This is a genomic window from Paenibacillus sp. J22P143 (genome assembly GCF_059692035.1).
Genome location: NZ_JCAUAQ010000004.1, coordinates 1 through 230,686, shown reverse-complemented (window position 1 = coordinate 230,686; position 230,686 = coordinate 1). Strand labels below are relative to the sequence as shown.

Genomic DNA, 230,686 nt, shown 5'->3' with positions numbered 1-230,686 from the left:
TCACGCCAAGCGCTGATCGATAAAGCTGAGCTGATCCAACAATTTATACATAACAATGCTGTCCATGAGGGACGCTTTGTGAAATCCATACACTGCGTAAATGAAGTGTGGCAACCTGCGCTGAACGGTGTTGATGCAAGTTTGATGTGGCTTGCCTTACCTTTTGGGGTTTGTGAGCTAAGTAACCCTATTATGCTTCGAACCTTGCAAGCCATTGAAGCAGATCTCAAACATGGCGGGATCCAGCGTTACATCGAAGATCGATATTACGGGGGTGGCGAGTGGTTATTGTTGACCGCTTGGTATGGTTGGATTCAACATGAGCTTGGGAATACAGATGAAGCGCAGCGTTGTTTAGCATGGATAGCGAGCAAGGCTGATGAGCTTGGGCGCTTCCCAGAGCAAGTAGATGACAATCTGCGGGAACCTGCTGTCTATGCGGAATGGGTATCGAAACATGGTGAACCTGCATTACCACTCTTATGGTCACATGCTATGTTCTTGGTCTTATCTGACAACCTCAAATAAGCATATATCACTCCTGAGACGGGCAAATTGTTAACGGGGGTGATGATGATGCCAGCAGTCAAATGCGCAGTAGCCAATTGTGAATATTGGACACAAGGAAACAACTGTCATGCAGACACGATCATGATAGAAATTGATCAGCATGCTAATGCCAGCTACAATGAAGAATTTGCGTCAGAGGAATCTTTTGATACTACTCATCATGATACTGCAACCAAAGCAGCTAATACGTGTTGCCACACGTTTAAGCCTGCGACCAAAACTTAGGTATATGTAACGCGGAGGTAGCATGAATAAAGAGGAACATTCTTTAGACAATGCCACCAAGGAGCGATTCCAGAAGAGTCAGCTTCGTATCGAGAGCGGACTCCATGCCCAAGAAGAATATGCAGCCGAAATTGCTGTACCTCAGGCTAGAATAAACCGAGGCTATGAATCTACCTCGACCGTTTCTGATGAGGAAGTGGCTGAGCTAGTAGAAGCTGTAACACGCAATAAAGCAGTGGGGTACGTTGCGCTGTTCGTTGCGTTAGCCTCTTTGTTCGTTTGGCCAGTATTACTTGGGATTTCAGGTATTATTCTCGGTGTTATTGCTTTTGTGATGGGCAATAAGAGCATTGGCTCTTGGTCCGTTGCACTTGGTTTGATTGCCGTAGCCGCCTATTTTTTATTGGTTCCTTATTATGCATAGTTTTTATTCAAGCAAGCCGAGAAATCGGCTTGTTTTTATTTTTTCTGAAAAAAACGTGAAAAAGGGCTTTAGAAGGTCAATATTCATGTGTAATAGCGCAATAAGGGCTCATTTTAATGTGTTTACGCCCATTTGCTCGTACTATTTGGCTTCAAGTGTCATATTCGCACCTTTGAATGATTACAGTATTATTATATAATGAGTAGTGATATTTAAAAAAATTAAAATCGAAAATTAAGGGAGGTGTACCTATTCTCCTCGGTGCTGTTTTTGCACTTGTTAGGGGATAGGTAAGGTATTGGAAGATCCTTTGCCCGAAACGTTAATCAGTTTTCTGTTAATGTTTGGACTAGTGTTGTTAAACGGTTTTTTTGTCGCAGCTGAATTTGCAATGGTGAAAGTACGAGGAAGTCGGATTGAATCGCTTGTCGGTGAAGGTCGCCGAAATGCGAAATTTGCTCAAGGGATTATGAACAATCTCGATTCTTATTTGAGTGCTTGTCAATTGGGGATTACCCTCACGTCATTAGGACTTGGTTATGTGGGTGAACCGACATTCGCCAAAATTTTAGAGCCTTTATTCGCTCCGCTGGGATTGCCAGACTCAGTTTTTCACACAATTACTTTTATAATTGCCTTTTCTTTAATGACTACTCTTCATATTACGTTAGGAGAACAGTTTCCTAAGACGTATGCAATTCGTAAAGCAGAACAGATTACATTGCTTTCTGCAGGACCCATGGTATTATTTTATAAAATAATGTACCCGTTTATTTGGATGCTTAATGGTATGTCCAACTGGATGCTGCGCCGTGCAGGAATCGAGCCAACGACGGAGCATGAATCCGCTCATACCGAGGATGAAATTCGTGTCCTGATGAAGGAAAGTCACAAAAACGGACTAATAGATAATACAGAGCTCGCGCTTGTTGATAATATATTCGGATTTGCAGAGACGACGGCAAGAGAAATTATGATTCCACGTACAGAGATGGAATGTTTGTATGCTGGGTATTCTTATGCTGAGAACCTGGCCATCGCAATCAAAGAAATGCGAACACGTTACCCTGTGTGTGACCCCGACAAGGATAACATTATCGGTTTCGTTCACATTAAGGATTTACTGAAGCCAGATGCCAACCTGAAAGGCATTAAGAAAATCATTCGTCCGATAACGACGGTGCCGGATTCTATTCATATCAGTGATCTGCTGAAAATGATGCAAAAACGCAAGAGCCAGATGGCTTTGCTTATTGATGAATACGGCGGTACTTCAGGCTTAGTTACCCTAGAAGATATTATGGAAGAGATTGTCGGTGAAATCCAAGATGAGTTTGACGAGGAGCGCCCAACGATCGAGATGAAAGATGAGAATACGTTCTCGATTGATGGATTATTATTAATTGATGAAGTCAATGATTACTTTGGCCTTGAAATTGAGTCAGATGATTACGATACGATCGGTGGTTGGATTTACTCCCAAACGGAAATTCCGCCAAGCCGCAATCAGCAAGTAAGCTATAATGATGAATATATGTTCATCGTTGAAGAAACCGATCATTTACGTATATCACGTGTCACTGTGAGAAGATCACTGAATGACAATGAAATGCTGCAACAGAATATTTCTTGAAAGGCAAGAGGGGACAGTCAATAGACTGTCCATTTTTTCTATGCATATGATAAAAGTATAGTCGGCAGGGCACAAAACGTGTACAATAAGTACATTGAACATGATAAGTGAGGTCTGAACTATGAACAGCATCACGAATACAAATACGCATGGCATTGACCCTAGAGTATTGAAGGAGCTGCTTCAGCTTCAGACATTGAGCAAAATAAGTCTATTCGCAGATGATACGTCATCTACAAGTACTGACGAAACAAGTGATTTTAGTGAACTTTTGAATACATTGATGGGACAAGGTGCGGGTATAGGTACTGACACTTCTGCACTTAATCAATCGTTAAGCAACCTACCAAGCGCATTAGGCGCATTGAATAAATCATATACACCTTTGCAATCGATCTCACAGGTAAGTTCCGTTTCACAGTTCGAAGGACTCATTGGGCAAGCTAGTCAGAAATATGGGGTAGATGCCACATTGATTAAAGCGGTGATTCAACAAGAATCGTCTTTTAATCATCAGGCTGTCTCCTCAGCAGGTGCTAAAGGGTTGATGCAGCTCATGGATGGGACTGCTAGCGGTTATGGGGTAACGAACCCATTTGATCCTAAGCAGAACGTAGATGCAGGTACACAGTTCCTAGGCGGCTTGCTTAAGAAATATAACGGGAACGAAGGCGTTGCGCTTGCCGCATATAATGCCGGCCCCGGTCGTGTAGATCGCTTAGGTATTAAGACAGATCAGGATCTTGCGAATAAGCTTCATTTCTTGCCGAGAGAGACGCAAGCTTACGTTTCGAAAGTACTCGATCATCGTCAGCATTTTGCTCAATAAATCGTTTAACTATGGGCTGATTTCCGCATGTACGATGTGGAGATCGGCTTTTCGCATTGCAGCCACTTACTTGAGTTCTCGTCGGTAATGAGCTTTAATAGTGAAAAGGCATAGCAAGAAACAGGGAAGATGCAATGGTCATGAAGGGGAATCAATCGATCATGCTTTATATGGATTACGCGGCAACGTCGCCGCTCTATGAAGAAGTCATTAAAACAATCGCAGAGGTGATGAAATCCCATTATGGGAATCCATCCTCGATCCATCGATTAGGCGTAGAAGCAGAGAAGCTTTTGCAGAGCGCGAAGGGTGTCATTGCTTCTGCTATCGAAGTATCGCCGAATGAAATCATATGTACATCGGGTGGGACGGAGAGTAATAACTTAGCAATAAAAGGCGTAGCCTACAGCTATCAACAACGAGGGAAACATCTTATTACTTCACAAATAGAACATGCTTCTGTCAAAGAAGTATTCGCCGGGCTTGCGCAGGAGGGCTTTCGAGTCACCTATTTACCTGTCACTCATGCGGGCAGAGTCAAGCTAGAGGACCTTCAAGCCGCGATTTGTGAGGATACGATCCTTGTTAGCCTGATGTATGTGAATAACGAAGTGGGTACGATTCAACCCATTCAAGAAATAGGGCAATACCTCGCAGGTTATCCCAAAATAATGTTCCACGTAGACGCTGTTCAGGGACTAGCTAAGCTACCTTTTCAACCAAAGGCATGGGGAGTTGATCTCTGTAGCGCGTCAGCTCATAAATTTCGCGGGCCGAAGGGTGTAGGTTTCTTATATCGGCGAACAGGCGTACAGCTCAAACCATTGCTTGCAGGAGGCGGTCAAGAGTTTGGCATCCGCTCCGGTACAGAAAATGTCCCTTTAATCGTGGGCATGGCGAAAGCGTTGCGAATGACCATGGACAATCTAGTTGCGAAAATGGCACATAAATACGCGCTTAGATGCCAATTGTACGCCGGTATCGCGGCAATTCCGGAATTAAGTATTACGGGGTCTGATCAGGAGACTGAGATGGCTCCGCATATCGTTCACTTTGCTTTTGCCGGAATGAAAGCAGAGGTCGTTGTGCATGCCATGGAACAAAAGGGGATCTACATCTCAACGAGATCAGCCTGTACGTCTGGGGAATCGGAACCGAGTGAAGTCATGCTGGCGATGGACTGTAGTCGAGATCTGGCCGTTAGCGGCTTGAGGGTGAGCTTTTCTGATGAACATCAAGAGAAAGATATCGAGTTATTCCTACGCACATTACAAGAGGTGGTCAAGGAGCTTGCTCCCATGAGAAACCCATCCGTCATTCAAAGGGGGAAGCGAAGATGAAACCGGATTGTTTAATCTTACGATTTGGCGAAATGATGCTAAAAGGTAAGAATCGCAAGCGATTTGAGCGAAGTGTGATGATTCAAATTCGTAAAGTTTTAAGTTCTTTTCCTGACGTTAGGTATATTCCTGAGTTTGGACGCGTATATGTGGAGCTAGGGGGTGCCGCTTATGAACAGGCTTCTGCCGCCCTACAGCGTGTTTTTGGACTTGCATCCTTCAGTCCAGCTTATCATGCGCCGCTAGAGCTTGCATCGATCCAAGAGACGGCGCTGCGGATGATGCAGGCACTGCCGAAACAACCAGCGACCTTTAAGGTAACTGCTCGCAGGGTCAATAAAGCATTCCCGCATGACTCGCAGCAGATGAATTATTTGGTTGGCGGCTATGTGCTTCAGGCCATTCCTGGATTACAGGTGGATGTGCGAAAACCTGAGGTTGAGCTGCGTGTAGAAATCCGCGAGGATAAAGTGCTTTTGTATGTCGAAGTTATAGAAGGTGCTGGGGGATTCCCGTCAGGAACGAGTGGTAAAGCGCTGCTGATGCTGTCAGGAGGCATTGATAGTCCAGTCGCAGGTTGGTTAGCGATGCGAAAAGGTTTGACGATGGAGGCCATTCATTTCCATAGTTACCCCTATACGAGTGAGCGTGCGAAGGACAAAGTAATTGAACTTGCACATCAGCTGGCAGGCTACACCGACTCCTTAAAGCTACATATGGTGTCATTCACGGAGGTTCAAACCTCCATTCATCGTGCGTATCAAGACAATCTGCTGGTCACTCTCATTAGGAGGGCGATGTACCGAATTGCAGAACGGATCGCAGAACGTGAAGAACTGGGAGCCTTAGTTACGGGCGAGAGCTTGGGGCAAGTTGCCAGTCAAACCCTGCCAAGTCTACATGCTATAGGACGTGTGGTTACGCTGCCGCTTTTACAACCGTTGATGATGATGGACAAGCAAGAGATTATTGGTCTTGCTGAATCGATTGGCACATTTCCCATTTCGATTTTACCCTATGAGGACTGTTGTTCCTTATTTCTTCCGCCGTCCCCAAGTACGAATCCTAATTTGCGCCTGGTGGAGAAGCTGGAAGATAGCATGGCATTTCTAAACGAGCTAATTGACAAAGCGGTCTTAGAAACAGAAACCATAGAAATCGTGCATGGACAATTGAAAAAGGAATCTAACGCCCATTTATTCTAACTCCTCACTGTCGCTGTGATCGCACCCTTTCCAATCACTTGCTCTCCATGTTCGCCAGGAGGACTTGAAGCATGATTGATGCGCTCTTTTTATTTCTGCAAATTACGTTGATTAATATTGTGCTGAGCGGTGATAATGCGGTTGTCATCGCACTAGCAAGCAAAAATCTACCTCTTGAGCAGCGGAAGCTTGCTATCTGGTGGGGGGCTTTTGGCGCAATCGCCTTGCGCTTGATTCTGACACTAGTTGCAGTCAGTCTGCTAACGATTCCATTCATTCAAGCAGGAGGCTCTGTCTTGCTGCTATGGATCGCCATAAAGCTGCTTACTGATGAGGATGGTCATTCGAATGTCAAGGAAGCTTCAACGCTTGGCAAAGCGATATGGACCATCATCGTCGCTGATTTCGTGATGAGTTTGGATAATGTATTAGCCATTGCGGCTAAAGGAAATGGGAATAATACGGTCATTATTTTGGGTATTGGGCTGAGTATTCCAATTATTATTTGGGGAAGCACGATCGTGATGAATTTATTGCAGAAATATCCGATTTTGGTCTATATTGGCGCTGGAATACTAGGTTATACGGCGGGTGAAATGTTTGTTAAGGATGAGAAGATGATCGATTGGCTGCTGCATGATTATGAATTTTTACATGTTTGGATCCCCATTATGGCCACTGTAACCGTCATCGCCTCAGGTGGAATTGCCAAATGGGTGCGATTGGTTCAATTCAAGACACGGAATGAATGAGAAGCAAGCACGCTGACGCTAGGTCAGTGTGCTGTTTTTTTTTGCCAAGTTAAAGCCCAGAAGGACCAACCATAGATTAGCATGAATACGATTATGAGAGTAGTTGAGTATCGGTACATCATGGCATAGCTGCCACTCCAGTTGGCGAGTGCCCCTAATACCATAGCGCCGAGTCCAATGCCGAGGTCGTTGGCAGAGAAGAAGGTGCCGTTTGCCGCACCGCGTCGTTCAGGGGAAGAACGAGAAATCGTCCATGCCTGAAGAGCAGGTTGTATGGAGCCGAAGCCTACCCCATAGCATAGGGCTGCAATTGCCAGGCTAGTGTTGGAATGTGCATAGGAAAGCAACCATAGCCCTGCAATCGTGAAGATCGCGCCGGGAAGCAGTACCCATTCAGGGCCTTTACGATCAAAGAGAACCCCGGTGATGGGCCGAACAAGAAGAACCATACTGGCGTTACATAGGAAGAATAAGCCAACATTGGCAATACCGGCTTCGAGACCGAATAGCGTAATAAACGTCACGATTCCCCCGTAACAGATAGCCGTGCAAAGTAGGAGTGCAGAGGGAAGAAGAGCCGCTCGTTCCCATAAACGATCTGCAATTCGAAGTCGTCGAACGGGCTTTGCAGGATGAATTGGCTTAGGATATGTAATGAAAAGTGAGCTGAACAATGAGAGTATCGCCAAAATTGTGGATATCAAAAGGACGTACGAAAACCCATACGCTTGCATGACCCAAAGACCCGTGAGTGGACCTACTGCCATAGCGAAAGTGTTCGATAACCCGTAGTAGCCCATTCCCTCTCCGCGGCGTTCGGGGGGGATGATATCGGCGATCACAGTCCCTAGAGAAGTTGTCGACAACCCCCAGCCAATGCCATGAACAAAACGGGCGGCTAGAATCAGTGTGACAGCAGCAATATAGGAATAACCGGCAATCGTAAGCGCACAAATCGCTAATCCAACAAGTAGGACATGTTTTCTGCCTAGCAGGTCTAATGCTCTGCCAGCGAATGGTCGTGTAAGGAGGGAGGAAATAGTGAATATTCCAATGACTAAACCGACCTGCACGTTGTCTCCACCTAATTGTGAGAGATGTGTTGGAATTGTTGGAATGAGCATTTGAAAACTGAAAAAAAGCAATAAATTTGCCAATGCCGTTATTAAAAAGGGTTTAGTCCAAAGTGGTTTTCGTTTTTGTTTGTTACTAGTTAGAGTACGCTCCATGATACCTCCCCCATTTGAACAGCAGAACACCATTAGCCAAAGCAAAAGGGTTCTGCGCGTGCATTAGTATACCCTGACAAATGGAATTGAACGCAATGTTTAACCAAGATAAACTCCTAGCAATTTAACCTCATGTGAGATAAAATATTTGTTGAAGGGTGTCGATTTACATATCGATTTATACCCGTTCAACATATGTACATTTTAGGAGGGATTCGTATCGCTAGAAATAGCTACTCCATTGGTATTTTATTTATTGGCTTGGCTGTGTTATTGTTGCTAGGCAAATTAGGGATTTTCCAATTGCTTATTTCCTTCTTTTGGCCTCTAGTTTTACTCGTGCCTGGACTGCTTTTTCATTTCTTATATTTTAACCGCAGATTACCTGCTGGCGTGCTTGTTCCTGGTGGCATTTTAACCACTTATGCACTCATGTTTTTCTTTTGCAATATATTTGGTTGGGGGTCAATGAGTTATATTTGGCCGGGTTTCATTTTAGGGGTAGCGATTGGTTTATATGAGCTTCACCTGTTTGAACGAGGTAGTGACCGGAGTGTTTGGATCGCAGCTATCGTGTTGGGACTCATTTCTGCTGCACTTTTCGGCTTAACTTTACTATTCAAATTAGGGATTTATGTAATCGCTTTGATCCTTGTCGTTGCTGGACTTTCCATGATTTTCCGAAAACGTAGATTATGGTGATTTCGCCTCTTTCCAGTTAAAAGTTTTGTTTTAAGCGCCTTTTATCTTGCATAATGTCGAGAAACTGCGTATACTAAGGGTAAATGTCAAGCGTCGGCGCTTATGTCCGACGCTTGTTTTATGAACAGAGACGAAAATTATAGGGTAGAGAGGGTTTGACATTCATGCATGCAAGAGACAAGATTCGCAACATCGCGATTATCGCACACGTTGACCACGGTAAAACAACACTCGTAGATAAATTGCTTCAACAATCAGGAACATTCCGCGATAACGAGGCTGTTCAAGAAAGAGCAATGGATTCTAACGATCTAGAGAGAGAACGCGGTATTACTATTCTTGCGAAAAATACGGCGATTAACTATAAAGATTACTTGATCAACATTGTAGATACACCTGGACATGCTGACTTCGGCGGAGAAGTTGAGCGTATTATGAAAATGGTAGACGGCGTATTGTTGGTTGTTGATGCTTTCGAAGGTACAATGCCACAAACGAAATTCGTTCTACGTAAAGCGCTTGAGAGCAACCTTTCTCCAGTTGTTGTAGTTAACAAAATTGACCGTCCGAATGCTCGTCCACAAGAAGTTGTTGATGAAGTTCTTGATTTGTTCATTGAACTTGGTGCTACTGACGAGCAGCTTGATTTCCACGTTGTATATGCATCTGCATTGCAAGGTACTTCAAGTCTTGATCCAGAGAAACAAGATGATAATATGGAAGCCATTTATGAAACAGTCGTTCAACACATTCCAGCTCCTACAGAAGATGTTGAGCAACCACTGCAATTCCTTGTTACATTAATGGATTACAATGAGTACTTGGGTCGTATCGGTGTAGGCCGAGTGAACCGTGGTAAGATTCGTCAAGGTCAAACAGTTACTGTTATGACTCGCGAAGGCGGACAAAAGCAAGCTAGAATCGAGAAGCTTTTCGGTTTCAGTGGCTTAAAGCGTATTGAGATTGAAGAAGCGGCTGCAGGGGATATCATTGCCATTGCAGGTATCAAAGATATTAACATTGGTGAAACGGTAGCTGATCCAGCGAACCCAGAAGCATTGCCAGTATTGAAAATCGATGAGCCAACGCTTCAAATGACATTTATCGTAAACAACTCGCCATTCGCAGGTCGTGAAGGTAAATGGGTTACTTCCCGTAAAATCCGTGAGCGTCTATACAAAGAGCTTGAAACCGACGTTTCCTTGCGCGTTGAAGATACAGATAGCCCGGATGCATTCGTTGTATCAGGCCGCGGTGAGCTTCACTTAGGAATTCTGATCGAAAACATGCGTCGTGAAGGCTTCGAATTGCAAGTTTCCAAACCAGAAGTTATCATTCGTCAAATCGACGGACAAAAAATGGAGCCGATTGAGCATTTGATCATCGACGTTCCAGAAGATAGCATGGGTTCCGTTATGGAGAGCTTAGGTTCTCGTAAAGCCGAAATGGTCAACATGATTAACAACGGAAGCGGTAATGTTCGTCTAGAGTTCAAGATCCCAGCTCGTGGTTTGATCGGTTACAGAACGAACTTCTTGACGCTAACACGCGGTTACGGAATCATGAACCATGCGTTCGATAGCTATGGTCCTTACCAAGGAGCAGGCGTTGGCGGACGTCACGAAGGCGTACTCGTTTCCAGCGAATCCGGCGTATCCACACTTTACGGAATTCTATCTGTAGAAGATCGCGGTATCTTGTTCGTGCATCCACAAACAGAAGTTTACGAAGGTATGGTTGTTGGTGAGCATACACGTGATAATGATATCATCGTTAACATTTGTAAAGAAAAAGCGGTTAACAACATCCGTTCCGCAAACAAAGAAGAAACAGTTAAAATGAAAACACCTCGCTCGTACTCTTTGGAGCAAGCGCTTGAGTACTTGAACGATGATGAGTATTGTGAAATTACGCCTAAATCGGTTCGTATCCGTAAAAAGATTTTGAACAAGAGCGAGCGCGAGCGTGCTGAGAAGCACCGCAAAACTGCGGAAGCTAACGTTTAATTCACAAAGTATTCGAATAAAGGGGAATGCCGGCTTTCTAGCCGTCGCATTTCCCTTTATTTCTTTGTCGATATAAGGGATAATGGAGAATGACTTAATTCGTATGACTTAACTTATTAATGAAATGGAGTGTATATTTGTTGACTGCCTTGAATGAATGGTTTGCCAATCACCTGCTCATCACGTATCTATTAATCTTTGTTTTCATGTCCTATGTGTACAATAAAGTGTTTCGTACGCGCAAATTACCTATCCTCAAAACAGCGCTCATCTATGTGCTGCTAGCGATCGGGTCCGTGATGCTCCTCGTATTTCAAATTGTAGGCTTGCCTATTGTACTTTGCTTGGCGGTTGCTATCTCTCTGATGTTTATGGTAAGAATTCGCTATTTTATTGAGAAAAGAAGCGGTAAAAGACCGACTTAATAGTAAGGAGCCCATACCTTATGTCCCGATATTGGTTAACGCCAATTCTTGGTTATTCGCCGCTCGTGCTAGGTGCAGACCGCATGAACTGCGTTCCTGATGCCGATTTCGAAGCTTTCCGCAAGCTTGCAGGCGATCAACACCCTCGTTTGCTTTCGATGTTTAAATCGAGTCTGCTTCTGAGCGATGAGGAAGAAGTGTGTGGATCAGACCTCGTAGAATTAGATTTAACGCATGAAGGTGATATCGTGTTTAATGGTGAACCTTTTCATCTTTCACACTGCGCAGAGGCCTTTCTAGACCGTTTGCTGAGTAGGCGGGAAGCGAAGGCTATGGTTATAGCTATGGAAGAACAACGTGAAGCGAACAACAGGATGCACGAAGTTTGGGTGAAACAATGGATGCAATGGTTAGAAGCTGGCTATGATATTGTTCTACTAAGAGAGGATGGACGCTGAGATGAAGCTAGGAGATGCCTTTTTTAATTGGCTGCAAATGCACATTGTGTCCCAGGCTCGGCCAGAGGATGAAGCGGCTAAAGATACGATGGATTTTTTCGCACTTATTTTAGTCGAGGATCATGGGGTCAGAAACCTTGAGGTTCTACCTGTCGAGGATCCATTGAAAATATGGATTGGCTATGATCACGAAGGGGAATATCATAAGCATTGTTTCGATCGTGAGAGTGCTTCGAAGCTGCTGGATGATATTAACTCAAACCCCATTTACAACAATCAATAGCGGTTTAACGCTGTGAATTAAGGACATAAGTTTAACAAATCAACGTACACTTAAGTTATCTGGGCAAATTAGGAGTGCTCTTGTGTTTGAAAATAGATACATAATGGTGGAACGCTTGGCACTCGCTATGCTATACTGTAAGTGTAAGGAGCGTTTTCAACCACCTAGTAGGAGGCGCAAACGATATGGCTGAACACCTAACAGCTGCACCGATGCAATGGAAAGATAGCGCCCACATGATCATTAAAGCTGAATATGCGAAAGCTTGTGAGAGCCGAGATGCCCGTTTTTCACTCGGCCAAGTTTTTGATGCGATAAAAAAAGCCTAGATCTGCGTATGCAGTCAGGCTTTTTGTCATCTTCAGTGATTTATCGGGCTGGAACCTGCGGGCTATTCCCATTAGGACCTGCGTTATCGATATCAGGATCATTGCGAATATCACGAGGCAGTTGTGGCATTACTCGACCCACAATATCAGCCATTTGTTCTGCAAAGCCTGTGATGGGTCTGCCAGCTTGAATGTTATCCCGAATGTTGCGTAAGCGTTGATCTAAGTCCATATCTGCTGTCACAATCGCATTGACACCATAAGGATCTTTCTTGAGTGCCTCGGCGACTGAATATTTTACGGTTCCGACTCTGGCGCGATCAAGGTCCTTCTTAATGTTAATGCCGACGACAGCTGTATTGCCGAAGACGACGCAATGTGCGCTCTCTACTTGAGGGATACCCAATGCTAGGTTTTCCAAATGCGCTGCAACCGCCTTAGAATCTTTGATTTCAAGCTTTTGCGGAGCAATTTGTTGAACTTTTACTTGTTTTTGATTCGTATCTTGAGAGGGGGCACCACTTTTCGGCGCTTGACTGCAGCCTACAGCGAGGATCAGTATCAGTCCGCATACGTATATTAGTCTCACCAGAATCGTTCCCTTCTTTCCTTGAATCTCGCGTTTAGTTTGTCCTGTACAGCTAGGTTGTATGTATGAATATAACCAATGATCTAACGCCAAATCTGGGAGGGGACACACCAATGAAAAAAATTTACGTGTTAGATACCAATGTACTGCTTCAGGACCCTAATGCTTTATTCGCATTTGAAGATAATGAAGTGGTCATACCCGCCGTGGTGTTGGAAGAAATCGATTCTAAGAAGCGAAATGCGGATGAAATCGGTCGTAATGCCAGACATGTCTCAAGATTACTAGACGGATTAAGAGCCAAAGGCAATTTATCCGATGGCATTACCCTTGGGCATGGGGGCAGCATTAAAGTGGAGCTTAACCACCGCAGCTTTGCGAAGCTTCAAGAAACGTTTGCTGAATTAACCAATGACAATCGCATTCTTGCGGTTGCACTTAACTACCATCTGGAAGAACAAGAAAATGATGTGGCTAGACCCGTCGTTATCGTTAGTAAAGATACCTTGGTTCGAATCAAAGCGGATGTGCTTGGTATTCCGGCTCAGGATTACTTAACAGATCGGATTGTGGCTCAAACCGATATGTATACCGGCTATATCACGCTGTTCGTACACCCATCGATCATTGATGAGTTTTACTCATATCGCTTCTTGACCGTTACTTCACTAAATTTGAGCTACATGCTGCATCCTCACGAATTCGTGATTCTGCGCGATGAGCTCGGCTCTTCCAAATCAGCATTGCTCAAAGTCACACCGGATGCCAAAAAGCTTGAGCCGCTTTACATGAGTAACGATCCCATCTGGGGAATTGCCGCGCGAAATGCGCAGCAGCGAATGGCTCTTGAGCTTCTGCTCAATGACGATATCCCGCTCGTCACCCTAACTGGGAAAGCGGGGACAGGTAAAACGCTGCTTACATTAGCTGCGGGGCTCATGAAAATTGAGGATGATCGTAAATACAAGAAATTACTAATTGCTCGTCCGGTCGTCCCGATGGGCAAGGATATTGGTTACCTGCCTGGTGAAAAAGATGAAAAGCTGCGTCCGTGGATGCAGCCGATCTATGATAATTTGGAATATTTATTCGATACCAAAAAACCAGGTGATATTGAAAAAATACTTGCCGGTCTAGGTAGTATTCAAGTAGAGGCGTTAACGTATATTCGTGGACGGTCGATTCCTGGGCAATTTATTATCATCGATGAAGCACAGAATCTCTCGAAGCACGAAGTGAAAACCATCGTATCTCGCGTTGGTGAGGGCAGTAAAATCGTTCTCCTGGGTGATCCGGATCAAATCGATCATCCATACCTAGATGCATCGAGCAATGGGCTTACGTATGTGGTAGAGCGCTTTAAACAGGAAGGCATAAGCGGACATATCACATTAGAGCGCGGCGAACGCTCTCATCTGGCGCAACTGGCAGCAGATTTGCTATAAAATGAGAAAAGCCCACATCAGACGATGTGGGCTTTTGGCTGTCTTAGCGCAATATTTCGATGTTGCAGCGATAGGCTTTGGCGATGCCGTGCATCAATTCCTCGAGCTGCCGATCAACGACATACACATCGCGATTCTCGTCGTCCTTGTATTGGGCGATGAGATGCTCTTCGACTTGGAGAGTCGCTTGATCGACCTCGACAGCTGGACTATTCATCGTGAAACGGAAAGGGATGACGATTTTGTCGTACACATAGTTATGTTCGGCGCGGCTAGTAAATCCGTAATCACTGAACAAATCCGTCAATTCCGCCTCAGCGCCCAGCAAACGAAGATCCATCATCGTAGTCTCAATGTTAAAATGTGACATAACCTCAAGTGCTGCGCGTTGCTGCTCTTCATTACTAACAATTAGCATTTCTTTATCGCGATCGAATAACTCGACTTTGCCGGCAAGAGCTTTAACAATTTGGGCATAGAAGCCAGGTATTTTCCCGTCAGGCAGATCCATCATAAGACCAATCTTGAATTCCATTGTTGCTCGTCCTCGTTTCGGTTGGTGATGCCTAATTGTTTATAAAGAAATTTCAATTTTTACATTTGCGACACCTTTTTTTGTTTCCACGCCAAGCACGTCAAGATAACTCACGACCTTTTTAGGAGTAAAGCCTAACTGAAACTCTTTGGTGAAATCTTCAATCGTCGTATCAGGTAGCTTGAATCCGTTAAATTCCAGGTTATCAACGACAAATTTAACTTCGTTCATGCCTTCGTTTTTCAGCAAAACAAAATTGCCATAAATGGCGATTTGCAGCGAATCTTTTTTCCCAGTTGCCAGCATGGACCCATCTCGGAATTCAAAGTGGAGCGTTTGAAGCAGCTCGCTCTTAGAATGGAGATATGTATTGAAGTCCGTGTCTTTAAGGGTTATTATAGGCGGCTTTGAAGAAGTGTTCAAAAACTTCGACGAATTACTCATCAAGTATTGCGGCAGTTCACGGAAAGCCATGGACAAATTGTCCAAATAATCACGAGCCAGCGGAAGACCTTCATCTTTCCATTGATCGTTTAAGCTCTTGATTTGAGCTGTGATGGTTGCAGCTTGAGCGCTAGCGGCTAGCTGTTTGTCCAGTTCATCCTGCAGCGTAACGAGTCGCTCACGTTGTTGCAGGAATTTATTTTTGGTTACTTGCAGCTCAGCCCGAGAATTGGTTAGTTCAGTTTGCAGTGTTTTGAGCTTTTCGAACGAATCCGTAAAAGCCGCTAGTGAGCGATGGTCATTGGTGATGATCATCTGTAAGTATTCGAACATACGCAAGACATCGGTAAAGGAGTTTGCCGCAAAAAGAAGCATCCAAATCGAATCTCGATCTCCCGTATAATAGGCTCTTAATACTTTCCCAGCATGCTTTCGGGTCGTTTCAACATTGCCATTTTGTTTCACAATATCTTGTTCATTTTGTTTAATTTGCTCACCGATTTTGGCATCCTGTTCGTTTAAGCGAGCTACTTCTTTATCGATTTCAAAAATAGTAAGTCCTTTTTGAACCAGCTCTTTGGCTTCGTCTTGAGATTCCTTTGTTTCTTCGGCTAGAACACCGCCAGAAAGTAATGTGAGTTGCGTTAGCATAACAATGGACAACAGCAAAGCTGTGAGTTTTTTAGAATTCATTGATGGTATTCTCCCCCTATGAATAGATTATCATATTTCTATTAAATGAAGCACAAAAAAATACTTACCTTTGGGGAAAGGTAAGTATTTGACCTCCCATGCCTATTTTTTAGCCGCGGGAGTCAACAGCTTGAGAATATCATCAAAACTCTTTACCTTCGCAGGAACTTCCTTCGTTAATGGAGCGCCTTGATTAATCGCATCGTAAGTTTGTTTCATTACAATATGATTGTCGAGAGTTTTACCATCCATCGTCACTGTGAATGTGATATCCAAGGACTGGTCGCGAATGAAGTCTTTATCATCAATTGCAATCTTTATGCTGCCTGGTGCTTTGAGCGAAAGAGAAGCAAGCCCATTTTTCTTGAGTGCTTCAGCTTTGTCAGCTGTGATATAACCATTCGTTTGTAAAGTTCCGATGAACTCTGGTAGTTTGGTCTGGAACTGCGTATTGATTTCTTTCACATTTTTGGGAGTCAAATCAACCTGAATCGATTTAGCTGTTGTTCCATCGGCCAGTTTAACGGGGTCCTTGGCTTCCTTATACCATTTGGCATCGATACCTTCGAATATCAATTTACTAAGTGCCGTAGAAACTTGAGGGGAATTTTTCAAAGTGTCAGCGTTTAAAGGGCTGGTATTCGTTCCGCTCATTTTTTGTAAATCAATTGCGTAATACTCATCTGCCGTTTTATTTATGGCTGGCAAATTAAAATACAATTTGCTATCTTTAATGAGAATTGGTAAATCGATAGGGGATGTAGATCCCTTAGGGGTTATTCGAACATCTGATTGGAACTGAAGGGGCTCTACATTGCTAACACCCTTCCAAGTAATCGAGCTTTCTCTGATCAAAGATAACAACCCGTTCGTAAGCGGGTTAGCAGATTTCATTAAACCATCACTGATCGCGAGAGTCGTGCTTCCATCGAAGGTATACGACTTCATTTCTGATTGTTTGTTTAGGGATTGTTGAAATGCTTCTTTAACTTTCGTGTTGTCTGTACAGGCTGTCAACGAGACTAGGCTAATTGCCGTTATCGCTGTTAGGGTAATCCACTTCTTTGTCATGCTGGGCTGTCTCTCCTTCCATAATCCTTTATCATTATAAGGGTTTCCTATTCATTTGTCTGTAAGTAAAGAACTGGGGGGTTACATTCGTGTATCAACTAGAGCGCAATAGCGTAATTGCGGCATTAAAAGAACGCATTTATTCCGCGCAAAATCAAAGGATTTCCTTTCGAGATTATATGGAGATTTGTTTGTACCAGGATCCAGCTGGTTATTATCGCAAGGAACAAATAAAGATAGGCAAGCAAGGAGATTTCTATACCAGTTCGTCTATTGGAACCGTCATGGGTGAAATGGTAGCTACGTTCATTCATAAACAGCTTCAGTGTCAATCCAATTTGCCAACATGCATTGAATTGGTCGAATGGGGGGGAGGGAATGGACGGATGGCCCTCCAACTGCTTGATGAAATGAAAAGAGCAGCGCCGGACGTCTATGTTCGTTTAACGTATACACTCATTGAATCGAGCCCCTATCATCGCCAACTGCAAAAAGATGTGCTTGTCGCGCATGAGAAACATATTCGTTTCTTAGATGAAACAGCGTGGTTGAATGAGACGCCTCAGGAACATGTTTATGTACTGGCTAATGAATTGTTGGATGCATTCCCGATTCATCGCATTCGATATCAAGATCGAGTGTTCCAAGAATCTCATGTTATTTGGCAGGAACAAGAGCCTCATTTCCGAGAGATCTGGTTACCCTTGCAATCGGGGCGTATATTAGACTATCTAAACTCCTTGGAAGTTCAATGGCAGGATGGGCAATTGGCTGAAATGAATGTGGAGGCAGCAGATTGGTATGAACAACTTTCCCGGCGAATCCTTAGCGGATGTGTAATCGCGATCGATTACGGAGATGTAGCGAGTGAACTATTTGCCTCTCATCGGCAGCAAGGAACATTGATGTGTTACCGTAATCATGAGGCCCATGATAATCCTTTTATCGATCAAGGGGAACAGGATATAACGGCTCATGTCAATTTCAGCTTGTGCCAGGCGGCCGCGGAATCCAGTGGCTTCGAAGTATGTCAGCTGCAAACTCAGCGTCAGTTCTTAGTTGAGCAGGGCATTTTGGAAAAGCTGCAAAACCATTTCGATCCGAATCCCTTTAGTGAGGTTTCCAAAAGGAACCGCTCCATCCGGCAATTGCTTCTAAGTGACGGGATGAGTGAATTGTTTAAGGTGTTTGTTGCCATGAAAAAAGGTGAATCGGCTTAAATGCCGATTCACCTTTTTGTTTGTCGTCTGCGTTAGATGGACATTTTGAAAAATGACCAATACGTAAATCCGCTGAAGGAGATAATCATATATCCCCAGAACAACAATATGTAAGTACGTTCTGACAAGCGCATATAGCCTAGAATGACGAATACGGCAGTTTGAAAAAAGAAAATCAGAGACATAGGTATCATATCGCCAGCTAAGCTCATTAGTGCGATAACAAGTGTCCAAAAACCTAGAACCCGAAACATGCGATCCATTCTCGTTACATCCCCCTCTCGTACCACGTTGCACTTTAACTACAACACATTATACCGTTTGATCCAAGTGGTGTAAACCGTCAAACGGTGACGAAATTGAAAACATTTCATCATATAGACGTAGTATGTCTTTTTATACGAATCCCATGTATGAGCGTCAAAAAATTTGGCAATACCATTTAGTATCAAATAGATTCTATGAACTCTAGTACGGGCATAGAAATAGTAATAATGGTAACGAATCAATTGATACCTGTCTGACTAATTGATTCTTCTTTATGATGTATCCGCAGGTAGGAGAGATTTTGATCAGAAATCGAAGCTCCCGAAAGGAGAGACTTTGCTCTCCGACCAAAGATCCCTATAATTTGTTAGGAGGTTTGGCCTTATGTCGGCAATTAGACAAGATGCTTGGAGCGATGAAGACGACTTAATTTTAGCGGAGTTGACATTACGTCATATCCGAGAAGGAAGTACACAATTATCTGCGTTTGAAGAAGTTGGAGAGCGCATTGGGCGTACAGCGGCCGCATGTGGGTTTCGTTGGAACAGTTTTGTTCGAAAAAAATATGAGGCGGCGATTCAAATCGCCAAAGCACAGCGTCAGAAACGGACGCAGTTGAAGAAGCATGCTCCTGTATCGATATCCGGTTCTTCTTCAATTGGTCTACTTGATAGTCCAGAAGCATCAACAGGCAAGAATGAAGTATTTACAGAAGAGACGCTATCCATAGATGCTGTCATTCGTTTCTTAAGGCAATGGCGCAGTACCTATCAGGATATGAATCGTCATATTAAAACATTGGAAAAAGAGCTGCAGGACAAAGAGGATGAACTCGCTAGACTTGGCAGAGAGAATAATAAGCTGAATAAGCAAGTGAATGAAGTTGAAACCGATTATCGTGTTGTTAATGATGATTATAAAGCGCTCATTCAAATTATGGATCGTGCTAGGAAAATGGCTTTCCTTGTGGAAGAAGAGGAAGAAGAAAAGCCTCGATTCAAAATGGACGCAAATGGTAATTTGGAAAGAGTAGATTAAGTGTTATTCAGGAGACAAAGAAGAGTCACAGATCAAGGGAAACCTTGGTCTGTGGCTTTTTTGCTGTATAATAATGGGGACTTGAATAAAGGGTGGTTATTGCATGCATATCATGATGATTGGCGCAGGTTCACTTGGGTTACTCTTTGCTTCAAAGCTTGCTCCTTTTTGCACACATTTAACGGTAGTAACGAGGTCGGAAGGACAAGCTAGAGTATTGGCAGAGCACGGTATTAGGATAGTTGGGATGGAGTCGCAAGAGACTAATCTTGAGAATCCAATAGTTTTCTGCAGCTATCCAGAGGAGTCAAGTGGGGGTGTCGTTGCTCGACCGCACCAAGTCGACTATATCTTCTTGATGGTAAAGCAAACGGCCATTTCATCAGAGTTAATCGACTATATACGAAGTCAAATGTCGGATCATACGTACCTAGTTTGTTTTCAAAACGGGATAGGTCATGAAGTGAAATTAAGCCAAACCATTGATCGTGACAAGCTTTTATTTGCGGTAACGACGGAAGGGGCCAAACGAAACGGACCCAATTCAGTCTGTCATACCGGACATGGCATCACGTATATTGGCGTTCTAGAATCCAATGAGCAGATTGCCGAAAATGGTCCGCATATTTTATTCATGCAGATGTTGGAGTTAGCAGGATTTCATGCGGTTTTGTCGAAAAATATGGAAGTCAGAATCTGGAGTAAGTTAGCGATTAATGTTGTCATTAACCCGCTAACAGCGATCTTACGTGTGCCAAATGGTGAATTGCTTCGTTCGGATTGGACACGCTCAATCATGCAAGATCTCTATCAAGAAGTGCTCCGCTTGGCTGTGGCCAAAGGAATTAAGCTCCCAGTCGAGCTGTGGGATACCATTCTTGAAGTTTGTCTGGCAACGCGAACGAATCATTCCTCCATGTTGCAGGATATAGAGGCATTACGCCAAACGGAAGTTGATTATTTGAATGGCAGCTTGGTCAAAATGGCCAATGAAATGGGCCTAGAGCTTCCAACGCATCGTATGGTGTATAGAATGATTAAAGCAATAGAAAAATAAGAGGTGACGCTGCGTGCTGAATGGTTTAGTTAGTCTATTATCTACCTTATATGCAATTTTGGCCGTAGCGCCATTTATTACGTTTGTTTTCGTGTGGTTCCTTATTTTTCTCTTTCTAAAAGATAAGAAGATGACCACAAGGTTTACTATGGATGTGACAACATTATTTCTGCTAGGGTCTGTTTCTTTGATGTGGAACAAACTCTTTCATACGCAATTTGGTTTCTGGTTGATCGTACTGATCTTATTAATTGCATTTGGTATTATTGGCGGTTATCAAAACCATTTGAAAGGGCAAACTAATTTAATTAAAGTAGGCAGACTTGTTTGGCGACTTAGCTTTGTAGGCTTATCGGCTTTATATATACTGCTCCTTTTTGTGCATATCGGTAAAAATTACCTTTTTTCAACATAAAATGAAACGGATATACCTGATTTTGGGTGTTCTGGGCAATAATTTTGTGAATGTTTGTAATATTTATTTGAGATTTGTAGAAAATAACAAACAAAATCGTCTAGATTTTATTGACCGATGGTTGTATAATTAGGAACCGTGAGAGTAAATTTTTTTACCTGTTTATTAGTCGGCGGTAAATTATTTGTGGACAAACTCATCGAATATGTTATAATTCCTTGCGTAGACTCTAGTAATTTTTTTTACCAGAGATATGAGTCATGTAAAAAACATTAAAAAAGCGGTTTCATTAATTTTTGGGTTAATGGTGTAAGGTTTATGTGAATAAAACTAACAAAACACCTAGCCATAGATGTCTAGACATACATATTTTAAAGGAGGAGTTTTATGAAAACGACAAAATGGGTTTCTACAGCAGTAGCATTAACACTTATGGGTAGCGTAGCAGTTGGTTGTGGTAAGAAAGAGGAAACAACACCAACAACATCACCAACTGGTGGAGCAACAGGAACTGCAGCTCCAGCTTCCAACAAACCACAAGAAATTAAAATCAATTTCTCAGCAGAGCCGCCTGTTATGGATAGCTCCAAAGCAACAGCAAATGCTGCTTTTACTTTCATTAGCGCATTTAACGAAGGTCTATATCGTATTGATAAAGATGGTAAAGCGACTCCTGGACTTGCAAAAGATATGCCTAAAATTTCCAATGGTGGTCTGACGTACACGATCGACATTCGCGACAACGCAACATGGTCTGACGGCGTACCAGTAAAAGCACAAGATTTTGCTTATTCCTTCAAGCGTACATTAGACCCAGCGACAAAAGGGCAATATAGCTTTGTAGTAGCATGGATTAAAGGTGGAGAAGCTGTAACTAAAGCTAAAACTCCTGAAGATGTGAAAAAAGCGCAAGACGCGCTAGGCGTTAAAGTTCTTAGCGACAAGCAACTCGAGATTACACTTGAGAAACCAGTTGCATTCTTTGCACAAATGCTTGCTTTCGGAACATTCTTGCCGCAGCGTGAAGATTTCGTAACGAAAGCTGGCGAGAAATATGGCGCAGAAGCTGATAAGGTTATCGGTGCTGGTCCGTTCATTTTGAGCAAATGGGATCATGGACAAACGCTTGAGCTTGTTAAAAACGAAAAGTATTGGGATGCTGCTAATGTGAAACTTACAAAAGCAACTGTCAATATCGTTAAGGATCCAAATACAGGTCTTAACCTTTACGAAACAAATGCGTCTGATTTGGCAGAAATCAACCGTGATCAACTGACTTTGTACAAAGGTAAGCCGGACAACCTGCCTAAACCAGAGTTGACGAACTCTTACTTGATGTATCAAACGAAGAAAGTTCCTGCCTTGGGTAACAAAAAAATCCGTCAAGCGCTTGGAATGGCAATTGATCGTCAAGCTTATGTAGATACAGTTCTTGCTAATGGATCCGTAGCTTCCACTGGTCTAGTGCCAGGTGGTACAGCTGACGGTGCTGGCGGCGAATTCCGTAAAACGGCTGGCGAAACACAGCCGAAGTTCGATGCTGCTAAAGCTAAAACATTGCTTGCTGAAGGTTTGAAAGAACTTGGACTAACAGCTCTTCCTAAAATGAAAGTGAACGCAGATGATACAGAAACTGCGAAAAAATCACTTGAGTTCATTCTTGCACAATGGAAAGAAAACCTTGGTTACGTAGCTGAAGCGAACCCAGTTCCACACGCATTGCGTATCGAGCTTTCCTCCAAAAAAGATTTCGAAATCGTTCTTTCCCTATGGGGAGCAGATTACAACGATCCAATGACTTTCTTGGATATGTGGGTAACTGGCGGCGAGTTTGATGAAGGTGACTACAGCAACCCAGAATACGATAAGCTAATAAAATCCGCTCAAACAGAAACAGATGGTACGAAACGTGCGAAATCCTTGGTAGAAGCTGAAAAAATCCTTATGGACGATCAAGGTGTAGCTCCATTATACTTCCGTACACGTGCTTACTTGAAAAAACCATCCATCAACGGCTTGATTCTTCCGTCGTTTGGTCAAGAGTGGGAATTGAAATGGGTTACAGTTAAGTAATTCGTAAATGTAGTTTTATGCAGAAGGGGCCGTTCGCACCTCGTGGGAGCGGCCTCTTCTAACTTTCTTATCTTATATTTAAATAAAGGAGGAGCAATATGATTAAGTTCATTCTTCGCCGTTTCCTATATGCGCTTATTACATTATGGCTAATTGCAACTTTTACTTTCGTCTTGATGAAAAACTTGCCAGGTAATCCACTAGGAGAAGGCGCTGAGAAGATCCCGAAGGCTACGAGAGATATGTTGATGAAGCAATACGGTCTGGATAAGCCATTGTGGCAACAGTACTTGACATTCATGAACAACATAATCCATGGCGATCTAGGAGCTTCCTTTCAATTCCCTGCACACAAAGTTACTGATATTATCAAGCAAGCCTTCCCTTCATCCTTAGAACTTGGATTGATTGCCATTGTTATTGCAATTGTAGTTGGTTTAACTTTAGGGATTATTGCAGCCTTGAAACATAATAAAGCTGGAGATTATACAGCTATGTTCATCGCGATTCTTGGTGTTTCCATCCCTTCCTTCGTGTTAGGGCCAATGCTTTCTTATTATGTTGGTGTTAAATGGGGGATTCTTCCTGCTGGTTTATGGAAAGGTCCAGAATACAAGGTATTACCAGCTATTGCGTTGTCATTTGGAACAATTGCCATCTTGGCACGTTTAATGCGTACATCCATGCTTGATGTGTTGAATCAAGATTATATCAAAACAGCGAAATCTAAAGGTTTGTCAAATATGACAGTTGTCGTAAAGCATACAATTCGAAATGCGATTTTACCAGTTATCACGATCATTGGCCCAATATTTGTAAACGTCATCACAGGTACGTTAGTTGTTGAACAAATTTTCAGTGTACCAGGTTTGGGTAAACATTTTGTATCATCGGTGTATTCAAATGACTATACAATGATATCTGGATTAACGATTTTTTACTCAAGTATATTGATCGTAGTTATCTTCTTAACTGACATCGTGTATGGCTTAGTAGACCCTAGAATTCGTCTTGGGAAAGGCGGGAAATAATTCATGCAAACTCCTAATGAATCAACTGAGACTAACTACAAGTTTGCTCCCGTTTCAAATAAATCTCTAACTGGTGAAGTCATTGTTAGGCCTTCGCTCAATTATTGGCAGGACGCATGGAGACGACTTAAGAAAAATAGACTGGCTATGGCTGGCTTAATTATATTGGTTGCTTTAATCGTGCTTTCGATTATCGTACCATTTGTTTCAAGCTACGATTATCAGACACAGAACTTAAAACTTAAAAATGCTGTTCCAAGCGGATCACACTTTTTCGGAACGGATGACTTTGGTCGTGATTTGTGGACACGCGTATGGTGGGGCACTCGCATATCCTTATTTATTGGTATAACAGCAGCTCTAATTGATTTAGTCATTGGTGTTATTTATGGAGGAATTTCGGCTTATTACGGCGGTAAAGTTGATGAAGTTATGCAACGTTCCATTGAGATCGTATATGCGATTCCTTTCTTGTTGATTGCCATTCTATTGATTATGGTTATTGGCTCGGGGGTTTCATCCATTATTATTGCCTATAGTATTACGGGATGGGTGCCAATGGCTCGGCTTGTTCGCGGACAAATGTTAACGCTCAAAGAACAAGAGTTTGTACTGGCTTCACGCACATTGGGAGCATCTCCCATGAGAATAATTATGCGTAGCTTGATTCCTAATGCGCTTGGTATAATTATTGTGCAGATTACATTTGTTGTACCATCTGCGATCTTTACCGAAGCGTTCTTGAGTTTTATTGGTCTTGGTGTTAAGCCGCCGCTGGCCTCGCTGGGTAACTTGCTGTCAGACGGTGCTAACTATATTCGGTTGTTTCCGCATCGCCTCATATTCCCGACGATTATTTTCAGCTTGATTTTGTTGAGCTTCAATCTTCTCGGCGATGGGCTTCGTGATGCGCTAGATCCAAAAATGCGCAAGTAAGAAGGGGTGAATAATGATGAGCACCAATAACAATTTGCTTGAAGTTAAAGATCTACGAGTTTCATTCCGTACCTATGCGGGTGAAGTTCAAGCTGTTCGCGGCGTATCTTTTTCTTTGAAAAAAGGTGAAGTGTTGGCGATTGTAGGTGAATCCGGTTGCGGTAAATCCGTAACGGCTCAAACGCTCATGCGTTTAATCCCTACTCCGCCTAGCTATATAAAAAGCGGTTCTATCCTGTTTGACGGTAAAGTGGACATTACGAAGCTTTCTAATAGACAGATGGAGAAAATTCGTGGCTCCGAAATGGGTATGATTTTCCAAGATCCAATGACTTCCTTGAATCCTACGATGAAAGTCGGAGATCAAATCACGGAGGGTTTGATCAAACACGAAGGTTTGAGTAAGCAAGCTGCAACGGAAAAAGCAATTGAAATTCTCAAGCTTGTAGGTATCAACTCACCTGAAGGTCGAATTCATCAATATCCTCACGAGCTTTCTGGTGGTATGCGTCAACGTATTATGATCGCGATCGCACTAGCCTGTTCGCCTAAGCTTCTTATTGCCGATGAGCCGACTACGGCGCTAGACGTTACGATCCAAGCACAAATTATCGATTTAATGAAGACTATCTCTGCGAAAACGGACTCATCCATTATCTTGATTACGCATGATCTTGGTGTTGTTGCTGATATGGCCGATCGTGTAGTCGTTATGTATGCAGGTAAAATTATTGAACAAGGCACCGTAGATGAGATTTTCTATGAGCCGCAGCATCCATATACATGGGGTTTGCTTCGTTCAGTGCCACGGTTGGATACGAATGCGAATGAGGAGCTTGTACCGATTCCAGGTACGCCGCCTGATTTGTTCGCACCGCCGAAAGGGTGTGCCTTCGCAGCGAGATGTCCATATGCGATGAATCACTGTCTGGAAGAAGATCCAGCTCATTCTGTGTTGTCTGAAACACATTCAGCAGCGTGCTGGTTGCTTCACCCTGACGCACCGAAGGTTGAACGTCCTGTAGGAGTGGGAGGTAATCAACATGTCCAATAGCAACTTGAAAAAATCAGAGCAACCCATTTTGCAAATTCGCAATATGAAGAAGCATTTTAATCTTGGAAACGGCAAGATCTTGAAGGCCGTAGACAATTTCTCTATAGAAATTAAACGTGGTGAAACATTTGGTCTCGTTGGGGAATCCGGTTGTGGGAAATCCACAGCAGGTCGGACGATCATTAAGCTTTATGACGCGACAGAAGGCGAAGTTATTTTCGACGGTGAAGATGTTCATAAGCTGACTGGGAAAAAGCTGAAGGAATTTAACCGGAATATGCAAATGGTATTCCAAGATCCTTACGCATCCCTAAACCCGCGTATGACGGTAGGGAATATCATTGGCGAAGGTATTGATATTCACGGTCTTTATAAAGGTGCTAAACGTAAAGAACGTATCATGGAATTACTACGTGCTGTCGGTTTGAACGATGAGCATGCTAGCCGTTTCCCGCATGAATTCTCCGGTGGTCAACGTCAACGTATCGGGATTGCTCGTGCGCTTGCAATCGAACCGAAATTCATCATTGCCGATGAGCCAATCTCCGCATTGGACGTTTCTGTCCAAGCGCAAGTCGTTAACCTTTTCAAAAGATTACAAAAAGAAATGGGTTTAACCTACTTGTTTATCGCGCATGATTTGGCAATGGTAAAGCACATCTCCGATCGGATCGGGGTTATGTATTTGGGGAACCTTGTAGAGGTAACAACCTCCGATGCACTTTATGCGAAGCCGCTGCACCCGTATACACAATCGCTGCTTTCTGCGATTCCGATTCCGGATCCAGAAGTTGAACGTACGCGTGAACGTATCATTCTTCAAGGCGAAGTACCGAGTCCGCTCAACCCGCCAAGTGGTTGTCCGTTCCGTACACGTTGTCCGCAAGCGATGGCGAAGTGTGCAGATTCTATGCCGCCTAGCAAAGAAGTGGAACCGAATCACTTTGTTGCTTGTCATTTATATTAATAAGCTTAGCCGTCCCGTTAGGGGCGGCTTTTCATCGTTAGACTATATCCTACATAATTGTAATTAGAAAAAATACAGTTTTGACGATTTCAGGGCTTCCGTGTACAATCAAAGGATAGTTGTTTTATTTGTTATGAAGAGGAGACACTAGTCGCATATGCAAATGGAAACTTTTCATTGGAAGAAAAATCAGAAATTGGCGGAAGATTATATAGCGGGTATAGATCATGCGAAGGCGTTGTTTCCGTACCACTTTGGAAACGGCGAAGATTGGCAATCTCGGGTAGGGTGGTTGGACGAAGCGAGTAACGCCCCTCATGTTGATCGCGAGCGTCTTGTGGGTGTTCTACAAGCCTACAATAAGCGAATTGGGAATACAGGAGCAGCTTTAGAGCATGTGTCGGATTTGGGGAATAAACAAACACTTGCGGTCGTAGGTGGTCAACAAGCAGGGCTGTTCGGGGGTCAGTTGATGATCCTTTATAAAGCAATCACGATTATCCAATTGGCGCGTGAATGGAGTGCCAAATTACAACGTGCAGTCGTTCCGATTTTCTGGATTGCCGGCGAGGATCACGATTTCGATGAAGTCAATCACGTCCATGTTCTCTCTAATACGCAGCAGGTTGAGAAGTTGAAAGTGGAGCATCCGACAGGACTACGTACGTCAGTTAGCCGTCTTCCATTGTCCCCAGAAGCGTGGGAAGAAGCCTTGAACAAGCTGGACCACGTGTTGATGGATACCGAATTCAAAGCCTCCTTACTTGATAAAATCCGTTCAACTACGGAGAATGGCGCTACGCTTTCAGATGCTTTTGCACGTTGGATGGCGATGCTGTTCGGCGAGTATGGGCTTGTGCTTATCGATGCTGATGAGCCTGCTCTACGTGCATTAGAATCATCCATGTTCGAAGGGATCATTGATCAGAATGTTCCTTTTGCGGCAGCGCTGATGTCAAGTCAAGCCGAAGTTAGTCAAGCTGGCTATGGGATTCAAGCCGAGGCTCATGCAGAAGCTGCGAATCTATTTGTCTTTGCGGATGGTCAGCGCTTGCTGCTTCATCGTGAGGGAGAGCATTTCATAGATAAGAAAAACACGGTTCGCTTCACAAAGGCAGAGCTTGTTGATAAAGCGATAACGACACCAGACCAGCTGAGTAATAATGTGATGTCAAGGCCGCTCATGCAGGAATATTTGTTTCCAGTGCTAGCGACAGTGCTAGGCCCTGGAGAGATTGCGTATTGGGCGTTAACGAAGCATGCCTTTGAACATTTCCATATGCGAATGCCAATCGTGGTACCACGATTGGAGTTTACACTTATTGAAGGAACCATTAAGAAACAGATGGATAAATACGAACTCACGTTGACAGATGTATTGGTACGCTTTGATGAGAAAAAGCAAGCTTGGTTGGATGCGCAAGATACGTTACAGCTGAATGAACGATTTGAAGCCGTAAAAGAGTCCTTCCTTAGCAGCTATGCGCCACTTGTTGAGTCGCTTAGTTCGATTAATCCTGGTGTCAAAAAGCTTGGAGATATGAATCTAGCTAAAATAGTAGAACAAATCGATTATTTGCATCATAAGGCTAGTGAAGCGTCCCATACGCAATTCGATGCGGCGATCCGACAGTTGGACCGTGTAAGACTAACGATATTTCCGTTAGCTAAGCCGCAAGAAAGAGTGTATAATGGGTGTGCTTATCTGAATCGTTACGGGAATGCTTGGCTACATACGTTACTTGAGACGCCAATACCCGTAGATGGCTTGCACCGTATCTATTATTTATAGGAGGAACGAAGATGACAATAGCAACAAACAGTATTGTAACCGACATGGCGCTAGCGCCAGATGGCCATTTAAAAATTGATTGGGTTCAGGCGCATATGCCTGTTTTGAATCGCATTCGTGAGCAATTTGAGAAAGAACAGCCTTTCAAAGGGTTGAAAGTGACTATTTCCTTGCATTTGGAAGCCAAAACTGCTTACTTAGCGAAAGTAGTTAAAGCTGGTGGTGCAGAAGTTACGATCACGGGAAGCAACCCGCTTTCCACACAAGATGATGTATGTGCGGCACTTGTCGAAGATGGTATTACCGTATTCGCGAAGTACAACCCTAGTCCGGAAGAGTACAAAGAACTTCTTATCAAATCATTGGAATCCAAACCAGATCTTATCATTGATGACGGTGGCGATTTAGTGTCATTACTTCATTCGGAACGTAAAGATTTGGCTGTTAATGTACGCGGTGGCGCGGAAGAAACAACAACAGGTATTCTTCGCTTGAAAGCGATGGAAAAAGAAGGGAAGCTCGCTTTCCCAATGGTTGCTGTTAATGATGCGTACTGTAAATACTTGTTTGACAACCGTTATGGAACTGGTCAATCCGTTTGGGATGGCATTAACCGTACGACAAACTTGGTTGTTGCAGGGAAAACTGTTGTTGTCGTTGGTTATGGCTGGTGTGGTAAAGGTGTGGCTATGCGTGCTAAAGGCTTAGGCGCTAATGTAATTGTAACTGAAATCGATGCGATTAAAGGCGTGGAAGCGTATATGGATGGTTTCGCCGTTATGCCGATGATTGAAGCCGCGAAATTGGGCGATTTCTTCGTAACCGTAACTGGTAACCGTGATGTTATCCGTGGCGAACACTACAAAGTGATGAAAGACGGCGCGATTCTTTCAAACGCAGGACACTTTGATGTTGAAGTTAACAAACCGGAGTTAGAGGCGATGTCTTCCTCCAAGCGTACGGTTCGACGTAATATCGAAGAATACCAACTGAACGATGGTCGTAAAGTATATATCCTTGCTGAAGGCCGCTTGGTTAACCTTGCTGCTGGTGATGGTCATCCGGCTGAAATCATGGACATGACGTTCGCACTTCAAGCGATGTCATTGAAACATGTGAATGATTCCTATCAATCCTTAGGTAGTACTGTTGTAAATGTTCCTTATGTACTCGATGAGCAAGTTGCTCGCTTCAAGCTTGAATCACTAGGTACGAGCGTAGATGCGCTGTCAGACGAGCAAAAGGCTTACCTAGATAGCTGGGATGAGCATTAGGATATAAATGATGCCCTACGGTCCATATTGTGGACTGGGGGGCATTTTTTTGTTGGAGTAACAATCTAATTTAAGTTTATTGCTGTTTCGATGCAACTTTCATGAACTACATTCCGTTTGAATGGTGTATAACCTAAAAATGGAAAATGGGGGCATGAGAAAATGGGGGGTAAGACTAGAATACGTTTATCAATTATGGTTGTGTTGTGTCTTGCTATGTTGGGTATGCTTGCGGGATGCGGTTCCTCCACGGATAGTAAACAGGAATCGTCCGCATCTACTTCAAAAGGCGAGATGCTGAGCGTGCAGTCGTCGGATGCCAATGCAGATCAGTTCGCAACCGCCAAAGATATGAACTCGAGTAACGCCGCTCCAGCGGCAAAAGCGAAGGAATCAGATACGAAAGCTGTCGCATCCGACAGTAAGACTGCACCAAATGTTGTGATGCCTGCAAGTGGAAACGATCAAGAAGCTGGGTTTAACCGGAAGCTCATTTACCGAGCTAATCTCGTAATGCCAGTGGAAGATTATAGTAAAGCGCAGACCCAGCTGCGGGACTTAGTTGCACTAAGCGGTGCTTACATTTTGCAGTTCTCGGAGAATGCCAATACGGGCGAAAAGGGCGGAACCTACACCATAAAAGTGGCAGCGAATGGCTTTGTATCCATGCTTGACGGCTTAGAAAAGTTGAGCCCCTCTCTCCAAAGGAATGTACAAGGGCAGGATGTGACGGAAGAATACGTAGATCTCAGCTCTCGTTTAACTGCCAAACAGCTCGTTGAGACTAGACTGCTTAGCTTCATGGAGAAAGCATCGAAGACGGATGATCTCCTCGCATTTTCTAACGAGTTAGCTAAGGTGCAAGAGGCCATTGAGCAAATCAAAGGCAGGATGAGGTACTTGGATCAGAATGTTTCGTATTCTACGATCGAGCTGCGTATGTACCAACAAACGGGGAAAAAACCATTGCTTTCTGACCCTAATGAACTAACTTTAGCAGAGCGCGTTGAAAAGGCATGGGACTCTAGCCTAAATGTGTTGGTCGCAGTTATGCAGGGAGTCCTCGTATTTCTGGCTGCCGCGGTACCGGTTGTGGTGCTTTTAGTCGTCATTGCCGTCCCGATCTGGGTATACAGACGCAAGAGGAACTCGCAATTGAAGGAATTAAGATTACAGTTGAAAGAGCAAAATGCTTCTGAAAATGCACTTGAAGCGTCCGAAGAAGGAACAAAAGGCACAGAATAGACCTAAAAACGAAATAAATTTAATTAATCCTGCTAACTAAGCAGGATTTCTTTTATTTTTAGCGAATATTGATTCAAATGTGGTGGGAAGTGGTACAAAGTGGAGGGAAAGGGGACAAGATGCTATGTTTATGGGCGAATATCAACATAGCATTGACGAGAAAGGCCGAATGATTATCCCGGCTAAATTTCGTGAAGCCCTTGGCGAAGCTTTTGTCATCACCCGTGGTTTAGATCAATGTTTATTTGTATATCCCCAATCCGAATGGTTAATTCTCGAACAGAAGCTGAAAGCATTGCCATTAATGAAGTCAGATGCACGTGCTTTTACCCGTTTCTTCTTCTCTGGTGCAACAGAGTGTGAGCTTGATAAGCAAGGAAGAGCTAACATTCCAGGCAATCTAATTGATCATGCGAGGCTTACCAAAGATTGTGTTGTTATTGGTGTTTCTAATCGTGTGGAGATTTGGAGTAAGGAAGTTTGGGAAAGCTATGCCAATGAGTCTGAACAGTCATTCAATGAAATAGCAGAGAAGCTGGTCGATTTTAATTTTGATTTATAAAAATATTGCGTTTAAGAATATGCTTACGAAGTCAGTTTTGCCAAGGCAAAACTTTTAGGAGGACAACGAGTGTTTCATCATGTGACTGTACTTAAAGAAGAATCTGTAGAAGGTTTACATATAAAACCAGATGGCGTTTACGTGGATTGTACGATGGGAGGCGCTGGGCATAGTTCGCTAATCGCATCCAAACTAGGTCCGGAAGGGTTGCTCATAGCCTTAGATCAAGATGATGTTGCCTTGGCTAATGCGGAATCCGTTCTGGCTCCCTATCTAGATCGCGTTGCGATTATCAAAAGTAACTTCAGAGACATTGAGCTTGTACTACGCGGCGTACCTAAGGCAATGCGAGACGGTAAACCCCAGGTTGACGGCATATTGTTCGATCTTGGCGTATCTTCCCCACAGCTGGACGATGGAGATCGCGGATTTAGCTACAATCATGATGCAGAGCTCGACATGAGAATGGATCGAGATACGTCATTAACCGCCAAAACGATCGTAAATGAGTGGCCCGCTGACCAAATTGCACGAATTTTGTTTGAATATGGCGAAGAGAAATTTTCGAGACGTATTGCTGGTGTTATCGTAGAAGCGCGAGCGAAGAAAACGATTGAAACAACCGGAGAACTTGTGGAATTGATCAAAGAGGGGATTCCAGCTGCCGCTAGACGGACAGGCGGTCACCCCGCTAAACGCAGCTTCCAAGCGTTGCGGATCGCCGTAAATGACGAGCTAGGCGCATTTGAAGAAGCGCTTAAACAATCACTTCGTTGTTTAGCACCTCAAGGACGCATTGCCGTCATCACCTTCCACTCCTTGGAAGATCGCATTTGCAAACAATTTTTCGTGAAAAATGTGGAGAAATGCACGTGCCCGCCAGCTTTTCCAATGTGCGTTTGCACCAAAGCGGGAGACTTGAAACTCGTCACGCGTAAACCTATTATACCTAGTGAACATGAATTAGAAGTCAATCAAAGAGCGAGATCCGCTAAACTAAGAATTGCAGAAAAGCTTTGACCAAGGGAGGAATAAGCGATGTCTTCATATATTCAAGGTAATTTGGCACTTGATCCGAAACGTAAACCTAATCCACAGCAACGTGTAAAGATAAAAGAAACAACCAAGGTCGTTTATCGTAATTCTGCATTGCCTGCACAAGAAAAAATGCTATACTTATTCACGGTTGTTCTTTGTGTTATTGTTGCGGGGGTAATCATTTGGCGGTTTGCTGCCATCTATCAGATGAATGCGAATATTTTGAAAATGCAAGGCGAAATCCGTGAAATTCAGGCTCAGAACAGCGCTCTAAAGCAAGAAGTAGAGAAACTACAAAGTCCTGATCGTTTAAAAGAGGAAGCGGTGCGTCTCGGGTTTAATTTACAAGATGAGAAGCAAGGAAATGTCGTTGCACAAACAACGACGACTACGAAATCGAAATCAAGTACAACGACGGCTACGACAAGTGGGAAAAGTACGAAATCAGCTTCTAAACCGTAACAGGCAGGTACTCATATGACAAAAAAAATTAAGCTGCGTTCTTTACTAATCGGAGGGTTGTTCACCCTTCTTTTTGTTGTCCTCATGGTTAAAGTCTATTGGATTCAAGTCGTAGAAGCCTCTTGGTTGCTAGAGAAGGCCGAGAAAAGATGGGAAACCGACAAAGTATTAGTTCCTGTACGCGGCTCGATCTTGGATCGTAATGATAAAGTGCTTGCTGTAGAGGCAACGGCTTATACCATCGCGCTGAATCCGAAAGTGATCGATGCCTTGCACATTGCTGAGGATGTGACACAAGGGTTAACAGATATTTTGAAGGAATCCGAAGCGAAACGTGCAGAACTTGTGATTAAGATTCGCAAGTTAGCAACCAAGCAAAATCTAGATGGTACAGATTTCGCGGCGAACGTAGAAGTGAGAAACGAAGGTTGGAAGATTGAGAAGGAAAAAGCGGATCAAGTGCGCGAGCTCATCACCAGTCTGCAAACGAAGCGTAATAAGAGCACCAAAACAAATGTAGGTATCTCGATTTTGGAAGATAAAAAGCGTTATTACCCAGGTGAAACCTTGGCATCCCATATTCTAGGGTATACGAATAAGGAAGGCGATGCAGCCCTTGGGCTGGAGCTGAAATTAAACGATACACTGAAAGGTGTTTCCGGGATGCTTAGCTATGAGAAAGATGGCAAAGGGGTGGAACTTCCTGATACCAAGGTCGACTTTAAACCAGCTGAAGACGGAAACAATGTCAGACTCACCATCGACAAAAACATTCAGTTTTATTTAGAGAACGCTTTAGCTAAAGTGAATGACAAGTGGCACCCGAAAAGCTTGACCGCCATTGCGGTTGATCCGAAAACGATGGAAATTTTAGGTATGGCGAACACACCTGATTTTAATCCGAATACGTATTGGAATTATGATCCTCAAAAAGATTTTAGGAATGGCGCCATTGCCTCGCGTTACGAGCCAGGCTCTACCTTTAAGTTGGTTACCCTTGCAGGAGCCGTGGAAGAGGGATTATTTAATCCGAATGAAACTTATCAATCGGGTACGATTAAAGTTTCAGACCGCGTTCTACATGACCATAACGGTGTTGGTTGGGGGAAAATAACCTTCTTAGAAGGACTTAAACGGTCCAGTAACGTCGCCTTCGTGAAGCTAGGAATTGAAAAGCTAACACAGACTAAGCTTAGTGAATACATTGCGAAGTTTGGCTTTGAACAGAAAACAAACATTGATATGCCAGGCGAAGTATCGGGTCTTATTGATATGAATTATCCATCTGAGTACGCAACGGCGACCTATGGGCAAGGAAAAGTCGTAGTTACGGCAATCCAACAAACGGCTGCTTACGCAGCGATCGCCAATGGCGGTAAATTGATGTGGCCGCACATTGTGAAGGACATTGTCGATTCCAAAACGGGTAAAGTCGTTTCATCTTTTGAACCTCAAGTGGTTAGACAAGTTGTCAGCCCGCAAACGGCTGCGCAAGTGAGCAGCTATTTAGAGCAAGTTGTGTCCGACCAAGAAGTAGGGACAGGGAAGCTTGCCTTTATGGAGGATTACCGTGTTGCTGGGAAAACGGGAACAGCCAATATCGTACTTCCTGGGGAAAAAACATATTCATCCGATACGTGGGTAATTTCGTTTATTGGCTATGCGCCAGTAGAAGATCCGCGAATCCTAATTACGCTGATTGCAGATCAGCCAGATTTGGGCGGTGACTATCACCAGGGTGGAAAAGTCCTTGCGCCAGCATTCAAAGAAATCGTTAGCGAGTCTCTGCAATATATGGAAGTGCCATCGAGCAAAAAGCCGAAAACGGTAACGAAAGAAGCAAATAGGCTTACTGTGCCGAATTTTCTAGATGTTACTTCAAGTATGGCTAAAAGTACTGCAAAAGATATTGGTCTCTCTCTCGAAGTGTTCGGCAAAGGTGATAAGGTGGTTGATCAATTCCCGAAGAAAGGTACTCAAATTTTGTCGACGCAGCGTATCTATGTTGCCATGCAGCCCGTTGAGGAAATGCCGCTTCCAAATCTAGTTGGTAGATCACTTCGAGATGCCGTTGAGACGTGCTCCTTCTTCAAGGTCGATTGTAAAACCTCCGGGGAAGGATATGTATCAGAGCAGTCGGCTGCAGGTGAAGGACGGGGAGTAACCCTTCAACTTAAACCGCTAGGTGATAAGACGTCATCAGTGTCAGCCGGATCAACTCCTGCTGCGACATCATTTGGTTCGCCAATACCATCACCAACACCAAAGTCAATGCCGAAATCAACGCCTGCACCAAATGCCAAAACGGAGACGCAACGAACAGCTTCAAATAAACCGTGATCGTGAACAGCTTGTTCTAACCCCAGTTTGTCCCGAATAGTCATGTTAGGAATGAACATGTCCATAGTGGGAAGGGAGACTGAACGTTCATGCGGGCTTCTAACGTTACCGTTCGTCGCAGATTGTTTACTGCGTTAATTATTGGAACTGTCATCTTTACAGCACTTATCATCCGCTTAGCCTATGTCCAGCTGTGGATAGGACAAGAACTCGCGAAGAAGGCAGAGGATAGTTGGCGAAGAGAAATTGCTTTTGCGCCCAAGCGAGGTGAAATTCAAGATCGCAACGGGTTGACATTGACTTATAGTATGAGTACGCCTACGATTATTGCCATTCCTGTACAAATTAAAGATGCCCGTGCAACGGCTGCGAAGCTTGCAGAAGTGCTAGAAGGCAATGAAGACGATATTTACAAGCAAATTACCAAAAAAACATCGCAAAATAATATAAGACCCTCTGGCCGTAAAATTTCGATTGAAAAGGCGCAAGAAGTTAGAGCTTTGCAATTGCCAGGTATTGTCGTAGCGGAAGATAATAAACGCTATTATCCGTATGGTTCTCTAGCTGCCCATATTCTTGGCTTTGCGGGGATCGATAAAGGTCTCACTGGCATAGAGTCGAAGTATAATTCGCAATTAACAGGTCTTGCAGGCAGTATTTCCTATATGACAGATGCTGCAGGTCGAAAATTAATAGGAACAACAGATGTGTATACACCGCCAAAAGATGGGTTGAATGTGAAGTTGACCATTGATAGCCATTTGCAATCGGTGATGGAACGTGCATTAGATCAAGCGATGGTGCAATATCAAGCGCAGAATGTCATTGCCATCATGATGGATCCGAATACCGGAGAAATCTTGTCGATGGGTAGTCGGCCTACTTATGATCCTGGTAAATATATGGAGTCACCGGCCGAAACGTATAACCGGAATTTACCGATTTGGAAAACATATGAGCCCGGGTCTACCTTCAAGATCATCACTTTAGCCGCTGCATTAGAAGAGAAGAAAGTCGATTTAAAAAATGAGCAATTCTACGATCCAGGCTCTATTGAAGTCGGCGGCGCTAGGCTGCGCTGCTGGAAACGCGGTGGTCATGGCAGTGAAACAATGCTGCAGGTTGTTCAAAACTCATGTAACCCAGGCTTCGTCGTAATGGGAAACCGATTAGGCAAAGAGAAATTATTTGACTATATCTCCCGCTTTGGTTTTGGGAAGAAGACAGGTATTGATCTTGGCGGGGAAGAGAACGGGATTATGTTCAAACCATCGCAAGTAGGTCCTGTGGAGCTGGCAACGACTGCTTTCGGTCAAGGGGTGTCCGTTACACCTATCCAGCAAATTACAGCCGTTTCCGCTGCGATCAATGGCGGCAAGCTGTTCAAGCCTTATGTTGCCAAATCATTTACGAATCCAGATACAGGTGAAGTCGTTGATGTTGTCGAGCCAGAACTGGTTCGCAATGTGATCTCAGAGGATACGTCAAGACAAGTTCGTGAGGCGCTAGAGAGTGTAGTAGCAAAAGGTACAGGACGCAATGCTTTCATCGACGGATATCGTGTTGGCGGGAAAACAGGGACGGCTCAGAAGGTTATCAATGGTCGTTATTCACCGGATGAGCATATCGTTTCCTTCATTGGCTTCGCGCCAGCGGATAATCCCAAAATTGTTGTTTACGCCGCAGTGGATGACCCGAAAGGAATTCAATTCGGGGGTCTGATTGCAGCTCCGTTAGTGAGAGATATCATGGCTGATGCCCTACGCTACATGAAGGTAGAACCAGACAAAAATCAACTCGACAAAGAGTACCGGTACGGTGAAATTCCAGTTGTTGAAGTTCCGGACTTGGTTGGCGCGTCAGTTGATGATATATTAGAAGACCTGAACATGAATTTCAGACTTGCAAAGTCAGGGAATGGGAAGTATGTGATCTCACAAGCGCCTAAAGCAGGTTCGCGTGTGGATCAAGGCTCAACGATTCGTATTTTCTTATCGGATGTTGATCCGGAGAAGTAGCGGTAAGCTAAGAAAATAAAAAAAAGATTTACCAATAAGACATGTTTAGCTTTTCTACTTGCATAAAATTGTCCATAATAGATAGGGAATTCAAGGAAGAGAGGGTTGCTTATGAAACTGCAGGAGCTTGCTTCCGCACTGCTCATTACCCACATACATGGCGATGAAGACACGGAGATCACGGGAATTGAGGCAGACTCTCGTAAAATAAAACCTGGGGATTTGTTTCTTTGTATCCCTGGATTGACAGCTGATGGTCACGACTATGCCCCTAAAGCGATTGCGCTCGGGGCTTCTGCGCTTGTAACTGAGAGGGTGCTGGACGTTGCTGTCCCACAGCTCGTTGTGAAAGATGCCCGTTATGCCATGGCGGCGCTTTCCGCCCATTTCTTTGGATATCCAAGCAAAGAGATGAAGATCATCGGGATTACGGGGACGAATGGCAAAACAACCTCTACGTATCTGTTGGAAAAAATCATCGCGGATCAAGGCTGTGTAACGGGATTAATGGGCAATATCCATATCAAAATTCGGGATGAATACATAGAAAATAAAGCAACGAATACGCAGGAAGCGTTGGAGCTTCAACGTATTTTAAGAAAAATGGCAGATGCAGGAACCGATTACTGTATCATGGAAGTCTCTTCTCATGGTCTAGACATGGGAAGAGTGAAGGGCATTCAATTCCGTTCGGGTATTTTTACGAATTTGACGCAGGATCATCTGGATTATCACAAAACGATGGATGCGTACGCAGCAGCAAAAGGATTGTTATTTTCTCGCCTTGGAAACGGCTTTTCTGAGGATTCGACTGCTCGCCAATTTGCCATTCTTAACGCCGATGATGAGGCTTCTCAGACTTTTCAGCGATTAACTGCAGCACAAGTCATTACGTATGGTATTGAAAATGAATGTGATGTGCGGGCTTCTGACATCCGGATGACTTCAAAAGGCACGGAGTTTCAGCTGAATTCCTTTGCGGGTGAAGCTTTCTTTCGCACGCAATTGGTAGGTAAATTCAATGTATACAATGCGTTGGGGGCGATGACTGCTGCTTTAGCGGAAGGATTTTCCTTGGAGTCGATTCGTAACAGCCTTGAGCGTATCTCTGTCGTTGACGGCAGGATGGAAGTTGTGAACGAGGGGCAGGATTATTTGGTTTTGGTGGACTACGCACATACACCGGATGGTTTAGAGAATGCCCTCTCCACGGTAAGCGAGTTTGCCGAAGGAAAAATCATCACCGTATTTGGCTGTGGCGGTGATCGTGACAAAACGAAGCGTCCCATCATGGGGAAAGTTGCTGCGCATTACAGCGACTTTGTGTATGTAACCTCTGATAATCCGCGCACGGAAAATCCTGAAGCGATTCTGGCGGATATCGAGCCGGGGCTAAAAGAAGTCAATTATCCAGAAAATCAGTATATTTTGCTGGCCGATCGTAAAAAAGCGATACAAAAGGCTATTGATGGGGCAGGCCCTAAAGATGTAATATTGATAGCGGGAAAAGGCCACGAAACGTATCAGGATATCATGGGGGTTAAGCATGATTTCGACGATCGTTTGGTGGCTAAGGCTGCGATAAGGGGGAGAACACAGTGATTCAGCGTACATTAGGTCAAATAGCAACGATGCTCCGCAGTGAAGTGTCAAGTAGCCATGGCGATATTTGGATTAAAGGGGTTTCCACGGATACGCGATCGATTCAGGCTGGAAGTCTGTTTATCCCGCTTATCGGTGAAAATTTCAATGGTCACCACTATGTGGAAGAAGCTTATCAGAAAGGGGCCGCGGCGATTCTCTGGCAAGTGGATCACGGAGCGGTGCCAAACGGCATCCCTCACATCCTCGTTGAGGATGCGCTTTCGGCACTTCAGGGCTTGGCTAAGGCCTACCGCAAAGAACTTCCTGTGCGGATCATCGGCATTACGGGCAGTAACGGAAAGACGACGACCAAAGATTTGGTTGCAGCTGTACTCGGCAGCACTTATGAGGTTCATAAAACGAAGGGAAACCTGAATAATCATATCGGATTACCGCTTACGCTGCTGCTTCTTGAAGAAACGACGCAATTTGCTGTCGTGGAAATGGGCATGAGTGGACGCGGCGAAATTGAATTATTGTCCGAACTCGCAGAGCCTGAAGCCGCCATCATCACCATGATCGGTGAGTCGCATATGCTTCAGTTGGGATCAAGGGATGAGATCGCCCGGGCGAAAGCGGAGATTGTTGCCGGCATGCCAAGTAATAGCTTGATCATTTATAACGGGGATGAGCCGTTAATTGAACAAGCACTGGGCGAGCTGGACCTGCCACTCGGCTTACGTCGCATTCGTTTCGGTCAAAATCAAGCGAATGATCGTTACCCAACGGATATCCGTATGGATGTTGAAGGGGCTTACTTCACCATCAATTCACCGGGTTACCCGGAATTGTTCATTCCATTGCTCGGCACGCATAATGTTGTGAATGCGCTCGCGGCCATTGCCGTCGGCGAGGCCTTCGGCACCTCGCCTGAAGCGGTTGCAGCGGGGCTTCGCGCGCTGCAGATGACAAGCATGCGCATCGAGAAGCTCACGGCAGCCTCTGGGCTGACCGTGCTCAACGATGCGTATAACGCCAGCCCCGCCTCGATGCGGGCTGCTATTGCCTTGACCGAGCAGCTGAGCGGCTTCGGTCGGAAGTTCCTCGTGCTCGGCGACATGCTGGAGCTTGGCGAGCACGAAGAGCAGTTCCATCGCGGCATTGGCGCGATGCTGTCTCCGGAACGTGTAGACTACGTCTTCACGTTCGGTCGTCTCGGCCGCTTCATCGCAGATGAAGCGACAGCGAACTTCCCGCAGGCGCAGGTGCGCGCCTACGACGACAAGGCGCAGCTCGCGGAGGAGCTCGCCGCGCTCGCACGCGCCGAGGATCTCGTGCTCGTGAAGGGCTCGCGCGGCATGCGGCTTGAGCAGGTTGTACAAAGCTTATTAGCCTAGTAAGTGTAACGGGAAATAGGCATATGAAATAGAGTGACGGAAATGAGCAGGGGGAACCAACGTGGAAAACGCAGTGTTATTAACAATGGGTGTGGCATTTGTGCTTGCGCTAATCATGGGGCCGTTATGTATACCTATTTTACGACGTATGAAATTTGGGCAACAAATCCGCGAGGATGGCCCCCAGGGACATCTCAAAAAACAAGGAACACCAACGATGGGCGGCGTTATTATTTTACTCGCGCTTTCCTTGGCTACCCTTCGTTTTGCGGATAAAAATACAGATTTACTCATTCTTTTATTGGCCTCATTAGGTTATGGGCTTGTTGGCTTTCTTGATGACTATATTAAAATTATTTTTAAACGCTCTTTGGGGCTGACAGCGAAGCAAAAGCTATTTGGTCAATTATTAATTGCAGCCATAGTCTGTTATTTACTCGTTATGCAAGGACACAGCACCGATATTTATGTGCCGTTCGTTTCCTACCACATGAATGCCGGGTGGTTGTATTTCCCGCTCATGGCGATCCTGATGCTAGGCGCATCGAATGCGGTTAACTTTACAGATGGTTTGGACGGCTTGTTAGCAGGGACAAGTGCAATTGCATTCGGTGCCTACACGATCATTGCCATGAATAATACACAGCCGGAAGCGGCAATATTCTCAGCGGCTATGGTTGGCGCGGTACTCGGATTTCTCGTCTTTAATGCGCACCCGGCTAAGGTCTTTATGGGAGACACGGGCTCCCTAGGAATCGGCGGCGGACTTGTTGCCGTGGCAATCTTAACCAAAGCAGAGCTTCTACTTGCTATTATCGGCGGTGTTTTCTTAATCGAAATTTTATCCGTTGTTATTCAAGTCGTTTCCTTCAAAACTAGAAAGAAACGCGTGTTCAAAATGAGTCCGATTCACCATCACTTTGAATTGGTTGGATGGTCCGAATGGCGAGTTGTTATTACTTTCTGGGTTGTAGGTCTCGTGCTTGCCGTGCTCGGATTATATATGAATGAGGTGTTGTAGAACATGAAGCATCCGCGGGATTATCGTGGACTTGAAGTGATTGTACTTGGCTTGGCTCGCAGCGGTGTCGCTGCAGCTAAGCTTTTTCATCAAAAAGGAGCTATCGTCACGGTCAACGACAAAAAGGAACGAAGTGCGTGCCCTGAAGCCGACGAACTGGAGGCTCTGGGTATTTCTGTTGTTTGTGGGTTTCATCCCGAGTCTCTCGTCCATGAAGGGGTTGCGCTAGTTGTCAAAAATCCAGGCATTCCCTACACTGTAGAGCCTATTCGTAAAGCAGAAGAGCTGGGCATTGAGGTTGTAACAGAAGTTGAAGTTGCCTATCAATTTTGTGAAGCGCCAATCATCGGGATCACTGGCTCTAATGGGAAAACGACGACAACTACGTTAATCGGCCTAATGCTAGATGCGGCGGGCTTACAGCCTGTTGTCGCAGGTAACATTGGTCGTGCGCTAACGGAAGCGACACCTGAGGTCACAGCTGACAATTGGATGGTTGTGGAATTAAGCTCTTTTCAATTAAAAGGCACAACATCATTCCGTCCAACAATTGGACTCCTGTTAAATTTGTACGAAACGCATTTGGATTATCATGGCTCCATGGAGGACTATATCGCCTCAAAGGCCAAACTATTCGACAATCAAACCGAAACCGACACAGCGATCTTAAATTGGGATGATGAAGTATGCCAACGACTCATGCCAAGCTTGAAGGCAAAGCAGTTCCATTTTTCGATGAAAGAAAAGCTTGCATTTGGCGTCTATTTGGATTCGGAAACAGACTGTCTTGTTTATGCAAATGGGCATGATGCCATTCAATCGATCCTTCCAGCTTCAGAAATGGGGATTCCAGGAAGCTTTAACGTGGAGAACGCGCTAGCAGCTGCTGCAGCGGCGATTACGGCAGGTGTTGACCTATCGACGATTGCTGATGTATTGAAAAGCTTTCGGGGCGTAGAGCACCGTCTAGAGCTTGTGAGAGAATTGGATGGCGTAACTTTTTATAATAACTCAAAAGCAACGAATGCGGCCGCTTCTGTGAAGTCGATTGAAGCTTTCAATCAACCTATTGTATTGATTGCTGGTGGCTTGGATCGTGGTTCGGATTACATGGAACTGTTACCAACCTTCCGCGAACGCATCAAAGGAATTGTAACTTTAGGGCAAACAAGTGAGAAAATTAGACACATTGCCGAATTGGCAGGGATTAGCAAGGTCCAAACCGTCGATACTGCTAAGGATGCAGCGGACGCGGTTTTACAAGCCGTGCAGCTTGCCTGGCAAATGAGTGAGCAAGGGGACATCGTTCTTCTATCACCAGCTTGTGCAAGTTGGGATATGTTTCCATCCTATGAGGACAGGGGACGCATGTTTAAGGAGTCCGTGCATAACCTTTAAGTAGGGCTTATCCACTTTTATGGACGGCCCACAACTGACAAAGAGGTGTCTGTAATGGGTAAAGCACGCTCCGCTCCTGACATTTGGATTATTATTCCGACCTTGCTGCTTTTGACTATCGGCGTTATTATGGTCTACAGCGCTAGTAGTGTACTTGCATTTCGTGAATTTGGTGATTCTTTTTATTATTTAAAAAGACAACTTATTTTCGCTGTTCTGGGTATTGTTGCGATGTTCTTTACGATGAATGTGGATTATCTGGTATGGAAACGATTTGCGAAATTAGCGCTGTTTATTTGCTTTGGGATGCTGGTCATCGTATTGATTCCTGGTATCGGGGTGATCCGTGGCGGTGCCAGAAGCTGGCTGGGTATCGGGGCATTCGGGATTCAACCTTCTGAATTTATGAAAATAGGGATGATTCTCTTTCTTTCTAAAATGCTTTCCGAAAATCAATCCAAGATAACGCTCCTGACCAAAGGGTTGATGCCGCCGCTAGGCATTATGGGATTGGCGTTCGGCTTCATTATGCTTCAGCCTGACTTGGGAACGGGTGTTGTTCTCGTAGGGGCTTCCCTATTGATCATCTATACGGCAGGTGCGAGATTGCTTCATCTCTCATATCTAGGTATGATAGGGGTTGCTGGTTTTATAGGGCTTGTTATTGCCGCACCCTATCGCCTTAAACGGATTACAGCCTTTCTAGACCCGTGGCAGGATCCGCTTGGCGCAGGCTATCAATCTATTCAATCCTTATATGCAATTGGACCTGGTGGTCTTGTTGGCCTTGGATTAGGGATGAGTCGGCAGAAGTATAGTTACTTACCTGAGCCGCAAACCGATTTTATTTTTTCCATCATTGCAGAAGAACTTGGTTTTATTGGCGGCACGTTGGTCCTGCTGCTCTTCACCATCTTAGTATGGCGGGGAATGCGGGCAGCTATCACAGCACCAGATACATTTGCCAGTCTAATTGCTGTTGGTATTATCGGCATGATCGCCGTTCAAGTTATTATTAATATTGGCGTTGTTATTGGGATGTTTCCAGTAACCGGCATTACGCTTCCATTCATAAGTGCAGGGGGGTCTTCATTGACACTCATGCTGACATCTGTCGGCATCCTGCTTAATATATCCCGCTATTCGAGGTGACAGGGGAATGAAAACGATCGTTTTTACTGGAGGTGGCTCCGCAGGCCATGTTACCCCTAATCTAGCGCTTATGCATAAGCTGAAGCAACTAGGTTGGGAAATCAAGTACATAGGCTCGGCTACTGGTATTGAAAAAGATATTATTGATCGAGAAGGGGTTCCTTTTTACCCGATCTCATCAGGGAAATTACGACGCTATTTTGATCTCAAAAATATAAAAGACCCCTTCAAAGTCATGAAAGGTGTTTATGAATCGTATCGGTTACTTAAACGCTTGAAGCCCGCCATTGTCTTTTCGAAAGGCGGGTTCGTTTCCGTTCCAGTCGTACTTGGAAGTCGCATGAACAACATTCCTGTTATTATCCATGAATCCGATATGACACCAGGACTTGCGAATAAAATTTCCATCCCATTTGCAACGAAGGTCTGTGTAACATTTCCAGAATCACTTTCACATGTGAAAGGTGGAAAGTCCGTTCTTACAGGATTGCCCATCCGTGAACATATGGGCAGTGGGAAAGCAGCACGTGCCCTTCAGCTATGTGATTTTCATTCTCAGAAGCCAGTGATACTAGTCATGGGTGGAAGCTTAGGATCGCAAGTGCTAAATCAGGCAGTACGCACTAACCTGGGGCGTTTACTCCAGCAATTTCAAATTGTACACCTGTGCGGCAAAGGCAATGTGTCTACAGAACATCTTCAAACCCGTGGCTATAAGCAATTCGAGTACGTGAATGAGGAGCTCCCTGACGTATTAGCAATGACGGATCTTGTCATTTCTCGAGCTGGGGCAACCTCTATTTTCGAATTTCTAGGCTTGGAAAAGCCAATGCTGCTAATCCCGCTTTCCCTACAAGCAAGTCGAGGAGATCAGATTCTGAATGCAGCATCTTTCCAGAAGGCTGGTTATGCCGATGTGATTCAAGAAAAGGATCTAACCGCTGAAGCACTAGCTGAACATGTCGAAGCGCTGTATAAGAACCGTGAGGCTTATAAAGCAGCGATGCAATCGCGCAATGAGACCGACGCCGTTGCTGCCATCGTGAAACTGATTGAAGCGCATAGCAAATCGTTGTGATTTTGATAAAGCCTATGGGCGATTGTCACACTCTATCCGATTTTACATAAACTACACTATAACCGTGACAGACACCTAAGGCTTCATAAGTGATCAAGGAACGAAGACCGGCCAACTTCGCCTAGCTCCTTATGAATGAAATGTTGGAACTTCTTTGCTGTTAGTTCCATGCATTTCGCCCTACGTACTGTGAAGGAGGTTTTCCCATGCAGAAGTTAATAGCCGACTTACAGGCATCAAATATTGGCGAGATAAGAACGAATGAACGACTGGCTCCCTACACCACTTGGAAAATCGGCGGTCCGGCTGATTGCTTGATTATTCCACACTCCAAAGAGCAGGTTGCTGCTGCCATCAAGTTTCTCAATGAGCGTGGCGTACCTTGGACCGTTATTGGTCGAGGCTCCAACTTGCTAATCCGAGATAAAGGAATTCGAGGCGTCGTTATTAAGCTAGGTCATGCGTTAGATACACTTCGCTTTGAGGGCGCGATGGTCTTCGCTGGAGGTTCCTATTCGTTCATTAAATTGTCCGTACTCGCAGCCAAAGAAGGTTTGACCGGACTGGAGTTTGCTTCAGGGATCCCCGGTACTGTGGGAGGCGCCGTCTACATGAATGCAGGGGCTCATGGGTCCGATGTGTCACGCATACTCAAGCAGGCTGAAGTCATCCTGGATACAGGGGAATTGGTCGTCATGAAGGCAGAAGATTTAAAATATGCTTATCGACATTCTATTTTGCACACATTGCCTGGCATTGTAACAGAGGCTGTCTTTGAATTACAGCCTGGAGACCGCAACGAAATCGCAGGGGCCATGGCGGCTTACCGAGATCGGCGACTCCGCACGCAACCGCTCCAATTAGCTTGCGCAGGAAGCGTATTCCGCAACCCCGAAGGGGGATTCGCAGCGAAGCTCATCGAAGAAGCAGGCTTGAAAGGCAAATGTGTCGGTGGAGCAGAAATCTCTATGCTTCACGCCAATTTCATTGTTAACACGGGAGAAGCAACAGCCGAGGACGTTCTCACTCTTATCAACGAAGTACAGCAGATCGTAGAGCAAGCGTACGATATTAAGCTAGTACCTGAGGTTTTGGTAATAGGTGAGAGGTAAATCGGAGGTGGAATTTTGGAGAAGCTCGTTATCGAAGGTGGAAGACCTCTTACGGGAGCCATCCAGATACACGGCGCGAAAAACGCCGCATTACCCATATTAGCTGCCTGCTTACTTGCTAGCGGCACGCATACTTTACACAATGTTCCTAATCTGCTCGATATCGACACCATGCTGCGCATTTTGCGTTCGTTGGGTTGTCGAGCCGAGCAGCAAGGAGATACGGTATCCATCACAACATCCACAGTTCATTCCTCCCACATCCCCGAAGAATTGATGGGGCAGATGCGCTCTTCCATCTTTCTCATGGGTCCGCTACTCGCTAGATTCGGCAGTGTCACCGTGTATCAACCAGGTGGCTGTGCGATCGGCGAACGTAAAATCGATTTGCACCTCAAAGGCTTACAGGCACTTGGAGCCAACATTGAAGAATTCGCCAATAGAATCGTTTGTACCGCAAAAGCACTGCAAGGTAATGAAATCTTCCTGGACTTTCCAAGTGTAGGGGCGACCGAGAATATTATGATGGCCGCCGTGAAAGCGGAAGGCACCACTACGATTTATAATGCTGCACGCGAACCTGAGATACAAGATTTGCAAAATTTCTTGAACGCGATGGGCGCAGACATTATTGGAGCAGGGACGGATACCATCACCATTCGCGGTGTTACAACGCTCTCTCCTTGCACGTATCGGATTATTCCGGATCGCATTGTGGCAGGTACGTTTCTAGTGGCTGCTGCGGCAACCAAAGGGAATATTACTTTGGAAAGAGTAAACCCTGCTCATTTAACCTCGGTCATCCACGTGCTTAAGCGTGCAGGTGTTCAAATCATCGCAGACGGTGATATAATACATGTAAGCTGCCCGACAAGACCCAAGGCAGTTGAACGTATCGTGACTTCGCCTCATCCATCGTTCCCGACGGATTTACAATCACAAGTCATGGTGCTTTTATCTCTAGCAGATGGACTTAGTGTGATGAAAGAAACGATATTTGAAGGTAGATTTAAGCACGTGGATGAACTGTCCCGGATGGGTGCAGATATTCGCGTAGATATGAATGCGGCCTTTATTCGCGGTGTGCCGAGGTTGTATGGGGCTACGGTTGAAGCAACTGATTTGCGGGCTGGTGCTGCTCTTGTTATCGCCGGTCTAGCTGCGCATGGCACAACGATCGTTGAACAAATTCATCACATTGATAGAGGCTATGATAGGATAGAACATATGCTAGTCAGACTTGGGGCCTCTGTGCTTCGTCAAGCTCCGGTTCCCAGTGAGTAATATTTTGCGTGACAATCGCGTATCCCTTCCTGCGAGCAGGAGGGGATTCACGGTTTTCATTCCAACAGTCATAAATACTAATAGGTGGTGCCCCTCTTGTCCGAAGATAACAAAGTACCTACGCTGCCTGTACCTAAGCCGCGAACGCGTACGAATCGGAAGCTGCTCTCATTTTTGATCATTTTTTTCATAACGGTTCTTATTATTTTATTTTTCCAATCTTCGCTAAGTCGCATTAGTCGTATTGAGGTTAAGGGAAATGTATTATTAGCCTCGGAAATTATTGGACAAGCTAGTCAAGTTGCCGTAGGGGACCGCTTTTTTGCAGTGAGTTCAAAGACAATTGGACAGCGGATATCTAGGGTTCCAATGATCAAGAATGCCACCGTGAAGAAGACCTTTCCTGGTGTGATTCACATTCAGGTAGAAGAATTCCCTAAAGTTGCTTTTCAAATTGATCCTGACGGGAAAAAGCAAGCAGTGCTTGCAGATGGAGGCGTCATTCAACTGCCTGTTGGAAGCGGTATCCCGCTTGATATGCCAATTTTAACGGGGTGGAGCGATAAGGACCCTAACAAAGTAGCACTTTGTAAAGTGCTAGGCGAAATCCCGCAGAGTGCGTTATCCGATGTTTCTGAGATTAAGCCTGATCCTTCGGAATCATACCCTGACAAAATTAAGATTTATACTAGGTCACAATTCGAGATCCACACAACCATAGCCTATCTGCCGGATAAAATTGATAATTTACCAGGTTATATTGCTAATTTAGTAGAGGATCACATTACGAATGGGGTCATCACCATGCTCGAAGCCGAATATCATACGCCATTTGCAACAAGCGGAGAGCCCAAAGCAGATCCCAAGATTACGCCGAAACCAACACCAAAACCGTAACAACTGCCATGGTGCGGGGTTACTAACAAAAAAACGCAGCTAAGACTACTCAATCTCTGAAAAAAATGTTAAAATTAGTTTTATGGTTAAATAGGCTCTATCTGCTTACTGTATTTTTTCATATGTTTACTAGACGAGAATGTTTGCACTTCACAACAATAAGAAGAGAAATTGAAAGTGGTTTTTAAATGTTAAAAAAATGTTGAAAAAAGAGGGAATATGGCGGTTGTGTGGAATACGTATAAAAGTATTTATGAAGATTTTGCAATTTTACCTAAGTTACAGGAGGTGCCAGGGGCTTGAGCAACAATGATATCATTGTTAGTTTAGACATCGGTACATCCAAAGTTCGAGCTATTATTGGGGAAGTTGTTAACGGAACCATTAATATAATAGGAGTGGGATCTGCCGAGTCAGAGGGTATTCGTAAAGGCGCAATCGTTGATATTGATCAAACTGTGCATTCCATTCGCAGTGCCATAGATCATGCGGAACGAATGGTCGGTATACAAATTTCCGAGGTGTACGTTGGAATTTCAGGGAATCATATTTCTCTTCAACCGAGTCATGGTGTCGTTGCTGTTTCGAATGATGACCGTGAAATTGGAGAAGAGGATATTGATCGCGTCATTCAAGCGGCAAGAGTCATCGCCTTACCACCCGAACGTGAAATTGTTGGAGTTGTACCTAAGCAATATTTGGTTGATGGACAAGAAGGTATTAATGATCCACGCGGTATGATCGGTGTTCGTTTAGAAGTAGAAGCGACGATTATTACTGGATCGAAAACGAGCATACATAATTTAAACCGTGTTGTGGAAAAATCCGAACTGAAGGTTACGGGACTTATTTTAATGTCGCACGCTTCTGGAAACTTGGCTCTTTCCAAAGATGAGAAGGCTGTAGGAACCGTATTGGTTGATATTGGTGCCGGTGCAACGACAATTGCTGTGTTTGATGAGAGTAATTTAGTCGCTACGTCAACGATTCAAATCGGCGGAGAATTTATCAGCAATGATATCTCCATTGGTCTTCATACGCAATTAGATATTGCTGAGAAAATCAAGTTGAAATATGGTTGTGCATCCGTAGAAGATTCGGCGCCTGATCAAGTGTTTAAAGTAACGAGAATGGGCAGCAATGTTGAAAAAGAGTTCTCGCAAGTGGATCTCGCAAATATCATTGAACCGCGTGTGGAAGAGATTTTCCAGTTGATTCGTGCGGAAGTTCATCGTTTAGGCTATGCTAATCTAGCAGGTGGCTATGTCCTTACGGGCGGAACTGTCTGTATGCCTGGTATGTTGGCGATTGCACAAAACGAACTAGCCACGTCTGTTCGTATTGCAGTGCCTGATTTCATTGGGGTACGCGATCCATCCTACACAAGTGGTGTCGGCATTATTCAATCTGTCGCCAAATCTTTGAGGAATCGTAATACTGGTTTTTCAAAGAAACTGGCAACGAAGACTACCAAAAAATCCTCCGATAGTCAAAAGCCAGGTTGGGTTGAACGGGTCAAAAATTTCTTCAGTGAATTCATTTAGTGAACGTTAAGTTAGGGGGATATGGCTCATATGTTTGAATTTGATATGGATTTAGACCAATTGGCTCAAATTAAAGTCATTGGTGTTGGTGGCGGCGGTAGCAATGCAGTAAATCGCATGATTGAAAACGGTGTTAAAGGTGTTGAATTTATTACCGTGAATACGGATGCACAGGCGCTTCATTTGGCCAAATCCGTACATAAATTGCAAATTGGCGATAAATTGACCCGCGGTTTAGGTGCAGGTGCGAATCCTGAAGTCGGGAAGAAAGCAGCAGAAGAGTCAAGGGAGACGATTCTGAATACGCTTCGCGGCGCTGATATGGTTTTCGTAACGGCAGGTATGGGCGGCGGTACAGGTACTGGCGCAGCTCCTGTCATTGCGGAAATTGCCAAAGAGGTTGGCGCACTTACGGTTGGCGTTGTAACACGACCGTTTACTTTTGAAGGCCGTAAGCGTTCCTTACAAGCAGAGCAAGGGATTGCTGCATTGAAGGAGAAAGTTGATACGCTTATTATTATCCCGAACGATCGTCTACTTGAGATCGTTGACAAGAAGACACCAATGCTTGAAGCATTCCGCGAAGCGGATAATGTTCTTCGTCAAGGTGTTCAAGGGATTTCTGATTTGATCGCAGTACCAGGACTTATCAATTTGGACTTTGCCGATGTTAAAACGATTATGACAGAACGCGGTTCGGCTCTTATGGGGATCGGTGTAGCGACGGGTGAGAATCGTGCCGCTGAAGCAGCGAAAAAAGCGATCTCTAGTCCATTGCTGGAAACTTCGATCGAAGGTGCACGTGGTGTTTTGATGAACATCACAGGTGGTATGAACCTTAGCTTGTACGAAGTGAATGAGGCCGCTGATATTGTGGCATCTGCTTCGGATATCGAGGTTAATATGATTTTCGGTGCTGTTATTGATGAGAAGCTGAAGGATGAGATTCTAGTTACCGTTATTGCAACTGGTTTCGAGCATAAAGCAGCTCCAATCCATCAGTCTATCAAACGTCCGGTATCACCAGGACAGCCAGAGACGGCAACTCCTGACAACCGATTGAATAATCTCAAACCATTTGGCGCACAGCCATCGAATGATCAATTGGATATTCCGACTTTCTTGCGTAACCGCGGACGGAATACTGACAAATAATTACACAATATCTGTCTAGAGACCGAAGCCCTACTTGATGTAGAAGCTTCGGTTTTTTGTTGTTCTACCACATAAGAATTTATAAGTTTCCGGTACTCGGAAGAACAAATTCTTATTGGCGATAAAAACTACATATAAAACGCGGTCGCTCATCCTCGAAGGACTTCGATAGAAGTTTTTCTCATAAGCTTTTCTCATCCGGACGAGGCCGCGTCAACTGACAAAAAAAGTAGGTTCCTACTAGCAAGTTTAGACAGACTTTGAACTTGGAATCCAATATACTGATTTAGAACCTTAAAGTTTCGTCACGAATTTGCTAGATAGTGTCCGTCTTGGAGGTGAGGCATGGTATGGTCGTCTATGCGGATCTCATTTTCCTTCTGAACTTTCTAGTGGATGCGGCCTTACTCATCGTCACGGCGAAAACGCGGAAATTAGCGTTCAAATGGTGGAGAATCGCGCTTTCAGCAGCTATAGGAGCTACGTATGTCGTGATGATTTTCTTGCCAGTTCCAACAATGCTTTTTACATTTTCTGTGAAATGTATGTTATGTACATGCATGATTATGACCGCTTTTGGATACGGCTCGTTACAAAATTTATTAAGGAACATGGGGACGTTTCTGCTCATCAATTTCGCTGTTGCCGGAGGGCTGTTCGGCATCCATTATGTGCTTGCATCTTCTTCTGATGTGATGAAGGGAATTGTATTCACCCAATCTGGCGTTGCCGTCTTTCAATTTCAAATCGGTAGTATACTGTTTGTGGTCATTTTGTTGCTTCCTCTTGTTTGGTGGTTTCGAACCGTTTTTCAAAGTACAAAGCAACGCGAGGTTATGACAACTTATTTGGCAGAGGTCACGATTTATGTGGGGGATTTCATTGCCACCTGCAAAGGCTTGATCGATACGGGTAATCAACTTTATGACCCATTAACGCGTACCCCTGTTATGGTTATGGAGGTATCGGAATGGGGAGATGTCCTGCCTGCCCAGTGGCTGCAAAGGATAAGATCAGCAGATGTGGATCAAATCATTAGCGGCTTGGGCGTAGAAGAGTTTATTTGGCAGGATCGTTTGCGACTCGTACCTTACCGTGGTGTCAACCGGAATACGCAATTCATGCTGGCTATTAAGCCCGATAAGGTGGTGATCACTCATAATGATTCGCAATTGGAGGCAACGAAGGTACTTATCGGACTAGACGGAGGAAAGCTCTGCAGCGATGGTTCCTATCAAGCGATTATCCATCCTGCCTTGATTTCAACTGGATAGCGCTTTCACTGTAATTATTGCAAGTTTTCCAATGAAAAAAGCAGCTTATTCTTACGACGACAGTTTTGCCATGGCAAAACTCAAGGTACGCTTACGAAGAAAGTTTTGCCACAGCAAAACGCTTAGGAGGAAACTAACATGTTCTTGAAGTGGAAACTGCTTTTTCAACTAGCGTATTATCGCATTTTGATGCTACTGGGTCTTAAAGGTGAGGAAATCTATTACATAGGTGGTAGTGAAGCATTGCCACCACCGCTTACACGTGAAGAAGAAGAATACTTATTGGAAAAGTTACCATCCGGGGACGCGGCTATTCGAGCTATGCTGATTGAGCGGAATCTGAGGTTGGTTGTCTATATAGCGAGGAAATTCGAAAATACGGGGATTAACATTGAGGATCTGGTTTCGATCGGGGCCATCGGCCTCATCAAAGCAGTAAACACCTTCGATCCCGAGAAGAAGATTAAGCTGGCAACCTACGCTTCACGCTGTATTGAGAATGAAATTCTGATGTATTTGCGCAGAAATAGTAAAATCCGAACGGAAGTCTCGTTTGATGAACCGTTGAATATTGACTGGGACGGCAATGAACTTCTTTTATCCGATGTATTAGGAACAGAGAATGATACGATTTATCGTAACATCGAAGAGCAAGTCGATCGGAAGCTTTTACATAAAGCGCTTGATAAGCTTAGTGAACGTGAGCGTATTATTATGGAGCTTCGTTTCGGGCTGCAGGATGGGGAAGAAAAGACGCAAAAAGACGTTGCAGACCTGTTGGGCATATCGCAATCCTATATCTCCAGATTGGAAAAACGGATCATAAAGAGGCTTCGTAAAGAATTTAACAAGATGGTCTAAAATTTTTTTTGGCAGGAAATGTCGAAATTGTTCAGCAGTCACGGGTGAGAGCGAGTTGGTACTCTTTTGTCAAGTAGCTGAATAGGGGATAGGGCAGGAATAAATCGACCGCTCACGGGGATAATTAACAGTAATGTTTCTCCTTGGGAGGTAATCACGGTGACCCGAAATAAAGTTGAGATATGTGGAGTTGACACCGCCAAACTGCCTGTGCTGACCAATGCAGAGATGCGTGAGTTGTTCACTGACCTGCAAACTAAACAAGAACGAACTGCAAGAGAGAAATTGGTCAATGGCAACTTAAGGTTGGTACTGAGTGTGATTCAACGGTTCAACAATCGTGGAGAGTATGTGGACGATCTCTTCCAAGTTGGCTGTATTGGTTTGATGAAAGCCATTGATAACTTTGATTTAAGTCAAAATGTCAAATTCTCGACCTATGCTGTACCTATGATTATAGGTGAGATACGCCGCTACTTACGAGATAATAACCCGATTCGCGTTTCTCGTTCCTTGAGAGATATAGCTTACAAAGCATTACAAGTTAGAGACAGTCTGACGAATCAAAACTCACGCGAGCCATCTATTTATGAAATCTCTGAAGCCTTGAATGTACCCAAAGAAGATGTCGTGTTCGCGCTCGATGCTATTCAAGATCCGGTATCCTTATTTGAGCCCATTTATCATGATGGGGGCGATCCCATCTATGTCATGGATCAAATAAGCGATGAGCGCAATAAGGACATGTCATGGATTGAGGGTATCGCATTGCGAGAAGCCATGCAAAAGCTGAATGCCAGAGAGAAGATGATTCTTTCTATGCGCTTCTTTGATGGCAAGACCCAGATGGAAGTGGCAGATGAGATTGGTATCTCTCAAGCGCAGGTCTCAAGGCTAGAGAAATCAGCGATTTGTCAGATGCAGAAGCATGTGAAATCCTAAGTGTAATTTACAAAGACTGGATCGGCCTTGGTAGACAAGCCGTGAAGGTCTTTTTTCGCGGATTTGGACATTTTGCCCATTAGCCACATATACTAATAGAAAAATCAGTACAAATTCTAATGAGATATGTGGTGATAGGCCTCATGAAAATATCTGATTTCCAGACGAAAGATGTAATTAATATTGTGGACGGTAAGAAGCTTGGACAAATCAGTGATTTGGAGCTTGACCTGCGCCAAGGACGAATCGAGTCTATTGTTGTGCCGAATCAGAGCCGATTTTTTGGATTATTCGGAACAGGGACCGATGTCATTATTCCATGGAAGCATATCGTGAAGATAGGTGCTGATGTTGTGCTCGTAAAGCTAGAAGACGTTCGGCCGTACCGTCAAACGGATGACACCGAAGGGGTATATGAGTTTAATCGTCAATTTCGGAATTGACGTTAGGCACACGGGATGAGGCTGCTTAGTAACTAAGGCAGCTTATCAGCTATCGTGTGTCTTTTCATTTTGTGTGCTAAAGTAGAGGTACACAAGACAGGATGGAGGAGAATGGCTTTGGAACCATTTGTCGTACTATCGAACGTATCTAACGAGGATCAGCCGGTCCTTTTACACATAGCTCCATGGCTAGCTTCATTTCCTGAATTAACGGCGGGCTTTACCTCTCGCATAGGAGGAGTAAGCCAAGCGCCCTTCGCTTCTCTAAATTGCGGACTCCATGTAAACGATAACCGAGATGATGTTGTACGTAATCGTGAGCGCATTGCTGATGCCTTAGGACAGTCCTTTACGTCTTTTACTTATGCAGAACAAGTACATGGGAAAGACATCGCTATCGTCAGTCTAAACGAGCAGGGCATGGGGCGAGATCGCAGAGAAACTGCGCTTCAAGCGAAGGATGGTTTTATTACGAAGGAGAAAGGGATCGTTCTGTGCGCGCAATTTGCGGATTGTGTACCATTATATTTCTATGATCCCGTTCAGCAAGCGGTTGGTCTTGCCCACGCGGGTTGGAAAGGAACTGTGTTAAACATTTCCATGGCTACAATATCCTTAATGACACATACTTTTGGTAGTCAGCCCTCTGATATCCGTGCGGCTATCGGTCCCTCGATTGGAGCCTGCTGTTATGAGGTTGATGATACGGTAGCTTCACGCGTAAGACAAATTTTAGAGGAAACACAAACGTCACTAGAGGAACAAGAAGCTGTCATCATCGATAAGGGCAATGATAAGTATATGTTGAATTTGCAACAATTGAATCGAAAATTGATCGAGCAAGCAGGAATTTTGTCGTCCCATATCGAAGTAACTCAGTTATGTACGAGTTGCCGAACAGATCTGTTCTTTTCACATCGAAAAGAAGGGGGTTCCACAGGACGAATGATCGCTTGGATTGGTCTACGCCCGAAAGGAACTGGCAATGTGTGTTGAATTGAGGTGTAGGGTAGAATGAGCTTATTAGAACGTAAACAAGAAGTTGAAACTCGGATTGCAGCTGTATGTCGGCAGTCAGGCCGTCAAGAAAATGAAATTAAGATCATCGCAGTTACCAAATATGTATCTTTAGAAACGACTGAACAAGTATTGAACACGGGTCTACAGCATATTGGTGAAAATCGTTGGCAAGATGTGAAGCCAAAGTGGGAAGCACTTCATGATCGCGGAACATGGCATTTTCTAGGCCATTTGCAGACGAATAAGGTGAAGGATGTCATTGGTAAATTTGCATTCATTCACTCCCTAGATCGGATGTCCCTTGCCAAGGAATTGGACAAGCAGGCTGCTGCATTAGGGATAGAAGTCAATTGCTTCTTACAAGTGAATATTTCCGGTGAAGCCACGAAGTATGGCGTCGCACCCCAGGATTTCTTCCAGTTTGCTGAGGAAGTAAGCAAGCTTACACATATTCGTGTTTGCGGATTAATGACGATGGCTCCTTACGAGCTTGAATCGGAAGAAACAAGACCTGTTTTTCGAGGCTTACGAGAGCTGCGAGACCAATTGAATGAGCGAAAGCTATTCCCTTATGTCGTGAAAGAGTTATCGATGGGCATGTCAGGCGACTTTGATGTGGCGATTGAAGAAGGTGCAACCTGGGTGCGCTTAGGTACAGTTTTGGTAGGAAAAGAGGGCTAGGCGTTAGGTATATAATGCCGATAAGATTTTGTCAGGAGGGAACCAATATGGGTGTGTATAACCGATTTATGAATTTTCTGGGGCTCCAGGAAGAGGAAGAAGTTGTAGAGCGTGAACGGATTGTAGAAACAACGGAAGAACCTGAAACCAATCCTTATGAATTACGTAATAAAAACAAGGCGAATGTCGTTAGTATACATTCACAGAAAAATTCACGCGTTGTCCTTAGTGAACCTCGTACTTATGAGGAAACACAAGACATTGCGGATCATCTACGTGCTCGTAGGGCCGTTGTTGTTAATTTACAGCGAGTTCGTGGTGATCAAGCCATCCGAATCGTAGATTTCTTAAGTGGTACAGTTTATGCATTGAATGGGTCTATCTCTAAGCTTGGACCGAATATCTTTCTCTGTACGCCAGATTCAGTAGATATTCATGGTCACATCTCTGAGATGATGGGCGAGGAATAGACGTATATCCTAACACAGAGGTGAATGACTACGTGGAAAACGTGTACGATTTTCTATGGGTTTTACAGAAACTTTATTTTTACATGATATTTGGTTATTTGATCTTATCTTGGTTTCCAAATGCACGTGACAGTTTTGTCGGTGGACTGCTCGCTAAGCTGGTTGAACCGTATTTGAGTCCATTTCGCAAAATCATCCCGAGCATTGGTCCCATTGATTTATCCCCGGTTGTGGCGCTATTCGCATTGAATTTCGTGGTTATGGGAATCATTGCAGTTCTTAAGTTCATTGCGAGGTTATTTTAACATTGACGAAAGAAATCTATGGTCATTTTCACCCAGACGAGCACCATTTTGTAGATAAGGCCTGGGATTGGGTCGAGAGAGCTGCTGAGCATCATGCCGTGAAATTAACCGATTTCCTCGATCCCAGACAAGCCTTCATTCTGAACTCACTCGTCAACCGACACCCGGATGTGCATTGCCGTTTTGATGGCGGTTATGAGGCGGCAGAACGTAGACGAGCCCTGATTGCACCAGATTACCGGACTTTGGAAGGTGAAGACATGGCTATGGCCGTGTTGGCCGTCTCCTCAGGGGATGGTAAATTTCTAACATTAGAACATGGAGATTACATGGGCGCCATTCTTGGACTCGGCATGAAGCGAGACAAGGTTGGCGATATTCATGTTATTGATGGCGGCTGCCATTGCCTGGTGACCCAGGACGCAGCCGACTATTTGCATTTGAATTTATCTCAAGTACATAGAGTACATGTTCAAACGGAATTGCTTTCTCTAGACAAGCTAGAGCTAGCGCAAGTACAACTGGATGAGCTTCATTTATCAGTTGCCTCCATGCGTATGGACGGTATTGTAAGCGATGTATTCCGGCTTAGCCGAGCCAAAGTGTTGCAACCAATCCAGGCTGGCCGTTGCCGCGTGAACTGGAAGCTGGAAGAAGATCCAAGCAAGTCCTTGAAAGAAGGCGATATGATCTCCCTACAGGGATTTGGTAGATTTAAAGTGCTTGAAGTGGAAGGCGTATCGAAAAAAGGTCGAATTCGTGTGAAGATTGGCAAGTTTGCATGATCGTGGATAATTTATCCACGAACTTTGCAGGAATTGCTAATTTTCTGTCGAACTGAACTGTATAGACATGGGTGTAGGCTAGCTTGAAGAAAAGCTCAGCTTATACTTACGAAGTCAGTTTTGCTACGCAAAACGCTAAGGAGGGGCACTGATGCCATTAACACCGCTAGATATACATAATAAGGAGTTTTCACGTTCGTTTCGTGGTTATGACGAAGATCAAGTTAATGAATTCTTAGATCAAGTCATCAAGGATTATGAGGCGCTCATTCGTGAAAATAAGGATTTACAGAATCAAAATTTATCTTTGCAAGAGCGTTTGGATCACTTCACGCATATCGAGGAATCGCTGAGCAAGACGATTATCGTGGCTCAGGAAGCTGCGGATGAAGTCAGAAGCAATTCGAAGAAGGAAGCTCAGTTGATTTTGAAGGAAGCTGAGAAAAATGCGGATCGGATTATTAACGAGTCATTGACGCGCTCACGCAAAGTAGCTCTTGAAATTGAAGAACTGAAGAAGCAAGCTTCCATTTATCGCACCCGCTTTCGGACATTGCTTGAAGCTCAACTTGAATTATTGAACACAGAAGGCTGGCAAAGTATGCAGTTTGAAACTACAGAAGAGTAGGCATGTGGCCATAGGCAGTTATCTTATTGACTATGTCTGCCAGATTGGTTATACTCCTGTTAAATGTATCGCAATAAAGCTATGACTGGAACGAGTAGGGCGTTATGAGCAGTGTCAGCGAATTAGGGTTTTGGTGTGAGCCTAATCTCTGCAGCGTACCGAATATCCCCCAGGAGCGTCTCTTGAATCAAGTAGGGAGAAACGGGTCATGCCGTTACACATGATCGAGTGAAGAAGCTCTGTTCGATTCGCCTTTAGGCGTGTGTTCATGATGCTTTTTAACGAGGGTGGTACCGCGAGTTGAGTTTCTCGTCCCTTTTTTGGGGATGAGAGGCTTTTTTTGTTTTTTAGACAATGAAAAGATTGAACCAGGGATGGAGTGGTAATCATGGATTATGGCAAAACATTAAATCTACTACAAACAGAATTTCCGATGAGAGGTAATTTACCTCAAGCCGAACCGAAAATGCAAGAACACTGGGAAGCGGAAGACATTTATGCCAAAGTACAAGAGAGTCGCAAGGGAAGAACGAAGTTTATTTTACATGACGGGCCTCCTTATGCGAATGGAGATATTCATATCGGTCACGCACTTAACAAAGTGTTGAAAGATATTATCGTTCGATTCAAAACACTGCAAGGCTTCGACGCGCCTTACGTACCTGGTTGGGATACGCATGGCTTACCGATCGAGCAAGTGATTACGAACAGCGGGAAAGTCGATCGTAAGAAAATGACCGTACCTGAGTTTCGTGAATATTGCAAAGAGTACGCGCTGCAATCGGTTGAGAAGCAGAAGAGTCAATTCCAACGTCTAGGTATTCGCGGAGATTGGAAGAACCCGTATATCACGTTGCAACCAGACTATGAAGCGCAGCAAATCCGTGTATTCGGTTCGATGGTTCAGAAGGGCTTCGTATATAAAGGGTTAAAACCGGTATACTGGTCCCCATCCTCAGAAAGCGCGTTGGCTGAAGCAGAAATCGAGTACAAAGAGAAAACTTCAACATCCATTTATGTGGCGTTTCCAGTGAAAGATGGCAAAGGTAAGCTTCCTGAAGATGCTGCCATCGTCATTTGGACAACGACAGCTTGGACCTTACCTGCGAACCTGGGTATTTCCTTACACCCTGAATTCGAGTATGCGGTTGTGCAAGCGAATGGGAAGAAATATGTGTTAGCACAAGGTTTGTTAGCAACAGCAGCTAAAGAAATCGGCTGGAGCGAGTACGAAGTATTATCGACTGTAAAAGGCAGCGAGTTGGAGTTTGTTACTTGCCAACATCCTTTCTACGATCGGGAGTCCCTCGTGATGGTTGGCGAGCACGTGACGCTTGAAGCAGGTACGGGTTGTGTCCACACAGCGCCTGGTCATGGGGAAGATGACTTTGCAATTGGTCAGCGTTATAACATTGGCGTACTTTGTCCTGTAGACGATCAAGGCCATTTTACAGCTGAAGCGCCTGGTTACGAAGGCTTGTTCTATGAAAAAGGCGGCAAGCAGATCATCGAGAAGCTGCAAGAGTCCGGACTTTTACTAAAAGCTGCGGATATTCAGCATCAATACGCGCACGATTGGCGTACGAAGAAGCCTGTTATCTATCGTGCAACGGAGCAATGGTTCGCGTCGATCGATAAGTTCAGACAAGAGATGCTGGATGAAATCAAGCAAGTGAAATGGACGCCGGAGTGGGGCGAGGTTCGTCTTCATAACATGATCGCTGATCGTGGGGACTGGTGTATTTCTAGACAGCGGGCATGGGGGGTTCCAATCCCGATTTTCTATTGCCGCAGCTGTAATGAGCCGCTTGTCAACGAGCAAACGATAGAGCATGTTGCTCAGTTATTCGAGCAAGAAGGTTCGAATGCATGGTTCATCAAAGAGGAGAAAGAGCTTCTTCCTCACGGCACTAGCTGTACGAAATGTGGTCATGGCGAGTTCCGTAAAGAAACGGACATCATGGACGTATGGTTTGATTCCGGTTCCAGTCATGTAGCGGTTCTCGAGTCGCGTCCAGAGCTTCAATGGCCTGCTGATCTATACCTTGAAGGCTCCGATCAATACCGTGGATGGTTCAATTCATCCCTGATTACAGGTGTTGCAACAAGAGAGAAATCGCCGTATAAAGGCATTCTCAGTCATGGCTTTACACTGGATGGCGAAGGGCGCAAAATGTCCAAATCCATCGGTAACACGATTGATCCGAATGTGGTTTGCGGCAAACTAGGCGCTGATATTCTTCGTCTATGGGTTTCATCCGTGGATTATCAATCTGATCACCGGATTTCGGACAATATTTTGAACCAAACGACTGAGGTTTATCGTAAAATTCGTAACACCATGCGTTTCCTACTTGGGAATTTGAGTCAATTCAATCCTGAAACAGATCGCGTGGCAACTGCGAATTTGTCAGAGCTTGATCGTTATGCGTTGATTCGTTTGAATCGCATGATCGAGAAAGTTATCAAAGCATATGAAGCTTACGAATTCCATGTTGTGTATCAAACGATTCACCATTTCTGTGCCGTGGAGATGAGCTCTTTCTATTTGGACATCATTAAGGATCGTCTATATGCGAATGCAGCTGAGGACCCAGCACGAAAAGCTTCACAAACCGTGTTATATGCGGCATTAACAGCGATTACGAAACTGATCGCACCGATTCTTCCACATACTGCGGATGAAGTTTGGAAGTACATTCCTGGTGCCGAGCTAAGCTCCGTACAACTTGCGGAATTACCGGAAGTAGAAACGAGTGTATATAACGAAGAATTGGAAAATAAATGGAATTCCTTCTTGGAAGTGCGGGATGACGTTCTGAAGGCGTTAGAAGAAGCGCGTAAAGAGAAAGTCATTGGTAACTCTCTAGGAGCTGCTGTGAATTTGTATCCGAATGAAGCGATGTCTACGTTGTTAACACAATTCGAGCAATTAGATCAGTTGTTCATCGTGTCCGCTGTAAACCTTCACCCACTAGGCATGGTAACCGTACCAGAAGGTGCCCTTCAGTCCAAAGATGTTGCCATTGCAATCGCTGTTGCAGACGGTGAAAAATGTGAACGTTGTTGGATAGTGACACCAGAAGTTGGGCACAGTAAAGAGCATCCAACACTCTGTGTCAGATGTAATGATGTCGTGACTGCTCATTATCACGAGTAGAGGAACCAAACGAGCTTACGCAATTTGCGAAGCTCGTTTGTCCTATTTTTTAATCAGGCTATTCAATCATCATCCAAATCGACGGATCTTTCGGGTTCAAGGAATGGATCGCCTTCATCACTGTGCATATACGCATCGTAGGCTTTACTTCGTACAATCGTAACATGTTCACCATATAGGTCTGTGGCTACAAAGCTTTCGAAAGACTCTACATAGCCTTCCAGCTCATCAGCTTCGATGTACATGTCGTTGTAGCTTTCCACTTGGTTGCTTTCAGCGAAAGCGGGCGTATTCGAGGTTCCCCAGCTTTCTACGATTTGCCACGCATCCTCGCCATCGAATTCAGTTTCGTTGTTTTTCTCATCGAAGCTTGTACGACCGAAAGGCGGGTAAAGAACTTGCTCTTCAACGGGACGTCGGAAGGATTGATCTGGGTCTGGTACATGTTCTATGCTGTACAAGGTTGTAGGGATAGCTTGTAGGCGTTCATACGGAATGGGTTGATGGCTAAAGACGCAAACGCCGTATTCGCCGCTTTCCATACGGGCTAAAGCTTCGTTGACTTGCTGTAAATGCATCTCCGCATGTTCATTGAGCGAGATATCTTTCGCTCTTTCAAAAATTTCAGACCCGATATCACCAGGATGATTATCATACATGGACAGCTCGCCAATGGAATCAGAAAAAGAATTTGCGAGTCCAAATTGATCATTCGTGGCAAAATGCTTCTCCAGTGCAACCTTTTCCTCCAATAGTTGTACATATAATATTTGTAATTGCTCATCAGTTAAATGGCTCATAGGTCATACAGCTCCCTTCTAACAGCTCATCCATACCGTTTATGATGCCGATAGACCGCTTTTTTTAGTGAGGTAATTCCTTGCAAATTAGGAATGTACAAGTTTTCAACATAAGTGGATGCTTACGAAGTCAGTTTTCTGACGAAAACTTTAAGGAGGTACACATAATTGAAATATCTGAAATATTACTTGTATGCGCTTCTTGCATTCATTCTAGATCAAGTTACGAAATGGATTATTGTGAAAAGGGTTCCGCTCGGCGAGGAACGTCCTGTCATCGGTGATTTTTTCATGATTACTTCCCATCGTAATCGTGGTGCGGCTTTTGGTATTTTACAAAACCAGCGTTGGTTCTTTATTGTGATTACGACGATTGTGCTTTGTGCCATTATTTGGTACATGCAGCGCACAATTCGTGAAGGAAAAGTATTGTTGCCCTTCGCATTGAGTTTGCTTTTTGGAGGAGCTTTCGGTAATTTTGTTGACCGTGCCTTATTCGCGGAAGTCGTCGATTTCTTTCAATTCACATTTGACTTTAACTTTTTCGGCAAAGAAGTCGATTATATTTTCCCAATCTTCAATGTTGCTGATTCCTGCATTGTAGTCGGGGTTATCCTGATATTTATCGAGTCGCTGCTAGCTTCACGAAAAGAGAAAAAAGGAGCAACACATGAACAACAACCAGACCTCACCTGAATCCGTATCCCAAGAGCCGATTGAATGGACGGTTGAAGAACAATTTGCCAGCGAACGCATCGATAAGTTTATTACAGAAGCGTTGGATGAAGATATTTCTAGAACACTTGTCCAACAATGGGTCAAAGACGGTCACGTTAAGGTGAATGGGAAAGCGGTAAAACCAAATTATAAATTATCCGTACAAGATGTGATCGCCTTGCAAATTCCTGAACCTCAAGGAGTGGAGCTTGTTGCCGAGCATATTCCGCTAAATGTGGTGTATGAGGATAGCGATGTGATCGTGATAAACAAGCAGAGAGGACTCGTTGTTCATCCGGCACCTGGTCATTATTCGGGTACTTTAGTGAATGCCTTGATGTACCACTGTAAAGACTTATCCGGGATTAATGGTGAGCTTCGTCCTGGCATCGTGCATCGCATCGATAAGGACACTTCAGGCTTAATTATGTCTGCCAAAAACGATAAAGCACATGCGAGTCTTGCTGCGCAATTGAAAGATCACACCGTTAACCGTAAATACATCGCTTTAGTCCATGGATATATTCAGCATGATCAAGGAACCATTGATGCACCTATCGGGCGTGATTCTCATGATCGAAAGATGTATACGGTGACGGATAAAAATAGCAAGACCGCTGTGACGCATTTCGCTGTTATGGAGCGATTCGGGGACTTTACCTTAGTTGAGCTAAAGCTGGAAACTGGCCGCACACACCAAATCCGTGTGCATATGAAGTTCATTGGCCATCCACTCGTTGGAGATCCCATGTACGGCAAAAGCAAAGGCATGCTGATGGAAGGTCAAGCCCTGCACGCGGCGATTCTTGGTTTCAAACATCCGCGTACGGGGGAATGGATGCAGTTTGAAGCGCCGATTCCTCCGGATATGGAAAACCTGATACAAACGATACGGACAACATAGTTCTTGTTCATTGGAGAGGGGGAGAGCTGGATATGTTGGAACATTTGATTAATCCGCAAGTGAAAGACATTCAAATTTCCGGTATTCGCAAAATTTCGAATTTGGTCAGCACCATTCCTGGTGCGTTAACTTTAACGATTGGGCAGCCTGATTTCCCGACGCCGCGGCATATTATCGAGGCGGGTCAGAGGGCTTTGGATCAGAACAAAACCGTTTACACCCAAAACCCTGGACTCTTAGAGCTGCGTGAAGCTGTTTCTAACTTCGTGAAGGTCAAATATGGACAAGTTTATCACGCGGCGGATGAAATTATCGTCACAGCTGGCGCTAGCCAAGCTGTGGATATCACGCTGCGAACGATCTTGACGCCAGGTGCTGAAGTCATCATCCCGGCTCCGATTTATCCCGGATATGAGCCTTTAATCCGCCTAGCTGGGGGCGTTCCTGTCTATGTGGATACAAGAGAGAACGGCTTGAAATTAACGGCTGAGCTGTTGGAGCCTTATTTAACAGATAAAACGCGTTGCGTTATTCTATGTTATCCATCGAATCCAACGGGTCAAGTCCTAAGTGAGCAGGAAATTACAGATTTAGCAGAATTGTTGGCGGATCGCGATTTGTTTGTTTTGTCCGACGAGATCTATAGCGAGTTGGTATATGGGGTTCGTCACCATTCAATTGCAACAGTTGGCAAGCTGCGTGAAAAGACAATCGTGATTAATGGCTTGTCCAAATCGCATGCCATGACGGGCTGGCGGATTGGATTTACAATGGCTCCTGCGTATCTCACAGAGCACATGGTGAAGGTTCACCAGTATAACGTTACCTGCGCTAGCTCAGTAAGCCAATATGCTGCCTTAGAGGCGCTGACGGTTGGGATAGATGATGCGCTGCCAATGCGCGAAGCTTATGTAGCGCGGAGAGACTACGTCTACGATCGATTGCTTGCGATGGGGATAGAGCTTGAAAAACCAGATGGTGCTTTCTACTTGTTCCCATCTATCGCGAAATTTGGCCTATCCTCGCAAGAGTTTGCCATGAGGCTGCTGCAAGAAGAGCATGTCGCAGTTGTGCCAGGCGATGCCTTTACATCCTATGGGGAAGGCTATATAAGAATTTCTTACGCCTACGCACAGGATGTATTGGAGCAATCGCTGGATCGGCTTGAGCGATTTGTAGGTAAGTTGTAATGAACAAAGGTTTTTTTGTTTAGTTAAGCTAAAGCAAATGAAAACAGTCCTTCTATTAAAAGCGCACCTTCATCGTTAATCGATAGGTGCGCTTTTTGCTGTGAGATGTTATTCCGATATAGAGCTTATAGCGCGGCTTATTGCTGCGGTCATTATCGCGGTAACGATTGGACTGGTGCTCACTCGTTCCATTACGCGTCCGCTTCGAGCTGTCAATCGACAGATGCAGGAAATTGCCGAGGGCGATGGTGATTTAAGCCGCGAAATTGTAGTAAACTCCCATGATGAAGTAGCTGAGGTAGCGAATTCGTTTAACCAAATGATACGCAAGTTGCGCCAAATTCTTTCGCAGGCGATGGATACGGCTGTACAAGTTGCAGCATCTTCTGAACAGCTCAGCGCAAGCAGCGAGCAGACGACGAAGGCAACAGAGCAAATCGTTGAAGCGACACAGCTTATTTCGGTAAGTGCAGAAAAAGAACAACATGATATGGATGAGGCTATTGAGGCTATACATCAAATCACTGCAGGGATCGAGCGAGTAGCTGTAGGTAATGAGGAAGTGTCTAGATTTGCTCAATCTGCTGCTGTGGCGTCTAAACAAGGTGCGATTGCAGTGAGTTCTGTTCTTCATGAGATGAAAGAGATTAATGAAACTGTTCAGCACGCATCTTTGGATATTCAATCGCTTGGTGAACAGTCTAAGCAAATCAACGGTATCATTATCATGATTAAAGACTTGTCGAACCGCACGAACATGCTTGCGCTTAACGCTTCGATTGAAGCGGCGCGGGCCGGTGAACACGGCAGGGGCTTCGCTGTCGTAGCGCAGGAAGTGTGCAAGCTAGCGGAACAATCGGGGCAATCTGCTCTCCAGATTGCTGAATTAATTCAAGGAATTGTGCTGCGAACGAATCAAGCGGTTGTCTCAATGGATACGATATCGAATAAAGTTAGCATCGGTCTGGTGAAAACAACAAAGGTCTATGAAGTATTCCATACGATTGAAGATACGGTCTCTGCCGTCTTCTCGCAAGTGAAGCAAACGACGGTCACTAAAGAGGAGCTTGCTGTTTCCAGTAAACATGTGGTGACACTCGCGGAAACGGTATCCGCTGCAAGCAATCAAGTAGTTGCGTTCTGTCAGAATAACGCGGCTTCAACAGAAGAGCAGTTGGCGACGATGGAGGAGATTTCGTCATCCTCCGTCGCATTATCCGGACTTGCTGATGAGCTGCATGGCGTGCTGAGTCGTTTTAAATTAAATTAAACCTGTAATGAAAAGAACCTCCGATCCTACTACGAGAAGTAGTGGATTGGAGGTTCTTTCATTTAACTGGACTTATATCTCAGATAAGCCGTAATCGTATCGATGGCTACATCAATAGCACGCTCATCCGGATCAAGCTTGGCATTATGCAGGCCGTGTGGTGTATCCACGCCTAACCAGAACATGAAGCCAGGGATTTTCTCCAAAAAGTAACCAAAGTCTTCGCCAGTCATGGCTTCCGTACATTCGAACAACGTAACATTGTCACGTCCGCGAAGCCAGTCCATGAATTCGACCGTCAATGCCGGATCATTATACACTTGACGGTAATTGGAACCCCAGTCAATCGCGACTTGGCATTCGAAGGAAGCTTCGATACCCGCGGCTACGGCTTCAATGCGTCCTTTGATCTTGTCCATAGATGCCGCAGAAAGTGTGCGAATCGTCCCCTCTAAGCGAGCCTTCTCCGCGATGATATTCTGCTTCGTCCCAGCTTCCATTTTGCCAATTGTAATCACAGCGGAATCCAAGGGATTCACGTTTCGTGACACGATTGTCTGAAGCTGACCAACCATCTGCGTAGCCGCGATAATCATATCATTGGCTTGATGTGGATAGGCCGCATGGCCGCCTTTACCAAGCAAATCAATGAATAGCTCCGAAGTGTTGGCGAACAAGATTTCAGGTCTGACGGCAATGGTGCCGATAGGGTACTCTGGCGCGATATGGAGCGCAACCATTTGATCCGGCATCCAATCCTGCAATTCCTCAGCACCTAGCATCGGTAATGCGCCGCCAGGTCCTTCTTCAGCGGGTTGGAAGATCACGACAAGATCATCCTTCATGGGATTCAATACGAAATGAGTCACAACCCCCATCCCAATCGACATGTGAAAATCATGCCCGCATGCATGCATATAGCCTGGATGCTGAGAAGGGAAGGGGAGAGTGGTCTCCTCCGTGATCGGAAGCCCGTCCATATCTGCGCGATAGCCGAAGCGTTTGCTCGGATTTAAGCCTTTGATATAGACCAGAATGCCCGTACGCCATGTGCGAATCGTGAGACGATCCTGCGGTAGCTTGGCCAACTGGTCGAGCAGTAGTTGCTGCGTTTTAAACTCTTGGAACCCCGGTTCGGGGATTTGATGCAGCTGACGTCGCAGCTCTACAAAAGGGCTAAGCATAACGATTTCCTCCAGATCCAGACACCTTATAGGGTACGTAGGTCTGCTAGAATTTCGGTTTTGGATTTCGTTTTGTCGTCTACTTTTTTGATGACACGAGCAGGTGCGCCTGCTACAACTGTGTACTCTTCAACATCTTGCGTTACGATTGCGCCTGCTGCTACAACAGAGCCTTTACCAATGCGAACGCCTTCTAGGATAACTGCGTTAGCGCCAACAAGAACGTCATCTTCGATCACACATGGTTGTGCGGAAGGAGGCTCGATAACGCCAGCTACAACAGCACCAGCGCCAATGTGACACATTTTGCCTACTTGTGCACGTCCGCCAAGTACAGCGTTCATGTCAATCATCGTGCCATCGCCAACGGATGCTCCGATGTTGATCAGTGCGCCCATCATAATAATCGCGTTATCGCCAATATGTACTTTATCGCGAATAACAGCGCCTGGCTCGATACGAGCATTGATGTATTTCAAATCTAGCGTAGGAATTGCTGAGTTGCGACGATCGTTTTCTACAACGAAATCAGTAACTTTATCTGTGTTAGCTTCTAGAATCGGTTGAAGCACGCTCCACTCACCGAAAACGACACCGCTGTCGCCAGAGATGAAAGCTTGGCTGCCTTCGCCGAACTCAAGGCCTTGCAGGTTTCCTTTTACATATACTTTCACCGGAGTTTTCTTCGTGCTTTCTTTAATAAACTTAATAATTTCTAGGGTATTCATTTCGGTCATGGTGACATCTCCTTCAAATTTATGATTGACTCTCCTATATTAGCAGAAAGGGGGCGTTTGAGCCAATCTGTTTCACACAGCTTTTTGTGCAAATTGACTATGATAGAGCTCGGCATAGAATCCTTGCTGTTCAAGCAACTCCCCATGCGTGCCCTGTTCAATGACCGTTCCTTGATTCATGACAAGAATGAGATCAGCTTCTCGGATCGTTGATAACCGATGAGCAATCACGAAGCTGGTGCGATTTGCCATCAAATTATTCATAGCGCGTTGGATGGAAACTTCCGTCCGCGTATCGACGCTGCTCGTTGCTTCGTCAAGAATCAAGATCGCTGGATCTGCTAGGATCGCACGTGCAATAGTAAGTAATTGCTTTTGACCATGGGATAGATTGGACGCTTCTTCATTCAAAATCGTATCATACCCATCCGGCAGCGTACGTATGAAATGATCTGCGTAGGCCGCGCGCGCTGCTTCGACGATTTCATCCTCTGTGGCACCATGACGTCCGTAAGCAATATTGTCGCGGATTGTGCCATTGAAAAGCCAGGTATCCTGCAGCACCATACCGAACAGTCCACGAAGATGACTTCGCGACATATCGCGTGAATCCACTCCATCGATGGAAATTCGGCCGCTCTGTAATTCGTAGAAGCGCATGAGCAAATTGACAATGGTTGTTTTGCCTGCACCTGTAGGCCCGACGATCGCAACGGTTTGTCCTGGCAATACAACGATATTCATATTGTCGATAAGTGGTGTATCTGTTTTGTAAGCAAAAGAAACATCCTCAAACTGTACATGACCCTTAACCTGATCGACGGACTCTGTTGCGTTCTTTTCCAAAACCTCTTCAGGCTCATCCAATAATTCAAAAATTCGCTCTGCAGCTGCAATCGTAGACTGTATCACGTTGGCGATATTCGCCACTTGCGTGATCGGCATACCAAATTGTCCGGAATACTGGATGAAGGCGAGAATGTCACCTATTTTAATAACGTTATGAGTAACCATGATCCCGCCGATGACACTGACGAGCACATAGCCGATATTCCCGATAAACGACATTAATGGAAAGATGAGCCCAGAAATAAACTGAGCTTTCCAACCGGAATGATACAAACGATCATTAATCTCATTGAATTTCTCAACAGATTGTCGTTCCCGGCCAAATGCTTTCACAATGGAATGACCTGTATACATTTCTTCGACATGCCCACCCAGCTCACCCAAGGTCCGTTGCTGCCCTTTAAAATATTTCTGAGAGCGGGAAGCGATCATCTTCGTTCCTAGAATACTGAGTGGCAAGGTAACAATGGTAGCCAGTGTTAGTAATGGCGAGATGGTCAGCATCATGATGATGATTCCGACTAAAGTAACAACCGATGTAATAAGCTGCGTTAAGCTTTGCTGCATCGTTGAACTGATCGTATCCACATCATTCGTAGCTCGGCTCATGGTGTCGCCATGGCTTCTTGCATCAAAGAAAGAAAGTGGAACACGCGTAAGTTTCTCGCTGATATCTCGACGTAAATTGAAGACAATACGCTGTGTGACACCGACCATAATCCGTTGCTGGATGTACATTAAGACGGAGCTGAAAATATACAGCAAGGCCAATATTAGAATAATTTGAAAAATCGCATCAAAATCAATCTTGGCGCCTGCGATGCCCTTTAGCTTGCCCATAGAGCCTTCATAAAGCTTCGTTGTCGCATTTCCCATTAGCTTCGGACTCACGATGCTAAATAATGTGCTTAATATGGAGGCAAGCAGGACGAATGAGATCGATATGCGAAAAGGCTGCATATACCCCAGCAGACGCTTCAGTGTACCTTTGAAGTCTTTGGCCTTTTGGACAGGCATCCCCATTCCAGCCATCCCGCCACGGCCAAAATGACCTGGATTTACGCCAGCTGCGGGACGTTGCGGTTCTTTTGGTTTCTCACTCATGCACTTTCCTCCTCTGATAGCTGAGAAGCAACAATTTCTTGATAGACCTCACAGGTTTTCATAAGTTCACTATGCGTACCTATGCCTGCAATTCTTCCTTCATCTAAAACGATAATTTGGTTCGCATCCATAATGGTGCTGACACGCTGAGCGACAATGATCATGGTTGCACGAGCTGTTTCTGATTGTAGTGCAGCGCGAAGCTTCGCATCCGTTTTGAAATCAAGAGCGGAGAAGCTGTCGTCGAAAATATAAATGCTCGGTTTGCGAGCGAGTGCTCGACCAATCGCAAGTCGTTGCTTCTGACCACCCGATAGATTTGTTCCGCCTTGTGCGAGTGTGGCTTGGAAGTTATCTTTCATGCCACTGATGAAGTCAGTTGCTTGGGCAGTTGTTGCCGCAGAAGCAATTTCCTCATCTGTCGCTTCTTCGTTGCCGAATCTGAGGTTGTCCGCAACCGTACCCGAGAAGAGTATGGCTTTCTGTGGAACATAACCGATTTGATTTCGCACACTTTCCAATGAGAGAGAAGGAAGCGGCAGGCCATTCAATGTGATGGAGCCGGACTCGACATCATAGAAGCGCAGCAACAAATTGATGAGTGTCGTTTTGCCTGAACCCGTTCCTCCTATAATGGCTGTAACCTCTCCAGGCGCAGCACGGAAAGAAATATCTTGAATAGCTGGTTGTTCGGCACCAGGATAACTGAAGGTCACGTGATTAAATGCAACGACGGTTTGTTCGTCTTGGAGCTTGAGCGCGTTGTCCGCACTATGGATGTTGGATTTAATCGCAAGTACTTCATTAATACGTACGGCAGAAGCGGATGCTCGCGGGATCATCATGAAGATCATGGTCATCATGAACATACTGAACATAATTTGCATCGCATATTGAATGAATGCCATCAAATCTCCAATTTGCATCTGATTGTTATCAATCCGCACACCGCCATACCAAAGAATGACGACAATGCCAAGGTTAAAAACGAGCATCATGATGGGCATCATCGTAGCCATAATCGTATTGACTTTGATGGCAATTTGCGTGAAATCTTGATTCGCTCGCTCGAATTTCAACTTTTCATGGTTCGATCGATTAAAAGCACGAATGACGCGAATACCTGTTAAATGCTCTCGCAGAACAAGATTGATCCCATCGATTTTCATTTGCAACGTTTTGAATAAGGGAAGGCTTTTACGCATAATAACGGCAATAACAAGTACAAGGATGGGGATTACAGCGTATAGTACAATCGCGAGATTAGTATCTTTATAGGAGGCCATAATGACACCGCCTATGAGCATGGTAGGCACCCCGATGAACATTCGCATCATCACAACTAATTGTTGAACTTGAGCGATATCATTCGTCGTTCTTGTGATGAGTGAAGACGTCCCTAGCTTGTCAAACTCATGCAAGGAAAAGCTCTCGACATGGGCGAAGAGATGCCGGCGTAAATCCCGCCCGAAGCCGGTTGCAGTCTTAGCGAGCAAATAACTTGCCACCATGACACAAGCCATCCCCCCCATGGCGACCAAAAGCATATAAGCCCCGAATCGAAGGATGTAGCCCACATCTCCTTTCACAACACCGACATCGACAATGTCAGAGAGGAGTGTTGGCAGATAGAGCTGAGCGAGCGATTGCAAGAGCATTAATGTGATGATGACAACCACTGAAGCTCGGTAGGGCCTCAAAAACTTAAACAATTTGAACATAGTTTCCTCCTTCAGTTGTGGTCACATAGACAGCAAGTCTAATTAGGGAAATAAAGCCGTTTCATATGTAAATTATAACACATGGGTGTGGATTTGCTCAAAGGAGGGATGGTATCAATCGTTCAATGATATTGACGATCTGCTAGCAACTCTATTAGTATTGGTTTGTTCTAATGGGAATTAATGGTTGAATGAAGCAATATTCAAATATGTATAATCCTAACGCCAGTACATTAGGGAGGGTTCCATGAAGCTATTATGGGTGGAAGATGAGTGTCGAATCGTAGAAGAGGTATTACCATATTTGCAGCTCGAAGGCTGCATGATTACACATGTAACGAATGCCGAAGAGGCTAAGGTAATTTTTGCAAGGGAAACATTTGACTTATTGCTCATCGACTGGATGCTGCCAAGGATGTCTGGTTTAGATTTATGTAAAGACTTACAGCGTATACGGAAAGTTCCTGTCATCATGCTGACAGCGAAGTCGGATGAGGCGCATAAGGTAACTGCGCTTGATGTTGGAGCAGATGATTATATGAGTAAACCTTTCGGAATGAAGGAATTACTTGCGAGAATCAGGGCAGTTCTACGACGATCAGGATCTCAAAGTGTTACTGAAGAATCGGTTGTTCAAATAGGCTCGTTAACCATAGATAAACTGCACCATGAAGTAAGGAAGAACGGTCAGCTTATTTCACTTACACCTACGGAATTTGAATTAATACTTACCTTAGCACTTCAACCGAGACGTGTATTTAGCAGATTACAGCTCATAGAGCAAACTTTAGGAGAAGCTTTTTACGGATTTGATCGTACGATTGATTCACACATTCGTAATCTAAGACGTAAGTTGGAGGAGGATGCTGCTAACCCGAAATATATCATTACTGTGTATGGAATCGGTTATAAATTTGGAGGAGATGTCAGTTAAGCATGTTGGATTCATTGATCAAGTCCAGAGGGATGTATACTGCTTTCCTAACAGCAATTGCATGTTCTTTATGTATATTTAGCATGACTTATTGGAGTCAATTGAAAGTAGAAAAAGATGAACAACATCAAATGATGATTCAAACAGATACAATGATTTCCTCATTGTTTGAGCTCTATGGAAATTGGGAGGAAGTCATAGCTAAGCTTCAATCTTCCAAGATTATGCGTGATCGCGACTTGCAAATTTGGTCATTATCCAATCAACTCATATGGTCACAGAGCAATCCCATCATCGACACAAATGGCAACAACATTTCAAATGCTAGCAACAGGAAAGTGGTATTGGTGAGCGGCCAAAAAGTAGGTACCTTTGTGGTATCTGCAGAGAGCAAAATAAGAGATGTTTCTCGTATATGGAGAAGTTCAGGCCTTATAGGTGTTTTCATCTTTGTCATTTTGGCTAGTGTGCTAGTTGCCAAAGAAAAAGCTCACAAGCGATCATTGAGAAACGTGCTATCTCATTTATCCTTTCTTGAATTACAAAAAAAGGATAGAAGATTATTTACTTTATCAGAAATCGAACAAGCAGTAATCTCACAGATAAGTAAGTTAGGTCAGAAACTCTACCGCCTGGAGACCATTCGCAAATCCATGGTTGCGGATATAGCGCATGAATTGCGAACACCATTAACGATTATGAGAGCGCAGCTTGACAATTCATTTTACAGTCAAAGTCCAATAGAACTTTCTCAAGCCGTATTACTTCAAGATGAAGTATTTCGAATGAGCAAACTACTGGGAGACTTACAGCAGCTCGCTTTAGCAGAGTCGGGCAACTTGCTGTTGAATAAAACGTGGTTCTCATTACGGAAGTGTATGGAGGAACTAATTATTATTTTGGATTCAGATGCCGATGGCGCTCGCATACAATTCATGTTTCACAACGAAAATGATGTGTACCGCGTATACGCGGACGAGGATCGGATTCGACAAGTACTCGTTAATCTGATTGGAAATGCGTTAAAATATGCCTATTCGATTGTCAAGATTACAGTAGGTTTCGATTCTTCTTTCTGTGTGGTCACCGTGTACAACGATGGTGTTGGCATTGAGGAAGAAGAACTTCCATATGTCTTTGAACGTTTCTATCGGGGGCAAGAGAACCGGCAGAAAGAGAAATTGGGTTCACAATCAGGTCTAGGCTTAGGACTTTCCATTGCGAAGCAGTTCATAGAAGTTCATCATGGCACGATTGAAGTTACTAGTAGATGGCAGGAAGGAACGACGTTCCAATTTAGATTCCCTGTATTTTTCGAATGAATAGGATCTGCACAACTTGTCCGTTTTACCTCCATAAGATCTGCATATTTGTTTGTTAGACTGGAGCTACCAATCAGAAAAGAGGTAGGAATATGATAGAAGCGAATCAGTTAACCAAAACATTTGGGAACGGAGAATCAACGGTACGGGCATTGAAGGATATCAATCTATTCATTAACAAAGGTGAAATGATTAGTATTATTGGTCCATCGGGTAGTGGTAAAACAACACTACTTCATGTACTAGCTGGATTAGATAATCCAACTGATGGAAATGTTTACATCCAGGGATTTGATATATATCGTGCAAAAGAAAAAGTTCGTTCTGCCTTCCGTTTAACCAAAATGGGTTTTGTATTCCAAGCATTTCATTTGATTCCGGTACTAACTGCTCTAGAGAATGTGGCACTTCCGTTAATTGGCCAAGGCATGCTTACCAAAAGTGCAAATCAAAAAGCACGCCAAATATTAATTGAAGTAGGTCTAGGTGATAAGCTAGATTCTCGTCCCGCTCAATTATCAGGTGGACAAAATCAACGAATTGCGATTGCCCGCGCAGTTGTCTCAGAACCGATCGTGATATGGGCTGACGAACCAACGGGTGCCCTCGACAGCCACAATTCTCAACAAATAATAGGACTGCTTCGTCATATGAATGAGACTAAGGGAACAACCATCGTTATGGTTACACATGATGCTGGCATTTCCGAGCAAACAGACCGCATTATCCGCATGGAAAATGGGCGGATTGTGAGCATGGGAGCCAATGACGACGTGCGTGGTGACTCTTTGGACATGCAGGTGAGGAAATGAGAGGTATGATAGCGTCTGCTGTTTATTGGAAAATGGCTTGGCGAAACATAAGGTCTCAAAGAAGGCAAACATTACTAACGATAGCGGGAGGATGTATCGGGGCTGCACTGATTATGGCTTCTGTTATTTTCTTCCAATCGTTTAACTACAGTGGAAGTCGATGGCTTAATCAACATTACGGTCCTATTGAATGGGAATTAGTCCCTCCAAATAATAATCAATATTTCACATTAGATGAAGTGATGACCATCAACGACAATTTATTGAAAACGCAAATCCAGTCTTTGCCTGTTATTACGTTTGAGACATCGCTTAACAAGGTAGATAGTAATCTTCAGACGGTGCGCACAGGACGCAGGTATTTGGGAATTGGCATGGATTTTTCGCAAACAGCGATTTTTGATAACGGGAATCGACTTTGGAATCTCCCGCTTTCCAACGATGAAGTTATTCTTTCAGATTCGATCGCAAAACCGCTTGGAATTTTGGAAGGGGAAACTGTGAGCATATCCGATGTAAATGGTGGGAAGCATTTCTATCATGTGAAGAGAATTATTAAGGAACAAGGGATTACTGGCTATCGAGGAAGCGGCTCTGTAGAAGGTACGTTAATAATGGATTTGTCCAGTGCAAGAATTTTAAATGAAATTCCAGAGAAAACATATACCTCCATTTTCACTAAAAATACGAACGCATTTTTGAGAAATGCTACCCCTACACACTTTCCGATTCCAATGCCTTTATTTGAGGAGAAACAACAAAAACAAACGGATTTTGAACAAGTGCAACAATTAAAAAAACAACATGGGGTTACGTTTGTTTTGTGCAGTATAACAGCTATTTTTGCTGGATCTTTGCTTATGATGCAAATACTGCTGATGCTAGCGGATGCTCGTAAAGAAACAATGGCACTTTTGCGAGCGCTTGGTTTTCAACGAAGGCAGACACAAGTGATTTTTTTTATCGAAACTTTCTTAATCAACTTACTTAGCACAGGTGCGGGAATTTTTGCGGGGATTCCACTCGGTATGGGTGTCATCGGTTTGTTTGGTTGGCTTAATCGAGATTTAGTTTTTACTTCAAGCGCTCATAGCGTTCCAATCCTACCGTATATCTCTTTAGACGGTATCCTGTTTGTTGGAATTATCGTACTTTGCTTATTATCAGTTACTTCGGTCATTTCTTGTTATTTTCTGGGTAGGTTGCGAATAATACCTGCTTTACGAGGTGAGGGTAATCCAAACGAGCCGCGCAGAGGATACAAGCATGTGATAATTCGCATAGGTTTAATTGTGGGTTCACTCATTTGCTTAGGTGTATTTAGCGTGCAGATAGTTTCTGGGAACGGTGTGGCAATCCTTATTTCGGAGATGGATAATCCCTCAATGAAATTTATGTCTGTATTAGCGTTGTGGTTTGTTTCCTCTCTATCTTCACTGTATATAATCATACAATGGCTTCCATTTGCTCAACGACTAGTAAAACCTGTATTGCGGAGATTTGGCATTGGAGAAGTGGCACAAATCCTTGCTTTTCGTTATCCAGCAGGAAACTATCGACGCACATTTGTTGTCACCTTGCTATTCAGTTGTTGTTTTATGTTGTTAACTCTTGTAGTCAACATCACTCAGCACTTCTACCGAGATATGAATCAGAAGCCTTATACGGTTCTTGGATATCCAGCATACATCAAGTATGATAGCGATTATGAAAAAACGCGTGTGTTATCTATTATTAATCAGGATCTGGAAATGGGGAGTGTCGTTAAGAATGCTCCCGTTATGGAACCATATATGATCCAAACTGTTTCGGAAGGTGTTTTAGCTCCTAAAAGCCAGTTGAATGTAACGGTTCCAAGTGATGCTTTTATACACAATGGCCTATCTAGTTTGTCGGAGCGAAGATCTGATTTTGCTTCAGATAAGGAGACGTGGGAGGCGGTAAAGAACAATCCGCGATTTGTCATTTTGGATAACAAATATAGTTATGCACCAGAAAAATGGGCCGCAATTTACAGAGTGGAAAAAAAATATACAAAAATAAATGTGGGAGATAATTTGAGATTGGGTATATACGAAAAGCCTGCGGGTCCCAATACCCCTGGTTTTGGTAAGGAACCATCTATCGTGAATACATTAGAAGTTGAAGTTATTGGTTTTGCTGATACACCAACAGGCATGGAATTTTATAATGTTATGTTCGTCAATTCCCACATCTATGATGAGTTGAAAGATCAGGGGTTTCGTTGGGGATATATGCCCGAAAAAGGGTATATCATGCTCCCTCTGCCTTCGAAAAACGCTACATATCTACGCCAGATAGAAGACCATCTCGTCTCATTAAATGTCAATGGATTTTCTGCCCCAGGAATTTCTCAAGTTTCAGAGGATCTTGGCACGATTAGCGTACTTTGGATATTTAATAGCTTCATGGTGCTGGCATTAGGTATTGGCTTTATAGGCTTAGCGATCCTTCAGTTTCGCGCCATCCAAGAACGATCCAAAACACTTGCGATGTTGCGATGCATAGGACTCAGTACACGCCATATACGTCAAATGCTGCTCGTCGAAGGAACAGCTATTGGATGGCTTGGGCTCTTAAATGGTTGCTTGTTCGGTTCTATTGGTGGATACATCATGATAAAATTACTAGAAGCTAGTAAAAAACCAACAGATCTTGCACTTTCATTTCATTATCCTTGGGAGATAATCACGCCAGTAGCGGGAACACTTATGCTTTTAACATTTCTGCTGAATATCGCACCATCTAATCGGATCCTACAACTTTCACCAAGTGAAGCTATTCGTGCCGCTGACTAGCGAAAACAAATGGATCCCTTATATTTATATTGACTTATCATGTCGAAAGTGGCATAATTCTTTTAATTACATATGTGCCTTTAAAAACAGTCCAGAGAGGCTGGCAAGGTAAAACGATAAGAAAAGTCGGGTAATACTGAGTCGCGGATTCAGTAAGCTTGAGGATGTGCGCATCCTGCAGCCCCGCTCTATCTCTTTATGCACTCGTGAACTCCTTGCCATGAATTGGGCAAGGAGTTTTTTGGTTTTCACACCAGAAAACGCGGGTGAATGCTGACTAAGATAGTTTTGCCAGGAGGCGAAAACGATGAATGAGACCGCCGAACACACCATTATTGATGAAATGGGAATTCGTAGAGCACTTACGCGGATTGCACACGAGATACTGGAAAAGAATAAAGGTGTAGAGAACTGTACCTTGATTGGAATTCGGACAAGAGGCATTTACTTAGCGAAGCGAGTAGCAGAACTGATACTAGAAATCGAAGGCGTACCGATTCCTGTAGGTGAGGTTGATATCACATCTTATCGGGATGATCGCGTGAAGGTAAAATCGGTTGAGAATGTGCAAGAAGGCGGCAAGTTGCAAATTCAGGATCGCAAAATCATCCTTTTCGATGATGTGCTTTACACCGGAAGAACAGTGAGGGCAGCGATGGATGCTCTGATTGATTTGGGAAGACCGCAAATGATCCAGTTGGCAGTACTAGTGGACAGAGGGCATCGCGAGTTGCCCATCAGGCCTGACTACGTAGGAAAGAACGTGCCTACATCGAAGAGTGAAAGTATTGAAGTGTTACTAACGGAAATTGATGATAAAGATGAAGTCATTATACTGAGGGGGAAACAGGAGTGAGTAGCGTGAGTACATATACATCTAGACATTTCTTGGGACTGAAAGGCGTAAGTGCAGAGGAGATCACAAGCATTCTTGATCGTGCAGCCTATTGGGAACAAAGCCCTAGCAAAGTAAACAACCAATTTCAAGGGAAATTCGTATCAAACTTATTTTTTGAAAATAGTACAAGAACCCGTTTCTCATTCGAACTCGCACAAAAACGTCTAGGAGCAGATGTGCTGAACTTCTCGTCAGCTGAATCCAGCGTACAAAAAGGTGAGTCCATCTACGATACAGTTCGTACCCTAGAATCCATGGGTATCGATGCAGGCGTAATTCGATTGAAGCCGAACGGTGTGCTGCAAGAGCTGGCAGAGAAAATCAAAATCCCGCTCATCAACGCGGGAGACGGCAATAACGAGCACCCAACGCAAGCGTTGCTTGATTTTTATACGATGCGAAAGCAATTCGGCGCCATCAAAGGTTTGACCGTCTCCATCATCGGAGACATTCTACACAGCCGTGTTGCTCGTTCCAACCTCTGGGGCCTAATCGCCCTAGGTGCGAAAGTTCAGTTCTGTGCTCCAGCTAGTATGCAGGCTCCAGAGCTTGCTGCATTCGCACCGTACGTGTCCTTCGAAGAGGCTTTGAAAGCCGATGTCGTCATGATGTTGCGTGTGCAACTGGAGCGACACGACACAGGGCTAATCAAATCTGCTGAAGAATACCGCGAGCAATACGGTTTAACCGTAGAACGTGCTAGCCGAATGGCGCCTCATGCGATCATCATGCATCCGGCTCCAGTCAATCGTAATGTTGAGCTAGATGATGAACTGGTCGAGCATGAGAAGTCCCGAATTTTCACCCAAATCGCTCACGGCGTACCGATTCGTATGGCGGTCATCGAACGAGCTTTATCATAAATTGAGGAGGATTTCACAGCATGGGAATTTGGATTCTAAACGGGCTAACCGTTGATGTAAATAATGTTCAAACAAAGAAACACATTTTGGTGGAAAATGATAAGATCGCACAGGTTGTAGAATCCACGAATGGTGAAATACCTCAAACTGCAGGTCATGAAGTCATTGACGCAGCGGGCAAGCTTGTATCGCCTGGCTTCATCGATATGCATGTTCACTTGAGAGAGCCTGGCTTTGAACATAAAGAGAACATTGCGACAGGAACACGTTCCGCAGCAAGAGGTGGCTTTACTACGATTGCTTGTATGCCAAATACAAGACCGGTTATTGATACGGTAAATACGGTAAATTACATATTAGATAAAGCAGCAACTGAAGGCGTCGTACGCGTCATTCCTTACGGAACGATCACGAAGAATGAACTTGGCCGTGAGCTGACAGATTTCGCAGCTTTGAAAGAAGCGGGCGTTATCGGTTACACAGACGATGGTGTTGGCGTTCAAAGCGCGCAAATGATGAAGGATGCGATGGCACTTGCTGCATCACTAGGCATGCCAATCATCGCACACTGCGAAGACGATACGTTGGTTGTTGGAGCGCCAGTGAGCGAGGGGACATTTGCTACAAAGCATGGCTTGAAAGGCATCCCGAACGAATCCGAAGCGATTCATGTAGGACGCGATGTGCTGCTAGCTGAAGCGACTGGCGTTCATTATCACGTATGCCACGTCAGCACGGAGCAATCGGTTCGCTTGATCCGACATGCGAAGCAGTTCGGCATCAAGGTTACTGCTGAGGTTTGTCCACATCATCTAGTGCTTTCGGAAGAAGACATTCCAGGAATGGACGCGAACTGGAAGATGAACCCGCCGCTTCGTACGCCGCGTGATGTACAGGCTGTCATCGAAGGATTAGAAGATGGCACAATCGACATCATCGTGACGGACCATGCGCCGCATACGGAAGAAGAGAAAGCGAAGGGCATGATGCTCGCGCCATTCGGTATTCTCGGATTCGAAACAGCCTTCTCCTTGCTGTATACGAAATTTGTGCTTACTGGTAAATGGACGCTTGGCTTCCTCGTGGATCGCATGACCAAGAAGCCAGCTGATGTATTCGGTCTTCCATACGGAACATTGGAAGTAGGCAGCGCGGCAGACATAACGATCGTTGACTTGGATACAACTCGCGCGGTTGTGAAAGAAGAGATCGTATCACGCAGTAAGAACACCCCGTTCATCGGTTGGGAGCTGCAAGGCTGGCCGGTTGTGACGATTGCTTCGGGCAAGGTCGTTTGGTCATAAAAAGTTCGAAATAACGCTGTATTTAATGCCTAAAACACTTGAAGCATCTATACGATCAATGAAAAATCGTGTATATTTATACAGAAAGATTAATCTTTATGCAAGTCCGTGAAGCGTGAAATCGTAAGCATGACATCCGCGGTTCGAGAGAGCCGCCTGACAATAGCGAAGGAGTTGAAAGAACATGCAGGCAAGATTGTTGCTGGAAGACGGCACTCTTTTTACAGGAAAATCGTTCGGTAGTGAAGGTGAATCCGTCGGCGAAGTCGTTTTTAATACAGGTATTACGGGTTACCAAGAGGTGCTTTCGGATCCTTCTTACTGTGGACAAATCGTTACGATGACCTATCCACTACAAGGGAATTACGGTGTGATTCGTGATGATTTCGAGTCCGTACGTCCATTCATTCACGGTTTCGTTGTGCGTGAGCATGAAGAAATCCCAAGTAACTGGAGAGCTCAGTACACACTAGGCAGCCTGTTGAAAGAATACGGCATCGTTGGCATCAGCGGTATCGACACACGCATGTTGACTCGTAAAATTCGTCACTATGGCGTTATGAAAAGCATCATCACAACTTCCAATAAATCCGCCCAGGAATTGATGGCCACGCTGAAAAGCACGCCGCTCATGACGGATCAAGTTGCTCGCGTATCTACGAAAAGCGTATTCGGTGCTCCTGGGCACAAAGAACGCGTAGTTCTTGTAGATTTCGGCGCAAAAAGCGGGATTATCCGCGATCTTAGCAAGCGTGATTGCGATGTCGTTGTCGTTCCTCAGAACGCAACAGCTGAACAAATTCGTCGCTTAGCACCGGACGGCGTATTGCTTTCAAACGGCCCTGGGGATCCCAAAGATGTTCCTCATGCAGTTGAAATGATTAAAGGCTTGCTTGGCGACATTCCGCTATTCGGAATTTGCTTGGGTCACCAATTGTTTGCACTCGCTTGTGGCGCAGATACAGATAAATTGAAATTCGGTCATCGCGGCGGGAACCACCCGGTTAAGGATCTGATCTCCGGTCGTTGTTACATTACATCGCAAAACCATGGTTACACGGTCAAGGAAGATTCCATTCAAGGAACGAACCTTGAAGTAACGCACATTAACAATAACGATCGCACAATCGAAGGGTTACGCCATAAGCAATACCCAGCATTCTCGGTACAATATCACCCAGAGGCAGCACCTGGACCATTTGACTCCAGCTACCTGTTCGATGATTTCATCTCGCTGATTCGTCAGCATAAGCTAGATAACCCACAGCAGCCGCGCCAAGCGCAAATGCTTGCTCAGTGGAATGCTTCCACGGCATCGACATCTGTGAAGGAGGAACTGCAATATGCCAAAAAATAATACACTCAAAAAGATTCTCGTTATCGGTTCCGGTCCGATCGTAATTGGTCAAGCGGCGGAGTTCGATTACGCTGGTACGCAAGCTTGTCAAGCATTGAAAGAAGAGGGCATGGAAGTAATCTTGATCAACAGCAATCCTGCTACGATCATGACAGATACGAACATGGCTGATAAAGTATACATCGAGCCGATTACTCTTGAGTTCGTAACGCAAATCATTCGTCAAGAACGTCCGGATGGCTTGCTTCCAACACTTGGTGGACAAACGGGTCTTAACATGGCGGTTGAACTTGCTCGTGCAGGCGTGCTAGAGAGCGAGAACGTTAAGCTTCTCGGGACACAATTGACGGCGATTGAGAAAGCGGAAGATCGTGATCTTTTCAGAGACTTGATGAGAGAGCTAGAGCAACCTGTACCAGATAGCGTTATCGTAACAACAGTGGCTCAAGCCGTTGATTTTGCTAATGAAATCGGCTTCCCAATCATCATTCGTCCTGCTTACACATTGGGTGGAACAGGCGGCGGTATCTGTAACACGATGGAAGAGTTGACGGAAATCGTTGCTTCCGGGATTCGTTACAGCCCAATCGGACAGTGTCTCGTAGAGCGCAGTATCGCGGGTATGAAAGAAGTCGAGTATGAAGTTATGCGTGATGCGAATGATAACTGTATCGTCGTATGTAACATGGAGAACTTCGATCCAGTAGGCGTACATACAGGTGACAGTATCGTTGTAGCGCCAAGCCAAACATTGTCGGACCGCGAGTACCAAATGCTGCGTTCCGCTTCCCTGAAAATCATTCGCGCCCTGAACATCGAGGGTGGTTGTAACGTACAATACGCACTTGATCCACATAGCTTCCAATATTACGTGATCGAGGTTAACCCGCGTGTAAGTCGCTCTTCTGCGCTTGCTTCCAAAGCAACTGGCTATCCAATTGCGAAAATGGCAGCGAAAATTGCGATTGGCTACACACTTGATGAGCTAGTTAACCCAGTTACGGGCCAAACGTATGCATGCTTCGAGCCGGCACTGGATTACATCGTTTCCAAAATTCCACGCTGGCCGTTCGATAAATTTACAGCAGCTAACCGTAAGTTAGGAACACAAATGAAAGCGACTGGCGAAGTTATGGCGATTGGTCGTACTTTTGAAGAGTCCATTCATAAAGCAATCCGTTCCCTAGAAATCGGTGTTCACCGCTTGTTCCTGAAAGAAACGGATCTATTAGATAAAGAAACATTAGAATTACGTTTAGTAAAACCAGATGATGAGCGACTGTTCTTATTAGCAGAAGCGTTCCGCAGAGGATATACCGTGGAGCAACTGCAAAATTTGACGAAAATTGACTGGTGGTTCCTGAACAAAATAAGTGCACTCATCATCTATGAAGCTGAAATTGCAGCGAAAGATTTGACGGCTGAGCTAATTTTCGAAATCAAGCGTAAAGGCTTTACAGACCGTGCTATTGCGGAAATCCGTACATTAGCAGGCTGCTCGACTTTCACGAAAGAAGCGGACGTAAGAACATTCCGTTTGCAACAAAACATTAAACCAGTTTACAAAATGGTAGATACGTGTGCGGCTGAGTTCGAAGCTTCGACGCCTTACTACTACTCCACATATGAGCAAGAAGATGAAGTAACAGAAACAACGAAAGAGAAGGTTGTTGTTCTAGGATCGGGTCCAATTCGTATCGGTCAAGGGATCGAGTTCGATTACTCCACGGTTCATGCGGTATGGGCGATTCAAGCAGCTGGCTATGAAGCGGTTATTATCAATAACAACCCTGAAACCGTATCTACAGACTTCAATACCTCAGATCGCTTGTACTTTGAGCCATTGTTCTTCGAAGACGTGATGAACGTGATCGAACGCGAACAGCCAATCGGCGTTATCGTTCAATTCGGTGGACAAACGGCGATTAACTTGGCAGCACCTTTGCACAAAGCAGGCGTTCGCATTCTAGGATCTGATCTAGAAAGTATCGATACAGCTGAAGATCGTAAGAAATTCGAAGCGTTGCTTAGCAAAATTTCGGTTGCACAACCTCCAGGCGGCACAGTAACATCTGTCGATCAAGCGGTTGGTACTGCAGCGAAGTTCGGTTATCCAGTTATCGTTCGTCCTTCCTACGTACTAGGTGGACGTGCGATGGAAATCGTCTACTCCGATGAAGAGCTACTTAGCTATATGGAGTATGCGGTGAAAATCAACCCTGAGCATCCGGTTCTAATCGACCGTTACATGCTTGGTAAAGAGGTAGAGGTTGACGCCATTTGTGATAGAGAAACGGTTCTAATCCCTGGGATTATGGAACACGTTGAGCGTGCTGGGGTTCACTCCGGTGACTCAATCGCGGTATATCCACCACAATCCATCTCTGACGAGATCAAGCAACAAATTATCGAAATCACGACGAAAATCGGCCTAGAGCTGAATGTAGTTGGTCTAGTGAACATCCAGTTCGTTATTCATAACGATCAAGTGTATGTAATCGAGGTTAACCCGCGTTCTTCCAGAACCGTACCTTTCTTAAGCAAAGTGACGAACATCCCGATGGCGAATGTGGCAACACGCGTCATCATGGGTCAAACACTTGCAGACATGGGCTACCAAGGTGGCTTATGGCCAGAAGATAATTACGTATCTGTTAAAGTGCCGGTATTCTCCTTCGCGAAGCTTCGCCGTGTAGATACAACACTCGGGCCTGAAATGAAGTCCACGGGTGAAGTTATGGGGCGCGATATCAATTTCGCAAAAGCCTTATACAAAGGTTTGATTGGTGCAGGTATGAAAATTCCAGCTGCAGGATCTGTTGTGGTCACTGTTGCGGATAAAGATAAAGATGAAGCGATTGAAATCTTGAAAGGCTTCTACCGTCTAGGCTACAAAATCATTGCAACTGGCGGAACAGCTATCGCGATCGAACAAGCAGGTCTTCCAGTCACGACGGTTAATAAGCTTAGCGAAGGCTCACCTAACATTCTTGACCTCATCCGCAGCGGTGAAGCTCAGTTCGTAGTGAACACATTGACTAAGGGTAAAACGCCTGAGCGTGACGGCTTCCGAATTCGTCGTGAAGCGGTAGAGAATGGTGTCGTTTGTATGACATCCCTCGATACGGTTAGAGCGCTAGTCAATATGCTTGAAACAATTAACTTCTCCTCACGTGCAATGCCAATTCATGTCTAAGGGATGGTGCCAAACTTGAGTACATTAACACGCACAGATGTTACTGGACGCATTATGGTCGCCTTGGATTACGCGAACGCAGAAGGTGCTGAAGAGCTGCTTAAGCAGCTCGAAGGCATCCCCTGTTATGTAAAGGTAGGAATGCAGCTGTTTTATGCTGCAGGTCCTACCTTTGTCGCGAGTCTGAAGGATCGCGGCTATAAGGTTTTCCTCGATGTGAAAATGCATGACATTCCGAACACGGTCAAGTGCGGCGCGGAGAGCGTGACGCGCCTTGGGGTTGATGTGTTCAATGTGCATGCTGCCGGAGGCAAGCACATGATGGAAGCCGCCTTGGAGGGTATCGACAAGGGGCTGGCTTTAGGGGCAGCACGCCCGATCGTGATCGGCGTGACGCAGTTGACCAGCACCTCGCAGCAGGTGCTGAATGACGAGATCGGCCTGGCCGGTACGACCGAGCAGGCCGTCATTCGGTACGCCCGCTTGGCGCAAGCCGCGGGGCTTAACGGAGTCGTTGCGTCACCGCTTGAGGTGACGGCGATTAAGGCGGCGTGCGGTGACGGCTTCGTCACCGTGACGCCAGGCATCCGCCCGGCGGGGGCCGACGTGGGCGACCAGTCGCGCATCATGACGCCGGCTGAGGCGTTCGCGCAGGGGACGGACTACGTCGTGATCGGGCGTCCGATCACAGGCGCAGCGGACCCAAGAGCAGCGATTGAAGCGATTATCGATTCAATCGTGTAGTTTTCAAGGGCTGTCCGATCTAACTTTGAAAGGAACGGTGAGGTATGAGTAAGCTAGAAACAATCGCGCAGCATATTGCAGCGTCGTTATTAGATATTGAAGCGGTGGCTCTTCGTCCGCAACAACCTTTTACATGGACATCGGGACTGAAATCTCCCATCTATTGCGATAATCGTTTGACGATGTCACACCCTGCGATCCGTGATGCGATTGCCGATGGTTTCGTCGCATTGATCAAGGAGAAATTCCCTGAAGCTGAGGTTGTTGCAGGAACAGCTACTGCTGGCATTCCGCATGCAGCTTGGGTAGCTCAAAAACTAGGTTTGCCGATGATCTACATTCGCGATAAAGCGAAAGGGCATGGCAAAGAGAACCTGATTGAAGGTTCTGTGAAGCCAGGTCAAAAAGTTATCGTCATCGAAGATTTGATTTCCACGGGTGGAAGCTCGCTGAAAGCGGCGGTTGCCGTGAAAGATGCGGGCGCTGTAGCACTAGGTGTACTAGCGATTTTCTCCTATCAACTGGATAAAGCAACGGATGCGTTCGCGGCGGCAGACATGCCTTTACACACACTCTCTAACTATTCGACCTTGCTGGAGGTTGCATTGGAAAAAGGGAAGATCCAGCAGGCTGATATGGAACTTCTGCGTTCATGGGGAGTCAATCCTTCTGCATACGGCGTATAATTTGTTGCCAGATTGGCGAGAATTGACGAAATGTGTAGGATTCCTCTATACTAAAAGAGTGCAAGCTGTCGGCATTCAGTTGTTAAGCAAAACGAGCGACATGCAGGCAAGCTTAGCTACTACATTAATACAAGATTTCGCGAAGAACCAAGCGAAGGTTACCGCTCCAGCGGCGCCGCATTTGGGAGCTAATCTTGACATTCGCGTTTAATCAGAAGAAGCTCTACCTTTTTGCAAAGGTGAGCTTCTTTTTTTTGTTCAATTTGATGGAGGCTGCTTAGTCAACAAGTGAATGAACGCTTGGAGGGGCTGGGACATCCACTTTTTCGGATGAAGCACGAGCTGTAAGTCCATAGATAGCTGCGTATGCGTAAATGGGAGCTGTACGAGCTTGCCTTGGGCAAGTTCACTAGCTACCGTGATCCGTGGCAACAAGGCGATCCCTAACCCGCTCATAACACAATGTTTAATCGTTTCTACATTGCCTAACTCGAAGCCGATTTGCAGGGCGACCGCATTATCTTTCAGCAGCCTTTCAAACTTCCCTCGATAGATACAGCCTTCCTCCGTGACGATAAATTCCGTGTTCCCGAGGTCGGCAAGTTGAATATGCGATTGCTGCGCTAAAGGGTGCCCCAGTGGAGCAATGAAAACGAGCTGTTCTTCTCTTACACTTGTACATGCGAGTGTAGGATCTGCTGGATATTGATCTAAAAGGAGTCCAATATCATAATCCCCTTCTTTTACCTTGGTGAGGATTGAGACTTCGCTGTCAGGGAAAAGTTGGATATTTAGTCCGGGATAAAGTTGCTTTAATTCATGGAGAAAAGGAGGTAAATAGTAGGCTGCCAGTGAGTTAATGGTCCCGATTATTAAAGTTCCGCTCACTTGATTCGCTATCATTTCTTTGGATTGATCAAAAATCTCCAACATTTGCTGCGTTAGCACGAGTAAGCTTTCTCCTGGTAGCGTGAGGCGTAACTGTCGCCCATATCGTTCAATTAAGGGGACACCATATTCACGTTCTAGCTTTTGAATTTGCATAGTTATGCTTGATTGCGCATAGCCCAATTCTTCTGCAGCACGTGTGAAGCTTTTCCTGCGGGCAACTTCCCGAAAGGTGCGGAAATACGTCAGATCCATGTAAGGCCTCGCTTTATTATCAATATTTTTGATGAGTTCTATCATTTATTATAGCTAACTGTGATGGAGACTTCCATGCTAAAGTAAATGTACAAATAAACGAGGCAGGGAGATGGTTATTTTGCTAAAAGTAAAAGACCTACAGGGGATTTATGTACCCATCATCACTCCTTTTGATGAAGAACATGAAGTGGATGCAGCATCCTTTTACAATCAAGCTTATAATTTGTTTCAAGATGAAATAGATGGATTAGTTGTCAATGGGACAACAGGGGAATCACCTACGATTACGAAAGACGAGCTTGGTGTACTGTTCGCTACAGCTCAAGCAGCTCGTAACGCAGCTCATGTTCAGTTGCCTCTTATCGTAGGAACAGGAACGAATGATACATTATCAACGGTTAGAAAAACAGAGGAAGCTGGCAAACTAGGAGCAGAGGCAGCGTTAGTTGTTGTTCCTTATTACAATAAGCCAAGTCAGCAGGGGATCATTGCGCATTTTCGTCGGGTAGCAAGAGTTGGCTTGCCGGTGATATTGTATGATGTTCCGCATCGCACAGGTGTGACGTTAGAGCTAGATACGGTGCGTACCATTCTCGACATGGATGGAGTCATTGGCATGAAAGATAGTACGCCTAACATTGGGCTGGTCACAGAGCTGACGAGAGTGGGCTCTAAACCTGTTCTCTGCGGTGAAGACACGTTACTGTATGCAGCGCTGCAAGCAGGTGCCAAAGGTGTGATGAGTGCTTCAGCGAATGTGGAGACGGAGCGATTTGTTTCATTTATCCGAAGTTATGCACAGGGGGCCTATGAGGAGAGCCGGGAACAATTCGAGGAGTTGCTTCCTCTGATTCGTCTGCTTTTCCAAGAGCCTAATCCAGCTCCGATCAAATGGCTGCTGCACCAACAAGGCATCATTGACTCAGGTGCATTACGGTTACCACTTTTACCTGTGACAGAGGGCTTACAAAAGAGATTAGCTGCCTATTCATAAATGCAAGGAGTTGCTACGCGAAATGGAAAGAACGAGAGTATTTACGGGTTCACCATGGGAACCTGTGGTTGGTTACTGCCGAGCCATACGTGTCGGGGACCGGATTGAGGTTGCAGGTACAACCGCGATGAAGGATGGCGAGGTAGTTGGTGTAGGCAATGCCTATGAGCAAGCACGATTCATTCTTCAAACGATTGAACAGGCGCTTCAAGAGCTTGGTGCACAGCTATCCGATGTGATTCGAACTCGAATGTTCGTGACGGATATTTCGTTGTGGGAAGAGTTCGGTCGGGCGCATGGGGAGTATTTCCGAGATGTGCAGCCTGTGGCGACGATGGTTGAAGTGAAGGCTCTGATTGACCCGCAATTACTGATTGAGATTGAGGTGGAGGCGGTTGTGGCGCAGCGTGAGTTGTAAGTGGTGAAGGGATAGAAGGATAATCAGTGACTATGATAAATTTAAATGGAATTTCGTTTTTTACAGTTAAGTGAAGTTCACTCACATCCACCAGTTAGTCCGCGATTACCTCAGTTCATGAACTAAAAGCGCTACATCCCCAATCACAGCGATGTCAATATTGCTGGCTGAAGAGGAGTAGCGCTTTTTACTTTTGATTTAGCAAGTGAAGAAGTCCACTAACCCACGCGTTTACCTAAAATAATCAAATCACGCTCAACGCCGTCTAACTCGGCGACCCCGGGCAAATGCGCCCAATTGGTGAAGCCAAATTTGCGGAAAAGCTGCAGACTCGGCTCGTTGTGCCCGAAAATAAAGCCTAACAACGATTTCAGTCCAAGCTTGGGACTTGCTTCAAGCGCTTGTTCCATCAAGAATCGACCGATGCCTTGGCCACGATAGGCTTCATCCACATAGATACTGACTTCCGCAGTTGCGTTATAGGCAGGTCGCCCATAAAAGGACTGGAAGCTCAGCCAACCACAAATGCCGCTCTCATTTTCAAGCACCCATAAAGGGCGGAAATCGGTGGAATGCTCATGAAACCAGCGCTCGCGGCTGGCTGTTGTGACTGGCTCTGTGTCTGCTGTAACCATGCGTCCTGCGATCGTTGAGTTGTAGATGCGTACGATTTCAGCTAAATCTTCCAATTGCGCATCGCGGATATGTAATTGCTTCCCCATTGAAGTTACTCCTTTTGCTCTAGCTTAGTTAGTAGTAGTGTTACTCTCAGACAGCGCAGCAAGCTTCAACCAGTATCGGCTGATCGTCTCCGTACCATTGTCCCAATTCATCAAATGGAAATGCTCATTCGGTGCATGAAGATTCTCACCAGGCAATCCAAACCCCATAAGGACAACAGGCGCTTCCAATACGCGTCCTAAAACCTCAACAATCGGAATAGACCCACCACTACGCGTGTAAACCGGCCATTCACCAAAGGTTTCCTCGTAAGCTTCTGCTGCAGCTACCATAACAGGTTCATCTATCGGTGTGATGAAAGGGTTGCCGCGCAATTGACGGTCCAACGAAATGGTCACGCCTGGAAGAACTTGTGCATGAATATGGGCTTCGACCAAATCCATGATTTCCTCAGGTACCTGCGCAGCGACTAGGCGGCATGCGATTTTAGCCGTAGCACGATTCGGAATGATCGGTTTGATCCCCTCACCCTGGAAGCCGCCGCTAACGGATGTGATTTCAAGTGTAGGCCTAGAAGTCGTCTGCTCGTAGAAGGAGAAGCCTTTCTCTCCATAAAGATCGGTAACATTTAAATTCGTGCGAACCTTGTTCTCATCGGGTTCCACTTGCTTGAATGCTTCGCGTTCTTTGCCCGAAAGTTCAATGACACGGTCATAAAAGCCTCTAACAGCTACACGACCGTCCTCATCATGGAAGGAGCTTAGCAGCTTGGATAAAGCGTGAATCGGATTCTGAACCGCACCGCCGAAAAGGCCCGAATGCAGGTCACTATTGGCACCATCGATGGTGATTTCGAATCCTGCTAAGCCGCGAAGCCCATACATAAGCGCTGGCTTGCCAGGACCGTGCATTTGCGTATCGGATAACACGATGGAATCAGCTTGCAATTTAGCGGCATGAGCTTCAACAAATGCAGGGAGGTTCTTACTCGCAATTTCTTCCTCTCCTTCAATGCAGAATTTCACGTTAACCGGAAGCCTCCCATGTGTTTGTAGAAAAGCTTCAACAACCTTCACATAAAGCAGGAGCTGGCCTTTGTCATCTGTACTTCCACGTCCGAACAGCTTATTATCACGGATGATCGGCTCAAAAGGAGGCGTTTCCCACAGCTCTAATGGTTCTGCAGGCTGCACATCATAATGACCATAAATCAGAACCGTCGGTTTGCCTGGCGCGTGTAGCCAATCTGCATAAACCACGGGATGCCCATTTGTTGGCATAATTTCGATGTTTTCAAGTCCGGCCTTTTTCAAAGACTGAGCAGTCCACTCGGCACATCTCAGCATATCCGGCTGGTGCTGAGCTACGGCACTAATGCTTGGTATCCGCAAAAACGCCAAGAGTTCCTCTATGTGTTCAACCTTATGTGTTTGTAAGTAGCTTTTGATCGTTTCAATCATGGCTGTAATCTCCTTTTTCTGCTGCCAATTAGTCTACATCACTTAACTTCCCCAAAAGCAGGGAAATTCCTGCTATTCATTTAAACCGTCACAATTTTATTGTCATGTGGTCAAAAAATGTAGTCACTCCGTTAAGAAGCAACGCAGAGTGTTGGGTTACTAATAAGAGAACCTTAATATGGATAAGCTAAAGGTAACGATCTGAATATAATGGAGTGATGAACATGAACTGGATTTATTGGGCGAAATTGTACGATTCAAAGTTTCAAGCTGGTTGTTTAGCCAAGCGAATGGAAGAAGATTGGTGGATCTATGGGTATGAGTGCCCGCAGGAAGTTGAAGTTTATAAGTCGAAAAAGGGTCGTTTCGGCGTGCGGTATAACACGTAATTGAATGGACAATGCATAAAATTAACGCTTGACTAATCCATCACCGTTAGTGTATATTTATTTTTGTCGCTGTTGAGCGGCACTCATGACGCGGGGTGGAGCAGCTCGGTAGCTCGTCGGGCTCATAACCCGAAGGCCGCAGGTTCAAATCCTGCCCCCGCAACCAAGTTTCATTAGGGCCTATAGCTCAGTTGGTTAGAGCGGTCGGCTCATAACCGATTGGTCGGGGGTTCGAGTCCCTCTGGGCCCATAGCACGAAAACCCTTTGTAAAAGGGTTTTTATTTATTTTTGGGGGATGAAAGAAACCTCGAAATTAGTTGAAAATGCAGTAGAATTCTTTGTCTGGAATCCAAGCATTTCGTATAGATAAATATTTTATCCCAACTCAGAAAATATTTTGGCAATAATATGTAAGCGCTATCTTGACAGCGGTTACATAGAGATGCTAAGCTTGCAATGTGAAGTAACTCAAGGAAGGAACCTTACTTAATGTCACTGCTTCATAAGATTGGGAACAATCCGATAATTGCCGCTGTTCGAAAGGTTGAAGATGTTGAAAGTGCACTTGATAGCCGAGTAGAGAATCTATTCTTCATGGGTGGAAATGTGAAAGAAATCATCCATGCCGTAAGGCTTACGAAGGAAAGTAAGAAAAGTGCTTTTATTCATTTAGATTTAATTCGAGGTTTATCGAGCACGGATAAGGAAAGTGTGGATTTCATCTCCGATTACGTCGGTGCAGATGGAATTGTGACAACTAAAAGTCACTTGATTAAGGAAGCGAAACGGGTCGGCTTATTCGGAATTCTTCACCTGTTTATACTAGACTCATCTGCATTGATGAACGGGTTGAATGTTTCTCAAAACGTACGGCCAGATGGTGTCGAGCTTATGCCAGGTGTTATCTCGAAGATTATCCATACTTTTTCCGAGACACTTACCGACATTCCTGTAATTGCAAGTGGATTAATTGATTCGAAGGAAGAAGTTAAGGAAAGCCTGAATGCGGGTGCGACTTGCCTGTCTGTAAGTGATAAAGCTTTTTGGAATCTTTCTTTTGAAGATCTATTTTAAAACAAATATAATTTCATAATATCTAGTTTGGAGTGAAGGACGAGAGAAAGCTCTAAACAATGAACTAAGAACTTAGGTTCTTTAGGTTTATTGTTTATGCGGCTTTCTTTTTTCTATATATTGATACATTCAAAGGTCACGAATGGGGAGGAACATCCAAATGTAATAGAAAGTACTTATCTTCGAAATCAATGAGTACTTGGCAATTAAGGGAGTATAAGCAAAAGCTCTGAAGAATGGAAACCATATGACTAGTAGAAAGGTTCTGATAAACATATGCAAACATTAGATTATAAGTTTCTCAGGATGGCGGATGTATATTTTTTTGACCTTGATGGCTGCGTTTATCATACGGATCGTCCAGCTTCCGGTGCAAAGGAATTGTTAGAGCAGCTCCGTTGCGATGGAAAGAGAGTGGGATTTATTACTAATAACTCTCGGGAAATGGCTTTTGATATAGCGGAGAAATTGTTGAAGATGGGATTTGAAATTAAACCGGAGGAGATTATAACCGCAACGGATGTTACGGGTTACTACCTAAAAGAACGATACGGTATTCAAACCGTGAAGGTAGTCGGATCGAATGGTCTGGCGCGTTCAATCGAACAATGGGGACATAGGGTTGTTGACATTGCCTCTTCAGATGATGTGGATGTCATTGTAATTGGAAGAGATATTGAATTTACATTCGATAAGCTCCAACAGATTGTAGAATTCGAAGGTATGGGTGCTCGTGTGTTGGCGGTAAACCCCGATTATTTTCATCCCGGTCAGATGGGGAGGAGAGTACCTGAAACGGGGGCTTTAGCCGCTGCTGTCGAGGTAATCATAGATAAGCGTCTGGAGTATGTGGGTAAGCCATCCACGAATATGTTTGATTTTGGAATGCGTCTTTATGGGGTTGAGTCACATCAATGCATCATGGTAGGAGATAACTTGTACACAGATATTGCTGGTGGTAGTCAAGCCGGTATGAGGACCATTTGGATTCGAGGGGCAGGTATGAATCAAACTCTATCTGACAGCGACCTAACCACTCCAAGGCCTAATATGATCGTTGATTCGATGGATGAATTTTTAAATCTTTATAAAAACACGCAATAGTTTTTGATGATTTCAGTTTGGGGGGAGCGAGATTGAAATACCTAAAGTTCAATAAGGTGGTACTTAGTGAAATGGCTAAGGATTATCAATTATATCTTCTCGTATCAATTCCATTATTATATCTGCTCATTTTTAAGTATATACCCATGTATGGTTCTATCATCGCCTTCAAGGATTTTGTTGCATTCAAAGGAATTTGGGGCAGTCCCTGGGTCGGATTGAAGCATTTCGAGCGTTTCTGGAATTCATATGAATTCTGGGCTGTTATGAAAAACACAGTATCGCTTAGTCTGTATGCACTTATTGCCGGATTTTTTCTTCCAATTATATTTGCTTTGAACTTGAATTATATTCAAAATGTATTATTTAAGAAAACCGTTCAGATGGTTAGTTATGCACCGTATTTCATTTCAATGGTAGTAATGGTTGGAATTATCATCCAATTTATGTCTCCTCATACTGGGATTGTTAATAATTTGATGCAGATGTTCGGCATGCAGAAACTTGATTTTATGGGGAACCCGAATTATTTTCAGTCCATCTATGTATGGTCAGGGGTTTGGCAGAATATGGGCTTCGCTTGCATCATTTATCTGGCAGCGCTTTCCGGAATAGATCCGCACCTACATGAGTCAGCAGTTGTCGACGGAGCATCTAAATTACAGCGAATATGGAACATCGATATTCCTGGTATCCTGCCCATTGTTATCATCATGCTGATTTTGAATACTGGGCATTTACTTGATCTTGGTTTCGAGAAAGTCATTTTGATGCAAAATCCTCTCAATTTAGATAAATCAGAGGTCATTGATACGTATGTGTATAAAGTGGGTTTGACTTCGAAAATTCCTAATTATTCTTACGCGTCAGCAGTAGGACTTTTCAAAAATCTTCTAAACATGCTATTGCTGCTGATCGTGAATCATACGGCGAGAAAATTGAAGCAAACCAGTCTATGGTAAGGGGAGATCAAAATGGAACAGGGTGTTTATAAGGACACAAAAGGAGACAAAATCTTTACGATAGTGAATTACACCGTTGTAATTCTATTTTTTCTTACGGTATTGTATCCGGTTATATACATTCTTAGCGCTTCCTTTAGTTCTCCGGCTGCGGTGCTTTCAGGAAAGGTTTGGCTTTGGCCGGTAGATATAGGGCTGGAAGGATATAAAGCCGTATTTAATTCCAATTCGATTCTGATCGGATTTCGTAATTCTTTTTTCTATACGATTGTGGGTACCCTCATTAATTTAATTATAACTGTTATGGCGGCATATCCATTGTCCAGAAACAAATTTCATGGAAAAAATTTCATTATGTTTCTGTTTGTATTCACGATGCTGATTTCTGGCGGACTCATTCCGACTTACCTGCTACTCAAAGATATTGATATACTCAATACACCATGGGCCATGCTGCTTCCAGGTGCTCTCTCCGTGTGGAACATGATTGTTATGCGTACTTATTTCCAAATGACCATACCACACGAAATGTTGGAAGCTTCCCAGATGGATGGTTGTGGAGATATTCGATTTTTAATTAGGATTGTACTACCGTTATCATTTCCTGTATTGGCAGCTATAGGTTTGTTTTATGCGGTAGGTCATTGGAATCAATATTTTAACGCACTTATTTATTTAAATAAGAGCTCACTATACCCGCTGCAAATCGTATTGCGTGATATTTTAATAACGAATCAGATAGATTTGACTATGATGATGGATGCAGAGGAAATGGAGCTTAGGCAGGGGTTGAGTGAATTGCTGAAATATTCCCTAATCGTCGTCTCCAGTTTGCCAATGCTTATATTATATCCATTTGCTCAGAAATATTTTGTTAAGGGGGTTATGGTGGGGTCGTTAAAAGGGTAATTGAAATTAGTAATAAATGCTTTTTAAACATAAAGGGAGGTAACAAACATGAGAAAAAATGTGAAGATTATGTCCTTAATGGTTGTTTGTATGATGCTCATCCTGCAGGCATGTTCGTCGAATTCGTCGAATTCTGGAAAAGAACCCCCTGTTTCAAAAAATCTGACAGAAGCAGGAACATACCCGATTGTCAAAGACAAAGAAACATTAAAAGTTCTTATGCTGGCAAGTCCGCGAGTCGAAAATTACGATACCAATACATTTACTAAGTTTATGGAAGAGAAGACAAATCTGCATGTCGAATTTGAGGTTGTGCCTGTAGCTGGAAAGGACGCCAAGTTGAATTTGGTGCTAAGCAGTGGTGAATATCCGGATATCATCTTAAACTTTAATATCAACGAGGCACAGCAAATCGTTTATGGGGAACAAGGCATATTCCTCCCCCTCAATGATTACATTGACAAGTACGGTGTAAACACGAAGCAATTGTTCAAAGACTCGCCAATTGTTAAGGATGCACTAACCGCTCCTAACGGAAAAATTTACTCGATGCCACGTGGGGGCACATGTTATCACTGTGAAGAAAAAAATAAAATGTGGATATACAAACCGTGGTTAGATAAGCTCAACTTGAAAACGCCGACTACAACAGAAGAGTTTTATCAAATGCTTAAAGCATTCAAAACGCAAGATCCTAATGGAAACGGTAAAGCGGATGAGATTCCACTTGTGAGTTTTAATGGCGAAGCGCCTTTTAACATCGAAATCTTTCTTATGAATTCTTTTCTTTATGCGGATAGGGAAAATAAATACCTGGAATTGAAAAACGGGAAAGTTGATGTCGTCTTCAATAAACCGCAATTCAAAGAAGGATTGCAGTACTTAAACAAGCTGTACAAAGAAGGTTTACTTGCTCCGGAATCGTTTACGCAGGATGTTAACCAATTGAAACTTTTGGTTGATAACCCGAATGCTGCATTAGTTGGTGCCGTTCCAGGCTTGACAAATCCTGGACAAACTGGAGAGACAGGCAAGCGTTGGTTGGATTATGTTGCAATTGCTCCATTAAAAGGTCCGTCTGGCGTGCAGACCACTCCTTATGCGCCGCTTGGTACGCTCGTTTCTGGAGCTGCCGTTATTACTAGTGCAGCTAAAAATCCTGCAGCCGCTTTCAGATGGCTTGACGCTTTCTATAGTTCTGAGGTTCTCTTCCGATCTGTTTATGGCACTGAAGGTATCGGTTGGGCTAAAGCTGATCCTAATGAGCTCAATGTACTCGGAGAACCTGCACAGTGGAAGAGACTGAAGACGAACAATGTTCAGAATGACCATTGGGCAAACAGCGGTACCTACTGGGTGTCATTGAAGCAACGCTATAGTGAATCAGCAGCGAAACCGGAAACCAATCAAGAAGTAATCCTATACAACGCCACCAAAAATAATTACGAGAAGTTCCATGAAAGTAATGATCATGTCGTACCGAAATTGTATTTATCGTTGGATCAAAGTACACAAATTGCCGATCTTGACAAAACCATCAATGATTATGTCTATTCCATGATCGCCAAGTTCGTAACCGACAAAGCAAACATTGACACGGATTGGAACACTTACCTAGACACTCTAAATAAGATGAATTTGAAGAAGTATATTGAAATCAACCAGGCTGCTTACGACGCAAAGAAAGGTAAGAAATAATCGAAGAATAAATACTTAGAACATATCAAATTATGAACACGCCGCTCTTCAAGGGTATCTCGACAATCAGTGTAACTGTGCGGCGTGTTCATAATAAATGTTATCAGACCACAATAATGGAGATGTTTACATAATGGAAACTAAGGTATCAGAGTCTTCTTCGTTTAGCCTTATCATAATTCCGGACACTCAGTCATTAGCTAAATCATATCCAGAGATTTTTACCAATCTGACACGCTGGATCGTTGACCATGCGAATGAGCTTAACATTAAGTTTATCGCGCATGTAGGTGACTTAGTCGACCGTGGCGCTGAATACGAGTACGAATATGAAAACGCGCTACGCGCGCTGCAACTCATTTATGACGCCGATATTCCGCTGTTGGTAGCGCCAGGCAATCATGATTATGATATGAGAATATCCGTACTGGCAACTCTTCCTGTCGATCCAACCAGAAGCCTAAGCATGTTCAATAAATACGTTGGCGTTCACAGGTTTCAACATAAACCCTGGTTTGGTGGTTTGTATGAGGAGGGGAAGGCAGAGAATACATATGCTATGTTCGATGTGGATGGTATGTCCTTCATCATCTTAATCTTGGAGTATGGTCCAAGAGATACAGTTATGGAGTGGGCCTGCGAAGTTTTACGAAACCATGAGGATCGTAAGGCCATCATTATTACACATTCATACATGTACATGTATGAAGAAAGGACTAAACCAGGCGACGAACATAATCCGAAAATATATGCGGCTATTTCTGACGCCAATGACGGGGAAGATATGTGGCAGAAGTATTTGCGGCATCATAGGAACGTAACAGCTGTATATTCCGGCCATCATATACCTGAAAATTTAAGCTATCGAACGGATAAGGGTGTTCATGGCAATACGGTTGTTCAATGTTTTCAAAACTGGCAGAGCAAGGAAAATGGAGGGGAGGGCCGCATCCGAGTGGTGACTTATGATATGAATGAAAATACACTCAAGCTACAAGTAGTTAATCCAATGACAAACAAGTACGAAACCGATCCTGGATGCGAATTGTCCTTTAAAATCTATGAATGACAATAATGTTCTTCATCCAACCGAAACCGTCGTCGCCGTCCCTGGTTTTAACCGAAAGCTTACATTCCTTCATGTGACCGATTTACATCTGACAGAAGTTGACGAGCGCGATCCGGAAGCGCTGAAATATTTGGATAGATTTCGCAATTTGTTCGATGAATATCTCCCGAAGGATTCACCGTATCCGGTCTCGCGAAAGATTTATTTGGATCAGATTGTACAACTTGCAAACAATCGTAATGTCGATGCTGTGATATTCACGGGCGATATTATTCACTATCCAAGCGCGGCCAATCTGGATATATTGGCCGACGGATTGAAAAATCTTCGTGCTCCTTATTTGTATACCGTAGGGAATCATGACTGGCATTTTTTTCATCTGCCATGGAATGATCAAACACGATCAGAACACTATCACTGTTTTAAAGAGTTCACGCATGGCCAGCCTTCTATACAGGTTCGAGAAATTGCTGGGATGCGATTTATTGCGGTCGACAATAGCAATTATCAGATTAATCAAGAACAATTGAACGAGATCAAAGGTCTATTAGCATCGCCTGTTCCATGCTTACTTTTCATGCACATTCCCATCTACCTTCCCGGTCTGGTGCAGAAAACCATTGCTAAATGGAATGCTCCAATTCTTATGGCTGCAGATGGCTGGAGCGAAGAAAACTTGAAGAAATGGCAAGTGCAAAATACCAATATGTTCACACAAGAGTTTTATGATTTGATTTTGGCCAATGAAAGCAAATCGCTGCATGGGATTTTCAGTGGTCATGTTCACTTTGATTACGAAGAACATGTATCCGGAGAGCTGAAGCAATTTGTTACAGAACCAGGTTATGAAGGTTGCGTTCGAATTGTGCAAATCGTATAAACTCTCAATTGTCTATTCGTTAATTACCAGACTAAAATGATCACTAAAACCGAATAAAACTACTAGGAACCTGCGCTCCTGAGAAGATGAAAAGCGAGAACGCCAATTGCCGAGCCCTTCGGTCAAGCGGCGTTCTTCGTTTTCTGGACGCCATACGACTATGAAACAATAACTTATTTACTAAACGGAGGTCTGAAGATGCTTCAGAAAAGTATGCACTTGGCAGATCAGAAGATTGAGAAACGCATAATAGAGTTAGAAAAGTATCGTTATATCGATCAGCATTTGATTCCGAGCTATCAATTCTGGGTGGATCGTCAAGCTGAGGTAGGTGCCATGCCTCCAGACAATGCGGACTGGGGGACAATATCGATTGGCGAACGCTGGCGGGGCTGGGATTTGACGGCTTGGCTGAAGACGGAAGTCACCGTGCCGGCGGAGTGGAGGGGGAAGAAGGCGCTCGGTCTGTTCGACTTTGGAAAAACAGGGAGCGGTCATAATTCGGGTTTTGAATCCTTGCTATTTCTGAACGGAAAACCGTTCCAGGGGGTCGGAAGCAATCATCCTGAAGTGTTTTTGCCGGAAGAGCTTGTCGGTCAGAAGGTCGAGCTGTTGTTTAAGGTATGGACAGGTCTGAATGGAAGTATTGGCGTCAAAAGTGAACTGGAGCATCAAATCAGCGTTTCTTCGCTGTCTTTACTGGAGGAGGAAACGGACGATCTGTATTACACCGCTTATGCGATGTTGAGAACCATCCGGGTACTAAACGACAACAGCTGGGAATATCAAAGCCTGCTTAAGGCGTTAGATCGCGCATTTCGGTTTATCGACTGGCGAGTTCCGGGCGATGCCAATTTTTACGCGAGTGTGAAAGAAGCGAACGCGAAGTTGAAGAATGAGTTAGCGGCTATTCCGAAAAACAGCGAGGTTACAGTTCGCTGTATCGGCCATACGCATATCGATGTAGCTTGGCTGTGGCGCCTGAAGCACACCAGGGAAAAATCGGCGCGTTCGTTCTCAACTGTGCTCCGTTTAATGGAGCAATTCCCCGAGTACAGATTTCTACAGACACAACCGCAGCTGTACGACGATATCGAAAAGGATTACCCTGAGCTGTACGGACAAATTGTGGATCGGGTTAGTGAAGGTCGCTGGGAAGCAGGGGGTGCGATGTGGCTGGAGTCGGACTGCAATGTTCCGTCGGGGGAATCAATCGTGCGTCAGCTCATGTACGGAATGCGCTTCTTTGAACAAAAATTCGGAGCCAAATGTGAATATTTATGGCTTCCTGATGTATTCGGCTACAGTTGGGCCCTGCCACAAATCCTGATTAAGGCTGGCCTGCGTTACTTCATGACGACGAAGATTAGTTGGAGCCTTTACAACCGGTTCCCCCATGATACGTTCATCTGGCGGGGCATCGATGGCAGCGATATTCTGACTCATTACATTACGACGCCTGAAGCGAACCGCAGTCCGGACAGCAATAATAAATACTATACTTACAACGGCCATATTCTCCCCGAGACGGTAACCGGAATTTGGGATAATTACCGTGACAAAGAAATCAACGATGAGCTGCTTTTGTCCTTCGGATATGGAGATGGCGGCGGTGGTCCGACTCGGGCGATGCTGGAAATGAGAAGAAGGCTGGATCAAATGCCGGGTCTGCCGAATGTGACGATTGGCCGTGCGGACGAATATTTCAACAAACTCGAAGCGAAAGTGAATGAGACGGACCGCTACGTTCATAAATGGGATGGCGAGCTCTATCTAGAGCTGCACCGCGGTACGTATACTTCCCAGGGATACAACAAGAAAATGAACAGGAAGATGGAAAATCTGCTGCGCGATGCCGAGATGGTGTCCACCTTTTTCGGTTCATTGGCGAGCTTCTCCCATTATCCACAGAAGCAGCTGAATGACTGTTGGAAGATCGTTCTGCGCAATCAATTCCACGATATTTTACCTGGCTCTTCGATCGCAGAAGTGTACCAGGATTGTCATGTAGAATATGCCGAAGCGGAAGCGTTGGCAGCAGAGGCCAAGATGGGAAGTCTGCAGGGACTTGCTGGGCTCGTTCGCACCGGGGATTCACCAAGCTGGATTGTCGTGAATACGCTTCCGTGGAAACGGGGCGATCTAGTCAGCTTGCCGTGGGAGGACCGGTTTGAGGGGAAAGTTTGGTACGACACTAACAAACAAATTCTCTTGGCGCAAAGGGTAGAGAATGCGCAGCAAGGCAGCGCTCTGCTGCTACAGGTTGATGGGATTCCGGCGCTCGGTTACACAACGATCAGCTGTGAGAACGCCGCCGCCGCCGATTCACCAGCAATGAGTCGGATTATCGCAACGAACCGTTCCGCATCGACGCCATTCTATGAAATGGAGTGGAACGAGCAGGGACAATTAAGCCGAGTTTTTGACAAAGGTTCTAAGAGGGAAGTGCTAGCAGCCGGGGAGACGGGTAACCGTTTCGACGTACATGAGGATAAGCCGGTCAACTGGGACGCATGGGACATCGATATTTTTTATCTCGAGAAAGTACGGTACATAACAGATTTGACTTCCGTTGAAGTTATTGAACAAGGCTGTCTACGTACAATCATTCGCTTTATTTGGACGTATGAAAAGTCACAGTTGGAACAGGATATGGTGCTGTATACGGATAATCCGCGGATCGACTTCGTTACGCGTGTAAACTGGCAGGAAAGGCAGCAACTGCTGAAGGTGGCCTTCCCAGTCGACGTACGTGCCACGGCTGCAACTTTTGAGATCCAGTTTGGCAACGTACAGCGTCCAACGCATTGGAATACGAGTTGGGATTTTGCACGATTCGAAACGTGCGCACACCGTTGGGTGGACCTATCGGAGAGAGGGTTCGGTGTAAGCCTGCTGAACGACTGCAAATATGGGCATGACGTGCGGGACAACGTACTTCGCTTGACTTTAATCAAGTCGGCGATCAGGCCAGACCCGACGGCCGACCTCGGAGAGCATGAATTTACGTATTCGCTGCTGCCGCACAACGGAGACTGGTTTAACGCGGGTACAACGGTGGAGGCTAACAAGTTAAACATACCCCTATCTTCGATGGAACTGCCTGCCGGATGTGCGGGTTCGAAGAATAAGCTGCCCGCCACGCTGAGCTTCTTCAACTGCGACGCAGATCATATTGCAGTCGATACTATCAAGCGTGCAGAGGATTCTGACCATTGGATTGTACGCTGCTATGAATATGCCGGACAACGAGGGACAGCGGAGTTCACAACGCATTTTCCGATCGCGGTTGTAGAAGAAGTAAACTTGATGGAGCGCGAGGAGCAGCTGATGGAGCATAACGACAATAGATTTGCGGCCTTCTTCAAACCTTACGAGTTGAAAACATTTCGCATTCGTTTAACCTGATTTCCAACTAATACACAATGGAGGAACTTGATATGCAAGTAAACAATATGGACGGCGTATGGCCTACGATGATTACTCCTTTTACGGAATCTGGTGAAATCGATTACGCTTCGCTAGAGCGTTTGATTGAGTGGTTCATTCAAAACAAGGTGGATGGGTTGTTTGCCGTATGCCAATCAAGTGAGATGTTTTATCTAAGTCTCGAAGAACGAGTCAAGCTTGCCGCTTTCGTAAAATCAAAGGCCTCTGGGCGGGTTCCGGTTATAGCTTCGGGGCACATTTCTGATTCATTGGATGATCAGGTTCGAGAAATAGCGGCGGTGGCAAAGACGGGGGTTGATGCTGTATTCCTCATTACAAACAAGTTAGCGGGTAAGGATGAAACGGAAGAGGCATGGAAAGCCAATATGCTGGAACTGTTATCAAAGCTGCCGGAAAGTATTCCGCTCGGCCTTTATGAATGTCCTGTTCCCTATAAGCGGATCCTTTCACCGTCCTTGTTGAAATGGTGCGCAGATACGGGAAGGTTTTTCTTCTTTAAGGACACTAGCTGCGATCTTGAAAATATTAGACAGAAGAAAAAAGCGCTCGAAGGCACTTCATTGAAGCTTTATAATGCCAATACCGCAACGCTGCTAGAAACCTTAAAGCTGGGGATTGCAGGCTTTAGCGGGATTATGGCGAATTTCCACTCCGACTTGTACGTTTGGCTTTGCAAAAATTGGAAGGATCATCCGGAAAAGGCGAGTCAGCTAAGTGATTTATTAAGTGTAGCCTCATTTATCGAGAAGCAGCTCTATCCCGTTAATGCTAAGTATTATCAGATGCTGGAAGGTATTACTTCTAATTACCGCTGTCGCTCCAGAAACCATGAGGAATTCACAGCGACGAATCGACTGGAAGTGGAGAAGTTCCGCCGATTATCCAAACAATTCTCCGAACGTTACTCACTCTAGGGGAGGATAAGTATGGATGACATTCTACATATTAGTCCTTGGTATATTGATAATTGGCAATTAACAATAAGAGTGCTCATTTCATTAGCGCTGGGCGGATTAATCGGCCTCGAGCGCGAACAGAACAACCACGCAGCAGGTTTGCGAACGCATATTCTCGTCTGCGTAGGTTCTGCACTCATCATGTTATTATCCATGTACGGCTTCAACGCGTTTGTGAACGAACCGAATGTTCGGATTGACCCTGCACGTCTTGCAGCTAACGTTATTACGGGAATCGGTTTTCTTGGCGCAGGTACAATCGTATTCAATGGAGCATCGATTTCTGGTCTGACGACGGCGGCTTCCTTATGGGTTGTTGCTGGTATTGGTTTAGCGGTAGGCGCAGGATTTTTATATCCGGCCATTTTGGTAACCGTTGTTATGTTTATCAGCTTGTACATTCTCAATAAAGTGGAGAAAAAATGGCTCCGCAGCTCAAAGCGGACCCACGTGATCCGAATTGAGATGCCCGACCGTACGGGCGCTTTGGCTGCGGTTTCGGCAGTTTTGGCTCGCAGAGCAATCGATATTCGTAAAGTTACTATTGAAGATCGACGAAAAGGTGAGCAGGAGCTCATATCGATCATTTTGTCAGTCAAAATGCCACGTGCAGATGTCCTGCTTCCAGTGACAGACGAGTTAAGGCAAGTTGAAGACGTGTTCGAAGTTGGCATTGAATAGCGAGCAAAAAACACGGAGAAACATTCCGTGTTTTTTGTCATGTGTGCGTTTGGCAGCGCATCGTGCTAAGGGGTGGAAGTCCCAAGTACACCGTGAGATGGCGGAAGTACATAGTTGACCCATAGTGCTCTGTCCGTGAGGGAGGGTGCGGAGGATGGGGAGATGACCTGCGCGTCCAGACGAAAATAGATGCAAATTCAAAAACATTTTGGGAGGTGGCAAGAAATACTTAGCGTTCCTTGTGACACAACGATTCAATCCGCAAACTCTTTCTGATTCAGTTCTGGTCTTTCTTATATACTTACTTTTTCTTATAGCTCCATTGTTATATCAGCTCCAAAATAAAAAAATCCCTGTAATTATGCAACATAATTACAGGGTTTTATGTGCTTGTGTCAGTAAATGCCGAAACGCCATGTAGTCTAATACTAATAATTTATTTTTCAGTTTAACACTTTATTTTCACTGTACAATTGGAAGACTGTTGCAAATTACAGATACAATACGTATCAATAAATCTTAAAACGTGATACAATTAGTATAGTTCGATGGGATGGCGCCCCCCAAATAGGAGTGAGGATCTTTACATACAAGAGGTGAACAATGAAGCTATATCGGATAATCTTGTTTCACTATCACCGTCTAAAGCTCAACTCGCTAACAAGTGAACCGCAATCTTTCAAACTATTTGAGTACCGTGCTAGTAAAATGAATTACTACGCAGGGTTACTCCTCGTAGTGTTTCTATTATTCAACCAGCCGATACATGCTGATATACAGACGGATGAGGATAAGGCTATCTCCGCTGCTCAAAAACTAATCAAAGCATCCGTGATGATTAACGCAGAGCTGTTTACATCGGGAAGTGGTTTTTACATTTCACCTGACACGATCATTACGAATGCACATGTGGTACATGAACTGCCAACATCTACGGTTAAATTTAGCAACAAAGCTGGACAAACTTGCACGGGGACTGTCGGTTATCGGGAGGAAAAACTGGATCTAGCAATCATCCATACAGCATGCACCAGTGATACTGTGTTGTCACTTAGCTCGGACGTAACGGAAGGGCAAACCGTGTTAGCCTTTGGCAATCCTAGAGAATTTCCATTCACGCTGTCGAAAGGCATTGTGAGCAGTCTAAGATGGGACATGATCCAGTTTGATGCGAAGGTTACTTTTGGATCATCGGGTGGTGTGTTGGCTAATCTTAATGGCAAAGTGATTGGTGTTGTGGCCAAAGGAGCTAAAGATACTGATTACATGGGATTCGCTATAAAAGCTTCAGACGTAAATAGGTTTATCATCAGAAGTGGTGAGGTGAAAGGGTATGTCAGCAGTTCGGCTTTCAATTAGAAACAAGCAGCCAAACTAAACGTGCCATACGAAGCGTCCTGAATCTGCAAAATTGGCGCGCAAGGGGCTTTCTGGAGGTAGATCATCCTACTTCTGGAGAGCTTATTTTTTTGACCAAAAATCACCTATCAAATTATTACGTCGAATGGTAGCTTTTTATGCAGGGATTTTACGGAAAATGGCGAAATATAAGATGGAAAATAGCAGAAATCACTGATTTCACAGAAAAGGGAGAACAACATGGCATTTAAATCAATCAAGCACAAAATTATTTGGCCTTTAATGATTGTGTTGTTAGCAGTGTTCGTTGGGACAGCGACAATTACGTATCAACAGACGGCTGAAAGTCTTCATCAAAAAGGTTTTACGACGCTAGAAACGGCTCGAATCGGAATCGAAAACGCTTTAATCGCGAGGAAAACAACGGAAAGTGTGATGGAGAAGGAAATGGTTGGACAAGCGGCCCTTCTGTCGTATATGTACGATAAAACTCCTATGACCTATAAGCAAGCTGTCGAATTAGCTGAGCGCTCCGGTATAGATGAGTTTTGGATTACCAATGCACAGGGACAGTTGGTGATGACGAATGCCGGCGAAAAGATAGATTTCAATTTCGGTGCTGATCCTAAGAATCAAGCCTATGAGTTTATGGATTTAATAACGGGTAAGCAGAAAATAGTCACACAGCCAGCTCAGAAGCGAAGCATCGATCCTAAGGTGTATAAATATGTCGGAGTTTCCGGTTGGTCATCTCCACGCATTGTACAAACAGGAAGAGATGGCGCCGCACTAACGGAACTCGATAACAAAATAGGAGCGAAGCCGGTCCTGACTCAATTAAAGTCGGAGCTTGGCGGAGATGTGCTATTCGCGGGCGTCGTTGATTCCACGGGTAAGCTCGTTGCTTCATCTGATGATGCCATTACGCAATTAGACGCGGGGCTGCTTGACTCTCTAAACGTGAGTCTTACAGCAGAGCACAAAGCGTACGAGACAATGTCGCATAATGGAACAAAAGCCAAGTATTACTTTAGAGCGTTGTCGACGGGGCAAGTGCTTGTACTGGCACTGTCGGAGCAGGTTTTGACCAACTTCTTTTACTCCACATGTATTGCCACATTGGCAGGCTTACTGATTGCATGGGCTGTATTGTTTTACATCGTCAGTCGCCAGTTCAAAAGGCTGGAGAGACTGCAATCTGCCATGGTTGCGATTGCTCAGGGGGACGGAGATTTAACGAGAAGGCTTCCCGATACTTCGATGGACGAAATCGGCAGATTGTCGACTGCGACAAATCAATTTATTGAGAAAATACATACGATCGTCAAGGATGTTAAACTATCTGCGAGTTTGAGCAAAGGTAATGCCGATCATATCAAAGATTCGATGAATCAAACAAATACGATTTCATATGAAATCAATACAACCATCCACGAATTGGCAACGGCCGCTGCGAGTCAAGCGGAAGTCGTGGAGGATGGGATGAAGGGCGTACACGAATTGGCGGAATTGATTGATGACACCAAAGAACATGTTCAAATTCTACAGAATAATAGTGCGATTATTCGCGAGAAGGAAGAGCGCGGCGCTGAATCGATGCGAGCGATGATCGATTTGATCCGCAATAATGTTACCGTGACCAAAAACGTAGAGTCCAGCGTAAGCAAACTTATGCAGGATATTGATGCCATCAAAGAGATGGTCACCACGATTCATTCCATCTCGCGACAAACGAATTTACTTGCGCTTAATGCTTCGATTGAGGCAGCCCGGGCAGGCGAAAACGGCCGTGGATTCGCTGTAGTCGCTGCTGAAGTGAGAACTCTTTCTGTTCAAGCGGGAGAGGCATCTGAGCATATTCAGACGTTGATTGAAAATGTTTTGCATTCTGCACAGCAAACATCTGCTGCGATGGAGCAGTCGCTTCACATCGTAAGTTCGCAGGAAGAGAACGCAGGAGAGACGTCGGATACATTTGATTTCATTCATACCTCTTTGCAGCAAATCCATGAATCGATTGAAAAGATCACGGCAGATATGGAACATGTAGATAACCGTAAAAACAAAATTGTTGGCTTTATCGAGCTTTCCTCCGCGAGTTCCGAAGAAACGGCAGCAAGTTCCGAGGAAGTATTGGCTAGCGTAGAGACGTTGGGACAGATGTTTAATCGTGTTCAAAAAGAAACGGTAGAGCTTCACGATCAGATGACAAGCTTGCAGGAAGTGGTTAATAGATTTAAGGTATAATAGTGGAACAAGTTTTTATTTATTCTATGGGCTGTGTATAGCCCGAAGGAGTACACGATGTGCCGAAATATTAAGCCGCTTTTCAACTATGAACCGACAGTAACGGAAGATGAGATTCGGGCGGCGTCGCTGCAATTTGTGCGCAAGATCTCCGGGTTTACGGAGCCTTCCAAAGTGAATGAAGCTGCATTCCAGCAGGCTGTTCATGATGTAGCTGCGGTAGCTCAAAAGTTAATGGATGCCTTGGTAACCCATGCAGAGCCTCGCAATCGTGAGGTAGAAGCGCAGCGCGCCAAGGAACGAAATGCGATCCGTTTTGGTACGAAAGAAGTTTAATAGATAGAAAGAATTGGCTTTTCTCTTCGGAGAGAAGCCTTTTTTCGTGCCCGAGTTCGCGACTCTAGATTCTAGCTAGTGTCGCGTGAGTCTAGTTCTGCATATGTTAGATTACGAACTCGAAAGTAGGTGAGTGCAAGTGACGAAAGGGTTTGATTGTTCAACACCGCTTACGGCACAAAAAGCGGCTGCTTTCGTCGGACAAGGTTATACATTTGTCGCCAGATATTTGGTGCCAAGTGGTGCAAAGGCATTAACGAAATCGGAGGCTGACGCCATTAGTGGAGCTGGCTTACAGCTGGTCTCTGTTTTTGAGACAACTGCGAGTCGTGCACTTGGAGGAAGAAATGCTGGATTGGCAGACGGAGCAACTGCCTTACAAGTTGCAGCGCAAGTAGGCCAGCCGGAGGGAAGCTGTATCTATTTTGCTGTTGATTTTGATGTATCTACTGCCCAAATGCCAACGGTCATTGCCTATATTCAAGCAGCAAGTGAAGCTACGCCTGCATTTACAACGGGAGTATATGGTTCATATGCTGTAATGGAGGCTGTGCATGCCGCAGGTGCCTGTTCTCATTTCTGGCAAACATATGCATGGAGCGCAGGGAAGAAATCGACGTTCATCCAGATCTATCAATATTTAAATGATGTGATGGTGAATGGTATTGCGATTGATTATGATGAATCTTATGGGAATGAAGGCTGGTGGAATTCACTTGTAATTCCGGAACCACCTAGTTATCCGCTTTCTATTCATGATGCCAATGCGATCATCCCTTTCCTCTCAGCCGGATATTCAGCAACGTCCTCAATCGCTGCACAAGAAGAATTTCATCGACTTGCCAATGAATTACGTAAGATGTCTGGACAATCCTTGCAATAATTGTGGGAATAGGAAAATATGAATAAAGCCCGGCTGCTCTGGATGAATCCAAAGTGGCCGGGCTTTATTCATTGAATAACCGCGCTGCGTATGTACCACCGATCTTGCAGGGAGGCGCGTTCTAGATGGAAAAGCACCCGCCGACTAGACACCGCGGAAGCTCTAGCCGCAGTCATCGTCACGTTGACTGCGGTGTCGAGCTGCAGGAGCTGGGATGCATCCTGCTCCGGGAACTTGGACAGGCGGCGCATGCTTCGCACATGCATCGCCTGTTCTTGCCCTGTGGTGACCTGCAGCAGCTGCAGGTCACCTTGATGTGCTGCGCTGATCCACACGTCGATCAGCTCCCAGGGTGAGAGCTTGCTGACGTAGTCCAGCAGCAAGCCTGCGGCTCGGTGCACCATGACCTGGTGCGCCGGATCCATGGAGCGGGAGCCGTGGGTCACGCTCCCGAGGAAGTGAATACAGAAATGACCGTTGAAGTCATTTCCAGGTATTCCATCACCGCCGTGCGGCATGCCGTGCATGGAGGCGGCGAGTGTGCGGCCATTCAGCTTGACAAGGACCGCGCGGCGGTCCCAGCTCCATTTGCCGCCATAAATGCTTTTGAGCGTCGCAGAGTCGGTTTTGGTGAGCGGCTGCACATCCGCATGATGGGAGCCAGCGCGACGCTGCCCTTCGAAGCTAAGGCCACTCTCTACATCGAGGACGGTGAAAGAACTATATTTGGGAAGCACGAGGCTTGCTTCCTCCCAGGTGAGCAGCTCGCCATAATGCTTGGCACGGATTGCTTGAACCTGTGACTGAAGCGTCTCCTGCGCTTTGCTCGAGAGCTTGATGATTTGCTTCGCGGCCAAATCGATGACCTCGCCAGTTGGGGTCAGACCCAAGAGCATGGATTGATCGTTTTTGATATATCGGAGTGTGGTGTCTGGCAGTAGAGGTTCTAAATAGGGATCTCCCATTGTGCCCGCTTCTATCGCTCGTTGTAATGATTTATCTACAAAAGTCAACTCTGTTTGATAGACAGCTCGAGGAGATGATTTAACAAGCAATTGAATCGAGTCGGAATCAGCAGATACTTCCCGATGCAGCGGCAGGATACTTTCAGCCTGGGTGCTAGCAGCTAACCCTTGACTCAAAAGGAGCGTAAGAAGGAATGTGACAAGTAGTTGTCGCTGCCTGATAAGAGATCGGACTGAAGACACGTGAGGGCTTCCTCCTTTTTCGGTTAGGTATATTGTCATAGCTATGCTAAGTGTTTGCTTTTTTGCATGAATTTATAAAAGCATATTGTAGATCGTGGAGTGGAGTACTCCTTGTTCGAGTTCGATTGTGATAAAATAACAAAAGAATACGAGTGACCGAATAATTTGGAATGAAAGGAAGGAATTTCACATGGAAGAACCTACAGGGATACCTTTTGAATTACATATCACCGACCAGCGGGTCGTGCGAGGCGATGTTTACAAAGCCAAAACCGCACCAAGTAAAGGGACACTACTATTATGTCACGGCTATAAAGGCTTCAAAAATTGGGGGATGTTCCCGCATGTGGCTAACGAATTAGCTGAAGTTGTGGATGTCGTTGCGCTGAATTTTTCCCATAATGGTATGGGTGAAAACTTGATGGATTTTACGGAGCTTGAGAAGTTCGCCCGTGATACCTACTCCAGGGATCTTGAGGACTTACAAGTTGTCATTTCTGATATTCACAAGAATGAGGTGACGGTGAAACCGATCTTGTTGCTAGGTCATAGCAGAGGGGCTGCTGTGAGCTTGATCTACGCGTTAGATCATCCCGAGGATATTACGGGAGTCATCAGTTGGAATGGCATTGCCCATGTGGATTTGTTCACACCTGAGAATAAATCAGAGATGAGGGCCACAGGCCGCTCCTATACCTTGAATGGGCGAACGAAACAGATGATGCCGCTCGATCTCGAGATTCTAGAAGATATGGAACGAAATCAAGAGAGATTTGATATTATTGGTAGGGTCAGTGGAGCCACTTTTCCAATTACACTTATTCAAGGAACAGCGGATGGTGAACGGGGGATTCGGGGTTCAGAGAATTTGGTGGCTAACAATGCTAATATTCAGTGGGTGAGGATTCCTGGGGGGAATCATACCTTTGGTAGTGTTCATCCTTTTCAGGGTGAGACACAGCCTTTGAGAGAGGCAATTGTCGAAACGAAACGAGCGATACGGGGGATGTTGGAGTTGTAATAGGGGTATCAAATGGGCTTTCCGGAAGTAGATGAATCTACTTTTGGAGAGTTTTTTTTAATTCTAGTTTAGTATACACGACCTACGATCCAGTTAAGAAAACGGAAGAGGAGAAGCGATCTCAGCTGCACAAAACCTGAAGATAGGCTGGAAAGGGAAGTGGTATTGCATTATGGGGAAGATCAATTCAAATTGAACAAATAGTATATTGATTTGGTACCCATCTCGTACCCAAAACACTTAAATAATCATCTGTTATAATTGTATTTTAACTACTGTTTCAAATCAGAAAACCCGCAAAGCGCAAGGCTTCACGGGCTTCTCTTCGTATGACCTGTAGTGGGCTCGAACCACTGACCCCTACCCTGTCAAGATAGTGCTCTCCCAGCTGAGCTAACAAGTCGTTTATGGATACAGTTAGTAATATACCAAGAATTCGAGAGATTGTCAATTGAAGGGCGGTGTTATTTCTGCCAGAAAAAGATCAGTTTATGCAGGAAAGTAAAGGGCTTTCGCTTCTTTTTGGACCGCGGAATATAGGAAGTGGGTTGATCTTCTGTAAGTGTTGAATCTGATGTTTTCGGGAATAGAATGGAGCGCTCTTCGTTCGATATACCCTGTGATGTCATCGCAAATTGTCAGCCTCTCTGGTAATGAATGTGAAGTTAATGTATCATATCCATGCGATGTTTCCTAGTATAGCTTTCATCTTTCGTGAATTTATGGTAACTTGAGATCATTAGAGTTTGGGAGGAAAAAGGTTATGACGAAACAACAGCATCGTTGGAATTTACGTTTGAAGAGTAGTAATGTGTATTTAGGCACTGTGTATCTAGGCGATCCGCTACCTGAAGTGGAAGATGTGATCATGATCGGCGAAAAAAAATATACGATTCTTGAGCTCGGTAGTACACGTGATGCAAGTGATGTTTTCGTTGAAGAAGTTAAGAAGAAGTAGTTGAAATAAGCGAAAGAGCTGATCTAATGATTAGCTCTTTCATTTTTATGTAATATTGTATAAGGACGCAAGGCTATCAACAAACATTTTGTTATATTCTTCGCGGGAAAGATCTTTACTGCAAGCGATATCTCTTCCTAAAAATTGAAACCAGGTAATTTCTGTTTTATCTTTTTTGTAGACAAACTTTCCGTTTTGAATAAGGAAGGTATCATTTTCGAAAAAAGGTACTTTGTCAAATTCAAGGGCAGATTCGTTTTGTTTTTCGCTAACTAGTGTGGCCAATAGAATTAGCATGCGGTAGGGATCACGGAAAATTTCATATTGCGTGGTCATTGGTTCCATTGGTTCAACACTCCTTTTTCGGGGATAGAGGCAAGGTAATCATACTAAAACTTGGTAATTATTTATAGAGGTTTGGGGAAACTGGTGAGGAAATTGTAGGGAAATCGGAGGATATTTAAAAAAAAGAAAAAGACTGAAGTCACTCTAAGGAGGATCGAGTGATTCAGTCTTTTTGAGCTTGCTCCTACATCAAAGGATTAGCGTTTGTAGCCGCCTAGAGATTGTTCAGCCATTTGCACTAATCTTTTTGTGATGGTGCCACCGATTGAGCCAGCATCACGTGTTGATAAATTACCGTTGTAACCAGAAGGGGAGAGAGGGACACCAATTTCCTGAGCGACTTCATACTTCATTTGATCAAGTGCTGCCTTTGCTTGTTGTACGACTAAAGTTTTAGCCATTCAAAATCATCTCCTTTTTTTTGGTACACCAGTATTATTTGAATGTTCAGAATATTTATTCGCGGTAATCAATAAAATTTCAAAAAAATTTTTATGTAAAATCAATAAACCCCCAACGGTTAAGTTGAGGGGGATATTTGATACATTATGATAACGGTTACATTATTCTTCTTCGGATTGTTCGCTTTCTTCCTCTGCAGCAGCTGCTTCTTCAATCGCTTCAGCGATTTCTTCTTCAGCCTCTTGACTCACCACTTCTTCAGTGGATTCAGCAGAGATTTCTTCTTGCTCATTTTGTTGTACTACTTCTTCCTCTTGGCTCATTTTTTGTCACCTCCTCTGATACGTATAGTAACATTGTATCAGTTCTACTAGGTTATACAAGTAGGTTGGAAGCCAATCTAGCAGATTTAATGTAATCTTGATTGATTTGTCATACTTTAGGGAATAATCGATGCGGAATAGGTCGAATAAGCAGAGAAAACCCGCTATTTTCGCGGGTTTCAGCGATTGTGCATGTTTTGTTTTTCTATGAATATAAATAAGGTTATACAACAATATTTCATGATTTACTATGCTGAGTTTCTATGAAAACCGCTTAGGAGGAATCCGAATGAATCGGTCGGATGTTATTTTAGAGTTACAACTTGTACCAGAATTATTGAAACAAGCAGAAGCCATTTATGTCGATGCCGTATCTGAATTGAACTGGGCTAAGCATATGCTTCTTACCAAGGAGTATGAAGTGATAGGTGAAGGGATTGTTACAGGGAAAAATGAATTGCAACGACAAGCGGAATTATGGCCGTACACGAAAGATTTACAGAAGCAGGTTCTACAGATGGAAGATGCGGTTGAACATACGAAGGTTGAGTTTCACTTCTACAAACGGAAATTAGAAAATCTTCAAATCATCGCCAAGCTCATGACCATTTTATAATTTTCCAAGAAGTTGAACAATGAAGAAGGGGCCTGTGATCGAAAGATTGCAGGTTTTTTTATTTTGGTATCGGAAGTTTTTAAAAATTTTATGGTAAAAAGGGGGTTACCGTGCAGGGCAGTTGTGCATCCTAAGGGTAGAATATACCAATGTGTGGTGTTACAGGAGGATTGTACAATATGAAATCAGTTCAAATCATGGTGACAGCTAGCCTAGGTTTCCTTCTATTGACAGGTTGTCAAGCTGCCAGAAGCACCTCTGTATCTGAGGCGTCTCCGACTCCAGAATCGATCAGTGTTGCGCTCATTGGAGCGAACAATCAATCGGTAGGGTCGGCGCAATTAACCGCTGTCAAAGATGGTGTGCAGCTGGATGTACAGGTTAGCGGGCTTCCTCCTGGTGTACATGGCTTACACATCCATGAGAAAGCGATGTGTGAAGCGCCAACATTTGATTCGGCAGGTGGACATTTCAATCCACAGATGAAAGAACATGGCTTCTTGAATCCCAAAGGGGCTCACGCGGGGGATCTGCCTAATCTCATTGTAGATGCACAAGGCAATGGGAAGTTCAGCGCTGTAACAAAGGCGGTCGTATTGGAAAAGGACAAGCCAAATTCGCTTATAAAAACGGAAGGATCTAGTTTGGTTGTTCATGAGAAGGCAGATGATTTGAAGACGGATCCATCCGGCAACTCGGGTAAGCGGATTGCTTGCGGTGCTGTGAAATAAGGGAAGGAAGGGTTTCGACAACATGATTAAAACACAGGATCTCAAGCTGCAAATGGATGAATTGACAAAACAAAATGATATGGTTCTGATTGAACTAGAGCAGGTCAAAAAAATGTTGATCTTAAGTGCTCAAGGCTCTCAAGGCTCCCAAGCTCAAGCTCAAGACAGCCAAGGGCAGCAGGCTTCCTCTGGCAGCAGTGATTCCGCGCAAGATGAATCAGCGGCGAAGAGCACCTCTCAAAGTCAAAACCAAGATCAAAGCCAGGGTCAAGACGAAAGTCAGAGCCATAGCCAAAGTCAGAATATGAAATCAGGCCAAAGTGATTCGAATAATCAGCAAGTAACTGATTTAGCGAATGAACTTTTGAAAATTAAAGATTTAGTTGTGAAGCTTGAACAAAAAACATCGCACTACGTCAGCAGTCAGTCAAATGGCTCGCTGACCGAGAAAGATGCGGTTAATCTCATTCTGACGCTAATGAATGGCATGGTAGACTGGGCGAGTGAATTCGTATCATCCAAAGCTTCCTCCAATGGCAAGATTCAATAACGGAATGGTTTGAAAAAAAAGTAAAAAGGCTGAGTGAATTCAGCCTTTTTACTTTTTTTTATAAGTAATTAATTAAATTAGGGCTGTATGGCTTTGGTTTTAAAGTTCATCTGCTTTGCACAATACTCAATAATCTCACTCCGCCGAACGATCCCAATGAATTTATCGGAATCATCAACGACAGGTACGAAGTTTTGTACTTTAGCCAGATCAATCAGATCCACCATGTCTGCATGAATATGAACCGGTTTATTTTTAACTCGCAAAGGAACTTCTTCAAGCACATGCCGGTGAGCATTCTCAAAACCGATATGCTCTGAATTTTTGAGAAACCAAAGTAAATCCCCTTCCGTAATGGTTCCTACATAATGACCATCATCGGACAGAATCGGGACAGCGGTATATCGATGATACTCCATGCGCTCCAACGTTTGTCGAAGGGTTGCTTGTGGAGTCGTGGTAATGACTTCGGATTTAGGTAATAGGAAAAAGGCGATATTCATCAGGCACACTCCTTACATAAGAATCAATGTGTCTAGTATATCAAACTTTGCGCATAGAATCTAAACCTGTGATGGATGCTAGTAGTGAGGTGAACGGAAATGAATCGAGCATTGACTACAGCTGTGATCGGTATTGGTGCCGCTCAAGCCATCAAAGTACCTTTAACGTATGTGTTCAGTAAAAAATGGGATTGGTCACAATTGGTTCAAACGGGTGGGATGCCGAGTTCACATTCTTCAGGTGTTACGGCATTGGCCACATATATCGGGATGAAAAGAGGCGTTTCTGCCATAGATTTTGCGGTATGCTCCGTATTCGGGGCTGTTGTCATGTATGATGCGATGGGCATCCGCAGATCGGCTGGCGAGATAGCGGTTGAAGTGAATGATCTAGACGAGCAAGTGGAACGAATTGCCCGGCAGCATCCTGGGTTGTATCATGCGAGAAGGCGCAAAGCTTTGAAGGAACGATTAGGGCATTTACCGCGGGAGGTAGCCGTTGGCGCTCTCTTAGGGTTTGCCATTGGAGCTTGCAGCTATTTATTGGACCGAAAATAAAGTCGTGATCCGTGTACATGTGGACAACATTTCCGGAATGGGATAAGATCAAGAAACGATCTTAGAGAGGAAGAAACCCACATGGAAACTACTCGTGTTACGACAATGGAGCAACTGAAAGCTTGCTTTGCTGTCCGATTTAATGTGTTTGTCGATGAACAGCAAGTACCGGCTCACCTTGAGATGGATGAGAAGGATGGATCGCCGGAAGCGTGTCATCATTTTCTCATTGTAGATGGAGAAGTCCCAATTGCCACATCCAGATGGTATGAATATCAAGAGGCAACAGCCAAATTACAGCGTGTTGCCGTCTTAAAGGACTATAGAGGGCGATCTCTGGGGAAACAACTAATCCTTGCTATGGAACAACAGGCTCTTGAGTTAGGTTGCAAATATGCGATTCTCGATGCGCAATGCCAAGCAGAAGGCTTTTACAGCCAGTTGGGCTATCAAGTAATCTCAGATGAGCCTTTCTATGATGCAGGCATTCTACATGTCAGAATGAAGAAAACACTTTAACTTACAGCTGCATTGTCATTCCCGGATGTCATACTCACGGCAAGTGGAAAGGTAAGAATAAATCGTGTGCCTATACCGAGCTCGCTTTCCACTTCCAATGTACCATGATGATCCTGTACAATTTTATAACAAATGGATAAACCTAGACCGGTGCCTGTTTCTTTGGTAGTGAAGAAGGGATGGAAAATTTTCTCTAGCTGATCACTCGGAATGCCAGGTCCGTTATCCGCAATGATTAAAGTCGCGTTCTTCTGATCGCGGCTTAATTTCATGTGGATAGAGCCATTTGCTTCCATCGCTTCACAAGCATTTTTCATCATGTTTAAAATAAGCTGTATCATTTTATCTTTATCCATAAGCATGAGAACGGCATAGGACGAATCATGAAAATGTATTTCATGTCCAGAACTGGTAGCTTCGGATTCAATAAGCGAAATAACTTTCAAGACACATTCGTTCAGCGAATGGGTTTGAAAGATGGTTTGGTGCGGCTTGGAAAATTGCAAGAACTCGCCGGTCAAATCGCTCATCCGATCGATCTCTTCCATGATCAATCTATACCAACTTTTAATATTGTAATCGTTTGCTTTTGATAATTGCAAAAAACCTTTGACCGTTGTCAGGGGATTTCGAATCTCATGAGCCATTCCCGAAGCTAGTTCTCCGACGACACGCAGTTTTTCTGACCGTTGCAGTTGTTCTTCACGTTTTAACCAAGATTCACGTTTCTTCATAAATAGATTATGCTCAGCGTGCAAAATAAGATCATCTTTCGTCAAGGCATCTTGCGGAAAAATAGCAAACCCATATGTATTTTGAATGCCTGTAAGCTTAGGAAGCTCAGAATCCAACTTCTGTTGAAAAGAAGCAGTTGTTAGAAAATCCTTATGAAGCGGCATGACCACAGCGAATTCATCTCCACCATATCGTGCAATATAGAGTGCATCTTTGAATAATATTTGCAGAAGATCAGCCATTTGCTTCAGAACAAAGTTACCTGCCTGAAAGCCTCCAGAAGTATTCATGGCTTTCAGATCTGTACAATCGATAAGAAAAAGCACAAGTGGCTGATGAAGCTTGATTTGTTGCTCAAGTCTCCTGTGGCATTCTTCATAGTTATAAAGACCGGTTAGCGAGTCTTTTTGCGTTATTAAATGGCGTTCATTGCGAATGCGTTCTGTTTTTCCGCTTCGTAAGAAAGCAGCTCGTGTTAACAAGGTAACTGCTGTGAAGTCAAGGATACTTGTTAATCCGAACATGGATTCTTTTGTCGCAGAATGTGTTATGAAATTGACTATGGATAAATACATTATCATAAAACCTGCTGAAAGAAACCACGCTTTCTGTAGGTTTTCTTCTTTATAAGTATGGCGTGCCAGTGTTATTAAATATAGGGGATAGCATAAATTAGATTGACCAATTGCATGAAGCGATCCGATGATGAGGAGTTGAATCCATGACATGGCAGGATGTGAAGATTGAAAACGAACAGATAGGACATATAGACAAACAGCTATAAGTAGTAAAGGGATGTTTAGCACTGATTGTAGATATATAGTATATAGGCCATAGAGTATGACATAAGCATAATAAACCCCATTGATAATCACCGTATCATCTCCCAAATCGAAATATCCGCCGTTCACTCACTCTTGTGACATGTTCTATACTAGTCATAAAATCCCTGCTGTTCTCGAAAAAAAAATGAAAAAAAATGAGAAAAAAAGGGGAATTTATCGAAAAAAGCCTTGAGAATAAATATTCTCAAGGCTTGGGGCGAAAATTTAGATTAATCGAAGATTTCGATGATGTCATGTTTGTGGATAAAGGTCATGTGACCTGTGTGACCGATGTAGTTCGGCATGTGATCGTCATAGTGCATCAGATAGACGAGTTTCTGAATTTCTTCTGGAAGGGTAAGAAGTTCGTCTAATGTTGTGTGAACATAACCAGGTCCACTTAATTGACAATCGTGAAAAATGGTGTGACAATTTCTTGTATGTATAACCTCATTAATAAGAAATTCCTTATTAAATTGCATGTCCGCGCTATAGAAAGTTCGATGATTGATAAAGATCGAATAGTTCAGTTTTTGGGCAATATGAAGTGTGGGTATGATTTCAAGGGTAAGCTCAGGCGAGATTTCAAATGGTATATTCTCATGCAGAAAGACAAGCTCGAAATAATCTTGGAGCTGGTTGAAGCCTTCCGCGGGATTATGTAGACCGCCTTTCAAGGAATTCTCCCAAAGCATATGTGCTAATTCCTCGGTTAAGTAAAGCTTCGTTCGCTTCCGGTTATATTGATAGAACAAACGGAAGGCCACTTCTTCAAGGCCGCCAATATGATCAGCGTGTATATGCGAAATGAGAATACCATCTATTTGGTCCAGTGCTATACCAATTTCATAAAGTGATTTAGGTATAGTAGAACCACAATCAATGAGCGTATTGGTGTTCGATGATTTGATTAATGCACTCGTATTGTAATACATTTTGGAAAAGGCACTGCCGGTTCCCAACATTTGAATTTGCAAACTCATTCAGCAGCCTCCAATTTTCGACAAAAACCCATCTTTTTCTAATGTAACATGGGAGGTTGCAGACTTTCAACCTATATATATGGAATTACAAAAACCGTATAGCTAAAGTACTCGAATAGAAGGTGTTGATTTCTCAATGAATTGGATGCTTATATCCCTTATTTTTTTGCTCATCCTGTTAGGTTTAGTTGGACTATCAACGTATGTAGGATGGCAGTTAACCCACCCAGAGCGGAAGCCGGTAGATGATACACCCGAAAATTATTTCATGCAGCGAATCGATGTTAAATTTCTGAGCCGAACGCCAGGTGTCATGTTAGACGGCTGGTACCTGAAGTCCCCTAACGCGCCATCAGCCTCTACTGCCATGACTGTCATCATGTCTCACGGCTATGCGGGAACACGACTGGAGAAGGGACTCCCTGCCTTATCGTTAGCTCAAGCGCTTGTGAGCGCAGGTCATCATGTACTCATGTTTGATTTTCGGAATTCAGGACTTTCTGAAGGGAAGACAACAACGATAGGTTTGTTAGAAAAGGAAGATATCCTCGGCGCGATAGATTGGGTGAAAACGCAAGCTAGCATCCCAACGAAAATTACTTTACTTGGTTTTTCCATGGGCGGCACTTCATCCTTAATGGCTGCAGCGGAAGAGAAAGCCGTATCAGGTGTCATTACGGATAGTGCTTTTAGTCAATTAAGTCCTTACCTAAAAGAAAATCTACCTGTGTGGTCTAAGCTCCCGCGAATCCCTTTTACACCACTGATTTTATTTATTCTGCCGAAGTTGATCGGTGTAAACCCACATGCCGTTGATGCATTAGCTGCAGTCGATCGAATTTCGCCAAGGCCTGTGTTATTCATTCATAGTCAGGACGACCCTGCTATTCCTTTTGAGAATAGTGTCCAGATGTATATGCGACATCCTGAAGAGTTTGAGCTATGGCTCACACAAAAAGCGGGGCACGTAGGCTCCTTTCAGCTGGAAACAGAAGCGTATATTGCGCGTGTTCTGAATTTTATAGCAAAATTATAAAATCATCGCAACTCTTCATAACCATCGGCGTATAAAGATGCAGACAGACAGATGACTAACGAGGTTGGAGGTTAAAAAGAGATGAAAGTTCAGCGCATTTTTACGTTGATGGTTGTGTTCTTTGTTTTAAGTACGGCTGCGGTGGTAGCCTCGTCGATATGGGGGGAATATAAAGGATATAATATCGCCAGGCTAGTCATTAACAATGAAACGAAGGAATTCGGAGATTCTGATGTTCCGCCCCTCATTGTGGACGGCAAGACAGTGCTGCCTTTACGTGCAATGAGCGATGCACTACAAGCTTTGTTAAAGTGGGAAGATTCAAGTAAAACGGCCTACTTGTTCAAACCGAATGTACATATGTTCTTTACATCGGAAGTTCGTAAAGATTCGTCTATCGTTCCTTTCAGCGTTGTAGCTCGAGGAGATGATGTGAACTTCACTGTATTCACGCAAGTGGATAACTTGAAAACGAGCATTAATTCTGTTCGCGTTTCTATTGTTTCTCCTAGTGGAAGTAATGTAATTGCCCCTGTAGAGAAATCAATTTCAGATTCCAAAGCGTCGTTTTGGTTGAAAGTTCCTTTATATGGCGTTTCCTTTGATGAAGCGGGCACGTATGTTGTTAAATTTGCTATGCAGCAAAGTGGAAGCGGCGAGTATTCGGTCGTTTCAGAAAAGCAAATTCAATCCGAGTAAAGCAAGTGGGCATAAACTGGTTTGACCTCTTATTATGAAAATGTTAGGATATTTAAGTAACTTATTACTTTATGAAATGAGGTTCTGCCTGTGAGCGATGAGAAGCATGATCATGTGCACGGCCCGGACTGTGACCACGATCACGACGAGCAAGGGGAAGATGTTTTTATCGTAACGGACGAGAACGGTGTAGAACATGAAATGGTCATGGTATATACCTTCCAATCTCAGGAGCAAGCGTATGCTGTTTTACTCGATCGTAATGATCCTGAAGCAGACGGCGTCATTTTCCGCGTTGAAGAAGAGGACGAAGATGCTTTCCTCGTCAACATTGAAGATGAAGCAGAGTGGGAACGTGTGGTAACGATTTACAATGAAATCGTGGCTCAAGAAGGCGAAGAATAAGAGCTATACATAAGAACCCCCTAGCAGAGTGATCTGTTAGGGGGTTTCTGTTTGTAACAATTCATTTTCTAGGATTGAAATACATAATTCTACCGTTAAATAGATGAAGTTCAGCTTTCAGAAGTTTGCCCAGATATTTGCAGAATTCATTACCCTTGCTCTTGTCACCATGTGTGGCATTGTCGGGTAATACGAATTGCACGTACTGGCGCTCCTGCTCCTGGTTTTGTTCAGAACCGACTCCAACCACAATCGCATGGTATAAGGGATTGATACCCTTCAGATAAAACCATTTGCCCTCGCCTTCCGGTTTCGTCTCAATCGTATAAGGGAATCCGGCTTCGTCATACTCCCAACCGAGCTGCTTGGCAGTAAGACTGAGTTGATCGCGATAATGCAGAAGCTTTTCCTTGAGTTCATCCAAGGTGAGTGCGGAGACAGTAGATCCTGTTACGAATTTAATATAAGCGCTTTGAGCCATTCCTTGATCACCTCATTCGCAAAACATCACCCATATCATAGCATCATGTAAACGGTTTTACAATATATCCCTCGTGGTAGAGAGATTAGAAGATCGCTTGTGTTTCTACGATAACTTTTACCTGTTGAACACTGCGATCCTCAGGCCCTTTGACAGGTAATCCGACTTCCACATGCTCAACAATGTAGTCAATCAACTCTTGCGTAATGACTTCACCTGGAAGCAAAATGGGGATGCCTGGCGGGTATACATAAATGAACTCTGCAATGATACGATCAGCCGAGTCTTTGAATGGCAGTATTTCAGTTTCGCCATAGAAAGCATCGCGCGGCGTTAGGGTTAGTTGCGGGATAGCAGGAACCTTGATGACAACTTCTTTCACTTCTACAACATCATCATTGATATGTGACAGTTCTCTTAAGGCCGTGAGTAAGATGTCGACATTCTCTTGCGTATCTCCGGGAGTGAAGAGACAGAGGATGTTGTACATGTCACTCATCTCGACTTCGATATTGTAGTGTTCACGCAGCCAGTTCTCGACTTCAAATCCAGTTACACCTAGCTTACGGACATGTACACAGATTTTGGTAGGATCATAGGCGTAAGTGGCCTCATCGCCGAGAATTTCTTCCCCGAAGCAATAGAGGTTAGGAATCTCGTTGATTTGTTTTCTCGCATAGTGAGCAAGCTCGATTGTGCGTTCTGCCATTTCGCGTCCGTTAATAGCAAGATGTCGGCGAGATGTATCTAATGAAGCGAGTAAAATATACGAAGTTGATGTCGTTGTCAGCATCGAGATAATCGTCTGGATTCGTTTCGGATTCACACGATTTCCTTTGACATTGAGAACTGAGCTTTGCGTCATGGAACCGCCAAGCTTATGTACACTCGTTGCAGCCATATCAGCTCCAGCTTCCATCGCGGACATCGGCAGCTTTTCGTGGAAATGAGTGAGCACACCATGCGCTTCATCAACAAGAACTGGGATGTTATAGCTGTGAACCAGATCAACGATCTCTTTGAGGTTCGTACATACGCCATAATAAGTTGGATTGATGACAAGCACGGCTTTCGCGTCTGGATGTTTCTCGAGTGCACGGCGGACGGAGCGAGTCGGTATGCCATGATCAATACCTAAGTTTTTGTCGCGAGCAGGTTGGATAAAGACGGGCTTAGCTCCAATGAAAATAATTGCGGCTAGTACGGATTTATGGACATTCCGTGGCACGATAATTTTATCGCCTTCGGAACAGACCGTCATAATCATCGTCATAATCGCGCCGCTTGTACCTTGCACGGAGAAAAACGTGTGATCCGCGCCAAACGCATGTGCAGCCAGCTTCTGAGCTTCTTCAATGACTCCCATCGGTTGGTGGAGATCATCTAGGGGTGCTATATTGATAAGATCGATGGACAGGGCGTTGTCGCCAATGAAAGCACGAAACTCCGGGTCCATGCCGACTCCTTTTTTATGGCCAGGAATGTGAAACTGAATTGGATTTCTTTCCGCATGCGCAAGCAATGCAGAGAACAGGGGTGTACGGGTATGATCCACCTGATTATCGCTTCCCTTCTATCGTGGATTGCTTGTCCTAAAGAAAGCAACAAACAAAATGAGTATATCAAACTAGAGATTTCATGCAAGTTAATTTTTTCAAAATAGTTTGCTCCAAACGGGGTCAAACTAACAGTAAGATGTGTAAATAGGCAATTTAAAGGAGAAATCGGATGGTTTGGATGCAAAAATGGCGGAAAAATCGGTTATTTTCCCCATTTGTGATGGAATTGTTAATTATTATGTTTGTCGTCGAATTTGTAAAGGGCGCTTTACTTTTAACCATTTTACCAGTTTATATGAAAACGACGCTTGGTGCTTCTGCTTTTATCATCGGATGGACGCTTGCCGCCCAATATATTGGTGATAATGTATTACGTACACCCGTTGGGTGGATCATTGATAGGCTTGGATATCGTGTAACGATGCTAACAGGTGTTTTATTGACATTCCTGTCGGTTATCATTATGGCAATCACAACCCAGTATAGCTGGATGATTATCGGTTGTGCGCTCCTTGGGTTCGGGACGGCACCTTTATGGCCCTGTGTAATCACGGGAACGACAGAGGTGGCAGGGGATGATAGTAAAGCAACGATCATGAGTGTGGTTTATATGGCATGGCTCACAGGTGTGGGACTAGGTCCTGTGGCGATTAATTTCTTCGTTGGTGAAAATAACTATGCTTTTGCATTCAAGCTGCTCATTGGCTGTATGACGTTGGTCGTCCTTGTCGCTCTCATGCTTCCGCGTAAGCAGTCCGTTAACGTAGTGAGTGGTAGTCTTGAAGAGAAGAAGGTCACTACAATGTCGGGGCAAGTAAAAGGACATCGCTGGTTGAATAGTGTGTCTACCTATTTAAGCGAAGTACGCAAATCAATGTCGGTAAGTCCGTTGATGTTTCCCGCTATGTTTGCGCAGACGTTCGCTCTAGGGATTCTAACACCCATTTTAACGCTTTATGCGAAAGATGTATTACAGCTTAGTTCCTTTCAATACAGCATGTTCTTGATCGCTGGCGGTGCGGTAACGGTCATTTTTCTGATTCCAATGGGCAAAATGGTAGACCGTTTGGGGATTCGCCCTTTTTTACTCATTGGATTTACGCTTAGCTCGGCTGCACTGCTGCTTTTTACTTTCGTGAAATCGATGGGTATGCTGTACGCTTTGGTGGCGGTACTTGGCGCAGGCTATGCGTTCATTATTCCATCATGGAATGCATTGATTGCTTCCGCTATTCCACCGGAGAAAAGAGGGGCGGTTTGGGGGTTTTTCCTTACGATTGAAGGGCTTGGGATGATCGTAGGCCCTATCGTCTCTGGGAAGCTATGGGACGAATATGGGTATCACGCGCCTTTCCTCACGAGTGGATTGGTACTCGCTATACTGCTTGTTCTTCAAATGTTCATTTCCATCCCCAAAAAAGGTATGGTACGATAAGGAAAATGAATTGGTTTGGAGGCTTAACGCATCATGAATAAACAGATTGGAGTCATCATGTTGTTGCTGATGACGATCTTTATCGGATTCGGAATTATCATTCCTGTGCTGCCGGAAGTCGTGAATGAAGCAGGAGCGAAGTTCCATAACGCATTACTCTTATCGGTGTATTCTGCGGCTTCCTTCTTGATGTCTCCTATCTGGGGAGGTTTATCAGATCGTATCGGACGTAGACCGATTATCCTAATCGGATTATTAGGCTTTAGTGTGAGCTTCTTGATTTTCGGCTTTGCGAATGATCAGCTATGGATCATGTATGTATCCCGTATTCTAGGCGGCTTATTCTCAGGCGCAGCAACGGCATGTGCTGTAGCTTATGTAGCGGATATTACAACGGCAGAGAATCGGACCAAGGGAATGGGTATGGTTGGGATGTCGATTGGCCTAGGCTTTATCTTCGGACCTGCGATTGGCGGGATTGTCAGCAAATGGGGACCCTACACACCTTTCTTCGTGGCTGCCGTACTATCTTTTGCATCATTCTTATTTGCTGCAGCGATTCTAAAAGAATCCTTGACGGTGGACAAGCGCAGATCCTCGAAGGAAAAAGCTCCATCTCGCTGGACCGCATTCGATGGTGCATCTAAGTATCTGTATGTGTTATCGTTTTTCGTTTCGTTCACTTTGGCGGGACTTGAAGCCACGCTGCAGTATTATCAAATGTCCAAAATCGGCGCCACGCCTTTTGACATTGGGATGATGTTCCTAGCGAGCGGCATCGTCGGTGCCTTGATCCAGGGCGGCGTTGTACGCCGTCTGGTGAAGCAAGGGGCCGAGCAGTACGTCATCGGCATCGGTTTATTGCTCTCAGCAGCAGGCTTCTTCCTGCTGCTGTACTCTAGCAGCGTCGTAACCGCTGCGATTTACTTATCGGTCTTCGGCGCAGGGAATGCGCTGATCAGACCGTGTGTGACGTCGCTGATTACACAGCGCACGAAGGTTGGACAAGGCGTCGCGACAGGCCTCAGCTCCTCCATGGACAGCCTGGGCCGCATTGCAGGCCCACTCCTTGGCGGAGCGGCGTTCGCGATCGCGCATTCGCTGCCGTTCATCATCGGCGGCGTGCTCTGCTTAGCTGCGATCTTGCTGCTGCAGCGCTTCATTCTGGTTGATCGCCAAACTACCACGCAACGAGCGGTATAGCACGTTAACAAAAATCTGCACATTCATTTCTCCTGAAGGAGAGGGATGTGCAGATTTTTGTTTACAACAGTAATAACTGACCATTTCGGCATGTTACCGCGGAGATAAGCCGTACATAATGAAATTGACGGTATAGTCGATTTCTTTCTCTTCATCCCACTCGGCATCGGGAACTAGGAGAAACCGTGCAATGAGAAACCCGATAATCGTGGAAACAATCAGCCGCATCGTAGTGGGTGTTGGGAGGTCAATGATTTGACCTTGCTTCTGGAAATGTCGTATCGCTTTATAGGCCTTCTCCAATACTTGAACAGCTACCATGTCTTTAAATTGTTCGCGAAGCTCGTTGTGGAACGGAATTTCATGCATGAAGATTTTGATCACAGGAAAATGTTTGCGGGCAAATTCTAAGCGATTCACGGTAATCGCGCGTAAGAAGGATTCAACGCTTGGATAATCAGCTTCCAAGACTTTGGTGAAATCTTTAACCGCGAACGGAGCAATGAGTTTGGTCATCATAGGTGCCACGATCGAGAGAAGCAGCTCTTTTTTCGTTTTGTAATGACGAAAGATCGTACCTTCCGCAACGCCAGCCTTCTGGGCAATCTCGCTCGTAGAGGAGCCTGCAAAACCTTTCTCAGAGAAAATCTCCACGGCGGCTTGAACAATCTTAATCTGTTTATCGGTCATTTTCTCTTCTTCGTCGTTCAGACGCAGCAGTTCAGTTAACCACGGCTCGATATCGGACATTGCATTCACCTCTTTTTCTGTTCATAGACATCCATCCATTATATCTTACGATGCTTCTTCAATGCCACAATATTCAAGATCATAAAGACGAGAGTAAATGATGCAAGTACGAGCACATCGAGCCATATGCGATCCCAGCCTGCGCCGCGAATCATAATATTCCGCAGGGCGTCAGCACCGTAATATAACGGCATCAAATGACCGATCCAACGAAGGTATACGGACATTGTATCCAAGCTAAACAATCCGGAGAAGAATACCTGAGGCACAATGATGAGTGGAATGAACTGAATCATTTGAAACTCATTGTTGGCGAAGGCAGAAATCAGCGTCCCCAAAGATAGCGCAGAAAGGGCTAGCAACAGGGTAATGAGTAGGACATACCAGAAGGATCCTACTAACATAAGGCCGAGTACACTGGTTGCAAACCAAGCAATGAGTGTAGCTTGCAAGGTGGTGAAGATCCCAAAGCCGAGGATGTACCCGATGACGATCTCCCATCGGCGCAAAGGGGTAGCGAGTAATCGCTCCAAGGTTCCACCCGTACGTTCTCTCAGGAACGACACACCTGATAGCAGGAATACGAAAAAGAAGACAAAGAATCCGATAAGTACGGGTCCGAAATTATCAAAAGCAGCCATATCAGCTGCGCCGTGTAAATACGTAATTGTAGGCGTTAGAGCTGTTGCGTTGCCAGCTGGGGCTGCGCTCTGTAATGCCTTTTGCAACAAGAAGAGTACAGCTTTATTCTTGGATGGATCACTGCCTTCCAGTGTCAGTTGCGGCGTAGTTCCATTCATGGCAAGCACCGCATCTAAGTTGACATTCCTCAATTCCGATTGGGCATCCTCTGCCGTATAGACGGTAACCTCCGCGTTCAAATCCTGCAGCTTCTGAATAAGTGGGGCAGGGACATTCACGGCTCCAAGTTTAGGGGCGTACGTGTTGCCATTGAAGACTAAAGACATCATGAACAAGATGAGCATGGGGGCAACCAGCATCATCATGAGTGTACGTTTATCATGGAAAAATTGGCGAAGGATGCGAATAACAATGGCCCGAATTCTCATGCCTGAGCACCTCCATAGACTAGGAATGCTTCTTCAATAGTGGAGGAGGAGGTAGCTTTCTTTAACTCCTCTGGCGTCCCTACAGCAGTGAGACTTCCGTCACGAATCATGCCCAGCTGATGGCATTTATCGGCTTCATCCATGACATGTGTGGTTAAAAGAATGGTAGTTCCCTTCAGGCTCAGATTCGTTAGCTCCTGCCATATCGATTTTCGCAAGACAGGGTCAATCCCTACCGTCGGCTCATCGAGAATGAGTATGCTTGGCTCATGAAGCAAGGAAATGGCAAGTGATAAGCGTCGCTTCATTCCACCCGAATAGTTGCTGACTTGCTTCTTCAAATGATCGCTTAAATCAACAAGCTCCATAACAGCTTGAATACGCTGCTTACTTTTGGCTCTGCCCAGTCCATATAAGGCAGCGAAGAACGCCAGGTTCTCCTGTGCGGTTAATTCGGTGTATAAGGCATCTGATTGTGCCATATAGCCGATTTGCGAGAGCATCGCTAGCTGTGGCATCTTCTGGCCGAGCACGTTAACCTGACCGGTTGTAGGGGTGTCAATACCTGCGATCATGCGCACAAGCGTTGTTTTACCAGATCCGGAAGGACCCAGGAGTCCAAAAATTCGCGCACTAGGTACCGCAAGTGTAATGTCTTTCAACACCGTTTTCTCACCAAATTGTTTGCTGACCCCTTGCACTTGAATCGATGTGGCCGACGTCATAGCCTGCACCTCTTTCGAATAATAGTAAAGTGAGTAATCACTCATTTTTCGATCTACCTTCATCATACGACAAATGTATGCCGTTGAGAAGTGAGTAATCACTCATTATCCGAAAATAGGATACCAAAAGAGAGGCATTCCGTAGAATGCCCCTCTTGTTATTCTCATGAAACTTACTATTTCGCCTTTGGTTCCATTTTGTGATCAACCCACTTCTCAATGGATGGTGTTAATTGATCCTTGATGGATACCACTAGCTTGTCTTTGGAAATACCCTTCGCTTGCGCAATCTCAGCCAAAGACTTACCTGCATGCAACTGTGTTCGGAGCTCGTCCTTCGTCATGCCTAGCGATTTGGCGAGCTTCTCCGTATCGGGTTTTAATCCGAATTTGTGCTTGCCGTGTCCGGGATGATGCGCTAACAGGTTCTTCTCATTGAGAATGAACTTGAGGTGCTCCCCGAGCTTTTGCTTCATGTGATCGCCTTGATCCGTCGTTAACTTGCCATCTTTCACGGCCGCTTCAATCTTCGTCGTCCGCATTTGTTGGAGCTTCGCGGTTAAATCAGCTTCCGAAATTCCTTTTTCTGCGGCGAATTCAACAATGCTTTTACCGCTCTTTAGCGATTTGAAGAGGACTTCTTTGTCGACACCGATAACCGTGGCGGATTCTTCAATAATAGGCCACTTCCGTTTATGATGTCCGCCTTGACCATGCTCATCAGCTTGTTGCCACCTAGCGGTTGGCTGCTCGTCAGAATCAGGGTTTTGTGCGACAGCCGTAAGGCTCCCCCCTAAGATACAGGTGAGTGCGATCGAGCTGATTAGCAGCTTTCTCATGTTGATGTTTTCCAATGTGTGCGAGGCCTCCTTTCCTGTTTATTAGGAATTACAGGACTTAGTCTGCGCAGGAAAGCCTCGTTTTAGTTGAATTTAACCTTAATTTAACATAAATTTTTGCTGAAATTAGAGTGATGGCGTGTCCACTGCAAGCTTGTACAAAGGTAGCAGTTTCTCGAAGGTTTGTTCGATCAAGCGCTCGAGTTCAGCGGGATTAGCTAACACGGGGTCATCGAAGCTGAGGTTTCTACCGATGAGCAGCTCGGCTTTTTTGACATCGCGGAAACGAATAAGCGCTTCATTCCAGCCCTTAGTGTCGAGCTTAGACACGGGTGTTGCATCTTTTTTCATATGATCAAAGGATAGTAGGAAATCAGCAGGAATCTCATCGCGAATCTGCTTTAAATTGTTCATGTACGTCTTTGCGATATTACCCTTGTTCGGAAGCTCATAGATAAGTGCAAGCCAGATAAAAACACGATCATCGAAGAGTCCAACTTGGAAGTGAGGAACCTGCTTGTAGCCGCGCTTATTCGGACATATGGCCATCCAGGTATCAACAGGGGGATTGATTTTACGACGTAAATGCTTGGCAATATGCAGGAACATTTCTGTGCCAGATTGCACGGATAATTCTGCTGTTAAAAGATCACCTAGCGATTTAAATTTAGGTTGAATTCGCTCGCGAATGGCAGCCATACGCCCGTCTAAGCCTTCAATAGCGAAGGTATCGAAATCGTGTTGTGTAAATCCTGTAAAACTCATAGTAAATAGATCCTCATTTCACATTCATGTTTCCAACTATTCTAAAGCAAATGAACCCTTCCCGCAATGCATGGGGGAGTTTCGTATTAGGTTTACATAGGTCAAAAGATCGATATTGTCGAATCAAGCAGGGAAATTCAGGAATTTGTCGAATTCTAAAGTCAACGAGCTTTGGAAAGGTACAGGAGGAATGGTTATGAAGAAGATGCCAAAATGGTCAAAAGTTGCAATCATCGGAACACTTATGGGTACATGCTTCGGGGCAGGCGTTTATGCACAGGATGTGCTTCAACGTGTCGATGCGTATCTGAGAAGTGATTATAAGGTTGTCGTCAATGGCCAAGCCGTACAGCTTGCAAACCCGCCGTTGATTTATAATAATTCGAGTTATTTGCCAGTGAAGGAATTAGCTGGCTATCTGGGTGCTGTTGTCAATTGGACGGAGAGCACGAAGACGATTTATGTGAATTCGCGGGTGAATCCGAATCAGCCAACAGAGGGCAATCAAACGAATTATGCCGAAATTGTGCTGCAATATGCTTATTCGCAGTATTTAGATTATCGTGGGGCAACCTATCCCGTGTTGATTAACAACACGGATCAAGCTTATTATCGGTTAAGCGATATTGAGCGAATGGGGATTCGAACCGATGGCTTGCGCAAGGCGAAGGAGAAATTTACAGGTCAATTGTTCGTGAGCGAGACTGAATTGAGAAATGTATGGGGGAACGAACCACCGCAAATATCCTACTCAAATTACGAATCAATTGTCGTAACGGGAGAAAAGGATCCAACCAAACTAAAGGTCTTGAAGGGATTTGTTGATGGATATCGTTATTTCCAGATCAATGACGTGACTTATTCGTGGAATCCCATCATCATCGATAAGCTGACGACCGAAAATTCATACAGTTACTTACTAATGGACAATGGTCACTTCTTTCGAACAACAATCAATTTGAATCAAATTGTAAGATCGGATAATACTTTCGATTATTCGATTGGAAGTTCTTCGAAAGAAGACATCGAGGCTGGAAAGTGAACGAGGTAAACAACTAAAAGGGCAGCTCCTGAAGGGAGGGGCTGCCCTTTCGTATCGGATGAGTATTAAATAACGAACGCGCTAGTGATAATAACCAATAAGATGAAAAGAACTAAGATTGCTGCAGAAGACCCATAACCGCCGCCACAAGCACCGCCAACACCTGCTACGCCATAACCCATTTGATTCACCCTCTCTTTCTTAGACCTGTTCATCCACTTTCGAAATAGCATATGGATTTATGTACGGGATGGAATGGGCCTTTGACGACATCTCACGTGATTGTGCTCGTGTCCCTAGTCAGGTGCGGATTTTGCCAGGATATGTGGTATAATGATCGAATGGACATTGAAGGGAGCTTGGTTAAAGGATGACAGCAAACGAGGTTGCAGAGTGGATGCTTAATGAACTGAAATCGGCGGGAATTTTGTATCAGAAGGACGCTGTTGACTATATTCTTAAGCATTTTGGGGAATCATTTATTTATGTCAATGACAATGGAAATCAAGCGATTTCCAAAGAGGTTAAGAAAATCTTCAAAAAATTACATGGCGGTAAAGCCGCATGGGAACGCGATGGTTTTTTCTGGGGCTGGCACTAATCATAGTTTTGACTAAACATGGGCTGTAGCTGATGGCAAACAGGCATCGGCTTTTTTGTGCGCTTTCTTTTAAAAAAATATCCATAATCCAAGTTGCTAAAACATAGAATTCATAATAAGATAACTGTAAGAACACAAGTTGTCTGAATATTTAAATAAATGGTGTTGCGCCAATTATGGAGGGGATTGCCGTGAGTAAGAGTCATGAAGTGGAGTATTGCAACCTAGAGTTACGATTTGATCGCCGGCTAATCCGGAACTTCATCAAAGCACTCATTCAAGAAGGATATTCGCTGTACTGGAATGAAAGTGAACTTCAGTTTATCATTTCTATTCGAACTGGTCGCAAGCTGATTAAGCTGAAATTCGAACGAATTGGCGAGAAGTATAAAATTGTTGGCAATTATTCATTTAAGGATGAGAAGCTTGCTGAAATGATGGAGAAGCTGATCGGAGATACACGCGGTCATGCTGTTGTTAAAAGATTTAAGGATCGGCAAATTCTCATTGAGAATATTATGTTCGGAGAAATTATCCGTATGGTGGAGATTAGCGGAATCGAGCATAAGGTGCTGTATCAGAAGGAGCCTGCTGTGACCGTAGAAGAAGTCATGCAAGCACTAAGATCGAAGAGGACGGATGAACGCATCCCTATTTTGCGAATGGAGATTGACTATGAACTAGCTACGCTGCAAGATGCCATCTCATCCGGGGATACTAAGGCTGCGATGGAAAGTAAAGTCAAATTGATTGAAATGAGACAAGAAATGCTTCTATTGGAGATGTGAGAATGAATAGTGTGCTGGGATAAAAGAGAGCCTGTATGAACGTATACGGGACTCTCTTTTGTGTGTTTTTAGGGCATGGTAAATCGTGTATTGTTTATTTGAAAAGCTTCGTTTATAATTATTTTATAAAAGTTAAAGCGCTTAAACTTTCGCGAGAATCACAGGAGCTGAATACATGAAAGTAAGTATATTCGATGTAGCGAAGAAGAGTGGTCTATCTGTGGTCACTGTTTCTCGTGTTATTAATCAAGCTGGTACGGTGCGCGAAGGAAACAGACAGAAGGTCCTGCAGGCAATGAAAGAATTGGATTACCAACCTAATGCAGCTGCCCGCAGTTTAGCAAGAGGAAAGACTGGCATTATCGGTGTAGCAATCTCCAATCTCAATGATTCTTTCTTTGATGCCGTAGTTAAGGAAATGAATGATCGCTTGGCAGAGCGAGGTTACTTCCTTGCCTTATCGATCTCGAGTGACGTATTTACATCCTTCGAGAATTCATTATTTCAAGAGGATCGAGTGGATGGACTCATTGTCGTATCTCCAACGAATGAAGACGCCTATGTTGCTGAATTGCGCAAAAAGAAAATCCCATTTGTTCTCCTGGATAATCAGCAAACACATGAATCCGTATCCTCCGTCATTGTAGATAATTTCAAGGGTGGCTATGAGGCGACCAAGCACTTGATTGAGCTTGGGCATACGGAAATCGCTCATATTCGAGGATCTCAACCGTTTTTGAGTAGTGCGGAACGGGAACGAGGATACATTAGCGCCATGCAAGAAGCGGGTTTGAACAATTTGTGGATTCAACAAGGGGAGTTTAGCATATCCTCTGGTTACGAAATTGCAGATACTTGGATCCGTAATGAGAAAATGCCAACCGCGGTGTTCGCAGCTGATGATTACATCGCACTTGGCTTTATGGATGCATGTAAAACAGTAGGCTACCAAATCCCGCATGATATTTCGATCGTAGGATTTGATGATCAATTATTCGCTTGCGAATTTCGCCCGCATTTAACAACAGTGCGTCAGCCTGCTAACGAGCTTGGGCGTTCAGCTATAGAAGAATTATTGCGTTGGATTGACGGTGTAACAGAAACACATCAAACGATAAAGTTGATGCCAGAGTTAGTGGTAAGACAAACTACGGCAAGGAGACAGCATAGATGACGTACTATTTGGGCGTAGACGCAGGAGGCAGCAAAACATATACCCTTGTAACGAATGAGAAGGGACAGGTTTTTGGCAAAGGGCATAGTGGCAATGGCAATCACCAACTAGGTGTTGATCGGGCGCGAAGCAACATTACCAGCTCAGTCGAGATGGCCTTACAAGCGGCAAATTTAACTCGCGATGACATATCCTTTGCTTTTTTCGGATTAGCAGGCGCTGACCGGCCTATCGATTATGAGGTGCTTCGTCCCTTGATCAAGGAGCTTGGATTTGCCAAGTATGCGATCGATTGCGATACGATGATTGCGATGCGTGCAGGCACTTCACAGCCATTCGGCGTTGTATTGATATGTGGCAGCGGCACGAATAGCGCTGGTAAAAATCGTTCAGGGGACTTTTATCAATGCGGAGGCTTTACCTATGCGTTCGGCGATTTTGGCGGAGGAGGGACATTGGCTGTTGAAGCGTTTCGTTCGGTTATTCGAGCATGGGACGGACGCGAACGCCCTACCTTGTTAACGGATCTCGTACTTAAGCGGCTAGGATATGCTGCGGTTGATGACATGTTTGATGATTTCATGGATCATGAGAAGCCGATTCCACTGCATGTAACCAAGCTATTATTTGAAGCCGCTAAGCTAGATGATGAAGTGGCGCTGCGCATTCTACGCATTCAAGGGGAAGAGTTGGGCAATTCTGCGACTGCGGTAATTCAGCGACTTCGCATGCAAGATGAACAATTCGATGTTGTCCTTGCTGGGAGTGTAGTGACCAGAGGTGAAGGTAACTTTATTCATCCATATATTGAACAAGCAGTTCTTGCTGTTGCTCCAAAGGCTACTGTTGTGAAATTAAGCGTTGAACCTGTTGTAGGCGCTGTTTGGCTTGCGATGGAAGCAGAGGGACATGCCCTAAGTCAGGAAGCCTACGCGAATCTTAAATCAATTTCAAATTATGAGGACATACTTATAAACTAGAGATGGGACGTGAGAGGAATGAAAGGTGCCTTGAAAATAGCAATTATTGGTGGAGGTTCATCCTATACGCCGGAAATTGTGGAAGGTTTCATTAAGAACTACGAGCAGCTGCCTGTCAAAGAGCTTTGGTTTGTTGACGTTGAAACGGGTAAACATAAGCTGGAAATCGTCGGTAATCTGGCGAAAAGAATGATCGAAAAGTCAGGCTTGCCAATCGATGTATATTTAACCTTAGATCGCCGAGAAGCGATTAAAGATGCAGACTTCGTAAGTACACAAATGCGTGTTGGCTTATTAGAAGCTCGCAAATGGGATGAGCATATCCCGAATAAATACGGTGTGATTGGTCAGGAAACGACGGGGCCAGGTGGGATGATGAAAGCGCTCAGAACGATTCCTGTGCTTTTAGATATTTGCAAGGATATTGAGGAGCTAAGTCCGAATGCATGGCTTTTGAATTTTACGAACCCAGCAGGGATGGTAACAGAGGCGATTCATAAGCATTCGAAGGTGAAAAGCATAGGCCTGTGTAATGCCCCAATCGGTTTGCACAAATGGTTGATGAAGAAATATGACGCTGCACCAGAGCAGATCTATACCGAGTTCGTCGGTTTAAATCATCTTCACTGGGTGACTCGTGCTGAGATTAACGGCGAAGATAAACTGAGTGAACTTCTGGATAAAAGAGAAGATTACAGCGGTAAGAATGTTCCCGCAACCGAGTGGGATGCCGATTTCCTGCGCTCACTTGAAGCGCTGCCTTCTTACTATCTGAAGTATTTCTATTTGAAAGACGTGATGCTTCAGGAACAGCTGGCTTCGATGGAGGAGAACGGCACGCGAGCAGAAGTTGTCAAACGCGTAGAAGACGAACTATTCGAGCTGTATAAGGATCCTAATTTACAGGAGAAACCGAAACAATTAGAACAGCGCGGTGGCGCTTATTATTCGGAGGCAGCAGTGAACCTAATGATCTCGCTCTATAATGACAGACGGGACATTCAGACGCTAAATGTGAGTAACAATGGGATCATTGATTTCTTGCCAAACGATGCCTGCATTGAAGTCAATTGCGTCGTCACAGGTCAAGGACCCGTACCCATGGGGTTAACGAAGGTTCCTGAGCATGTGAAGGGACTTATCCATGCGGTTAAAATCTATGAGCAATTAACGATTGAAGCGGCTGTCACGGGAAGTCGTGACCTCGTCCTTCAGGCACTCGTTCATCATCCTCTAGTACCTTCTGTTTCCGTTGCCAAGACATTGATGGATGAGATGCTAGAGCAAAATCGTCGGTATTTACCTGCCTTTTTCAAAGAATAATACGTGAGGAACTCCCTGAGAAGGGAGTTTTTTTGCATGGTAAAAATACTATTGTTAACGTGTGCATAGATGTGATATGCTTCAAATAGAGGTGAAGGCATGAGCGCAACCATTAAGGATATTGCGAAGCTCGCGGGTGTATCGCACACAACGGTTTCCAGAGCGTTGAACAACAGTCCGCTCATCCAAGAGGAGACCAAGGAGCGTATTCGCATCATCGCTGAACAGCTGGATTATACGCCGAATTATAATGCGAAGAGTCTAGTATTGGATCGTTCGTATAACTTGGGGCTATTCTTTACCACACTAAGCAATGGAACTTCCGCAGGCTTCTTTTACGAAGCAATTCGAGGGGTCAACTCGGTGATCAGAGATCGCTACCAGCTGATTGTCAAAGGGATTGATGATTACACAAGCTTTCATTCCATCACGAAGAAAAGCTTTGATGGCATCATCATTGTCAGCCAGAGCGATGATGATCAACCGATCATTGAGCACATTGCAGGCAAAGGGATTCCGCTCGTCGTATTGAATCGGCCCGTGGACACCGCTGGTGTACTGAATGTGCTTTCAGATGAGGAGCAAGGTGCATTTCTTGCAGGTGCCTTCCTAGTGAATCAAGGCCATAAGAAGATCGCCCTAATCGAAGGTCGTAAAGGCTTTAAATCCGCACAGAATCGTAAGGATGGCTTTGAACGAGCTATGGGGCATTACGGGATCTCGATTCCACCTGCGTATCGCATGCCAGGACTGTATGATTTGGAAAGCGGTCATAAGGCGATGCAACAATTTTTGGGTCTTGAAGAGAAACCAACAGCTGTTTTTTGCTGCAATGATGAGATGGCATTAGGAGCTATTAAAGCGGTGTTTGAAGCGGGTTTACAAGTCCCTAAAGACATATCTGTCGTCGGCTTTGACGATACGGTTTTCGCAGCGTATGTGACGCCATCGTTAACGACCGTACGGAGACCCATTGAACAAATTAGCAAAGAAGGCGCCCTGCGTCTCCTAGGTAATATAGAAAATAAATTGAGTGAAACTGAGCAGTTGCTCTTGCGAACTGAACTAATTGTTCGTGAATCTGTGCAACCATTACAAGCATAAGGAAGTGGGAGAAGTCGATGAGTATTCTAAGAGAGTTGTTACATGATATTCCGATTCCGCAAATGGTCAAAATTCGCCAGAAGTTTGACCGTTCCATTCTGGAAAATCCCTTGCAAGAGCTCGCCGATAAGCTTGAAAGCAGCGGCGTTATGCCCAGTATCTTGCCAGGACAGCAAGTCGCAGTTGCAGTTGGGAGTAGAGGGATTGCCAATATCGCGGGCTTCACGAAAACAACCTTGGATGCGATCAAAGCTAGAGGAGCTCATCCTTTCATTGTCCCGTGTATGGGAAGCCATGGCGGTGCAACGGCTGAAGGCCAGACTGAAGTGCTCCAGCATTTCGGCATTACGGAAGAAGCAATGGGCGCACCAATTCGTTCTTCGATGGACGTGGTTAAAATCGATCAATTGCCGAATGGTTTGCCGGTTTATGTGGATCGCATCGCATCAGAAGCGGATGCCATTGTCGTGATCAACCGCGTGAAGCCGCATACGGCATTCCGGGGACGTATTGAGAGCGGCATCATGAAAATGATCGCAATTGGTCTCGGCAAGCAAAAAGGCGCAGAAGCTTGTCATCAGCTAGGTTTTAAATACATGGCTGAGAATGTGCCTGCGATGGCGAATTTGATGATTGAGAAGCTGCCGATCGTATTCGGTGTAGCCCTCGTTGAGAATGCCTACGATGAGACCTGTCAGGTTGAGGTACTGCCTGCCGCGGAAATTGAAGCGCGCGAGGAAGTTTTACTAATAGAAGCAAAGTCACGTTTGCCGAAAATTTTATTTGATGAAATCGATGTGCTCGTGATTGATTATATTGGTAAAAATATTAGCGGCGATGGTATGGATCCCAACGTGACGGGACGTTATCCAACGCCTTATGCACATGGCGGGCCAGAAGTTTCGAAGATGGTTGTTCTCGATTTGACACATGAAACCAAAGGTAATGCAAATGGTGTGGGTACGGCTGATTTTACGACACAACGACTTGTTGATAAAACAAACTTGGAATTCACTTATGCCAACGGGTTAACGTCAACGGTATGTGCACCTACGAAGATTGCTACTACCTTAGAGAATGACTTCTATGCCATCAAAGCAGCAGTGAAGACTTGTAATATCTTAGATTACACAACCTGTAAGCTAGTTCGTATTCAAGACACACTTCACCTTGGTGAAATTGAAATCTCAGTGAACCTCCTTGACGCTGCTCGTCAGCATCCGGATATTGAGATTTTATCAGAGCCATTTGAGCTCTCATTCGATGCAGAGGGGAATATTTGCAAATGACGGAAAGTCAGAAGCCATATATCATCGCAGCCGATATTGGAACTACAAGCACCAAAACGCTTGTCATTGATCGGGACGGACACGTGCTTGCTTCCCATTCCATTGAGTATCCGTTATTCACACCTGCTGCGGATCGTGCAGAACAGGATCCAAATCAAATCTACGCTGCTGTCGTAGAGGGAATTGGTGCCGTTGTACGCAAACAAGGTATTACTCCGGAGCAAGTTCTTTGCGTGTCCTTCAGCTCAGCGATGCACAGCCTAATCGCTGTGGACGAGCATACGAATCCGCTAACCCAATGTATTACTTGGGCAGACAATCGAAGCGCGCAGTATGCAGAGGATTTGAAGCTCAGCGGGCTTGGACAACAGCTTTATGCGAGAACAGGCACACCGATTCATCCCATGTCACCGCTTCTGAAACTGAAGTGGTTCGGCGAGCATGAACCAGCGCTTGTTCGAAATACCTATAAATTTATTGGGATTAAAGAGTATGTGTTTGCCAAGCTGTTCGGTCAGTATCTCATCGACCATTCACTGGCGAGTGCGACAGGACTTTTCAATCTGGAGCAGCTGGATTGGGACGCGGGAGCACTTGATTATGCAGGGGTTACACCGAAGCAGCTGTCCACATTAGTACCAACGACGCATCGCGTTGAAGGATTAAGCCCTACTTATGCTGCGACGATGGGCTTGTCCACGGACACGCCGTTTATTGTCGGCGCTTCGGACGGCGTTCTTGCCAATCTCGGCGTAGGTGCCTTCGAACCTGGGGTTGTCGCCGTTACGATCGGCACGAGCGGCGCTGTGCGCAGCGTTGTGAACAAGCCGCAAACGGACCCCGAAGGGAAGTTATTCTGTTACGCGTTAACCGAAAACTTCTGGGTCGTTGGTGGACCGATTAACAACGGAGGCATCGTATTCCGTTGGGTGAGAGATCAGATTGCGACTGCGGAGGCTGAAGAAGCTAGACGGATGGGCATGGATCCTTACGATCATCTGACTGCTCTTGCTGCTGAAGTGGCAGCAGGCTCCGATGGATTGCTCTTCTTGCCATTGCTTTCTGGTGAACGAGCTCCGTATTGGAATGCCAATGCACGCGGTGTCTACTTCGGACTTTCGCTCAGTCACCAGAAAAAGCATATGATCCGTGCTGCCCTAGAAGGTGTCATGTTTTCCATTCAAGCCGTGGCCACATCGTTGGAGCGGATGATGGGACCAGCTACAGTTATCCGCGCATCCGGCGGCTTCGCTCGCTCGGAGTTCTGGCGTCAGATGATGACCGATATGCTGGGTACGGCAGTTACCGTTCCAGACTCCATAGAGAGCTCAGGAATTGGTGCAGCTTTGCTTGGTTTACTCGCGATGGGCGAGATCGAAGACTTATCACATGCACACAAATGGATTGGGGTAGGCAAGGCTCACGAGGTGAATGAAAACGATTATCGCGTCTATCAACAATTGACATCTATTTATACGAGCGTATATCATCAGTTAAAAGATCAATTCGACGCGATCACCGCTTTTCAAGGTCAGCACCTTCGGAGTCCTCAATCATAATTCAGTGTTTGCCAAGCAACAACAATCGAGAGGATGACGACAATGAACTTATTCGATCTTTCTGGGAAAACAGCAGTAATTATTGGCGGGAATAGTACACTTGGTGGCTCCATGGCATTAGCCTTGGCTGGACATGGCGCTAAAGTCGCTATTGTTGGGCGTAATCAAGAGAAAAGCGAGCAGGTTCGCGAGAGCATTGCTGCTATTGGCGGCGAAGCTCAGACCTTCCAAGCGGATGCAACGAAACGTGAGGATATAGAACAAGTTCTCCAGGATGTTATCGCTTGGTCGGGCAGTGCGGATATTCTAATGAATTGTCCAGGTAAAAATAGTGCGACACCTTTCTTTGACATTTCCATGGAAGAATGGGATTCTATTATGGAGGTCAATTTGAAAAGCGTCGTGCTAGCCTGCCAAGTGTTCGGGAAATACATGGTTGAACGTGGTGAAGGCGGAAGCATTATTAATATTTCATCCGTTTCTTCTGATCCACCACTTTCTCGTGTGTTCACTTACTCCGCTTCCAAAGCTGCTGTGAATAATATCACACAGAACCTAGCTCGTGAGTTCGCTCCGAGTCGCGTTCGTGTGAATGCGATTATTCCTGGTTTTTTCCCAGCAGAGCAGAATCGTAAGATTTTGTCGCCTGACCGGATCGAATCCATTATGCGTCATACGCCAATGAATCGATTTGGTGAAGCTGCAGAGCTTCAAGGTGCTGCGGTGTACCTGGCTTCAGAGAAAGCTTCGAGCTTTGTGACAGGAACAGTTTTGAGAGTAGACGGCGGTTTTGGCGCGATGACGATTTAAACTATTTATATATCGGAAGGGTGTATGAGAGACATGTCTAAGCAACAAATAGGTGTTGTAGGTTTAGCAGTAATGGGGAAAAACTTAGCATTAAACATTGAAAGCAGAGGCTTTACGGTATCCGTATTCAACCGTTCTGCTGAGAAAACGAAGGAGCTTCTTCAAGAAGCACCAGGTAAACAACTTGTAGGTACATACACCGTTGAAGAATTTGTTCAATCCCTTGAAGTTCCGCGCAAAATTTTGATCATGGTCAAAGCTGGCGGTCCAACCGATGATACAATCAACCAATTGCTTCCGCATTTGGATAAAGGCGATATTTTGATCGATGGAGGAAATGCATTCTTCCCAGATACACAACGTCGTAACAAAGAGCTTGAAGCACACGGTATTCGTTTCGTTGGAACAGGTGTTTCCGGCGGTGAAGAAGGCGCGCTTAAAGGACCTGCGATCATGCCAGGCGGGCAAGAAGACGCTTATAAATTAGTAGAGCCTATTCTAACAGCTATTTCTGCTAAAGTTGGCGAAGATGCTTGTTGTACGTATATCGGACCTGACGGTGCTGGCCACTATGTAAAAATGGTGCATAACGGCATTGAGTATGGAGACATGCAGCTGATTTGCGAAGCTTACCAATTGCTGAAGGATGTTCTTAACGTAAGCACAGAAGAGCTTCATGAGATTTTCACAGAGTGGAACAACGGGGAGCTTGATAGCTACCTAATCGAAATCACACGTGATATCTTCACGAAATATGATGCTGAAACAGGTAAACCAATGGTTGACGTGATCTTGGATTCCGCAGGACAAAAGGGAACAGGAAAATGGACCAGTCAAAGTGCTCTGGACCTTGGCGTGCCGCTTTCCATCATCACAGAATCCGTATTCTCCCGTTTCATCTCCGCGATGAAGGAAGAACGCGTAGCAGCAAGCAAAGTACTCAAAGGACCTGATGCTCCAGCATTTACAGGGGATCGCAAAGCGTTTATTGAGGCTGTTCGTCAAGCTCTCTATGCCAGCAAAATTTGTTCTTATGCGCAAGGCTTTGCTCAAATGAGAGCAGCTTCCGAAGAATACAAATGGGATCTGAAATACGGCAGCATCGCCATGATTTTCCGCGGCGGCTGTATCATTCGTGCTCGTTTCCTTCAAAATATCAAGGATGCGTATGACCGCAATCCTGAATTGAAAAACTTGTTGCTGGATTCCTACTTCACAGGTGTAGTTGATAACTACCAACAATCATGGAGACAAGTCATTGCAGAAGCTGTTACTCGCGGTATCGCAGTACCATCCTTCGCATCCGCACTTGCTTACTATGACAGCTACCGTACAGAAAGATTGCCGGCTAACCTGTTGCAAGCGCAACGTGATTACTTCGGTGCCCATACGTTCCAACGTGTGGACAAAGAAGGATCCTTCCACTATAACTGGATGGGTAATGAATAGGAATAGGCGTTAAGCCTCTTCCTGCAGGCCATAGGCGGCTTCTCTTAACCACATCTTGAGTCGGTCAGCTTCTTGATCGAAGCCATTACGACGATGGATGAGCATGAGAGAGACTTCGGCAAAATAACGAAAATTTCTTAATAATCGTGGTTGAGTGAGACCTTGCATCAACGGGTCTTCTTCAGCCACTTTTTTCTTAATAAATTCAAGAATCCAGACGACATCCTCTTTGCATAGCGTATAGCTTGGGTGCAAAATCTGCTCCAGTTTGCGTTGAGTGCGATTAGTAAAGGCGACAGTTTGGTTCAAAACAGAAGGGTTCAAAGCTCCATCTCTCCTTATCGGCGTGGTCTCTCTAAAATCTTTACTGTTTGTGCTAGAATTTATTCACACTACTATATGATTTTTGGGTGGATTGTATTCATGTTGGAAGGGCTATGGTATGATGTTGGGAAAGTTTGTATGACTAGCATATGAGAAAAGGGGATTTGTGTGACAGTAAGAAATATAGTCCTTGTAGGATTCATGGGTACTGGAAAATCAACCGTAGGCAGGAAGCTTGCAGAGCGTTTAGGGTGGAGTTTTTGTGACTCTGATGCTGTACTAGAAGAAGTGCAACAGACAAGTATTTCCGAGTTATTTCGGAATCAGGGTGAAGCTCATTTTCGCGCTTTGGAAACAGAGACGTTGGCTCATATATTAGATAGTGAAGGGCAAATTGTAGCAACGGGCGGCGGCGCGGTACTTGCAGAGACCAACCGATCATGCATGCTGCAGCATGGCTTTGTCGTCGCTTTGAACGCAACAGCAGAAACGATTATCCAAAGAGTTAGCGCAGATACCAATCGTCCGTTACTGCAAGGTAATTTGGAAGAACGCGTACATACACTTATGGAACAAAGAAAGCATGCCTATGATTTCGCACATATCTCTATAGACACGACTGAACTGACTGAGGATCAAATTGCGGATCTTATCATTCAGCAAGCTGGGCTTCATTAGACCGAGAAGACAAGCTATTCAGCTTAGTCCTCCCACTCTAGCATGCCGCCGGACATATTTTTGAGTCCCTTGATGCCAGTGGCTTCTAAATAGCTTAGTGCACGTCCGCTGCGATTACCACTGCGGCAGACTAAGATGACTTCTTCGACTTGAGGGATCTCGCTCAGACGGTCTGGTAATTGTCCTAATGGGATATGGATAGCGCCTTGTATCATGCCTTCGGCTACTTCCTCATCTTCGCGAACGTCGACGAGCGTTAATTGCTCTCCTTGAGCAAGTCTTGCTTTGATCTCGGATGGTAGAATCGTATCCATGATGATGCCTCCATGTTTGTGATTTCGGAAGAATTCTCCTTACTTAGTATGATAGAAATATAACGACCGGATGTCAAACGTAGCGTTACTTAATCTAGCTTTTCTTCGCTTGGTTTACAAGGGAAGTAGGTTTCCAAGTTAGTTTTCGTATGGTACACTGTCAATAAATCTTAGGATCTCTATCATCCCACTGATAATTGTTTTCTGACGTTCATCAGGCCGGATACTACATAAAAACTACTTGCGAAGGAGTTATCAAACGACATGAAAGCCATCGTAAAACCAACCGCCCAACTTCAGGGGGAAATTAATGCTTTATCCTCCAAAAACTACACAACTCGCTACTTGCTAATCGGTGCACTAGCGAATGGGACTAGCACAATCTATTATCCAGCTCATAGTGAAGATAGTGATGCCATGAGACGCTGTGTGCGAGATCTTGGCGCCATTATTGAAGAAGATGATGAAAAAATTGTGATCACAGGCTTTGGTAAGAATCCTAAGCATGTGTCTGAATTGAATGTAGGTAATGCAGGTGCGGTGCTTCGCTTTTTGATGTCTACGGCTGCCTTTTGCCCGGATGTGACATTCGTTAATACGTATCCGGAATCTTTGGGTAAACGTCCTCATGATGATTTAATTGATACTTTGCAACAAATGGGTGTGGAAGTACAACATAATAACGGCCGTTTGCCGATAACGATTAAAGGTGGACAACCTCGCGGTGGTAAAATTACTGTTTCCGGTAATGTAAGCTCACAGTTTTTGAGTTCCCTTTTGTTTATGACGCCTTTACTTGAAGAAGATAGTGAAATTGAAGTTTTGCACGATTTGAAATCTAAAATAATCGTTGGTCAAACGCTTGAGGTATTGGCGCAGGCAGGTATCGTTGTTCATGCAAGTGAAGATTTAATGCATTATCGTATTCCAGGAAGACAATCCTATGAAGCCAAAGAATATGTCATCCAAGGTGACTACCCGGGCTCCGCAGCTATTCTTGCTGCCGCTGCAGTTACCAACTCGGATGTGCGTGTGCTTCGTTTGGAGGAGAACAGCAAGCAAGGTGAGAAGGCTTGTGTAGATGTTCTGAAGGCCATGGGCGTTAATCTCACTCATGACAATGGTGTTGTTCATGTTCGTGGAAACCAACGTCTTGTTGCCGGTGAATTTGATGGTGATCATTTTACAGATGCTGTATTAGCTATGGTTGCAGCCGCTGTTTTTGCGGAAGGGACTTCGCGTTTCTACAATGTTGAGAACCTGCGGTATAAAGAATGTGATCGGATCACAGATTATTTGAATGAGCTTCGTAAAGCTGGAGCTGATGTAGAAGAGCGTCAGAGTGAAATTATTGTTCATGGTAAGCCACAAGGTGTTGAAGGCGGCGTAGAAATTAATGCGCACTTCGATCATCGCGTTATTATGGCATTAACTGTGGTTGGTCTTCGCTCTGCAAAGGGTTTAACGATTCGGGATGCTCATCATGTGGCCAAGTCATATCCACAATATTTCGATCACTTGCGCTCGATCGGCGCACAGGTTGAGCTTGTGAGCGAGTCTTAGAATCTCAATTACAATGAATGGGTGAGTCAGCATGAGGATTATTTGGCAAGGATTGAAGGTGACGTTTGGATTATTTCTCGTAGCAGGTCTTACATTTGCAAGCAGTGTATTTGCTGTATTGCTGTATGCGAAGGCAACGGGGAAAGAGCCAGCTTTATTCGCGTCTGGTCCAGTAGTCTTAGCAGGTGATAAACCCGCCGCATCGACGAATGTCACTGTCAAACCGACACCTTCGCCCACGCATGCACCAATAAAATCAGCGTTGCTGGATGTCCCCATCGTTGGACAGCTGCCTGAATTGCCAGCGGGCTGTGAGGTCACAAGTCTCACGATGCTGCTGCAATTCTACGGGCTAAACAAGACGAAGATGGAGCTTGTTGCCGAAATGCCTACAGATTCCACACCAGCAACCGTTGATTCCTCCGGTAACATCGTATATTGGGGAAATCCCAACACAGGCTTCGTTGGTGACGTTTCGCGACAGAAAAGAGGCTTTGGCATCTATCATGCCGGATTGTTTCCTCTTCTGAAGAACTATATTCCTCAAGCTATTGATATAACGGGGGAAGCTTTTGATTTGTATGAGCAGCAAGTTGCGCATGGTATCCCGGTCATAGTTTGGACGACGATTGATTATAATCAACCATACAAATGGGTCACCTGGGATACACCAATCGGTCCACTAAAGACGACCTATTCCGAACATGCCGTTGTACTTGTTGGATTTGATGAAACAAATGTCTACTTAAACGACCCCTTGAGCGGGAAAAAGCAAGTGAAAGTAAACAAAGCCCAATTTGTCGACACTTGGACAGCTATGGGCAAACAAGGTCTAACCTACTTGAATAAATAGGAGAGCGATCCGCATGACATTTGAAAATCCGTCCAGGGAACACATCAAGGAATTGCTTGCCAAAGCAGGGAATATTGCTGTAGTTGGCTTATCGGATAAACCAGATCGCACTTCCTATATGGTTTCAGCAGCCATGCAAAGCCGAGGATACCGAATTATCCCTGTCAATCCGAATGCCGATGAAATTCTAGGCGAGAAATGCTATGCATCCTTATCGGACATCCCTGAGCCCGTGGATATCGTGAACGTGTTTCGTCGTGCCGATCAAGTTGTGCCTGTGGCCGAAGAAACGGTCAAGATTGGTGCGAAGGTATTTTGGTTGCAATTAGACATCGTGAATGAAGAAGCTGGGCGAATTGCAAGTGAAGCAGGCGTAGAGGTTATTATGGATCGTTGTATCAAAGTGGAAGATGCGATACTAAACCCGCGGAACAATTAATGCAGGCCGCATAAATCAAATAAAACCGCTAATCGATATCCTTTGCAGGGAATCGATTAGCGGTTTTCTCATAAGTGGGAACTAAGCCTTCAAAACATCGTGATCGACATAGCGCGCACCATTAAGCTCACTGATGATGTTGATTGCAACTTTGGCGCCATCGCCAGCCGTAATGATCGTATGCATACTGACGCCAGCTGTCGTGCCAGCTGCCCATACACCCTTCAGACTCGTATTGCCTTGCGCGTCGCAGTCGACGATCGCTTTGATTCGCGGTTCTGTACCTGCTTTTGTCGTGATGCCGGCTGCTTCTGCAAGCTCAACGGACAAACCTGTAGCTAGAATCACATGCTTCCCTGCATATGTACCATATTCAGTGGAAACTTGAAAGCCATCCTCGCTTTTGACGAGCTGAGTCGCTTTTCCTTGGACGAATTCCGTTCCAAATTTAGCAGCTTGCTTTTTACCAATTTCAACTAAATCAGGTCCACCAATGGCTTCAACACCATAATGGTTCTCGATCCACGCGCGTTTCGTAACGCTTTGTTCGTTGTCGATCACGAGCGTCTTCTTGCCAGCTTTTGAAGTGAAAAGAGCTGCGCTTGCGCCGGTAGGACCTGCACCAATAATAATAACATCATAAGACATAAGAGTATCTCCTCCGAGGATCATGAAATGGGGTACACGTTTAGTATGACAGCATTTTAGTTACTTAGTCAACTTTTGCGTTTACTATGTATGGAAACCCTATTCGTATATGCGATTCGCTTATTTTTTTTGACAAAAGGACGAACAAGCTTTACGATTTGATAAGAGAATCTTATGATTATGTGGAAGATACTCTTCGAATTTGCTAAGGTAGATGCTTACGAAGTCAGTTTTCTTTCTAACGAAAACTTTAAGGAGGTAGCATTCGTTTGAACTGGATGGGGAACTTACAACAGCTTGGCCGCTCCTTAATGCTGCCTACCATTGCGCTTCCTATTGCTGCTGTGCTGCTTTGTCTAGGGGATTTACCTTGGGATGTCATACATGCTTCAGGCTTTGGGGAAATGCTGTCATTGGCTGGAAATACAATTTTTGATTATATAGCCATTATCTTCGCTGTCGGTGTGGCTTTGGGTTTAACGGAAAGTGCCGGAATAGCTGGTTTATCTGCCATGTTGGGGTATTTTATGTTTACCCGACTTATCGAGCAGGGGCTAGGCCAACATTTTCAATTAGGCGTTTCTGGCGGGATCTTGATTGGCTTACTTGCCGCGATTATCTATCATCGCTGTAAGGGGATTAAACTCCCGGAGTACATACAATTTTTCGGTGGACCACGGATGGTACCGCTCGTCATGGGGCTATCAACGCTTATCGTCTCGTATATTATGATCGGCATTGGTCCTTATTTAGAGACGGAAATGAGTAAAATTACAAGTGGATTACTTGGGTTAGGCGGCTTTGGTGCATTCATATATGGCATAGCTCATCGCCTGCTAGTACCTTCTGGCCTGCATCATATTTTGAATAACTTTTTTTGGTTTCAAGTTGGGGCTTACGAGACACCTTCTGGTCAATATGCCTACGGTGATTTGCCAAGGTTTTTCGCAGGTGATCCGACAGCAGGTATGTATATGGCAGGATTGTACCCGATTATGATGTTTGCTTTACCGGCTATTGCTTTCGCGATCATCGGAGAAGCGAGGGAAGACTTAAAGCCGAAAATCAAGGCTACTTTCTTAACGGCCGCATTGGCTTCCTTTTTAACTGGCGTGACAGAGCCGATTGAATTTGCATTTCTTTTTGTGGCTCCTTATTTGTTTATTATCCATGCCATCCTTTCAGGCGTTGCAATGTGGATAGCCTATGAGTTAAATATTCACCATGGATTCTCCTATTCAGCTGGAGCTATTGACTACATTATTAATTTGCACTTGTCGCACAATGGCTTATTGTTGATTCCGATTGGGTTGGTTTATGGTTTACTTTATTATTTCTTATTCCGATGGGCGATTCAGAAGTTTCGAATTCCTACACCTGGAAGGGAAGAAGGCTCATCGTTAGAAGAGTGGGCAGGAGACATCCCGTATCGTTCTCCGTTAATTTTGCAGGCACTTGGTGGGAAAGACAATATTAAGAAGATTGAGGCCTGTATTACCCGATTGCGACTTACGCTTGTTAATGATCGTTTGATGGACATCACGGCATTACGACACTTAGGAGCAGCAGGCGTCATACGTCTTGGAGGAGGCAATGTTCAAGTCGTGTTTGGAACATTTTCAGAGCTTATACGTGAAGAAATTATGAAGGTATTGCGTAAAGATATTCATGTTGTCTTGTTTACTTCTCCTATGCAGGGGCGTATGATTCCAATTGAAGAAGTACCTGATCGTATCTTTGCTTCCCGTTTAGTCGGTAATGGAGTTGCTTTTATTCCTGACAAAGGTGAGCTGGTTTCCCCTGTTGCAGGTACCATCATGCATATTTACCCGACTATGCATGCGTTAGGGATTTTAACGGATGAAGGGCTTGAAGTTCTGCTGCACATCGGAATCGATACGTCCAGCTTACCAGGTAAGTGCTTTAATGCGGTGGTGAAGGAAGGCGATCGCGTAGAAGCAGGTCAGCTCCTAGTGAAGTTCAATTTTAACAAAGTGAAGAAATTTGCTTCTTCCTTAGCAACACCAATGATTATTACGAATCCAGATATTGTGAAATCATGGAGCTTTGCTCCGTTTAAGCCAGTAAAGAAAGGCCAAGGCTCTGTTATGTCCGTAGTCCTTAAGCCAACCAAATCCGAGGGGGGGACGAACGGATGATTAGAGGTGTAGGTGCGTCATCGGGAATCGCAATGGGGCAAGCTTTTGTTATTCCAACATGGGAATGGGATTTTCCTGAGAAAATGATTGATGTGACGGATTTAGCTTATGAATTCGAGCGGTTGTATGATGGCATTCGACATTCAAAGGATGAGCTAGAACTAATCAAGCAAGAGATCAAAGAAGTTGTTGGGCAAGAACAAGCGTATATTTTTGATGCGCATTTAGCGATCTTGGAAGATCCTATTTTCATGAATGAGATTCAAGGCATTATTGAGCTGCAATATAAAGCCGCGGAAGTTGCGGTGAAAGAAGTCATTGATAAATTTGTCGGCATGTTTAATTTAATTGATGATGAATACATGAAAGAACGTGCGCTGGACATTAAGGATGTTGGGAATCGTCTCTTGAAGCATTTATTAGGGGATACAAGCACGACGGTGCCGCCAGTTGATCATCCGTACATTCTAGTTGCCAAAGAGTTAACACCATCGCAACTTGCTCATCTGGACCCTACAAATGTGCTAGGTCTTTTGACGATTCTGGGAGGCACTCACTCACACGTTTCGATTATGGCCAGAGCGATGTCTGTTCCTTATGTGCTTGGTCTTGAAGGGAAGTTGCTGCGTCCTATTCAAAATGGCGATTTCCTGATTATTGATGGGCAAGAAGGCACCTTGTATATCAACCCTGACAAGACGACAATTGAACGGTATAAGGCACGTAAGAAAAACTGGCTGGAGTTCAGAGAAAGCTTACAAGGAATTGCAGATGTGGCTCCGCTGACGTTAGATAAGAGTTTTGTGAATCTGCATGCGAATATCAATTCGGTAATGGAGATTGACCAAGTGTTGCGAAATGGCGCATCAGGTGTGGGGTTGTTCCGTACGGAATACCTCTACATGGATCGTGATTCATTGCCAAGTGAAGACGAACAATTCGAGGTCTACCGTCACGCGGCGATCCAACTCAAAGGGCGTCCCATTGTGATCCGCACACTGGATATTGGCGGGGATAAGAAGCTCGACTATATGCCGCTAGCCAAAGAAGATAATCCATTCCTGGGTTATCGAGCAATACGTATCTCACTGGACCGCACGGATCTATTTATGACTCAGCTAAGAGCGATCTTGAGAGCTAGTCATTATGGCAATGTGAAGATCATGTATCCCATGGTGACGTCCTTAGATGAGGTGCGTCAAGCGAAAGCGCATTTAGAAAGAGCAAAGATGGAGCTTAGCAGTCTTGGTGTGCCTTTTAACGCCAATATTGAGGTAGGACTTACGATTGAAGTTCCTGCTGCAGCCATTATTGCGGATGTACTAGCAAGCGAAGTGAATTTCATGAGTATCGGTACGAATGATCTCGTCCAATATGTCTTAGCTGTGGATCGTATGAACGAGAATATCGCGCATTTATATAATCCATATCATCCGGCCGTTATTCGATTACTTAAACTCGTGATCGACGCAGGTAAACGTGTTGGCATTCCTGTAGGCGTGTGCGGGGAAATGGCGGGAGATATTCGGGCGCTGCCGATCTGGCTAGGACTTGGCATTGAAGAGCTGAGCATATCCGTCCAGACGCTCTTACAGGTCAAGCATCGGTTACTCAGCAGTGATGCCGCGACATGCAAAGCATTAGTTGATCGCATTTTAATTTGCAAAACCAGTGATGAAATCTTGGAACTACTTGCTCAAACGGAACAAACGGAATCTATTGTAGGAGGTAATTAGTATGGAATTAGCTGGCCTGAAGGTTCTTGCCTTTGTTGATGAAGAATTTGAAGATTTAGAAATGTGGTACCCGGTTTACAGATTGCGTGAAGCGGGAGCTATTGTTGATATCGTAGGGCCTAAAACCAAAACGGTATACCACGGGAAATATGGTGTTCCCATTACGACTGATTATGCTTTCGATGAAGTGAAGTCTTCTGATTATGTTGGCCTCTACGTACCAGGCGGTTGGGCGCCAGATAAACTTCGTCGCTATGCAGACGTTCTAAGACTCACTAAGGAGTTTCATGCGGACGTGAAGCCTATTGCACAAATTTGCCATGCAGGTTGGGTATTAATCTCAGCTAAAATTGTTGATGGCTATACCATGACGTCCACGCCAGGTATTCGCGATGATATCGAAAATGCTGGCGCAACTTGGGTCGATGAAGAAGTGGTTGTTGATCGCAACATCATTTCTGGGCGCAGACCGCCAGATCTTCCTGCGTTTTCCAAACGTTTTGTGGAAGAGGTCATCGCGTTCAGTAAACAATAGGCAAAGTAACATTTCACTTCCAGAGGTGGCAAAAACTACTATGCATATTTCAGAAGGAAATCTGATGGTATCGTAGAATAACTTAGTACAAGCAATTTATGTACATGCCGCCTGTCAGTGAAGGAGTGTTAGTATGCAAAAGTATTGTAAGTGCGGACGCACGATGAACCTTCGTCTGCGTACGGTTATTTATCAAAGTAAAGTAGATATTGAGAATGTTCCTATCTATTCCTGTGAGGCCTGTGGACGAAGTGAGGTCGTACCTCATGTAAAGCCTGAACTTACCGGTCTGATCGGTAGGCTGGGAAGTAAGCCAGAGAAGCAGCAATTCTCCTTCCATGAAGTTTCGGAGGTTGCCTTTCTGCTATTGAAAGTTACAGAAAAAGAGCGTATGAATGATTCGATGGAGAAAATTGTTGAGGAACGAATCAATGAGCTTTTGGACATCCTATTACTAGCACAATCACTAGGGGATGAGCCGTGGGCTGAGGAAATTCGTAAACGGTTATCACAAATCACTCAAAGCGCAATTTCTACTTAAAAATGACGGCCAATCTCGTTAAGAGGTTGGTTTTTATTCTTAATGTGAACCTTTTGAAAATAAAATGAAAATTATTTTCAAAGCATTTTCATTTTGCATTGCAAGATGGATTAATTTGTCGTATCATAACGATAATATACTAGGTTCGCAGAATACTTGTGAAAATGGAGAGAGTAACCGTGACCGTAACCATTTATGATGTAGCGAGAGAAGCAGGCGTTTCCATGGCAACCGTATCTCGGGTCGTTAACAATAACCCGAACGTGAAGCCGCAAACCCGTAAGAAGGTTTTTGAAGCCATAGAACGATTGGGTTACCGTCCAAATGCGGTAGCAAGAGGTTTGGCAAGTAAAAAGACGACGACTGTTGGCGTTGTCATTCCCGATATATCCAATTCCATTTTTGCTGAAGTAGCACGTGGGATTGAGGATATTGCGAATATGTACCATTACAATATTATTTTGTGTAATGCGGACAAGAAGAAAGAGAAAGAAATTCGTGTTATCAACACGTTGCTCGAGAAACAAGTAGACGGGTTGCTCTTTATGGGTGGTGTTGTAACGGAAGAACATATTCAAGCTTTCCGTACTTCTTCCGTTCCAGTTGTCTTGTGTGGCACGAAGGATGAGAATCAAGCGATGGCTTCCGTTGACATTGATCATGAAGCGGCAGCATTTGATGCTGTGAATGTTCTTATTGAAGCAGGTCATCGTGACATTGCTATGATTTCGGGAACACTTCAGGATCCTGCGAATGGTTTCGCCAGATATCAAGGCTATAAGCGTGCTCTTGAAACCGCTGGTATTCCACTGCGTGATGAGTATGTACGAATTGGTAACTACCGTTATGAGTCCAGTGTGGATGCGGTGAACTACTTCTTGCAGCTTTCACCTAAACCTTCAGCGATTTTCTCTGCAACAGATGAAATGGCAATTGGCGCTATCCATACCATTCAAGACAATGGTCTTCGTGTTCCTGAAGATATCGCCGTGATCAGTGTGGATAATATCCGCATGGCATCCATGGTGAGACCGACCTTAACGACTGTAGCTCAACCGATGTATGATATCGGCGCTGTGTCGATGCGACTTCTGACGAAGCTGATGAATAAAGAATCAACGGATAATATGCAAGTTATTTTACCGCATGAAATCATTAACCGTCATTCGGTGAAAGCCAAAGCCTAAGTGAAAAATAAACCTCTAATCGTGTCATTCCTATTGTGGAAGAGACGCGGTAGAGGTTTTCTCATGTATGAAAAGAGAGAGAGGAAATCAATATGACGTGGAACAAAATAGCCCTTATTGGGGCAATGAATGAAGAAATTGAGCTGCTTGTAGCTCATATGACAGATATAAGAGAGACGGTAAAAGCCGGCATTACCTTCCGAGAAGGAACTTATTTTGGTAAAGATGTCGTAGTATGCCGTACGGGTGTGGGGAAAGTAAATGCTGCGGTTACAACGCAAATCCTGATTGATCAGTTCGGTGTTAAAGCTGTTATTTTCACTGGTGTAGCAGGGGCGTTAGATCCTGAACTACAAATTGGCGATCTCGTTATTTCCACGGAATGTGTACAGCATGATATGGATGTGACGGCATTAGGTTTTCCGCGTGGCGTGATTCCGTATGCAGATAGTTCTGTTTATGAAGCGGACAGCAAGCTGGTTGATTTAGCCGTTGCTTCTGGCGAGAAATTGTTCGCGGGTAAAGTGAAGAAGGGCAGAGTACTGTCAGGTGACCAGTTCATTGCAAGCAGAGAAGTGGTGGCTAGTCTGCATCAAGAGCTGAACGGCGTATGTGTCGAGATGGAGGGGTCTTCCGTCGCTCAGGTTTGTACGATGAATGGCATTCCATATGTCGTATTGCGCTCTATGTCCGATAAAGCAGATGGCTCTGCGCATGTGAATTTCGCGGAGTTTACGGTGATTGCTTCGGAGAATTCGTATAAAATGGTTGAAGATATGGTGAAGCAGCTATAAAGCTGAAACGAAAAATAAAGCTCAGAGCATCGCCTATTCGGCGGGTTCTGAGCTTTTTTCATATCAAGATAAAGTTATTTCAAATACATCATGGCGAGCTCTTTCGTCTGCCGATTCTTTTCGGTGATCGCCTGGCGCCTTGGAATCGGCGCCCATGTGTGGGCCGGGTCGAGCCACGTCTCCATGAGTGGGACGGGGCTCTTGCCCTGCCAGGCGTCTAGCCACGCCTGGGGCAGCCTCAGCTGGGGCTCCGCCTCCAGCTGACTCAAGATCGGCTGCTCGCTCATCACGAGCCAGAGCAGGCTCCAAGCCCGCGGTACGACACGCCAGATGTCGTACCCGCCGCCCCCGAGCGCGACCCACCGACCTTCGCACCACTGGTGCGCTAGTCGATGGATAAGCTCGGGCATGGCCTTATACACGCGCATGGAGCAATGCACATGCGCGAGCGGGTCGAAGGCATGGGCGTCACACCCATGCTGCGAGATAATGACGTCCGGCTGGAAGCGGGCGATCAGCTCGGTCAGTACCTCGCTGAAGCATTCCAGCCAAGAATCGTCCTCGGTGTATGGCTCCACCGGGATATTCACGCTAGTACCGAACGCGTCGCCTTCTCCGCGTTCGTTCACGGCTCCTGTGCCGGGGAATAAATATTTCCCCGTCTCATGAATGGAGAGCGTGCCGACCTGCGGATCGGCGTAGAAACTCCATTGCACGCCATCGCCGTGATGCACATCGGTGTCGATGTACAACACCTTGGCGTTATACTTTTCTTTGGCATAGGCGATGGCTGCAGATGCGTCATTGTAGACGCAGAAGCCCGCGCCCTTGCTTTGCAGGGCGTGGTGGAGACCGCCGCCTAAATGCAAGGCGTGCGGAGCTTGACCGGACATAACTAAGTCTACGGCGAGGATCGAGCCGCCTACAACCTTCGCTGTGATGTCATGCATCCTAGGGAAGTAGGGGGTGTCGTCCGTGTCCAGCCCGAACCGGGTCGCCTCACGCACCCAACGCTCTTCAGGCACAGGTGTACTTAGCGCTTTCACAGCCTCGATATAAGGGGCTGCATGCACGCGTAGCAGATCTGCATCTGTCGCTGAGTTAGCAGTGAGCAAAGCGCTGTCTGGAAGTGCATCAGATTTGCGCAGCAGATCCACCGTCATGATAAGGCGATCCTGATTGAAGGGATGATTATCATTAAATTTATACTGAATTTCTTGATCATCATATATAAACACAGGATACGTTGACTTCATTTTCATTTTCCAAATTCCCCCGAATTGGCTAACAATTTCGATTGAAGTACTGCTGTCGACTCCATCTCCTGGAGCTAATACATAAACCGCTGCTGAAAACGCACGCGGTCAAACTGCTCGATCGACGAGATGGGTACTTGCTTCCCGATTCTCACCATGAGACAGTTGGCGGGATGTGAGCATATCTCGGGATCATCAGTTGCGAACCAGATCATATCGACGCTTTTCATGAGCTTCTCCATCATTTGACGATATTCCCAAACCGTTAATTTACTGGTTTCCAAATCCCAATGCCAATAATATTCCGTTGTGAAGCAAATCACATTTTCCATTTGATCGCTTTCAAAAGCGAGGTGGATCATCTTTTTGCCTAAACCAATCGCTCTGTAATCATCAGCCACCTCAATGGCGCCGAGCTCAATTAAATCCTTCATATTACCCTGTGACCACCGCTCAATTTCGTCCGCATAATGGAAAGTGACGTATCCTACAATAGTAGAACCGTCCCTAGCTAAGATGATTCGGCCTTCAGGTAACCCCGCAATCTCGATAAGTGCTTCGAGTTGCTCCTTGGGTCTACGAAAGGCATCGAGCTTCGTGTGCATCGTAAGATCTTGCAGTTTTTCAGGTGAAACGGGACCCTCAATAATAATTTCAGGTTGATCGGGAGCAGTGCGCAAGCTTTGTGAGTGGTAGATTTTGATATGCTGCATAACCTTGGCTCTCCTTCTAAAAAACAGCATGATGGGCGTTTACTTTACGAAGATTCATAGTATTTATATAGCAAACTTTTGATGGAAATCATAGTAAAACTTAAACATAGGCGAAATATTATGAGTGTGTTATAATAGAACATGTCAAAAATCGATCACATTTTGCTCGAATTCTTCAGTAAAGTGAAAGCGGTTATCTCGTGAGGAGGGTTTTACGTTTATGGATGGAATCAAAGATGAACTCATTAAATCAGTATCCCTTAATCCAAACATGGAAAATTACGAACAAACACATGCGACATTTGATTGGAAAGACATCGAGAAAAGCTTTTCCTGGTACGAAACAGGTAAAGTGAATATGGCATATGAAGCCATTGACCGCCATGCAGAAGGCGCGAAAAATGATAAAATCGCATTATATTACAGCGACAGTACGCGTGATGAAGCGATTACATTTGGACAAATGAAAGAAAGATCCAATCAGTTCGGTAATGTGCTTAGAGGATTAGGCATAGGAAAAGGCGAAAGAGTCTTCATTTTCATGCCGCGGACACCTGAATTGTATTATTCTTTACTTGGATCTCTCAAAGTAGGCGCGGTTGTTGGTCCGCTTTTTGAAGCATTTATGGAAACAGCTGTAAGAGACCGTTTGGACGATAGTGAAGCTGTTGCGATTGTTACGACACCTAGTCAGTTATCGCGTGTACCTTACAACGAACTTCCGCACTTGAAGCATGTGATCCTCGTTGGGGAGAACATTGAGCTTGGTGAAGGACAAGTTGATTATCACAAAGAAATGGCAAACGCTTCTACAGAGCTTGAAATTGAATGGTTGGATCGTGAGGATGGATTAATTATTCATTATACATCCGGATCAACGGGGAAACCGAAAGGTGTATTCCACGTTCAAAATGCGATGCTACAGCACTATTATACAGGTCAAATTGTTTTGGATTTAAAAGAAGATGACATCTATTGGTGTACGGCTGATCCAGGTTGGGTAACTGGTACGTCTTATGGGATCTTCGCTCCATGGTTAAATGGCGCGACGAATGTAATCCGCGGAGGACGCTTCAGTCCACAGGATTGGTACAACACACTTCAAAAATATAAAGTAACCGTATGGTACAGCGCGCCAACTGCATTCCGCATGTTGATGGGGGCTGGCGACGATGTTTCAGCTGGGTACGATTTGTCAGCGCTTCGCCACGTATTGAGCGTTGGAGAGCCGTTAAATCCAGAAGTTGTTAGATGGGGAATGAAGGTCTACAACCAACGTATTCACGATACTTGGTGGATGACGGAGACAGGTGGACAGTTGATTTGTAACTACCCATCGATGACGATTAAACCAGGCTCAATGGGGCGTCCAATTCCGGGCGTTGATGCTGCTATTATTGATGATGCTGGGAATGTTCTGCCTCCGAATCGGATGGGGAACCTTGCAATCAAAACACCATGGCCATCGATGATGCGTAAAATTTGGAATAACCCCTCCAAATATGAAGAGTACTTCCGTTTGACAGGCTGGTACGTTTCTGGGGATTCCGCTTATCAAGACGAGGATGGCTACTTCTGGTTCCAAGGTCGTGTTGATGACGTTATTAACACGGCAGGTGAGCGTGTAGGTCCATTCGAAGTAGAGAGTAAGCTTGTTGAGCATCCAGCCGTTGCAGAAGCAGGGGTAATTGGGAAACCAGATCCGATGCGTGGAGAAATCATCAAAGCATTTATCGCGTTGCGTGAAGGTTTCGTTGCTTCAGATGAACTGAAAGCAGAAATTTCTAAGTTCGTGAAGGAAGGGCTTTCTGCCCATGCTGCACCTCGTGAAATTGAATTTAAAGATAAACTGCCTAAGACTCGCAGTGGTAAGATCATGCGCCGTGTTCTCAAAGCATGGGAGCTTAACTTGCCGACAGGTGATTTATCAACAATCGAAGATTAATTGGCGTAATCCCAAAGCTTTCTCCGCACCCTTGAGGTGTAGAGAAAGCTTTTTTGTATATTATGGAAAAACAAAAGAACCTGGCAGCTGCCAGGTTCTTCCTCAACATATGTTAATTATTATAAGCAATCGTAGCAGAGAACTTAGACTCGCCGGCATCATTCGTGGCTGTTATTTTGTAATAACCATTATATGCTGCCGCGAAGTAATGATACTCTGTTCCATTCGCAACGGTACCTAACTTTGTATAGGTGCCTTTTTCTTTGTCGCTGTAATACACAATGTATTGCTTAACTTTGTCTTTGGCTTCGTTCGCTTTCCAAGAGAGGATTAACGAAGCGCCGTCTGCTTTCGCTTTAATGCCAGTTGGTGCAGCAGGAGCATCCTTTGAAATCGGTTTGCCAGCGCTTGCGCCCGTTCCGCCATTCGGTGTCCCTGGTGAAGGGGATGTAAGATCTGGCAGTGGATTGCCATTGCTATCAACATCTGGAATAATCAAGGAATCTAGGGTGCTTCCATCTGTATAAGAGGACCGACTTGGCAGAGATTCTTTGCCTGCTACATCTACTGCTGTAACGTAGTACCCTGTTATTGCTGCTGTTTGAAGTTGATCAACTAACTTCGCTTCAGCACCTGTAAGCACGACTTTTCCGCCCATGAGCTGGAACTTTCCTTGGTTATCCGAACGATAAATGCGATAGCCAACGATATCCGCATCTGTGTTCGGCTGGAAAGTAACTGTCGCCGTATCACCTGACTTGACTGTCACGACGTTGCTTGGTGCTGGTGGTACTTTCCCATCATCAACCCTTGGGTCCGCATCGGCTGGTGCATCTACGTCATAATCAGTTGGCTTATAGAATTCGATTGGCTTTCGGGTTTTCTCTGGCAGCTTTTGCATAACCACATCGATTTCTTTTAACAATTGGGTGATTGATTTTTGTCGTTTGATCACGACTTTTTCTTGCACGAAATCAGCAGGTGTCGTCTCTTGAGCTATGTAATTGAGCCCATTTAACGAACTGATTTTCATCTTTACCATGACATTATCTGTTTGCGTTGGTAAGTACTTTTTGTTGAAAATGTCAGTCACTAGATGATCTGGACTTGTTATTAATTCACTCGGCAGCATACCAGATAAATTGGAGACTGTTGCTGAAACGATCCCATCTGGCTTAGCAAATGTTTTGTTCGGGAAAAGGTCTGGTTTTTGTTCGATCGTTTTGTTCAAGATGAGAGCCCAGATATCTTTCGCATGGTTGGTTTGCCCTGTTTTGGACGAAAGTTTATTAATCGGTTGATCATAACCAATCCACACACCTACCGTGACATCAGGGGTAAAGCCCATAAACCATGCATCAGCATCATCTTGTGTGGAGCCTGTTTTCCCTGAGATTTCAATTTTTCCATACGATTTAAATTTCTTCATAAGATCAGCAGCTGTGCCTTGGCTAGCGTTACTGATGACAGTTTTCAGCATATCTGTAATGAGGTAAGCAGTTTGCGGTGAGTACACCGTTTGTGGTTTTTGTTCATGTGCATAAATCGTTTTGCCATTCGAATCTTTAATTTCACGAATTAGGTATGGTGCATTAAACACGCCTTTATTCGGAATGGAGGCATACGCACCTGCTATTTCCTTGACAGAGGTACCTCGGCTCAAACCGCCAATAACGCCTGTTTGCGCTGCATTGTCTTCTTTAGTAAGTGACGTAATTCCGAGCTTCTTAGCAAAGTCCCATGCTTGCGTAATGCCAACCTTATTAAGAAACACATCGATGGCGGGAATGTTGTAGGACTGATTCAATGCGCGGCGAGCGGTCATCAGGCCATGGAACTTATGATCCCAGTTCTCCGGAAGATGGAAGCCTTTAACGCCGTCTTTTAGAATAATCGGAATATCATCCACGATGCTCGCAGGTTGCAAGACACCTTTTTCTAGAGCTGGAATGTAAGCAGCAATTGGCTTCATCGTTGATCCAGGTTGTCTGTAAGCTTGGGTCGCATGATTCAGCTGCTCATCGAAAAAGTCCCGGCCTTCGATCATACCTTTGATTGCACCCGTTTTAGAGTCAATCATGATGGCTCCAACTTGCTCGATGCCGCCTTTTTTCTCATCCGTTGGCGCGAAATTCTTGTTATTGCTTGAAATTTCATGCATTGAATCATAAATGGTTTTATCAATGGTCGTGTAAATTTGATACCCGCCGCGTAATAGCTGTGTATGTATGTTTTTGAGTGCTTCATTATAAGCGGTTTGGTTCGTCTTTGGATCAAGCCCAGGATTCTGAATCTTCAATAAGATTTCTGCTGCTTCCTGTTCGGTTTCGATCATCAGATAAGGGTAGGTTGTGTATGCTTTTTGAGCTGCCGAAGGCATCGATGCTTTTAGATCGAATTTCAGGGCATCTTGATATTGATCACTTGTAATTTTGTTTTCTTCCATCATCCGCTTCAATACTAACTGTTGTCGTGATACCGCTTTTTTGTAGCCTTCTTCATCGAAAGATGGCTTACTTGTAAATGCCGAGTATTGCGAAGGGGATTGTGGTAATCCAGCTAAATACGCGGCTTGCGCGATGTTCAATTTGTCCAAATCGTCAATGTTGAACAGGCCTTTGGCGGCGGCTTTAATGCCATACAGATTATAGCCAGTTGCTCCGTTGCCATACGGGATTTTGTTTAAGTAGGCAAGTAATATTTCATCCTTCGACATGATACGTTCCATCCGAAGTGCAAGCAGCAACTCTCTCGCTTTTCGGCCGTCATCACGATCTAGTGTAAGAAAAACGCGCCTAGCTAGCTGCTGTGTGATTGTACTGCCGCCGGTTTGCACATCTTCATTAAGAAGCTTCTGCGTGACCGCACGGTAGAGTCCGCGAAAATCGATGCCGCGATGATTGTAGAAATCCTTGTCCTCAATAGCGAGGACTGCGTTTAGCAGGGATTGCGGGATGTCGTCAAGCTGTGCAAGACGTCGATCTTCTTCTGTTCGTAATTGTCCAATGACAGCATCATCATTGAAATAGGCGAATCCCGTAATCGCATTCTCTTGCATTTGTTGGCGAATCGCTTCTTCGCTGCGTATCGGATCTTTCTTGACAAGTGCACTGACATATCCGAAAGCGGCGGATCCACCTAGCAGGCCAGCCAAAAAGACACAGATAATGGCCCATTTTAAGGTAATTCCAGTTACTTTTAGTGTAGTTCTAACCCAGGGGCGATTCCATTTCGCGAAAAAATTGCGCATAAGTTCCAATATCCTCCTTACATGAACCCTAATAGTATACCATAACTGCACCTTTTGCGGTAATGTTGATGGCAGAATGGTTCAGTTCAAGGTTTGACAAGCATCAGAATCCTGTGTTATAACAAGAACAAATGCGTTGATGGATCAGCAGTAGGTAGCTTGTGGATGCTTTCAGAGAGCCGGTGGAGGGTGCGAACCGGTACCTGCAGGTTAGTGAATTACGGTCTTGAGCAGTAAATGGGAACCTGCAGGAATGTGCCTGCACAAGTAGTATTTACCGATTAAACCCCGTTATCGGTTCTTGAGTGAAAATAGCATGCCGTGCCTACGACTTTCGTTATAGATGTACGTAAGTGCTGTTTTAATTAGGGTGGTACCGCGAGTCAAGTCTTCTCGTCCCTTTGGGATAAGAAGGCTTTTTTGTTTTTATTACATAACAAAGGATGGTTGACATGAGTATTCTGAAGGATTTAGAGTTTCGTGGGTTGCTGCATCAAATTACGGATCGAGAAGGTTTGGACAAAAAGCTTAACGATGAGCGCGTTGTCCTGTATTGCGGCTTTGATCCGACAGCGGATAGCTTGCATATCGGCAGTCTGCTGCCTATTTTAACCTTGAGACGATTTCAGCTTGCTGGACATATTCCATTAGCGTTAGTAGGCGGTGGGACGGGTCTAATTGGTGATCCGAGTGGTAAAGCGAATGAACGTACTTTGAATGGGCCAGAGGTTGTTGAAGCATGGTCGCAAAGTATCAAAAATCAGCTTTCTCGTTTTCTTGATTTCTCAACTGAAACTGAAAACAGTGCTGAGCTGGTGAACAATTACGATTGGTTAGGCTCTCTAAATGTGATTGAATTTCTACGTGATGTGGGCAAAAACTTTACAGTGAACTACATGTTGGCTAAGGATTCCGTGGATTCACGTATTACAAAAGGGATTTCGTTTACCGAATTCAGCTACATGATTCTGCAAGCCTATGATTTCTTGAAGTTAAATGAAACGAAGAACTGTTCCGTACAAATTGGTGGAAGCGATCAATGGGGGAATATTACGGCAGGACTTGAGCTCATTGGAAAATCAACGGATCGACGCGCATTCGGAGTGACATTACCGCTAGTTACGAAGAGTGATGGTCAGAAGTTCGGTAAAACAGAAGGCGGAGCGATTTGGCTGGATGCAAACAAAACATCACCATACCAGTTCTACCAATTCTGGTTAGGAACAGCGGATAATGATGTCATTCGTTTCTTGAAATATTTCACCTTTGAAACCCATGAAGAAATTGAACGACTTGAAGCTGAAGTACAGAATGAGCCGGGGAAAAGAGAAGCGCAGAAAGTATTAGCTCGTGAAGTGACGAAGTTAGTGCATGGGGGAGAAGCCTTAGAGAGTGCGCTTAATATCACTTCTGCTCTGTTCAGTGGAGACATTGAGTCTCTATCACGTACAGAAATTGAAGAAGCTTTCAAGGATGTACCTTCAACAACTTTAGAACAAGATGACGTCGCATTAATTGATCTGCTAATTTCTGTAGGTGCTGCGCCGTCCAAACGTCAGGCACGTCAAGATATTGAAAGCGGTGCTGTGACTGTGAATGGTGTTAAAGTGACGGAGCTTGAAGCGACGACTAGGCAATTAGGGCGACTTGGAGATTCGTATCTCATCATTCGCCGCGGCAAAAAGAATTATTTCCTAGTCAAATTCACATAATCTATAATTTAAAAAATAACCCCCTTAGGGAAATCCCTAAGGGGGTTGCTTTTATTAACGGCTGTAGAACTCGACGATTTGTTTTTCGTCAATTTCTTGTGGAAGCTCGGAACGTTCTGGTAGACGGATGTATTTACCTTCTACGCTTGCGTCGTTAAACTCAAGGTAAGTTGGAAGGTAGTTACGGTTAGCAAGAGCTTCTTTCACTGTGGAAAGGCCTTTGCTTCTTTCACGAAGTGAAATCACATCACCAAGGGATACAAGGTAAGAAGCGATATCAACTTTTTTGCCGTTCACAGTTACGTGACCATGAGCAACGAGTTGACGTGCACCTGCACGGGAGTTAGAAAGACCAAGACGGTAAACCAAGTTGTCTAGGCGGCTTTCAAGCAATACCATGAAGTTCTCACCGGCAATACCTTTAAGTTTGGAAGCTTTGTCGAACAAGTTGCGGAATTGTTTTTCGTTCAAACCGTACATGTGACGAAGCTTTTGCTTCTCGTTCAATTGTACGCCGTAACCGCTCATTTTTTTACGTTGTCCTGGGCCATGTTGACCTGGAGGGAATGGGCGTTTCAAGTCTTTACCGTTACCGCTCAAGGAAATACCAACACGACGGCTTAATTTAAATTTAGGTCCTGTATAACGTGACATTTAGGGAAAACTCCTTCTCATGACAATTAGTTTAGTAAATAGCATCTAGATGTCAGGGTGAAGACAAGTGCCCGATTTTGCTAACGAATCATAATGTGATTCCCTGTCAAGAGTAGTTCAGCCGCTGTCTTGTCAGGAGCAAAAGCAGTGAGGGTGATCACAAATGGCATTCACCGAAATCATGGTGTTACTCGACTTCTAATTTTATTAAAAACAGGAGCAAGTGTCAAGTCTATCTCTGTCCCAATGAGAGGAAAATATCGTGCAATAGATGAAAAAAAATAGTATGATAGAAGAAAACAATTTTAAATTGGTACTTCAGGACTATTGTTAGTGAGTGAAGGAGAGCCTATGAGTGAACTTCGCAGTATACATAAGCATAGTCGAGCAGAACACTTTGATGTGTTTCTTCGGCAAGGCTTTATACTTTCTGGCAACTTTTCTTACGAGGGTTTGCAAGTAAACCCAATATTGCACCATGCCTTTGAGAACTGGAATCAGCAATTCGGACACAACATGATGCCTCCACAAACGGCTCTGTTGTGCGTAAATGAGCATCTAACTGTGATCGACTCGTGTTCGAATGACACGCCTTCGATTGACAATTACCTGGAACCAGGTTTCTCATGGAAAGCTGCAGATCGTGTTGATAATCCGCTTTCTCGCTGTGAAAGTTCAGGTCATTTACAATTGCTGAATGGTGATGAATGGCATCTGCGAGAGTTTAAAGCGTATCTGATTGCGGTTACGCCTGTTTTGGATAATCATGGCCAGGTTCAATTTTATTTAGGGCTTTTCACCCAATCTCGCCTAAATATGGAAGAGTTAGCACGATTACTATACAGTCTTGCACTTTCCTTTCAAAGTTCCATTCTCCTTATGGAGGAACGCAGGAAGTTTGATCGCTTAAATAACCTTCACCATTTGAAGGAAATGGAATCTAAGAAACATGTTATTCTTTTCGAAGCTTCTAAGAAGTTGCTCGCGAAGAATGATGTTCATTCTGTGTTGACAGAAGTCATTGAGTGTATGGGGCGTGTATATCCCAACACGCGAGTTGATTTATTGCTTTCGCAAGATAATGATTCTACGAATTTATCGGTGAAGCCTTTGAATTTCCAACGGACAGAGTCGGATATTCGAACACGAGCATTCATGGAAGGTCAAGTTATCTTTGAGCCGACCACAATAGGAAGCGCTTCGAGTTCAGGAAACATTGCGGCACCCTTATCAGGAAAGCAGGGCGTTTATGGCGTTCTGTACATGGAGTTTACGGATGAATTGATCGATTCATCTGATTTGCAATTCATTTCGCTGTTGGCTGACTCAGCTGGCACGGCATTTGAAAATGCGAAACTATACGAACAATCCAATCTCATGATTAATGAACTGCGACTCATTAATGAAATTACGAAGCAGCTTAATCAAAGTTTACGTTTAAATGAGATTTTCAATTCAGCTTCGAGTGAAATTTTAAGCATTTTCGGTGCTGATTATAGCTGTATCCTTCAATGCTCCAAAGAAATTGATCAATTAATTGTTCAGGCGACCAACTTACCGGCCATGTTTCATGAGACATTTACGCTGGATCAAGGATTTTCAGGGCTGATCTATTCATCTAAGGAACCAATCATTATTTCTGATTACTGGAGTAATGATAAAGTAAGCTCAAGCTTGATGCAACGAACGAATTCACGATCACTCATTGGATCACCTATCCTTGTGAACGGCAGCGTAGAGGGCGTCATCCTCATTGTGCATCGTTTGCCCAACTTCTTCTCATATGACAACTATAAGCTATTACAGGTGCTTTCAAGCCATATTGGACTGGCAATGACGAACGCCTCCTTACATGCAGAAGTGAAGCGAATGGTCATTACGGATAATCTAACGGGGCTCTATGCTCGGCATTATTTGGATGAACAGGCTAATTTGATGCAAAAAAAAGATTTTTGCGGGTCCCTAATTATTGTTGATATAGATAATTTCAAGAAGGTAAATGACACCTTTGGTCATCAAATTGGTGATAAGATTCTAATCCATGTCAGCCAGATTATTAAGTCCAGTATTAGAGACATGGATATCGCGGCTAGATGGGGCGGAGAGGAGCTTGCTGTCTATTTGCCTCAAGTGTCTAAGGACCAGGCAATTCGGATTGCTGAACGGATTCGCAGGCGTGTGATGGAGGAGACACATCCACAAGTTATGGTATCCTGCGGTGTATCGGATTGGAATTGGGAAGAAGATAAAATTAGTGTGGAATCACTTTTCTACCGAGCAGATATGGCTCTTTATCAGGCCAAACATAATGGTCGTAATCAAATTCAAATCGGTTGACGCATATAAGTGCTTGTCTTCGGACAAGTACTTTTTTTATTCTTATGACTAGGTGAAGTGGAGAAGCTCTTCCTGAACCCGTTGTAACATGTTACAATGATTTTGGTCAAAGGGAGGATGGTCGGATTTTGTCGGTATTATATAGTAAACGTACTGGACTACTCATATGTATTTTCATTGTGCTCGTTGGCTTGCTTTATTTTTTCTTCTATAATCCTGTAGGCATCAAACTTGCACATAGTAACATGCGGCAATTATCTGGACATCTAAGGGACATCGGCTGGTCTGGTAAAATTATTGGAATGAGTTTGATTTTCTTCCAAACATTCTTTCCGTTTATTCCGTTTGTTCTTGTAGCGGGTACGAATGTTGCAATATTTGGGATTAAAATGGGGTTTCTTGTAAACTACGTGATGTCGTGCTTGGGCGCTATTGCTTCCTTTTATTTTGCACGTTATTATGGACATGCTTGGGTAGAAAAGAAACTGGAGCGGTTTCCGTTAGTTACGCAATTTAGTAAGCGGATGGAGAGGCACGGCTTCTTCTATGTATTAATGGGACGTCTGATTCCGATTCTACCGTCATCTGCAATTAACTTCTCCGCGGGCCTAACACATATGAAATTTAGACATTTCCTATGGGGCACGTTACTTGGTAAGCTTCCAATTGTTTTTCTGGAATCGATGATCGCTCATGATCTATTTCACTTTCAGAGATATAAGGGGAGATTACTGTTATTGCTTGGAATATTAGTCTTGTTACTGCTGCTTGGAAATAGTGTGAAGAGAGCACTTGCGCCGAAGACGAAATAACGGCCTTATATGGAGAATGCAGGAAATTTTCTAGTTGCTTTCCCTTCCTATTCCAAGTTATCATATAGGAAGCAAGACGACCAACTCAATATGCGACTATAATGGAGGAATGAAATATGCCAAGTGCTAATAATGCAGCAATTGTTGAGATTTCCCAAACAGCTAATAAATTCAGATCATCCATCGTTCTTCAATACGACAATAAGTATATCGATGTAAAAAGTATCCTTGGCTTGTTTACTACACTACTTAGCTCCAGTAACTATGATTTGCATGTTCATGGTCCGGATGCCGAAGAAGCGAAAGCAGCAATGGCTGAAGTATTCACAAAGCATAATTTGGGTGTAAACGTCGTTCAAGATTAGATTTGAAACAAGAGAAGGTATTCTCAGAATCTCTGAGGGTACCTTCTCTTGTATATTACGGCAATTTCGCTTAATATAGATCATATAAGGACGGATGACTTTGCGTATAGGGGGAAGTTGGGAATGTCTTCATCTGATTTATTGCTGGATATGAATCAAAAGGCGCTTAATCTTCTTCAAGAAGATGCAGATAAAATCGAAAAGCTGATCGAAGTACAGATGGAAAACTTGACGACACGTCAATGTCCACTTTACGAAGAGGTATTAGATACGCAAATGTACGGACTATCGAGGGAAATTGATTTTGCTATTCGGGCGGGACTGATCTCCGAATTGCCAGGTAAACAAATTCTCAATAAGCTTGAACGTAATCTTGCGCAGCTGTATGAAGCGTTGAACAATAAAAAGTAACCCCGAGGGGTTACTTTTTTTGTTGGTGTTCCGGTATTTTCGGTTAAACGAGAAAGAATACAACACCGAGGATGATGTAGACGAACAGGAGAAGAAGTCCTTCATACCAGTTCGTAGATCCATCTTGTGTGATGGACTTCGTGATGAACACCGCGACGCCAATTGCTGCGATCTCATAAGTGGTAAAGACAATATTCATTGGTGTACCACTGATGAAGAAACTCAGAATGATAAGCACAGGTGCGACGAATAAGGCGATTTGTAAGGAGCTTCCGATTGCAATTTCAACAGCTGCACCCATTTTATTTTTCATGGCCATCAGGACAGCAGCGCTATGCTCAGCCGCGTTACCGATAATAGCAATAAGGAATGCACCGACAAATAGATCGGATAGCCCAAATTTATCTTTTACTTCCTCTAATGTTCCAACTAACCATTCACTCGTAAAGGCAACCATAGCAGTCGCCACGATGAGGAAAAGAATGGAGGTGCCTTTGGACCACGCAGCCTCACCATGTTCAATGGCTTCATCGGAAAGTACATTTTTGTGAGTGACCATGGAGAAGAATAACCAGAGTAGGTAAGCTACAATTAGGATAATAGCTACAATCAGACTCATGGAGGATGTTTCATTGGTTGTCAAACCGCCGGCGAATATAGCAGGGATGAAGAGGGCTACAACACCAAGAATCATCAGTGATGAATTGTGAGAAGCCAATTTAACATTAAAGGATTGTTCTTTGAACTTTAACCCTCCTGCGAATAGGCTGAGTCCAAGAACGAGTAATAAATTCCCGATGATGGCACCAGTAAGACTGGCTTTGACAACTTCGAATAGTCCATCTCGGACTAAGAAGAAAGCAATGATAAGCTCTGCTGCATTCCCGAAGGTTGCATTAAGGAAGCCACCCATGCGATCTCCTGCATAGTGAGCAACACTTTCGGTCGCTTTTCCTAAGAATCCAGCCACGAATACGATTGCTACACAAGCGATAACGAATTGTAATGTTGTATTAAGGTGCATGTAATGTGTGATGCCGGCTGCTACGAAAGAGACTAGCAACCCTATGTAGAACAATTTTCCTTTCAATGGGAACCCTCCGACTCTAATAGATTGGAACTTTTTAACTTCTTTTAATATACCTATTTTGTGTGCCAAAGTAAATTAAAATGGATAAGTGCAGGCAGTTCTTGCTTTAAGCTTTTGTTCTTATTACAATAGATTTATACCAAGTTTAGGGAGTGATCCGTATGTCCGAAGACAATCAAACAGGCTTAATTCGAATTTCAGATGACGTAGTATCGACTATCGCAGGGCTTGCAGCCTTGGAAACAGCAGGCATCGCGGGCATGTCAGGTGGTATCTCAGAAGGCTTAGCTAAGCGTCTAAGTGGTAAAAATGTGCAACGCGGCGTCTCTGTAGAGGTCGGACAAGTTGAAGCTGCGATCGATTTACGAGTGATCGTTAAATATGGCTCTCGAATTCAGGATGTTTGCAGGGATCTCCAAGAGAATGTACGGGAAGCTGTTGAAAATATGACAGGCTTAAATGTTGTAGAAGTGAATGTGAAAGTGGAAGGTGTCGCATTTACGGAAGAAGAAACGGAAGATCAACTCCGCGTCAAATGATGCCAAAAAAAAGACCCGTTCGACGTTATATCATGTCGATAAGGGTCTTTTTTTATGTGTTTTCTGCGTTTTCTTCGCAGCTGGGAATTCTTTGTGCGATTGTTCACGAGAAATCCCAAGGATAACCCCCATGCTGATGAGGGATACCATCATCGAGGAGCCCCCTGCTGAGATGAAGGGCAGCGTTACACCTGTAAGTGGTATGGTATTGGTAACACCGCCGATATTAACAAAGGCTTGAATGGCGAACATAACCATAATACCGACACCAGATAACATCCCAAACATGTCTGGGCAACGGACTGCAATGAGGATACCTCGCCAAATGAAGAGTAGATAGACGAGCAGGAATAAGGCGCTGCCAATAAATCCAAGCTCTTCACCAATGATAGCAAAGATGAAATCGTTATGTGCTTCAGGTAAATAGTGAAGCTTCTGAATACCTTGTCCGAATCCAGCGCCCGTTAATCCACCGTGTCCGAAGGCATACAAGGATTGCACAACTTGCCAGCCGGGTCCTTGCGGATCTGCGAAAGGATCCATAAACGAAGTTATTCGCTTGACCCTAAAGTCAGTGCCTGTATCGCCTAATTGGAGGTACAGAAGTACAGCTATACTAAGAACAACCGTAAGGATAGCGCCAATATAAAAAATATGTTTGAGGTTAGAACCTCCAACCATGATGACAATGGCTGAACAAGTGAAGAGAATCATACAGGAACCGAAATCAGGCTGTTTGAGGATCAAGCCGCACACAAAACTAACGATTAAGATGGCCGGAAATAATCCTTTGCTAAAACTCCTGAATTTCTCTTCTTTATTGCTGATCAAAGAAGCAAGATAGAGTATGACAATCAATTTGGCAAACTCTGTGGGCTGTAACCCGTATCTGCCAAGCGAGTACCAGCTGCTCGCGCCATTCGCTTTACTAGTGAAGATGACGAAAACTAACCCGACCACAACGATGAAGAAAGCAGGGATAACGAGCTTCTTTAACTTCGTGTAATGGATATTCATACAAATCAACATGAAAATCGTACCGATGACGACAGCAACAATCTGCTTTCTTGTAAAGTACCAAGGATCATCCCATCGGTAGGCACTTGTCATGGAGCTCGCGCTGAACACCATCAACAAGCCAAAACAGACCAATACAAAGGTTAATAAGAGCAGCAGAAAATCCGGCGTTCCTCTTCGAGGGGGATTCATGCTGATTCCCCGCCTAGTCTGCTAATAATTGTTGCAGTTGATCTAATTTTTGTTTGGAAATTTTGAGTACATTCTCAGGGATTGGTGAATTGTAATCCAAGCCATGTGGGAATGTTTCTTTGCCTATGTAAGCTTCTTCTAGATATAATACGGCATAGGGTGATTCTAGCTTGCCTGTTTCTACACGTGCATTTACACGCAGGAAGTAGACAGCCTTGCTTGCTTTATCTTCCATTTTAAAATCGTATGTAGCACGGGTGTATTCCCATTGCCAGCGAACGAAACCAAGTTTAGTTGTTACTTCGTCCAAATGAGCCAAATCGCTTTTTAGGCCCTTTAAGCCAGTTGCTTCAATAATCAATTTTAACGCCTCCATATTGTACGTATATGCATTCTTTTCTCATGATAGTATGTTTCTAAGGGTTCTGCAAGTCGATGATCGTGTGTAAATTCTAATATTTGATGGCACTTTAGAGATGAAACCATGGTTGATATTTGATAGAATAGGTTTCAACAGTTCATTTTAGATTAAAGTAAGCGATCGAGAACAGGAGGTGGATGTATATTATGAATCATTTTCATGAAGATCTCCAAGCCATATATGAAGAGATGGTGGGCTGGAGACGTTATTTACATCAAAATCCTGAGCTTTCCTACCATGAATATCAGACAGCAGAGTTTGTAGCGAAGCATTTACTCAGCTGGGACATTGAAGTGCGTACTGGCGTAGGCGGGAACGGTGTTGTCGGTTTGCTTCGCGGCAGCGGCGAGGGACCGACTGTTGCCCTTCGGGCAGACATGGACGCTCTTCCGATCCAGGATGAGAAGAGCTGTGATTATACATCAACAAAGAATGGGATTATGCATGCCTGCGGACATGATGCACATACATCGACTTTGCTCGGAATTGCCAAGGTAGCTAGCCAGCATCGGGCAGAACTTAAAGGCAATCTGGTCTTTCTTTTCCAGCATGCAGAAGAAATTTCTCCTGGCGGCGCTGACTCGATGATTAAAGCAGGAGCGCTCGATGGCGTAGATGCTGTGTTTGGCGTTCACTTATGGACACCGTTTCCGGTCGGACATGTTTACACGCGATCAGGAGCTTTCATGGCCGCGCCAGATGAATTTACCATCCGGATACAAGGGAAAGGCGGGCACGGTGGTTTGCCGCATCAAACGATCGATAGTGTGTATGTGGCCTCACAATTAGTCGTTAACATGCAATCCATTGTAAGTCGACAAGTAGACCCTGTAGAACCTTGTGTGGTTAGCATTGGCTCGTTCCATGGAGGCACTAGCTTCAATGTCATTGCAGAAACAAGTGTGCTCAATGGAACCGTGCGTACCTTCAATCCTGAGTTGAGACAAGATGTGAGAGCACGAATTGAAAGAATTGTGCAGGCGACTTGTGAGATGTCTCAAGCAACGTATGAGCTGGAATATAAACTCGGCTATCCGACGGTAATCAATGATGCCAATGAAGCAGCTAGATTCTTTCAAGTAGGTTCAGCTTTGTTTGGTGAAGAGGCCGTTCATGAATCTCCTCTTATTATGGCCGGAGAGGACTTTTCCTATTATTTGCAAGCGAAGCCAGGATGTTTCATGTTTGTAGGTGCTGGTAATGTTGAAGCTGGCATTGTACACCCTCATCATCATCCGAAGTTCGACATTGACGAAAGATCCATGCTAAACGCGGCGAATTTGCTGCTGTCGATGGCCTTGGATTATATGGCATGAATGCTCGCGAAGCTTTGGTGAATGCTAATGTAGCATTAATTTGTTGCACAACATGAAACCAAGGAGGCTGATGAAATTGCCTGACAAAAAAGTAAAGGACATCATGAGTAAAGATTGTGTGACCGTTACCTTGCTGGATAATGTGTTCGAGATTGCCTTGAAAATGAAACAGCACGATATTGGATTTGTTGCGGTCCTCGATGGGGAGAAGTTCATAGGCGGAGTGACGGACCGGGATCTTGTTATTCGAGGCTATGCGGAAAAGCATTCGGGGTCTACTGCAGTCGAAACCGTAATGACCACAAATATGACCACCGTGGATCCCGATACGTCTGTTGATGAAGCTGCGAAAATCATGGCGGAAAATCAAATCAGGCGGTTACCCGTTCTCGAAAATGGGAAGCTTGTTGGTATTGTCGCTATTGGCGACTTGGCGATTAGAGGTAATTTTGAAGATGAGGCTGGGGAAGCACTCAGCCAAATTTCTCAAGAACACACGCTTGTGGGCAGTCATTAAGTAAGCTAACCTTTCGAATATCATAGCAGCTATTCCCATTTTTTTCAGGGAAGGCTGCTTTTTTTTACTTATTCTCTTTACGAGGTGCGTCCGAGTAAGTGATAATAAGATCGAAATGGGTGAAGGGGGTCCGTATACTCGAGATGAACATGTTTGAAGACAGCGCTTCCATTGGTTTTATCATTTTAGATTCAAATTGGCATTTTATATATGCAAACGTTTATGGAGCAAGTGTTTTAAAACGATCACCGGAAGAACTTCTAGGTAAAATGGCATGGACCGAGTTTCCCTCTGCGATCCGGCATTCCACGTATAGTCAATTCCATCAAGCTCGGAGAAATGGTAAAGAAATTGCTTTTACGGAATATGTGAAGCCATCCAATCAATGGATTCATGTAAATGCTTATCCAGTTGGTGACAACTTACATATTATTATTCGTAAAACAGAAATGATCACGAATCATTTCGCCATTGAAAATGATATTTATCAAAAGTATACAGATTACGCGCAAGATCTTATCACATTAACTGCCGAGGATGGTACTCTGTTTTATGTTTCGCCCTCGATAAAAAACCTGCTTGGATATGAACTTGAGGATATGTACGGAGCAAATGTGTTGGCTTTTTGTCACCCAGGGGATATCGATGGTCTGAAGAAAATCTTTATCAATGAAAATGAGTGTATGGCAATTGACCAGGGAATCATAACATGTCGTTTCCTTCACAAAAAGGGATGGTACGTATGGTTCGAAAACAATTTCAAGTGGTTGTTGGACGAACAGGGGAAACATTGTCAGAAACTAGGGATATGGCGAGATATATCAGAGCGAAAAATCGTTGAAGAACGGTTCATACAGGCACAGCGATTGGGGCAATTCGGCAGCTTTGAACAAATATTTGAAGAGGAATCGATCGCGTGGTCGGACGAGATGTTTCGGATATATGGTCTTGAACCGACCTTTGGAATTGACTTGAATAAAGCGATTGAGCCAATTCTGCCTGATGATCGTGGGAAAGTAGCACTAGCTATTAAACAAGCTGTTCTGCATGGTATGTCAGATATAGAATACAGAATTGAAGTTCAAGAAGGGGATGTCCGTTATTTACGTTCCCAAATTGAGCGTGTGTTTTTAGACGAGGGCAAAGTAGCTGTTCGTGGAATTGTCCATGATATCACGGATCATAAGCAGATTGAGGCAGAACTTACACGAAGTAAAGCCAAGTTGGAAATCGCGCAAGAAATCGCAGGCTTGGGACATTATGATTGGGACGTAATCACTAATGTCGTGTATATTTCAGATGAACTGACATCCTTATTTGGGTGTCCAGATCCTGTGCAACAAGTGTCTATTGAAGTGCTCTTTGGAAGTATTCATCCTGATGACATGCACAAAACGAAAATGGCGATAAAAGACGCTTTGCATGCAGGAACACTGGATCTCGTCTATAGGATCATTATTGGTGAGGATGTGCGAATTTTACATACCTTAGCGAGAACTTCCTATGACGAATCGGGAAGAGCCTTGCGTCTATTCGGTACTGTGCAGGACATCACACTTCAGAAACAGACCGAGGAGCTGCTCCGCAAAACCGAAAAGCTGCATGTTGCTGGTCAATTAGCGGCCGGCATCGCACACGAGATTCGCAATCCGTTGACGGCACTTAAGGGCTTTGTGAAGCTGATGTGTCACGCGAATGAAGAAAGTAAAATACGCTATTATCACATTATGCAAGAAGAATTTAATCGTATTGAGCTGATTCTTGGTGAGCTTCTCATTCTCGCCAAACCACAGGCTGTTGCCTACATGCCTCATGATCCATTAAGAATTCTTGAAGAAGTGATTCAGTTGTTAAATACGGAAGCGATCATGAACAATGTAGAGATTATACTTAATGCCACTTCGATTATTCTGGCGGTCAATTGTGAGCGAAATCAATTAAAACAAGTTTTTGTGAATGTCATCAAAAATGCGATTGAAGCGATGCCTTCTGGCGGTACATTAACCATTACTGTTCAAAATCAAGCTAATGGCGTCATATTGCAGTTTGTGGATCAAGGCCATGGCATCTCGGAGGAAAGGCTGCCGCGCATAGGTGAACCTTTTTACACGACAAAGGAAAAAGGCACTGGACTAGGCATGATGGTGAGCTTCACAATTATTGAAGAGCACCATGGGGTGATCCGCTATCAAAGTAAGCTTGGGGTTGGAACAACGGTCCATATCCAATTACCGGCATCTTCACAGTAAATATTGTCCTTTGGAATGTAACTGTCAAAGTTCGCATGAAGGTAGTCAATCTGCGACAAGATGCCTCTTCATAAATATGCTAAAGTGAAAACGTGCTTAATAATTGTGAATCTGATAAGAAAAAGGTGACGTACAGTGGATAAAGTAGTAAGGATTGGTATCGTAGGTCTAGGGAACATGGGAACTGGACATGCCAAATATTTGGTGAAAAATGAAGTGAAGAGCGGCGTACTTACCGCTATTTGTGAACCGAGAGCAGATCGTCTAGAATGGGCAAAAGAAAATCTAGGTGAAGGTGTTCGATTATTCGACAATCTTGACGATTTTTTGGCTTCTGGCTTGATTGATGGGGTTTTGATCGCAACGCCTCACTATGATCACCCTGAAACAGCTGTACGCGCATTCCAAGCAGGCCTGCATGTTATTTGTGAGAAGCCGGCTGGTGTGTATACCAAGCAAGTGCGTCAAATGAATGAAGCGGCAGAAGCTTCAGGTAAAGTATTCAGCATGATGTACAATCAACGCACAAATCCTTTATATAAAAAACTAAAGGATCTGGTTTCTTCTGGCGAGCTTGGTGAAATTCGCAGAACGAATTGGATTATCACGAACTGGTATAGATCACAAAGTTATTACGATTCTGGCGGCTGGCGTGCAACTTGGGCTGGTGAAGGCGGCGGCGTACTTATTAATCAGGATCCGCACCAACTTGACCTATGGCAGTGGACGATTGATATGATGCCGAAGCGTGTTCGCGCGTTCTGTTATTTCGGTAAACACCGTAATATCGAGGTTGAAGATGATGTAACAGCGTTTGTCGAGTATGAAAATGGCGCTACAGGTCTGTTCGTGACTACGACTGGCGAAGCGCCAGGAACGAACCGTTTCGAATTGTCAGGTGACCGTGGGAAAATCGTGATTGAAGATGGCAAATTGACGTTCTGGCGTTTGCGCGTATCGGAAAAAGAATTCAATGAAACGTACAAAGGCGGCTTCGGTGGGCCGGAATGCTGGAAATGTGAAATTCCGGTTGAAGGTACAGAAACAGGACATATGGGGATTACGCAGAACTTTGTTGATGCCATCCTGCACGGAACACCTTTGATTGCACCAGGAGCAGAAGGTATTAAAGGTTTGATGATTTCCAATGCGATCATGCTTTCAACATTCACAGACAACTGGGTTGATTTGCCAATCGATGAGGATCTGTTCGAGCAACATTTACAAGATAAAATCAAAAATTCCAAAAACAATAAAGAGGCTGGCTCGTTTAAAACACTTGATGTCTAAGATGATGGGGGAAATTCGAAATGCAAAAGAATGATGGCATGAATTATGCGCCAAAAGGGAAACCGAACCTTGTTGTTCAAAAAGGGGAGTTTACCTTCGCGGTCATCGCGCTGGATCATGGTCATATTTATGGCATGAGCAACGGACTTCTAGAAGCAGGCGCAGAGATAAAATGGGTTTACGATCAAGATCCAGCGAAAGTAGCCGCATTTGTGGCGAAGTTCCCTCAGGCTCAGGTAGCTGCTTCCGAAGAGGAGATCTTTCACGACCCAGAAGTGAAGCTAATTGCTTCCGCAGCTATTCCTTCTGAACGCGGTCCGTTAGGGATTCGCGCAATGGAGCATGGCAAAGACTATTTTACAGATAAAACACCATTTACCTCCTTGGAGCAACTTGCAGCTGCTAAGGCGGTGGTCAACGCAACAGGACGTAAATATGCGGTTTATTTCAGTGAGCGTCTTCACGTGGAAAGTGCCGTATTTGCGGGTCAATTGATCTACGAGGGCGCAATTGGGCGCGTTGTTCAAGTCATTGGTCTTGGGCCTCACCGTTTGAATGCATCAAGCCGTCCGGATTGGTTTTTTGAGAAGGATAAGTATGGCGGTATTCTAACAGATATCGGCAGTCATCAAATCGAGCAATTCCTCTTCTATTCGGGTTGTAAGGATGCAACAGTGGCTAGTAGTAAGGTAGCGAACTATCATGCGAAGGATTATCCGGAGCTTGAGGATTTCGGCGATGCGACACTTATTGGGGACAATGGGGCAACGAACTATTTCCGTGTAGACTGGCTGACACCAAACGGCTTGGGGACATGGGGAGATGGGCGCACGTTGATTCTTGGAACCGAGGGGTATATCGAGCTGCGTAAATATATTGATATTGCTCGTAATCCGCAAGGGGATCAGCTTTACCTGGTCAACCAACAAGGAGAAAAGCACTACAGTCTGCATGGACAAGTAGGCTTTCCTTTCTTCGGTCAGTTGATTTTGGATTGCATTCATCGTACGGAAAACGCAATGACACAAGCGCATACGTTCAAAGCGGCTGAATTGTGCTTGCTTGCCCAAGAGAAAGCCGTTCGTGTGGAGTAGTTTGACACATCAGTTGGATGAAGTTATTTAACGGTACGGATAATTGCCGTTTGGCATGATAGCATAATTGCACATGTAACTTAAAATTCGGGTAGTTTAGCGGTAAGATCGCTAGCTGCCCGTTTTGTGTTTCTGTCGTCACTGTCGTTTTCGGCAGGATTTCAGAGCCATTGAGATCCTCCGGCACGATCACGGATTTTGCTGCTAAGGGATGATCAGGTGCTGCCACAATGACAAATTCCTCTTCTTGAATCGTCCTAAATATTAAATCAGGATCGTTGAGTTCCTTGTCGACGATGAACCCTAAATCGCATTCGCCTGCCTTCAGCGCGCGTGACGTATCATTTTCCAATAATTCATTGATGGTGATCGTAATGTTCGGAAAGCATTTCTTGAAAGCACCAAGGAACGGAGGCAGCATATACGAAAAGAGAGTTGTTTCGTGCGTGCCGATCATGAAGCTTCCTGTCGTTTGTCCGGCCACATTGATTTTGGATTCCTCATAGAGCTTCAAAATTTTCGCCGCATACCGGAGTAAAATGTCCCCCGCAGGCGTCGGTCTCATCTTTTTATCGATGCGCTCAAAGATTTCGACCCCGTATTCGAGCTCCAGCTTTTGAATCTGTGAGGTTACACTGGACTGGGCATAGCCTAATTTTTCAGAGGCCTTCGTAAAGTTTTGCCATTTCGCTACTTCGAGCAGTGTTTTGTATAACGTAAGATCCATAGGCATGCCCCCTCAATCATCACTTTTTTCGATCGAAACGATCATTTATTACCACAATAGAAAGTATAAGTTTTCGGTTCCCGAAAACTTATACTTTCTATTTGGCGATAAAACCATATATAGGGATCTTTGGTCGAAGACCAAAGTCTCTCCTCTTCAAACGCGGTCGCTCATCTTTGAATGGCCTCGATAGAAGTTTTCTCATAGATAACTCTGGTACTTCCTGCCATGTTAAAATCAATTCCAACCAAAGGATGGGGGGAATTACCATGTGGAACTTATACGATATAGAGAAGAAATTCGAGGCTCATGTGAAAGATATTGAAGAGCGCTCGAGGAAAGCACATTGGTACACCAAAGAGGAGAAAAAAGGTCTTCGCCCTGGCGTAGTTGCAAGTTGGGTGTCACTAGTAGCCGTCCTTGTTGTCGGGTTTATCACGGTTTATGAACTCTTTTGAGATACGTTAGCATGGCGGCCATGTTTAAATCAAGTACTTTCCCTTCATACTAAGGAAAAAGGAGGGAATACACGATTGACTATGGATCCTTCAAGACCTCTGATCATTCAGAACGATTTATCTATCCTCCTCGAAACGAAGCATCCTGAATTTGAAAAGCTCCAGGGCAAGCTGGCTCGTTTTGCAGATCTCGTTAAAAGCCCGGAACATCTTCACACCTATCGGGTTACCCCGTTGTCCTTATGGAATGCAGCTGCAGCAGGGATGGGGCTGGAAGAAATGACAGCTTGCTTGCAGCAACATGCCAAGTTCGGCGTCCCGTCTGCTGTTCTTAACACGATTCGTAAATATACGAAGCGCTATGGGATTCTGCGCATGTTGCATGTGGGGAATGAGCTCTTCTTGGTAAGTGAGGATACCGTCGTTTTCAAAGAAATTTGTGCGTATGATTCTTTACAAAAATATCTCAAGGATACCCGTGGTGAACGGGCTATTGCCATATCACCGAGCTATCGCGGGATTTTGAAGCAGGAACTGATGAAGTTGGGCTATCCGGTAGAGGATTTGGCATCGTACCGCAGCGGCGAATTTCTGAAAATTCCCTGGCGTGATGATGACCAGATGGATGAGCCGTTCCAGCTTCGTGACTATCAAAAGCAAGCCGTAGATGCCTTTCAGCAGGTAGGCCATGGAGGGAGCGGTGTTCTGGTGCTTCCTTGTGGAGCGGGAAAGACGGTAGTTGGTATCGCTGCCATGGCGAAAGCAAGCTGTGCGACACTGATCCTTACCTCCAATGTTACCTCGGTGAAGCAGTGGAAGCGCGAAATACTGAGCAAGACGGGCCTTACGAGCGATCAGGTAGGTGAGTATAATGGCACGACCAAGGAGATTAGACCGATCACCATTGCCACGTATCAAATTCTAACTCACCGAGGGAACAAGGAAGCCGAGTTCTCGCACTTGCGATTGTTTAGCGAGAGGGAATGGGGCCTGATCATTTATGATGAGGTTCACCTTCTCCCTGCTCCTGTTTTCCGCGCGACTGCTGAGATACAAGCTACACGCAGATTAGGTTTAACAGCTACGTTGATCAGAGAAGATGGCCTAGAAGGTGATGTATTCTCCTTGGTCGGGCCTAAAAAATATGACATGGCGTGGAAGCAGCTTGAAACGATGGGGTGGCTCGCAAAGGTAACCTGCCAAGAAGTGCGCGTTCCTCTGTCCATGCTGGATCGAGATCGTTATCAGGCATCAGAAGCAAGGCATCAGTTCCGAATTGCAGGGGAGAATGTAGCGAAGCTGGATGTTATTGATCATTTATTGAAGCTTCATCCGGATGAGCCCACGCTAATTATCGGCCAGTATATCGATCAACTGGAGCAGATTGCAGCCCATACGGGTGCACCCATGATATGCGGCAGCATCCCGCATGAACGTCGTGAGGAGCTGTATGAGCGATTCAAAAAGGGGCAGCTGCCGCTGCTGATCGTTTCTAAGGTGGCTAACTTCGCGGTGGATCTTCCAGATGCGGCAATCGCTATTCAGGTCTCGGGAAGCTATGGCTCAAGGCAAGAAGAAGCCCAGCGGCTGGGGCGTATCCTCCGTCCGAAAAGAAACGGCGAAAACACAGCCGTCTTTTATTCACTTGTTAGCTCAGAAACGAAGGAACAGGATTTTGCGATGAAGCGGCAATTATTTCTCGTTGAACAAGGCTACCAGTATGAGATTACAAGCTGGCATCAAGCAGCAAGATGAGGAGGGAGGTTCAGAATGAAGTACGAACAGGTGGAACGGAAAATGCCACTTTCGTTAAAGGAGCTCATCTTACAACAACCATGGTGTTCTGCACTTCCTAGGGAGTCATTAGGAGAGGTCCTCACGCAGCATAATCATCTAAATGATCTCTATAGGGAGCTCTCTTCAGACGAGAGGCGCACATTACGTCTTGTAATGTCAACATTCGGTTGCCTTCCTTTTACTAGTGAGAGGCTGGAGAAAGTAGCGGCACTTCAAATGGCTGGCTCTCAAGTAAACTTGGGGCTATGGGGACTTCGTCGATATGGCGTCATTGTTGCTTTCCGAAAATCTTGGGGGGAACAGTTATTTATTTTGCCTGAGGATGCTTTTGCGGGTTGGCAGCGCATTTTATTTTCTACTATACTGAACCCCTTGAATGTGTCAGAAAGTCAGCTTATTCAAGTGGAATCAGGGGACATTGGCGATCATCACGTAGAAATGGATGAAGGCATTGAAGTGAATCCAAGGGGATTAGCGCAGCAATTGTTTCATTTTATGGCAAACTGTTCGCGCCAGCCAGCACTTTCCCTTACGAATAAAGGAACCTTACATAAGAAGCAACTACAGAAGCTTACTGAACATGTGAGCCTGCCCAAAACTATCATCACGAAGGTTGGACTAACTTACGCTTTCACTGACGTGTATGAGGAACCTGCCGCGCTGATGCTTGAAATGGCCCTGCGGATGGGCTTTCTTTATAAAAAAGAAGCGGGCGACAGGTTCCTGATCAATCAGCAACACCTTCATACATGGCTTCAAAGCTCTTATGAACACCAACAAGCGCAGCTGTATCGTATTTGGCGACAGGCTGTAACTCCCGCGCCAGTTTGGCTAGAACATGGTATAGCCTTCATGGAGAGGGCGGCTGCCTTGCAATGGTATAACCTAAATGAGCTGACTCAAGCCATCTTTTCTTGCTGTTCAATTGTCCATAAACCGATGGACGCGGCCGTTCTTAAACAGGAAATGATCTCCGTATGGATGAAGCCGTTGACTGCTTTTCGCTTTATTGAACTGGGGCAAGATCAAGAGGGGCAGTTATGGTTCAAATGGCTCATCAATCCTCAGTTGCATGATGATGTGAGGCCAGACTCACCTAACGATCTGTCCCTCAAGCCCCCGCCTTCTCTCTACGTTCAGCCTGATTTCGAAGTGCTTCTGCCACCTGATGCCTCACTTCACTTAGAGTGGAGGATTGCGGCGTTTGCTGACCTCCAGAACGCGGATCTAGTACGGAACTATCGTTTGACCAAAGAAAGCTTTCAGCGCGCGCTAGATCAGGGGCTGAAGAGCGCAGACGTGATTCATCTCTTGCAAGAGAATGCCTATTATGAAGTTCCAGAACAAGTGGCAATCACCTTGCAACAGTGGGAAGAGCAGAAGGACAAGCTCTATATAGAGGAGGTTACACTGCTTCGCTGTCAATCCGTTGAAGTTGCGGATGCCTTGCTGCGAAATGAAAAGTGCCGTACCTTGCTCGGTGACCGCATTGGAGAATCCAATTTTATTATTTCTTGCGAGCATGTTAAACATGTGACGAAATGCTTGGAAGCGATGGGGTTCCATCCCAACCGATGCTCAACCCCGAACAACCCTGTGGATGACGTAAGGGAACTCATAAATGAGGCAACCATAGGCTTGTGTTACTCCAGAGACACGATTCAGCTCTATGACATTGATCCCCATTTGCCGCATCGAGATGATTTGTATCCAGATATACAACAAATCCCTTTGAGCTGGATTAAGGAGTTCCGCGACTATCATGCGTCAACACGGAAAGATATGATTCGTAAAGCTATAGAATGGAAAAGTGTGCTGCAGTTGAGGAAAGAAGGGCGCGACTGCTTCATTATCCCTCGGATGCTGCGAGAAGATCGGACAGGTTGGATTCTGGAGGGCTGGGAAGAATATCAGGAAATTTCTTGGCCAAGCGAGGATTGGAAGGAAATGAAGCTCATATTACCAGGAATCAACGATGGATGTGTGTGAGAAAAGGAAGAAACTCTTGGCGAACTGTGATATGATAGAAGTGTTATAGACTTTTCGCTAGGAAGGATGGGGTTGTCATAATGTTACAAACAATGGAAACAGAAACACTAGATATGTCGGCTATCCTTATGCAAGCTTACGACATGGGTGACATGATTAATTCTTCTGCGGAAGTTGCAGATTATTTATATTGGAAGACCGCGGTTGAGAACAGCAAGGAAGTTAAAGATTTACAATATGTGTTTGCTAGGAAAAAAGATGCCTTTGAGGAATGCGAGCGTTTCGGGCATTACCATCCGAGCTATCACGATGCGCTTGCGGCTGTGAATGACGTGCAAGAGAAACTCTTAGCCGTTGAGGCTGTTCGCAAATATAAAGAAGCTGAGGATCGCTTGGACGACTTGTTGTTTACCGTCTCAACGACGATTGCTCACGCGGTGTCGGATTCAATTAAAGTGCCAAGCAACAATCCCTTGCCAACGGGCAAAGGCTGCAGTTCCGGTGGAAGCTGCAGCGGGAATTGCGGTTAATTTAAGGATTACTTGGTGAGCGGTTTTCAGCACCGAGAAGATTGAAAGAAGCTAGGAAATGAGGAGCGGAGCGTAGTGAAAGCTACGTGAGCACCGGAATTTCCGGCTGAATTCAATCTTCGATGTCGAATACGCTTCATGAACTACTTCGTGATCAAAAGCGGCCTCACAGGCAGAAATCGGGGCGGATTCGTCCTACCTCGGTTCCTTGCCAGTTTTGTACCACAGGCTTATGGAAAGCTGCAAGCTCGCTGACCTCATCTTCCGAGAGATAGCCTAGCTGCTTCAGTGCTTCAGTCACCGCGGGATACAAGGCACGAACATTTCCGTCTGCTACTTTTAAGACAAAGCCGATGGCTTGTTCTGGGATGGAAAGGGCGAAAATTCCTTCAGCACCCATTTTACCTACGACGCGACCCTTTGTTACCTCGATTAATCGCGTATCGAAGCGATCGGTTCCTGCGAGGAATTGAGGATATTTTCGAACAGCATCGACAATTCTCTGGCAAGCGTTTGCACGCTCTGCAGATAGCCCTTCTGGGCTGCCCAATCGGGCAAAGGCGAGTGCGAGATGGTTGATTGGCATTCCGAAAACAGGAACACCACAACCGTCGATACCGAGCTCCATCTGCTCCTTAGGCACATCTGACATGGCGCTCACAGCATCCAACATTAGTACCTGAACTGGATGCTCTGGGCTCATGTAGGTATCTGGCGAAGCGCCCAGATGGCTACTAAGGGATAGCATACCCGAATGTTTGCCCGAGCAGTTGTTGTGCAAGGTTGAGGGGGATTCTCCTCGCTCGCGCATCGCTTGTGCGGTTGGGGCATGGAAGGGTTCATGCGCACCGCATTGCAGGTGCATGGCATGATAACCAAGCTTGCCCAGGATACCGCGGGCCGTGCTCACATGCTCAGCTTCCCCGTTGTGGGAAGCGCAACACAAAGCTATTTCGGCCTCTGATAGGCCGAAATGATCAGCGGCGCCGGATTCAATGACCGGCAGTGCTTGAATCAGCTTCGCCGTCGAACGGGCGAAGGTGAGCAGGTGCGGATCGCCTGCACGGTGCAGGAGGCTTCCCTGGGTGTCCACGACAGCAAGGTGGATACCATGTATACTTTCAGTTATGTTTCCGCGACATACGCGAACAATAGTGTCTGATGGCTTCATGTTGTGAAATCACTCCATACTAGGATTATTGAAAAGAGGTTGCAATCATGATGATTGAGCGAAGCGGATTAATCATTTGGGTGAACGATATCAAAGCCGCCAGAAATTTAGAGCGATTTGGTTCCCTGCATTACATATCCAAGAAAATGAATTACGCAGTTTTATATATACATGCCAGCAAATTGGAAGAGACCACACGCAGTCTACTTAAGCTGCCTTATGTCAAAAAGGTTGAGAAATCGTACCGTAATGAAATTAAAACGGAATATAGTAGTGACGGTCCTGACAAAACTAGATTTTACACGCTTTGAGGCTGCAGTGCAAAATGAAAGCTTCGTGAGAAGCTTTTTTGTTTTTTTTAGGTCATATTAGACCACGGTCGTTCATTCTTGGATGACATCGATAGAAGTTTTCGCAATTTTCCGAAAATTAGGCATAGTTTTTTATCTTCATAAATACTTATTAATAATTTTATATATTCTTACATGGGAAAATTAGTTATAATAAAGTAAAATATAACTTACAGAACATCAATTCGTAGGTAGTAGGTCCCATTTAAATAGGAAAGGGGATGTGATCATGAAAGATAAGGTTATGGGGAGATGGAGTACTTATGAACCATTCTTCGTACAGCTAGGTGACAAGAAAGTGGCGGATATCGTGATCACGAATCATGCAAAGCTGAGATGGAGCGATCGTATTTCAAGCGATAACAACTCACTCGAGGAAATTTGCGCTTTTCTTTGGGAGAAGCTTAAAAATGATAGCATGGTCCCTTATTATCGAAATGAAGAAGACGTTTATCTAATTGACGATGATCTAGTGGTTGTAGCTGAATTCTCACATTTGGAACACGAGACGGATCTCGTAGGCAATCCGCTGCACAAAATGATTATAGTCACCTTTCTTGGTAAAATGTCAGAGACCATGGAGCTGCGCGATTTAAAGTCGTACTATTCCTGGTTAAGGCATTCTCGTCGTATGACCTTGATTAAGAATAGTCGCAAGCGTCGCTAATCATGCAATTGATCAGAGTATGTCTGGGGCAGACATACTCTTTTTTGGCGTCTTGATGGACTGTACGGGTTCGATTTCATATAATGGAAGCATAGAGAGGCGGTATACCATGGCACTTAATTTTCATCAATTACATATTTTCTATACCGTAGCGGAAAAAGGTAGTTTCTCACATGCAGCCGGTGCGTTACATATGACACAGCCTGCTGTGACGATGCAAGTCCAGTCGCTCGAGGATTACTTTGGTGTGAAGCTATTTCATCGCAGCACCAAGAAGATCGAATTGTCCGAGGCCGGACGAGCACTGCTGCCTTTTGCTAAGAATAGCATAGAGCTTATTCGTGACACGGATGTCGCGATGTCGAAATTTACAATGATGATTGAAGGGCGGCTTCAACTAGGTGCCAGCTTAACGATGGGGGAGTATATTTTACCTCGCCTCTTAGGCCCATTCAGCAAGGATTATCCAAAGATATCCGTATCGATGAAAGTGATGAACACGGCTCAGATCTTGGACGAGGTGCTCAGTCATCAGCTCAATTTCGGTCTTGTTGAAGCGCCAATACATCATCCGGATGTTCACACTGAACCGATTCTCAGCGACGAGCTGCGTCTCATTGTACCTTCGGATCATCCACTTGCGGATGTAGAAGTTGTTTCCTTGGAGGAGCTATTGAAGTATCCTTTTGTGCTACGTGAGCAGGGTTCTGGAACAAGAAGGGTCATGGAGGAAGAATTCGCTCGCTGTAACATGGATTGTTCCTCCATGAAGATCGTGATGGAGCTCGGAAGCACTGGAGCCATTAAATCTGCTGTTGAAGCGGGGTTGGGTATATCGATTCTTTCGCAATCGTCGGTGAAGCATGAGGTGACGCTAGGACTCTTTAAAATGAAGAAAATAGAGGATATCGTGTTTGAGCGCAGCTTCTATGCGATTTACTTAAACTCGACCTTGCTGCCCATTTCGGCTGTAAGCTTCATGACGTTCTTGAGACAAGAGGATTTAAGCCGTTTTCTATGATAAGGGATGAGATGGACTGTTGAGTGAACAATACGTTCATTAAGCGTCGTCTACGATAATTGGAGGCAACTATGAGGGATCGAATGGAAGCAGATTTACACTCACATACAACTGCTTCAGATGGGACACAATCGCCGAGAGCGAATGTACAAATGGCTCTGGATGCAGGGCTGGGAGCGATTGCGATTACGGATCACGATACCATTTCGGGGGTAGCGGAAGCACTTCAAGCGGGTACTGAGCTGGGCATCATGGTCGTACCTGGAGTTGAAATTTCAACGGTCGCGAATGGACAAGACATCCACATTCTTGGCTATTTCATCAATATAGAGGATGAACAATTTCTACAGCGCTTGGCGTCGTTGCGTGAAACAAGAGATACCCGTAACGAGATGATCATTGCGCGCTTACAGGAGCTTGGCATCGAAATTACGATGGAGGAAGTTCTCAAAGAAGTTGCGAATGTGAAGCGAAAAGGGGATACAGTAGGGCGGCCTCACATTGCTGCAGTGCTCTTAAATAAGGGCTATGTGAGTACGATTACGGAAGCGTTCGATCGCTATTTAGCTACAGGAGCGGCTGCGTACGCTAATCCACCTCGCATTGAGCCTGCGACGGCGATTACGTGGATTCATGAGGCTGGAGGCAGAGCGGTACTCGCACATCCAGGCATTTATCACGATGATGCCCTGGTTGAAGCCATTACCCTACAGGGTATAGATGGTATTGAAGTGTACCATGCCGATCATTCGCCAGAAGATGAAGAGCGATATAGGCTTCTTGCTCAGCGTACGGGTCTTTTGATGACCGCGGGCTCTGATTTTCATGGTGTACGAGATAACGTCGCGTTCCATGCGGCTATTGGTTCGAAACGAATCGGAATGGAAGTAGTGGAGCGTTTACAGTCGATGAAGGAGGAGCATTCATGAAAAAAATTCGTAAAGCCATTATCCCCGCGGCGGGACTAGGTACTCGTTTCTTACCTGCAACCAAAGCGCAGCCGAAGGAAATGCTGCCCATCGTTGATACACCGGCTATTCAGTATATTGTGGAAGAAGCGATCGAGTCTGGCATTGAGGATATCATTATTGTTACAGGGCGTAACAAGCGTGCGATCGAGGATCATTTCGACAAATCCGTAGAGCTGGAGATGATGCTTGAAGAAAAAGGGAGTACCCAGTTGCTTGAGATTGTGAAATCTGTATCTAATTTGGCAGATGTCCATTATATACGCCAGAAGCAGCCGCTTGGTCTAGGTCACGCCATTCTTTGCGCGCGCAAATTCATTGGGGATGAGCCATTCGCAGTTCTGCTTGGTGATGATATTCTCCAATCTTCCCCGCCGGGACTTAAGCAGATGATGGATGTTTATGAGCAAACGGAAACCTCGGTTATTGCGGTGCAAGAGGTACCGTGGGCTGATGTTAGCAAATACGGCATCATTTCTCCAGCGACGAGTTACGCCAACTATCGATTGATTGAAGATTTGGTTGAGAAGCCTGATCGTGATCAGGCACCATCGAATTTAGCGGTAATCGGGCGGTATATTATCATGCCAGAAATTTTCCGCATTCTTGAGCGGCAAGAGCCTGGCCGCGGCGGCGAGATTCAATTAACGGATGCGCTGCGCGTACTGAATAAGGAGCAGCAGATGGCCGCTTACCTGATGCAAGCGAAGCGGTATGACGTTGGGGACAAGCTGGGGTATATTGAAGCCACGATTGAGCTGGCCCTACAGCGTCCTGATCTGCAAGTACAAGTAAAGGCCTATTTACTTTCATTAATTAAGCAATGGGATGGGCAGTAGCCTATTTATATGATAAAAAACCTATCGAGATTTAGGATCCCGATAGGTTTTTTTGCATGTTTACTTAATAGTCACTTTCAACTGTTTGATCTCGTCCTCTTCCGGCGTCACATACAGTGTTTTCTGATTCACATAAATCACAAATCCAGGCTTCGAGCCGTTTGGTTTATGGACATGCTTAATTGTCGTGTAATCGACAGGAACTTGACTGGAATTTTTGGCTTGACTGAAGTAGGCAGCTAGCTGCGCAGCTTCGAGTAAGGTAGTGTCGGTGAATTCCCCGCGTATGACGACATGTGACCCAGGAATATCCTTCGTATGCAGCCACGTATCCATGGAAGAAGCAAGTCGATTCGTTAGATATTCATTTTGTGTGTTATTTTTCCCGACATAGATAGGAACACCTTCGGTGGATTCATAGCAGGCCAAAGCAGGCTTATCTTTTTTCTTTTTCTTGCGCTGCTTCTTGTTGCGGTCACGCACATAGCCTTGCTCCATAAGCTCATCGCGAATCTCTTCAATATCTGGCAGGGAAGCTACGCTCAACTGCTGGAGCAGGGTCGTGAGGTACGTGATTTCTTGATGCGTTTGGGTAATTTGCTCCTCGACGATCGCCGTGCTGTTTTTCAATTTGCTGTACTTTTTAAAATAACGTTGTGCGTTTTCCGCTGGTCCAAGGAGCGGGTCCAAATTGATGGTGATCATCGCCTGATCCTCATCGTAGTAATTGATGGCTTGGACTTCCTTGTCGCCTTTCTTAATCGTATGAAGCGAGGCGGTCAACAGCTCTCCGAGAATTCGGAACTTATCCGCGTCTTTGGAGTCTTCTACGGTATCTTGGAGTTTTTCCAGTTTTTTAACATTTTTATTCACTTCATTTTGTAAAAATTTCAATAAATCGGATACACGCTGTTTCACCGTATCACGTTCAGCTTTGTCGCCATAGAACTGCTCCAAACACGCGCTTGGCGTTGGATACGACTTCGAAGTGCCGATGATATGCGTAAGTGGCGTCATTGCGAAGAATAGCTTGCCAGTCGTTTCTTGCTCCACAATGACCGGTTCATAGCGATCCTCGCGGATGGCGGTCATCACTTCATTGAACGCCATCCAAAGCGAAGAGGTATCGACTTCCGTTTTGCCTTGCAGACTGCGATACACAATTTCCTTTGCGATCAGTGGACTAAGTCCGCTGAATGCAGCAACCAATTGTTGCTCAGGTCTGACCGGCGTTGTGGAATCGGAATCCTCATAAGACGACGTCAGCCCCTCCAGCGCTTGCGCGAATGCTTCAGCATTCACTTCTAGTGGATTTTGCTTATCCTGCTCAGGCGGTGTCACATATTTGCTCCCGGGCATGACGACGCGATATGAGCTTATCGCTGGCGTGACATGATGAATGCCATCGAGGATCGTTCCTGTTTCAGGGTCTAGAAGAATGATATTGCTGTGACGTCCCATAATTTCCACAATAATATGCTTGAGGGAGACATCGCCTAATTCATCACGATGACGAATCTGGAATCGAATCACCCGTTCCATACCAATTTGCTCTACGGCCTCAATGACGCCGCTCTCGCAATACTTGCGAAGCAGCATACAGAACATAGGAGCATCCATAGGATTTATTGATACCTGTTCTGTTGTTTGAACCCTTGGATAAGTAGGATTAGCAGAAAGCAACAGTTTCACGTTCTGCCTTTGAGTGCGAATTTGCAGTACAATATCATTTTCGCTCGGTTGATGAATTTTATTAATGCGGCCTCCCACATACATTTGAAGCTCGTGAACAATTGCATGAAGGACGAGTCCGTCTAAAGCCATGATGCATACAACTCCATTCTTTGGGGCTAGCAGCCATTTGCGTCTTGATCGTGCAACTAGTTCAGTAGCCGACAACTTTGCTAATCTCTATGATGCCATACTTTTCACAAAAACTTAAGGGGCTTTGGGCAGGAAAGATGATTTCAGGGATATTTTCCTGCTTGTCTGAATACAAATACGTATAAGTGTGAGACAAGATCAAGTGGATGTAGGAGGGAGAAGGGCGGATGAGTCAGAATAAGTGGTACCAGTTGAACTCGGAGGATGTCTTGCAGGCACAGCAGGTGAATTTGCAGCAAGGATTGCCCTGGGAAGAAGCTTGGAAGCGGCAGGCTGAGGTAGGGCGAAACGAGCTCTCAGAGGGGCAGCGTGTATCACCAATCACACTGCTGTTGAATCAATTTAAAGATTTCATGGTCCTGGTACTATTGGGGGCGACTCTAATATCCGGCTTGCTAGGTGAATATTTAGATGCGATTACCATCGTCGTCATTATTGTGATGAATGGGATTTTGGGCTTTACACAGGAATTTCGAGCGGAACGCTCACTACGTGCACTGAAAGAGCTGTCTGCGCCTAATGCGAATGTTTGGAGAGAAGGAGCCGTTCATCAAATTCCGGCTCGTGATCTGGTTCCAGGTGATATTGTATTTCTGGAAAGCGGCGACAGAGTCCCAGCGGATGTTAGGTTTCTGGAAACGAACGGCGTCTATATCGAGGAGTCCGCTCTAACCGGGGAGTCGATTGCCGTAAGTAAAATAACAGCTTCTATCCCGCATGAGGAAGTACCGCTTGGTGATCAGCGCAACTTGGGCTTCATGGGTACGATGGTTTCTCGTGGCACAGCGAAGGCAGTTGTTGTTCGGATCGGGATGAGCACGGAAATGGGCAAAATCGCTGATCTGATTCAAAATACAGAATCCATGGAAACACCGTTACAGCACCGTTTGGAGCAGTTAGGTAAAATTTTAATTATCGTTGCCATTGCGTTGACGATTCTTGTTGTTGTAGCAGGTATTATGCATGGACAACCACCGTACGCGATGTTCTTGGCAGGCGTAAGCTTAGCCGTTGCAGCTATCCCTGAAGGGCTCCCAGCGATTGTAACGATTGCGCTTGCTCTTGGTGTACAACGGATGATTAAGCGGAAAGCCATCGTCAGAAAGCTGCCTTCGGTTGAGACCTTAGGGTGTGCTTCTGTCATATGCTCTGATAAAACAGGTACGCTGACACAGAACAAAATGACGGTGACCCATTTGTGGGTTGGCGGTGACGTACTAGAGGTTACAGGGGATGGCTATGCGCCGGTGGGCAATATTCTTCTAAGCGGCCAGCATACGGACGTGCACAAGCATCCTTCTCTCACGAAGCTGCTCCATGTGTCTGCCCTTTGCAATAACGCAACCTTAATAGAAGAAAAACAAGAAACGAAGAGGAAGAAAGGCAAAGAGGGCACACAGGGATCTGCCTCGATTTGGCATATTAAAGGCGATCCAACCGAAGGGGCTTTAGTTGTTCTGAGTGCCAAGAGCGGGATTACCCAAGATTCGCTGAGGGAAAAATATAAACGGATCGCCGAGTTCCCTTTCGACTCGGAGCGTAAACGGATGTCTGTTCTGGTGTCCTCCGAGAATGGCCGCATGGCTTGTACGAAAGGGGCGCCAGACGTATTGCTGCAGCATTGCAGCTACATTTTGTGGGAGGGTAAAGTCATTCCATTTACGTCAACCCTGAAACAAAAAGTGATCTCAGCCAATGAAGGCATGGCCAAATCAGCGCTTCGCGTGCTGGGTATTGCGTATAAAGAACTTAAAGTAAGTGATCGGTATGAGGATTTTGAGGATGTTGAAAATGGCTTAGTTTTTGTTGGTTTAACAGGTATGATCGATCCTCCGCGCAAAGAAGTGCGTGAAGCGATCTCTAAATGCCGTAAAGCTGGCATCAAGACCGTTATGATCACAGGAGATCATCAAACGACAGCAGAAGCTATTGCGAAGCAGCTTGGTATGATTCCAGCTAATGGCGTCAGTATGAGCGGTCAGCAGATCGGACAGCTTTCGGATGATGAGCTCGATGCCAAAGTCAATGATACCTACGTCTATGCAAGGGTATCCCCTGAACATAAGCTAAGAATTGTGAAATCATTGCAGCGCAATGGACACGTTGTTGCCATGACGGGGGATGGTGTCAACGATGCGCCAGCGATTAAGGCGGCTGATATCGGGATTGCCATGGGGATTACGGGAACCGATGTATCCAAAGAGGCATCCTCTTTAATACTCAGTGATGATAATTTCTCGACGATCGTTGCGGCGATTGAAGAGGGGCGAAGCATTTATGAAAATATTCGCAAATTCATTCGCTACCTGCTTGCGTCTAATGTTGGCGAGATTATGACGATGTTCATCGCCATGATGGCGGGGCTTCCGCTTCCGCTCGTACCCATTCAGATTCTGTGGGTGAATTTGGTCACAGATGGTCTGCCAGCGATGGCGCTGGGTGTAGATCAGGCAGAGAAAGACTTAATGCAGCATAAGCCGCGTTCGGCAAAGGAAAGTATTTTTGCAAGACGATTAGGTTGGAAAATTATTTCCCGTGGTATGCTCATTGGGGTATGTACACTGGGTGCCTTCTGGCTCATATTACGCGTTAATCCATCGGATGCGGAGACTTTATTGAAAGCACAAAGTGTCGCGTTCGCGACCTTGGTGATGGCTCAGCTCATCCATGTGTTCGATTGTCGCAGTTCACGGTCGATTTTCCATAGGAATCCTTTGCAAAATAAGTACTTAGTTCTCGCTGTTTTGTCATCACTTATTTTGATGCTTGGAGTTATGTATGTGGAAGCTCTCCAACCGATCTTCAAAACCGTTCCACTTGGCTGGAAAGATTGGATTCTCGTTCTTATTGCTGCTGGTATTCCAACGTTCTTTATGGGACTAGGCAGCGTGTTGTCTCCAAAACGGACCAAAGGTTCTAGAGGTTCAAGCTCTTCTGTGTATAATAAATCTTCAAAACCTAGCTTTAGATAAACGAAGTGGAAAGAGCTGCCGTGAGGCGGCTTTTTCTGTATCTTTTTGCCGGTAAGCAAGATATGGCGATTTGGCGACTATGACGTGCTGCGGTGGCGTAGGACTATGCATACTGTCGTTTTTACGCTATGATAATGGCTAAACCGCACATAGGGGTGCTTGACATGAATTTTACGAAAATGCATGGACTTGGCAATGACTTTATCGTCGTAGCCGGGGAGAAAGAGCTTCCTGCCGGGGCTGATCAGCTAGCTATTCAGCTGTGTAATCGATTTTTTAGCATCGGTGCCGACGGCGTTGTCTTTATTCTTCCTTCAGAGAAGGCTGATTTTCAAATGCGCATTATCAACTCGGATGGATCTGAGGCCGAGCAATGCGGCAATGCGATCCGCTGTGTTTCCAAATATGTGTACGACCATAAGCTCATTGATGCAACAGAAATTACCGTTGAAACCATTGGTGCTGGTGTACAGAAGGTTCAAGTACACGTGCAAGACGGTAAAGTTTTGACCGCTCGTGTGGATATGGGAGCGCCCATTCTGCAAGGACTTCAGGTGCCAACGACGGTTGATGCTGACAAGGTGATTGATTACCCGATTGAGGTTGAAGGCAGATCATTTCGTTTCACAGCGGTTTCCATGGGGAACCCGCATTGTGTTATTTATGTGGAGGATGCTGTGAATTTTGACCTCGCAACATGGGGGCCGAAGCTTGAAGCACATCCGATGTTTCCACGCAAAATAAATGTCGAATTCGCAACCGTTCGCGATCGCGCCTATACGGATATGCGGGTTTGGGAGCGAGGCGCGGGGCCTACGCTTGCATGCGGAACGGGAGCTTGCGCTACGTTGGTCTCCTCTGTGCTTAATGGTTTGTCCGATCGTGAAGCGACGGTTTCACTCAAAGGTGGCGATTTGTTCATCGAGTGGCTGGAAGAGGACAATCACGTTTATATGACCGGACCTGCGGAAGAAGTGTTTACAGGCAAACTATAGTCGGGTAGATAGGGGAAATGAGGCATGAAATTGGATCTTCGTGCAGCGCTGCAGCGGGAAATTTTGACCGGTGACGGCGCTATGGGGACATACTTATATCAGATGGGATTTCCCGTCGGCATTTCATATGAAGAATTGAATTTGCTTAGACCGGAAACGGTCGCTGACGTGCACCGCCGTTATTTTGAGGCAGGTGCTCGTCTTATTGAAACGAATACGTTTTCGGCGAATCGCGAGAAGCTGTCGAAATATGGTTTGGAAGGCGACGTTGAAGCCATTAATCGTGCGGGTGTTGAGCTGGCTCGGAAAGCTGTTGGAGACGACGCTTATGTTGTGGGTGCAATCGGCTCTATTCGTGCTGGCAAGCGTAAAAATGTACGTACATCCGATGTGGAGGAGTCGCTTCGGGAACAAATCGGCGTTCTGTTAGACTCACCCGTGGACGGGCTGTTGCTTGAGACCTTCTATGATTTGGAAGAGATGCAGCTTGCTTTGCGGATTATCCGCAGCATGAGCCAGCTTCCAGTGATTTGTCAGTTTGCCAATGAGGGCACGGGCAGCACGCAAGACGGTGTTCCGCTGCAAGAAGCGTTCCTCCAACTGCGTGACGAAGGTGCTGATGTGATCGGCTTTAACTGCCGCGTCGGCCCGAACGGGATTCTGCGTTCGATGGAAAAGATCGCGCCGATTCCTGGTATTCCATTCTCGGCGTTTCCGAACGCAGGGTTGCCCGACTACGTAGACGGGCACTATACGTATACGGCGACGCCTCAGTACTTTGCCGAAAGCGCGCTGCGCTTTGCCGATCTTGGCGCGCGCATCATCGGCGGTTGCTGCGGCACGACGCCGGAGCACATCGCCGCTGTAGCGAAGGCGCTGCAGGGCTACGTGCCTGCTCCGCCGGGCGCAGCCCCTGCGGAAGCCGCCGTGCTCGTGATCGAGCCCGCACCTGCACAGCCTGCACCACCTGCGGGCATTCCTTCGCTGCTGGACATCGTGAAGCAGCGCAAAACCGTTATTGTCGAGCTGGATCCTCCGAAGGATCTCGACATCGAGAAGTTCATGCAGGGCTCGAAGGCGCTGCAAGAGGCCCATGTCGACGCCATTACGATGGCCGACAATTCCCTTGCTGTGACGCGCATGAGCAACCTGGCACTCGGCTACCTCGTGCAGGAGCGTTTGGGCGCGCGTCCGCTCATTCACATCGCGTGTCGTGACCGCAACATGATCGGGACGCAGTCCCATCTCATGGGCTTGCACGCACTGGGAATAGACCACGTGCTGGCCGTGACCGGCGATCCCGCCAAGTTTGGCGATCTCCCCGGGTCCAGCTCCGTGTATGACCTCACCTCATTCGAAATTATTCGGATGATTAAACAGCTTAACGAAGGCATCGCCTTTTCCGGTAAGCCTTTGAAGCAGAAGGCTAATTTCGTTGTAGGTGCGGCATTCAATCCGAATGTGAAGCATTTAGATAAAGCTGTGCAGCGCTTGGAGCGCAAAATCGAGGCAGGCGCTGATTATATCATGACGCAGCCTGTGTACGATGCCAAGCTGATTGAACAGATTTATGAAGCGACCAAGCATTTGCAAATTCCTATTTTCATTGGTATCGCCCCGCTGGCAAGCGGTGGAAATGCCGAATACCTGCACAATGAGGTTCCCGGCATTCGCTTGTCGGATGAAGTTAGGGCGCGGATGGATGGATTGAAAGGTCCAGAAGGCCGTGCAATGGGTGTGGAAATTGCCAAAGAACTGCTGGATACCGCGATGCAATACTTTAATGGTATTTATCTGATGACCCCCTTTCTGGCGTATGAAATGTGCGTAGATCTGACCAATTATGTGTGGGAAAAGTCGAAAAGGCAGGATTTCCACTTGTACCCACTTTCAAAATGAATTAAAATAGGGTAATGGATGTGATTAGAATGATTTGCAGTATGACCGGGTTCGGACAAGCGAATCGTTCTTTTGCGGGATACAACGTGTTTATCGATGTGAAATCGGTCAATCATAGGTATAGTGAAGTGTCGATTCGTTTGCCTAAGGAATGGGCGGCTTTCGAAGACGCTTTGAAGAAAACGGTATTGCAAGCTGTGAAGCGAGGACGTGTAGACGTCTTTATCACGGCAGAACGTGAAGCGGCTTCCCCGAAGAACGTAACGGTTAATTTTGCTTTGGCAGATGCTTATCTGGAAGCGGCTGAGCAGTTAAAGCAGCGGTATGGGATCACGGGCCAGGTAGAGCTCCATGATTTATTGAAGCTACCTGAGCTGATTCAAATGAAGGATGTACGTCAAGAGCCTGATGACGAGATCGAACAGGAACTTTGCGCCTGTTTACAGGAGGCTGTCGCTCAGTTATCCGCGATGAGACGCCGCGAAGGGGATTTCCTAGAGCTGGATATTCGTGAACGGTTAACCGAGATGAAGCGAATTCACATCGAGTTGGAAGCGTTGGCTCCTCAAGTTGTTCAGGAGTATACGGCGAAGATGACGAGTCGTATTCAGTCCCTTGTACTGGATGGGATTCCTGTGGATGAGCAGCGACTTGCGACTGAGATTGCTCTATTCGCAGATCGTTCTAATGTGGATGAGGAATTGACTCGTCTGAAGAGTCATTTTGGGCAATGTGAGGCATTGCTTTCAGACAAAGAGCCTGTTGGCCGAAAGCTGGACTTCTTGATTCAAGAAATGAATCGGGAAGTGAACACGATCGGATCGAAGTCGAATCATTCGGAGCCTACGGCTAGAGTGATTGCGATGAAAGCAGAGCTTGAGAAAATGCGGGAACAAATACAGAATATCGAGTGAAGCTTGCATGTGCTTCGCGAGGAGGAAGTCCTAGATGGCTATCAAATTAATCAATATCGGGTTCGGCAACATCGTATCGGCGAACCGCATTATCTCGATTGTGAGTCCGGAATCGGCTCCGATCAAGAGAATCATTCAAGAAGCGCGTGATCGTCACATGCTGATTGACGCTACATATGGTAGAAGAACCCGTGCCGTTATTATCACGGACAGCGATCATGTGATTTTGTCGGCAGTACAACCAGAGACGGTAGCGCATAGACTTTCGAATAAGGACGATGATCATGACGAGTAATACGAACACTCTTGAGCGTGAGAGAGGTATTCTGATTGTTTTATCCGGACCGTCGGGTGTCGGCAAAGGGACGGTTTGTGCGGCGCTGCGCAAGGTTGCTCCGGATATTGTCTATTCCGTATCAGCGACAACGCGTTCCCCTAGACAAGGTGAAGTAGACGGCGTTAATTATTTTTTCAAATCCCGCGAGCAGTTTCAGCAATTGATTGAAACTGATGAAGTGCTGGAGTGGGCTGAATATGTGGGCAACTTCTATGGAACACCAAGACGTTTCGTAGAGGAGACGCTGCGTTCAGGTCACGATGTGATTTTGGAGATTGAGGTTCAAGGTGCACTGCAGGTCAAACAGAAGTTTGATGAAGGTGTATTTATTTTCTTGCTGCCGCCATCTCTAGATGAGCTTGAGAATCGTATTGTTACACGTGGCACGGAAACGGATGAGGTCATTCGCAGCCGCATGTCAGTGGCCATCGATGAAATTCGTCTGATGGAGCACTATGATTATGCGATCGTGAATGATCATGTAGATACCGCATGCGCGAAAATACAAGCGATTCTAGCGGCTGAGCATTGCAAAAAAGATCGTATGTATCCAAAAATCGTACAATGGATGGATGAGGTGAATTGAATGTTATACCCTTCAATTGATAAACTGCTTGATATCGTAGACAGCAAGTACTCGCTGGTTGTAGCTGCTTCCAAAAGAGCAAGATCCCTGCGTGATGGAGCAAAATCCGATTTGAAAGGCCAGAAGGCCCACAAACATGTTGGTGTTGCGTTAGAAGAACTATACGGTAATTACATCGGTTATGAGAAAATCAACACAAACGAGAGCGAGAAATACGCGAAGAAATAAACTGCTTTATCCAACAACCCTCGTGGTTGTTATTTTTTTCTCAAAATATAAGGAAGTCTATGTTTCACATTATAAATCCGCTATATTTCTAGATAAACGCTCCCGTCCTTGAAGGACGGAGTAGCCGTTTATTTCGTTTAGCATTTCGAAAGGGGATTCCCATGGGTGTATTGCAAGGCAAAACGATTGTGCTCGGTGTCTGTGGCGGCATTGCGGCTTATAAAGCTGCGGCGTTAACGAGTAAATTAACACAAGCTGGGGCTGTTGTACGGGTCATTATGACACGCTCCGCGGTACAATTCGTTGCGCCGTTAACGTTTCAAACCTTGTCGCGGCATCATGTCTTTGTCGATACGTTCGATGAGAAGGAGCCTTCGGTCGTATCGCACATCAACTTGGCCGACAGCGCTGACCTTGTGTTGATTGCACCTGCCACGGCCAATACGATTGGCAAGCTGGCAATTGGGCTTGGAGATGACATGCTAAGCACCACGCTGCTGGCAACGATGGCACCGATCTGGGTGGCGCCTGCGATGAATGTGCATATGTACGCGAATCCAGCCGTGCAGACCAACATGGAGACATTGCGCCGCCGCGGCGTGCGTTTCATTGAGCCTGGCGAAGGGCAACTAGCCTGCGGGTATGTGGGCAAGGGGCGTCTTGCTGAGCCGGAGGAGATTTTTGCCGCGGTTGAGCGGCATTTTCAAGGGGATGCAGGGCAGTTAGCGGGTAAGCGCGTCCTAGTGACGGCCGGAGGCACCGTGGAACGTCTGGATCCCGTTCGTTATTTGACCAATGATTCGTCAGGCAAAATGGGCTATGCCATCGCGGAAGAAGCGGTCCGCATGGGCGCGAAGGTGACTTTGGTATCGGGGCCATCGGCCCTAGCCGTGCCTGAAGGCGTGCAGCTCGTTCCTGTGCAGTCTGCGTTAGACATGCGCGAAGCGGTCTTAGCTAGGCTCGGGGAAAGCCAACTCATTATAAAAGCTGCGGCAGTGGCCGATTATCGTCCTGCTGTTGTGGCCGAGCAGAAAATCAAGAAGAAATCCGACTCGCTCACGCTGGAGTTGATCAAAAATCCTGATATTTTACAGGAAATAGGCACGCTGAAAACAGCGGATCAGTTCGTTATCGGGTTTGCTGCGGAAACGGAGCGCTTAGATGAACATGCGATGGACAAGCTGAAGCGCAAAAACTGTGATCTCATCGTGGGGAACGATGTGTCACAAGAGGGTGCAGGCTTTGGCGGGGATACGAATGTTGTTCGTTTCTATGATCATAACGGGCTTGTACAAGCTCTGCCTATACAAAGTAAGTGGGACGTTGCACGTAAGCTGCTTGAGCTTGCTGCTGATCGTATGGCTGCGGCGGTGAAATCCTGATGTACGCCAAAGTCATTGTCGATGTCCCTGCCAAGCAAACCAACCGGGCGTTCGACTATGAAGTTCCGGCATCTCTGAGCAAGTGGGTTGAGGTTGGCAGCCGTGTTGGCGTACCTTTTGGTCCTCGGGTGCTGCAAGGTTTTGTAGTCGAACTGCATGACCAAACGGAAGTTGACGCGAAGCGCATCAAACCGATTCAAAATGTGTTGGATTTGGTGCCGCCCTTGACGAGCGAGCTTGTCAGTCTTGGACGGTGGATTAGTCGCATGTATATGTGTCATGAAGTGACGGCTCTGCAGGCGATGCTTCCTGCGGCACTCAAAGCGAAATATGAGCGTGTGATTATCGTAGGGGAAGAATCCGAGGATCAATCCTTTCTAGATATGCCAGATATAGAAGCGATTATTAGCTTTGTGAAAAGCAAGGAATCCGTTTCGATGGACGTGTTGTTGGAGCGTTTTTCGAAGGAAGGCGCTCTGATCAAAGAGCTGTTGTCATCGGGTAGACTTGCGGAAGTGCAGCTAGTGAAAGATCGGATGAATACCAAAAAGGCGTTAACGGTCTTTCCACCCACTGGAGGCGCTGGTTTGGAAGAAGCTTTAGCCGAGCTTCCAGCCCGAGCGAACAAGCAAAAAGAGGTGCTGCGCTATTTGATCGAGCATCCGCACGCCGTTCGATTGACGGCGTTGATGGAGACTGTCGAGATCAGTGCGAGCACGGTCAAAAGCTTGGCCGATCGCGGCTGGATTGAGCTGCGCGAGGTTGAAGTGATGCGCGACCCTTATATGGGGCGGGCTTTTGCGAGGACGAAGCCGCTTACTCTGACGGAAGAGCAGAGCGGCGTGTTTGCCCCTATTCGCGATGCGGTGGCTGAAGATCGGCATGAGGTGTTCCTGCTGCATGGCGTGACGGGAAGCGGCAAGACGGAGGTATACCTACAATCCATCCAGCAATGCTTGGATATGGATAAGGAAGCTATTGTGCTAGTGCCAGAAATTTCCCTGACGCCGCAAATGGTGGAGCGGTTCAAAGGGCGATTCGGCGATCTGGTTGCCGTGCTTCATAGCCGACTATCCAATGGCGAGCGATACGATGAGTGGCGCAAAATTACGCGCAAGCAAGTGAAAGTCGTGATCGGCGCGCGGTCGGCGATTTTTGCCCCTTTTACGAACATTGGCCTGATTATTATCGATGAAGAGCATGAATCCTCCTATAAACAAGAAGAAAGTCCCAAATATCATACCCGTGATGTGGCTGTTCAAAGGGCTAAGCAGCAAGATGCGGTTGTTGTGCTGGGATCGGCTACACCGTCTTTGGAAAGCATGGAGAAAACGAGACGCAGGAGAGATCGAGCTAAGCCTCCTTTTACGTTGCTGACCATGAAGGAGCGCGTTGCGAGCAGACCGATGCCGCCTGTTACGATTGTGGATATGCGTGAGGAGCTGAAAACCGGCAATCGGTCGATGTTTAGCCGATCTTTGTATAAAGCGATCGAAGAACGGTTACACAAGAAAGAACAGACGGTATTGCTGCTGAATCGACGCGGCTATGCGACTTTCGTGATGTGCCGGACGTGCGGTTTCGTTTCACAGTGTCCGCATTGCGATATTTCCTTGACGTATCACCAAAGCTCACGTGCACTTCGTTGTCATTATTGCGGTTATGCGGAGCGTGAGGTGACGGAGTGTCCGAGCTGTCAGTCGGAGCATATTCGTCATTTCGGCACAGGGACACAGCGTGTAGAGGAAGAGCTAAGTAAGATTTTCCCTGGCATTAGGGTTATTCGTATGGATGTCGATACAACGACCGAAAAGGGTTCACATGAAAAATGGCTGACGATGTTTCGCGAGAAGCAGGCGGATGTGCTTTTGGGGACGCAGATGGTGGCAAAAGGGCTTGATTTTCCGGATGTTACCTTAGTTGGGGTTATCGCGGCGGATACCGTGCTTAATATACCTGATTTTCGCTCCGCAGAGCGGACGTTCCAGCTCTTAACGCAAGTTGCAGGCCGAGCGGGACGGCACGAAAAGCAAGGGGAAGTGTTTGTACAAACGTACACACCTGATCATTACAGTGTGCAGTATGCGAGTCATCATGATTATGTGGCTTTTGCCAACCATGAGATGGATATTCGGGCTAATTTAGGCTATCCACCTTATCAAAGATTGATTTTAATTACGTTCTCACACGAACAAGTACCGCTGCTGGTGCGGATGGCGGAAGCCTTTGTTACACGCTTGAAAGAGATCGCTCTTCCTTACACGAGACAGCAGGTAGATTTGTTTTCGGAAGCCGTATCGATGGATTCATCCTTTCATTTTGACGTGTTAGGACCTGTTGCATCGCCAATTTCCCGAATCAAAGATAGATATCGATTCCAATGCGTGGTAAAATATCGGGGGGAAGATTTAGCTGCAGAGATCGTTGGGAAGACAGTAGCTTGGTTTGAGGAACGCTCAGCCAAAGAAAAACTGCTTATAAGCGTGGATGTTGACCCGCAATATTTGATGTAAGAACCCCTAATCGAGAAGACTTTAAAGGTAGGTGCACATTCATGGCTATTCGTATTATTGTTAAAGATCCAGATCCTGTGCTTCGTGAGAAAGCGATCACAGTTACGAAGTTTAATTCCAATCTGCATAAATTGCTTGATGATATGGCAGATACGATGTATGAAGCGGAAGGCGTAGGCCTTGCTGCTCCACAAATCGGTATTCTGAAGCGCGTGATCGTGATGGATTGCGGCGAAGAGCACGGTGGATTGATCGAAATGGTGAATCCAGAGATCGTCACATCCAGCGGTGAACAAATGGGCGCTGAAGGTTGTTTAAGTATTCCAGGTCTTCGTGGCGATGTGCTTCGTGCGCTGAATGTAACGGCTAAAGGGCAAGATCGTGATGGTAACCCGATTGAAGTTACGGGCTCAGAGCTATTAGCTCGTTGTATTTTCCATGAGGTTGATCACTTAAATGGTATATTGTTTACGGATCTTGCGGTCAATACCTATACAGCCGATGAAGAAGAGGAAGAAGAAGCGTGAATATTATTTTCATGGGCACACCGGATTTCGCAGTTCCCTCCTTGCGTTTATTATTGGAGGAAGGCTACAACGTGACCACGGTTGTCACGCAGCCGGATCGGCCGAAGGGACGCAAACGCGTCCTTACGCCGACACCAGTGAAGGTAGAGGCGGAGAAGCATGGCATTCCGGTGCTTCAACCAGTGAAGCTGCGTGAAGCAGATTCCGTCGAGCAGATCCGCCAGCTTGCGCCAGATTTAATCGTCACAGCTGCTTATGGTCAAATTTTACCGAAATCGGTGTTAGATCTGCCTAAGTACGGATGTATTAATATTCACGCATCGCTGCTTCCGAAATATCGGGGGGGAGCGCCGATTCATCATGCAGTCATGCGAGGGGAAGCTGTCACAGGCGTCACTATTATGTATATGGCTGTAGGCTTGGATACAGGCGATATGATCTCCAGCGTGGAGTTGCCGATTGAAGATACAGATACGACGGGGATGTTGTTTGACAAGCTGAGTATGGCTGGGGCTGATTTGCTGAAGCGGACATTGCCAGATCTATTGGCTGGTCGGATTGAGGCTGTTCCTCAGAATGAGGCGGATGCCATCTATTCGCCTAATATTCGCAGGGAAGATGAGCTCTTGGACTGGTCGCGTTCGGCGATCGAGCTGTGGAATCACATTCGAGGCTTAAACCCATTTCCTGGTGCCTATACGTTCTGGAATGGGGAAGTTTTGAAGGTTTGGGCGAGCTTGAAGCCGGAGCAAGCAGGGCAGGTTGGGTCTGGTATAGCGCCAGGAACTGTGCTTAACTGCAGTGAACAGGGGATTGAAGTAATGACGGGAGCAGGCACTTTGTGGCTAACCGAAATTCAACCTGCTGGCAAGAAGGCGATGCCTGTATCCGAGTTCATTCGTGGTGTCCAGATTCCGGTTGGTACGGTACTGGGGAAACACGCTTAGGCCGATTTGGCTCTTTTAAGAAGGAATTTTGAGACTATTATGTAAATCAATTCACAATGCCACCACAAAAAAATGAGGTATTTGATTTTGTCTACGAATAAACCAACTCGTCCGCAACAAGGACAACCGAATTCGCAGAGCGCGCGCAAGCCCTCTGCGCCAAAATCATCCTCGGGCGCTGCGAAGAGCAGCGCTGTTAAGCGTTCCGCCCGTGATGCGGCGTTGGATGTGCTGGTTCGCGTTGAGGAGAATCAGTCTTACAGCAATCTACTGTTGAATCAAGTGCTGCAGAAGCATGCCTTGGAGCGAGCGGACGCTGGTCTTGCTACCGAGCTTGTGTATGGCACGATTGGGCGTCAGAATACCATTGACTTTTTCTTAGAGCGCTTCGTTAGCAAAGGGCTTGCGAAGCTGGAGCCTTGGGTGCGATGTCTGCTGCGGCTGAGCTTCTATCAGCTGCATTATTTGGACCGCATTCCTGACCATGCGGTCGTGAGCGAAGCGGTCAATATCGCGAAGCGCCGAGGCCACCAAGGCATCTCGGGCATGGTTAACGGCGTGCTGCGCGCGATCATCCGCAGCAAGGACGAGCTCACGCTGCCGGCTGCGCTCGGCGACGTGAAGCGCATCGCGCTGAGCCATTCCCATCCGGAATGGCTCGTGCGAAGGTGGATCCGTCAGCTCGGCGCTGAGCTGACGGAACAGATCTGTGCGGCGAACAACGAGCCGCCGCACGTGAGCATCCGCGCGAACGCGAGGCGGCGCAGCCGCTTGGAGCTGCTGGAGCAGCTCCAAGCTAGCGGGCTCAGCGCGGAAGCGTCAGAGCTAGCCCCGGCCGGCATCCTTGTGCAGGGGGCCGGGAACATGGCGTTAGTCCCCGGCTTTCAGCAAGGGGACTTCTCGATTCAAGACGAGAGCTCGATGCTCGTCGCCGAGGCTCTTGACCCGCGTCCAGGCATGAAGGTGCTGGACTGTTGCGCCGCCCCTGGCGGCAAGACCGCCCACATCGCGGAGAAGATGGACGATGTGGGGCAGATTTGGGCTTGTGATCTGCATGAGCACAAGCAGAAGTTGATCGCAGATCAAGCGGAGCGTTTGGGACTATCGTCGATTCAGACGCTTGTGATGGATGCTGCGAAGCTGGATGAGCATTTTGCTGCGGAGTCCTTCGATCGCATCCTGCTGGATGCCCCTTGCTCGGGTCTTGGGGTTATTCGCCGCAAGCCTGATCTCAAATGGGCGAAGCAGGAAGCTGAAATTGATGCGATCAGCGAAACGCAATATGCGATTCTGAGCCGTGTACACCGACTGCTTAAGCCAGGCGGTGTGCTGGTGTACAGCACTTGCACGATCGAACAAGTGGAGAATGAGGGCATGGTTGCGCGTTTCCTTGCGGAGCACAGCGAGTTTGAACTCGCTCCGCTGCCAGTCGATGTTTTCACGGATATTGACCCGGCAGCTGCTGTTTCTGGCATGGTGCAAATTTTGCCTCAGCAGTTCCACTCGGACGGTTTTTTTATCGCTCGGCTGCGTAAACGTGACGTGTAACGGACAGGGACGTGTGTTCGTTCCTGCTTTGTGTTAAAATATTTAAAAATAGACGAAATAACAACAGGTTGTGATAAATGTGGGTATAAAGCCGTATGAGAAAGAGAAACCATTTGTTTATGATTTGAATTGGGATGAGTGGCAAAGCTGGGTAAAAGAAAACGGGGAGTCCGCGTTTCGAGCTGGTCAAATTTTTGACTGGTTATATATTAAACGCGTTTTCAGCTTCGATGAGATGTCGAATTTACCGAAAACACTTCGTGACAAGCTGAAGGATCAGTTTGATTTCGTTACCCTGTCCGAGATTACCAAATTTCAATCCCAAGATGGCACGGTCAAGTTCTTGTTCGAGCTTGAAGATAAGAATGCGATTGAAACCGTCGTAATGAAGCATAACTACGGCAACAGTATTTGCGTAACGACCCAAGTCGGCTGTCGAGTGGGTTGTACTTTCTGTGCATCTACTTTAGGCGGGCTAAAACGGGATCTACGTCCTGGGGAGATCGTTGCTCAGGTTGTGAAAGCACAGAAATTGCTCGATGAGACGGAAGAGCGTATTTCCTCGATCGTGATCATGGGAATTGGCGAGCCGTTTGAAAATTACGAAGCGACCATGAATTTCCTGCGTGTGATGATTCACCCGAAAGGATTGAACATCGGGCAGCGTCACATCACGGTTTCCACAAGTGGGATCGTACCGAACATTTATAAGTTCGCTGATGAGAATTTGCAAGTGAATTTGGCGATTTCGATTCATGCGCCGAATGATGCACTCAGGTCGAAGTTAATGCCTGTTAATCGCAGGTTCCCTTTCGTTGATCTCATCGAAGCTTGTAAGTACTATATCGCGAAAACGGGCAGACGGATTACATTTGAATATGCCCTTATGGGTGAAGTGAATGACCAGCCTGAACATGCGGAAGAGCTGGCGCTTATCTTGAAAGATATGCCGCTCAGTCATGTGAATCTGATTCCCGTCAACTTTGTTGCTGAACGTGATTTCAAACGTACACCCAGAGATGATATTTTTACCTTCCAACGTATTCTGGAGAAGGGCAAAATTAATGCGACCATACGCCGTGAACAAGGTAGTGATATTGCTGCTGCCTGCGGACAACTGCGAGCGAAGCATATGGAGAGCAGTAAATGAGGTGAGAGCCGGATGAAGATGGTAAGTCGTACCGATATTGGTAAAGTCCGTCAAGTCAATGAGGACCGTGCCGCCATCCACCATCAGCTGAATGGTCTATCTTTGGCTATTGTTGCGGATGGGATGGGAGGGCATCAGGCTGGCGATATTGCCAGTCAAATGGCCATTGACACGATTGGAGCGCAATTGCAATCCATCCATTGGGGAATGTCGGTGGAAGCCTGTAAGCAAATACTGAGGGAAGCGATTGAGAAGGCGAATGGGGAGATTTATGCTTTTGCGTCGGATCAAGAAAAGTACCACGGGATGGGAACGACAGTCGTTGCCATTATTGCTTCACAGGAGCTTCTCATTATCGGACATATCGGGGATAGCCGTGCGTATAAGCTGACAGGGGAATCCATCCAACAATTGACGGAAGATCATTCCTTAGTTTACGAGCTTGTTAAGAATGGGCAGCTTACGATGGAAGAAGCTGATCATCATCCAAGACGTAATTGGATTACACGCGCACTTGGCACAGAGCCTAATGTGGAAGTGGATCTGTACGAGTACACGTGGCGTCCAGACGATGTTATTCTCATTTGTTCAGATGGTTTGAGCGGGTTGGTCGACGATGCTGATATTTTGCGAATTGTTCGTGCGAGCGAGCGATTGGAAGATGCGGCAGAGGAGTTAATCCAGAGTGCGCTTCGCGAAGGCGGAGATGATAATGTAACGGTCCTTTTATTTGCACATGATCAGGATTCGGACGAAAAAAGGGGTGATGGGAATTGATCGGTAGAAAGCTTGGAGGCCGCTATGAAATCTTAGAACGTATTGGCGGAGGCGGCATGGCTTTGGTCTATAAAGGGCATGATTTGCTTTTGAATCGCAAGGTGGCTGTCAAAGTACTGCGTTCGCAGTATGTGCACGATGAAGAATTCATTCGTCGTTTCCGCAGAGAAGCTCAAGCAGCCGCTTCCCTATCTCATCCTAATGTTGTCAGTATTTATGATGTTGGGCAAGAAGAAGATGTCCATTACATCGTGATGGAATATATCGAAGGCAAAACGCTGAACGATTTAATTAAGGAAAAGGCGCCACTACAGGTGGAAGATGCTGTTCATTTTGCAAGTCAAATTGCAGATGCACTAGATCACGCTCATCATAACGAAATTATTCACCGCGATATTAAGCCGCATAATATTCTGATTGGCAAAAACGGCCGTGTAAAGGTGACGGATTTCGGTATAGCTAGAGCCGCGACATCATCCACAATTACACAAACCGGATCTGTCGTCGGTTCTGTTCACTATTTCTCGCCTGAGCATGCGAAAGGCACGAATACAGGAGAGAAATCTGACTTGTATTCGCTTGGCATTGTGATGTATCAAATGCTGACCGGTCGACTTCCTTTTCTCGGGGAAAGTCCAATTTCCGTCGCCCTAAAGCATTTGCAGGAGGATGTGGAAGAACCGCGTAAGGTGAATCCGCTGCTTCCTCAAAGTGTGGAGAATATTATTCTCAAGGCGATGCGCAAAAAGCCAGAAGAACGGTATCAATCTGCGAAGCTGATGATGGCGGATCTCGATACATGCTTGACTCCAGATCGTCGGAATGAAGCGAAGATTGCCTTCTGGGATGCTTATGGCATGGATGAAGAGCGTACGCTAGTTATGCCGGCCATTCGCGCGGATCAGCTAGCTCAATTCGATGAGGATGATGATGAACCAGACAAGCCTGTTTGGCGGGAAGAGCCTGCTCCTTCTAAAGGTAAAGGTTGGATTAAGCCGCTGATCTGGATTGCTGTTTTATTAATCGTGCTGGGTGCTATGTGGTACATGGTTGGTTATGTGAAAGGGATGTTCGCCATTGAGACCGTTGAGGTCCCAAATGTGGTGAATAAGACGCTGACGCAAGCGCAAGCTGAACTGACGGTCGCTAGATTAGGATCGACGATTGAGTATGATGCGGATAGCAAGCTCGCTAAAGATACGGTCATTCGCCAAGATCCTAGTGGCATGAGACTGAATGTCGGCACCAAAGTCATTCTTTACGTGAGTCAAGGTGTACCCAAAATCAAAATGGACAATTTCGCGGGACAATCGCTGAAGGATGTTCGCTTAAAATTGAGAGCACTTGGTCTTAAGGATGAGCAAATTACGATTACCCAAGAGACAACTGATGATGCGCCGGATACGATTTTGAAACAGTCGCCGTTGGCTGGTGAAGAGTTTGAATTAGAGAAAGCTGCTATCGCCTTTACGGTTAGTAAAGCAAAAGAAACGTTCAAAATGCCGGATTTGGTTGGTTTGGCGGAAGCCGAAGCGAAAGCGCAGATCACCAAGCTCAGTCTGAAGTTGCCTGTGAATGGGATCACACGTGAGAAAAGCTATAAAGTAGCCAAAGGCAAGGTGATTAGTCAATTTCCTTTTGACAAAAACACCGATGTATCTGTAGGCGCTGAAATTTCTTTGGTCATTAGTGATGGACTGCCGGAAGATGCTGGACAGTTGACAGTTTCTGTGGATGTAAAGCCTACAACGGAAGGTAAGGATTCCACGTTCAAAATTATTGTGAGCGACGCTCAGTACGAGAATTTCGAGTACATGACAGAAAAAGTATCGAAGCCGCAAAGTTTGGATATCAAAGTGATTGTTTCACCAGATAAAAAAGCCGTGATTTTGATCAAAGAAGGAGACAGCTTGATTAACTCTTACACAAAAACCTATCAAGATTATTTGACTCCAAAACCTGGGAAAACCGTCTCACCTAGTCCTAGCCCATCGCCATCTCCTAAGCAACAAAACACCGGTCCGGCTATTCCAGTAAACGGTACTGGAAATGGACAAGGGCAAACCGGTGGAACTGCTACAAAAGCACCTGCTGGAGGGGCCAATTAATGCCGCAAGGACTCATCGTCAAGGCGCTTAGCGGTTATTATTATGTATTGCCTGAAGGGGTTGCTCTTCTGGAGGGTAATACGGTGACCTGTCGTGGAAGAGGCGTGTTCAAAAATAGAAATATAACGCCTCTTGTTGGAGATCGTGTCGTGTACGAAGCCACGGAGAACGGGGAGGGTACCGTTACGGAAATCCTTCCTCGCTCTTCGGAGCTCATTCGTCCGCCGATTGCGAATGTGAACGTGGTCGTGCTCGTTTTTTCGGTGACAGAGCCTGTTCTGAATACGCAGCTGCTAGATAAGTTCCTGGTGCATATTGAAAATACGGGTATCGATGTGTTGTTATGCTTCACCAAAAGCGATTTGTTGACGGAGACTGATGAGGATGCTGCCCATGCCAAAGAAATGACAGCATCGGAGTTTAAGCGGATAACGAAGCTCTATGAGGGAATCGGTTATCCCTTCGTTACAACGAGTTCCAGACTAGAAGAGGGTGTAGAAGCGATTCTACAGCATTTGGATGGCAAAGTTAGTGTATTCGCTGGGCAATCCGGTGTCGGTAAATCCTCTTTACTGAATAAAATGATCAGCGGTCTTGATTTGGAAACGAATGCGATTTCTCAGAGATTAGGAAGAGGAAAGCATACCACACGTCATGTTGAGCTGCTGCCGCTTGCGAATGGCGGTCTTGTTGCCGATACGCCGGGCTTCAGCCAGCTGGACTTCATGGAAGTCGAAGCAGAAGGGCTTAGCAGCTGCTTCAGGGAGTTCGCCGCTGTTGCAGAAGGTTGTCGCTTCAGAGGCTGCTTGCATTTGCATGAGCCGGACTGTAAGGTGCGGGACGGCGTTGCCACCGGTACGATCGCTGCCTCTCGGTATGATCACTACTTGTTATTTTTAACTGAAATCAAGGAACGGAAGAGGAGGTATTAGGCGTAATGGTATATGTAGCACCTTCTATTTTATCAGCCAACTTCGCCAAGCTTGGCGAGGAGATTCAGGCCGCTGAGCAAGGCGGAGCGGACTGGATTCATGTAGATGTCATGGATGGCCATTTTGTGCCTAATATTACAATTGGTCCACTGGTTGTTGACGCGATTCGTCCAGTCACCAAGCTGCCGCTTGATGTTCATTTGATGATTGAACAGCCGGACCGTTATATTCCTGATTTTGTGAAGGCAGGTGCGGATCTGATATCCGTGCATGTAGAAGCATGTACACACCTTCATCGGACGCTTGACCTGATTAAGAAAAGCGGTATTAAAGCCGGCGTTGTGCTGAACCCTGCTACACCAATCTCGCTCATTGAGCATGTGCTGGATGAGCAATTGGATCTCGTGCTGATTATGACGGTGAATCCAGGCTTTGGTGGGCAGGCCTTCATCCCAGGGATGCTGAATAAAATTCGCGCTCTGCGTGAGCAGGCGAATGCGAAAGGTCTCACGGGGCTTCATATTGAAGTAGACGGCGGTATCAATGAGGTGACAGCTCGTCAGGTCATTGAGGCGGGGGCTGATGTCTTGGTAGCGGGCAACGCTGTATTCGGGCAACAGGACCGTGCTGAGGCCATTCGGCGAATACGCGGCTAAGAGGGGACGAAGGACGATGAGATTTCTCTGGCTACTGATGTACAGCTTGCTGTGTGGGGTATTATTGACGTGTTTTTCAACAATAGACGATTTCGTGAAGTACATTTTTTCACTTGGTGCCCTTTATGTAGGGATTCGGTTCTTCCGCCGCTTTGAGCAAATTGGGTTCCGCATATGGTTTATCGTGATCTCGGTTCTTTTCTATCTTATTTTTAATGTAATTGTAGCTGTCTACAATGAGGTGGGCATAACTACTCCATAGCCGCATACATATAGTTACAAGAGTGAAGCGCTCTTGTAGCTTTTTTTGCTTTCTGGAAGCAACTGAATTGTGGGAGGAAGTAAAAATAGATGTCACTTTTTCTCCGCTCTGGGCATACACTGTTGTAATGATGTTAAGGAGCAGTCATGCACGCCCGCGAAGCGTTTGCTCAAGAAGTCAGGGAACTGGCTTACGAAGCCAGTTTTCTGGCGAAAACTCTAAGGAGGGGTAGAGAATGAAATTCTACACAATCAAGCTGCCGAGATTTTTGGGAGGATTCGTGAAAGCCGTACTTAATACGTTTAGTAAAAACTAAGGTTTGCCCATACTTACGTCATTCTCCCCAGGAATGCAAAAAAAGCACCGATTAAGGTGCTTTTTGTCATTCACATAAGTAAGTTAAGTATCCGCAGCTACGAATTAAACGCGAGCCACTTTTCCGGATTTCAACGCACGAGTACTTACGTAAACCCGTTTCGGTTTACCATCAACGAGGATGCGAACCTTTTGAACGTTAACTCCCCAAGTACGCTTGTTTTTATTGTTAGCGTGGGACACGTGATTTCCTGAACTAGGACTTTTACCTGTAATGAAACATTTGCGGGACATGTTTGACACCTCCTTCGGCAGTATACAAAGAAGCCTGGGTGGCAAGCCTAAGCTTGACATGACAGTATTCCTCAAAATAAATCTTGTGATACGCAGATAGCAACCAGCAAAAACACACTTAAACATAATAGCATAGCAAAAGGAGCCGAGTCAACGAATTACCCGCATTTTTGCCGTTTATTTATGAAGTATGTTATAGTACAATGAAGATTAGTCTTGGTAAAGCGAAACTTGAAGGAGTTGTTACATAATGCCGATTGAACTCACAACTGAGTATGGAAAAGTGTATATTACCAATGAAGTGATTTCAACTCTGGCGGGATCTGCTGCATTAGATTGCTATGGACTTGTAGGCATGGCAACCAGAAAGCAATTGAAGGATGGTATAGCTGAGCTGTTAGGTCGAGACAATTTGAGCCGCGGTGTTGAAGTTCGTAGAGAGAACGGGCGACTTGAAATTGATCTATATATTATTGTCAGCTATGGAACCAAAATATCCGTAGTAGCAGGTAATGTCCAAACGAAAGTCAAATATATTTTAAATGAAGTTGTAGGGTTGCAAGTGGACGATGTGAACATCTTTGTTCAAGGCGTTCGAGTGGCCAAATAATAGCCCGATAATCAGGAAGGGGAATCACTTTGAGTAAGCGCTTTATTTCAATAAATGGAAATGACTTCACTGCCATGGTCCTGGCGGGTGCGGATAACCTTCGCAGGAATGTAGATAAGGTTAATGGATTGAATGTTTTCCCTGTACCCGACGGAGATACTGGCACCAACATGAACTTAACACTCACGGCAGGCTGTGAGGAACTGAAGAAGAAGCCATCTTCTCATATTGGGAAAGCAGCTGATGCATTGTCCAAAGGGCTACTGATGGGCGCAAGAGGCAATTCAGGTGTGATTTTGTCGCAATTGTTCCGCGGTTTCGCGAAGCATGTGCATGATTTAGAAAGTGTGAATGGCCAGCAGTTTGCGGCTGCCTTGCAGCAAGGTGTAGAGACAGCCTATAAGGCTGTTGTAAAGCCAGTTGAGGGCACGATTTTGACTGTATCCAAAGAAGCTGCTAAGCATGCCGTGCAATATCGTCGCAGCAGCGATGTATTGGATCTGATGAACGAGGTTTTGGGCAAAGCGAAGGAAGCACTAGCGAAAACGCCGGATCAACTTGCCATTCTTAAACAGGTGGGTGTTGTTGACGCAGGGGGCCAAGGTCTTGTATGCGTATATGAAGGCTTCGTCACGTCGTTAAGCGGCGGCTTGGTACAAGTGGATGAGGACTTTGCTACGATGGATACAAATCTAGGTGAGGTATCTCTTCTTCCTGGTATGAACTTGGCCAAAGAAGTACATGCTCATATGCCTGCACAAGCTCATCTAGCTACAGAAGATATCGAGTTCGGCTACTGTACGGAATTCATGCTGACCATTGCTCCTGGTAAGGTTAAGGGCTTTACGTTTGATGAAGGCAAGTTTCGTGATCAACTTAGCAAGCTAGGAGATTCGCTCCTTGTTGTTGCTGATGAAGAGCTCGTCAAAGTGCATATTCACGCGGAATACCCGGGCGAGGTTATGAATCAAGCCATGAATTACGGCGCTTTAAGTCGTATTAAAATCGAAAATATGCGTGATCAGCATTCACATATATTAGAAGATGCGGGGCATGATGGGTACGAGGCTCCTGCGGTCATTCCTGCCGCTACGGCTGTTGCTGCTCCTAATAAGCCGTATGGGTTCGTTGCTGTTGCTCTTGGGAACGGGATTACGGATATATTGTCCAGTGTTGGTGTGGATGTCGTGCTGTCCGGTGGACAAACCATGAACCCGAGCACGGAGGATATTGTGAACGCAGTGAACAGCATTGATGCGGACACGATTTATGTGCTTCCGAATAACTCGAACATTATTTTGGCCGCGCAGCAAGCGGTTGATCTGGTCGATCATAAAACACTGATCGTCATCCCATCGAAATCGATTCCGCAGGGACTTGCAGCCATTCTGGCTTTCCAAGAGAAGGCGGATGTACGAACGAATACGGATGCGATGAATGAATCACTGCGACGTGTAAAATCCGGTCAAGTGACGTATGCCGTTCGTGATACGAACATGGATGGTATGGACATTAAGCAAGGTCATTTCATCGGTATCCAAGATGGCCGCATTGTCTCTTCCCAACCAAGTCTGATGGATGCGTGCAAGAAGCTGCTTGAGGAAATGATCGATGAAGGCAGCGAAATTGTAACGATTCTGACGGGCGAAGATGCGACTGAAGAAGGCATAGTAGAGCTGGGAAATTTTATTCAGACGATGTATCCGGATATAGAAATTGAGCTTCATCCTGGTGGACAACCATTGTATGCCTACCTGTTATCGGTTGAATAACCGTGTACAAGCAGGTATTGTAAATTCGTGATTGGAGTGAGCCCTGTGACAAATATTCGTATTGTAACGGATAGCACGGCCGATATTCCATTGGCTGTCAGAGAAGCGTTGAACATCGAAATGGTGCCGCTCAAAATTAATTTTGGTGAAGAACAGTATCTGGATACGGTGACGCTTCAGTCAGAGGATTTCTATCGGAAGCTGACCTCATCCACACAATTCCCAACAACGTCAACCCCGTCACCGGGTGAGTTTCTGGAGGTCTATCAAAGCTTGCTGGAGGAGCCCGATACGGAGGTGATCTCCATTCACTTGTCTTCCGTGTTGAGTGGAACGTACAGGACGGCTGAGTTGGCTTCTACGCTGTTAGAGGGCGATCAGATCGGCAAGGTTCACCTCATTGATTCCTGTTCTGCTTCTTATGGGATTGGGGCACTTGTTGTGGCTGCTGCGGAGGCTGTTCGAGCCGGTAAACGTGTAGATGAAATTGTAGCGCTTGTTCAGACGATGAGAGCGAACTTTTATATTTATTTCCTTGTCGACACGCTGGAGTTTCTTCAAAAGGGCGGCAGGATTGGCAAGGCGTCAGCGCTGTTCGGTTCCTTATTAAACATTAAGCCTATTCTTACTTTGGATAGCGCGGGTGAAGTGACCGTCGTTGATAAGGTTCGCGGTAACAAAAAAGCGATTGCACGCATTCTTGAGCTATTGGCGGCAGATGTGTCTAACAAGACGATTCGTACGCTTCATATTGCTCATGCTAATAATTTGGAAGGTGCGGAGCAGCTGCGGGAGGCCATCGTGCAGCGGTTTGCTGTGGAGCACGGGGATTATATTACCCTAGGTCCAGTCATTGGCGCACATGCCGGACCAGGTACCATCGCAGCCTTCGTGAGTACGGTGTAAGAGATGGATTTAAATCAATGCGAAGTACGTGAAGTCCATGGAGTTGGCGCTCAAAAAGCACTTGAGCTAAACGCCATGGGCGTTTTTACGGTTATGGATTTACTGGAGTATGTTCCTTTTCGGTATGAGGATTATACGGTTCGTGATCTAGCCAGCGTGAAGGATGGTGACCGTGTCACTGTGAAGGGCTATATCATCGGTGAGCCGGTTCTGCAGCGCTACAGCGGCAAATCTCGCCTATCCTGCAAGGTGATGGTCGATGATTTCTTGCTGACGGCGGTGTGGTTCAACCGCCATTTCTTGAAGGATCGCTTGCGGCCGCAGCAGGAGATTCTCCTGACTGGCAAATGGGACGCCAAGCGGCGGCAAATGAGTGTGTCCGATTCGGAGTTTCCCGGACAAGGGGATTCGAATACCGGCACGATCCAGCCGGTCTATTCGGTTGCGGGCTCGATTACGCAGAAATGGATGCGTAAGGTGATTGGGCAGGCGCTGACGCAGTACAGCGCCTTGATCAGTGAAGTGCTGCCGGCTGGTATTACCGGCAGGTACGGGTTCATGCCGCGCAGCAAGGCGCTGGCTGTCATCCACACGCCGAGCGGCGTGGAGGAGGGCAAGCAGGCGCGCAGGCGCATGGTGTATGAGGAGCTGTTCCTCTTCCAGCTCAAGCTCCAGGCTTACCGGGCTGTGACGCGCAGCCGCACGGATGGGTTGAAGCAGCAGGTCGATCTGCCTGCTGTGCGCGCCTTCGTGCGCGCGCTCCCCTTCCAGCTGACGGAGTCGCAGAAGAAGGTCGTCGGTGAGCTCCTGCACGACATGCAGGAGCCCTACGCGATGAACCGACTGCTGCAGGGCGATGTCGGTGCGGGGAAGACGATCGTCGCGGCCATAGGGCTGTACGCGACGGTGAAGGCGGGCTACCAAGGCGCGCTGATGGTGCCGACGGAAATTCTTGCCGAGCAGCATAATCGCTCGCTGAGCAGCTTGTTCGAGCCTTATGGGCTGCAGGTCGCTTTGCTGACCGGAAGCTCGACAGACCGCCAGCGACGGGATTTGCTGGCCTCTTTGCAGATGGGCTTGATTCATGTGCTGGTCGGAACGCATGCGCTGATTCAAGAGGATGTGTATTTCCGCCAGCTGGGACTTGTCGTGACGGATGAGCAGCATCGCTTTGGGGTGAATCAGCGCAGCATTCTGCGTCGTAAAGGGATGAATCCGGACGTGTTGACGATGACGGCGACGCCGATCCCGCGCACGCTGGCCATTACGGCGTTTGGTGATATGGACGTTTCGACGCTCCGTGAGTTGCCGAAGGGACGTAAGCCGATCAAGACGTACGCAGTTCAGCATGCGATGCTGGAGCGTGTGCTCGGTTTCATCCAGCGCGAGGTGGCCGCAGGCCGACAGGTCTATGTGATATGTCCGCTCATCGAGGAGTCGGACAAGCTGGACGTGCAGAATGCGATCGACGTCCACATTCAGTTGCAGCAGCAGTTTCCGCAGATGCGGATCGGCTTGCTGCACGGTCGTATGAGCGCGCAGGAGAAGGAAGCGATCATGCGCGCATTCAAGGAAGGCAACGTGGAGGCGCTCGTGTCGACCACGGTGATCGAGGTAGGCGTGGACGTGCCGAACGCCACGCTGATGGTGATCTACGACGCCGACCGCTTCGGCTTGTCGCAGCTGCATCAGCTGCGCGGCCGGGTCGGGCGGGGCGAGCACCAGTCCTTCTGTGTGCTCATCGCCGACCCGAAGACGGAGGTCGGCAAGGAGCGCATGAAGGCGATGACGGAGACGACCGACGGCTTCGAGATAGCCCGGCGCGACCTGGAGTTGCGCGGGCCGGGGGATTTCTTCGGCACGAAGCAGAGCGGGCTGCCGGAGTTCCGCATCGCCGATATGATGGCGGATTTCGAAATTATGGAGCAGGCGCGCGATGATGCGGCCGAGCTTGTCGGCGACTCGTCCTTCTGGACGGGGGCTTCGTTTATGCCGCTGAGGGCGTATTTGGAGCGGGCTCATATTTTTGACAGCGAAGTGCTAGATTAGTAGATAGTTTGTGAGACAGGTTGACCCATGGCGGTGTTCCCTCTTAAGATAGGAGTAGCTGTTAGCTGCATTATTTTATGGAATCGAAGGTGATCTGCCGTGACTTATTTCCTTGTTTATTTATTGCTGATGAATATCATTGCGTTTATTGAGATGGGACATGACAAAGGTCAAGCGAAAAAAGGTGGACGTCGCGTACCAGAAAAACGCTTGTTTCTACTCGCTGCTCTCGGCGGTGGGATTGGTGGTTGGCTCGGCATGCGGGTGTGGCGGCACAAGACGAAGCATACTTCCTTTGTCGTTGGCTTTCCGCTACTCATTGCGTTAAATTGCATCTGCGTCATCCTAATCGCCATGTATATGTAGATGGAAGGGACAGCTGCCGGGAACGGTGGCTGTTTTTTGTCGCGTGCCCCTTTGCGACAATATCTTGTCCGACTTTAAGGCTAATATCATAGGTTTTTCTTTATATAAAGCAGCCTCAGTCAAGTTTGCTTACTTTCACTCATAGGATAGAGCATGACGGGTATCGGAGGTGCGGGTATGAGTTATCAGCAATATGGCATCGATCCTGCGCTCGTGGAGCGTGTGAAGTTCAAGATGAAAAACCCTGAGGTAAAGGAACGCATCAAAATGCTGCTGCAGGGCGTTACGAAGGCGGATTTGCAAAACACGGCGAAGGTTACACGCCTAATCGGTCTTGCCGCGGGTATTTTCGGTGAGAAACTCAGCGGAAACCAGACGCACCAGATTTTAACATTTATCATTGCTCAAAAGATTGATCCCAATAACACGTTTCACTTGATTCGATTATGGTCTATATTTCGATAGTTGCACATTGTAAAACGCCACAAACAGAGCCGAAGATGCTCTGTTTGTGGCGTTTTTGGCATGAGGATTAAGAGCTTATGGCATAGCGGGGGGTTACGCAGAGTTCTCCTGTGATATTTGGTGAAACGGCTACACCAGTGCTCACTACCAATTGTATGGTGTCAAAACCAGTTTTCGTAAAGGCAAGAGCCGTACCCATTGCAAGGGTATCGGTTTCAACGAGGGTCCCCCCAGGTCCGCCTAGAAGGAAGTTTACTGTCAAGGTTCTTCCTGCAGGAGCTCCTGAAATTAATATAGTACCCGACACGTATAGGTTCAAGGGATTCACATTTAAGCGGTAAAGATCTTGCGTAACTGGTGTGGCTGTTACAGGTGTAATATTGATGTTTAAACAAACCTGATCTTGAACATACGTCACTTGGCTACAACAGGAAAAGTTACTTTCTGCCACCATCGGACTTCGGCTAGAACCGCCTCGGCAACCCATTGAAATCCCTTCTTTCTCCGATTATTTACTACTCTATATGAATATTGGGATTAGGCCATTCTTGTCTACGCTATTTGACCCTGCCATTCGCACATTTTCATGCAAAAGAAGCCCAGAGCCATTTAACCTGGACGATTTCATCAAATATATAAAATTGTGCGTTTGTCCTGTTACTCCCCAACTGGCTTATAAGTACTATGGGATATAACCTAATGTACTTGTGTGACTGGGGGGGGCGGACTTGACTAAATCTATTCAAAAAAATAAACAAACAACGATTGTTACCGTGAAACCCTCTCACTGCTGTCGTCCAAAGAAAAAAAAGTGCTATCTTCACAGAACAGGTGCTCTTGAGAAAGCATGTGGACATATATTTCAAAAATGCGATGCAATACCTCAAACTTATTTTCGATCGATCGGCGTATGCGCATCTGCTTCGGTAGTCATTCAAAACGATACAAATTGTGAAATGATTGCCATCATAAGAATGAAATCAAAAGATATTACGCAGTCAATAAGACAGGCGCAGCAAGTTTCCCTCGTACTGCCATCCATTTCACGCCTATCTATAGCATGCACGTGTGAGGGGGATGAGGTTCTTATTGGCCGCGGCAGTTACACAATCAAATACATTAGAAAACCCGAGGTGAAGTAAAACTCGGGTTTTTAGCTGAGACGAATAATGGTCACAGCTGCCCCAGCGCCACTGCCTAGTAGGGTCGCGGCGCCTAGTAAGCCGAATAACTGCAAGGTTACAGTCGCTCCAGCGGCGAGGGTTACAAGAATGTCGTTATTGAAATAAGCCAGAGATATAGCTGGAGAAATTGTGCTCGCCAAATTGGCCACGCCATTAATAAGTAATCTGGAGCTTACCAGCAGCCCCGCCGTTAAATTGATCTGATACGTAATGTAGTATCTCCCTGCATTTGCAATAGTAAAGGTATCATTTGCGCCATTGATGGTGATGCCGAGCCCGATATTTTGAGCGTTTGGCAGGGGGACGTTGGTTCCGCCAAGAAGCACGGCAATCAAAGCTCCTGCCGTGTTGGCTGCAAACGCGGAGTTAGCTGTTAGACTTGTTCCGGTAGCTCCTGTCGGCCCAGTGACTCCTGTAGCGCCAGTTGCTCCAGTAGCACCGGTAGCTCCTGTCGGCCCTGTAACCCCCGTCGCACCAACAGCGCCAGTCGGCCCCGTCGCCCCGGTAGCGCCACTGGCCCCGGTTGGTCCCGTAGGCCCCGTAACTCCTGTCGCACCAACAGCGCCAGTAGGCCCTGTTTCACCTGTCGCCCCGGTAGCCCCCATTGCCCCGACATCACCGGTTGGCCCCGTCGCCCCTGTTGCGCCCGTAGGTCCCGTTGCTCCGGTCGCATGACAATTACAGCACGAGAAATGGGAGTCGCTGACATGTATTCTTCTTGTCATCGCACGTTCCCCTCCCGTTGAAATCCAATGTAATATATTAAATGCAAGTAGAGAGGAGTCGGGACACGCACTCGTCCGTGGCAATTCGCACATTTTTCAATAAATAGGTAAAAATAGGTAATTAAATAGTAATTAACTGTAATATCTCCCGTTATTAGCAAAAAAATATCCAAAAAACCACTTGCATAACGAATACGTGTTCGGTATATAATATGGAAAAACGAATATATGTTCGCATATGGTGGTGAGAACATGAGTGGTATTTCAAAAGTAGAGACAGAAGAGGATGTTCAAATGATTAAGGAATACACGCTGTTGCCGATTTTGCTTGATATGCTGGCAAGAGATATGGAGGAGCTTAAGGTTTATAAAGATAAAATTGTGTATAATCACATTCTTTTTTACCTCAGAGAGGTTGAGATGGCTATTTATCCAGAATTACAACGGTTGAAAAGTAAGATGAAGCAGCGAGATATTAAGGTGATTCACACGGAAATGAATGCTTTAGGCATTGATGTAGAGTACAAAGTTCGAGGTTACATTCATCATTTCACGATGCTTCGTAGTTTGGTCAAGGCTGAGCTTATGACTACACTGATGAATATGCGGGGGGAATTGCGATGAGCAAGGGGAACAAGGGCGGGGAACGAACGATATTTCTAGCGGACTGTCAGAGCTTCTATGCAAGCGTGGAGAAGGCCGATCATCCGGGCCTAGAGAATAAACCGGTCGCCGTTGCAGGAGACCCTGCGCTAAGATCGGGTATTATTTTAGCCGCCTGCCCTGTTGCCAAAGGATTTGGCGTATCAACAGCCGAACGCTTAGGTGAAGCGCTGAAAAAATGCCCTGAGTTGATCGTCATGCGGCCTCGAATGCAGCATTATATCAATACTTCGTTACAAATAACTGAAATCTATGAAGAATTCACGGATCTCGTTGAGATTTTCAGTATCGATGAACAGTTTCTGGACGTTACAGGGAGCCTGCCTCTCTTTGGAGATGCAGAGAAGGTTGCGAGAAGTCTGCAATATAAGGTACTCAAACAAACGGGTGTTAAGCTTCGCGTAGGCATTAGTTCCAATAAAATTTTAGCGAAAATCGCAACGGATATATGGGCTAAAAAAAATGCGACAGGCATTTTCACGCTGCTTCCCTCCCAAATTGAGAAATACCTGTGGGAGCAGCCGGTTAGTAAAATGTTCGGTGTTGGCTCGCGAATGACGGCGCATTTTGCCAAGTTGGGCATGTATACCATTGGCGATGTGGCACGGACGCCGCTACCGCAGCTGAAGCAGAAATTTCGCGCGCGTTTCGGCAAGCAGTCGGACATCCACGCAGAGGTGATGTGGCGGACGGCGAACGGGCTGGACGACAGCCCAGTCACGCCGGGCACATTTGATACGCCACCGAAATCGATTGGCCATATGATGACGCTGCCGAGGGATTATGCGGAATCGTCGGAAGTGAATACGATCCTCATGGAGCTGACGGAGGAAGTGTGCCGGGACTGCCGACGTAAAGGCTATATGGCCTCTATTGTAACGGTCAGCTGTATGTGCAGTCCGTTTGATGCGCCGACGGGCTTCTCGCGCCAGATGAAGATGCCGGATCCGACGAATCATACCGGTACCGTTTTTCAAGCTGTGAAGCAGCTTTTCTATAAGTTCTGGGATACGATGCCTGTTCGCCGTGCCGGCGTGATGCTGAGCCAGTTCGTGGACGATGAGACGTACCAGCTCACCCTTTTCGAAGATCAGGTGAAGGCGCGTGAACTGGAGAAGGTGACGGATCGAATTAAGGATCGGTTCGGCAATGCGGCGATTGTTCGCGCGTCCTCCTTGACGACAGCCGGCCAAGCGCAGGTTCGTTCGCTCAAAATCGGAGGTCATTATAAATGAGTAAAAAATTGCAGAATAATGGTTTGTGGGAGTCGAGCCGGATGATGCTGCCTCAGCACAAAGAAGCTTTTCAAAGTGGGCGCCACGACAAGCCTGTCCCCACGAAGCGCCCGACCGCGGATGATATTGGCATTATACGAGAATCGGTTCTGCTGCCGCTCATGCATACGATTATTTTGCGAAGGGCGCGCGAAGTGGAGCGTTCCTCTGAGATGCTACGAACACTCTATTCGAAGGTGGCCCAAGTATTGGCCAAGAACATGCATGCTGATCTAGCGAAAGTGAAGCGGCATATGCTGGAGAATGACATGCACGTTGCGGAAGAGGAGAAAGACGATCAGATGATCCGATACCGGTATAGATGCCGAGAGCATGAGGATCGGTTTACGATGACGAGAGACTACATGCGTGCGGAGATTGGTGCGAGAATTGGTCGGTATGCAGACAGTCTAGTTACCACCATCTATGGGACGGATCCACGTGTGAGTGTGTTAGAGACGGCGGAAACGAAGAAGAAATCGTAAGTGTATCACAAAAGCTTAACTAGAAGCCCCCGTACGATACACAGCCTGAAGAAGAAATGCTTCTTCGGGCTGTACGAATTGACGTAAGCTTATCTTTTTTCCATAATGGAGAGAGGGAATTGGATAACCGTGTGAAGGAGAAGGATGCTTACCTATGTGCGGACGCTATACGATCACCGTAACGCTGGAAGAATTGATGCTGCGTTATGATATGTACGATACCTATATGCCCAGATATAGGCCCAAATATAATGTAGCACCCGGACAGCAGGTGATGGCGATCGTTCATGACGGGCAGCGCAATAAGCTTGGAGAGCTGCGTTGGGGACTGGTTCCGGAATGGGCCAAAGATGAGAAAATGGGCTATCAAATGCTCAATGCGCGCTCTGAGACTTTGGCGGACAAGCCTGCTTTTCGCAGGCCTTTTGAACGTAAGCGCTGCCTCATCCCGGCTGATTCTTTCTATGATTGGAAAGGGACAGGCAAGCATAAGCAGCCGATGCGCATTATGTTGCGCAGCAAGGAGCTATTCAGCATGGCCGGGCTGTATGACACATGGATATCCCCCGAGGGTGTGCGCATATCAACGTGTACGGTCATCACGACAGAATCGAATGAGATGATGAAGGATATTCATGAGCGTATGCCGGTCATTTTGCCACGTGAAAGGGAAGCGTTGTGGTTAGATCGCAGCATCAAAGACGTGGATCAACTGAAGCCGTTTTTACGACCGTATCCTTCGGAGCTCATGATGGCATACCCCGTGTCGAGTCGGGTGGGCAATGTGCGAAATGATGATGAGCTATGTATAGAGCCGATAAGCCTTTTGCTTTGAAGGTAGATGGTAGGAGAGAATGGGAGCGTCAAGTAGAATGAGAAATGGTATGGCACTAAGGATTACGCTTATACTCGCGATTGTAGTGGGTATCAACGGCTATATAGGGTGGCACGCAAAGGTTTTTCTGTCGCATCTGATGGGTGCGTCCTTTCAACCTGTGGTGTATTGGATTCTGTTTTGGTTGGTTGCTCTATCTTATTTATTAGCATGGTTTGGATCGCGCGTACTGCCTCTAAGTGTATCCCGGATTTTTAAAATCATCGGTTCCTACTGGTTTGCTCTCATCCAATTTGGTGTGCTCCTTCTGCCATTGACCGACGTGGTGATCGCTGTGCTTCACTTCGCATCTGTCTCGCCAGCAACCTATGTGCCGATTCTGGGATGGATTGACGTAGCCGTTGTACTCGTTCTTTTGCTGCGCGGCTCCTATAATGCGCGGACACCGATCATCCGTAAGTACGAGATCACGATTCCCAAACAAGCGGGGGACTGGAAGCAGCTGAGGGTTGCAGTCGCATCGGACATTCATTTAGGTGCAATTGTCGGCAACCGCCACTTGCGCAAGCTTGTTAAGTATGTGAATGCGATGCAACCGGATTTGATTTTGCTGCCAGGTGATGTCATTGATGATGCTATTGAGCCTTTTATTCGTTATAAAATGGGGCAAACCATGCAAAAGCTGCAGGCTCCGCTTGGCATCTATGCCGTGCTTGGCAACCATGAATATTACGGAGGACATGTCCCGGCCTTCGTGGAACAAATGGAACAAATCGGCATTCGCGTGCTCATGGATGAAGTCGTTCACCTGCAGGAGCGGCTATACATCGCGGGGCGTAAGGATAAAACAGCGGAACATTCCGCTGAAGGACGTAAACAGCTCGCCTCCTTGATGGAGGGAGTGGACCTTGCGCAGCCGATTATCGTTATGGATCATCAGCCGCACCAGCTAGATAAGGCTGAGGCAGCAGGCGCTGATGTTATGCTGTCAGGTCATACACACCGTGGTCAAATAGCACCGAATCATTTGTTCACGAGGCGGATCTTCGAACTCGATTGGGGCTATCTGCGCAAAGGGAACCTACACGCGATTGTATCCTCAGGCTTCGGTACATGGGGGCCGCCGATCCGTTTAGGCAGCCAATCCGAAATTATTGAGCTGATCATTCATTTTACAAGTAACGATAGAGAAGAGGGCTAACCTATATGCAAGAGCTAGAGAAGAAACAAATTACGCCTGTGGAGCTGGCAGCAGCGATGATGCAGTTTACGATGAAGGGCATAGAGAATGGCTGGGACACTTTGAAACCTGCTGTAATGGCCTATTTACCTCATCCTGTCTTAACGATGGCCAAAGAAGATGAGCTGTTAAGAGACATTTACGTAGCGGCCTTGGCACTGGAGATTTACTGTATCCCGCACGCTTTTGAGGAAGAAACAGCACGCTTAGTTAGCTTAGGCATGGGCGAGGTGATGGCTTCAGATAACTTAGCGGAGCATCGCTTATCGGAATCAATCGCGCAGTATTATCTTCCGCGGCTGGAGGCTGTAGCCGAGACAGATCCTGCTGATTTGGCGCTTGAGCTTGTCCAAGAAGCAGCGAAAATCCTCTACGAGCGCATAGAGCTTCCGTTGAAGCCAGCCGATCCAGGTACGAGCCTGCTATGGGCAAGGTTATTTCCTTTTTTAGCTGGCATCGTTGGGAAATGGCCGATCTTGGCCGCGAAATTTGAAGTGAAGTCAGAGTAACAGTGGGCGTAAGTAGCCCGAGGACGGAGGTAAGCAGCACGAATGGCAAACAAACGAGTTCACGTATATGTCTTATCTGGATTCCTGGGGAGTGGTAAAACGACCTTGCTCACCAAGGCGATCGATTATTTCACCGAAGCAGGGCGCAAGCCAGCCGTGATCATGAATGAAATTGGCGAAGTGAATTTGGATGGACAGTTAATAGCCAACGAAGTACCCATGTCTGAGCTGCTCGGCGGATGCATTTGTTGTTCTAGTCGTGGCGATCTCGCGACAGCCTTGAACGAATTAGTGACAGGGGAGCAGCCGGATTTGATTTTCGTTGAATCGACGGGGATTGCGAATCCAATGGAGATTATTGATGAGGTAACGGATGCTTCGCTCGTACTTCCGATAGAGCTTTCAGCTATAATCACGGTTGTGGATGCACCGCAGCTGCTAGAGTTAAACCGCACAAGTCGTGGAAAAACCTACCGGCTCATGCGGGATCAAATCCGTTGTGCCAACTTGATTCTGCTCAACAAAACTGACCTGCTGCAGGAATCGGCGCTTCAAGAAGTGCATGATCTCGTACGGGAATGGAATCCTTACGCGGATTTACACTATACCGTATTCAGTCAGATCGATATCAAGCTGATTGAAGACATTCACACAGAGGTTTCTGGCGGGGCGCGTATGCAGTTAAAATCGAACGACGAGACGCGGCCGCATAGCCATGAGCATCACCAGGAGGATGATCATCATCACCATTCACATAACCATGTGATGGCGTATACCCACTTTTTTGAGCAGGCCGTAGATAGCAACGCGTTTGAAGAATTCGTAAGCAAACTCCCTCAGGAAGTGTATCGTGCCAAAGGGATTCTCAGCTTCTCGGATACATCGAGTCGGTTCTTATTCCAGTATGCGTACAGAGAAATGGATTTTGTGAAAATAACGCCAAAAGGTGATGTGCCTGACGTAGCCGTCTTCATCGGAGAGAACTTCGCCAAGGATGTCATTCGCGCAGAATTGTTGAAATTAGAAGCCCAGTCCGATACACGGGAGAGCAATTAGCGGGAAAATGTAAATCCTCAACACACGTTGAGGATTTTTTCGTGGTACAGATTCCGTCATCGTTCTACACTTGACGCAGGAGGTCCATTTGCTGCACTATAATAGGAGAAGATTTCAACACAGAGGGGTAATGCAAGTGAGTACGCATACGGATACGATCGATGAGATGCTAAGAGCGATGTCGCAGAAGGGCTGGCGCATTACAGAACAGCGCAGAAGCTTAGCGACCTTATTCGCAGAATCGGGTAGTTATTTATCGCCGAAGGATGTTTATGAGCATATGAAAATGAAATATCCAGGCGTAAGCTTCGATACTGTGTATCGTAATCTCCGATTGTTGAGTGAGATGGGTGTTCTGGAGCAATTTCATTTGGCGGATGGCTTGAAGTTCAAAGCGAGCTGCTTGTCACACCATCATCATCACATGATTTGCGTCAGTTGCGAGAAGACCGTGACGTTTGAGTTCTGCCCGATGAAGCTTGTACAGGATTTACCAGAGAGCTTTGAGATTCAGAGCCATCGGTTTGAAATATTTGGTTATTGTGCAGATTGCAAATCAGCAATGCCTACCTCTCAGGTGGGTGAGTAGTTGTCGTTATATTCGCATGGCATGGGAAAGCAGTCTGCTGGAATGAACCCGGCGAGACTGCTTTTTTTGCGTGGAACTATTTGCTTTTGGTCACGTGAAGCAGCTCGGGAACCGTGACGAACGTATAGCCAGCAGCCTTAAGTTTACTAATTAAAGGTCCGATTGCTTGCACAGTCCCTGATAAATCTTGGCTGTCTGCCCCTCCGGAGTGCTGAAGTATAATGGAGCCAGGCTTCGTCTGCTGCATGATATTCTGAAGGACCTGATCGGAATTAAGTGATTTCCAGTCCAGGGAATCGACATTCCAGTTCACGATTAAATAGTGATGATCAGCGATCCATTTGACCTGCTCTTCATTAATTGCGCCATAGGGGGGGCGAATTAATCTAGGGGTGTAGCCGATAAGTCCCTGCAGGACACTTTCTGTACGCTCAATTTGGTTTTGAAATTTATCCACAGAGAGCTTCGGTAGATTCTCATGACTGTACGAGTGATTGCCAATCACGTGGCCCTCATTCACGATACGCCTGATGATGTCTGGATGCGTGCTAGCCATAGAACCGAGTACGAAAAAGGTTGCCTTCACTTGATTCGCTTTCAAGGCATCAAGTACTTTTGGCGTAAATCGCGTATCGGGTCCGTCGTCAAAGGTTAACGCGACTTTCTTCTCTTGACTTGAGCCGCGGAGCTTGAACGTGTCTGGGTATTTAACAACTAACTGTGAAAGTGTGAGCTTCTTCTGAGTAATTCTGATTTGTCCTTGATTTTTTTGGACGGGCAAGGAAGGTCTCTTGGAAGCCTCTGGCTGTATAGCTGTTTTTTTGGGGCTCGTAGTAGGCTTCAAGCTGGGCGTCAACGTAGGACTCGGTGTAAGTGTATGGCTTGGTGCTCGTGTAGGTGCTGTTGGCATCGCGGAAGATGAGGGCGTGCTCGTCGGTGACAACAGGCTAATTCGATTCTGTAAACCTGCAGCATCTGTAACGAGCTGGGACTCCGCGAAGTTCCGACTAGCTTCCGTGGATGTCTGGGTGACATCAGGATGGGAATGTTGAGCTGAGCGTTGATCTTGAAAAGGCTTTGAAAAAGGCACACCGCAGCTGGTTAGAAGCAGACAAACGATGCTAAAGGACCAAAGCCGCTTGGTCATGGCAATCCCCTCCGAGCATTATGACTATACGCTAGGTTTTGTTAGGGTGGGGGATCTTATCCAGTGTAAATAACGGAAACTGATGATCTATATGGATGGCCTCGGCTTCACAACAAGGAAACTAATTATGAAATGATTTTCTGAAACGTAACAATATCTAGAAATTGACCCCATTTGAAGCCGACCTCTCGATAGTGCGCACATTGCTGGTAGCCATTTCGAGCGAACATGTGGATGCTAGCGGAGTTGTCCGCGCAAACGGTCGCAATTAAGGAGTGGAAGCCGCGCTCTTTGGCGATCGCTTCTATATATTGAATGGAAGTGGAGCCTAGGCCCTTGCCGACGCATTCTGGATGAAGATAGATCGTCACTTCACCGGTCGAATCATAGGCTTGCTTTTTCTTGTGGGGCATAACTTGAACATAGCCTTGCAGCTTCTCATCTAGCAGAATCACGTAGGTCTGATAGCGCGGGTTGGCGTGAACCACACTTTCCGTAAACTCAGGTAATGCAACAGGCTCTGTATGGAAAGAATAAGTCGTATGAACAACGAAGTGATTGTAAATATCCATCAGAAAAGGAATGTCAGACGGCTCTAATGGTTTGAATGTTAGGGTAGACATGATGTGGCACCTCGCTGAGTTTAGTAAACAATTTTCAATATATGTTCCACGGCAGAAGCGATAAACCTTCTTCGTAACGTCATTTTCAAATAGACATTCCGTCCTAATCCATGTATCTTAGATATAATATCTACTAGAATTAGGGGGAGTCACATGTCGGGCAATTCAAGTTATATTCTCGTGATCGTCATTGGTGTCATCGTACTCGCTGGCCTGACTTACATGAATCTTCGCAAAATAAGCAAATCCACAGCTGATTTGACACAGCTCAAGAAAAGAACGCTTCTCTGGAGCGAAATCTCCCTTGCCTTGTTCGTTGTCCAATTGTTGTTCCGTGATCGAAACGGAGGATTCTTGTTATTCTTCGGGATACTAACCTTGTTTACAGGGGCGCATTACTTAGGGGTCTTATATTATTCACGCAAAAGAAATCGATAAAATGAAGAGGCTCACCACGTAGATCGTCTACGAAGGGGAGCCTTTATTTTATTTTTAGATTCTACATGCCAGCAGGGGCATTCTAGTCGTTCCAATTCGTTGGTTTCGTCTTTGTCGGAGTTTTCCATTTCTGATACCATTTCTTCTTCTGTTTCTGTACCATTAATGTTCGCAACTGCAGCATCACAAGCTTGGCGCGGTCTTCATCGGCATACTTGTCTCGCAGATTCTCAAATACAGGTTGATCTTTCATAAGCTGACCTTCTTTTCTGACTGTAGGATGATGTAAAATAAAGGGAATGTATGTTCTTCTTTTGATTATAGCATAAAATGGAAGAGGGGATCAAGAGAACGATATGATGCCTTCTAAGGCAAGCAGTTCACCGCGGCGTAAGCGGGATAAAGACGTTTTGCAGGACTTTGTATGTATAAACTTTGGACGAAGTAGATAGAGAAGAAGGCTGCCGATCTGATCGGCAGCCTTCTTCATTGGGAGTACATGTAAGTATAAGGGGATGTCACTTAAGAAACGTTACGACAAGTCTGAGTACGGGTTTTATTATGCGGAAGGACAGTCTGTATTGTATAAAATATTAAGCAAAGAAAATTCCAGCAGATTGATACCAACTCATGAAGGAACGATATACGAACAGAAGATCAAATATTATTAGTGATAAATTGATTAAAAGATATTCCTTAGATATTAATTGAAAATCATAAGAAAGACGCCATTCATTTGGCGTTTTTTTATGGATGGTGTTTTAATGAAAATAATTATTTAATTTACCATAGTTATTATTGTAGCTTTGTATTTTGTTTTAAGATTTTGTTACTATTGAATTTGCTGATGGATCATACTCTTCAACAGTGTCTACGGTACCGCCTATTCCATCTCCATCAAAAATATAAATTTTATTATTAATTGTCGCAGCCGACATCATCGGACGCTTGTCATGGCGCTGTTCTACGCCACGACTGAGCTGTGAAAGAGTAATGATTGGTACACCCAGCGCCCTCGCCAGTTGCTTTAATGACCTGGAGAAAGGGACAATTCATGTCAAGGTTAACAAGGAGACCAATAGATCAGGGTACTCGAACCAGAAGAATATAGAAAAGCGTTAAACGCAAAACTTCAAGAAGAATTAGACGAGTATCAGTCATCGAAGGATGATGTAGAAGAGTTAGCTGATATTATGGTATTTATGCGATTGTTGAAAACAAAGGGCTGACAATCGAGAAGTTTGAACAAATACGATTAAGGAAGTTTGTTGAAAGAGGCGGGTCTAAGAACCAGCTTTTTCTCATTAATGTTGCCGCTGAATCATAATGCCCAAAAGCTGACGGAATTGCCTGTCCAGGGATTGACGAATATAATGACCGTATCACAGTAAAGGAAAAGGACGCCTCCATAAAACGTGT

Annotated in this window: 223 protein-coding genes, 3 tRNA genes, 1 pseudogene and 2 other annotated features (1 of these 229 cut by a window edge); of the genes and pseudogenes, 177 read left to right on the top strand and 50 right to left on the bottom strand. The window is 45.4% G+C overall.

The window, feature by feature from the left end; all coding sequences use genetic code 11:
* The 8 genes from AC58PQ_RS10240 to AC58PQ_RS10205 all read left to right on the top strand — a co-directional run.
* Window positions 1–528, top strand: the 3' portion of a protein-coding gene (locus AC58PQ_RS10240; protein WP_497241838.1) for a glycoside hydrolase family 15 protein. The gene continues 567 nt to the left of window position 1, outside the view; the window shows 528 of its 1,095 coding nt (coding positions 568–1,095); the start codon falls outside the window, past its left edge; its stop codon occupies window positions 526–528.
* A gap of 48 nt (window positions 529–576) precedes the next feature.
* Complete coding sequence (locus AC58PQ_RS10235) at window positions 577–795, top strand: DUF1540 domain-containing protein (protein ID WP_497241837.1); 219 nt, start codon at window positions 577–579, stop codon at window positions 793–795.
* Between the two features lie 22 nt (window positions 796–817).
* Window positions 818–1,219 (top strand): hypothetical protein, encoded by a 402-nt coding sequence (locus AC58PQ_RS10230; protein WP_497241836.1) that lies wholly within the window; start codon window positions 818–820, stop codon window positions 1,217–1,219.
* Window positions 1,220–1,559: 340 nt separating this feature from the next.
* A complete protein-coding gene (locus tag AC58PQ_RS10225) occupies window positions 1,560–2,852 on the top strand; it encodes a hemolysin family protein (protein ID WP_497241973.1) in 1,293 nt (430 codons plus the stop codon).
* Between the two features lie 121 nt (window positions 2,853–2,973).
* Window positions 2,974–3,681, top strand: a complete 708-nt coding sequence (locus AC58PQ_RS10220; RefSeq protein WP_497241835.1) for a lytic transglycosylase domain-containing protein — start codon at window positions 2,974–2,976, stop codon at window positions 3,679–3,681.
* Between the two features lie 161 nt (window positions 3,682–3,842).
* Window positions 3,843–5,021, top strand: coding sequence for a cysteine desulfurase family protein (locus AC58PQ_RS10215; protein WP_497241972.1), 1,179 nt, complete (start codon window positions 3,843–3,845; stop codon window positions 5,019–5,021).
* Window positions 5,018–6,226, top strand: a complete 1,209-nt coding sequence (gene thiI, locus AC58PQ_RS10210) for a tRNA uracil 4-sulfurtransferase ThiI (protein ID WP_497241834.1) — start codon at window positions 5,018–5,020, stop codon at window positions 6,224–6,226. The genes AC58PQ_RS10215 and thiI overlap by 4 nt, the downstream gene beginning before the upstream one ends.
* Window positions 6,227–6,297: 71 nt before the next feature.
* A complete protein-coding gene (locus AC58PQ_RS10205; RefSeq protein WP_497241833.1) occupies window positions 6,298–6,978 on the top strand; it encodes a TerC family protein in 681 nt (226 codons plus the stop codon).
* Window positions 6,979–7,001: 23 nt separating this feature from the next.
* Here the strand turns inward: AC58PQ_RS10205 and AC58PQ_RS10200 are convergent, their stop codons facing one another.
* The gene (locus AC58PQ_RS10200) at window positions 7,002–8,207 is read right to left on the bottom strand and encodes an MFS transporter (protein ID WP_497241832.1); all 1,206 of its coding nucleotides are present in this window, start codon (window positions 8,205–8,207) and stop codon (window positions 7,002–7,004) included.
* Between the two features lie 195 nt (window positions 8,208–8,402).
* Here AC58PQ_RS10200 and AC58PQ_RS10195 point away from each other — a divergent pair, with 195 nt between their 5' ends.
* From AC58PQ_RS10195 to AC58PQ_RS10170, 6 genes are all read left to right on the top strand, one after another.
* Window positions 8,403–8,909, top strand: a complete 507-nt coding sequence (locus AC58PQ_RS10195) for a hypothetical protein (protein ID WP_497241831.1) — start codon at window positions 8,403–8,405, stop codon at window positions 8,907–8,909.
* Window positions 8,910–9,073: 164 nt separating this feature from the next.
* Window positions 9,074–10,915 carry a translational GTPase TypA gene (gene typA / locus AC58PQ_RS10190; RefSeq protein ID WP_065850377.1) on the top strand — a complete coding sequence of 614 codons (1,842 nt, stop codon included), beginning with the start codon at window positions 9,074–9,076 and terminating at the stop codon, window positions 10,913–10,915.
* A gap of 149 nt (window positions 10,916–11,064) precedes the next feature.
* The gene (locus tag AC58PQ_RS10185; RefSeq protein ID WP_497241971.1) at window positions 11,065–11,340 is read left to right on the top strand and encodes a YlaH-like family protein; all 276 of its coding nucleotides are present in this window, start codon (window positions 11,065–11,067) and stop codon (window positions 11,338–11,340) included.
* A 20-nt stretch (window positions 11,341–11,360) separates the two neighbouring features.
* Entirely contained in the window at window positions 11,361–11,798 is a 438-nt protein-coding gene (locus tag AC58PQ_RS10180) for a hypothetical protein (protein ID WP_497241830.1), read from the top strand.
* Window position 11,799: 1 nt separating this feature from the next.
* Window positions 11,800–12,081 (top strand): hypothetical protein, encoded by a 282-nt coding sequence (locus AC58PQ_RS10175; protein WP_497241829.1) that lies wholly within the window; start codon window positions 11,800–11,802, stop codon window positions 12,079–12,081.
* Window positions 12,082–12,266: 185 nt separating this feature from the next.
* Window positions 12,267–12,410, top strand: coding sequence for a hypothetical protein (locus AC58PQ_RS10170; RefSeq protein WP_497241828.1), 144 nt, complete (start codon window positions 12,267–12,269; stop codon window positions 12,408–12,410).
* A 40-nt stretch (window positions 12,411–12,450) separates the two neighbouring features.
* Here AC58PQ_RS10170 and AC58PQ_RS10165 read toward each other — a convergent pair whose 3' ends face one another.
* Window positions 12,451–12,999, bottom strand: a complete 549-nt coding sequence (locus AC58PQ_RS10165; protein ID WP_497241827.1) for a YhcN/YlaJ family sporulation lipoprotein — start codon at window positions 12,997–12,999, stop codon at window positions 12,451–12,453.
* A gap of 113 nt (window positions 13,000–13,112) precedes the next feature.
* Between AC58PQ_RS10165 and AC58PQ_RS10160 the strand changes: the two genes are divergently transcribed.
* Window positions 13,113–14,444 carry a PhoH family protein gene (locus AC58PQ_RS10160; protein ID WP_497241826.1) on the top strand — a complete coding sequence of 444 codons (1,332 nt, stop codon included), beginning with the start codon at window positions 13,113–13,115 and terminating at the stop codon, window positions 14,442–14,444.
* A gap of 43 nt (window positions 14,445–14,487) precedes the next feature.
* Here AC58PQ_RS10160 and AC58PQ_RS10155 read toward each other — a convergent pair whose 3' ends face one another.
* The 3 genes from AC58PQ_RS10155 to AC58PQ_RS10145 form a co-directional block, all read right to left on the bottom strand.
* Window positions 14,488–14,979 carry a hypothetical protein gene (locus AC58PQ_RS10155; protein WP_497241825.1) on the bottom strand — a complete coding sequence of 164 codons (492 nt, stop codon included), beginning with the start codon at window positions 14,977–14,979 and terminating at the stop codon, window positions 14,488–14,490.
* Between the two features lie 39 nt (window positions 14,980–15,018).
* Window positions 15,019–16,116, bottom strand: coding sequence for a coiled-coil domain-containing protein (locus tag AC58PQ_RS10150; protein ID WP_497241824.1), 1,098 nt, complete (start codon window positions 16,114–16,116; stop codon window positions 15,019–15,021).
* Window positions 16,117–16,218: 102 nt separating this feature from the next.
* Complete coding sequence (locus tag AC58PQ_RS10145) at window positions 16,219–17,187, bottom strand: hypothetical protein (RefSeq protein WP_497241823.1); 969 nt, start codon at window positions 17,185–17,187, stop codon at window positions 16,219–16,221.
* An 89-nt stretch (window positions 17,188–17,276) separates the two neighbouring features.
* Between AC58PQ_RS10145 and AC58PQ_RS10140 the strand changes: the two genes are divergently transcribed.
* Window positions 17,277–18,407, top strand: a complete 1,131-nt coding sequence (locus AC58PQ_RS10140; protein WP_497241822.1) for a class I SAM-dependent methyltransferase — start codon at window positions 17,277–17,279, stop codon at window positions 18,405–18,407.
* Window positions 18,408–18,439: 32 nt separating this feature from the next.
* On the opposite strand, the gene AC58PQ_RS10135 is transcribed toward AC58PQ_RS10140, so the two are convergent.
* Window positions 18,440–18,670 (bottom strand): DUF2626 domain-containing protein, encoded by a 231-nt coding sequence (locus tag AC58PQ_RS10135; protein WP_028558057.1) that lies wholly within the window; start codon window positions 18,668–18,670, stop codon window positions 18,440–18,442.
* Window positions 18,671–19,058: 388 nt separating this feature from the next.
* Here AC58PQ_RS10135 and AC58PQ_RS10130 point away from each other — a divergent pair, with 388 nt between their 5' ends.
* The 38 genes from AC58PQ_RS10130 to ileS all read left to right on the top strand — a co-directional run bounded on the left by AC58PQ_RS10130 (window position 19,059) and on the right by ileS (window position 62,167).
* Window positions 19,059–19,712, top strand: coding sequence for an RsfA family transcriptional regulator (locus tag AC58PQ_RS10130; protein WP_497241821.1), 654 nt, complete (start codon window positions 19,059–19,061; stop codon window positions 19,710–19,712).
* 103 nt (window positions 19,713–19,815) lie between these two features.
* Window positions 19,816–20,769: a ketopantoate reductase family protein gene (locus AC58PQ_RS10125; RefSeq protein WP_497241820.1), complete on the top strand. Its 954-nt coding sequence runs from the start codon at window positions 19,816–19,818 to the stop codon at window positions 20,767–20,769.
* A 13-nt stretch (window positions 20,770–20,782) separates the two neighbouring features.
* Complete coding sequence (locus AC58PQ_RS10120; RefSeq protein WP_497241819.1) at window positions 20,783–21,184, top strand: DUF3397 domain-containing protein; 402 nt, start codon at window positions 20,783–20,785, stop codon at window positions 21,182–21,184.
* Between the two features lie 387 nt (window positions 21,185–21,571).
* Window positions 21,572–23,257: a peptide ABC transporter substrate-binding protein gene (locus AC58PQ_RS10115; RefSeq protein WP_497241818.1), complete on the top strand. Its 1,686-nt coding sequence runs from the start codon at window positions 21,572–21,574 to the stop codon at window positions 23,255–23,257.
* Window positions 23,258–23,355: 98 nt separating this feature from the next.
* Window positions 23,356–24,288 carry an ABC transporter permease gene (locus tag AC58PQ_RS10110; protein WP_497241817.1) on the top strand — a complete coding sequence of 311 codons (933 nt, stop codon included), beginning with the start codon at window positions 23,356–23,358 and terminating at the stop codon, window positions 24,286–24,288.
* A 3-nt stretch (window positions 24,289–24,291) separates the two neighbouring features.
* Entirely contained in the window at window positions 24,292–25,224 is a 933-nt protein-coding gene (locus tag AC58PQ_RS10105; protein ID WP_497241816.1) for an ABC transporter permease, read from the top strand.
* A 16-nt stretch (window positions 25,225–25,240) separates the two neighbouring features.
* Entirely contained in the window at window positions 25,241–26,278 is a 1,038-nt protein-coding gene (locus AC58PQ_RS10100) for an ABC transporter ATP-binding protein (RefSeq protein ID WP_497241815.1), read from the top strand.
* Window positions 26,268–27,245 (top strand): ABC transporter ATP-binding protein, encoded by a 978-nt coding sequence (locus AC58PQ_RS10095; protein ID WP_497241814.1) that lies wholly within the window; start codon window positions 26,268–26,270, stop codon window positions 27,243–27,245. Before AC58PQ_RS10100 ends, AC58PQ_RS10095 begins: the two co-directional genes overlap by 11 nt.
* Before the next feature lie 157 nt (window positions 27,246–27,402).
* Window positions 27,403–29,037, top strand: coding sequence for a bacillithiol biosynthesis cysteine-adding enzyme BshC (gene bshC / locus AC58PQ_RS10090; RefSeq protein ID WP_497241813.1), 1,635 nt, complete (start codon window positions 27,403–27,405; stop codon window positions 29,035–29,037).
* 11 nt (window positions 29,038–29,048) lie between these two features.
* Window positions 29,049–30,311 (top strand): adenosylhomocysteinase, encoded by a 1,263-nt coding sequence (locus AC58PQ_RS10085; RefSeq protein ID WP_497241812.1) that lies wholly within the window; start codon window positions 29,049–29,051, stop codon window positions 30,309–30,311.
* A 162-nt stretch (window positions 30,312–30,473) separates the two neighbouring features.
* A complete protein-coding gene (locus AC58PQ_RS10080; protein ID WP_497241811.1) occupies window positions 30,474–31,556 on the top strand; it encodes a DUF4349 domain-containing protein in 1,083 nt (360 codons plus the stop codon).
* Window positions 31,557–31,680: 124 nt separating this feature from the next.
* Entirely contained in the window at window positions 31,681–32,118 is a 438-nt protein-coding gene (gene mraZ / locus AC58PQ_RS10075; protein ID WP_497241810.1) for a division/cell wall cluster transcriptional repressor MraZ, read from the top strand.
* A gap of 69 nt (window positions 32,119–32,187) precedes the next feature.
* A complete protein-coding gene (gene rsmH, locus AC58PQ_RS10070; protein WP_497241809.1) occupies window positions 32,188–33,138 on the top strand; it encodes a 16S rRNA (cytosine(1402)-N(4))-methyltransferase RsmH in 951 nt (316 codons plus the stop codon).
* An 18-nt stretch (window positions 33,139–33,156) separates the two neighbouring features.
* Window positions 33,157–33,618, top strand: coding sequence for a cell division protein FtsL (gene ftsL2 / locus AC58PQ_RS10065; protein ID WP_497241808.1), 462 nt, complete (start codon window positions 33,157–33,159; stop codon window positions 33,616–33,618).
* A gap of 15 nt (window positions 33,619–33,633) precedes the next feature.
* A complete protein-coding gene (locus AC58PQ_RS10060; RefSeq protein WP_497241807.1) occupies window positions 33,634–35,958 on the top strand; it encodes a penicillin-binding transpeptidase domain-containing protein in 2,325 nt (774 codons plus the stop codon).
* 89 nt (window positions 35,959–36,047) lie between these two features.
* Complete coding sequence (locus AC58PQ_RS10055; RefSeq protein WP_497241806.1) at window positions 36,048–37,976, top strand: stage V sporulation protein D; 1,929 nt, start codon at window positions 36,048–36,050, stop codon at window positions 37,974–37,976.
* 111 nt (window positions 37,977–38,087) lie between these two features.
* A complete protein-coding gene (locus tag AC58PQ_RS10050) occupies window positions 38,088–39,578 on the top strand; it encodes a UDP-N-acetylmuramoyl-L-alanyl-D-glutamate--2,6-diaminopimelate ligase (protein ID WP_497241805.1) in 1,491 nt (496 codons plus the stop codon).
* The gene (locus tag AC58PQ_RS10045; RefSeq protein ID WP_497241804.1) at window positions 39,575–40,957 is read left to right on the top strand and encodes a UDP-N-acetylmuramoyl-tripeptide--D-alanyl-D-alanine ligase; all 1,383 of its coding nucleotides are present in this window, start codon (window positions 39,575–39,577) and stop codon (window positions 40,955–40,957) included. Before AC58PQ_RS10050 ends, AC58PQ_RS10045 begins: the two co-directional genes overlap by 4 nt.
* Before the next feature lie 85 nt (window positions 40,958–41,042).
* Window positions 41,043–41,978, top strand: coding sequence for a phospho-N-acetylmuramoyl-pentapeptide-transferase (gene mraY / locus AC58PQ_RS10040; RefSeq protein ID WP_497241970.1), 936 nt, complete (start codon window positions 41,043–41,045; stop codon window positions 41,976–41,978).
* Window positions 41,979–41,981: 3 nt separating this feature from the next.
* Window positions 41,982–43,376: a UDP-N-acetylmuramoyl-L-alanine--D-glutamate ligase gene (gene murD, locus AC58PQ_RS10035; protein ID WP_497241803.1), complete on the top strand. Its 1,395-nt coding sequence runs from the start codon at window positions 41,982–41,984 to the stop codon at window positions 43,374–43,376.
* Window positions 43,377–43,430: 54 nt separating this feature from the next.
* Complete coding sequence (gene spoVE / locus AC58PQ_RS10030; protein ID WP_497241802.1) at window positions 43,431–44,528, top strand: stage V sporulation protein E; 1,098 nt, start codon at window positions 43,431–43,433, stop codon at window positions 44,526–44,528.
* Between the two features lie 7 nt (window positions 44,529–44,535).
* The gene (gene murG, locus AC58PQ_RS10025) at window positions 44,536–45,606 is read left to right on the top strand and encodes an undecaprenyldiphospho-muramoylpentapeptide beta-N-acetylglucosaminyltransferase (protein WP_497241801.1); all 1,071 of its coding nucleotides are present in this window, start codon (window positions 44,536–44,538) and stop codon (window positions 45,604–45,606) included.
* A 206-nt stretch (window positions 45,607–45,812) separates the two neighbouring features.
* Window positions 45,813–46,718: a UDP-N-acetylmuramate dehydrogenase gene (murB, locus tag AC58PQ_RS10020; RefSeq protein ID WP_497241800.1), complete on the top strand. Its 906-nt coding sequence runs from the start codon at window positions 45,813–45,815 to the stop codon at window positions 46,716–46,718.
* Window positions 46,719–46,733: 15 nt separating this feature from the next.
* On the top strand, window positions 46,734–48,002 hold the full coding sequence (murA, locus tag AC58PQ_RS10015; protein ID WP_497241799.1) for a UDP-N-acetylglucosamine 1-carboxyvinyltransferase: 1,269 nt from the start codon (window positions 46,734–46,736) through the stop codon (window positions 48,000–48,002).
* A 96-nt stretch (window positions 48,003–48,098) separates the two neighbouring features.
* The gene (locus tag AC58PQ_RS10010; protein WP_497241798.1) at window positions 48,099–48,899 is read left to right on the top strand and encodes a cell division protein FtsQ/DivIB; all 801 of its coding nucleotides are present in this window, start codon (window positions 48,099–48,101) and stop codon (window positions 48,897–48,899) included.
* 299 nt (window positions 48,900–49,198) lie between these two features.
* Window positions 49,199–50,443, top strand: coding sequence for a cell division protein FtsA (ftsA, locus tag AC58PQ_RS10005; protein ID WP_497241797.1), 1,245 nt, complete (start codon window positions 49,199–49,201; stop codon window positions 50,441–50,443).
* A gap of 30 nt (window positions 50,444–50,473) precedes the next feature.
* Entirely contained in the window at window positions 50,474–51,598 is a 1,125-nt protein-coding gene (gene ftsZ / locus AC58PQ_RS10000; protein WP_497241796.1) for a cell division protein FtsZ, read from the top strand.
* A 350-nt stretch (window positions 51,599–51,948) separates the two neighbouring features.
* Window positions 51,949–52,872 carry a sigma-E processing peptidase SpoIIGA gene (gene spoIIGA, locus AC58PQ_RS09995; RefSeq protein WP_497241795.1) on the top strand — a complete coding sequence of 308 codons (924 nt, stop codon included), beginning with the start codon at window positions 51,949–51,951 and terminating at the stop codon, window positions 52,870–52,872.
* 138 nt (window positions 52,873–53,010) lie between these two features.
* Complete coding sequence (sigE, locus tag AC58PQ_RS09990) at window positions 53,011–53,733, top strand: RNA polymerase sporulation sigma factor SigE (protein WP_497241794.1); 723 nt, start codon at window positions 53,011–53,013, stop codon at window positions 53,731–53,733.
* A gap of 159 nt (window positions 53,734–53,892) precedes the next feature.
* Window positions 53,893–54,675 (top strand): RNA polymerase sporulation sigma factor SigG, encoded by a 783-nt coding sequence (sigG, locus tag AC58PQ_RS09985; protein WP_477594172.1) that lies wholly within the window; start codon window positions 53,893–53,895, stop codon window positions 54,673–54,675.
* Window positions 54,676–54,818: 143 nt separating this feature from the next.
* Complete coding sequence (locus tag AC58PQ_RS09980; RefSeq protein ID WP_310227040.1) at window positions 54,819–55,118, top strand: YlmC/YmxH family sporulation protein; 300 nt, start codon at window positions 54,819–54,821, stop codon at window positions 55,116–55,118.
* Window positions 55,119–55,229: 111 nt separating this feature from the next.
* Window positions 55,230–56,114, top strand: coding sequence for a peptidoglycan editing factor PgeF (gene pgeF / locus AC58PQ_RS09975; protein WP_497241793.1), 885 nt, complete (start codon window positions 55,230–55,232; stop codon window positions 56,112–56,114).
* Window positions 56,115–56,132: 18 nt separating this feature from the next.
* Window positions 56,133–56,819: a YggS family pyridoxal phosphate-dependent enzyme gene (locus AC58PQ_RS09970; RefSeq protein WP_497241792.1), complete on the top strand. Its 687-nt coding sequence runs from the start codon at window positions 56,133–56,135 to the stop codon at window positions 56,817–56,819.
* Between the two features lie 47 nt (window positions 56,820–56,866).
* Window positions 56,867–57,289 carry a cell division protein SepF gene (locus tag AC58PQ_RS09965; protein WP_497241791.1) on the top strand — a complete coding sequence of 141 codons (423 nt, stop codon included), beginning with the start codon at window positions 56,867–56,869 and terminating at the stop codon, window positions 57,287–57,289.
* A 32-nt stretch (window positions 57,290–57,321) separates the two neighbouring features.
* The gene (locus AC58PQ_RS09960) at window positions 57,322–57,594 is read left to right on the top strand and encodes a YggT family protein (RefSeq protein ID WP_497241790.1); all 273 of its coding nucleotides are present in this window, start codon (window positions 57,322–57,324) and stop codon (window positions 57,592–57,594) included.
* A 2-nt stretch (window positions 57,595–57,596) separates the two neighbouring features.
* Window positions 57,597–58,379 (top strand): YlmH family RNA-binding protein, encoded by a 783-nt coding sequence (locus AC58PQ_RS09955; RefSeq protein ID WP_497241789.1) that lies wholly within the window; start codon window positions 57,597–57,599, stop codon window positions 58,377–58,379.
* A gap of 151 nt (window positions 58,380–58,530) precedes the next feature.
* Window positions 58,531–59,007 carry a DivIVA domain-containing protein gene (locus AC58PQ_RS09950; protein ID WP_497241788.1) on the top strand — a complete coding sequence of 159 codons (477 nt, stop codon included), beginning with the start codon at window positions 58,531–58,533 and terminating at the stop codon, window positions 59,005–59,007.
* A gap of 72 nt (window positions 59,008–59,079) precedes the next feature.
* Window positions 59,080–59,327 (top strand) — a binding site (T-box leader).
* 68 nt (window positions 59,328–59,395) lie between these two features.
* Entirely contained in the window at window positions 59,396–62,167 is a 2,772-nt protein-coding gene (ileS, locus tag AC58PQ_RS09945; RefSeq protein ID WP_497241787.1) for an isoleucine--tRNA ligase, read from the top strand.
* Window positions 62,168–62,229: 62 nt separating this feature from the next.
* On the opposite strand, the gene AC58PQ_RS09940 is transcribed toward ileS, so the two are convergent.
* Window positions 62,230–62,967 carry a TraR/DksA C4-type zinc finger protein gene (locus tag AC58PQ_RS09940; protein ID WP_497241786.1) on the bottom strand — a complete coding sequence of 246 codons (738 nt, stop codon included), beginning with the start codon at window positions 62,965–62,967 and terminating at the stop codon, window positions 62,230–62,232.
* Between the two features lie 177 nt (window positions 62,968–63,144).
* Here AC58PQ_RS09940 and lspA point away from each other — a divergent pair, with 177 nt between their 5' ends.
* The 4 genes from lspA to AC58PQ_RS09920 all read left to right on the top strand — a co-directional run bounded on the left by lspA (window position 63,145) and on the right by AC58PQ_RS09920 (window position 67,048).
* Entirely contained in the window at window positions 63,145–63,663 is a 519-nt protein-coding gene (gene lspA, locus AC58PQ_RS09935; protein ID WP_497241969.1) for a signal peptidase II, read from the top strand.
* On the top strand, window positions 63,638–64,588 hold the full coding sequence (locus AC58PQ_RS09930; RefSeq protein ID WP_497241785.1) for an RluA family pseudouridine synthase: 951 nt from the start codon (window positions 63,638–63,640) through the stop codon (window positions 64,586–64,588). Before lspA ends, AC58PQ_RS09930 begins: the two co-directional genes overlap by 26 nt.
* Window positions 64,589–64,623: 35 nt before the next feature.
* The gene (locus tag AC58PQ_RS09925; protein ID WP_497241968.1) at window positions 64,624–65,778 is read left to right on the top strand and encodes an aminotransferase A; all 1,155 of its coding nucleotides are present in this window, start codon (window positions 64,624–64,626) and stop codon (window positions 65,776–65,778) included.
* 100 nt (window positions 65,779–65,878) lie between these two features.
* The gene (locus AC58PQ_RS09920; protein ID WP_497241784.1) at window positions 65,879–67,048 is read left to right on the top strand and encodes a methyl-accepting chemotaxis protein; all 1,170 of its coding nucleotides are present in this window, start codon (window positions 65,879–65,881) and stop codon (window positions 67,046–67,048) included.
* A gap of 62 nt (window positions 67,049–67,110) precedes the next feature.
* On the opposite strand, the gene AC58PQ_RS09915 is transcribed toward AC58PQ_RS09920, so the two are convergent.
* The 4 genes from AC58PQ_RS09915 to AC58PQ_RS09900 form a co-directional block, all read right to left on the bottom strand.
* Window positions 67,111–68,232, bottom strand: a complete 1,122-nt coding sequence (locus AC58PQ_RS09915; protein WP_497241783.1) for an N-acetyldiaminopimelate deacetylase — start codon at window positions 68,230–68,232, stop codon at window positions 67,111–67,113.
* A 26-nt stretch (window positions 68,233–68,258) separates the two neighbouring features.
* Window positions 68,259–68,969: a 2,3,4,5-tetrahydropyridine-2,6-dicarboxylate N-acetyltransferase gene (gene dapD, locus AC58PQ_RS09910; RefSeq protein WP_497241782.1), complete on the bottom strand. Its 711-nt coding sequence runs from the start codon at window positions 68,967–68,969 to the stop codon at window positions 68,259–68,261.
* Between the two features lie 72 nt (window positions 68,970–69,041).
* Complete coding sequence (locus AC58PQ_RS09905; protein WP_497241781.1) at window positions 69,042–70,922, bottom strand: ABC transporter ATP-binding protein; 1,881 nt, start codon at window positions 70,920–70,922, stop codon at window positions 69,042–69,044.
* Window positions 70,919–72,643, bottom strand: coding sequence for an ABC transporter ATP-binding protein (locus AC58PQ_RS09900; protein WP_497241780.1), 1,725 nt, complete (start codon window positions 72,641–72,643; stop codon window positions 70,919–70,921). The genes AC58PQ_RS09905 and AC58PQ_RS09900 overlap by 4 nt, the downstream gene beginning before the upstream one ends.
* Window positions 72,644–72,890: 247 nt before the next feature.
* Here AC58PQ_RS09900 and AC58PQ_RS09895 point away from each other — a divergent pair, with 247 nt between their 5' ends.
* From AC58PQ_RS09895 to AC58PQ_RS09840, 12 genes are all read left to right on the top strand, one after another.
* Window positions 72,891–73,577, top strand: a complete 687-nt coding sequence (locus AC58PQ_RS09895) for a response regulator transcription factor (RefSeq protein ID WP_497241779.1) — start codon at window positions 72,891–72,893, stop codon at window positions 73,575–73,577.
* 2 nt (window positions 73,578–73,579) lie between these two features.
* A complete protein-coding gene (locus tag AC58PQ_RS09890; protein WP_497241778.1) occupies window positions 73,580–74,899 on the top strand; it encodes a sensor histidine kinase in 1,320 nt (439 codons plus the stop codon).
* Window positions 74,900–74,991: 92 nt separating this feature from the next.
* Complete coding sequence (locus tag AC58PQ_RS09885) at window positions 74,992–75,711, top strand: ABC transporter ATP-binding protein (RefSeq protein WP_497241777.1); 720 nt, start codon at window positions 74,992–74,994, stop codon at window positions 75,709–75,711.
* Window positions 75,708–78,530, top strand: coding sequence for an ABC transporter permease (locus AC58PQ_RS09880; protein WP_497241776.1), 2,823 nt, complete (start codon window positions 75,708–75,710; stop codon window positions 78,528–78,530). The genes AC58PQ_RS09885 and AC58PQ_RS09880 overlap by 4 nt, the downstream gene beginning before the upstream one ends.
* A 307-nt stretch (window positions 78,531–78,837) precedes the next feature.
* Window positions 78,838–79,386, top strand: a complete 549-nt coding sequence (pyrR, locus tag AC58PQ_RS09875) for a bifunctional pyr operon transcriptional regulator/uracil phosphoribosyltransferase PyrR (protein ID WP_497241775.1) — start codon at window positions 78,838–78,840, stop codon at window positions 79,384–79,386.
* Window positions 79,387–79,391: 5 nt separating this feature from the next.
* Window positions 79,392–80,291: an aspartate carbamoyltransferase catalytic subunit gene (locus tag AC58PQ_RS09870; RefSeq protein WP_497241774.1), complete on the top strand. Its 900-nt coding sequence runs from the start codon at window positions 79,392–79,394 to the stop codon at window positions 80,289–80,291.
* 20 nt (window positions 80,292–80,311) lie between these two features.
* Window positions 80,312–81,595: a dihydroorotase gene (pyrC, locus tag AC58PQ_RS09865; protein WP_497241773.1), complete on the top strand. Its 1,284-nt coding sequence runs from the start codon at window positions 80,312–80,314 to the stop codon at window positions 81,593–81,595.
* Window positions 81,596–81,779: 184 nt separating this feature from the next.
* On the top strand, window positions 81,780–82,952 hold the full coding sequence (carA, locus tag AC58PQ_RS09860) for a glutamine-hydrolyzing carbamoyl-phosphate synthase small subunit (RefSeq protein WP_497241772.1): 1,173 nt from the start codon (window positions 81,780–81,782) through the stop codon (window positions 82,950–82,952).
* Complete coding sequence (carB, locus tag AC58PQ_RS09855; protein ID WP_497241771.1) at window positions 82,939–86,148, top strand: carbamoyl-phosphate synthase large subunit; 3,210 nt, start codon at window positions 82,939–82,941, stop codon at window positions 86,146–86,148. Before carA ends, carB begins: the two co-directional genes overlap by 14 nt.
* Before the next feature lie 54 nt (window positions 86,149–86,202).
* Window positions 86,203–86,892, top strand: a complete 690-nt coding sequence (gene pyrF, locus AC58PQ_RS09850; RefSeq protein WP_497241967.1) for an orotidine-5'-phosphate decarboxylase — start codon at window positions 86,203–86,205, stop codon at window positions 86,890–86,892.
* A gap of 44 nt (window positions 86,893–86,936) precedes the next feature.
* Window positions 86,937–87,578, top strand: coding sequence for an orotate phosphoribosyltransferase (gene pyrE, locus AC58PQ_RS09845; protein WP_497241770.1), 642 nt, complete (start codon window positions 86,937–86,939; stop codon window positions 87,576–87,578).
* 4 nt (window positions 87,579–87,582) lie between these two features.
* Window positions 87,583–87,789 (top strand): YjfB family protein, encoded by a 207-nt coding sequence (locus AC58PQ_RS09840; RefSeq protein WP_497241769.1) that lies wholly within the window; start codon window positions 87,583–87,585, stop codon window positions 87,787–87,789.
* A gap of 47 nt (window positions 87,790–87,836) precedes the next feature.
* Here the strand turns inward: AC58PQ_RS09840 and AC58PQ_RS09835 are convergent, their stop codons facing one another.
* Window positions 87,837–88,721: a LysR family transcriptional regulator gene (locus AC58PQ_RS09835; protein ID WP_497241768.1), complete on the bottom strand. Its 885-nt coding sequence runs from the start codon at window positions 88,719–88,721 to the stop codon at window positions 87,837–87,839.
* 121 nt (window positions 88,722–88,842) lie between these two features.
* Between AC58PQ_RS09835 and dapA the strand changes: the two genes are divergently transcribed.
* Together dapA and AC58PQ_RS09825 are read left to right on the top strand one after the other, a co-directional pair.
* On the top strand, window positions 88,843–89,718 hold the full coding sequence (gene dapA / locus AC58PQ_RS09830) for a 4-hydroxy-tetrahydrodipicolinate synthase (RefSeq protein ID WP_497241767.1): 876 nt from the start codon (window positions 88,843–88,845) through the stop codon (window positions 89,716–89,718).
* Window positions 89,719–89,740: 22 nt separating this feature from the next.
* Window positions 89,741–90,136, top strand: coding sequence for a RidA family protein (locus AC58PQ_RS09825; protein WP_497241766.1), 396 nt, complete (start codon window positions 89,741–89,743; stop codon window positions 90,134–90,136).
* Between the two features lie 218 nt (window positions 90,137–90,354).
* On the opposite strand, the gene AC58PQ_RS09820 is transcribed toward AC58PQ_RS09825, so the two are convergent.
* Both AC58PQ_RS09820 and AC58PQ_RS09815 read right to left on the bottom strand, forming a co-directional pair.
* Window positions 90,355–90,858: a GNAT family N-acetyltransferase gene (locus tag AC58PQ_RS09820; protein ID WP_497241765.1), complete on the bottom strand. Its 504-nt coding sequence runs from the start codon at window positions 90,856–90,858 to the stop codon at window positions 90,355–90,357.
* Between the two features lie 24 nt (window positions 90,859–90,882).
* Window positions 90,883–92,277: a dipeptidase gene (locus AC58PQ_RS09815; RefSeq protein WP_497241764.1), complete on the bottom strand. Its 1,395-nt coding sequence runs from the start codon at window positions 92,275–92,277 to the stop codon at window positions 90,883–90,885.
* A gap of 224 nt (window positions 92,278–92,501) precedes the next feature.
* Here AC58PQ_RS09815 and AC58PQ_RS09810 point away from each other — a divergent pair, with 224 nt between their 5' ends.
* The 17 genes from AC58PQ_RS09810 (at window position 92,502) to AC58PQ_RS09730 (ending at window position 110,275) form a co-directional block, all read left to right on the top strand.
* Window positions 92,502–92,666, top strand: coding sequence for a hypothetical protein (locus AC58PQ_RS09810; protein ID WP_167356966.1), 165 nt, complete (start codon window positions 92,502–92,504; stop codon window positions 92,664–92,666).
* An 89-nt stretch (window positions 92,667–92,755) separates the two neighbouring features.
* Window positions 92,756–92,832: transfer RNA gene (locus tag AC58PQ_RS09805), tRNA-Met, on the top strand.
* Window positions 92,833–92,842: 10 nt separating this feature from the next.
* Window positions 92,843–92,916 (top strand) — tRNA-Ile (locus AC58PQ_RS09800).
* A 240-nt stretch (window positions 92,917–93,156) separates the two neighbouring features.
* Window positions 93,157–93,741, top strand: coding sequence for a glycerol-3-phosphate responsive antiterminator (locus AC58PQ_RS09795; RefSeq protein WP_497241763.1), 585 nt, complete (start codon window positions 93,157–93,159; stop codon window positions 93,739–93,741).
* 276 nt (window positions 93,742–94,017) lie between these two features.
* Window positions 94,018–94,845 carry an HAD-IIA family hydrolase gene (locus AC58PQ_RS09790; RefSeq protein ID WP_497241762.1) on the top strand — a complete coding sequence of 276 codons (828 nt, stop codon included), beginning with the start codon at window positions 94,018–94,020 and terminating at the stop codon, window positions 94,843–94,845.
* A gap of 32 nt (window positions 94,846–94,877) precedes the next feature.
* Window positions 94,878–95,807 (top strand): ABC transporter permease, encoded by a 930-nt coding sequence (locus AC58PQ_RS09785; protein WP_497241761.1) that lies wholly within the window; start codon window positions 94,878–94,880, stop codon window positions 95,805–95,807.
* Between the two features lie 12 nt (window positions 95,808–95,819).
* Window positions 95,820–96,716: a carbohydrate ABC transporter permease gene (locus tag AC58PQ_RS09780; protein ID WP_497241760.1), complete on the top strand. Its 897-nt coding sequence runs from the start codon at window positions 95,820–95,822 to the stop codon at window positions 96,714–96,716.
* 48 nt (window positions 96,717–96,764) lie between these two features.
* Window positions 96,765–98,414 (top strand): extracellular solute-binding protein, encoded by a 1,650-nt coding sequence (locus tag AC58PQ_RS09775; protein ID WP_497241759.1) that lies wholly within the window; start codon window positions 96,765–96,767, stop codon window positions 98,412–98,414.
* A gap of 133 nt (window positions 98,415–98,547) precedes the next feature.
* Window positions 98,548–99,483 (top strand): metallophosphoesterase, encoded by a 936-nt coding sequence (locus tag AC58PQ_RS09770; protein WP_497241758.1) that lies wholly within the window; start codon window positions 98,548–98,550, stop codon window positions 99,481–99,483.
* Window positions 99,476–100,363, top strand: a complete 888-nt coding sequence (locus tag AC58PQ_RS09765; protein WP_497241757.1) for a metallophosphoesterase family protein — start codon at window positions 99,476–99,478, stop codon at window positions 100,361–100,363. Before AC58PQ_RS09770 ends, AC58PQ_RS09765 begins: the two co-directional genes overlap by 8 nt.
* Window positions 100,364–100,576: 213 nt before the next feature.
* A complete protein-coding gene (locus AC58PQ_RS09760; RefSeq protein ID WP_497241966.1) occupies window positions 100,577–103,771 on the top strand; it encodes an alpha-mannosidase in 3,195 nt (1,064 codons plus the stop codon).
* A gap of 32 nt (window positions 103,772–103,803) precedes the next feature.
* Window positions 103,804–104,727, top strand: coding sequence for a dihydrodipicolinate synthase family protein (locus tag AC58PQ_RS09755; protein ID WP_497241756.1), 924 nt, complete (start codon window positions 103,804–103,806; stop codon window positions 104,725–104,727).
* Between the two features lie 12 nt (window positions 104,728–104,739).
* A complete protein-coding gene (locus tag AC58PQ_RS09750; protein WP_497241755.1) occupies window positions 104,740–105,450 on the top strand; it encodes an MgtC/SapB family protein in 711 nt (236 codons plus the stop codon).
* A gap of 603 nt (window positions 105,451–106,053) precedes the next feature.
* Window positions 106,054–106,809 carry a S1C family serine protease gene (locus AC58PQ_RS09745; protein WP_497241754.1) on the top strand — a complete coding sequence of 252 codons (756 nt, stop codon included), beginning with the start codon at window positions 106,054–106,056 and terminating at the stop codon, window positions 106,807–106,809.
* Between the two features lie 240 nt (window positions 106,810–107,049).
* A complete protein-coding gene (locus tag AC58PQ_RS09740) occupies window positions 107,050–109,056 on the top strand; it encodes a methyl-accepting chemotaxis protein (RefSeq protein ID WP_497241753.1) in 2,007 nt (668 codons plus the stop codon).
* Between the two features lie 57 nt (window positions 109,057–109,113).
* Window positions 109,114–109,392 (top strand): DUF2277 domain-containing protein, encoded by a 279-nt coding sequence (locus AC58PQ_RS09735; protein ID WP_497241752.1) that lies wholly within the window; start codon window positions 109,114–109,116, stop codon window positions 109,390–109,392.
* A gap of 139 nt (window positions 109,393–109,531) precedes the next feature.
* Entirely contained in the window at window positions 109,532–110,275 is a 744-nt protein-coding gene (locus tag AC58PQ_RS09730; protein WP_497241751.1) for a DUF1906 domain-containing protein, read from the top strand.
* A gap of 68 nt (window positions 110,276–110,343) precedes the next feature.
* Here the strand turns inward: AC58PQ_RS09730 and AC58PQ_RS09725 are convergent, their stop codons facing one another.
* The gene (locus AC58PQ_RS09725) at window positions 110,344–111,483 is read right to left on the bottom strand and encodes a hypothetical protein (RefSeq protein ID WP_497241750.1); all 1,140 of its coding nucleotides are present in this window, start codon (window positions 111,481–111,483) and stop codon (window positions 110,344–110,346) included.
* A gap of 190 nt (window positions 111,484–111,673) precedes the next feature.
* On the opposite strand from AC58PQ_RS09725, the gene AC58PQ_RS09720 reads away from it, so the two are divergent.
* Window positions 111,674–112,504: an alpha/beta hydrolase family protein gene (locus tag AC58PQ_RS09720; RefSeq protein WP_497241749.1), complete on the top strand. Its 831-nt coding sequence runs from the start codon at window positions 111,674–111,676 to the stop codon at window positions 112,502–112,504.
* Between the two features lie 330 nt (window positions 112,505–112,834).
* Here AC58PQ_RS09720 and AC58PQ_RS09715 read toward each other — a convergent pair.
* Window positions 112,835–112,907: transfer RNA gene (locus AC58PQ_RS09715), tRNA-Val, on the bottom strand.
* A 360-nt stretch (window positions 112,908–113,267) separates the two neighbouring features.
* Between AC58PQ_RS09715 and AC58PQ_RS09710 the strand changes: the two genes are divergently transcribed.
* Window positions 113,268–113,462 (top strand): hypothetical protein, encoded by a 195-nt coding sequence (locus AC58PQ_RS09710; protein ID WP_028558119.1) that lies wholly within the window; start codon window positions 113,268–113,270, stop codon window positions 113,460–113,462.
* A gap of 45 nt (window positions 113,463–113,507) precedes the next feature.
* On the opposite strand, the gene AC58PQ_RS09705 is transcribed toward AC58PQ_RS09710, so the two are convergent.
* The 3 genes from AC58PQ_RS09705 to AC58PQ_RS09695 form a co-directional block, all read right to left on the bottom strand.
* Complete coding sequence (locus tag AC58PQ_RS09705) at window positions 113,508–113,807, bottom strand: hypothetical protein (RefSeq protein ID WP_497241748.1); 300 nt, start codon at window positions 113,805–113,807, stop codon at window positions 113,508–113,510.
* A gap of 197 nt (window positions 113,808–114,004) precedes the next feature.
* On the bottom strand, window positions 114,005–114,208 hold the full coding sequence (locus AC58PQ_RS09700) for an alpha/beta-type small acid-soluble spore protein (RefSeq protein ID WP_497241747.1): 204 nt from the start codon (window positions 114,206–114,208) through the stop codon (window positions 114,005–114,007).
* A 162-nt stretch (window positions 114,209–114,370) separates the two neighbouring features.
* Window positions 114,371–114,532, bottom strand: a complete 162-nt coding sequence (locus tag AC58PQ_RS09695; RefSeq protein WP_497241746.1) for a hypothetical protein — start codon at window positions 114,530–114,532, stop codon at window positions 114,371–114,373.
* A gap of 289 nt (window positions 114,533–114,821) precedes the next feature.
* Here AC58PQ_RS09695 and AC58PQ_RS09690 point away from each other — a divergent pair, with 289 nt between their 5' ends.
* The 3 genes from AC58PQ_RS09690 to AC58PQ_RS09680 all read left to right on the top strand — a co-directional run bounded on the left by AC58PQ_RS09690 (window position 114,822) and on the right by AC58PQ_RS09680 (window position 116,429).
* On the top strand, window positions 114,822–115,148 hold the full coding sequence (locus tag AC58PQ_RS09690; RefSeq protein ID WP_477594483.1) for a hypothetical protein: 327 nt from the start codon (window positions 114,822–114,824) through the stop codon (window positions 115,146–115,148).
* 179 nt (window positions 115,149–115,327) lie between these two features.
* Entirely contained in the window at window positions 115,328–115,879 is a 552-nt protein-coding gene (locus tag AC58PQ_RS09685) for a superoxide dismutase family protein (protein ID WP_497241745.1), read from the top strand.
* A 22-nt stretch (window positions 115,880–115,901) separates the two neighbouring features.
* Entirely contained in the window at window positions 115,902–116,429 is a 528-nt protein-coding gene (locus tag AC58PQ_RS09680; RefSeq protein ID WP_497241744.1) for a hypothetical protein, read from the top strand.
* A 77-nt stretch (window positions 116,430–116,506) separates the two neighbouring features.
* On the opposite strand, the gene AC58PQ_RS09675 is transcribed toward AC58PQ_RS09680, so the two are convergent.
* The gene (locus AC58PQ_RS09675) at window positions 116,507–116,932 is read right to left on the bottom strand and encodes a CBS domain-containing protein (protein WP_477594477.1); all 426 of its coding nucleotides are present in this window, start codon (window positions 116,930–116,932) and stop codon (window positions 116,507–116,509) included.
* A 99-nt stretch (window positions 116,933–117,031) separates the two neighbouring features.
* Here AC58PQ_RS09675 and AC58PQ_RS09670 point away from each other — a divergent pair, with 99 nt between their 5' ends.
* Window positions 117,032–117,490 carry a divergent PAP2 family protein gene (locus AC58PQ_RS09670; RefSeq protein ID WP_497241743.1) on the top strand — a complete coding sequence of 153 codons (459 nt, stop codon included), beginning with the start codon at window positions 117,032–117,034 and terminating at the stop codon, window positions 117,488–117,490.
* A gap of 81 nt (window positions 117,491–117,571) precedes the next feature.
* Window positions 117,572–118,009 (top strand): GNAT family N-acetyltransferase, encoded by a 438-nt coding sequence (locus AC58PQ_RS09665; RefSeq protein ID WP_497241742.1) that lies wholly within the window; start codon window positions 117,572–117,574, stop codon window positions 118,007–118,009.
* On the opposite strand, the gene AC58PQ_RS09660 is transcribed toward AC58PQ_RS09665, so the two are convergent.
* Window positions 118,006–119,319 carry an ATP-binding protein gene (locus tag AC58PQ_RS09660; RefSeq protein ID WP_497241741.1) on the bottom strand — a complete coding sequence of 438 codons (1,314 nt, stop codon included), beginning with the start codon at window positions 119,317–119,319 and terminating at the stop codon, window positions 118,006–118,008. The genes AC58PQ_RS09665 and AC58PQ_RS09660 overlap by 4 nt on opposite strands.
* Before the next feature lie 479 nt (window positions 119,320–119,798).
* Complete coding sequence (locus tag AC58PQ_RS09655; RefSeq protein WP_497241740.1) at window positions 119,799–120,551, bottom strand: MBL fold metallo-hydrolase; 753 nt, start codon at window positions 120,549–120,551, stop codon at window positions 119,799–119,801.
* A 136-nt stretch (window positions 120,552–120,687) separates the two neighbouring features.
* Here AC58PQ_RS09655 and AC58PQ_RS09650 point away from each other — a divergent pair, with 136 nt between their 5' ends.
* The 3 genes from AC58PQ_RS09650 to AC58PQ_RS09640 all read left to right on the top strand — a co-directional run bounded on the left by AC58PQ_RS09650 (window position 120,688) and on the right by AC58PQ_RS09640 (window position 122,691).
* A complete protein-coding gene (locus AC58PQ_RS09650) occupies window positions 120,688–121,587 on the top strand; it encodes an alpha/beta hydrolase (protein WP_497241739.1) in 900 nt (299 codons plus the stop codon).
* A gap of 81 nt (window positions 121,588–121,668) precedes the next feature.
* Window positions 121,669–122,286, top strand: a complete 618-nt coding sequence (locus AC58PQ_RS09645) for a stalk domain-containing protein (RefSeq protein WP_497241738.1) — start codon at window positions 121,669–121,671, stop codon at window positions 122,284–122,286.
* Between the two features lie 90 nt (window positions 122,287–122,376).
* Complete coding sequence (locus AC58PQ_RS09640; protein WP_477595221.1) at window positions 122,377–122,691, top strand: DUF1292 domain-containing protein; 315 nt, start codon at window positions 122,377–122,379, stop codon at window positions 122,689–122,691.
* 61 nt (window positions 122,692–122,752) lie between these two features.
* On the opposite strand, the gene AC58PQ_RS09635 is transcribed toward AC58PQ_RS09640, so the two are convergent.
* Together AC58PQ_RS09635 and AC58PQ_RS09630 are read right to left on the bottom strand one after the other, a co-directional pair.
* Window positions 122,753–123,172, bottom strand: a complete 420-nt coding sequence (locus AC58PQ_RS09635; protein WP_497241737.1) for a DUF1885 family protein — start codon at window positions 123,170–123,172, stop codon at window positions 122,753–122,755.
* Window positions 123,173–123,257: 85 nt separating this feature from the next.
* Entirely contained in the window at window positions 123,258–124,727 is a 1,470-nt protein-coding gene (locus AC58PQ_RS09630; protein WP_497241736.1) for an aminotransferase class I/II-fold pyridoxal phosphate-dependent enzyme, read from the bottom strand.
* Between the two features lie 173 nt (window positions 124,728–124,900).
* Between AC58PQ_RS09630 and AC58PQ_RS09625 the strand changes: the two genes are divergently transcribed.
* Window positions 124,901–126,166 (top strand): MFS transporter, encoded by a 1,266-nt coding sequence (locus AC58PQ_RS09625; RefSeq protein WP_497241735.1) that lies wholly within the window; start codon window positions 124,901–124,903, stop codon window positions 126,164–126,166.
* Window positions 126,167–126,199: 33 nt separating this feature from the next.
* Window positions 126,200–127,369 (top strand): MFS transporter, encoded by a 1,170-nt coding sequence (locus AC58PQ_RS09620; protein WP_497241734.1) that lies wholly within the window; start codon window positions 126,200–126,202, stop codon window positions 127,367–127,369.
* A 93-nt stretch (window positions 127,370–127,462) separates the two neighbouring features.
* On the opposite strand, the gene AC58PQ_RS09615 is transcribed toward AC58PQ_RS09620, so the two are convergent.
* From AC58PQ_RS09615 to AC58PQ_RS09595, 5 genes are all read right to left on the bottom strand, one after another.
* Window positions 127,463–128,119 (bottom strand): TetR/AcrR family transcriptional regulator, encoded by a 657-nt coding sequence (locus AC58PQ_RS09615; protein WP_497241733.1) that lies wholly within the window; start codon window positions 128,117–128,119, stop codon window positions 127,463–127,465.
* A gap of 38 nt (window positions 128,120–128,157) precedes the next feature.
* The gene (locus AC58PQ_RS09610; RefSeq protein ID WP_497241732.1) at window positions 128,158–129,189 is read right to left on the bottom strand and encodes an ABC transporter permease; all 1,032 of its coding nucleotides are present in this window, start codon (window positions 129,187–129,189) and stop codon (window positions 128,158–128,160) included.
* Window positions 129,186–129,914, bottom strand: a complete 729-nt coding sequence (locus AC58PQ_RS09605; protein WP_497241965.1) for an ABC transporter ATP-binding protein — start codon at window positions 129,912–129,914, stop codon at window positions 129,186–129,188. Before AC58PQ_RS09605 ends, AC58PQ_RS09610 begins: the two co-directional genes overlap by 4 nt.
* 176 nt (window positions 129,915–130,090) lie before the next feature.
* Entirely contained in the window at window positions 130,091–130,768 is a 678-nt protein-coding gene (locus AC58PQ_RS09600) for a hypothetical protein (protein ID WP_497241731.1), read from the bottom strand.
* Between the two features lie 111 nt (window positions 130,769–130,879).
* Window positions 130,880–131,518: a YktB family protein gene (locus AC58PQ_RS09595; protein ID WP_497241730.1), complete on the bottom strand. Its 639-nt coding sequence runs from the start codon at window positions 131,516–131,518 to the stop codon at window positions 130,880–130,882.
* A 196-nt stretch (window positions 131,519–131,714) separates the two neighbouring features.
* Here AC58PQ_RS09595 and AC58PQ_RS09590 point away from each other — a divergent pair, with 196 nt between their 5' ends.
* Window positions 131,715–132,560: a stalk domain-containing protein gene (locus tag AC58PQ_RS09590; protein WP_497241729.1), complete on the top strand. Its 846-nt coding sequence runs from the start codon at window positions 131,715–131,717 to the stop codon at window positions 132,558–132,560.
* A 65-nt stretch (window positions 132,561–132,625) separates the two neighbouring features.
* Here AC58PQ_RS09590 and AC58PQ_RS09585 read toward each other — a convergent pair whose 3' ends face one another.
* Window positions 132,626–132,742 carry a YjcZ family sporulation protein gene (locus AC58PQ_RS09585; protein WP_497241728.1) on the bottom strand — a complete coding sequence of 39 codons (117 nt, stop codon included), beginning with the start codon at window positions 132,740–132,742 and terminating at the stop codon, window positions 132,626–132,628.
* A gap of 188 nt (window positions 132,743–132,930) precedes the next feature.
* Here AC58PQ_RS09585 and AC58PQ_RS09580 point away from each other — a divergent pair, with 188 nt between their 5' ends.
* From AC58PQ_RS09580 to gnd, 10 genes are all read left to right on the top strand, one after another.
* Window positions 132,931–133,161 (top strand): DUF6953 family protein, encoded by a 231-nt coding sequence (locus AC58PQ_RS09580; RefSeq protein WP_497241727.1) that lies wholly within the window; start codon window positions 132,931–132,933, stop codon window positions 133,159–133,161.
* A gap of 191 nt (window positions 133,162–133,352) precedes the next feature.
* Window positions 133,353–133,949: a YkzI domain-containing protein gene (locus AC58PQ_RS09575; protein WP_497241726.1), complete on the top strand. Its 597-nt coding sequence runs from the start codon at window positions 133,353–133,355 to the stop codon at window positions 133,947–133,949.
* 175 nt (window positions 133,950–134,124) lie between these two features.
* Window positions 134,125–135,123, top strand: coding sequence for a LacI family DNA-binding transcriptional regulator (locus AC58PQ_RS09570; RefSeq protein ID WP_497241725.1), 999 nt, complete (start codon window positions 134,125–134,127; stop codon window positions 135,121–135,123).
* The gene (locus AC58PQ_RS09565) at window positions 135,120–136,103 is read left to right on the top strand and encodes an N-acetylglucosamine kinase (RefSeq protein WP_497241724.1); all 984 of its coding nucleotides are present in this window, start codon (window positions 135,120–135,122) and stop codon (window positions 136,101–136,103) included. Before AC58PQ_RS09570 ends, AC58PQ_RS09565 begins: the two co-directional genes overlap by 4 nt.
* Window positions 136,104–136,121: 18 nt before the next feature.
* Window positions 136,122–137,426 carry a 6-phospho-beta-glucosidase gene (locus tag AC58PQ_RS09560; protein WP_497241723.1) on the top strand — a complete coding sequence of 435 codons (1,305 nt, stop codon included), beginning with the start codon at window positions 136,122–136,124 and terminating at the stop codon, window positions 137,424–137,426.
* Window positions 137,427–137,525: 99 nt separating this feature from the next.
* Window positions 137,526–138,530, top strand: coding sequence for a LacI family DNA-binding transcriptional regulator (locus AC58PQ_RS09555; RefSeq protein WP_497241722.1), 1,005 nt, complete (start codon window positions 137,526–137,528; stop codon window positions 138,528–138,530).
* A 17-nt stretch (window positions 138,531–138,547) separates the two neighbouring features.
* A complete protein-coding gene (locus AC58PQ_RS09550; protein WP_497241721.1) occupies window positions 138,548–139,819 on the top strand; it encodes a nickel pincer cofactor-dependent isomerase, group 22 in 1,272 nt (423 codons plus the stop codon).
* On the top strand, window positions 139,816–141,378 hold the full coding sequence (gene gntK / locus AC58PQ_RS09545; protein ID WP_497241720.1) for a gluconokinase: 1,563 nt from the start codon (window positions 139,816–139,818) through the stop codon (window positions 141,376–141,378). The genes AC58PQ_RS09550 and gntK overlap by 4 nt, the downstream gene beginning before the upstream one ends.
* 42 nt (window positions 141,379–141,420) lie before the next feature.
* Window positions 141,421–142,188 carry an SDR family oxidoreductase gene (locus tag AC58PQ_RS09540; RefSeq protein ID WP_497241719.1) on the top strand — a complete coding sequence of 256 codons (768 nt, stop codon included), beginning with the start codon at window positions 141,421–141,423 and terminating at the stop codon, window positions 142,186–142,188.
* Between the two features lie 33 nt (window positions 142,189–142,221).
* Complete coding sequence (gene gnd, locus AC58PQ_RS09535) at window positions 142,222–143,637, top strand: NADP-dependent phosphogluconate dehydrogenase (protein ID WP_477590563.1); 1,416 nt, start codon at window positions 142,222–142,224, stop codon at window positions 143,635–143,637.
* Window positions 143,638–143,646: 9 nt separating this feature from the next.
* Here the strand turns inward: gnd and AC58PQ_RS09530 are convergent, their stop codons facing one another.
* Window positions 143,647–143,961 (bottom strand): hypothetical protein, encoded by a 315-nt coding sequence (locus tag AC58PQ_RS09530; RefSeq protein WP_497241718.1) that lies wholly within the window; start codon window positions 143,959–143,961, stop codon window positions 143,647–143,649.
* A 168-nt stretch (window positions 143,962–144,129) separates the two neighbouring features.
* Here AC58PQ_RS09530 and AC58PQ_RS09525 point away from each other — a divergent pair, with 168 nt between their 5' ends.
* Window positions 144,130–144,639, top strand: coding sequence for a shikimate kinase (locus AC58PQ_RS09525; RefSeq protein WP_497241717.1), 510 nt, complete (start codon window positions 144,130–144,132; stop codon window positions 144,637–144,639).
* 23 nt (window positions 144,640–144,662) lie between these two features.
* Here AC58PQ_RS09525 and AC58PQ_RS09520 read toward each other — a convergent pair whose 3' ends face one another.
* The gene (locus tag AC58PQ_RS09520) at window positions 144,663–144,953 is read right to left on the bottom strand and encodes a rhodanese-like domain-containing protein (protein WP_497241716.1); all 291 of its coding nucleotides are present in this window, start codon (window positions 144,951–144,953) and stop codon (window positions 144,663–144,665) included.
* 264 nt (window positions 144,954–145,217) lie between these two features.
* Between AC58PQ_RS09520 and aroA the strand changes: the two genes are divergently transcribed.
* Genes aroA through AC58PQ_RS09505 form a run of 3 tightly spaced genes read left to right on the top strand, consistent with a single transcriptional unit; the run spans window position 145,218 to window position 147,808 of the window.
* Window positions 145,218–146,516, top strand: coding sequence for a 3-phosphoshikimate 1-carboxyvinyltransferase (aroA, locus tag AC58PQ_RS09515; protein ID WP_497241715.1), 1,299 nt, complete (start codon window positions 145,218–145,220; stop codon window positions 146,514–146,516).
* Between the two features lie 31 nt (window positions 146,517–146,547).
* A complete protein-coding gene (locus AC58PQ_RS09510) occupies window positions 146,548–147,369 on the top strand; it encodes a C39 family peptidase (RefSeq protein WP_497241714.1) in 822 nt (273 codons plus the stop codon).
* A gap of 13 nt (window positions 147,370–147,382) precedes the next feature.
* Complete coding sequence (locus tag AC58PQ_RS09505; protein ID WP_477590572.1) at window positions 147,383–147,808, top strand: CoA-binding protein; 426 nt, start codon at window positions 147,383–147,385, stop codon at window positions 147,806–147,808.
* An 81-nt stretch (window positions 147,809–147,889) separates the two neighbouring features.
* Here AC58PQ_RS09505 and AC58PQ_RS09500 read toward each other — a convergent pair whose 3' ends face one another.
* On the bottom strand, window positions 147,890–148,456 hold the full coding sequence (locus AC58PQ_RS09500) for an NAD(P)/FAD-dependent oxidoreductase (protein WP_497241713.1): 567 nt from the start codon (window positions 148,454–148,456) through the stop codon (window positions 147,890–147,892).
* A 269-nt stretch (window positions 148,457–148,725) separates the two neighbouring features.
* Here AC58PQ_RS09500 and AC58PQ_RS09495 point away from each other — a divergent pair, with 269 nt between their 5' ends.
* From AC58PQ_RS09495 to AC58PQ_RS09470, 6 genes are all read left to right on the top strand, one after another.
* Window positions 148,726–150,615, top strand: coding sequence for a glucose PTS transporter subunit IIA (locus tag AC58PQ_RS09495; protein WP_497241712.1), 1,890 nt, complete (start codon window positions 148,726–148,728; stop codon window positions 150,613–150,615).
* Window positions 150,612–152,351 carry a phosphoenolpyruvate--protein phosphotransferase gene (ptsP, locus tag AC58PQ_RS09490; protein ID WP_497241711.1) on the top strand — a complete coding sequence of 580 codons (1,740 nt, stop codon included), beginning with the start codon at window positions 150,612–150,614 and terminating at the stop codon, window positions 152,349–152,351. Before AC58PQ_RS09495 ends, ptsP begins: the two co-directional genes overlap by 4 nt.
* Before the next feature lies 1 nt (window position 152,352).
* Entirely contained in the window at window positions 152,353–152,886 is a 534-nt protein-coding gene (locus tag AC58PQ_RS09485) for a type 1 glutamine amidotransferase domain-containing protein (protein WP_497241710.1), read from the top strand.
* A 133-nt stretch (window positions 152,887–153,019) separates the two neighbouring features.
* Window positions 153,020–153,427: a hypothetical protein gene (locus AC58PQ_RS09480; protein ID WP_497241709.1), complete on the top strand. Its 408-nt coding sequence runs from the start codon at window positions 153,020–153,022 to the stop codon at window positions 153,425–153,427.
* Between the two features lie 179 nt (window positions 153,428–153,606).
* Window positions 153,607–154,614, top strand: a complete 1,008-nt coding sequence (gene ccpA / locus AC58PQ_RS09475; protein ID WP_497241708.1) for a catabolite control protein A — start codon at window positions 153,607–153,609, stop codon at window positions 154,612–154,614.
* A 92-nt stretch (window positions 154,615–154,706) separates the two neighbouring features.
* Window positions 154,707–155,408: a 5'-methylthioadenosine/adenosylhomocysteine nucleosidase gene (locus tag AC58PQ_RS09470; protein ID WP_497241707.1), complete on the top strand. Its 702-nt coding sequence runs from the start codon at window positions 154,707–154,709 to the stop codon at window positions 155,406–155,408.
* Window positions 155,409–155,482: 74 nt separating this feature from the next.
* On the opposite strand, the gene AC58PQ_RS09465 is transcribed toward AC58PQ_RS09470, so the two are convergent.
* A complete protein-coding gene (locus AC58PQ_RS09465; protein ID WP_497241964.1) occupies window positions 155,483–156,664 on the bottom strand; it encodes an acetoin utilization protein AcuC in 1,182 nt (393 codons plus the stop codon).
* A 74-nt stretch (window positions 156,665–156,738) separates the two neighbouring features.
* On the bottom strand, window positions 156,739–157,377 hold the full coding sequence (locus AC58PQ_RS09460; RefSeq protein WP_497241706.1) for a GNAT family N-acetyltransferase: 639 nt from the start codon (window positions 157,375–157,377) through the stop codon (window positions 156,739–156,741).
* A 220-nt stretch (window positions 157,378–157,597) separates the two neighbouring features.
* Here AC58PQ_RS09460 and acsA point away from each other — a divergent pair, with 220 nt between their 5' ends.
* On the top strand, window positions 157,598–159,322 hold the full coding sequence (gene acsA / locus AC58PQ_RS09455) for an acetate--CoA ligase (RefSeq protein ID WP_497241705.1): 1,725 nt from the start codon (window positions 157,598–157,600) through the stop codon (window positions 159,320–159,322).
* Window positions 159,323–159,434: 112 nt separating this feature from the next.
* On the opposite strand, the gene AC58PQ_RS09450 is transcribed toward acsA, so the two are convergent.
* Complete coding sequence (locus AC58PQ_RS09450; protein ID WP_497241704.1) at window positions 159,435–162,572, bottom strand: transglycosylase domain-containing protein; 3,138 nt, start codon at window positions 162,570–162,572, stop codon at window positions 159,435–159,437.
* 127 nt (window positions 162,573–162,699) lie between these two features.
* Window positions 162,700–162,976 (top strand) — a binding site (T-box leader).
* Between the two features lie 48 nt (window positions 162,977–163,024).
* Between AC58PQ_RS09450 and tyrS the strand changes: the two genes are divergently transcribed.
* Window positions 163,025–164,284: a tyrosine--tRNA ligase gene (gene tyrS / locus AC58PQ_RS09445; RefSeq protein ID WP_497241703.1), complete on the top strand. Its 1,260-nt coding sequence runs from the start codon at window positions 163,025–163,027 to the stop codon at window positions 164,282–164,284.
* A gap of 54 nt (window positions 164,285–164,338) precedes the next feature.
* Here tyrS and rpsD read toward each other — a convergent pair whose 3' ends face one another.
* Complete coding sequence (gene rpsD, locus AC58PQ_RS09440; RefSeq protein ID WP_497241702.1) at window positions 164,339–164,938, bottom strand: 30S ribosomal protein S4; 600 nt, start codon at window positions 164,936–164,938, stop codon at window positions 164,339–164,341.
* Between the two features lie 351 nt (window positions 164,939–165,289).
* Between rpsD and AC58PQ_RS09435 the strand changes: the two genes are divergently transcribed.
* The 4 genes from AC58PQ_RS09435 (at window position 165,290) to AC58PQ_RS09420 (ending at window position 168,863) form a co-directional block, all read left to right on the top strand.
* Window positions 165,290–167,275: a diguanylate cyclase gene (locus tag AC58PQ_RS09435; RefSeq protein ID WP_497241701.1), complete on the top strand. Its 1,986-nt coding sequence runs from the start codon at window positions 165,290–165,292 to the stop codon at window positions 167,273–167,275.
* 128 nt (window positions 167,276–167,403) lie between these two features.
* On the top strand, window positions 167,404–168,087 hold the full coding sequence (locus AC58PQ_RS09430) for a TVP38/TMEM64 family protein (protein ID WP_497241700.1): 684 nt from the start codon (window positions 167,404–167,406) through the stop codon (window positions 168,085–168,087).
* A gap of 116 nt (window positions 168,088–168,203) precedes the next feature.
* Entirely contained in the window at window positions 168,204–168,452 is a 249-nt protein-coding gene (locus tag AC58PQ_RS09425) for an HPr family phosphocarrier protein (protein ID WP_477590593.1), read from the top strand.
* 123 nt (window positions 168,453–168,575) lie between these two features.
* Window positions 168,576–168,863 (top strand): Fpa/YlaN family protein, encoded by a 288-nt coding sequence (locus tag AC58PQ_RS09420; RefSeq protein ID WP_056612445.1) that lies wholly within the window; start codon window positions 168,576–168,578, stop codon window positions 168,861–168,863.
* Between the two features lie 43 nt (window positions 168,864–168,906).
* Here the strand turns inward: AC58PQ_RS09420 and cax are convergent, their stop codons facing one another.
* Complete coding sequence (cax, locus tag AC58PQ_RS09415) at window positions 168,907–169,953, bottom strand: calcium/proton exchanger (RefSeq protein WP_497241699.1); 1,047 nt, start codon at window positions 169,951–169,953, stop codon at window positions 168,907–168,909.
* Window positions 169,954–170,114: 161 nt separating this feature from the next.
* On the opposite strand from cax, the gene AC58PQ_RS09410 reads away from it, so the two are divergent.
* On the top strand, window positions 170,115–170,492 hold the full coding sequence (locus tag AC58PQ_RS09410; protein ID WP_057314793.1) for an Asp23/Gls24 family envelope stress response protein: 378 nt from the start codon (window positions 170,115–170,117) through the stop codon (window positions 170,490–170,492).
* 30 nt (window positions 170,493–170,522) lie between these two features.
* On the opposite strand, the gene ftsW is transcribed toward AC58PQ_RS09410, so the two are convergent.
* Together ftsW and AC58PQ_RS09400 are read right to left on the bottom strand one after the other, a co-directional pair.
* Window positions 170,523–171,701 (bottom strand): putative lipid II flippase FtsW, encoded by a 1,179-nt coding sequence (ftsW, locus tag AC58PQ_RS09405; RefSeq protein WP_497241698.1) that lies wholly within the window; start codon window positions 171,699–171,701, stop codon window positions 170,523–170,525.
* Between the two features lie 13 nt (window positions 171,702–171,714).
* Complete coding sequence (locus tag AC58PQ_RS09400) at window positions 171,715–172,062, bottom strand: YugN family protein (RefSeq protein WP_056612435.1); 348 nt, start codon at window positions 172,060–172,062, stop codon at window positions 171,715–171,717.
* 206 nt (window positions 172,063–172,268) lie between these two features.
* Between AC58PQ_RS09400 and AC58PQ_RS09395 the strand changes: the two genes are divergently transcribed.
* The 5 genes from AC58PQ_RS09395 to AC58PQ_RS09375 all read left to right on the top strand — a co-directional run bounded on the left by AC58PQ_RS09395 (window position 172,269) and on the right by AC58PQ_RS09375 (window position 178,588).
* Window positions 172,269–173,438, top strand: a complete 1,170-nt coding sequence (locus AC58PQ_RS09395) for a M20 family metallopeptidase (RefSeq protein ID WP_497241697.1) — start codon at window positions 172,269–172,271, stop codon at window positions 173,436–173,438.
* A gap of 103 nt (window positions 173,439–173,541) precedes the next feature.
* Window positions 173,542–173,955: a CBS domain-containing protein gene (locus AC58PQ_RS09390; RefSeq protein WP_497241963.1), complete on the top strand. Its 414-nt coding sequence runs from the start codon at window positions 173,542–173,544 to the stop codon at window positions 173,953–173,955.
* 143 nt (window positions 173,956–174,098) lie between these two features.
* Window positions 174,099–176,204 (top strand): PAS domain S-box protein, encoded by a 2,106-nt coding sequence (locus tag AC58PQ_RS09385; RefSeq protein ID WP_497241696.1) that lies wholly within the window; start codon window positions 174,099–174,101, stop codon window positions 176,202–176,204.
* Between the two features lie 135 nt (window positions 176,205–176,339).
* The gene (locus tag AC58PQ_RS09380; RefSeq protein WP_497241695.1) at window positions 176,340–177,494 is read left to right on the top strand and encodes a Gfo/Idh/MocA family protein; all 1,155 of its coding nucleotides are present in this window, start codon (window positions 176,340–176,342) and stop codon (window positions 177,492–177,494) included.
* A 20-nt stretch (window positions 177,495–177,514) separates the two neighbouring features.
* Window positions 177,515–178,588 (top strand): Gfo/Idh/MocA family protein, encoded by a 1,074-nt coding sequence (locus tag AC58PQ_RS09375; protein ID WP_497241694.1) that lies wholly within the window; start codon window positions 177,515–177,517, stop codon window positions 178,586–178,588.
* Here AC58PQ_RS09375 and AC58PQ_RS09370 read toward each other — a convergent pair.
* Complete coding sequence (locus AC58PQ_RS09370; RefSeq protein WP_497241693.1) at window positions 178,533–179,315, bottom strand: LysR family transcriptional regulator; 783 nt, start codon at window positions 179,313–179,315, stop codon at window positions 178,533–178,535. The two genes, AC58PQ_RS09375 and AC58PQ_RS09370, sit on opposite strands and share 56 nt — an antisense overlap.
* Before the next feature lie 269 nt (window positions 179,316–179,584).
* Between AC58PQ_RS09370 and AC58PQ_RS09365 the strand changes: the two genes are divergently transcribed.
* The 4 genes from AC58PQ_RS09365 (at window position 179,585) to AC58PQ_RS09350 (ending at window position 184,089) form a co-directional block, all read left to right on the top strand.
* Complete coding sequence (locus AC58PQ_RS09365) at window positions 179,585–179,773, top strand: hypothetical protein (RefSeq protein WP_497241692.1); 189 nt, start codon at window positions 179,585–179,587, stop codon at window positions 179,771–179,773.
* 81 nt (window positions 179,774–179,854) lie between these two features.
* Window positions 179,855–181,528 (top strand): DNA repair helicase XPB, encoded by a 1,674-nt coding sequence (locus tag AC58PQ_RS09360; protein ID WP_497241962.1) that lies wholly within the window; start codon window positions 179,855–179,857, stop codon window positions 181,526–181,528.
* 15 nt (window positions 181,529–181,543) lie between these two features.
* Window positions 181,544–183,559 carry a helicase-associated domain-containing protein gene (locus AC58PQ_RS09355; RefSeq protein WP_497241691.1) on the top strand — a complete coding sequence of 672 codons (2,016 nt, stop codon included), beginning with the start codon at window positions 181,544–181,546 and terminating at the stop codon, window positions 183,557–183,559.
* Between the two features lie 80 nt (window positions 183,560–183,639).
* On the top strand, window positions 183,640–184,089 hold the full coding sequence (locus AC58PQ_RS09350) for a YlbF/YmcA family competence regulator (protein ID WP_477590612.1): 450 nt from the start codon (window positions 183,640–183,642) through the stop codon (window positions 184,087–184,089).
* Window positions 184,090–184,255: 166 nt separating this feature from the next.
* Here the strand turns inward: AC58PQ_RS09350 and AC58PQ_RS09345 are convergent, their stop codons facing one another.
* Window positions 184,256–185,260 (bottom strand): asparaginase, encoded by a 1,005-nt coding sequence (locus tag AC58PQ_RS09345; RefSeq protein WP_497241690.1) that lies wholly within the window; start codon window positions 185,258–185,260, stop codon window positions 184,256–184,258.
* A gap of 47 nt (window positions 185,261–185,307) precedes the next feature.
* Here AC58PQ_RS09345 and AC58PQ_RS09340 point away from each other — a divergent pair, with 47 nt between their 5' ends.
* The 5 genes from AC58PQ_RS09340 to galU all read left to right on the top strand — a co-directional run bounded on the left by AC58PQ_RS09340 (window position 185,308) and on the right by galU (window position 189,105).
* Complete coding sequence (locus tag AC58PQ_RS09340) at window positions 185,308–185,571, top strand: YlbG family protein (protein ID WP_477590614.1); 264 nt, start codon at window positions 185,308–185,310, stop codon at window positions 185,569–185,571.
* 268 nt (window positions 185,572–185,839) lie between these two features.
* Window positions 185,840–186,277 carry a hypothetical protein gene (locus AC58PQ_RS09335; protein ID WP_056612399.1) on the top strand — a complete coding sequence of 146 codons (438 nt, stop codon included), beginning with the start codon at window positions 185,840–185,842 and terminating at the stop codon, window positions 186,275–186,277.
* A 109-nt stretch (window positions 186,278–186,386) separates the two neighbouring features.
* A complete protein-coding gene (locus AC58PQ_RS09330) occupies window positions 186,387–187,298 on the top strand; it encodes a selenium metabolism-associated LysR family transcriptional regulator (protein ID WP_497241689.1) in 912 nt (303 codons plus the stop codon).
* 71 nt (window positions 187,299–187,369) lie between these two features.
* Window positions 187,370–188,227 carry a PHP domain-containing protein gene (locus AC58PQ_RS09325; protein ID WP_497241688.1) on the top strand — a complete coding sequence of 286 codons (858 nt, stop codon included), beginning with the start codon at window positions 187,370–187,372 and terminating at the stop codon, window positions 188,225–188,227.
* Complete coding sequence (galU, locus tag AC58PQ_RS09320) at window positions 188,224–189,105, top strand: UTP--glucose-1-phosphate uridylyltransferase GalU (RefSeq protein ID WP_497241687.1); 882 nt, start codon at window positions 188,224–188,226, stop codon at window positions 189,103–189,105. The genes AC58PQ_RS09325 and galU overlap by 4 nt, the downstream gene beginning before the upstream one ends.
* A 60-nt stretch (window positions 189,106–189,165) precedes the next feature.
* On the opposite strand, the gene AC58PQ_RS09315 is transcribed toward galU, so the two are convergent.
* A complete protein-coding gene (locus AC58PQ_RS09315; RefSeq protein WP_497241686.1) occupies window positions 189,166–190,929 on the bottom strand; it encodes an Rqc2 family fibronectin-binding protein in 1,764 nt (587 codons plus the stop codon).
* A gap of 227 nt (window positions 190,930–191,156) precedes the next feature.
* Between AC58PQ_RS09315 and AC58PQ_RS09310 the strand changes: the two genes are divergently transcribed.
* The 18 genes from AC58PQ_RS09310 to spoVM all read left to right on the top strand — a co-directional run bounded on the left by AC58PQ_RS09310 (window position 191,157) and on the right by spoVM (window position 212,038).
* On the top strand, window positions 191,157–193,961 hold the full coding sequence (locus AC58PQ_RS09310; RefSeq protein ID WP_497241685.1) for a calcium-translocating P-type ATPase, SERCA-type: 2,805 nt from the start codon (window positions 191,157–191,159) through the stop codon (window positions 193,959–193,961).
* 164 nt (window positions 193,962–194,125) lie between these two features.
* A complete protein-coding gene (gene dapF / locus AC58PQ_RS09305; protein ID WP_497241684.1) occupies window positions 194,126–194,956 on the top strand; it encodes a diaminopimelate epimerase in 831 nt (276 codons plus the stop codon).
* 24 nt (window positions 194,957–194,980) lie between these two features.
* The gene (locus tag AC58PQ_RS09300) at window positions 194,981–196,855 is read left to right on the top strand and encodes a bifunctional homocysteine S-methyltransferase/methylenetetrahydrofolate reductase (protein WP_497241683.1); all 1,875 of its coding nucleotides are present in this window, start codon (window positions 194,981–194,983) and stop codon (window positions 196,853–196,855) included.
* 29 nt (window positions 196,856–196,884) lie between these two features.
* Window positions 196,885–197,769: a YicC/YloC family endoribonuclease gene (locus tag AC58PQ_RS09295; protein ID WP_497241682.1), complete on the top strand. Its 885-nt coding sequence runs from the start codon at window positions 196,885–196,887 to the stop codon at window positions 197,767–197,769.
* Between the two features lie 34 nt (window positions 197,770–197,803).
* Window positions 197,804–198,064, top strand: a complete 261-nt coding sequence (gene remA, locus AC58PQ_RS09290; protein WP_009672664.1) for an extracellular matrix/biofilm regulator RemA — start codon at window positions 197,804–197,806, stop codon at window positions 198,062–198,064.
* Window positions 198,054–198,692, top strand: coding sequence for a guanylate kinase (gmk, locus tag AC58PQ_RS09285; RefSeq protein ID WP_497241681.1), 639 nt, complete (start codon window positions 198,054–198,056; stop codon window positions 198,690–198,692). The genes remA and gmk overlap by 11 nt, the downstream gene beginning before the upstream one ends.
* Window positions 198,693–198,920: a DNA-directed RNA polymerase subunit omega gene (gene rpoZ / locus AC58PQ_RS09280; protein WP_056612362.1), complete on the top strand. Its 228-nt coding sequence runs from the start codon at window positions 198,693–198,695 to the stop codon at window positions 198,918–198,920.
* Window positions 198,921–199,081: 161 nt separating this feature from the next.
* Entirely contained in the window at window positions 199,082–200,302 is a 1,221-nt protein-coding gene (coaBC, locus tag AC58PQ_RS09275; protein WP_497241680.1) for a bifunctional phosphopantothenoylcysteine decarboxylase/phosphopantothenate--cysteine ligase CoaBC, read from the top strand.
* Complete coding sequence (priA, locus tag AC58PQ_RS09270; RefSeq protein ID WP_497241679.1) at window positions 200,302–202,815, top strand: primosomal protein N'; 2,514 nt, start codon at window positions 200,302–200,304, stop codon at window positions 202,813–202,815. The genes coaBC and priA overlap by 1 nt, the downstream gene beginning before the upstream one ends.
* A 41-nt stretch (window positions 202,816–202,856) precedes the next feature.
* Complete coding sequence (def, locus tag AC58PQ_RS09265; RefSeq protein ID WP_497241678.1) at window positions 202,857–203,342, top strand: peptide deformylase; 486 nt, start codon at window positions 202,857–202,859, stop codon at window positions 203,340–203,342.
* Window positions 203,339–204,289 (top strand): methionyl-tRNA formyltransferase, encoded by a 951-nt coding sequence (gene fmt / locus AC58PQ_RS09260; protein ID WP_497241677.1) that lies wholly within the window; start codon window positions 203,339–203,341, stop codon window positions 204,287–204,289. Before def ends, fmt begins: the two co-directional genes overlap by 4 nt.
* Before the next feature lie 72 nt (window positions 204,290–204,361).
* Window positions 204,362–205,837: a 16S rRNA (cytosine(967)-C(5))-methyltransferase RsmB gene (rsmB, locus tag AC58PQ_RS09255; protein ID WP_497241676.1), complete on the top strand. Its 1,476-nt coding sequence runs from the start codon at window positions 204,362–204,364 to the stop codon at window positions 205,835–205,837.
* A 79-nt stretch (window positions 205,838–205,916) separates the two neighbouring features.
* Window positions 205,917–206,987, top strand: coding sequence for a dual-specificity RNA methyltransferase RlmN (gene rlmN, locus AC58PQ_RS09250; RefSeq protein ID WP_497241675.1), 1,071 nt, complete (start codon window positions 205,917–205,919; stop codon window positions 206,985–206,987).
* A 12-nt stretch (window positions 206,988–206,999) separates the two neighbouring features.
* The gene (locus AC58PQ_RS09245; RefSeq protein WP_497241674.1) at window positions 207,000–207,764 is read left to right on the top strand and encodes a Stp1/IreP family PP2C-type Ser/Thr phosphatase; all 765 of its coding nucleotides are present in this window, start codon (window positions 207,000–207,002) and stop codon (window positions 207,762–207,764) included.
* Window positions 207,761–209,872, top strand: coding sequence for a Stk1 family PASTA domain-containing Ser/Thr kinase (gene pknB / locus AC58PQ_RS09240; RefSeq protein ID WP_497241673.1), 2,112 nt, complete (start codon window positions 207,761–207,763; stop codon window positions 209,870–209,872). Before AC58PQ_RS09245 ends, pknB begins: the two co-directional genes overlap by 4 nt.
* Window positions 209,872–210,804 (top strand): ribosome small subunit-dependent GTPase A, encoded by a 933-nt coding sequence (gene rsgA / locus AC58PQ_RS09235; RefSeq protein ID WP_497241672.1) that lies wholly within the window; start codon window positions 209,872–209,874, stop codon window positions 210,802–210,804. The genes pknB and rsgA overlap by 1 nt, the downstream gene beginning before the upstream one ends.
* A 5-nt stretch (window positions 210,805–210,809) precedes the next feature.
* Window positions 210,810–211,460 carry a ribulose-phosphate 3-epimerase gene (gene rpe / locus AC58PQ_RS09230; protein WP_497241671.1) on the top strand — a complete coding sequence of 217 codons (651 nt, stop codon included), beginning with the start codon at window positions 210,810–210,812 and terminating at the stop codon, window positions 211,458–211,460.
* A 497-nt stretch (window positions 211,461–211,957) separates the two neighbouring features.
* Window positions 211,958–212,038 carry a stage V sporulation protein SpoVM gene (spoVM, locus tag AC58PQ_RS09225; RefSeq protein WP_036634233.1) on the top strand — a complete coding sequence of 27 codons (81 nt, stop codon included), beginning with the start codon at window positions 211,958–211,960 and terminating at the stop codon, window positions 212,036–212,038.
* A 104-nt stretch (window positions 212,039–212,142) separates the two neighbouring features.
* On the opposite strand, the gene rpmB is transcribed toward spoVM, so the two are convergent.
* Window positions 212,143–212,331, bottom strand: a complete 189-nt coding sequence (gene rpmB / locus AC58PQ_RS09220) for a 50S ribosomal protein L28 (RefSeq protein WP_029197753.1) — start codon at window positions 212,329–212,331, stop codon at window positions 212,143–212,145.
* Window positions 212,332–212,581: 250 nt separating this feature from the next.
* Between rpmB and AC58PQ_RS09215 the strand changes: the two genes are divergently transcribed.
* From AC58PQ_RS09215 to AC58PQ_RS09190, 6 genes are all read left to right on the top strand, one after another.
* On the top strand, window positions 212,582–212,941 hold the full coding sequence (locus tag AC58PQ_RS09215; RefSeq protein ID WP_028558212.1) for an Asp23/Gls24 family envelope stress response protein: 360 nt from the start codon (window positions 212,582–212,584) through the stop codon (window positions 212,939–212,941).
* A gap of 29 nt (window positions 212,942–212,970) precedes the next feature.
* On the top strand, window positions 212,971–214,713 hold the full coding sequence (locus tag AC58PQ_RS09210) for a DAK2 domain-containing protein (protein WP_497241670.1): 1,743 nt from the start codon (window positions 212,971–212,973) through the stop codon (window positions 214,711–214,713).
* Between the two features lie 45 nt (window positions 214,714–214,758).
* Complete coding sequence (locus tag AC58PQ_RS09205) at window positions 214,759–215,619, top strand: DegV family protein (RefSeq protein ID WP_497241669.1); 861 nt, start codon at window positions 214,759–214,761, stop codon at window positions 215,617–215,619.
* A 3-nt stretch (window positions 215,620–215,622) separates the two neighbouring features.
* Window positions 215,623–217,668 (top strand): ATP-dependent DNA helicase RecG, encoded by a 2,046-nt coding sequence (gene recG / locus AC58PQ_RS09200; RefSeq protein ID WP_497241668.1) that lies wholly within the window; start codon window positions 215,623–215,625, stop codon window positions 217,666–217,668.
* Window positions 217,669–217,767: 99 nt separating this feature from the next.
* Window positions 217,768–218,034, top strand: coding sequence for a DUF1294 domain-containing protein (locus AC58PQ_RS09195; RefSeq protein WP_497241667.1), 267 nt, complete (start codon window positions 217,768–217,770; stop codon window positions 218,032–218,034).
* A gap of 177 nt (window positions 218,035–218,211) precedes the next feature.
* Window positions 218,212–218,499: a stage VI sporulation protein F gene (locus AC58PQ_RS09190; protein WP_497241666.1), complete on the top strand. Its 288-nt coding sequence runs from the start codon at window positions 218,212–218,214 to the stop codon at window positions 218,497–218,499.
* Between the two features lie 67 nt (window positions 218,500–218,566).
* Here the strand turns inward: AC58PQ_RS09190 and AC58PQ_RS09185 are convergent, their stop codons facing one another.
* Window positions 218,567–218,986 (bottom strand): S-Ena type endospore appendage, encoded by a 420-nt coding sequence (locus tag AC58PQ_RS09185; protein ID WP_497241665.1) that lies wholly within the window; start codon window positions 218,984–218,986, stop codon window positions 218,567–218,569.
* 241 nt (window positions 218,987–219,227) lie between these two features.
* Between AC58PQ_RS09185 and AC58PQ_RS09180 the strand changes: the two genes are divergently transcribed.
* Window positions 219,228–219,641, top strand: coding sequence for an S-Ena type endospore appendage (locus AC58PQ_RS09180; RefSeq protein WP_497241664.1), 414 nt, complete (start codon window positions 219,228–219,230; stop codon window positions 219,639–219,641).
* Window positions 219,642–219,652: 11 nt separating this feature from the next.
* Here the strand turns inward: AC58PQ_RS09180 and AC58PQ_RS09175 are convergent, their stop codons facing one another.
* On the bottom strand, window positions 219,653–220,408 hold the full coding sequence (locus AC58PQ_RS09175; RefSeq protein ID WP_497241663.1) for a BclA C-terminal domain-containing protein: 756 nt from the start codon (window positions 220,406–220,408) through the stop codon (window positions 219,653–219,655).
* Between the two features lie 252 nt (window positions 220,409–220,660).
* On the opposite strand from AC58PQ_RS09175, the gene AC58PQ_RS09170 reads away from it, so the two are divergent.
* From AC58PQ_RS09170 to AC58PQ_RS09135, 8 genes are all read left to right on the top strand, one after another.
* On the top strand, window positions 220,661–221,032 hold the full coding sequence (locus AC58PQ_RS09170; protein WP_497241662.1) for a YhjD family protein: 372 nt from the start codon (window positions 220,661–220,663) through the stop codon (window positions 221,030–221,032).
* Window positions 221,029–222,306, top strand: a complete 1,278-nt coding sequence (locus AC58PQ_RS09165; RefSeq protein ID WP_497241661.1) for a DNA polymerase IV — start codon at window positions 221,029–221,031, stop codon at window positions 222,304–222,306. The genes AC58PQ_RS09170 and AC58PQ_RS09165 overlap by 4 nt, the downstream gene beginning before the upstream one ends.
* Entirely contained in the window at window positions 222,303–222,830 is a 528-nt protein-coding gene (locus AC58PQ_RS09160; RefSeq protein ID WP_497241660.1) for a YhjD family protein, read from the top strand. The genes AC58PQ_RS09165 and AC58PQ_RS09160 overlap by 4 nt, the downstream gene beginning before the upstream one ends.
* 154 nt (window positions 222,831–222,984) lie before the next feature.
* Window positions 222,985–223,665 (top strand): SOS response-associated peptidase, encoded by a 681-nt coding sequence (locus tag AC58PQ_RS09155; RefSeq protein ID WP_497241659.1) that lies wholly within the window; start codon window positions 222,985–222,987, stop codon window positions 223,663–223,665.
* A gap of 37 nt (window positions 223,666–223,702) precedes the next feature.
* Window positions 223,703–224,866: a metallophosphoesterase gene (locus AC58PQ_RS09150; RefSeq protein ID WP_497241658.1), complete on the top strand. Its 1,164-nt coding sequence runs from the start codon at window positions 223,703–223,705 to the stop codon at window positions 224,864–224,866.
* Between the two features lie 5 nt (window positions 224,867–224,871).
* Window positions 224,872–225,414, top strand: coding sequence for a hypothetical protein (locus AC58PQ_RS09145; protein ID WP_497241657.1), 543 nt, complete (start codon window positions 224,872–224,874; stop codon window positions 225,412–225,414).
* A gap of 42 nt (window positions 225,415–225,456) precedes the next feature.
* Complete coding sequence (locus AC58PQ_RS09140) at window positions 225,457–226,470, top strand: CobW family GTP-binding protein (RefSeq protein ID WP_497241656.1); 1,014 nt, start codon at window positions 225,457–225,459, stop codon at window positions 226,468–226,470.
* 130 nt (window positions 226,471–226,600) lie between these two features.
* Window positions 226,601–227,059 (top strand): Fur family transcriptional regulator, encoded by a 459-nt coding sequence (locus tag AC58PQ_RS09135; RefSeq protein WP_497241961.1) that lies wholly within the window; start codon window positions 226,601–226,603, stop codon window positions 227,057–227,059.
* 76 nt (window positions 227,060–227,135) lie between these two features.
* Here AC58PQ_RS09135 and AC58PQ_RS09130 read toward each other — a convergent pair whose 3' ends face one another.
* Window positions 227,136–228,206, bottom strand: coding sequence for a polysaccharide deacetylase family protein (locus AC58PQ_RS09130; RefSeq protein WP_497241655.1), 1,071 nt, complete (start codon window positions 228,204–228,206; stop codon window positions 227,136–227,138).
* Between the two features lie 125 nt (window positions 228,207–228,331).
* Window positions 228,332–228,829 carry a GNAT family N-acetyltransferase gene (locus tag AC58PQ_RS09125; protein ID WP_497241654.1) on the bottom strand — a complete coding sequence of 166 codons (498 nt, stop codon included), beginning with the start codon at window positions 228,827–228,829 and terminating at the stop codon, window positions 228,332–228,334.
* Window positions 228,830–228,982: 153 nt separating this feature from the next.
* Between AC58PQ_RS09125 and AC58PQ_RS09120 the strand changes: the two genes are divergently transcribed.
* Window positions 228,983–229,267 (top strand): hypothetical protein, encoded by a 285-nt coding sequence (locus AC58PQ_RS09120; protein ID WP_497241653.1) that lies wholly within the window; start codon window positions 228,983–228,985, stop codon window positions 229,265–229,267.
* 82 nt (window positions 229,268–229,349) lie between these two features.
* Here AC58PQ_RS09120 and AC58PQ_RS09115 read toward each other — a convergent pair whose 3' ends face one another.
* Together AC58PQ_RS09115 and AC58PQ_RS09110 are read right to left on the bottom strand one after the other, a co-directional pair.
* A complete protein-coding gene (locus AC58PQ_RS09115) occupies window positions 229,350–229,520 on the bottom strand; it encodes a hypothetical protein (protein WP_497241652.1) in 171 nt (56 codons plus the stop codon).
* Window positions 229,521–230,199: 679 nt separating this feature from the next.
* A pseudogene (locus AC58PQ_RS09110) lies at window positions 230,200–230,307 on the bottom strand (DnaB-like helicase C-terminal domain-containing protein); the annotation flags it as partial.
* Window positions 230,308–230,686 lie beyond the last annotated feature (379 nt).

What these genes read in the sequence shown, in the direction of transcription:
- acsA (WP_497241705.1), top strand. Translation starts at nt 157,598, where the DNA reads ATGGATGGAATCAAAGATGAACTCATTAAATCAGTATCCCTTAATCCA.
- AC58PQ_RS10050 (WP_497241805.1), top strand. Translation starts at nt 38,088, where the DNA reads ATGAAACTGCAGGAGCTTGCTTCCGCACTGCTCATTACCCACATACAT.
- AC58PQ_RS09480 (WP_497241709.1), top strand. Translation starts at nt 153,020, where the DNA reads ATGCAAAAGTATTGTAAGTGCGGACGCACGATGAACCTTCGTCTGCGT.
- AC58PQ_RS09510 (WP_497241714.1), top strand. Translation starts at nt 146,548, where the DNA reads ATGAGGATTATTTGGCAAGGATTGAAGGTGACGTTTGGATTATTTCTC.
- AC58PQ_RS09895 (WP_497241779.1), top strand. Translation starts at nt 72,891, where the DNA reads ATGAAGCTATTATGGGTGGAAGATGAGTGTCGAATCGTAGAAGAGGTA.
- AC58PQ_RS09325 (WP_497241688.1), top strand. Translation starts at nt 187,370, where the DNA reads ATGAGGGATCGAATGGAAGCAGATTTACACTCACATACAACTGCTTCA.
- AC58PQ_RS09425 (WP_477590593.1), top strand. Translation starts at nt 168,204, where the DNA reads ATGCCAAGTGCTAATAATGCAGCAATTGTTGAGATTTCCCAAACAGCT.
- AC58PQ_RS09345 (WP_497241690.1), bottom strand. Translation starts at nt 185,260, where the DNA reads ATGAAGCCATCAGACACTATTGTTCGCGTATGTCGCGGAAACATAACT.
- AC58PQ_RS09675 (WP_477594477.1), bottom strand. Translation starts at nt 116,932, where the DNA reads ATGAATATCGCCTTTTTCCTATTACCTAAATCCGAAGTCATTACCACG.
- AC58PQ_RS09505 (WP_477590572.1), top strand. Translation starts at nt 147,383, where the DNA reads ATGACATTTGAAAATCCGTCCAGGGAACACATCAAGGAATTGCTTGCC.
- AC58PQ_RS10220 (WP_497241835.1), top strand. Translation starts at nt 2,974, where the DNA reads ATGAACAGCATCACGAATACAAATACGCATGGCATTGACCCTAGAGTA.
- AC58PQ_RS09245 (WP_497241674.1), top strand. Translation starts at nt 207,000, where the DNA reads ATGAAGATGGTAAGTCGTACCGATATTGGTAAAGTCCGTCAAGTCAAT.
- AC58PQ_RS09560 (WP_497241723.1), top strand. Translation starts at nt 136,122, where the DNA reads ATGAAAGGTGCCTTGAAAATAGCAATTATTGGTGGAGGTTCATCCTAT.
- AC58PQ_RS09135 (WP_497241961.1), top strand. Translation starts at nt 226,601, where the DNA reads ATGCAAGTGAGTACGCATACGGATACGATCGATGAGATGCTAAGAGCG.
- ptsP (WP_497241711.1), top strand. Translation starts at nt 150,612, where the DNA reads ATGATTAGAGGTGTAGGTGCGTCATCGGGAATCGCAATGGGGCAAGCT.
- AC58PQ_RS09770 (WP_497241758.1), top strand. Translation starts at nt 98,548, where the DNA reads ATGGAAACTAAGGTATCAGAGTCTTCTTCGTTTAGCCTTATCATAATT.
- AC58PQ_RS09765 (WP_497241757.1), top strand. Translation starts at nt 99,476, where the DNA reads ATGAATGACAATAATGTTCTTCATCCAACCGAAACCGTCGTCGCCGTC.
- AC58PQ_RS09615 (WP_497241733.1), bottom strand. Translation starts at nt 128,119, where the DNA reads ATGTCCGATATCGAGCCGTGGTTAACTGAACTGCTGCGTCTGAACGAC.
- spoVM (WP_036634233.1), top strand. Translation starts at nt 211,958, where the DNA reads ATGAAATTCTACACAATCAAGCTGCCGAGATTTTTGGGAGGATTCGTG.
- pgeF (WP_497241793.1), top strand. Translation starts at nt 55,230, where the DNA reads ATGGCTTTGGAACCATTTGTCGTACTATCGAACGTATCTAACGAGGAT.
- AC58PQ_RS09740 (WP_497241753.1), top strand. Translation starts at nt 107,050, where the DNA reads ATGGCATTTAAATCAATCAAGCACAAAATTATTTGGCCTTTAATGATT.
- AC58PQ_RS09145 (WP_497241657.1), top strand. Translation starts at nt 224,872, where the DNA reads ATGCAAGAGCTAGAGAAGAAACAAATTACGCCTGTGGAGCTGGCAGCA.
- AC58PQ_RS09390 (WP_497241963.1), top strand. Translation starts at nt 173,542, where the DNA reads ATGAGTAAAGATTGTGTGACCGTTACCTTGCTGGATAATGTGTTCGAG.
- AC58PQ_RS09885 (WP_497241777.1), top strand. Translation starts at nt 74,992, where the DNA reads ATGATAGAAGCGAATCAGTTAACCAAAACATTTGGGAACGGAGAATCA.
- AC58PQ_RS09880 (WP_497241776.1), top strand. Translation starts at nt 75,708, where the DNA reads ATGAGAGGTATGATAGCGTCTGCTGTTTATTGGAAAATGGCTTGGCGA.
- AC58PQ_RS09555 (WP_497241722.1), top strand. Translation starts at nt 137,526, where the DNA reads ATGAGCGCAACCATTAAGGATATTGCGAAGCTCGCGGGTGTATCGCAC.
- ftsZ (WP_497241796.1), top strand. Translation starts at nt 50,474, where the DNA reads ATGTTTGAATTTGATATGGATTTAGACCAATTGGCTCAAATTAAAGTC.
- AC58PQ_RS10110 (WP_497241817.1), top strand. Translation starts at nt 23,356, where the DNA reads ATGATTAAGTTCATTCTTCGCCGTTTCCTATATGCGCTTATTACATTA.
- AC58PQ_RS09735 (WP_497241752.1), top strand. Translation starts at nt 109,114, where the DNA reads ATGTGCCGAAATATTAAGCCGCTTTTCAACTATGAACCGACAGTAACG.
- AC58PQ_RS10180 (WP_497241830.1), top strand. Translation starts at nt 11,361, where the DNA reads ATGTCCCGATATTGGTTAACGCCAATTCTTGGTTATTCGCCGCTCGTG.
- AC58PQ_RS09175 (WP_497241663.1), bottom strand. Translation starts at nt 220,408, where the DNA reads ATGACAAGAAGAATACATGTCAGCGACTCCCATTTCTCGTGCTGTAAT.
- AC58PQ_RS09540 (WP_497241719.1), top strand. Translation starts at nt 141,421, where the DNA reads ATGAACTTATTCGATCTTTCTGGGAAAACAGCAGTAATTATTGGCGGG.
- spoVE (WP_497241802.1), top strand. Translation starts at nt 43,431, where the DNA reads ATGGGTAAAGCACGCTCCGCTCCTGACATTTGGATTATTATTCCGACC.
- AC58PQ_RS09610 (WP_497241732.1), bottom strand. Translation starts at nt 129,189, where the DNA reads ATGAGAATTCGGGCCATTGTTATTCGCATCCTTCGCCAATTTTTCCAT.
- AC58PQ_RS10225 (WP_497241973.1), top strand. Translation starts at nt 1,560, where the DNA reads ATGTTTGGACTAGTGTTGTTAAACGGTTTTTTTGTCGCAGCTGAATTT.
- carB (WP_497241771.1), top strand. Translation starts at nt 82,939, where the DNA reads ATGCCAAAAAATAATACACTCAAAAAGATTCTCGTTATCGGTTCCGGT.
- AC58PQ_RS09705 (WP_497241748.1), bottom strand. Translation starts at nt 113,807, where the DNA reads ATGGAACCAATGACCACGCAATATGAAATTTTCCGTGATCCCTACCGC.
- AC58PQ_RS09710 (WP_028558119.1), top strand. Translation starts at nt 113,268, where the DNA reads ATGACGAAACAACAGCATCGTTGGAATTTACGTTTGAAGAGTAGTAAT.
- AC58PQ_RS09650 (WP_497241739.1), top strand. Translation starts at nt 120,688, where the DNA reads ATGAATTGGATGCTTATATCCCTTATTTTTTTGCTCATCCTGTTAGGT.
- AC58PQ_RS09825 (WP_497241766.1), top strand. Translation starts at nt 89,741, where the DNA reads ATGGAAAGAACGAGAGTATTTACGGGTTCACCATGGGAACCTGTGGTT.
- AC58PQ_RS09760 (WP_497241966.1), top strand. Translation starts at nt 100,577, where the DNA reads ATGCACTTGGCAGATCAGAAGATTGAGAAACGCATAATAGAGTTAGAA.
- AC58PQ_RS09720 (WP_497241749.1), top strand. Translation starts at nt 111,674, where the DNA reads ATGGAAGAACCTACAGGGATACCTTTTGAATTACATATCACCGACCAG.
- AC58PQ_RS09315 (WP_497241686.1), bottom strand. Translation starts at nt 190,929, where the DNA reads ATGGCTTTAGACGGACTCGTCCTTCATGCAATTGTTCACGAGCTTCAA.
- AC58PQ_RS10135 (WP_028558057.1), bottom strand. Translation starts at nt 18,670, where the DNA reads ATGGATCGCATGTTTCGGGTTCTAGGTTTTTGGACACTTGTTATCGCA.
- AC58PQ_RS09595 (WP_497241730.1), bottom strand. Translation starts at nt 131,518, where the DNA reads ATGAGTTTTACAGGATTTACACAACACGATTTCGATACCTTCGCTATT.
- AC58PQ_RS09520 (WP_497241716.1), bottom strand. Translation starts at nt 144,953, where the DNA reads ATGGATACGATTCTACCATCCGAGATCAAAGCAAGACTTGCTCAAGGA.
- AC58PQ_RS09300 (WP_497241683.1), top strand. Translation starts at nt 194,981, where the DNA reads ATGAAATTGGATCTTCGTGCAGCGCTGCAGCGGGAAATTTTGACCGGT.
- AC58PQ_RS09360 (WP_497241962.1), top strand. Translation starts at nt 179,855, where the DNA reads ATGGATCCTTCAAGACCTCTGATCATTCAGAACGATTTATCTATCCTC.
- AC58PQ_RS09625 (WP_497241735.1), top strand. Translation starts at nt 124,901, where the DNA reads ATGGTTTGGATGCAAAAATGGCGGAAAAATCGGTTATTTTCCCCATTT.
- dapD (WP_497241782.1), bottom strand. Translation starts at nt 68,969, where the DNA reads ATGACCGAAATGAATACCCTAGAAATTATTAAGTTTATTAAAGAAAGC.
- AC58PQ_RS09335 (WP_056612399.1), top strand. Translation starts at nt 185,840, where the DNA reads ATGAAAGATAAGGTTATGGGGAGATGGAGTACTTATGAACCATTCTTC.
- AC58PQ_RS10195 (WP_497241831.1), top strand. Translation starts at nt 8,403, where the DNA reads ATGTACATTTTAGGAGGGATTCGTATCGCTAGAAATAGCTACTCCATT.
- pyrC (WP_497241773.1), top strand. Translation starts at nt 80,312, where the DNA reads ATGGGAATTTGGATTCTAAACGGGCTAACCGTTGATGTAAATAATGTT.
- AC58PQ_RS09775 (WP_497241759.1), top strand. Translation starts at nt 96,765, where the DNA reads ATGAGAAAAAATGTGAAGATTATGTCCTTAATGGTTGTTTGTATGATG.
- AC58PQ_RS09295 (WP_497241682.1), top strand. Translation starts at nt 196,885, where the DNA reads ATGATTTGCAGTATGACCGGGTTCGGACAAGCGAATCGTTCTTTTGCG.
- AC58PQ_RS09570 (WP_497241725.1), top strand. Translation starts at nt 134,125, where the DNA reads ATGAAAGTAAGTATATTCGATGTAGCGAAGAAGAGTGGTCTATCTGTG.
- AC58PQ_RS09500 (WP_497241713.1), bottom strand. Translation starts at nt 148,456, where the DNA reads ATGTCTTATGATGTTATTATTATTGGTGCAGGTCCTACCGGCGCAAGC.
- pyrR (WP_497241775.1), top strand. Translation starts at nt 78,838, where the DNA reads ATGAATGAGACCGCCGAACACACCATTATTGATGAAATGGGAATTCGT.
- AC58PQ_RS10130 (WP_497241821.1), top strand. Translation starts at nt 19,059, where the DNA reads ATGTCGGCAATTAGACAAGATGCTTGGAGCGATGAAGACGACTTAATT.
- rsgA (WP_497241672.1), top strand. Translation starts at nt 209,872, where the DNA reads ATGCCGCAAGGACTCATCGTCAAGGCGCTTAGCGGTTATTATTATGTA.
- AC58PQ_RS09130 (WP_497241655.1), bottom strand. Translation starts at nt 228,206, where the DNA reads ATGACCAAGCGGCTTTGGTCCTTTAGCATCGTTTGTCTGCTTCTAACC.
- AC58PQ_RS09465 (WP_497241964.1), bottom strand. Translation starts at nt 156,664, where the DNA reads ATGAAGTCAACGTATCCTGTGTTTATATATGATGATCAAGAAATTCAG.
- AC58PQ_RS09655 (WP_497241740.1), bottom strand. Translation starts at nt 120,551, where the DNA reads ATGAGTTTGCAAATTCAAATGTTGGGAACCGGCAGTGCCTTTTCCAAA.
- AC58PQ_RS09680 (WP_497241744.1), top strand. Translation starts at nt 115,902, where the DNA reads ATGATTAAAACACAGGATCTCAAGCTGCAAATGGATGAATTGACAAAA.
- AC58PQ_RS09890 (WP_497241778.1), top strand. Translation starts at nt 73,580, where the DNA reads ATGTTGGATTCATTGATCAAGTCCAGAGGGATGTATACTGCTTTCCTA.
- priA (WP_497241679.1), top strand. Translation starts at nt 200,302, where the DNA reads ATGTACGCCAAAGTCATTGTCGATGTCCCTGCCAAGCAAACCAACCGG.
- AC58PQ_RS10175 (WP_497241829.1), top strand. Translation starts at nt 11,800, where the DNA reads ATGAAGCTAGGAGATGCCTTTTTTAATTGGCTGCAAATGCACATTGTG.
- AC58PQ_RS09185 (WP_497241665.1), bottom strand. Translation starts at nt 218,986, where the DNA reads ATGGGTTGCCGAGGCGGTTCTAGCCGAAGTCCGATGGTGGCAGAAAGT.
- def (WP_497241678.1), top strand. Translation starts at nt 202,857, where the DNA reads ATGGCTATTCGTATTATTGTTAAAGATCCAGATCCTGTGCTTCGTGAG.
- mraY (WP_497241970.1), top strand. Translation starts at nt 41,043, where the DNA reads ATGGGTGTGGCATTTGTGCTTGCGCTAATCATGGGGCCGTTATGTATA.
- AC58PQ_RS10115 (WP_497241818.1), top strand. Translation starts at nt 21,572, where the DNA reads ATGAAAACGACAAAATGGGTTTCTACAGCAGTAGCATTAACACTTATG.
- AC58PQ_RS09620 (WP_497241734.1), top strand. Translation starts at nt 126,200, where the DNA reads ATGAATAAACAGATTGGAGTCATCATGTTGTTGCTGATGACGATCTTT.
- tyrS (WP_497241703.1), top strand. Translation starts at nt 163,025, where the DNA reads ATGAGTATTCTGAAGGATTTAGAGTTTCGTGGGTTGCTGCATCAAATT.
- AC58PQ_RS10160 (WP_497241826.1), top strand. Translation starts at nt 13,113, where the DNA reads ATGAAAAAAATTTACGTGTTAGATACCAATGTACTGCTTCAGGACCCT.
- AC58PQ_RS09550 (WP_497241721.1), top strand. Translation starts at nt 138,548, where the DNA reads ATGAGTATTCTAAGAGAGTTGTTACATGATATTCCGATTCCGCAAATG.
- AC58PQ_RS09190 (WP_497241666.1), top strand. Translation starts at nt 218,212, where the DNA reads ATGAGTTATCAGCAATATGGCATCGATCCTGCGCTCGTGGAGCGTGTG.
- ileS (WP_497241787.1), top strand. Translation starts at nt 59,396, where the DNA reads ATGGATTATGGCAAAACATTAAATCTACTACAAACAGAATTTCCGATG.
- AC58PQ_RS10085 (WP_497241812.1), top strand. Translation starts at nt 29,049, where the DNA reads ATGACAATAGCAACAAACAGTATTGTAACCGACATGGCGCTAGCGCCA.
- AC58PQ_RS10205 (WP_497241833.1), top strand. Translation starts at nt 6,298, where the DNA reads ATGATTGATGCGCTCTTTTTATTTCTGCAAATTACGTTGATTAATATT.
- dapF (WP_497241684.1), top strand. Translation starts at nt 194,126, where the DNA reads ATGAATTTTACGAAAATGCATGGACTTGGCAATGACTTTATCGTCGTA.
- AC58PQ_RS10230 (WP_497241836.1), top strand. Translation starts at nt 818, where the DNA reads ATGAATAAAGAGGAACATTCTTTAGACAATGCCACCAAGGAGCGATTC.
- AC58PQ_RS09565 (WP_497241724.1), top strand. Translation starts at nt 135,120, where the DNA reads ATGACGTACTATTTGGGCGTAGACGCAGGAGGCAGCAAAACATATACC.
- AC58PQ_RS09695 (WP_497241746.1), bottom strand. Translation starts at nt 114,532, where the DNA reads ATGAGCCAAGAGGAAGAAGTAGTACAACAAAATGAGCAAGAAGAAATC.
- AC58PQ_RS09795 (WP_497241763.1), top strand. Translation starts at nt 93,157, where the DNA reads ATGTCACTGCTTCATAAGATTGGGAACAATCCGATAATTGCCGCTGTT.
- AC58PQ_RS10080 (WP_497241811.1), top strand. Translation starts at nt 30,474, where the DNA reads ATGGGGGGTAAGACTAGAATACGTTTATCAATTATGGTTGTGTTGTGT.
- AC58PQ_RS09900 (WP_497241780.1), bottom strand. Translation starts at nt 72,643, where the DNA reads ATGTTCAAATTGTTTAAGTTTTTGAGGCCCTACCGAGCTTCAGTGGTT.
- rpmB (WP_029197753.1), bottom strand. Translation starts at nt 212,331, where the DNA reads ATGTCCCGCAAATGTTTCATTACAGGTAAAAGTCCTAGTTCAGGAAAT.
- AC58PQ_RS10055 (WP_497241806.1), top strand. Translation starts at nt 36,048, where the DNA reads ATGCGGGCTTCTAACGTTACCGTTCGTCGCAGATTGTTTACTGCGTTA.
- AC58PQ_RS10060 (WP_497241807.1), top strand. Translation starts at nt 33,634, where the DNA reads ATGACAAAAAAAATTAAGCTGCGTTCTTTACTAATCGGAGGGTTGTTC.
- pyrE (WP_497241770.1), top strand. Translation starts at nt 86,937, where the DNA reads ATGAGTAAGCTAGAAACAATCGCGCAGCATATTGCAGCGTCGTTATTA.
- AC58PQ_RS09580 (WP_497241727.1), top strand. Translation starts at nt 132,931, where the DNA reads ATGACAGCAAACGAGGTTGCAGAGTGGATGCTTAATGAACTGAAATCG.
- AC58PQ_RS09700 (WP_497241747.1), bottom strand. Translation starts at nt 114,208, where the DNA reads ATGGCTAAAACTTTAGTCGTACAACAAGCAAAGGCAGCACTTGATCAA.
- AC58PQ_RS09950 (WP_497241788.1), top strand. Translation starts at nt 58,531, where the DNA reads ATGCCATTAACACCGCTAGATATACATAATAAGGAGTTTTCACGTTCG.
- AC58PQ_RS09120 (WP_497241653.1), top strand. Translation starts at nt 228,983, where the DNA reads ATGTCGGGCAATTCAAGTTATATTCTCGTGATCGTCATTGGTGTCATC.
- typA (WP_065850377.1), top strand. Translation starts at nt 9,074, where the DNA reads ATGCATGCAAGAGACAAGATTCGCAACATCGCGATTATCGCACACGTT.
- AC58PQ_RS10215 (WP_497241972.1), top strand. Translation starts at nt 3,843, where the DNA reads ATGCTTTATATGGATTACGCGGCAACGTCGCCGCTCTATGAAGAAGTC.
- murB (WP_497241800.1), top strand. Translation starts at nt 45,813, where the DNA reads ATGCAGAAGTTAATAGCCGACTTACAGGCATCAAATATTGGCGAGATA.
- pyrF (WP_497241967.1), top strand. Translation starts at nt 86,203, where the DNA reads ATGGTCGCCTTGGATTACGCGAACGCAGAAGGTGCTGAAGAGCTGCTT.
- AC58PQ_RS09470 (WP_497241707.1), top strand. Translation starts at nt 154,707, where the DNA reads ATGACGTGGAACAAAATAGCCCTTATTGGGGCAATGAATGAAGAAATT.
- AC58PQ_RS10145 (WP_497241823.1), bottom strand. Translation starts at nt 17,187, where the DNA reads ATGACAAAGAAGTGGATTACCCTAACAGCGATAACGGCAATTAGCCTA.
- AC58PQ_RS10200 (WP_497241832.1), bottom strand. Translation starts at nt 8,207, where the DNA reads ATGGAGCGTACTCTAACTAGTAACAAACAAAAACGAAAACCACTTTGG.
- gntK (WP_497241720.1), top strand. Translation starts at nt 139,816, where the DNA reads ATGACGGAAAGTCAGAAGCCATATATCATCGCAGCCGATATTGGAACT.
- AC58PQ_RS10170 (WP_497241828.1), top strand. Translation starts at nt 12,267, where the DNA reads ATGGCTGAACACCTAACAGCTGCACCGATGCAATGGAAAGATAGCGCC.
- AC58PQ_RS09420 (WP_056612445.1), top strand. Translation starts at nt 168,576, where the DNA reads ATGTCTTCATCTGATTTATTGCTGGATATGAATCAAAAGGCGCTTAAT.
- aroA (WP_497241715.1), top strand. Translation starts at nt 145,218, where the DNA reads ATGAAAGCCATCGTAAAACCAACCGCCCAACTTCAGGGGGAAATTAAT.
- AC58PQ_RS09660 (WP_497241741.1), bottom strand. Translation starts at nt 119,319, where the DNA reads ATGTATTTATCCATAGTCAATTTCATAACACATTCTGCGACAAAAGAA.
- AC58PQ_RS09365 (WP_497241692.1), top strand. Translation starts at nt 179,585, where the DNA reads ATGTGGAACTTATACGATATAGAGAAGAAATTCGAGGCTCATGTGAAA.
- AC58PQ_RS09810 (WP_167356966.1), top strand. Translation starts at nt 92,502, where the DNA reads ATGAACTGGATTTATTGGGCGAAATTGTACGATTCAAAGTTTCAAGCT.
- remA (WP_009672664.1), top strand. Translation starts at nt 197,804, where the DNA reads ATGGCTATCAAATTAATCAATATCGGGTTCGGCAACATCGTATCGGCG.
- rsmB (WP_497241676.1), top strand. Translation starts at nt 204,362, where the DNA reads ATGAGGTATTTGATTTTGTCTACGAATAAACCAACTCGTCCGCAACAA.
- AC58PQ_RS09835 (WP_497241768.1), bottom strand. Translation starts at nt 88,721, where the DNA reads ATGGATCTGACGTATTTCCGCACCTTTCGGGAAGTTGCCCGCAGGAAA.
- AC58PQ_RS09815 (WP_497241764.1), bottom strand. Translation starts at nt 92,277, where the DNA reads ATGATTGAAACGATCAAAAGCTACTTACAAACACATAAGGTTGAACAC.
- AC58PQ_RS09450 (WP_497241704.1), bottom strand. Translation starts at nt 162,572, where the DNA reads ATGCGCAATTTTTTCGCGAAATGGAATCGCCCCTGGGTTAGAACTACA.
- murD (WP_497241803.1), top strand. Translation starts at nt 41,982, where the DNA reads ATGAAGCATCCGCGGGATTATCGTGGACTTGAAGTGATTGTACTTGGC.
- AC58PQ_RS09115 (WP_497241652.1), bottom strand. Translation starts at nt 229,520, where the DNA reads ATGAAAGATCAACCTGTATTTGAGAATCTGCGAGACAAGTATGCCGAT.
- AC58PQ_RS09755 (WP_497241756.1), top strand. Translation starts at nt 103,804, where the DNA reads ATGCAAGTAAACAATATGGACGGCGTATGGCCTACGATGATTACTCCT.
- AC58PQ_RS10155 (WP_497241825.1), bottom strand. Translation starts at nt 14,979, where the DNA reads ATGGAATTCAAGATTGGTCTTATGATGGATCTGCCTGACGGGAAAATA.
- AC58PQ_RS09485 (WP_497241710.1), top strand. Translation starts at nt 152,353, where the DNA reads ATGGAATTAGCTGGCCTGAAGGTTCTTGCCTTTGTTGATGAAGAATTT.
- AC58PQ_RS09590 (WP_497241729.1), top strand. Translation starts at nt 131,715, where the DNA reads ATGAAGAAGATGCCAAAATGGTCAAAAGTTGCAATCATCGGAACACTT.
- AC58PQ_RS09350 (WP_477590612.1), top strand. Translation starts at nt 183,640, where the DNA reads ATGTTACAAACAATGGAAACAGAAACACTAGATATGTCGGCTATCCTT.
- rpsD (WP_497241702.1), bottom strand. Translation starts at nt 164,938, where the DNA reads ATGTCACGTTATACAGGACCTAAATTTAAATTAAGCCGTCGTGTTGGT.
- AC58PQ_RS10105 (WP_497241816.1), top strand. Translation starts at nt 24,292, where the DNA reads ATGCAAACTCCTAATGAATCAACTGAGACTAACTACAAGTTTGCTCCC.
- AC58PQ_RS09690 (WP_477594483.1), top strand. Translation starts at nt 114,822, where the DNA reads ATGAATCGGTCGGATGTTATTTTAGAGTTACAACTTGTACCAGAATTA.
- bshC (WP_497241813.1), top strand. Translation starts at nt 27,403, where the DNA reads ATGCAAATGGAAACTTTTCATTGGAAGAAAAATCAGAAATTGGCGGAA.
- AC58PQ_RS09340 (WP_477590614.1), top strand. Translation starts at nt 185,308, where the DNA reads ATGATGATTGAGCGAAGCGGATTAATCATTTGGGTGAACGATATCAAA.
- ftsW (WP_497241698.1), bottom strand. Translation starts at nt 171,701, where the DNA reads ATGAATCCCCCTCGAAGAGGAACGCCGGATTTTCTGCTGCTCTTATTA.
- AC58PQ_RS09670 (WP_497241743.1), top strand. Translation starts at nt 117,032, where the DNA reads ATGAATCGAGCATTGACTACAGCTGTGATCGGTATTGGTGCCGCTCAA.
- AC58PQ_RS10150 (WP_497241824.1), bottom strand. Translation starts at nt 16,116, where the DNA reads ATGAATTCTAAAAAACTCACAGCTTTGCTGTTGTCCATTGTTATGCTA.
- AC58PQ_RS09150 (WP_497241658.1), top strand. Translation starts at nt 223,703, where the DNA reads ATGAGAAATGGTATGGCACTAAGGATTACGCTTATACTCGCGATTGTA.
- murG (WP_497241801.1), top strand. Translation starts at nt 44,536, where the DNA reads ATGAAAACGATCGTTTTTACTGGAGGTGGCTCCGCAGGCCATGTTACC.
- AC58PQ_RS09905 (WP_497241781.1), bottom strand. Translation starts at nt 70,922, where the DNA reads ATGAGTGAGAAACCAAAAGAACCGCAACGTCCCGCAGCTGGCGTAAAT.
- AC58PQ_RS09980 (WP_310227040.1), top strand. Translation starts at nt 54,819, where the DNA reads ATGAAAATATCTGATTTCCAGACGAAAGATGTAATTAATATTGTGGAC.
- AC58PQ_RS09750 (WP_497241755.1), top strand. Translation starts at nt 104,740, where the DNA reads ATGGATGACATTCTACATATTAGTCCTTGGTATATTGATAATTGGCAA.
- rpoZ (WP_056612362.1), top strand. Translation starts at nt 198,693, where the DNA reads ATGTTATACCCTTCAATTGATAAACTGCTTGATATCGTAGACAGCAAG.
- AC58PQ_RS09915 (WP_497241783.1), bottom strand. Translation starts at nt 68,232, where the DNA reads ATGCTTAGCCCTTTTGTAGAGCTGCGACGTCAGCTGCATCAAATCCCC.
- AC58PQ_RS09215 (WP_028558212.1), top strand. Translation starts at nt 212,582, where the DNA reads ATGCCGATTGAACTCACAACTGAGTATGGAAAAGTGTATATTACCAAT.
- AC58PQ_RS09435 (WP_497241701.1), top strand. Translation starts at nt 165,290, where the DNA reads ATGAGTGAACTTCGCAGTATACATAAGCATAGTCGAGCAGAACACTTT.
- AC58PQ_RS09745 (WP_497241754.1), top strand. Translation starts at nt 106,054, where the DNA reads ATGAAGCTATATCGGATAATCTTGTTTCACTATCACCGTCTAAAGCTC.
- AC58PQ_RS09585 (WP_497241728.1), bottom strand. Translation starts at nt 132,742, where the DNA reads ATGGGTTATGGCGTAGCAGGTGTTGGCGGTGCTTGTGGCGGCGGTTAT.
- AC58PQ_RS10095 (WP_497241814.1), top strand. Translation starts at nt 26,268, where the DNA reads ATGTCCAATAGCAACTTGAAAAAATCAGAGCAACCCATTTTGCAAATT.
- coaBC (WP_497241680.1), top strand. Translation starts at nt 199,082, where the DNA reads ATGGGTGTATTGCAAGGCAAAACGATTGTGCTCGGTGTCTGTGGCGGC.
- AC58PQ_RS09635 (WP_497241737.1), bottom strand. Translation starts at nt 123,172, where the DNA reads ATGGCTCAAAGCGCTTATATTAAATTCGTAACAGGATCTACTGTCTCC.
- AC58PQ_RS09685 (WP_497241745.1), top strand. Translation starts at nt 115,328, where the DNA reads ATGAAATCAGTTCAAATCATGGTGACAGCTAGCCTAGGTTTCCTTCTA.
- AC58PQ_RS09310 (WP_497241685.1), top strand. Translation starts at nt 191,157, where the DNA reads ATGAGTCAGAATAAGTGGTACCAGTTGAACTCGGAGGATGTCTTGCAG.
- AC58PQ_RS09820 (WP_497241765.1), bottom strand. Translation starts at nt 90,858, where the DNA reads ATGGGGAAGCAATTACATATCCGCGATGCGCAATTGGAAGATTTAGCT.
- AC58PQ_RS09385 (WP_497241696.1), top strand. Translation starts at nt 174,099, where the DNA reads ATGAACATGTTTGAAGACAGCGCTTCCATTGGTTTTATCATTTTAGAT.
- gnd (WP_477590563.1), top strand. Translation starts at nt 142,222, where the DNA reads ATGTCTAAGCAACAAATAGGTGTTGTAGGTTTAGCAGTAATGGGGAAA.
- mraZ (WP_497241810.1), top strand. Translation starts at nt 31,681, where the DNA reads ATGTTTATGGGCGAATATCAACATAGCATTGACGAGAAAGGCCGAATG.
- AC58PQ_RS09170 (WP_497241662.1), top strand. Translation starts at nt 220,661, where the DNA reads ATGAGTGGTATTTCAAAAGTAGAGACAGAAGAGGATGTTCAAATGATT.
- AC58PQ_RS10125 (WP_497241820.1), top strand. Translation starts at nt 19,816, where the DNA reads ATGCATATCATGATGATTGGCGCAGGTTCACTTGGGTTACTCTTTGCT.
- carA (WP_497241772.1), top strand. Translation starts at nt 81,780, where the DNA reads ATGCAGGCAAGATTGTTGCTGGAAGACGGCACTCTTTTTACAGGAAAA.
- AC58PQ_RS09460 (WP_497241706.1), bottom strand. Translation starts at nt 157,377, where the DNA reads ATGCAGCATATCAAAATCTACCACTCACAAAGCTTGCGCACTGCTCCC.
- rpe (WP_497241671.1), top strand. Translation starts at nt 210,810, where the DNA reads ATGGTATATGTAGCACCTTCTATTTTATCAGCCAACTTCGCCAAGCTT.
- recG (WP_497241668.1), top strand. Translation starts at nt 215,623, where the DNA reads ATGGATTTAAATCAATGCGAAGTACGTGAAGTCCATGGAGTTGGCGCT.
- gmk (WP_497241681.1), top strand. Translation starts at nt 198,054, where the DNA reads ATGACGAGTAATACGAACACTCTTGAGCGTGAGAGAGGTATTCTGATT.
- AC58PQ_RS09790 (WP_497241762.1), top strand. Translation starts at nt 94,018, where the DNA reads ATGCAAACATTAGATTATAAGTTTCTCAGGATGGCGGATGTATATTTT.
- AC58PQ_RS09970 (WP_497241792.1), top strand. Translation starts at nt 56,133, where the DNA reads ATGAGCTTATTAGAACGTAAACAAGAAGTTGAAACTCGGATTGCAGCT.
- AC58PQ_RS09395 (WP_497241697.1), top strand. Translation starts at nt 172,269, where the DNA reads ATGAATCATTTTCATGAAGATCTCCAAGCCATATATGAAGAGATGGTG.
- AC58PQ_RS09780 (WP_497241760.1), top strand. Translation starts at nt 95,820, where the DNA reads ATGGAACAGGGTGTTTATAAGGACACAAAAGGAGACAAAATCTTTACG.
- thiI (WP_497241834.1), top strand. Translation starts at nt 5,018, where the DNA reads ATGAAACCGGATTGTTTAATCTTACGATTTGGCGAAATGATGCTAAAA.
- AC58PQ_RS09155 (WP_497241659.1), top strand. Translation starts at nt 222,985, where the DNA reads ATGTGCGGACGCTATACGATCACCGTAACGCTGGAAGAATTGATGCTG.
- AC58PQ_RS09125 (WP_497241654.1), bottom strand. Translation starts at nt 228,829, where the DNA reads ATGTCTACCCTAACATTCAAACCATTAGAGCCGTCTGACATTCCTTTT.
- sigE (WP_497241794.1), top strand. Translation starts at nt 53,011, where the DNA reads ATGTTCTTGAAGTGGAAACTGCTTTTTCAACTAGCGTATTATCGCATT.
- AC58PQ_RS10100 (WP_497241815.1), top strand. Translation starts at nt 25,241, where the DNA reads ATGAGCACCAATAACAATTTGCTTGAAGTTAAAGATCTACGAGTTTCA.
- AC58PQ_RS09930 (WP_497241785.1), top strand. Translation starts at nt 63,638, where the DNA reads ATGAACAACAACCAGACCTCACCTGAATCCGTATCCCAAGAGCCGATT.
- ftsL2 (WP_497241808.1), top strand. Translation starts at nt 33,157, where the DNA reads ATGTCTTCATATATTCAAGGTAATTTGGCACTTGATCCGAAACGTAAA.
- AC58PQ_RS09330 (WP_497241689.1), top strand. Translation starts at nt 186,387, where the DNA reads ATGGCACTTAATTTTCATCAATTACATATTTTCTATACCGTAGCGGAA.
- AC58PQ_RS09965 (WP_497241791.1), top strand. Translation starts at nt 56,867, where the DNA reads ATGGGTGTGTATAACCGATTTATGAATTTTCTGGGGCTCCAGGAAGAG.
- AC58PQ_RS09665 (WP_497241742.1), top strand. Translation starts at nt 117,572, where the DNA reads ATGGAAACTACTCGTGTTACGACAATGGAGCAACTGAAAGCTTGCTTT.
- AC58PQ_RS09375 (WP_497241694.1), top strand. Translation starts at nt 177,515, where the DNA reads ATGCAAAAGAATGATGGCATGAATTATGCGCCAAAAGGGAAACCGAAC.
- AC58PQ_RS09410 (WP_057314793.1), top strand. Translation starts at nt 170,115, where the DNA reads ATGTCCGAAGACAATCAAACAGGCTTAATTCGAATTTCAGATGACGTA.
- AC58PQ_RS09165 (WP_497241661.1), top strand. Translation starts at nt 221,029, where the DNA reads ATGAGCAAGGGGAACAAGGGCGGGGAACGAACGATATTTCTAGCGGAC.
- AC58PQ_RS09370 (WP_497241693.1), bottom strand. Translation starts at nt 179,315, where the DNA reads ATGGATCTTACGTTATACAAAACACTGCTCGAAGTAGCGAAATGGCAA.
- spoIIGA (WP_497241795.1), top strand. Translation starts at nt 51,949, where the DNA reads ATGGTCGTCTATGCGGATCTCATTTTCCTTCTGAACTTTCTAGTGGAT.
- galU (WP_497241687.1), top strand. Translation starts at nt 188,224, where the DNA reads ATGAAAAAAATTCGTAAAGCCATTATCCCCGCGGCGGGACTAGGTACT.
- AC58PQ_RS09140 (WP_497241656.1), top strand. Translation starts at nt 225,457, where the DNA reads ATGGCAAACAAACGAGTTCACGTATATGTCTTATCTGGATTCCTGGGG.
- AC58PQ_RS10235 (WP_497241837.1), top strand. Translation starts at nt 577, where the DNA reads ATGCCAGCAGTCAAATGCGCAGTAGCCAATTGTGAATATTGGACACAA.
- AC58PQ_RS09605 (WP_497241965.1), bottom strand. Translation starts at nt 129,914, where the DNA reads ATGACGTCGGCCACATCGATTCAAGTGCAAGGGGTCAGCAAACAATTT.
- AC58PQ_RS09645 (WP_497241738.1), top strand. Translation starts at nt 121,669, where the DNA reads ATGAAAGTTCAGCGCATTTTTACGTTGATGGTTGTGTTCTTTGTTTTA.
- AC58PQ_RS09160 (WP_497241660.1), top strand. Translation starts at nt 222,303, where the DNA reads ATGAGTAAAAAATTGCAGAATAATGGTTTGTGGGAGTCGAGCCGGATG.
- AC58PQ_RS09355 (WP_497241691.1), top strand. Translation starts at nt 181,544, where the DNA reads ATGAAGTACGAACAGGTGGAACGGAAAATGCCACTTTCGTTAAAGGAG.
- AC58PQ_RS09940 (WP_497241786.1), bottom strand. Translation starts at nt 62,967, where the DNA reads ATGAGCCATTTAACTGATGAGCAATTACAAATATTATATGTACAACTA.